General features: G+C 66.7%; 231 protein-coding genes, 6 tRNA genes, 2 pseudogenes and 1 riboswitch (2 of these 240 only partly in view). Of the genes and pseudogenes, 120 read left to right on the forward strand and 119 right to left on the reverse strand.

Translation table 11 applies throughout. The features are described 5' to 3' along the window. Positions 1–352 carry the 3' portion of a sulfotransferase family protein gene (locus tag QUE68_RS03565; RefSeq protein ID WP_284224592.1) on the forward strand. The gene continues 794 nt to the left of window position 1, outside the view, so only the last 352 of its 1,146 coding nucleotides appear in the window; the start codon falls outside the window, past its left edge; the stop codon is at positions 350–352. 7 nt (positions 353–359) lie between these two features. On the opposite strand, the gene QUE68_RS03570 is transcribed toward QUE68_RS03565, so the two are convergent. Then, positions 360–809 (reverse strand): hypothetical protein, encoded by a 450-nt coding sequence (locus QUE68_RS03570; RefSeq protein WP_286275158.1) that lies wholly within the window; start codon positions 807–809, stop codon positions 360–362. Next, a complete protein-coding gene (locus QUE68_RS03575; protein ID WP_284224595.1) occupies positions 806–1,948 on the reverse strand; it encodes a Rieske 2Fe-2S domain-containing protein in 1,143 nt (380 codons plus the stop codon). Before QUE68_RS03575 ends, QUE68_RS03570 begins: the two co-directional genes overlap by 4 nt. A 99-nt stretch (positions 1,949–2,047) precedes the next feature. Between QUE68_RS03575 and QUE68_RS03580 the strand changes: the two genes are divergently transcribed. Next, positions 2,048–2,581: a gamma carbonic anhydrase family protein gene (locus QUE68_RS03580; RefSeq protein ID WP_284224596.1), complete on the forward strand. Its 534-nt coding sequence runs from the start codon at positions 2,048–2,050 to the stop codon at positions 2,579–2,581. Here the strand turns inward: QUE68_RS03580 and QUE68_RS03585 are convergent. Beyond that, entirely contained in the window at positions 2,578–3,195 is a 618-nt protein-coding gene (locus QUE68_RS03585) for a hypothetical protein (RefSeq protein WP_284224597.1), read from the reverse strand. The genes QUE68_RS03580 and QUE68_RS03585 overlap by 4 nt on opposite strands. 167 nt (positions 3,196–3,362) lie before the next feature. On the opposite strand from QUE68_RS03585, the gene QUE68_RS03590 reads away from it, so the two are divergent. Beyond that, positions 3,363–3,659, forward strand: coding sequence for a hypothetical protein (locus tag QUE68_RS03590; protein ID WP_284224598.1), 297 nt, complete (start codon positions 3,363–3,365; stop codon positions 3,657–3,659). A gap of 2 nt (positions 3,660–3,661) precedes the next feature. On the opposite strand, the gene QUE68_RS03595 is transcribed toward QUE68_RS03590, so the two are convergent. The 3 genes from QUE68_RS03595 to QUE68_RS03605 are packed head-to-tail and all read right to left on the reverse strand — an operon-like array spanning position 3,662 to position 6,909. Next, positions 3,662–4,837 (reverse strand): thiolase domain-containing protein, encoded by a 1,176-nt coding sequence (locus QUE68_RS03595; protein ID WP_284224599.1) that lies wholly within the window; start codon positions 4,835–4,837, stop codon positions 3,662–3,664. A gap of 1 nt (position 4,838) precedes the next feature. Beyond that, positions 4,839–5,900, reverse strand: coding sequence for a thiolase domain-containing protein (locus QUE68_RS03600; protein WP_284224600.1), 1,062 nt, complete (start codon positions 5,898–5,900; stop codon positions 4,839–4,841). A 10-nt stretch (positions 5,901–5,910) separates the two neighbouring features. Beyond that, complete coding sequence (locus QUE68_RS03605) at positions 5,911–6,909, reverse strand: Zn-ribbon domain-containing OB-fold protein (RefSeq protein ID WP_284224601.1); 999 nt, start codon at positions 6,907–6,909, stop codon at positions 5,911–5,913. Positions 6,910–6,964: 55 nt separating this feature from the next. Between QUE68_RS03605 and QUE68_RS03610 the strand changes: the two genes are divergently transcribed. The 3 genes from QUE68_RS03610 (at position 6,965) to QUE68_RS03620 (ending at position 10,011) form a co-directional block, all read left to right on the forward strand. Further along, positions 6,965–7,996 carry an LLM class F420-dependent oxidoreductase gene (locus QUE68_RS03610; RefSeq protein WP_284224602.1) on the forward strand — a complete coding sequence of 344 codons (1,032 nt, stop codon included), beginning with the start codon at positions 6,965–6,967 and terminating at the stop codon, positions 7,994–7,996. Between the two features lie 111 nt (positions 7,997–8,107). Next, positions 8,108–8,800 (forward strand): acetoacetate decarboxylase family protein, encoded by a 693-nt coding sequence (locus tag QUE68_RS03615; RefSeq protein ID WP_286275735.1) that lies wholly within the window; start codon positions 8,108–8,110, stop codon positions 8,798–8,800. Then, complete coding sequence (locus QUE68_RS03620; RefSeq protein WP_284232604.1) at positions 8,797–10,011, forward strand: cytochrome P450; 1,215 nt, start codon at positions 8,797–8,799, stop codon at positions 10,009–10,011. The genes QUE68_RS03615 and QUE68_RS03620 overlap by 4 nt, the downstream gene beginning before the upstream one ends. Before the next feature lie 59 nt (positions 10,012–10,070). Here QUE68_RS03620 and QUE68_RS03625 read toward each other — a convergent pair whose 3' ends face one another. Next, entirely contained in the window at positions 10,071–10,910 is an 840-nt protein-coding gene (locus QUE68_RS03625; RefSeq protein WP_284232606.1) for a DUF559 domain-containing protein, read from the reverse strand. A gap of 114 nt (positions 10,911–11,024) precedes the next feature. Continuing rightward, a complete protein-coding gene (locus QUE68_RS03630; protein WP_284224605.1) occupies positions 11,025–11,825 on the reverse strand; it encodes a crotonase/enoyl-CoA hydratase family protein in 801 nt (266 codons plus the stop codon). Between the two features lie 26 nt (positions 11,826–11,851). Between QUE68_RS03630 and QUE68_RS03635 the strand changes: the two genes are divergently transcribed. Together QUE68_RS03635 and QUE68_RS03640 are read left to right on the forward strand one after the other, a co-directional pair. Next, complete coding sequence (locus tag QUE68_RS03635; protein WP_284232608.1) at positions 11,852–13,546, forward strand: acyl-CoA synthetase; 1,695 nt, start codon at positions 11,852–11,854, stop codon at positions 13,544–13,546. Beyond that, positions 13,546–14,664 carry an NAD(P)H-dependent flavin oxidoreductase gene (locus tag QUE68_RS03640; protein WP_284230647.1) on the forward strand — a complete coding sequence of 373 codons (1,119 nt, stop codon included), beginning with the start codon at positions 13,546–13,548 and terminating at the stop codon, positions 14,662–14,664. The genes QUE68_RS03635 and QUE68_RS03640 overlap by 1 nt, the downstream gene beginning before the upstream one ends. Before the next feature lie 59 nt (positions 14,665–14,723). On the opposite strand, the gene lpqN is transcribed toward QUE68_RS03640, so the two are convergent. From lpqN to QUE68_RS03660, 4 genes are all read right to left on the reverse strand, one after another. Then, on the reverse strand, positions 14,724–15,431 hold the full coding sequence (lpqN, locus tag QUE68_RS03645) for an envelope biogenesis lipoprotein LpqN (protein ID WP_284224607.1): 708 nt from the start codon (positions 15,429–15,431) through the stop codon (positions 14,724–14,726). Between the two features lie 385 nt (positions 15,432–15,816). Continuing rightward, on the reverse strand, positions 15,817–17,337 hold the full coding sequence (gene fadD17, locus QUE68_RS03650) for a long-chain-fatty-acid--CoA ligase FadD17 (protein WP_284224608.1): 1,521 nt from the start codon (positions 17,335–17,337) through the stop codon (positions 15,817–15,819). An 8-nt stretch (positions 17,338–17,345) separates the two neighbouring features. Continuing rightward, positions 17,346–18,443: an acyl-CoA dehydrogenase family protein gene (locus tag QUE68_RS03655; RefSeq protein ID WP_284224609.1), complete on the reverse strand. Its 1,098-nt coding sequence runs from the start codon at positions 18,441–18,443 to the stop codon at positions 17,346–17,348. Positions 18,444–18,475: 32 nt separating this feature from the next. After that, positions 18,476–19,660, reverse strand: coding sequence for an acyl-CoA dehydrogenase (locus QUE68_RS03660; protein WP_284230650.1), 1,185 nt, complete (start codon positions 19,658–19,660; stop codon positions 18,476–18,478). A gap of 147 nt (positions 19,661–19,807) precedes the next feature. Between QUE68_RS03660 and QUE68_RS03665 the strand changes: the two genes are divergently transcribed. From QUE68_RS03665 to QUE68_RS03720, 12 genes are all read left to right on the forward strand, one after another. Beyond that, the gene (locus tag QUE68_RS03665) at positions 19,808–19,999 is read left to right on the forward strand and encodes a ferredoxin (RefSeq protein WP_284224610.1); all 192 of its coding nucleotides are present in this window, start codon (positions 19,808–19,810) and stop codon (positions 19,997–19,999) included. Positions 20,000–20,012: 13 nt separating this feature from the next. Further along, positions 20,013–20,933: a 3-oxoacyl-ACP reductase gene (locus tag QUE68_RS03670; RefSeq protein WP_284224611.1), complete on the forward strand. Its 921-nt coding sequence runs from the start codon at positions 20,013–20,015 to the stop codon at positions 20,931–20,933. A gap of 246 nt (positions 20,934–21,179) precedes the next feature. Beyond that, a complete protein-coding gene (locus tag QUE68_RS03675) occupies positions 21,180–21,956 on the forward strand; it encodes an MlaE family ABC transporter permease (RefSeq protein WP_454786214.1) in 777 nt (258 codons plus the stop codon). Positions 21,957–22,044: 88 nt separating this feature from the next. Then, on the forward strand, positions 22,045–22,887 hold the full coding sequence (locus QUE68_RS03680; RefSeq protein ID WP_284224613.1) for an MlaE family ABC transporter permease: 843 nt from the start codon (positions 22,045–22,047) through the stop codon (positions 22,885–22,887). A 12-nt stretch (positions 22,888–22,899) separates the two neighbouring features. Beyond that, the gene (locus QUE68_RS03685; protein WP_284224614.1) at positions 22,900–24,096 is read left to right on the forward strand and encodes an MCE family protein; all 1,197 of its coding nucleotides are present in this window, start codon (positions 22,900–22,902) and stop codon (positions 24,094–24,096) included. Positions 24,097–24,127: 31 nt separating this feature from the next. Beyond that, entirely contained in the window at positions 24,128–25,162 is a 1,035-nt protein-coding gene (locus tag QUE68_RS03690; RefSeq protein ID WP_284224616.1) for an MCE family protein, read from the forward strand. Beyond that, positions 25,155–26,225, forward strand: a complete 1,071-nt coding sequence (locus tag QUE68_RS03695; RefSeq protein ID WP_284232620.1) for a virulence factor Mce family protein — start codon at positions 25,155–25,157, stop codon at positions 26,223–26,225. The genes QUE68_RS03690 and QUE68_RS03695 overlap by 8 nt, the downstream gene beginning before the upstream one ends. Further along, a complete protein-coding gene (locus tag QUE68_RS03700) occupies positions 26,222–27,637 on the forward strand; it encodes an MCE family protein (RefSeq protein WP_454786419.1) in 1,416 nt (471 codons plus the stop codon). The genes QUE68_RS03695 and QUE68_RS03700 overlap by 4 nt, the downstream gene beginning before the upstream one ends. Before the next feature lie 20 nt (positions 27,638–27,657). Then, positions 27,658–28,842 carry an MCE family protein gene (locus tag QUE68_RS03705; RefSeq protein WP_284224620.1) on the forward strand — a complete coding sequence of 395 codons (1,185 nt, stop codon included), beginning with the start codon at positions 27,658–27,660 and terminating at the stop codon, positions 28,840–28,842. Then, entirely contained in the window at positions 28,843–30,555 is a 1,713-nt protein-coding gene (locus tag QUE68_RS03710; protein ID WP_284232622.1) for a virulence factor Mce family protein, read from the forward strand. After that, entirely contained in the window at positions 30,556–31,233 is a 678-nt protein-coding gene (locus QUE68_RS03715) for a mammalian cell entry protein (RefSeq protein ID WP_284224622.1), read from the forward strand. Beyond that, a complete protein-coding gene (locus QUE68_RS03720) occupies positions 31,233–31,736 on the forward strand; it encodes a mammalian cell entry protein (protein ID WP_286275159.1) in 504 nt (167 codons plus the stop codon). The genes QUE68_RS03715 and QUE68_RS03720 overlap by 1 nt, the downstream gene beginning before the upstream one ends. Here the strand turns inward: QUE68_RS03720 and QUE68_RS03725 are convergent. The 5 genes from QUE68_RS03725 to QUE68_RS03745 form a co-directional block, all read right to left on the reverse strand. Then, positions 31,723–33,192, reverse strand: a complete 1,470-nt coding sequence (locus tag QUE68_RS03725; protein ID WP_286275160.1) for an alpha,alpha-trehalose-phosphate synthase (UDP-forming) — start codon at positions 33,190–33,192, stop codon at positions 31,723–31,725. The two genes, QUE68_RS03720 and QUE68_RS03725, sit on opposite strands and share 14 nt — an antisense overlap. Next, the gene (locus QUE68_RS03730) at positions 33,193–33,357 is read right to left on the reverse strand and encodes a hypothetical protein (protein ID WP_170220004.1); all 165 of its coding nucleotides are present in this window, start codon (positions 33,355–33,357) and stop codon (positions 33,193–33,195) included. Positions 33,358–33,406: 49 nt separating this feature from the next. Then, complete coding sequence (locus QUE68_RS03735) at positions 33,407–33,766, reverse strand: intersectin-EH binding protein Ibp1 (RefSeq protein ID WP_284224626.1); 360 nt, start codon at positions 33,764–33,766, stop codon at positions 33,407–33,409. A 77-nt stretch (positions 33,767–33,843) separates the two neighbouring features. Further along, positions 33,844–34,209 carry an intersectin-EH binding protein Ibp1 gene (locus QUE68_RS03740; RefSeq protein WP_284232625.1) on the reverse strand — a complete coding sequence of 122 codons (366 nt, stop codon included), beginning with the start codon at positions 34,207–34,209 and terminating at the stop codon, positions 33,844–33,846. Positions 34,210–34,284: 75 nt separating this feature from the next. Beyond that, complete coding sequence (locus tag QUE68_RS03745) at positions 34,285–34,635, reverse strand: intersectin-EH binding protein Ibp1 (protein WP_284232627.1); 351 nt, start codon at positions 34,633–34,635, stop codon at positions 34,285–34,287. Between the two features lie 76 nt (positions 34,636–34,711). On the opposite strand from QUE68_RS03745, the gene QUE68_RS03750 reads away from it, so the two are divergent. Beyond that, a complete protein-coding gene (locus QUE68_RS03750; RefSeq protein ID WP_284224629.1) occupies positions 34,712–35,551 on the forward strand; it encodes an SDR family oxidoreductase in 840 nt (279 codons plus the stop codon). 116 nt (positions 35,552–35,667) lie between these two features. On the opposite strand, the gene QUE68_RS03755 is transcribed toward QUE68_RS03750, so the two are convergent. The 8 genes from QUE68_RS03755 to QUE68_RS03790 form a co-directional block, all read right to left on the reverse strand. Further along, on the reverse strand, positions 35,668–36,009 hold the full coding sequence (locus QUE68_RS03755; RefSeq protein WP_284224630.1) for a DUF732 domain-containing protein: 342 nt from the start codon (positions 36,007–36,009) through the stop codon (positions 35,668–35,670). 84 nt (positions 36,010–36,093) lie between these two features. Further along, positions 36,094–36,567 carry a (2Fe-2S)-binding protein gene (locus tag QUE68_RS03760; protein WP_286275161.1) on the reverse strand — a complete coding sequence of 158 codons (474 nt, stop codon included), beginning with the start codon at positions 36,565–36,567 and terminating at the stop codon, positions 36,094–36,096. Continuing rightward, entirely contained in the window at positions 36,560–37,432 is an 873-nt protein-coding gene (locus tag QUE68_RS03765; protein ID WP_284232631.1) for an FAD binding domain-containing protein, read from the reverse strand. The genes QUE68_RS03760 and QUE68_RS03765 overlap by 8 nt, the downstream gene beginning before the upstream one ends. Further along, complete coding sequence (locus tag QUE68_RS03770; protein WP_284232632.1) at positions 37,429–38,043, reverse strand: SRPBCC family protein; 615 nt, start codon at positions 38,041–38,043, stop codon at positions 37,429–37,431. Before QUE68_RS03770 ends, QUE68_RS03765 begins: the two co-directional genes overlap by 4 nt. A gap of 2 nt (positions 38,044–38,045) precedes the next feature. Further along, positions 38,046–40,391, reverse strand: a complete 2,346-nt coding sequence (locus tag QUE68_RS03775) for a xanthine dehydrogenase family protein molybdopterin-binding subunit (protein ID WP_286275162.1) — start codon at positions 40,389–40,391, stop codon at positions 38,046–38,048. Positions 40,392–40,498: 107 nt separating this feature from the next. Continuing rightward, positions 40,499–41,656, reverse strand: a complete 1,158-nt coding sequence (locus QUE68_RS03780; protein WP_286275163.1) for an XdhC family protein — start codon at positions 41,654–41,656, stop codon at positions 40,499–40,501. A gap of 41 nt (positions 41,657–41,697) precedes the next feature. Next, a complete protein-coding gene (locus QUE68_RS03785; protein ID WP_286275164.1) occupies positions 41,698–42,177 on the reverse strand; it encodes a hypothetical protein in 480 nt (159 codons plus the stop codon). Positions 42,178–42,187: 10 nt separating this feature from the next. Then, the gene (locus tag QUE68_RS03790; protein WP_353507023.1) at positions 42,188–43,612 is read right to left on the reverse strand and encodes a DUF4185 domain-containing protein; all 1,425 of its coding nucleotides are present in this window, start codon (positions 43,610–43,612) and stop codon (positions 42,188–42,190) included. Here QUE68_RS03790 and QUE68_RS29455 point away from each other — a divergent pair. Further along, positions 43,611–44,183: a hypothetical protein gene (locus QUE68_RS29455; RefSeq protein WP_349816655.1), complete on the forward strand. Its 573-nt coding sequence runs from the start codon at positions 43,611–43,613 to the stop codon at positions 44,181–44,183. The genes QUE68_RS03790 and QUE68_RS29455 overlap by 2 nt on opposite strands. A gap of 307 nt (positions 44,184–44,490) precedes the next feature. Here QUE68_RS29455 and QUE68_RS03795 read toward each other — a convergent pair whose 3' ends face one another. The 4 genes from QUE68_RS03795 to QUE68_RS03810 all read right to left on the reverse strand — a co-directional run bounded on the left by QUE68_RS03795 (position 44,491) and on the right by QUE68_RS03810 (position 46,252). Further along, complete coding sequence (locus tag QUE68_RS03795) at positions 44,491–44,847, reverse strand: hypothetical protein (protein ID WP_284224638.1); 357 nt, start codon at positions 44,845–44,847, stop codon at positions 44,491–44,493. Between the two features lie 40 nt (positions 44,848–44,887). Next, a complete protein-coding gene (locus tag QUE68_RS03800) occupies positions 44,888–45,292 on the reverse strand; it encodes an HNH endonuclease (protein WP_284224639.1) in 405 nt (134 codons plus the stop codon). 46 nt (positions 45,293–45,338) lie between these two features. Then, positions 45,339–45,413 (reverse strand) — tRNA-Thr (locus QUE68_RS03805). A 23-nt stretch (positions 45,414–45,436) separates the two neighbouring features. Continuing rightward, positions 45,437–46,252, reverse strand: coding sequence for a hypothetical protein (locus tag QUE68_RS03810; protein WP_284224640.1), 816 nt, complete (start codon positions 46,250–46,252; stop codon positions 45,437–45,439). 111 nt (positions 46,253–46,363) lie between these two features. Between QUE68_RS03810 and QUE68_RS03815 the strand changes: the two genes are divergently transcribed. After that, positions 46,364–47,083 (forward strand): response regulator transcription factor, encoded by a 720-nt coding sequence (locus QUE68_RS03815; protein WP_284224641.1) that lies wholly within the window; start codon positions 46,364–46,366, stop codon positions 47,081–47,083. A 57-nt stretch (positions 47,084–47,140) separates the two neighbouring features. Beyond that, positions 47,141–48,604 (forward strand): sensor histidine kinase, encoded by a 1,464-nt coding sequence (locus tag QUE68_RS03820; protein ID WP_284224642.1) that lies wholly within the window; start codon positions 47,141–47,143, stop codon positions 48,602–48,604. Here QUE68_RS03820 and QUE68_RS03825 read toward each other — a convergent pair. The 10 genes from QUE68_RS03825 to QUE68_RS03870 all read right to left on the reverse strand — a co-directional run bounded on the left by QUE68_RS03825 (position 48,576) and on the right by QUE68_RS03870 (position 56,329). After that, positions 48,576–48,980 carry an HIT family protein gene (locus tag QUE68_RS03825; RefSeq protein WP_284224643.1) on the reverse strand — a complete coding sequence of 135 codons (405 nt, stop codon included), beginning with the start codon at positions 48,978–48,980 and terminating at the stop codon, positions 48,576–48,578. The two genes, QUE68_RS03820 and QUE68_RS03825, sit on opposite strands and share 29 nt — an antisense overlap. A 92-nt stretch (positions 48,981–49,072) precedes the next feature. Then, the gene (locus tag QUE68_RS03830) at positions 49,073–49,918 is read right to left on the reverse strand and encodes an SDR family NAD(P)-dependent oxidoreductase (protein WP_284230652.1); all 846 of its coding nucleotides are present in this window, start codon (positions 49,916–49,918) and stop codon (positions 49,073–49,075) included. Further along, positions 49,915–50,334: a nuclear transport factor 2 family protein gene (locus tag QUE68_RS03835; RefSeq protein WP_455013387.1), complete on the reverse strand. Its 420-nt coding sequence runs from the start codon at positions 50,332–50,334 to the stop codon at positions 49,915–49,917. Before QUE68_RS03835 ends, QUE68_RS03830 begins: the two co-directional genes overlap by 4 nt. Before the next feature lie 16 nt (positions 50,335–50,350). Then, complete coding sequence (locus QUE68_RS03840) at positions 50,351–51,478, reverse strand: NDMA-dependent alcohol dehydrogenase (protein ID WP_284232649.1); 1,128 nt, start codon at positions 51,476–51,478, stop codon at positions 50,351–50,353. A 94-nt stretch (positions 51,479–51,572) separates the two neighbouring features. Next, a complete protein-coding gene (locus QUE68_RS03845; RefSeq protein WP_286275167.1) occupies positions 51,573–52,112 on the reverse strand; it encodes a nuclear transport factor 2 family protein in 540 nt (179 codons plus the stop codon). 2 nt (positions 52,113–52,114) lie between these two features. Then, positions 52,115–52,321 (reverse strand): ferredoxin, encoded by a 207-nt coding sequence (locus QUE68_RS03850; protein WP_284224647.1) that lies wholly within the window; start codon positions 52,319–52,321, stop codon positions 52,115–52,117. A gap of 8 nt (positions 52,322–52,329) precedes the next feature. Beyond that, on the reverse strand, positions 52,330–53,688 hold the full coding sequence (locus QUE68_RS03855; RefSeq protein WP_284224648.1) for a cytochrome P450: 1,359 nt from the start codon (positions 53,686–53,688) through the stop codon (positions 52,330–52,332). Continuing rightward, entirely contained in the window at positions 53,685–54,512 is an 828-nt protein-coding gene (locus QUE68_RS03860; RefSeq protein ID WP_286275168.1) for an SDR family oxidoreductase, read from the reverse strand. The genes QUE68_RS03855 and QUE68_RS03860 overlap by 4 nt, the downstream gene beginning before the upstream one ends. Beyond that, a complete protein-coding gene (locus QUE68_RS03865; RefSeq protein ID WP_286275169.1) occupies positions 54,513–55,712 on the reverse strand; it encodes a cytochrome P450 in 1,200 nt (399 codons plus the stop codon). Continuing rightward, positions 55,709–56,329 (reverse strand): TetR/AcrR family transcriptional regulator, encoded by a 621-nt coding sequence (locus QUE68_RS03870; protein ID WP_286275170.1) that lies wholly within the window; start codon positions 56,327–56,329, stop codon positions 55,709–55,711. Before QUE68_RS03870 ends, QUE68_RS03865 begins: the two co-directional genes overlap by 4 nt. 185 nt (positions 56,330–56,514) lie before the next feature. Here QUE68_RS03870 and QUE68_RS03875 point away from each other — a divergent pair, with 185 nt between their 5' ends. The 5 genes from QUE68_RS03875 (at position 56,515) to QUE68_RS03895 (ending at position 61,401) form a co-directional block, all read left to right on the forward strand. Further along, positions 56,515–57,981, forward strand: a complete 1,467-nt coding sequence (locus QUE68_RS03875; RefSeq protein ID WP_286275171.1) for an aldehyde dehydrogenase — start codon at positions 56,515–56,517, stop codon at positions 57,979–57,981. 81 nt (positions 57,982–58,062) lie between these two features. After that, positions 58,063–58,824: an SDR family oxidoreductase gene (locus QUE68_RS03880; protein ID WP_286275172.1), complete on the forward strand. Its 762-nt coding sequence runs from the start codon at positions 58,063–58,065 to the stop codon at positions 58,822–58,824. 96 nt (positions 58,825–58,920) lie between these two features. Continuing rightward, positions 58,921–59,742 (forward strand): NAD(P)-dependent oxidoreductase, encoded by an 822-nt coding sequence (locus QUE68_RS03885; protein ID WP_286275736.1) that lies wholly within the window; start codon positions 58,921–58,923, stop codon positions 59,740–59,742. A 2-nt stretch (positions 59,743–59,744) separates the two neighbouring features. Continuing rightward, a complete protein-coding gene (locus QUE68_RS03890; RefSeq protein WP_286275173.1) occupies positions 59,745–60,185 on the forward strand; it encodes a carboxymuconolactone decarboxylase family protein in 441 nt (146 codons plus the stop codon). Continuing rightward, the gene (locus QUE68_RS03895) at positions 60,175–61,401 is read left to right on the forward strand and encodes a hypothetical protein (RefSeq protein WP_286275174.1); all 1,227 of its coding nucleotides are present in this window, start codon (positions 60,175–60,177) and stop codon (positions 61,399–61,401) included. Before QUE68_RS03890 ends, QUE68_RS03895 begins: the two co-directional genes overlap by 11 nt. Here QUE68_RS03895 and QUE68_RS03900 read toward each other — a convergent pair. After that, complete coding sequence (locus QUE68_RS03900) at positions 61,388–61,984, reverse strand: TetR/AcrR family transcriptional regulator (protein ID WP_286275175.1); 597 nt, start codon at positions 61,982–61,984, stop codon at positions 61,388–61,390. The two genes, QUE68_RS03895 and QUE68_RS03900, sit on opposite strands and share 14 nt — an antisense overlap. A 27-nt stretch (positions 61,985–62,011) precedes the next feature. Next, positions 62,012–63,259, reverse strand: a complete 1,248-nt coding sequence (locus tag QUE68_RS03905) for a cytochrome P450 (protein ID WP_286275176.1) — start codon at positions 63,257–63,259, stop codon at positions 62,012–62,014. Between the two features lie 62 nt (positions 63,260–63,321). On the opposite strand from QUE68_RS03905, the gene purD reads away from it, so the two are divergent. Next, positions 63,322–64,593: a phosphoribosylamine--glycine ligase gene (gene purD, locus QUE68_RS03910; RefSeq protein ID WP_286275177.1), complete on the forward strand. Its 1,272-nt coding sequence runs from the start codon at positions 63,322–63,324 to the stop codon at positions 64,591–64,593. Here the strand turns inward: purD and QUE68_RS03915 are convergent. After that, on the reverse strand, positions 64,590–65,492 hold the full coding sequence (locus QUE68_RS03915) for an alpha/beta hydrolase (protein WP_284232668.1): 903 nt from the start codon (positions 65,490–65,492) through the stop codon (positions 64,590–64,592). The genes purD and QUE68_RS03915 overlap by 4 nt on opposite strands. Further along, positions 65,489–65,860, reverse strand: a complete 372-nt coding sequence (locus QUE68_RS03920; protein ID WP_353507024.1) for a DoxX family protein — start codon at positions 65,858–65,860, stop codon at positions 65,489–65,491. The genes QUE68_RS03915 and QUE68_RS03920 overlap by 4 nt, the downstream gene beginning before the upstream one ends. Positions 65,861–65,994: 134 nt before the next feature. Here QUE68_RS03920 and QUE68_RS03925 point away from each other — a divergent pair, with 134 nt between their 5' ends. From QUE68_RS03925 to QUE68_RS03935, 3 genes are read left to right on the forward strand one after another with little or no spacing between them, the layout of a single operon-like run. Further along, positions 65,995–66,606, forward strand: a complete 612-nt coding sequence (locus tag QUE68_RS03925; RefSeq protein WP_284232671.1) for a TetR/AcrR family transcriptional regulator — start codon at positions 65,995–65,997, stop codon at positions 66,604–66,606. 14 nt (positions 66,607–66,620) lie between these two features. After that, positions 66,621–67,601 carry an SDR family NAD(P)-dependent oxidoreductase gene (locus tag QUE68_RS03930; RefSeq protein ID WP_284232672.1) on the forward strand — a complete coding sequence of 327 codons (981 nt, stop codon included), beginning with the start codon at positions 66,621–66,623 and terminating at the stop codon, positions 67,599–67,601. A 54-nt stretch (positions 67,602–67,655) separates the two neighbouring features. Then, positions 67,656–69,074 (forward strand): APC family permease, encoded by a 1,419-nt coding sequence (locus QUE68_RS03935; protein ID WP_284224663.1) that lies wholly within the window; start codon positions 67,656–67,658, stop codon positions 69,072–69,074. A gap of 129 nt (positions 69,075–69,203) precedes the next feature. On the opposite strand, the gene relZ is transcribed toward QUE68_RS03935, so the two are convergent. Further along, positions 69,204–70,913: a bifunctional ribonuclease/(p)ppGpp synthase gene (relZ, locus tag QUE68_RS03940; RefSeq protein ID WP_286275179.1), complete on the reverse strand. Its 1,710-nt coding sequence runs from the start codon at positions 70,911–70,913 to the stop codon at positions 69,204–69,206. 62 nt (positions 70,914–70,975) lie between these two features. Between relZ and purB the strand changes: the two genes are divergently transcribed. Beyond that, positions 70,976–72,394, forward strand: coding sequence for an adenylosuccinate lyase (purB, locus tag QUE68_RS03945; RefSeq protein WP_286275737.1), 1,419 nt, complete (start codon positions 70,976–70,978; stop codon positions 72,392–72,394). Further along, positions 72,391–73,578: a cytochrome P450 gene (locus QUE68_RS03950; protein ID WP_455012749.1), complete on the forward strand. Its 1,188-nt coding sequence runs from the start codon at positions 72,391–72,393 to the stop codon at positions 73,576–73,578. Before purB ends, QUE68_RS03950 begins: the two co-directional genes overlap by 4 nt. 43 nt (positions 73,579–73,621) lie before the next feature. Here QUE68_RS03950 and QUE68_RS03955 read toward each other — a convergent pair whose 3' ends face one another. Continuing rightward, on the reverse strand, positions 73,622–74,482 hold the full coding sequence (locus tag QUE68_RS03955; RefSeq protein ID WP_284224665.1) for a type IV toxin-antitoxin system AbiEi family antitoxin domain-containing protein: 861 nt from the start codon (positions 74,480–74,482) through the stop codon (positions 73,622–73,624). Positions 74,483–74,576: 94 nt separating this feature from the next. Beyond that, entirely contained in the window at positions 74,577–75,191 is a 615-nt protein-coding gene (locus QUE68_RS03960) for a hypothetical protein (RefSeq protein WP_284224666.1), read from the reverse strand. Between the two features lie 40 nt (positions 75,192–75,231). Here QUE68_RS03960 and QUE68_RS03965 point away from each other — a divergent pair, with 40 nt between their 5' ends. From QUE68_RS03965 to QUE68_RS03990, 6 genes are all read left to right on the forward strand, one after another. Beyond that, a complete protein-coding gene (locus tag QUE68_RS03965; RefSeq protein WP_284224667.1) occupies positions 75,232–76,122 on the forward strand; it encodes a phosphoribosylaminoimidazolesuccinocarboxamide synthase in 891 nt (296 codons plus the stop codon). Beyond that, entirely contained in the window at positions 76,119–78,248 is a 2,130-nt protein-coding gene (locus QUE68_RS03970) for a S9 family peptidase (RefSeq protein WP_284224668.1), read from the forward strand. The genes QUE68_RS03965 and QUE68_RS03970 overlap by 4 nt, the downstream gene beginning before the upstream one ends. 25 nt (positions 78,249–78,273) lie before the next feature. After that, positions 78,274–78,768: a glutathione peroxidase gene (locus QUE68_RS03975; RefSeq protein ID WP_284224669.1), complete on the forward strand. Its 495-nt coding sequence runs from the start codon at positions 78,274–78,276 to the stop codon at positions 78,766–78,768. A gap of 151 nt (positions 78,769–78,919) precedes the next feature. Beyond that, positions 78,920–79,297, forward strand: coding sequence for a hypothetical protein (locus tag QUE68_RS03980; RefSeq protein ID WP_286275181.1), 378 nt, complete (start codon positions 78,920–78,922; stop codon positions 79,295–79,297). A 40-nt stretch (positions 79,298–79,337) separates the two neighbouring features. After that, a complete protein-coding gene (locus QUE68_RS03985) occupies positions 79,338–80,051 on the forward strand; it encodes a DUF2334 domain-containing protein (protein WP_284224670.1) in 714 nt (237 codons plus the stop codon). Between the two features lie 25 nt (positions 80,052–80,076). Beyond that, on the forward strand, positions 80,077–81,723 hold the full coding sequence (locus QUE68_RS03990; protein WP_284224671.1) for an FAD-binding dehydrogenase: 1,647 nt from the start codon (positions 80,077–80,079) through the stop codon (positions 81,721–81,723). On the opposite strand, the gene QUE68_RS03995 is transcribed toward QUE68_RS03990, so the two are convergent. After that, positions 81,720–82,340: a hypothetical protein gene (locus QUE68_RS03995; RefSeq protein WP_284224672.1), complete on the reverse strand. Its 621-nt coding sequence runs from the start codon at positions 82,338–82,340 to the stop codon at positions 81,720–81,722. The genes QUE68_RS03990 and QUE68_RS03995 overlap by 4 nt on opposite strands. A 31-nt stretch (positions 82,341–82,371) precedes the next feature. Next, positions 82,372–83,022: an MBL fold metallo-hydrolase gene (locus QUE68_RS04000; protein ID WP_284224673.1), complete on the reverse strand. Its 651-nt coding sequence runs from the start codon at positions 83,020–83,022 to the stop codon at positions 82,372–82,374. Between the two features lie 73 nt (positions 83,023–83,095). Here QUE68_RS04000 and purS point away from each other — a divergent pair, with 73 nt between their 5' ends. Together purS and purQ are read left to right on the forward strand one after the other, a co-directional pair. Beyond that, a complete protein-coding gene (gene purS / locus QUE68_RS04005; RefSeq protein WP_284224674.1) occupies positions 83,096–83,335 on the forward strand; it encodes a phosphoribosylformylglycinamidine synthase subunit PurS in 240 nt (79 codons plus the stop codon). Further along, positions 83,332–84,006: a phosphoribosylformylglycinamidine synthase subunit PurQ gene (purQ, locus tag QUE68_RS04010; RefSeq protein ID WP_284224675.1), complete on the forward strand. Its 675-nt coding sequence runs from the start codon at positions 83,332–83,334 to the stop codon at positions 84,004–84,006. The genes purS and purQ overlap by 4 nt, the downstream gene beginning before the upstream one ends. Before the next feature lie 15 nt (positions 84,007–84,021). Here purQ and QUE68_RS04015 read toward each other — a convergent pair whose 3' ends face one another. Continuing rightward, entirely contained in the window at positions 84,022–84,819 is a 798-nt protein-coding gene (locus QUE68_RS04015; protein WP_284224676.1) for a family 1 encapsulin nanocompartment shell protein, read from the reverse strand. After that, complete coding sequence (locus tag QUE68_RS04020; protein ID WP_284224677.1) at positions 84,816–85,826, reverse strand: Dyp-type peroxidase; 1,011 nt, start codon at positions 85,824–85,826, stop codon at positions 84,816–84,818. Before QUE68_RS04020 ends, QUE68_RS04015 begins: the two co-directional genes overlap by 4 nt. Before the next feature lie 213 nt (positions 85,827–86,039). Here QUE68_RS04020 and QUE68_RS04025 point away from each other — a divergent pair, with 213 nt between their 5' ends. From QUE68_RS04025 to QUE68_RS04045, 5 genes are read left to right on the forward strand one after another with little or no spacing between them, the layout of a single operon-like run. Further along, complete coding sequence (locus QUE68_RS04025; protein WP_284224678.1) at positions 86,040–87,296, forward strand: M18 family aminopeptidase; 1,257 nt, start codon at positions 86,040–86,042, stop codon at positions 87,294–87,296. Positions 87,297–87,310: 14 nt separating this feature from the next. Beyond that, positions 87,311–87,658: a VOC family protein gene (locus QUE68_RS04030; RefSeq protein WP_284224679.1), complete on the forward strand. Its 348-nt coding sequence runs from the start codon at positions 87,311–87,313 to the stop codon at positions 87,656–87,658. A gap of 47 nt (positions 87,659–87,705) precedes the next feature. Then, on the forward strand, positions 87,706–90,033 hold the full coding sequence (gene purL / locus QUE68_RS04035) for a phosphoribosylformylglycinamidine synthase subunit PurL (RefSeq protein ID WP_284224680.1): 2,328 nt from the start codon (positions 87,706–87,708) through the stop codon (positions 90,031–90,033). A gap of 20 nt (positions 90,034–90,053) precedes the next feature. Next, positions 90,054–91,793, forward strand: a complete 1,740-nt coding sequence (locus QUE68_RS04040) for an alpha/beta hydrolase (protein ID WP_454786452.1) — start codon at positions 90,054–90,056, stop codon at positions 91,791–91,793. Further along, complete coding sequence (locus tag QUE68_RS04045; RefSeq protein WP_284232708.1) at positions 91,793–92,407, forward strand: Rv0804 family intramembrane glutamic endopeptidase; 615 nt, start codon at positions 91,793–91,795, stop codon at positions 92,405–92,407. Before QUE68_RS04040 ends, QUE68_RS04045 begins: the two co-directional genes overlap by 1 nt. Here the strand turns inward: QUE68_RS04045 and QUE68_RS04050 are convergent. Both QUE68_RS04050 and QUE68_RS04055 read right to left on the reverse strand, forming a co-directional pair. Continuing rightward, positions 92,397–92,738: a hypothetical protein gene (locus QUE68_RS04050; protein WP_284232710.1), complete on the reverse strand. Its 342-nt coding sequence runs from the start codon at positions 92,736–92,738 to the stop codon at positions 92,397–92,399. The two genes, QUE68_RS04045 and QUE68_RS04050, sit on opposite strands and share 11 nt — an antisense overlap. A gap of 149 nt (positions 92,739–92,887) precedes the next feature. Continuing rightward, complete coding sequence (locus tag QUE68_RS04055) at positions 92,888–94,093, reverse strand: MCE family protein (protein WP_284232712.1); 1,206 nt, start codon at positions 94,091–94,093, stop codon at positions 92,888–92,890. 16 nt (positions 94,094–94,109) lie between these two features. Here QUE68_RS04055 and QUE68_RS04060 point away from each other — a divergent pair, with 16 nt between their 5' ends. Both QUE68_RS04060 and purF read left to right on the forward strand, forming a co-directional pair. Continuing rightward, entirely contained in the window at positions 94,110–94,502 is a 393-nt protein-coding gene (locus QUE68_RS04060) for a sterol carrier family protein (protein ID WP_284224685.1), read from the forward strand. Between the two features lie 116 nt (positions 94,503–94,618). Then, complete coding sequence (purF, locus tag QUE68_RS04065) at positions 94,619–96,154, forward strand: amidophosphoribosyltransferase (RefSeq protein WP_284232714.1); 1,536 nt, start codon at positions 94,619–94,621, stop codon at positions 96,152–96,154. Between the two features lie 13 nt (positions 96,155–96,167). On the opposite strand, the gene QUE68_RS04070 is transcribed toward purF, so the two are convergent. Further along, the gene (locus QUE68_RS04070) at positions 96,168–97,145 is read right to left on the reverse strand and encodes an NAD(P)H-binding protein (protein ID WP_284224687.1); all 978 of its coding nucleotides are present in this window, start codon (positions 97,143–97,145) and stop codon (positions 96,168–96,170) included. A gap of 74 nt (positions 97,146–97,219) precedes the next feature. Further along, a complete protein-coding gene (locus QUE68_RS04075) occupies positions 97,220–97,654 on the reverse strand; it encodes a cupin domain-containing protein (RefSeq protein ID WP_284224688.1) in 435 nt (144 codons plus the stop codon). A 49-nt stretch (positions 97,655–97,703) separates the two neighbouring features. Between QUE68_RS04075 and purM the strand changes: the two genes are divergently transcribed. Further along, positions 97,704–98,783, forward strand: a complete 1,080-nt coding sequence (gene purM / locus QUE68_RS04080; protein ID WP_284232716.1) for a phosphoribosylformylglycinamidine cyclo-ligase — start codon at positions 97,704–97,706, stop codon at positions 98,781–98,783. A gap of 33 nt (positions 98,784–98,816) precedes the next feature. Here purM and QUE68_RS04085 read toward each other — a convergent pair whose 3' ends face one another. Next, a complete protein-coding gene (locus QUE68_RS04085) occupies positions 98,817–99,005 on the reverse strand; it encodes a DUF3073 domain-containing protein (protein ID WP_284224690.1) in 189 nt (62 codons plus the stop codon). Positions 99,006–99,151: 146 nt separating this feature from the next. Then, complete coding sequence (gene ygfZ, locus QUE68_RS04090; RefSeq protein WP_284232718.1) at positions 99,152–100,231, reverse strand: CAF17-like 4Fe-4S cluster assembly/insertion protein YgfZ; 1,080 nt, start codon at positions 100,229–100,231, stop codon at positions 99,152–99,154. Positions 100,232–100,272: 41 nt separating this feature from the next. Here ygfZ and QUE68_RS04095 point away from each other — a divergent pair, with 41 nt between their 5' ends. Continuing rightward, positions 100,273–101,130, forward strand: a complete 858-nt coding sequence (locus QUE68_RS04095; protein WP_454786420.1) for an aminodeoxychorismate lyase — start codon at positions 100,273–100,275, stop codon at positions 101,128–101,130. A 342-nt stretch (positions 101,131–101,472) separates the two neighbouring features. Here the strand turns inward: QUE68_RS04095 and QUE68_RS04100 are convergent, their stop codons facing one another. The 8 genes from QUE68_RS04100 to lmeA form a co-directional block, all read right to left on the reverse strand. Beyond that, the gene (locus QUE68_RS04100) at positions 101,473–101,904 is read right to left on the reverse strand and encodes a Crp/Fnr family transcriptional regulator (RefSeq protein ID WP_284224693.1); all 432 of its coding nucleotides are present in this window, start codon (positions 101,902–101,904) and stop codon (positions 101,473–101,475) included. A gap of 348 nt (positions 101,905–102,252) precedes the next feature. After that, positions 102,253–102,849, reverse strand: a complete 597-nt coding sequence (locus QUE68_RS04110) for a heme-binding beta-barrel domain-containing protein (protein ID WP_284230666.1) — start codon at positions 102,847–102,849, stop codon at positions 102,253–102,255. A gap of 317 nt (positions 102,850–103,166) precedes the next feature. After that, positions 103,167–103,469: a DUF1416 domain-containing protein gene (locus tag QUE68_RS04115; RefSeq protein ID WP_029113174.1), complete on the reverse strand. Its 303-nt coding sequence runs from the start codon at positions 103,467–103,469 to the stop codon at positions 103,167–103,169. A 1-nt stretch (position 103,470) separates the two neighbouring features. Then, positions 103,471–104,304, reverse strand: coding sequence for a sulfurtransferase (locus QUE68_RS04120; RefSeq protein WP_284232720.1), 834 nt, complete (start codon positions 104,302–104,304; stop codon positions 103,471–103,473). Between the two features lie 36 nt (positions 104,305–104,340). Next, positions 104,341–104,799, reverse strand: a complete 459-nt coding sequence (locus QUE68_RS04125) for a DUF4395 domain-containing protein (RefSeq protein ID WP_454786453.1) — start codon at positions 104,797–104,799, stop codon at positions 104,341–104,343. Positions 104,800–104,890: 91 nt separating this feature from the next. Next, on the reverse strand, positions 104,891–105,007 hold the full coding sequence (locus QUE68_RS29460; protein WP_349816657.1) for an Ms5788A family Cys-rich leader peptide: 117 nt from the start codon (positions 105,005–105,007) through the stop codon (positions 104,891–104,893). Positions 105,008–105,012: 5 nt separating this feature from the next. After that, the gene (locus tag QUE68_RS04130) at positions 105,013–105,438 is read right to left on the reverse strand and encodes a thioredoxin family protein (protein WP_284234673.1); all 426 of its coding nucleotides are present in this window, start codon (positions 105,436–105,438) and stop codon (positions 105,013–105,015) included. 28 nt (positions 105,439–105,466) lie between these two features. Further along, the gene (gene lmeA / locus QUE68_RS04135; protein ID WP_284232723.1) at positions 105,467–106,282 is read right to left on the reverse strand and encodes a mannan chain length control protein LmeA; all 816 of its coding nucleotides are present in this window, start codon (positions 106,280–106,282) and stop codon (positions 105,467–105,469) included. Between the two features lie 190 nt (positions 106,283–106,472). Here lmeA and QUE68_RS04140 point away from each other — a divergent pair, with 190 nt between their 5' ends. From QUE68_RS04140 to pstB, 6 genes are all read left to right on the forward strand, one after another. Continuing rightward, positions 106,473–107,255: a winged helix-turn-helix transcriptional regulator gene (locus QUE68_RS04140; protein WP_284232725.1), complete on the forward strand. Its 783-nt coding sequence runs from the start codon at positions 106,473–106,475 to the stop codon at positions 107,253–107,255. Then, the gene (gene mshD, locus QUE68_RS04145; protein ID WP_284232726.1) at positions 107,252–108,172 is read left to right on the forward strand and encodes a mycothiol synthase; all 921 of its coding nucleotides are present in this window, start codon (positions 107,252–107,254) and stop codon (positions 108,170–108,172) included. The genes QUE68_RS04140 and mshD overlap by 4 nt, the downstream gene beginning before the upstream one ends. Before the next feature lie 123 nt (positions 108,173–108,295). Continuing rightward, a complete protein-coding gene (gene pstS / locus QUE68_RS04150; RefSeq protein WP_284232727.1) occupies positions 108,296–109,438 on the forward strand; it encodes a phosphate ABC transporter substrate-binding protein PstS in 1,143 nt (380 codons plus the stop codon). A 48-nt stretch (positions 109,439–109,486) separates the two neighbouring features. After that, positions 109,487–110,536: a phosphate ABC transporter permease subunit PstC gene (gene pstC / locus QUE68_RS04155; protein WP_284224702.1), complete on the forward strand. Its 1,050-nt coding sequence runs from the start codon at positions 109,487–109,489 to the stop codon at positions 110,534–110,536. Next, positions 110,533–111,447 (forward strand): phosphate ABC transporter permease PstA, encoded by a 915-nt coding sequence (gene pstA, locus QUE68_RS04160; protein WP_284224703.1) that lies wholly within the window; start codon positions 110,533–110,535, stop codon positions 111,445–111,447. The genes pstC and pstA overlap by 4 nt, the downstream gene beginning before the upstream one ends. A 9-nt stretch (positions 111,448–111,456) precedes the next feature. After that, entirely contained in the window at positions 111,457–112,233 is a 777-nt protein-coding gene (gene pstB, locus QUE68_RS04165) for a phosphate ABC transporter ATP-binding protein PstB (RefSeq protein ID WP_284224704.1), read from the forward strand. On the opposite strand, the gene QUE68_RS04170 is transcribed toward pstB, so the two are convergent. Beyond that, positions 112,230–112,493, reverse strand: a complete 264-nt coding sequence (locus QUE68_RS04170; protein ID WP_284232729.1) for a hypothetical protein — start codon at positions 112,491–112,493, stop codon at positions 112,230–112,232. The genes pstB and QUE68_RS04170 overlap by 4 nt on opposite strands. On the opposite strand from QUE68_RS04170, the pseudogene QUE68_RS29465 reads away from it, so the two are divergent. Next, positions 112,443–112,660: pseudogene (locus QUE68_RS29465) on the forward strand (transcriptional regulator); the annotation flags it as partial. The gene QUE68_RS04170 and the pseudogene QUE68_RS29465 sit on opposite strands and share 51 nt — an antisense overlap. On the opposite strand, the gene phoU reads toward QUE68_RS29465, so the two are convergent. The 4 genes from phoU to QUE68_RS04190 form a co-directional block, all read right to left on the reverse strand. Next, entirely contained in the window at positions 112,654–113,322 is a 669-nt protein-coding gene (gene phoU, locus QUE68_RS04175; protein ID WP_284232731.1) for a phosphate signaling complex protein PhoU, read from the reverse strand. The pseudogene QUE68_RS29465 and the gene phoU sit on opposite strands and share 7 nt — an antisense overlap. 126 nt (positions 113,323–113,448) lie before the next feature. After that, complete coding sequence (locus tag QUE68_RS04180; RefSeq protein WP_284232732.1) at positions 113,449–115,383, reverse strand: LCP family protein; 1,935 nt, start codon at positions 115,381–115,383, stop codon at positions 113,449–113,451. A gap of 204 nt (positions 115,384–115,587) precedes the next feature. Then, on the reverse strand, positions 115,588–116,673 hold the full coding sequence (gene dusB, locus QUE68_RS04185; protein WP_286275738.1) for a tRNA dihydrouridine synthase DusB: 1,086 nt from the start codon (positions 116,671–116,673) through the stop codon (positions 115,588–115,590). Positions 116,674–116,747: 74 nt separating this feature from the next. Continuing rightward, positions 116,748–117,749 carry an acyl-ACP desaturase gene (locus tag QUE68_RS04190; protein ID WP_284232734.1) on the reverse strand — a complete coding sequence of 334 codons (1,002 nt, stop codon included), beginning with the start codon at positions 117,747–117,749 and terminating at the stop codon, positions 116,748–116,750. A 215-nt stretch (positions 117,750–117,964) separates the two neighbouring features. On the opposite strand from QUE68_RS04190, the gene QUE68_RS04195 reads away from it, so the two are divergent. Beyond that, positions 117,965–118,426 carry a hypothetical protein gene (locus tag QUE68_RS04195; RefSeq protein ID WP_284224714.1) on the forward strand — a complete coding sequence of 154 codons (462 nt, stop codon included), beginning with the start codon at positions 117,965–117,967 and terminating at the stop codon, positions 118,424–118,426. Between the two features lie 126 nt (positions 118,427–118,552). After that, the gene (locus QUE68_RS04200; protein ID WP_284224717.1) at positions 118,553–119,017 is read left to right on the forward strand and encodes a hypothetical protein; all 465 of its coding nucleotides are present in this window, start codon (positions 118,553–118,555) and stop codon (positions 119,015–119,017) included. Here QUE68_RS04200 and QUE68_RS04205 read toward each other — a convergent pair. Beyond that, on the reverse strand, positions 118,990–119,604 hold the full coding sequence (locus tag QUE68_RS04205) for a TetR/AcrR family transcriptional regulator (protein WP_284224720.1): 615 nt from the start codon (positions 119,602–119,604) through the stop codon (positions 118,990–118,992). The two genes, QUE68_RS04200 and QUE68_RS04205, sit on opposite strands and share 28 nt — an antisense overlap. A gap of 67 nt (positions 119,605–119,671) precedes the next feature. Between QUE68_RS04205 and QUE68_RS04210 the strand changes: the two genes are divergently transcribed. Continuing rightward, positions 119,672–120,691: an oxygenase MpaB family protein gene (locus QUE68_RS04210; protein WP_454786421.1), complete on the forward strand. Its 1,020-nt coding sequence runs from the start codon at positions 119,672–119,674 to the stop codon at positions 120,689–120,691. Positions 120,692–120,733: 42 nt separating this feature from the next. Next, positions 120,734–121,891: a serine/threonine-protein kinase gene (locus QUE68_RS04215; protein WP_284232736.1), complete on the forward strand. Its 1,158-nt coding sequence runs from the start codon at positions 120,734–120,736 to the stop codon at positions 121,889–121,891. 9 nt (positions 121,892–121,900) lie between these two features. On the opposite strand, the gene QUE68_RS04220 is transcribed toward QUE68_RS04215, so the two are convergent. Further along, positions 121,901–122,410: a hypothetical protein gene (locus QUE68_RS04220; RefSeq protein WP_284232737.1), complete on the reverse strand. Its 510-nt coding sequence runs from the start codon at positions 122,408–122,410 to the stop codon at positions 121,901–121,903. Between the two features lie 127 nt (positions 122,411–122,537). Here QUE68_RS04220 and QUE68_RS04225 point away from each other — a divergent pair, with 127 nt between their 5' ends. Together QUE68_RS04225 and QUE68_RS04230 are read left to right on the forward strand one after the other, a co-directional pair. Further along, complete coding sequence (locus tag QUE68_RS04225; RefSeq protein ID WP_284232738.1) at positions 122,538–124,031, forward strand: multicopper oxidase family protein; 1,494 nt, start codon at positions 122,538–122,540, stop codon at positions 124,029–124,031. 159 nt (positions 124,032–124,190) lie between these two features. Further along, positions 124,191–126,356, forward strand: a complete 2,166-nt coding sequence (locus tag QUE68_RS04230; RefSeq protein WP_284232739.1) for a SpoIIE family protein phosphatase — start codon at positions 124,191–124,193, stop codon at positions 126,354–126,356. Positions 126,357–126,429: 73 nt separating this feature from the next. Here the strand turns inward: QUE68_RS04230 and QUE68_RS04235 are convergent. Then, positions 126,430–126,502 (reverse strand) — tRNA-Lys (locus QUE68_RS04235). Between the two features lie 146 nt (positions 126,503–126,648). Here QUE68_RS04235 and QUE68_RS04240 point away from each other — a divergent pair. The 3 genes from QUE68_RS04240 (at position 126,649) to QUE68_RS04250 (ending at position 126,945) form a co-directional block, all read left to right on the forward strand. Beyond that, positions 126,649–126,721 (forward strand) — tRNA-Glu (locus QUE68_RS04240). 39 nt (positions 126,722–126,760) lie between these two features. Next, positions 126,761–126,837: transfer RNA gene (locus QUE68_RS04245), tRNA-Asp, on the forward strand. 31 nt (positions 126,838–126,868) lie between these two features. Continuing rightward, positions 126,869–126,945: transfer RNA gene (locus QUE68_RS04250), tRNA-Phe, on the forward strand. Between the two features lie 23 nt (positions 126,946–126,968). Here the strand turns inward: QUE68_RS04250 and QUE68_RS04255 are convergent. From QUE68_RS04255 to QUE68_RS04275, 5 genes are all read right to left on the reverse strand, one after another. Continuing rightward, positions 126,969–128,138 carry a site-specific integrase gene (locus tag QUE68_RS04255; RefSeq protein WP_286275182.1) on the reverse strand — a complete coding sequence of 390 codons (1,170 nt, stop codon included), beginning with the start codon at positions 128,136–128,138 and terminating at the stop codon, positions 126,969–126,971. After that, a complete protein-coding gene (locus tag QUE68_RS04260) occupies positions 128,138–128,371 on the reverse strand; it encodes a helix-turn-helix transcriptional regulator (protein WP_286275183.1) in 234 nt (77 codons plus the stop codon). The genes QUE68_RS04255 and QUE68_RS04260 overlap by 1 nt, the downstream gene beginning before the upstream one ends. A gap of 357 nt (positions 128,372–128,728) precedes the next feature. Next, the gene (locus QUE68_RS04265) at positions 128,729–130,048 is read right to left on the reverse strand and encodes an FtsK/SpoIIIE domain-containing protein (protein ID WP_286275184.1); all 1,320 of its coding nucleotides are present in this window, start codon (positions 130,046–130,048) and stop codon (positions 128,729–128,731) included. Further along, positions 130,045–130,467 carry a plasmid replication, integration and excision activator gene (locus QUE68_RS04270; RefSeq protein ID WP_286275185.1) on the reverse strand — a complete coding sequence of 141 codons (423 nt, stop codon included), beginning with the start codon at positions 130,465–130,467 and terminating at the stop codon, positions 130,045–130,047. The genes QUE68_RS04265 and QUE68_RS04270 overlap by 4 nt, the downstream gene beginning before the upstream one ends. A gap of 99 nt (positions 130,468–130,566) precedes the next feature. Further along, a complete protein-coding gene (locus tag QUE68_RS04275; RefSeq protein ID WP_286275186.1) occupies positions 130,567–131,346 on the reverse strand; it encodes a GntR family transcriptional regulator in 780 nt (259 codons plus the stop codon). A gap of 93 nt (positions 131,347–131,439) precedes the next feature. Here QUE68_RS04275 and QUE68_RS04280 point away from each other — a divergent pair, with 93 nt between their 5' ends. Further along, positions 131,440–131,874, forward strand: coding sequence for an NUDIX hydrolase (locus QUE68_RS04280; RefSeq protein WP_286275187.1), 435 nt, complete (start codon positions 131,440–131,442; stop codon positions 131,872–131,874). A gap of 31 nt (positions 131,875–131,905) precedes the next feature. Here the strand turns inward: QUE68_RS04280 and QUE68_RS04285 are convergent, their stop codons facing one another. Beyond that, positions 131,906–132,508 (reverse strand): Nmad2 family putative nucleotide modification protein, encoded by a 603-nt coding sequence (locus QUE68_RS04285; RefSeq protein WP_286275188.1) that lies wholly within the window; start codon positions 132,506–132,508, stop codon positions 131,906–131,908. Between the two features lie 8 nt (positions 132,509–132,516). Further along, positions 132,517–132,984 (reverse strand): TIR domain-containing protein, encoded by a 468-nt coding sequence (locus QUE68_RS04290; protein ID WP_286275190.1) that lies wholly within the window; start codon positions 132,982–132,984, stop codon positions 132,517–132,519. A 507-nt stretch (positions 132,985–133,491) separates the two neighbouring features. Here QUE68_RS04290 and QUE68_RS04295 point away from each other — a divergent pair. Both QUE68_RS04295 and QUE68_RS04300 read left to right on the forward strand, forming a co-directional pair. Beyond that, a complete protein-coding gene (locus QUE68_RS04295; protein ID WP_286275191.1) occupies positions 133,492–134,289 on the forward strand; it encodes a TIR domain-containing protein in 798 nt (265 codons plus the stop codon). Then, positions 134,279–135,103, forward strand: a complete 825-nt coding sequence (locus tag QUE68_RS04300; RefSeq protein ID WP_286275192.1) for a hypothetical protein — start codon at positions 134,279–134,281, stop codon at positions 135,101–135,103. The genes QUE68_RS04295 and QUE68_RS04300 overlap by 11 nt, the downstream gene beginning before the upstream one ends. On the opposite strand, the gene QUE68_RS04305 is transcribed toward QUE68_RS04300, so the two are convergent. The 7 genes from QUE68_RS04305 to QUE68_RS04335 form a co-directional block, all read right to left on the reverse strand. Further along, positions 135,100–135,987 carry a nucleoside triphosphate pyrophosphohydrolase family protein gene (locus QUE68_RS04305; RefSeq protein WP_286275193.1) on the reverse strand — a complete coding sequence of 296 codons (888 nt, stop codon included), beginning with the start codon at positions 135,985–135,987 and terminating at the stop codon, positions 135,100–135,102. The genes QUE68_RS04300 and QUE68_RS04305 overlap by 4 nt on opposite strands. Further along, positions 135,978–136,946, reverse strand: a complete 969-nt coding sequence (locus tag QUE68_RS04310) for a nucleotide kinase domain-containing protein (RefSeq protein WP_286275194.1) — start codon at positions 136,944–136,946, stop codon at positions 135,978–135,980. Before QUE68_RS04310 ends, QUE68_RS04305 begins: the two co-directional genes overlap by 10 nt. Before the next feature lie 62 nt (positions 136,947–137,008). Continuing rightward, a complete protein-coding gene (locus QUE68_RS04315) occupies positions 137,009–140,188 on the reverse strand; it encodes a type I restriction endonuclease subunit R (RefSeq protein WP_286275195.1) in 3,180 nt (1,059 codons plus the stop codon). Then, a complete protein-coding gene (locus tag QUE68_RS04320; protein WP_353507025.1) occupies positions 140,188–141,393 on the reverse strand; it encodes a restriction endonuclease subunit S in 1,206 nt (401 codons plus the stop codon). The genes QUE68_RS04315 and QUE68_RS04320 overlap by 1 nt, the downstream gene beginning before the upstream one ends. Beyond that, positions 141,386–142,993 carry a class I SAM-dependent DNA methyltransferase gene (locus QUE68_RS04325; RefSeq protein ID WP_286275196.1) on the reverse strand — a complete coding sequence of 536 codons (1,608 nt, stop codon included), beginning with the start codon at positions 142,991–142,993 and terminating at the stop codon, positions 141,386–141,388. Before QUE68_RS04325 ends, QUE68_RS04320 begins: the two co-directional genes overlap by 8 nt. Before the next feature lie 1,004 nt (positions 142,994–143,997). Further along, a complete protein-coding gene (locus tag QUE68_RS04330) occupies positions 143,998–144,201 on the reverse strand; it encodes a hypothetical protein (protein WP_286275198.1) in 204 nt (67 codons plus the stop codon). Positions 144,202–144,257: 56 nt separating this feature from the next. Then, the gene (locus QUE68_RS04335; protein ID WP_353507026.1) at positions 144,258–145,772 is read right to left on the reverse strand and encodes a rolling circle replication-associated protein; all 1,515 of its coding nucleotides are present in this window, start codon (positions 145,770–145,772) and stop codon (positions 144,258–144,260) included. 173 nt (positions 145,773–145,945) lie between these two features. On the opposite strand from QUE68_RS04335, the gene QUE68_RS04340 reads away from it, so the two are divergent. The 4 genes from QUE68_RS04340 to QUE68_RS04355 all read left to right on the forward strand — a co-directional run bounded on the left by QUE68_RS04340 (position 145,946) and on the right by QUE68_RS04355 (position 147,179). Next, positions 145,946–146,011, forward strand: a tRNA-OTHER gene (locus tag QUE68_RS04340). A gap of 174 nt (positions 146,012–146,185) precedes the next feature. Beyond that, positions 146,186–146,401 carry a hypothetical protein gene (locus QUE68_RS04345; protein WP_284232740.1) on the forward strand — a complete coding sequence of 72 codons (216 nt, stop codon included), beginning with the start codon at positions 146,186–146,188 and terminating at the stop codon, positions 146,399–146,401. A gap of 80 nt (positions 146,402–146,481) precedes the next feature. Then, positions 146,482–146,853 (forward strand): YidH family protein, encoded by a 372-nt coding sequence (locus tag QUE68_RS04350; protein WP_284232741.1) that lies wholly within the window; start codon positions 146,482–146,484, stop codon positions 146,851–146,853. Beyond that, positions 146,853–147,179, forward strand: coding sequence for a DUF202 domain-containing protein (locus tag QUE68_RS04355; protein WP_284224732.1), 327 nt, complete (start codon positions 146,853–146,855; stop codon positions 147,177–147,179). Before QUE68_RS04350 ends, QUE68_RS04355 begins: the two co-directional genes overlap by 1 nt. Positions 147,180–147,183: 4 nt before the next feature. Here QUE68_RS04355 and QUE68_RS04360 read toward each other — a convergent pair whose 3' ends face one another. Continuing rightward, positions 147,184–147,900, reverse strand: coding sequence for a polyamine aminopropyltransferase (locus tag QUE68_RS04360; protein WP_284232742.1), 717 nt, complete (start codon positions 147,898–147,900; stop codon positions 147,184–147,186). A gap of 49 nt (positions 147,901–147,949) precedes the next feature. Here QUE68_RS04360 and QUE68_RS04365 point away from each other — a divergent pair, with 49 nt between their 5' ends. Further along, entirely contained in the window at positions 147,950–148,555 is a 606-nt protein-coding gene (locus tag QUE68_RS04365) for a TetR/AcrR family transcriptional regulator (protein ID WP_284232748.1), read from the forward strand. Positions 148,556–148,606: 51 nt separating this feature from the next. Further along, a complete protein-coding gene (locus tag QUE68_RS04370) occupies positions 148,607–150,169 on the forward strand; it encodes a phytoene desaturase family protein (RefSeq protein WP_284232751.1) in 1,563 nt (520 codons plus the stop codon). On the opposite strand, the gene QUE68_RS04375 is transcribed toward QUE68_RS04370, so the two are convergent. From QUE68_RS04375 to zwf, 3 genes are read right to left on the reverse strand one after another with little or no spacing between them, the layout of a single operon-like run. After that, positions 150,166–151,092: a cation diffusion facilitator family transporter gene (locus QUE68_RS04375; RefSeq protein ID WP_284232753.1), complete on the reverse strand. Its 927-nt coding sequence runs from the start codon at positions 151,090–151,092 to the stop codon at positions 150,166–150,168. The genes QUE68_RS04370 and QUE68_RS04375 overlap by 4 nt on opposite strands. Positions 151,093–151,098: 6 nt before the next feature. Continuing rightward, entirely contained in the window at positions 151,099–151,452 is a 354-nt protein-coding gene (locus QUE68_RS04380; protein WP_284232755.1) for a UBP-type zinc finger domain-containing protein, read from the reverse strand. A 9-nt stretch (positions 151,453–151,461) separates the two neighbouring features. After that, positions 151,462–152,958, reverse strand: coding sequence for a glucose-6-phosphate dehydrogenase (gene zwf / locus QUE68_RS04385; RefSeq protein WP_284232758.1), 1,497 nt, complete (start codon positions 152,956–152,958; stop codon positions 151,462–151,464). Between the two features lie 92 nt (positions 152,959–153,050). Between zwf and QUE68_RS04390 the strand changes: the two genes are divergently transcribed. The 3 genes from QUE68_RS04390 to QUE68_RS04400 are packed head-to-tail and all read left to right on the forward strand — an operon-like array spanning position 153,051 to position 155,090. Next, complete coding sequence (locus QUE68_RS04390; protein WP_284224739.1) at positions 153,051–153,491, forward strand: SRPBCC family protein; 441 nt, start codon at positions 153,051–153,053, stop codon at positions 153,489–153,491. Then, the gene (locus tag QUE68_RS04395) at positions 153,488–154,594 is read left to right on the forward strand and encodes a CaiB/BaiF CoA transferase family protein (protein WP_284232759.1); all 1,107 of its coding nucleotides are present in this window, start codon (positions 153,488–153,490) and stop codon (positions 154,592–154,594) included. Before QUE68_RS04390 ends, QUE68_RS04395 begins: the two co-directional genes overlap by 4 nt. Positions 154,595–154,652: 58 nt before the next feature. Beyond that, the gene (locus tag QUE68_RS04400; RefSeq protein ID WP_284224742.1) at positions 154,653–155,090 is read left to right on the forward strand and encodes an SRPBCC family protein; all 438 of its coding nucleotides are present in this window, start codon (positions 154,653–154,655) and stop codon (positions 155,088–155,090) included. Positions 155,091–155,157: 67 nt separating this feature from the next. Here the strand turns inward: QUE68_RS04400 and QUE68_RS04405 are convergent, their stop codons facing one another. Continuing rightward, positions 155,158–156,327: a pyridoxal phosphate-dependent aminotransferase gene (locus QUE68_RS04405; RefSeq protein WP_284232761.1), complete on the reverse strand. Its 1,170-nt coding sequence runs from the start codon at positions 156,325–156,327 to the stop codon at positions 155,158–155,160. 64 nt (positions 156,328–156,391) lie between these two features. Here QUE68_RS04405 and QUE68_RS04410 point away from each other — a divergent pair, with 64 nt between their 5' ends. From QUE68_RS04410 to QUE68_RS04420, 3 genes are all read left to right on the forward strand, one after another. After that, the gene (locus tag QUE68_RS04410) at positions 156,392–157,498 is read left to right on the forward strand and encodes an alkene reductase (RefSeq protein WP_284232763.1); all 1,107 of its coding nucleotides are present in this window, start codon (positions 156,392–156,394) and stop codon (positions 157,496–157,498) included. Between the two features lie 213 nt (positions 157,499–157,711). Beyond that, entirely contained in the window at positions 157,712–158,923 is a 1,212-nt protein-coding gene (locus QUE68_RS04415) for an acetyl-CoA C-acetyltransferase (protein ID WP_284232765.1), read from the forward strand. A 4-nt stretch (positions 158,924–158,927) separates the two neighbouring features. Next, entirely contained in the window at positions 158,928–161,087 is a 2,160-nt protein-coding gene (locus QUE68_RS04420) for a 3-hydroxyacyl-CoA dehydrogenase NAD-binding domain-containing protein (RefSeq protein ID WP_286275200.1), read from the forward strand. A 56-nt stretch (positions 161,088–161,143) separates the two neighbouring features. Here QUE68_RS04420 and QUE68_RS04425 read toward each other — a convergent pair. The 3 genes and pseudogenes from QUE68_RS04425 to QUE68_RS04435 form a co-directional block, all read right to left on the reverse strand. Next, positions 161,144–161,439 (reverse strand): annotated as a pseudogene (locus QUE68_RS04425) (pyridoxamine 5'-phosphate oxidase family protein); the annotation flags it as partial. Positions 161,440–161,862: 423 nt separating this feature from the next. Continuing rightward, complete coding sequence (locus tag QUE68_RS04430; RefSeq protein ID WP_284224749.1) at positions 161,863–162,549, reverse strand: GAF and ANTAR domain-containing protein; 687 nt, start codon at positions 162,547–162,549, stop codon at positions 161,863–161,865. Between the two features lie 82 nt (positions 162,550–162,631). Then, entirely contained in the window at positions 162,632–163,378 is a 747-nt protein-coding gene (locus tag QUE68_RS04435) for a GAF and ANTAR domain-containing protein (RefSeq protein WP_286275201.1), read from the reverse strand. A gap of 124 nt (positions 163,379–163,502) precedes the next feature. Between QUE68_RS04435 and QUE68_RS04440 the strand changes: the two genes are divergently transcribed. Further along, positions 163,503–164,492 carry an LLM class F420-dependent oxidoreductase gene (locus tag QUE68_RS04440; RefSeq protein WP_286275202.1) on the forward strand — a complete coding sequence of 330 codons (990 nt, stop codon included), beginning with the start codon at positions 163,503–163,505 and terminating at the stop codon, positions 164,490–164,492. Here QUE68_RS04440 and QUE68_RS04445 read toward each other — a convergent pair. From QUE68_RS04445 to QUE68_RS04455, 3 genes are all read right to left on the reverse strand, one after another. Beyond that, entirely contained in the window at positions 164,435–165,310 is an 876-nt protein-coding gene (locus QUE68_RS04445) for an NAD(P)H-binding protein (RefSeq protein WP_286275203.1), read from the reverse strand. The genes QUE68_RS04440 and QUE68_RS04445 overlap by 58 nt on opposite strands. A gap of 130 nt (positions 165,311–165,440) precedes the next feature. Next, positions 165,441–167,090, reverse strand: a complete 1,650-nt coding sequence (locus QUE68_RS04450) for a DNA repair helicase XPB (protein WP_286275204.1) — start codon at positions 167,088–167,090, stop codon at positions 165,441–165,443. A 34-nt stretch (positions 167,091–167,124) separates the two neighbouring features. Further along, the gene (locus QUE68_RS04455) at positions 167,125–169,380 is read right to left on the reverse strand and encodes a helicase-associated domain-containing protein (RefSeq protein ID WP_286275205.1); all 2,256 of its coding nucleotides are present in this window, start codon (positions 169,378–169,380) and stop codon (positions 167,125–167,127) included. Between the two features lie 54 nt (positions 169,381–169,434). Between QUE68_RS04455 and QUE68_RS04460 the strand changes: the two genes are divergently transcribed. The 4 genes from QUE68_RS04460 to QUE68_RS04475 are packed head-to-tail and all read left to right on the forward strand — an operon-like array spanning position 169,435 to position 171,021. Further along, a complete protein-coding gene (locus tag QUE68_RS04460; RefSeq protein WP_284224756.1) occupies positions 169,435–169,635 on the forward strand; it encodes a hypothetical protein in 201 nt (66 codons plus the stop codon). Between the two features lie 56 nt (positions 169,636–169,691). Then, positions 169,692–170,120 carry a cyclic pyranopterin monophosphate synthase MoaC gene (gene moaC, locus QUE68_RS04465; protein ID WP_286275740.1) on the forward strand — a complete coding sequence of 143 codons (429 nt, stop codon included), beginning with the start codon at positions 169,692–169,694 and terminating at the stop codon, positions 170,118–170,120. Continuing rightward, a complete protein-coding gene (locus QUE68_RS04470) occupies positions 170,117–170,596 on the forward strand; it encodes a MogA/MoaB family molybdenum cofactor biosynthesis protein (protein ID WP_284224757.1) in 480 nt (159 codons plus the stop codon). Before moaC ends, QUE68_RS04470 begins: the two co-directional genes overlap by 4 nt. After that, positions 170,593–171,021, forward strand: a complete 429-nt coding sequence (locus tag QUE68_RS04475) for a molybdenum cofactor biosynthesis protein MoaE (protein ID WP_286275206.1) — start codon at positions 170,593–170,595, stop codon at positions 171,019–171,021. Before QUE68_RS04470 ends, QUE68_RS04475 begins: the two co-directional genes overlap by 4 nt. On the opposite strand, the gene QUE68_RS04480 is transcribed toward QUE68_RS04475, so the two are convergent. The 4 genes from QUE68_RS04480 to QUE68_RS04495 all read right to left on the reverse strand — a co-directional run bounded on the left by QUE68_RS04480 (position 171,018) and on the right by QUE68_RS04495 (position 174,506). Then, positions 171,018–172,349: a transglycosylase family protein gene (locus QUE68_RS04480; RefSeq protein ID WP_286275207.1), complete on the reverse strand. Its 1,332-nt coding sequence runs from the start codon at positions 172,347–172,349 to the stop codon at positions 171,018–171,020. The genes QUE68_RS04475 and QUE68_RS04480 overlap by 4 nt on opposite strands. 9 nt (positions 172,350–172,358) lie before the next feature. Then, a riboswitch (cyclic di-AMP (ydaO/yuaA leader) is annotated at positions 172,359–172,534 on the reverse strand. Between the two features lie 248 nt (positions 172,535–172,782). After that, entirely contained in the window at positions 172,783–173,055 is a 273-nt protein-coding gene (locus tag QUE68_RS04485; protein ID WP_286275208.1) for a MoaD/ThiS family protein, read from the reverse strand. A gap of 3 nt (positions 173,056–173,058) precedes the next feature. Continuing rightward, on the reverse strand, positions 173,059–174,120 hold the full coding sequence (gene moaA, locus QUE68_RS04490) for a GTP 3',8-cyclase MoaA (RefSeq protein WP_284224762.1): 1,062 nt from the start codon (positions 174,118–174,120) through the stop codon (positions 173,059–173,061). Next, entirely contained in the window at positions 174,117–174,506 is a 390-nt protein-coding gene (locus tag QUE68_RS04495; RefSeq protein ID WP_284224763.1) for a YccF domain-containing protein, read from the reverse strand. The genes moaA and QUE68_RS04495 overlap by 4 nt, the downstream gene beginning before the upstream one ends. A 150-nt stretch (positions 174,507–174,656) precedes the next feature. On the opposite strand from QUE68_RS04495, the gene QUE68_RS04500 reads away from it, so the two are divergent. Continuing rightward, positions 174,657–175,067, forward strand: coding sequence for a cold-shock protein (locus QUE68_RS04500; protein ID WP_284230672.1), 411 nt, complete (start codon positions 174,657–174,659; stop codon positions 175,065–175,067). Positions 175,068–175,110: 43 nt separating this feature from the next. On the opposite strand, the gene QUE68_RS04505 is transcribed toward QUE68_RS04500, so the two are convergent. After that, positions 175,111–176,007, reverse strand: coding sequence for an endonuclease domain-containing protein (locus tag QUE68_RS04505; RefSeq protein WP_284224764.1), 897 nt, complete (start codon positions 176,005–176,007; stop codon positions 175,111–175,113). Positions 176,008–176,136: 129 nt separating this feature from the next. Between QUE68_RS04505 and QUE68_RS04510 the strand changes: the two genes are divergently transcribed. Then, on the forward strand, positions 176,137–177,141 hold the full coding sequence (locus QUE68_RS04510) for a glutathione S-transferase family protein (protein WP_284224766.1): 1,005 nt from the start codon (positions 176,137–176,139) through the stop codon (positions 177,139–177,141). Here the strand turns inward: QUE68_RS04510 and QUE68_RS04515 are convergent. Together QUE68_RS04515 and QUE68_RS04520 are read right to left on the reverse strand one after the other, a co-directional pair. Then, a complete protein-coding gene (locus QUE68_RS04515) occupies positions 177,138–177,623 on the reverse strand; it encodes a DUF2771 domain-containing protein (protein ID WP_284224767.1) in 486 nt (161 codons plus the stop codon). The two genes, QUE68_RS04510 and QUE68_RS04515, sit on opposite strands and share 4 nt — an antisense overlap. Then, positions 177,620–179,164: an MFS transporter gene (locus QUE68_RS04520; RefSeq protein WP_284224768.1), complete on the reverse strand. Its 1,545-nt coding sequence runs from the start codon at positions 179,162–179,164 to the stop codon at positions 177,620–177,622. Before QUE68_RS04520 ends, QUE68_RS04515 begins: the two co-directional genes overlap by 4 nt. 194 nt (positions 179,165–179,358) lie before the next feature. Here QUE68_RS04520 and QUE68_RS04525 point away from each other — a divergent pair, with 194 nt between their 5' ends. Further along, complete coding sequence (locus QUE68_RS04525) at positions 179,359–180,168, forward strand: DUF3027 domain-containing protein (protein WP_284224769.1); 810 nt, start codon at positions 179,359–179,361, stop codon at positions 180,166–180,168. A gap of 10 nt (positions 180,169–180,178) precedes the next feature. On the opposite strand, the gene QUE68_RS04530 is transcribed toward QUE68_RS04525, so the two are convergent. Continuing rightward, a complete protein-coding gene (locus tag QUE68_RS04530; RefSeq protein WP_284224770.1) occupies positions 180,179–180,460 on the reverse strand; it encodes a DUF2530 domain-containing protein in 282 nt (93 codons plus the stop codon). A 50-nt stretch (positions 180,461–180,510) separates the two neighbouring features. Between QUE68_RS04530 and QUE68_RS04535 the strand changes: the two genes are divergently transcribed. From QUE68_RS04535 to QUE68_RS04545, 3 genes are read left to right on the forward strand one after another with little or no spacing between them, the layout of a single operon-like run. Then, positions 180,511–180,942 carry an Rv0880 family HTH-type transcriptional regulator gene (locus tag QUE68_RS04535; protein ID WP_284224772.1) on the forward strand — a complete coding sequence of 144 codons (432 nt, stop codon included), beginning with the start codon at positions 180,511–180,513 and terminating at the stop codon, positions 180,940–180,942. Beyond that, a complete protein-coding gene (locus QUE68_RS04540) occupies positions 180,939–181,751 on the forward strand; it encodes a TrmH family RNA methyltransferase (RefSeq protein ID WP_284224773.1) in 813 nt (270 codons plus the stop codon). The genes QUE68_RS04535 and QUE68_RS04540 overlap by 4 nt, the downstream gene beginning before the upstream one ends. Positions 181,752–181,760: 9 nt before the next feature. Further along, a complete protein-coding gene (locus QUE68_RS04545) occupies positions 181,761–182,042 on the forward strand; it encodes a DUF2537 domain-containing protein (protein ID WP_284224774.1) in 282 nt (93 codons plus the stop codon). Between the two features lie 30 nt (positions 182,043–182,072). Here the strand turns inward: QUE68_RS04545 and sepH are convergent, their stop codons facing one another. Next, entirely contained in the window at positions 182,073–182,885 is an 813-nt protein-coding gene (gene sepH, locus QUE68_RS04550) for a septation protein SepH (protein WP_284224776.1), read from the reverse strand. Between the two features lie 75 nt (positions 182,886–182,960). After that, complete coding sequence (gene serC, locus QUE68_RS04555; RefSeq protein WP_284224777.1) at positions 182,961–184,070, reverse strand: phosphoserine transaminase; 1,110 nt, start codon at positions 184,068–184,070, stop codon at positions 182,961–182,963. A 185-nt stretch (positions 184,071–184,255) separates the two neighbouring features. Here serC and QUE68_RS04560 point away from each other — a divergent pair, with 185 nt between their 5' ends. After that, entirely contained in the window at positions 184,256–185,284 is a 1,029-nt protein-coding gene (locus QUE68_RS04560) for an AurF N-oxygenase family protein (protein WP_284224778.1), read from the forward strand. Positions 185,285–185,305: 21 nt separating this feature from the next. Further along, positions 185,306–186,970, forward strand: a complete 1,665-nt coding sequence (locus QUE68_RS04565; RefSeq protein ID WP_284224779.1) for an FAD-dependent oxidoreductase — start codon at positions 185,306–185,308, stop codon at positions 186,968–186,970. Here QUE68_RS04565 and QUE68_RS04570 read toward each other — a convergent pair. After that, positions 186,967–187,359, reverse strand: a complete 393-nt coding sequence (locus QUE68_RS04570; protein WP_284224780.1) for a DUF7715 family protein — start codon at positions 187,357–187,359, stop codon at positions 186,967–186,969. The genes QUE68_RS04565 and QUE68_RS04570 overlap by 4 nt on opposite strands. Positions 187,360–187,556: 197 nt before the next feature. Here QUE68_RS04570 and QUE68_RS04575 point away from each other — a divergent pair, with 197 nt between their 5' ends. After that, on the forward strand, positions 187,557–188,777 hold the full coding sequence (locus tag QUE68_RS04575) for a DDE-type integrase/transposase/recombinase (protein WP_284224044.1): 1,221 nt from the start codon (positions 187,557–187,559) through the stop codon (positions 188,775–188,777). Positions 188,778–188,849: 72 nt separating this feature from the next. Next, the gene (locus QUE68_RS04580; protein ID WP_284224781.1) at positions 188,850–191,501 is read left to right on the forward strand and encodes a family 1 glycosylhydrolase; all 2,652 of its coding nucleotides are present in this window, start codon (positions 188,850–188,852) and stop codon (positions 191,499–191,501) included. On the opposite strand, the gene QUE68_RS04585 is transcribed toward QUE68_RS04580, so the two are convergent. The 3 genes from QUE68_RS04585 to QUE68_RS04595 form a co-directional block, all read right to left on the reverse strand. Then, on the reverse strand, positions 191,489–191,941 hold the full coding sequence (locus QUE68_RS04585; RefSeq protein WP_284224782.1) for a VOC family protein: 453 nt from the start codon (positions 191,939–191,941) through the stop codon (positions 191,489–191,491). The genes QUE68_RS04580 and QUE68_RS04585 overlap by 13 nt on opposite strands. Positions 191,942–192,010: 69 nt before the next feature. Then, positions 192,011–192,610 (reverse strand): maleylpyruvate isomerase N-terminal domain-containing protein, encoded by a 600-nt coding sequence (locus QUE68_RS04590; RefSeq protein ID WP_284224783.1) that lies wholly within the window; start codon positions 192,608–192,610, stop codon positions 192,011–192,013. Then, positions 192,607–193,743 (reverse strand): citrate synthase 2, encoded by a 1,137-nt coding sequence (locus QUE68_RS04595; protein WP_284224784.1) that lies wholly within the window; start codon positions 193,741–193,743, stop codon positions 192,607–192,609. The genes QUE68_RS04590 and QUE68_RS04595 overlap by 4 nt, the downstream gene beginning before the upstream one ends. A 117-nt stretch (positions 193,744–193,860) precedes the next feature. Between QUE68_RS04595 and pdxH the strand changes: the two genes are divergently transcribed. The 7 genes from pdxH (at position 193,861) to QUE68_RS04630 (ending at position 200,496) form a co-directional block, all read left to right on the forward strand. Then, a complete protein-coding gene (pdxH, locus tag QUE68_RS04600; RefSeq protein WP_454786454.1) occupies positions 193,861–194,502 on the forward strand; it encodes a pyridoxamine 5'-phosphate oxidase in 642 nt (213 codons plus the stop codon). 2 nt (positions 194,503–194,504) lie between these two features. Continuing rightward, a complete protein-coding gene (locus QUE68_RS04605) occupies positions 194,505–195,764 on the forward strand; it encodes an MFS transporter (RefSeq protein ID WP_284224786.1) in 1,260 nt (419 codons plus the stop codon). 47 nt (positions 195,765–195,811) lie between these two features. After that, positions 195,812–196,489: a TetR/AcrR family transcriptional regulator gene (locus tag QUE68_RS04610; RefSeq protein ID WP_284224788.1), complete on the forward strand. Its 678-nt coding sequence runs from the start codon at positions 195,812–195,814 to the stop codon at positions 196,487–196,489. Beyond that, complete coding sequence (locus tag QUE68_RS04615) at positions 196,482–197,177, forward strand: TetR family transcriptional regulator (RefSeq protein WP_284224789.1); 696 nt, start codon at positions 196,482–196,484, stop codon at positions 197,175–197,177. Before QUE68_RS04610 ends, QUE68_RS04615 begins: the two co-directional genes overlap by 8 nt. Positions 197,178–197,240: 63 nt before the next feature. Continuing rightward, on the forward strand, positions 197,241–198,554 hold the full coding sequence (locus tag QUE68_RS04620) for a citrate synthase (protein ID WP_284224791.1): 1,314 nt from the start codon (positions 197,241–197,243) through the stop codon (positions 198,552–198,554). A 96-nt stretch (positions 198,555–198,650) separates the two neighbouring features. Beyond that, positions 198,651–200,084 (forward strand): DHA2 family efflux MFS transporter permease subunit, encoded by a 1,434-nt coding sequence (locus QUE68_RS04625; protein ID WP_284230674.1) that lies wholly within the window; start codon positions 198,651–198,653, stop codon positions 200,082–200,084. Then, on the forward strand, positions 200,077–200,496 hold the full coding sequence (locus tag QUE68_RS04630; RefSeq protein ID WP_284224793.1) for a MarR family winged helix-turn-helix transcriptional regulator: 420 nt from the start codon (positions 200,077–200,079) through the stop codon (positions 200,494–200,496). Before QUE68_RS04625 ends, QUE68_RS04630 begins: the two co-directional genes overlap by 8 nt. A gap of 40 nt (positions 200,497–200,536) precedes the next feature. Here QUE68_RS04630 and QUE68_RS04635 read toward each other — a convergent pair whose 3' ends face one another. Then, entirely contained in the window at positions 200,537–200,791 is a 255-nt protein-coding gene (locus tag QUE68_RS04635; RefSeq protein ID WP_284230675.1) for a DUF2630 family protein, read from the reverse strand. A 37-nt stretch (positions 200,792–200,828) separates the two neighbouring features. Between QUE68_RS04635 and QUE68_RS04640 the strand changes: the two genes are divergently transcribed. Then, entirely contained in the window at positions 200,829–201,191 is a 363-nt protein-coding gene (locus QUE68_RS04640; RefSeq protein ID WP_284232805.1) for an FKBP-type peptidyl-prolyl cis-trans isomerase, read from the forward strand. Further along, positions 201,192–201,689 carry a channel-forming protein ArfA/OmpATb gene (arfA, locus tag QUE68_RS04645; RefSeq protein ID WP_284232807.1) on the forward strand — a complete coding sequence of 166 codons (498 nt, stop codon included), beginning with the start codon at positions 201,192–201,194 and terminating at the stop codon, positions 201,687–201,689. It abuts the gene before it with no gap. Positions 201,690–201,695: 6 nt separating this feature from the next. Here the strand turns inward: arfA and QUE68_RS04650 are convergent, their stop codons facing one another. Both QUE68_RS04650 and prrA read right to left on the reverse strand, forming a co-directional pair. Then, complete coding sequence (locus QUE68_RS04650) at positions 201,696–203,042, reverse strand: sensor histidine kinase (protein ID WP_284224799.1); 1,347 nt, start codon at positions 203,040–203,042, stop codon at positions 201,696–201,698. A gap of 7 nt (positions 203,043–203,049) precedes the next feature. Then, positions 203,050–203,760: a two-component system response regulator PrrA gene (gene prrA / locus QUE68_RS04655; RefSeq protein WP_284224801.1), complete on the reverse strand. Its 711-nt coding sequence runs from the start codon at positions 203,758–203,760 to the stop codon at positions 203,050–203,052. 124 nt (positions 203,761–203,884) lie between these two features. On the opposite strand from prrA, the gene QUE68_RS04660 reads away from it, so the two are divergent. From QUE68_RS04660 to QUE68_RS04690, 7 genes are all read left to right on the forward strand, one after another. Further along, positions 203,885–204,874, forward strand: a complete 990-nt coding sequence (locus QUE68_RS04660) for a phospholipase D-like domain-containing protein (protein ID WP_284232809.1) — start codon at positions 203,885–203,887, stop codon at positions 204,872–204,874. Continuing rightward, complete coding sequence (locus tag QUE68_RS04665) at positions 204,867–205,442, forward strand: chromate transporter (protein ID WP_284232811.1); 576 nt, start codon at positions 204,867–204,869, stop codon at positions 205,440–205,442. Before QUE68_RS04660 ends, QUE68_RS04665 begins: the two co-directional genes overlap by 8 nt. Next, complete coding sequence (locus QUE68_RS04670) at positions 205,439–205,984, forward strand: chromate transporter (protein WP_284232813.1); 546 nt, start codon at positions 205,439–205,441, stop codon at positions 205,982–205,984. Before QUE68_RS04665 ends, QUE68_RS04670 begins: the two co-directional genes overlap by 4 nt. Before the next feature lie 197 nt (positions 205,985–206,181). Further along, a complete protein-coding gene (locus tag QUE68_RS04675) occupies positions 206,182–208,062 on the forward strand; it encodes an ABC transporter ATP-binding protein (protein WP_284224806.1) in 1,881 nt (626 codons plus the stop codon). 35 nt (positions 208,063–208,097) lie between these two features. Further along, a complete protein-coding gene (locus QUE68_RS04680) occupies positions 208,098–210,014 on the forward strand; it encodes an ABC transporter ATP-binding protein (protein WP_284234675.1) in 1,917 nt (638 codons plus the stop codon). Between the two features lie 28 nt (positions 210,015–210,042). Then, complete coding sequence (locus QUE68_RS04685; RefSeq protein WP_284232815.1) at positions 210,043–211,863, forward strand: ABC transporter ATP-binding protein; 1,821 nt, start codon at positions 210,043–210,045, stop codon at positions 211,861–211,863. A gap of 43 nt (positions 211,864–211,906) precedes the next feature. Beyond that, positions 211,907–212,332, forward strand: coding sequence for a hypothetical protein (locus tag QUE68_RS04690; protein ID WP_284232816.1), 426 nt, complete (start codon positions 211,907–211,909; stop codon positions 212,330–212,332). Here QUE68_RS04690 and QUE68_RS04695 read toward each other — a convergent pair. Further along, positions 212,272–213,642 carry an NAD(P)-binding protein gene (locus tag QUE68_RS04695; protein WP_284232817.1) on the reverse strand — a complete coding sequence of 457 codons (1,371 nt, stop codon included), beginning with the start codon at positions 213,640–213,642 and terminating at the stop codon, positions 212,272–212,274. The genes QUE68_RS04690 and QUE68_RS04695 overlap by 61 nt on opposite strands. Positions 213,643–213,734: 92 nt before the next feature. Then, positions 213,735–214,868, reverse strand: coding sequence for an FAD-dependent oxidoreductase (locus QUE68_RS04700; RefSeq protein ID WP_284230677.1), 1,134 nt, complete (start codon positions 214,866–214,868; stop codon positions 213,735–213,737). 102 nt (positions 214,869–214,970) lie between these two features. Here QUE68_RS04700 and QUE68_RS04705 point away from each other — a divergent pair, with 102 nt between their 5' ends. Beyond that, complete coding sequence (locus tag QUE68_RS04705; protein ID WP_284232818.1) at positions 214,971–215,543, forward strand: TetR/AcrR family transcriptional regulator; 573 nt, start codon at positions 214,971–214,973, stop codon at positions 215,541–215,543. A gap of 54 nt (positions 215,544–215,597) precedes the next feature. On the opposite strand, the gene QUE68_RS04710 is transcribed toward QUE68_RS04705, so the two are convergent. Then, on the reverse strand, positions 215,598–216,290 hold the full coding sequence (locus QUE68_RS04710) for an ATP synthase subunit B family protein (protein ID WP_284224814.1): 693 nt from the start codon (positions 216,288–216,290) through the stop codon (positions 215,598–215,600). Between the two features lie 16 nt (positions 216,291–216,306). Continuing rightward, positions 216,307–217,620, reverse strand: coding sequence for an ADP-ribosylglycohydrolase family protein (locus QUE68_RS04715; RefSeq protein WP_286275209.1), 1,314 nt, complete (start codon positions 217,618–217,620; stop codon positions 216,307–216,309). A 24-nt stretch (positions 217,621–217,644) separates the two neighbouring features. Here QUE68_RS04715 and QUE68_RS04720 point away from each other — a divergent pair, with 24 nt between their 5' ends. Continuing rightward, a complete protein-coding gene (locus QUE68_RS04720) occupies positions 217,645–218,316 on the forward strand; it encodes an NUDIX hydrolase (RefSeq protein WP_454786455.1) in 672 nt (223 codons plus the stop codon). Here QUE68_RS04720 and QUE68_RS04725 read toward each other — a convergent pair. Beyond that, the gene (locus QUE68_RS04725; RefSeq protein ID WP_284232821.1) at positions 218,313–219,794 is read right to left on the reverse strand and encodes an acetyl-coenzyme A carboxylase carboxyl transferase subunits beta/alpha; all 1,482 of its coding nucleotides are present in this window, start codon (positions 219,792–219,794) and stop codon (positions 218,313–218,315) included. The two genes, QUE68_RS04720 and QUE68_RS04725, sit on opposite strands and share 4 nt — an antisense overlap. 26 nt (positions 219,795–219,820) lie before the next feature. On the opposite strand from QUE68_RS04725, the gene QUE68_RS04730 reads away from it, so the two are divergent. The 4 genes in view from QUE68_RS04730 to QUE68_RS04745 are tightly spaced (at most 17 nt apart) and all read left to right on the forward strand, a layout consistent with a single transcriptional unit that may run on beyond the window. Continuing rightward, the gene (locus tag QUE68_RS04730) at positions 219,821–220,555 is read left to right on the forward strand and encodes an enoyl-CoA hydratase (RefSeq protein ID WP_284224822.1); all 735 of its coding nucleotides are present in this window, start codon (positions 219,821–219,823) and stop codon (positions 220,553–220,555) included. After that, complete coding sequence (locus tag QUE68_RS04735; RefSeq protein ID WP_284232822.1) at positions 220,556–221,707, forward strand: MBL fold metallo-hydrolase; 1,152 nt, start codon at positions 220,556–220,558, stop codon at positions 221,705–221,707. Between the two features lie 17 nt (positions 221,708–221,724). Further along, entirely contained in the window at positions 221,725–223,350 is a 1,626-nt protein-coding gene (locus QUE68_RS04740) for a serine hydrolase (protein WP_284232823.1), read from the forward strand. Then, positions 223,347–224,784, forward strand: partial view of an HAD-IC family P-type ATPase gene (locus QUE68_RS04745; protein ID WP_286275210.1) — the 5' portion only. It continues 944 nt past the right edge of the window; the window shows 1,438 of its 2,382 coding nt (coding positions 1–1,438); it begins with the start codon at positions 223,347–223,349; its stop codon lies off the right edge, out of view. Before QUE68_RS04740 ends, QUE68_RS04745 begins: the two co-directional genes overlap by 4 nt.

A 224,784-nucleotide genomic window follows, 5' to 3' on the forward strand; every position in this document is an offset into this window, starting at 1 on the left:
GGCACAGCACACCACCGAGGGGTGGTCGAACGTATTCACCGGCGACGTGATCGGACGGGATTCGCTGGAAACCTGGTCGCGCGGACTGGAGTTGTTCACCGCCGAACGCGCGAAGCACGACCCGGCGCAGTTCTACGACCTGGACTACTTCAAGCTGATCAACGACCCGATGGCCGTCGTCGGGGAGATCTACGAGAAGTTCGGCATCGAATTCACCGACGCCGCACGGGAATCCATGACCGCGATGCATGCGGAGAGTCAGAAGGGGCCGAGGGCGCCCAAGCACACCTACTCGCTGTCCGATTACGGGTTGACCGACGAACAGGTCAGGGAGCGCTTCGCCGGTCTGTAGGAAGCGATCAGCCGTCGCCGGGGGATGGTGCCGTCGATTCCTCTTCGAGGCACCCCTCCGCGACCGCGTGCCTGATGCTGTCGGTGAGCTTGGGGCACGACCTGCTCCGGCTACTGTCGCCGCCGTTGGCCCGCACTTCGGCGAACGTTGCGCAACGCTCGGTGGCCGCCGAGGACCACTGCACGGCAGTGTGTCCGGCGCCGAGCTTCTTGACCGCGACCGTGACGTGGCAGAACCGGCAGTCGACGGGCACGAGACCCGCGGTCAGATAGCGTTCGCGGTCGCGTGCGGAGGCCGCCTTGACGGCTGCCGCTCGTTCCGGGTCGGAAGCGAAATCCGGTGCCTTGGACCATGTTCCGTGTGCATCTTGGTGTCCAGCGGGATGTTCTTCGTCGTCGTGACCGAGCAGGGCCAGCATCGGGCGCGCCAGTCGGTCGGCGTCTGGCGCTTGGGTCATGTCGCCGGCTGCTCCTCGGCCCGCTTGCGCAGGTTCTCCTCGACCTCGACATGCCACTTCTCGTTGGCGGCCGTGGTGTCCACCTCGATCTCGAACCGATCGGTCATGTCCGGCGTGACGTCCGCGACGTCGACGTAGAACTGCTGGTACCAGCGGCGCATCTGGTAGACGGCACCGTCCTCCTCGACCAGCAGCGGATTGTCGATGCGGGTCTTGTGCTTCCAGATCTCGACGTCCTGAAGGAAGCCCTTGCTGACGCCGTCGGTGAACGCCGTTGACAGCTTCTCGGTCATCTTCTCGTCCATGCCCTTTGGCTTCTCGACCATGACGCCCCACTGCAGCACGAACGAATCCTGGGTCACCGGGTAGTGGCAGTTGATCAGGATCGACTCGGCCTTGAAGCCGCCATAGTTGTTGTGCAGCCAGTTGATCATGAACGACGGGCCGAAGTACGACGCCTCCGAGTCGAGGTGCGCCTCACCGTAGGCCGTGCCGAGGTCGTTCACGTCGGGCCTGCCGACGTTGTGCAGGTACTGCGACGCGATGTGACCTTCGAAGACGTTCTTGAAGTACGTGGGCAGCCCGAAGTGGATGTAGAAGAAGTGCGCCATGTCGGTCACGTTGTCGATGATCTCGCGGCAGTTGGAGCCCTCGATGAGCATCGAGTTCCAGCGCCATTCCGTCCACTCGTCGCTGCCGAACTCGGGGAGTTCCGGGATGCGAAGGTCGGGTGGAGGCGGGTTGCCCTCGTGGTCGTGCCAGACGTAGAGCAGTCCGCTGCGCACGTCGGTGGTCCACGCCCTGGTGCGCGCCAGCCGCGGCGTGCGCTTGGCGTACGGCACTAGCTTGCACTTGCCGTCGCCGCCCCAGCGCCAGTCGTGGAACGGGCAGGCGACTTCGTCGCCCTTGACCGTGCCCTGCGACAGGTCACCACCCATGTGCCGGCAGTAGCCGTCGAGGATGTTGAGCTCGCCCTTCGAATCGGCGAAGACCACCAGCTTGGTGCCGAAGATCTCCACCGAATGGGGCTCGCCGTCGGCGAAGTTGGCGACCGGCCCCAAGCAATGCCAGCCCCGCGCATAGCGGTCGGGCAGCGCTCCGGTGTCGATCTCGCGAACGTCTGCGGTGTCGGTACTCACGGTGGGCCTCCCGTTTCGTTACTCTCTAACTAGAACACGTTACAGTTTTTCCCGGCTGGCGCGCAACGTAACCCCAATTCGCTGCGGTATATCTAGACGATGCCGCTGTACGCCTTCGAGGGACGATCGCCCGTCGTCGATCCCACCGCCTTCGTCGCTCCGACTGCCACGCTGGTGGGAGACGTGCACGTCAAGGCGGGTGCGTCGGTCTGGTTCAACGCCGTGCTGCGCGCCGACTTCGCTCCCATCATCGTCCGCGAGGGGGCAAACGTGCAGGACTGCTGTGTGTTGCATGCTCCACCGGGCATCCCCGTGGACATCGGTCCGGGAGCAACGGTTGCGCACGGTTGCGTGATCCACGGGGTGCACGTCGGTCCGGAGGCGGTCATCGCGAACCACGCCACGGTGCTCGACGGCGCGGTCATCGGGCGACGGAGCCTGGTGGCGGCTCACTCGCTGGTCACCGGCGGTACGAAGATTCCCGACGAGGTGTTCGTCACGGGGGCGCCCGCCAAGGTGCGGGGACCCATCGCCGGCACGGGTGCGGAGATGTGGGTGAACGCGAACCCCGGCGCCTACCAGGACCTCGCTCGGCGGTACGTGAACGGTCTCGCGCCGATCGCCGACGACTAGCGAGGCTCGGCGAGCCCCACGCGCAGGGCGATCTGCTGCATCTTGGCCACGGTGGTGACGAACTGAGCCGTGGTGGCGTCACCCGGTGCGCTCTGGAACTCCAGCCGGACCAGCGCCGGGCCCTCGGTGAAGAAGACCAGCGTGACCGCTTTGTCCTGGTCCGGGTAGGTGCCCGAGATCGTCACGCCGTCGGTACCCACGGCCAACGGGGTAAGCGTTCCACCCGACACCAGGGTGGGAAGAGTGGCCGCGGCCTGCTTCAAGGTGGCCGTGGCGGTGGCATCGTCCGGATACACCACCACCGTGTCGCTGATGGCCCGGTTGTCCGCGTCGTTGACGAAGAACGCGCTCGCTCCGGGGCTGCCATCGGGTTGTGGCTTCTTCGACTGCAGGGTGAACGTGTCCTCGTCGTCGGTGAGGTCCGCTGCGGTGATCAGCAGGGGTTGGTAGTCGATGGGCTGCGGGGTCGCCGGGGCCGTCGACGTGCCGGTCGACGGTGCGTAGGGGATGGTCGGCAGCGTTGGTGGCGAGGTCTGCGCGGCGCCGTCCTCGGCGGGCGTACAGCCGGCCACGAGCAGGAGGGTCGCCAATGACGCGATCAGGGTACGAAGCAAGAGTTCAAGGTACGCGCTGGCGCGCCCGGCTCGCAAAGGCGCGACGTCGACCTGAGTTCGATCTCCACGCGGTCTCCACGCTGTCTCCAAGCTTCGCGTCGCGCGCTCGAGCAGGCTGAGCACCACCGAAGCATCGCTTCGATCGCCACCTCAGCCAAGGAGAAGCCATGAAGAAATCCGCCACCATCACCGTCGTGTTGGGCGTGCTCGCCGCAGGGAGCGTCGGCCTCGCCGCCACCGCGGTGGCCGTGCCGTTGACCGGAGGACCGGCGGACGCCGCAGTCCGCGCACTCGAGTCGGAGGGCTACGTCGTCCGCGTCAACCAGAGCACCAGTGTCGCGCTGTCACAGTGCGTCGTGCTCGGCGTGAACGGTCTGCGCGGCACCGAAGACAACGGCGTGCTGCGCGACCCCAGCAAGTTCAACGTCGCCACCCTGGATCTGAACTGCCCGAATCCTTCGTAGCCTCACGCACTCGGCTTGTCCGCCGACACCACCCACATCGAGTAGTACTGCGACCCGCCGCCATACGCGTGGCCCAAGGCCTTGCGGGCACCCTCGACCTGGTGCTCGCCGGCCTTGCCCATCACCTGGATGGCCGACTCGGCGAAGCGGATCATGCCCGACGCCCCGATCGGATTGCTCGACAGCACGCCGCCGGAGGGGTTGAACGGGATCCGTCCGCCGATCGCGGTCTCGCCGGCTTCGGTGAGCTTCCAGCCCTCGCCTTCGGCGGCGAAGCCGAGGTTCTCCAGCCACATGGGTTCGAACCAGGAGAACGGCACGTACACCTCGGCGACGTCGATCTCGTCGATCGGGCTGGTGATGCCGGCATCCCGCCACAGCGCCGCCGACGCATCCCGGCCAGCCTGCGGGTTGACCTGATCACGTCCGGAGTAGGCGAGGGGTTCGGTGCGCAGCGCGGTGGCGTGGATCCAGGCCACCGGATGACCGTCTGCGACGCGGGCGTCGGCCGTCTCCTCGTTGCCGATCACCAACGCGCAGGCACCGTCGGACGACGGGCACGTCTCGTCGAACCGGATGGGATCCCACAACATCTGGGAGGCCATCACCTTCTCCAGCGTGATGTCGGGCTGATGCAGATGAGCCAGCGGGTTCTTGGCACCGTTGAGGCGATCCTTGACCGCAACCATCGCGCCGATGTGCGTCGGTGCGCCCGAGCGCCGGATGTAGGACCGCACGTGTGGCGCGAAGTAGCCGCCGGCACCGGCACCGACCGGCTTGGTGAACGGCACCGGAATGCTCAACGCCCACATGGCGTTCGACTCGGACTGCTTCTCCCAGGCCATGGTCAGCACGCGCTGGTACTTGCCGGACTGCACCAGGCTGGCGGCGACGATCGCGGTGGATCCGCCGACCGAGCCCGCGGTGTGCACCCGGATCAGCGGCTTGCCGGTCGCGCCGACCGCGTCGGCCATGAACAGTTCGGGCATCATGACGCCCTCGAAGAAGTCGGGTGCCTTGCCGACCACGACGGCGTCGATGTCGGCGAACGTGCTGCCGGAGTCCTCGAGCGCCCTGTCGATGGCCTCGCGCACCAGGCCGTTCATCGAGACGTCCTTGCGCTTGGCGACGTACTTGGTCTGTCCCGTGCCGAGCACGGCCGCGAGTTGTCCAGCCATGTTATTTGCCCTCCATGACGGCGACCAGATTCTGTTGCAGCGCAGCCCCGCTCGTAGCGTGAGCCAGCACCCGAGAGGCGGAGCCGTCGAAGACGTGCCGGGCCGCGAAGCCGATGCGCTCGAGGCCGGTGGAGAACATCGGGTTGGCGGCCAGCGCCCCACCCGACGGGTTGATCTTCGTCGAAGCACCGAGGCCGATGGCCTCTTTGAGGATCAGCTGCTGATGGGTGAACGGGGCGTAGAGTTCGGCGATCTCGATGGAGGCGACGTCACCGCCGGTCGCAGCGGCCGCCGAGGCCGCCGTCGATGGCGACGTGGTGAGATCGCGCGCGCCGAGGACCGGAGTCTCGATGCGGTGTTCGAAGCCCGTGATCCAGGCGGGGTGCTCACGCAACTCGCGGGCCTTGTCACCGGCGGCCAGCACGATCGCCGAGGCGCCGTCGGTGATCGGCGCGATGTCATGGCGGCGCAACGGATCTGCGAAGAAGGGCTGATCCAACAGGTCTTCGACGGTCGTTCCAGGCTCGAACCGGTCGTTGCGGGGCGAGGCAGCCAGGGACTCCAGTGCGACCTGAGCCATCTGCTCGGCCGTCCACTTGCCGGAGTCCAGGCCGAACCGGGCCTGCAGGCCCGCCGTCGACACGGCGTCCGGCATCAGCGGAGCGACCGTGTACGGGTCGGTCTGCAGCGCCAGCACCCGGCGCAGCACCCCGGCCGACGACTTGCCGAAGCCATAGACCAGTGCGGTATCGACCGACCCGGTGAGGATCTTGATGTATGCCTCGTACAGCGCCCAGGCGGCGTCCATCTCCACGTGCGACTCGTTGATCGGCGGGACCGCGCCGATCGAGTCGATCGCGGATAGGAACGAGAAAGCCCGTCCAGCAAGGTAATCCGAGGATCCAGAGCACCAGAAGCCGATGTCGGTCTGCTTGATGCCAAGGTCGGCGTACAACTCGGCGAACAACGGCATGAGCATCTCGACGCCGTTGGTGGTGCCCTCGGTGCGGCGGACATGCGGAGCATGTGCGAAGCCCACGACGGCTACGTCACGAAAAGTCACTTGAGGTCCCTTACTGGTGGTGCTTGTAGGTGTCGTAGTCGGCGTCGGGCTCACCCGTCGGCCGGAAGTAGTCGATGTTGTCGATGCCGAGGCCCCACTCTTCGCGGGGTTTCCACACCGCCTCCACCCGCAAGCCCATCCGCACGTCGGCCGCGTCGATCTCCGTGACCAGGTGCAGGAACGGGATGTCGGCACCATCGAGCAGCACGTAGGCCGCCACGTACGGCGGCTTGATCCGCTGACCGGCGAACGGGATGTTGATGATCGCGAACGTCGTCACCGTGCCCTTGTCGGGCAACTCGACGAACTCGGTGAGTTGCTGTCCGGTGGCCGGATCCGCCTCTCGCGCAGGGAAGTACACCTTCCCGTCCGGACCGCTCCTGGCACCGACCAGCTTGCCCTCCTCGAGGGCGCGCAGGAACGTGCTCTCCGGAAGTGACGCGGTGTGCTGGATCTCCAGCGACGTCGGGACGACGAGCATGGTCACCGGGTCGCGGTCGTCTACGGCGTCCGTCACGGGCTCTTCTGAATCACCGAGCGCGAAGTAGGCGATGTCGGTGATCGCGCCGACGGTTTCGTCGGCCCAGTGCACGTGCACCCTCGCGCCGGTTTGGATACCTGCGGCGCCCGCGGCGCCGGTATCCACCGCATGCAGCAGCGCAGTGTCGGCACCGTCCAGCTTGATCAGCGCCCAGGCGAACGGCCGCTCCAGCGGCTGGCCGTCGAGGGGCTCGGGCTGCCACGTCCACGACAGCACGGTTCCGACGCTGGCCACCGGTACTGTCTCCGACAGCGGTGCGTAGGTCACCGGGTCGTATTCGGCGGGCGGAACGTGCACCCGACCGTCCGACCCGCGCACGCCGATGACGTGCCGTCCGCGAAGCGCAGTGAAGAACTCGCCGAGGACGTGTCCAACTGAACGGGTGTAGTCGAATGACAGCTTCAGCGGAGCTGATAGCGGCGGCTCGTGGTCGTCAATCTGCACCGGGCTGCTTTGGCTGGTGGTCACGGCGTCGAGTAGAACAGGTTCTAGTAATCGTGGCAAGGAAGGGCCGGTAGACAACATGAAGCTAGGACTCCAGCTCGGTTATTGGGGCGCGCAGGCGCCGACCAATCACGCGGAACTCGTTACCGTCGCCGAGGAGGCGAACTTCGACACGGTCTTCACGGCCGAGGCGTGGGGTTCGGACGCATACACCCCGCTGGCGTGGTGGGGTCGGGAGACCACGCGGATGCGGCTCGGCACGTCGGTCATTCAGCTGTCCGCGCGTACGCCGACGGCATGTGCGATGGCGGCGCTCACACTGGACCACCTGTCCGGTGGTCGGCACATCCTGGGCCTCGGCGTATCGGGACCGCAGGTGGTGGAGGGCTGGTACGGGCAAAAGTTCCCCAAACCGCTGGCCCGGACCCGCGAGTACGTCGACATCCTGCGGCAGGTGTGGGCCCGTGAGGCGCCCGTGACCAGCGCGGGGCCGCACTACCCGCTGCCGCTGAGCGGTGCGGGCAGCACCGGCCTCGGCAAGCCGCTCAAGCCGATCACCCATCCGCTGCGGGCGGACATTCCGATCATGCTGGGCGCCGAGGGGCCGAAGAACGTGGCGCTGGCCGCGGAGATCTGCGACGGGTGGCTGCCCATCTTCTACTCGCCGCGCATCGCCGGCATGTACAACGAATGGCTCGACGAGGGGTTCGCCCGACCCGGTGCTCGGCGAACCCGTGAAACCTTCGAGATCTGTGCGACGGCACAGGTGGTGGTCACCGACGACCGGGCCGGCGTCATGGAGCTGATGAAGCCGCACCTTGCGCTCTACATGGGCGGAATGGGCGCCGAGGACACCAACTTCCACGCCGACGTCTACCGCCGCATGGGTTACTCGGAGGTGGTCGACGACGTGACGGCCCTGTTCCGTAGCAATCGAAAGGACGAAGCCGCCAAGGTGATCCCCGACGAGCTGGTCGACGACTCGGCCATCGTCGGCGACCTCGACTACGTCAGTGAGCAGATCAAGCTCTGGGAGGCGGCCGGCGTCACCATGATGGTCGTCGGCGCACGTTCTCCCGAGCAGATTCGCGATCTCGCCGCACTCGTCTAGGGCCCGAGCAGTAGACACTTTCTTGCAGTTGTCTAGAACGCGTTCTAGATTTGGCGGGTGACCGACGCCATAGCCCCAGGGCAACACCTCATCGCAGGCACCTTGCTCACCATGCCGGTGAAGATTCGTTCAGCGACCCAGCACATGGCGATGTTCTCCGTGGACGCCGATGCTGCCCAGGCCTTGATCGCCGATAGCGGGCTGAAGGTCTGCCGCTATCGGTCGGGCAAGGCGGTCGTCGTGCTGATGCTGATGCACTACGTCGACGGTGACCTCGGCCCGTACTACGAGTACGGCACGAACATCATGGTCAATCCCCCGGGGGCCGCACGCCTCCCGAAGAAGGACGGCATGAAGGCGTTGCAGTCCGCTGGTGCCCTGATCCACCACCTTCCCGTCGACGGTGCGTTCACGATGGAGGCGGGCCGGGCCATCTGGGGTTACCCGAAGGTGTTGGCGGACTTCACGATCCGCGACGGTCACACGTTCTCCTTCGACGTGAGCATCGACGGCGAGTTCGTCGTCGGCATGGACTTCAAGCCTGGGCTGCCGGTGCCGTCGGCGCTCACCTCGAAGACGCAGGTGCACCCCACCTACTCCTACCTCGACGGGGTCACCCGGGAAACCGCCGGGGAGATGAGGACGACCGGAGTCCGCTATCGACCTGGCGGGGCGCGAGTCCGTCTTGGCCAACACCCCTACGCACGCGAGCTGGCGTCTCTAGGCTTCCCGAAGCGCGCAATGGTTTCGAGTTCCGCCGAGAACGTCGAGATGACGTTCGGCGAGGCCAAGGAGATTCGATGACATCGGTACTGCCTGACATCAAACCCGACGTCGACTTCACCGACGGCACCTTCTACGCCGACGGCCACGCGCGGGACGCGTACCGCTGGATGCGGGCCAACCAGCCGGTCTTCCGGGATCGCAACGGATTGGCCGCCGCAGCCAGTTATCAGGCGGTGCTCGATGCGGAGCGCAATCCCGAGCTGTTCTCCAACACCGGCGGCATCCGGCCGGAGACGCCGGGCATGCCGTACATGATCGACATGGACGATCCGGCACACGTCCTGCGGCGCAAGCTCGTCAACTCCGGATTCACCCGCAAGCGCGTAATGGACAAGGTGCCGTCGATCGCCACGCTGTGCGACACGTTGATCGACTCCGTCTGCGAGCGCGGCGAATGCGACTTCGTCCGCGACATCGCCGCACCGCTGCCCATGGCGGTCATCGGCGACATGCTCGGCGTACTGCCCGAAGACCGTGAGCTGCTGCTGAAGTGGTCCGACGATCTGGTCACCGGGCTCAGCTCGCACATCGACGAGACGTCGGCCCAGGCCATGATGGAGGCGTTCGCCGGCTACACGGCGTTCACGACCGAGATCATTGGGAAGCGCCGCGCCGAGCCCACCGAGGATCTGTTCTCCATCCTGGTCAACGCCGAAGTCGAGGGCCAACGGATGGCCGACGACGAGATCATCATGGAGACGCTTTTGATCCTCATCGGCGGTGACGAGACCACCCGCCACACGCTGTCCGGGGGAACCGAGCAGCTGTTGCGCCACCGCGAGCAGTGGGAGGCGCTGGTCGCGGATCCTGATTCGCTGCTGCCCGGGGCGATCGAGGAGATGCTGCGCTGGACGTCACCGGTGAAGAACATGTGCCGGACGTTGACCGCCGACACGACGTTCCACGGCACGGAGATGCGCGCGGACGAGAAGATCATGCTGATGTTCGAGTCGGCCAACTTCGACGAGTCGGTCTTCGGTGACCCGGATAACTTCCGCATTGATCGGAAGCCCAACTCGCACATGGCGTTTGGCTTCGGTGCGCATTTCTGTCTCGGCAACCAGCTGGCGCGTCTCGAGCTGTCGATGATGACGAAGCGGGTGCTGGAACGCCTGCCCGATCTGCGACTGGCCGACGACGCGGTCTTGCCGTTGCGGCCCGCGAACTTCGTCAGCGGGCCCGAGTCCATGCCGGTGGTGTTCACCCCGACGGCGCGCGTCCTCGTCTAGCCCCGCGCCCCGCCGATGTGAATCCTCTGCGAAGAAGACGGGTGAAAATCGCACAGGATTCACGCGCGGCGGGCGCGTGCCAACTCGATGCGACGCAGGATGGTGCCGGGTGTGTCCTCCGCAGTCACCCGGATGACGATCCACCCGAGCTCGCTGAGCTGCTCGGTCCGGCGGATGTCGCGGGTCATCTGGCGTCGGTCCGTCCAATGGTGGTCGCCGTCGTACTCGACCGCGATCTTCAGCTCCTCCCAGCCCAAGTCAACCCGCGCGATGAGTTGGCCGTATTCGTCGTAGACCGGAATTTGGGTCTGCGGTCGCGGCAATCCGGCGCGAACGATCAGCAGGCGCAACCACGTCTCGCGTGGCGACTCGGCTCCGGGATCGACGAGGTCGAGAGTCGTCCGCGCTCTGCGTATTCCATTGCGGCCCCGGTACCTGACGGCCAGTAGCTCGACGTCGGCGAGTTTCGCCTGGGTGGCTCTCGCCAGTGCGTCGATCACGGGGACGGCGCGGTCGAGAGGGTAGCGGCAAGCGATGTCCAGCGCTGTGCGCGTCGGCGTGGTCACACGCATTCCGTCGACGATCTCGATCTCGTCGTCATCGATGCGGTCCGCCCAGGTGCGAATACCGGTGGGTCGGTGGCGGTTGTCGTAGAGCAATTCTGCGGGCGCGTCGGCGCTCATCCACTTCGATCCGTGTATGGCGGCGGCCGCGCGGCCAGCCACGATGCCGCGCCGCCTCGACCACAGGTACGCCGCCTCGGCCTTCACGCGAGCCGTGATCGGCGTCCCGATATCGACGTACACCCCTGGAAAGAGAATCGTGTATCGGCTGCGCAGGCCATACGGCGTGAGGTGGCCCGCGTTCAACGCTTCACGACCGATGAATGGCGTGCCCATGTCGGGAGTGTGCCGAGGGCCACCGACATCTCGTCGGTCGTGAACTCCGTGCGACAAAACGGCCGGAAGTTCGCAGACGATTCACAACGGCGGGAAGTGGAGCGGTGACGACCCTTACTTCATCTGGAACTTGGGCGCCCGCTTCTCCTTGAACGCCAGCGGGCCCTCCTTGGCGTCATCGCTCAGGAACACCCCGATGCCGATCTTCGTATCGATCTTGAACGCCTCGAGCTCGTGCATGCCCTCGGTGTCGTGGATCGACTTCAGGATCGCCTGCACCGCCAGGGGGCCGTTGTTGTTGATCACCTCGGCGATCTCCAGCGCCTTGTCGAGCGCGGAGCCATCGGGCACGACGTAGCCGATCAGCCCGTACTCGAGCGCTTCGGCGGCGGTGATGTGGCGTCCGGTGAGCAGCAGATCGCAGGCGATCGTGTACGGGATCTGGCGCACCAGGCGCACCGCGGATCCGCCCATCGGGTACAGGCTCCACTTGGCCTCGGAGATGCCGAACTTCGCGCTCTCGCCCGCGATGCGGATGTCGGTGCCCTGCAGGATCTCGGTGCCACCCGCGATCGCGGGACCCTCGACGGCGGCGATCAGTGGCTTGGTCAGCCGCCGGCCCTTGAGCAGCCCGTCGATGCGCGTCGGGTCGTAGCCACCGCTCTTGAAGGAATCGCCAGGGGGAGCCTTGGTGGCCGCCTTCAGGTCCATCCCGGCACAGAAGTAGCCGCCCGCACCCGTCAGGATGCACGAACGAATCTCTGGATCGGAGTCGACGCGGTCCCAGGCGTCGACCATTATCGAGAGCATCTCGGTCGAAAGCGCGTTGCGCGCCTCCGGCCGGTTCAGCGTCAGGATCAGGGTGTGTCCGCGCTGCTCAATGAGGGCGTCGGGCCCCTTTTCTGGATCGCTCACCGATATCCGCCTTCCAGCTTCGCGCCATGGACTTGTCTCAAAATGTAACACGTTCTAGTTTAGGTTCCGTGGCCCTGAATATCGCCGATCTTGCCGAGCACGCCATCGATGCCGTGCCTGACCGTGTCGCCCTGATCTGCGACGACCAGCAGCTCACCTACGCCGAGTTGGAGGACAAGGCGAACCGCCTCGCCCACTACCTCCTCGACCAGGGTGTGCAGAAGGACGACAAGGTAGGCCTTTACTGCCGCAACCGCATCGAGATCGTGATCGCGATGCTCGGCGTCGTCAAGGCGGGCGCCATCCTGGTCAACGTCAACTTCCGCTATGTCGAAGGCGAACTGCGCTACCTGTTCGACAACTCCGACATGGTCGCCTTGGTGCACGAGCGTCAGTACGCCGACCGCGTCGCCAACGTGCTGCCCGACACGCCGAATGTGAAGACCGTCCTGGTGGTTGACGATGGAAGCGATCTGGACTACCAGCGGTACGGCGGCGTCGAGTTCTACGCGGCCGTGGAGCAGGGGTCGCCCGAACGCGACTTCGGCCCCCGCAGCGCCGACGACATCTACCTGCTCTACACCGGCGGCACCACGGGATTCCCCAAGGGCGTGATGTGGCGCCACGAGGACATCTACCGAGTGTTGTTCGGCGGCACCGATTTTGCCACCGGTGAGCCCATCGCCGACGAGTACGACCTGTCGAAGGCCGCCGCGGCGAATCCGCCGATGATCCGGCTGCCCATCCCGCCGATGATCCACGGCGCCACGCAGTCGGCCACGTGGATGTCGCTGTTCTCCGGTCAAACCGTCGTGCTGGCACCGGAGTTCGATGCCGACGCGGTGTGGCGGATGATCCACGAGCACAAGGTGAACCTTTTGTTCTTCACCGGTGACGCGATGGCCCGGCCGCTGCTCGACGCGCTGCTCGCTCACCAGGAGAAGGGGACCGAGTACGACCTGAGCTCTCTCTTCCTGCTCGCCAGCACCGCCGCGCTGTTCTCCACCAGCATCAAGGAGAAGTTCCTCGAGCTGCTGCCCGACCGGATCATCACCGATTCGATCGGTTCCTCGGAGACGGGTTTCGGTGGCACCAGCATCGTGGCAAAGGGGCAGTCGCACACCGGTGGTCCCCGGGTGACCATCGACAAGAACACGGTCGTGCTCGACGAAGACGGCAACCCGGTGGTGCCCGGCTCCGGCGTGCGCGGCATCATCGCCAAACGCGGACACATCCCCGTCGGCTACTTCAAGGACGAGCAGAAGACGGCCGAGACCTTCCAGACCATCAACGGTGTGCGCTATGCGATTCCGGGCGACTACGCCCAGGTCGAGGAGGACGGCAGCGTCACCATGCTCGGCCGCGGCTCGGTCTCCATCAACAGCGGTGGCGAGAAGATCTACCCAGAAGAGGTGGAGGCCGCCCTCAAGGGACACCCCGACGTGTTCGACGCACTGGTGGTCGGTGTCCCCGATCCGCGTTTCGGTCAGCACGTCGCCGCCGTCGTCCATCCCCGCGAGGGCACCAGGCCGACGCTGGCGGAGCTCGACGCGTTCGTCCGCAGCGAGATCGCCGGCTACAAGGTGCCGCGCAGTCTCTGGTACGTCGCGGAGGTGAAGCGCTCCCCGGCGGGCAAGCCCGACTACCGCTGGGCCAAGGAAGTCACCGAGGCCGGACCGGCCGATGAGGTCCACGCCAAACACGTTGGGGTTCAAGCATGATCAAGACCGAACTCTGCGAGCGTTTCGGTATCGAGTATCCGATCTTCGTGTTCACGCCGTCGGAGAAGGTGGCGGCGGCGGTCACCCGTGCAGGTGGGCTCGGAGTGCTCGGCTGCGTGCGATTCAACCACGCCGATGATCTCGAAGCCGTCCTGCAATGGATGGACGCCAACACCGACGGCAAGCCCTACGGTGTGGACATCGTCATGCCGGCGAAGGTGCCCACCGAGGGCAGCAGCGTCGACATCAACAAGCTGATCCCGCAGGACATGCGCGACTTCGTCGACAAGACGCTCGCCGATCTGGGTGTCCCACCGCTGGCCGATGACGAGGAGCGCTCGGAAGGCGTTCTGGGATGGCTGCATTCAGTTGCCCGGTCACACGTCGAGGTTGCGCTCAAGCATCCGATCAAGCTGATCGCCAATGCGCTGGGAACCCCGCCCAAGGACGTCATCGAGCAGGTGCATGCCGCGGGCGTCCCGGTGGCCGCCCTGGCGGGTAGCGCAAAGCACGCCCAGCGGCATCTCGACATCGGCGTCGACATCGTCATCGCGCAGGGACACGAGGCGGGCGGCCACACGGGCGAGATCGCCTCGATGGTGCTGGTACCCGAAGTCGTCGACGCACTCGACGGCAAGGCGGCCGTGTTGGCCGCAGGTGGCATCGGCTCGGGCCGCCAGGTCGCAGCGGCGCTCGCCCTCGGCGCCCAGGGGGTATGGATGGGCTCGGCCTTCCTCACCGCCGCCGAATACGACCTCGGCGAACGCCTGCCGTCCGGACGTTCGGTGATCCAGGAGGCGATGCTGGCCGCCACGTCGAGTGACACCGTCCGGCGGCGCATCTACACCGGCAAACCGGCGCGACTACTCAAGAGTCGCTGGACCGACGCCTGGGACGCCGACGGCGCCCCCGAGCCACTGCCGATGCCGTTACAGAACATCCTCGTCAGTGAAGCGCACCAACGGATGAGCGAGTCGGCGGATCCGACGACCGTGGCGATGCCCGTCGGGCAGATCGTCGGGCGGATGAACGAGATCCGGCCCGTCGCAGACATCATGGCCGAGCTCGTATCGGGCTTCGAGGACGCCACCCGCCGCCTCGACGACATCCGGGGCTGAGACGCCGAACGCCGCCACGGTGCTCGAAGCACCATGGCGGCGTTGGCCATTCGGCCCGATCAGCCGATGGTGGTGTCGCTGTCGATCTTCTCGGTCGCGGCGGCGAGCACGTCACCCGCGGCCTCCGGTCCGTCGACGTTCAGCTGCAGTACGTACAACCCGTCGGCGGCGGGAATCACCACGGTCTTCTGCGCAATGAAACGCGTTGCGCCGTCCCGGGTGTACGTGCCACCGAGCACGTACGCCGGGTAGTCGCCCAGAGTGCTCGTCTCACCCTCGTTGCCGGGCTTGTAGTCGGGGAGGTTGTTCAGCTCGCCCGGCGCGAGGTCGATGATCTGCTGCGGGTCGACATTCCCGGTCAGCTTGGACATCAACGCGACGATGTTCGGCGGGTCGGCTTCGAATTCCGGGCCGGTGTAGATGATGGCGCCGTAGGCGTACTCGGGCGCCTCTTCGGGGCTCAGCGGTTGCCAGCCGTCCGGGACGGGGAGGTTGACCGCAGGCGCGGCGGGATCACCCATCTTGACCCCGATCTCCTGAATGTCGTTCTCCTTGATGTAGTCCGCAATCGTCGGATTCGGACCTGCCGCCTGCTCGGTGGTCTCGGACACCTTCGGCTTCTTGGAGGTCGTCGATTCGGTCGACGACGACTTGCTCGTGCTCGAACTGCTGGACGTCGCGGTGGTCGTATCCGAGCCGCAGCCGGACAGGACGACGGCAAGCGCGGTGGCGGCCGCAGCCACACCGGTGAGGGCCGATGCTCTCATGTGTTGACTCCTCGTATTCGGATGCTTCACTCGTGGAGACTGCTGGCAAGCGAGAAGGCTGTCCAATCCGCGGAGAATCGTAGCTCAAAACGTGCCTTGTACAGGGTGAGTATTTCTACTCGACTTTGATCTAAGTAAGTCTTGTGGTTCGTCGGGTCGAGGTGTCATCGACTGCTGGTGTTTGCTCGCATGGCTATTTCAGCGTCGGGACGGTTTCGCCGTCGAATGAACCCGTTCGTCAACGGCTTCCGCGTGTCCGTCGTGTCCGCTTCGTTCACGACGCGCCGCGGGTAGCGGCCTACCGCGCCTTGGATGAACGGCTGTTGGGCCTGGCGATACCAGTCGAGGAGGGCCCGCACGACGAGGTGGCGCTGCCGGCCAGACGCTATCGAACGATGGGGTGCACCGGGTCGCGGCAGTCCAGGGCCTCCGCCGACAACAGTCGCTTGAGGACCTTGAACGTCTCGGTGCGCGGCAGCGCGGTGCAGACCCGCACGAACCTCGGCCACTGCTTGGGCCCCAGATCGGCTTGGCGGGTGAGGAAGTCGGCGAACTCGTCGGCGTCGAACGTCGCGCCGGGGATCAACACCAGCGCAGCCATCACCCGGTCTCCGACGTGCGGATCGGGGATGGCGTAGACGGCGGCTTCCAGAACGTCATCGTGCCGCGACAAAATTCGTTCGATCGGGGCAGTGCCCAGATTCTCGCCGTCGACGCGCATCCAGTCGCCGAGCCGGCCGGCGAAGTAGACGTAGCCCGCGTCGTCGCAGTACGCGAGATCGCCGCTGTGATAGACCCCGCCGTGCATCCGCTCCTGCTCGGCGCCCTCGTCGCGGTAGTACCCGCGGAACCAGCCCCGGCCCGTCGGATTGACCAACTCGCCCACCTTTCCGGCTGGGCATGGCTCGCCGGTCTCCACGTCGAGGATCGCGATCTCGTCGGTCAGGGGTCCGAGTGAGCCGTCGGGAGTGTCCGGGGTCCGAGCGATCGCGACGCCCCCCTCGGTCGAACCGAATCCGTCGACCACGTAGGCGCCGAACCTCTCGGCGAACAGCGGTAGATCACGGGGCGCGCCCTCGTTGCCGTACATGAACCGCAGCGGGTTGTCGGCATCGTCGTCACGGGGTGGGGTGGCCAGGACGTAGGAAAGTGGCTTGCCGACGTAGTTGGCGTAGGTCGCCCCATAGCGGCGGATGTCGGGAATGAATTGCGACGCGGAGAACTTGCGCCGCAAGGCAATCGAGCCGCGGGCCGCAGCTGCGACCGCCCAACCCGCCATGATGGCGTTGGAGTGGAACAGGGGCATGGATAGGTAGAACGTGTCATCGCGGCCGAGCCCGAACCGTGTCGACAGCATGGCACCCGGGAACGCCACCTTGTCATGGGTGACACGCACCGCCTTGGGCTCCCCGCTGGTGCCGGACGTGAAGATCAGCATGAACAGGTCGTCGGGGTGGGTGTCGGCGAACGTCACCGGCGTACCGCTGAAACTCGCCAATTCGGCTGCCCATTGCGGTGATTCGACGTCGAGGCACGGGATGCCGTCGGGGAGACCGTCGGCGACGGCGGCCACGTCATCGGTCAGCACCAGCTGGCAGTCGGCGCGCGTCACGTCGCGGGCGAACGCCTCACCCCGTCGCGTCGGATTGAGGCCGACGGTCACCAGTCCGCTGAGACCGGCTGCCACCAGCACCGACGAGAAGAAGGTGGTGTTGCCCAGCATCAGCCCGACGTGCGGTGGCTTGGCCGGGTCGAGGCGCGCGGTGAGGGCCGCGGCCACCTCCGCGCCGGCCCGCAGGTGATCACGCCAGCAGACGAAGGAATCACCCTCGTGCACACCTCGATCGGTGACCTCGACCAGCGGCGCGAGCAGCTCCGTGACGGTGGGATGGTCTTCTTCGGTCACCCTTGAGCTCAGGCTGGTGTCTCGGCCAGCTCACGGCCGATGCGTAACAGCTGTCCGGTGGCGCCGCCGACGGCGAACTCGGTCTGCTTGGCGGCGAGGAAGTAACGGTGTACGGGGTGGTCGGTGTCGATGCCCACCCCGCCGTGGACGTGCACCGTGGTGTGGGCGACCCGGTGGCCCGCTTCGGCTGCCCAGAACGCCGCCGTCCCCACCTCGAGTTCGGCGGGCAGATCCTCCGACAGGAGCCAAGCCGCCTGGGTGAGCGTCAGCCGGAGGCCCTTGACGTCGATGTACCCGTCGGCGAGTCGCTGGCCCACGGCCTGGAAGCTGCCGATGGGACGGTCGAACTGGTGACGTTCCCTGGCGTACTCCGCGGTCAGCTCCAGCGCCCGCTCGAGTACGCCGAGCTGAAAGGCGCTGCGGCCGAGTGCATTCCGAGTGACGAGCCAGGTCAGGACCTCTTCGCTGCCGACGACGCGATCGGCAGCGACGTCGACGCTCGACAGTTCCAGGTGGCCGACACTGCCGTGCCCGGTGGTGTCGAGTGAGCTGACGGAGGCGCCGGAGTCGCCCGCCGCGACGAGGAAGACCCGGGTGCCCGAATCCGTCTCGGCGGGCACCAGGAACGCGTCGGCGACGGGACCGTACCCGACCAGCGCCCTGGAGCCGGTGAGCCGGAAGCCCTCACCGGTGGCCTGGGCCTGCACCGGTCCCTGTCCCATCTCGCCGTCGAGCGCAATGGTCAGGATCTTCGCACCCTCTACCGCGGGCACTGCCCAATCGCGTTGCAAGGATTCGGATCCGAACCTTGCCAGTGCACCCGCGGCGAGTACGACGGACTCGAGGTAGGGCACCGCCGCGATCTGACGGCCGAGTGCGACGAGCACGGCGGTCTCCTCCAGCACCCCGAAGCCGCCGCCGCCCAACGATTCCGGCGCTGTCGTGGAGAGGATGTCGGCACCGATCAACTTGGACCAGAGGTCGCGGTCGAAGCGCTCGTCGAGCTTGTCCAGCTCGCGTTGGCGGTCGGGTGTGCACACCGAGTCGACGATCGAGCGAGCGAGGCCGCCAAGGTCATTCGCGGCCTCGGTGGTGGTGAAGTCCATGTTCGTCCTTAGTCTGTTCGAGGGCTCGCGGGCTAGCGGTTGACCCTGGGTAGCCCCAGGGCGACCATGCCGATGATGTCGCGCTGGATCTCGTTGGTACCGCCACCGAAGGTGAGGATGAGACACGACCGGTGCATCCGTTCGATGCGGCCGCGCAGCAGCGCGCCAGGGGAGTCTGCCCGCAGGGTGGCGGCGGTGCCGAGCACCTCCATCAGCAAGCGGTAGGCCTCCGTGGCCATCTCGGTGCCGTACACCTTGGCCGCCGAGGCGTCGGCGGGTGACGGCGAAGCGTCGGTCGCGGAGGCGAGTTCCCAGTTGATGAGCTTGAGCACCTCGCCCTTGGCGTGAACCCGAGCGAGGTTGAGCTGCACCCACTCCGAGTCGATCAGGCGCTTGCCGTGGACGTCCTTGGTGTTCTGGGCCCACTCCCGCACCGCGCCGAGGGCGGCGAAGATCGGCTGCGCGGACACCAGTGCGACCCGCTCGTGGTTGAGCTGGTTGGTCACCAGTTTCCAGCCGGCGTTCTCTTCGCCGACCAGGTTGCTGGTCGGGATGCGGACGTCCTGGTAGTAGGTCGCGCTCGTGTCGACGCCGGCCATGGTGTGCACGGGCGTCCAGGAGAAGCCCTCGGCGGTCGTCGGCATGATGAGCATCGAGATGCCGCGGTGCTTCTTCGCCTCGGGGTTGGTGCGGACGGCCAGCCACACGTAGTCCGCGTAGGCGATCAGGCTGGTCCACATCTTCTGCCCGTTGACGACGTAGTCGTCGCCGTCGCGCACCGCGGTGGTGCGCAGCGCGGCGAGATCGGTGCCAGCGCCGGGTTCGGAGTAGCCGATCGAGAAGTGCAACTCACCGGCGGCGATCTTGGGGAGGAAGAACTTCTTCTGCTCCTCGGTGCCGAACGCCATGATCGTCGGCGCCACGCTGTTGATCGTCAGGAACGGCACCGGCACGTTGGCGATGGAGGCCTCGTCGTTGAAGATCAGCCCGTCCATCGGGCTGCGCGCCTGCCCACCGAACTCCTTGGGCCAGGACAGCGTCAGCCAGCCGTCCTTGCCCATCTGCGCGACGGTGTCGCGGTACACGCTGCCGCGGCCCATCTCGCCACCGTCGCCCGCGCCCAGCGCCTCGGCTCGTTCGGGGGTCATCAGCTTGGTGAAGTACGAGCGCAACTCGCGGCGCAAATCCTCTTGCTCGGGGCTGTAGCCGATCCGCATCGCTGCCGTCCTCATCTGTTCTGCTCGTCGCCGAGGGTACCCATGGTCCTCCCCGGTTGTAACACGTTCTAGTCTTGGAATCCAGGCGCGGTTATTCTGGGCCGACGCTGGGCGGGACGTCCGCACTTCAAAGCCGAGGAGATCCTCATGCGAGTCGAGGTCGATCGTGACCGATGTGAAGGCAACGCCGTGTGCGTGGGCATTGCCCCCGACCTGTTCGATCTGGACGACGAGGACTATGCGGTGATCAAGGTCGACGCGGTGCCCGCCGACCAAGAGGCACTGGCCGAGCAGTCCATCGCCGAATGCCCCAGGGCCGCCCTCATCCGCAGAGACTAGAGGTAGTCATAAATTGAGCACGGAAACGAATTCGACTGATCTCTCCGGATTGGTCGCGGTGGTGACGGGTGCGGCCGCCGGGCTGGGCCGCGCCGAGGCGATCGGGTTGGCGAGGGTGGGCGCGACCGTCGTCGTCAACGACATTCAGACGGCGCTCGATCAGTCCGACGTACTCGACGAGATCACTGCCGCGGGGTCCAAGGGCGTGGCCGTCGCGGGTGACATCAGCGCCCGCAGCACGGCCGACGAACTGGTCGCTACGGCGGACGGTCTCGGTGGGCTGTCGATCGTGGTGAACAACGCGGGCATCACCCGCGACCGGATGCTCTTCAACATGACCGACGAGGACTGGGATGCCGTCATCGCCGTGCATCTCCGCGGTCACTTCCTGCTGACCCGCAACGCCGCGACGTACTGGCGCGACAAGGCGAAGGACAACGGCGGGACGGTCTACGGACGGCTGATCAACACCTCGTCGGAGGCAGGCCTCGCGGGTCCGGTCGGCCAAGCCAACTACGGGGCGGCCAAGGCAGGCATCACGGCGCTGACCCTGACCGCAGCGCGGGGGCTGAGCCGCTACGGCGTCCGTGCCAACGCCATCGCCCCGCGGGCCAGGACGGCGATGACGGCCGACGTCTTCGGCGACGCCCCTGCACTCGAGGCGGGCCAGATCGACGGCCTCTCGCCCGAGCACGTCGTCACGCTCGTCCAGTTCCTCGCCTCGCCGGCGTCCGAGGCGGTCAACGGTCAGCTGTTCATCGTCTACGGTCCGACGGTGACGCTCGTCGCGGCGCCGACCGCCGAGAAGCACTTCACCGCGGGCTCTGATGCCTGGGTCCCCGATGATCTCGGCCGCACGCTCGGCGGGTACTTTGCTGACCGCGACCCGGAACTCGGTTTCTCGGCCAACGGGTTGATGTCCTCGCGAGACTGACAGTCTCGGTTGTCAAGCTGCTGCGTGCGCTAGAACACGTTACAGAATGACCTAGGTCACACTTGCTTTGACCAGGACGAATGCATCCGTGGAAGTGCGATTTACGGACCTTTGACACTGCGAACGTGTTCTAGTTAATATGATCCGGCTCACTAGAGCAACGCTTAGCCAAGGGGTGGAGAGGTCGTTGCGGCCCGTGCTCTTGAATCATTCGCCTCACGCACGTCCCGACCGCCCGACCCGAGAATGGAGTCCAGGTTGAAGGAGCAGCTGATGGCTCCGGCGCGGGCCGTTGGCGGTTTCTTCGAGATGTCGCTGGACACCTTCGTCAAGATCTTCCGAAGGCCGTTTCAGTTTCGTGAGTTCCTCGAACAGACGTGGATGATCGCGCGGGTATCGCTGATCCCGACGCTCCTGGTCGCCATCCCTTTCACGGTGTTGGTGGCCTTCACGCTCAACATCCTGCTTCGCGAGCTCGGCGCTGCCGACCTCTCCGGCGCGGGCACCGCCTTCGGCACCATCACTCAGCTCGGCCCCGTGGTCACGGTGCTGGTCGTCGCCGGCGCAGGTGCGACGGCGATCTGCGCGGACCTCGGTGCACGCACCATCCGCGAAGAGATCGACGCGATGCGCGTGCTCGGCATCGATCCGATCCAGCGCCTCGTGGTACCGCGGGTGCTCGCCTCCACGCTGGTGGCGCTGCTGCTCAACGGACTCGTGTGCGCGATCGGCATCGCCGGCGGCTACGTATTCTCGGTCTTCCTTCAAGGCGTCAACCCGGGCGCCTTCATCAACGGGCTGACGATCCTCACCGGGCTCGGTGAGCTGGTGCTCGCGATGTTCAAGGCCCTGCTGTTCGGTTTGATGGCCGGGCTGGTCGGCTGCTACCGCGGTCTCACGGTCAAGGGCGGCCCGAAGGGCGTCGGCGTCGCGGTCAACGAGACCGTGGTCTACGCCTTCATCTGTCTGTTCGTGATCAACGTGATCCTGACGGCGGTCGGGGTCAGGGTGCTGGCGCGATGATGAGCGCTCGCGCGAAGAACATGTCGATGATGAGCGCTCGCGCGAAGAACATGTCGATGATGAGCGCTCGCGCGAAGAAGAGACAGTCATGAGCTACGACGCCACGGTGCGCCTGCGGCGAGCCTTCCGCGGGGTGCCACGGGCCATCGACGTGGTGGGCGAGCAGGCGCTCTTCTACGGCCGGTCGGTGCGCTACATCCCGAAGGCGCTGACCCGCTACCGCAAGGAGACCATCCGCCTCATCGCCGAGATGACGATGGGCGCCGGAGCCCTCGTGATGATCGGCGGCACCGTCGGGGTGGCGGCCTTCCTTACGTTGGCCTCCGGCGGTGTCATTGCGGTGCAGGGCTATTCGTCGCTGGGCAACATCGGCATCGAAGCTCTGACGGGCTTCCTCTCGGCCTTCCTCAACGTCCGCATCGTGGCACCCGTGATCGCCGGCATCGCGTTGGCCGCGACCATCGGCGCGGGCACCACCGCGCAACTTGGCGCCATGCGGGTCGCCGAGGAGATCGACGCCGTCGAGGCGATGGCCGTGCACTCGGTGTCCTACCTGGTGTCGACCCGCATCGTGGCCGGGTTGATCGCGATCGTTCCGCTGTACTCCCTGTCGGTGTTGGCGGCGTTCTTCGCCGCGCGGTTCACGACCGTGTTCATCAACGGGCAGTCCAAGGGTCTCTACGACCACTACTTCAACACGTTCCTAGTGCCGACCGACCTGTTGTGGTCGTTCCTTCAGGCCATCGTCATGTCGATTGCGGTCATGCTGGTGCATACCTACTACGGCTTCAACGCCTCCGGCGGTCCCGTCGGCGTCGGCATCGCCGTCGGTCAGGCGGTGCGCACCTCGCTGGTCGTGGTCGTCACCATCACCCTGTTCATCTCCCTGGCCGTCTACGGCGCGTCGGGCAACTTCAATCTGTCCGGATAGGCGGGAACGACGATGGGTGACGCCAAGCGCAGTCATGTGAGGATCGCCGCTGCGATCCTCGCGGCTGTCCTGTTGGCGGCCGTCGTCTTCACCTACCTCTCCTACACGGCGGCATTCACCCCCACCGACACGGTGACGGTGACGGCCCCACGCGCCGGCCTGGTGATGGAGACCGACGCCAAGGTCAAGTACCGCGGTATCCAGATCGGCAAGGTCGCGGCCATCGAGTACGCGGGCAATGACGCGAAGCTGACGCTCGCGATGGACAGCAGCCAGCTGCAGTACATCCCGTCGAACGCGACGGTCCGGATCGCGGGGACCACGGTCTTCGGCGCCAAGTCGGTGGAGTTCGTGACGCCGGCGGAGCCGAGGGACGGCTCGCTGCGCCCCGGCGCACGGGTCAACGCCGACGCCGTGCAGCTCGAGGTGAACACGCTCTTCGAGTCGCTCACCAACACCCTGCAGAAGGTCGACCCCATCAATCTCAATGCCACGCTGAGCGCCCTCGGGGAAGGGCTTCGTGGCAATGGCGACGACCTCGGCGCTACGCTCGCGGGCCTCGATTCCTATCTGCAGCAATTCAATCCAAAGCTGCCCGCGCTGCAGCAGCTCTTTCAGAAGACCGGGGTGGTCGGCAACGTCTACGCCGACGCAGCACCCGACCTGGTGACGGTGTTCGACAACGCGCCCACGCTCAGCAAGACCATCGTCGATCAACAGGACAACCTGAACGCGACCCTGCTGGCGGCGACCGGTCTGGCCAACAACGGCACCGCCACCCTGGCGCCGGGGGCCGAGGACTTCATCGCGGCGATCCAGCGGCTCCGGGCGCCGCTGAAGGTGGCAGGTGACTATTCACCGGAATTCGGTTGTGTGCTCAAGGGTTCGGCGAAGGCGCTGGACACGTTCGCACCCGTCATCGGCGGTATCCGGCCCGGTCTGTTCGTGGCGTCGAACTTCCTGCCCGGCGCGCCCGCCTACACCTATCCCGAGAGCCTGCCGATGGTGAACGCGTCCGGCGGCCCCAACTGCCGCGGGTTGCCGGACATGCCCAGCAAGCAGTACGGCGGTACGTGGTACCGCTCGCCGTTCCTGGTCACCGACAATGCCTACATTCCGTTCCAGCCCAACACGGAACTGCAATTCGACGCACCGTCGACGCTGCAGTTCCTGTTCCACGGGGCGTACGCGGAAAGAGATGATTTCTGATGAGCGCTTGCGCGAAGAACGTGGGGCATTGATGAAGCGCGACAAGACGCTCATCAACGTCAGCGTCTTCACCGTCGTCATGCTGCTGGTGGCTGCGGGCTTGGTGGTGGTCTTCGGACAGTTCCGGTTCGCGTCCGGGAGCACCTTCCACGCCACGTTCACCGAGGCGTCGCGGCTCAAGGCGGGTCAGGACGTGCGGATCGCCGGCGTGCCGGTGGGCTCGGTGAAGGGCGTCGAACTCAATCCCGACAACACCGTCGACGTCGCGTTCGACGTCAGCGACCGCTACCAGCTGTACACCTCGACCAGGGCCGTCGTGCGCTACCAGAACCTCGTCGGCGACCGGTACCTCGAAATCACCTCGGGCCCAGGCGAATTGCGCAAGCTTCCGGCGGGCGCCACCATCGCCAAAGAGAACACGCAGCCCGCGCTGGACCTCGACGCCTTGCTCGGTGGACTCCGGCCCGTGCTCAAGGGTCTCGACGGCAGCAAGGTCAACGAGGTCAGCAACGCCGTCATCGAACTGCTCCAGGGGCAGGGCGGGTCGTTGTCCACGCTTCTGGCCACCACGTCGTCGTTCACCCAGGACCTGGCCGCCCGCGACCAGCTGATCGGGGACACCATCGACAATCTCAACGCGGTGCTCGGCACCGTCGACGAGAAGGGCGCCGAGTTCGACGCAGCAGTCGATCAACTCCAGCAGCTCATCACCGGTCTGGCTCAGAATCGCGATCCCATCGCCGGCGCGATCCCGCCGCTGTCGTCGGCCACCAACGACCTGACGGAGCTGCTGGCCAACGGCAGGCGGCCGATCCAGGGTGTCATCGAGAACCTTCGCCCCCTGGCGCAGCGGATGGATGAGCGCAAGGGTGACATCAACAAGGTGATCGAGCCGCTGGCCGAGAACTACCTGCGGCTCAACGCTCTCGGCGCCTACGGCTCCTTCTTCAACATCTACTACTGCTCGATCCGCATGAAGATCAACGGACCGGCGGGCAGCGACATCCTGATCCCGTTCGGTGGTCCCCCCGATCCGTCGAAGGGTAGGTGCTCGGAGAATGGCTAGGCCCAGCCATCGAAACCCAGAGAGCAATCCGGTACGCACCGGTATCTTCGGCATCGCTCTCGTGGCGTGCCTGGTACTCGTCTCGTTCGGCTACACGGGACTTCCGTTCTGGCCCCAGGGCAAGAACTACGAGGCGTACTTCACCGACGCCGGCGGCATCACCCCCGGCAACGACGTCAGCGTGTCCGGCATCAAGGTCGGAAAGGTCGGTTCGATCGAACTCGCCGGCGACTCGGCTCTGGTGAAGTTCACCGTCGACCGCAAGGTCCGGGTCGGCGATCAGTCCCTGGTCGCCATCAAGACCGATACGGTGCTCGGGCAGAAGTCGCTCGCGGTGACGCCCAAGGGGGCCGGCAGCACGACGATGATTCCGTTGGGCCGCACCACGACTCCCTACACCCTCAACACCGCCTTGCAGGATCTCGGGGAGAACGCGGGCGAACTCGACAAGCCCAAGTTCGAGTTGGCCCTGCAGACGCTGACCGACACGTTGCACGATGCGACGCCGCAGCTGCGAGGTGCGCTCGACGGCGTAGCCGACCTCTCCCGCAGCCTCAACCGACGCGACGAGGCACTCGAACAACTGCTCGCGCATGCCAAGAAGGTGTCCGACACGCTGGCCCAGCGCGCCGGTCAGGTGAACCAACTCATCACCGACGGAAACCTGCTGTTCGCCGCCCTCGACGAGAAGCGTCAAGCGCTGAGCAACCTCATCGGCGGCATTCAGGGTGTCTCCGAACAACTCTCGGGCTTCGTCGCCGACAACAAGCGTGAGTTCGCCCCCGCCCTGCAGAAGCTCAATGCCGTGCTCGACAACCTCTTGGAGCGCAAGGAACACATCGGCGAGGCGTTGCGCAGACTGCCGCCCTACGCCACGGCGCTCGGCGAAGTCGTCGGCTCAGGTCCCGGCTTCCAGATCAACCTCTACGGCCTGCCTCCGGCCACCCTGTCCGAAGTGCTGCTCGATACCTACTTCCAGCCGGGGAAGCTGCCCGACAGCCTGGCGGACTACCTCCGCGGGTTCATCTCCGAGCGCATGGTCATCAGGCCGAAGTCACCATGACACAGAAGAATTCGATGAAGAGACCGAATCGGGGGCTGCGCATCGCCGTCATCGGCATGCTGGTCGCCGCACTGGTCGGCGGGGCCTTCGTGCTCTGGCCGTCGGCCAACGCGCACCAGGTGGTCGCGTACTTCCCGTCCACGGTCGGCCTGTACCCGGGTGACGACGTGCGCGTGGTCGGCGTCCCGATCGGAACCATCGACTCGATCGAACCGCGGGCCGAGGACGTGAAGGTCACGATCACCGTCGAGGACGGCGTGAAGCTGCCGGCCGATGCCCGCGCACTCATCATCGCCCCGAACCTGGTGTCGGCGAGGTTCATTCAGTTCACCCCCGCCTACACCGGAGGTGCCGTACTCGCCGATGGAGCGCAGATCGGGTTGGACCGCACCGGTGTCCCGGTCGAGTGGGACGACGTCAAGGAACAGCTCACCCAGCTCAGCGCATCGCTGGGTCCGAAGCAGGGTGACATGCAGGGACCGCTGGCCACATTCGTGAACCAGGCCGCCGACACCTTCGACGGTAACGGCGACTCGTTCCGCAACGCGCTGCGCGAATTGTCTCAGACCGCAGGACGTCTCGGAGATTCGCGCACGGACCTGTTCGGGACCGTGCGCAATCTGCAGGTGCTGGTGAACGCGCTGGCGAACAGCAACGAGCAGATCGTGCAGTTCTCCAATCACGTCGCCTCGGTATCGCAGGTGCTCGCCGACAGCTCGAAGGATCTCGATCAGACCCTCGGCACGCTGAATCAGGCGCTGGCCGACGTCAAGGGCTTCCTCGACGAGAACAACGAGGCGCTGATCGGACAAATCGGCAAGCTCACCGACTTCACCAACCTGCTCACCGAGCACAGTGACGACATCGAACAGGTCCTGCACATCACGCCCAACGGGCTGGCGAACTTCTACAACATCTACAACCCGGCCCAGGGCACCGTCGGCGGCCTGCTGTCGCTGCCCAACTTCGCCAACCCGGTTCAGTTCATCTGTGGCGGCACGTTCGACGTCGGCGCCTCGCCCGACAACTACAAGCGGGCCGAGATCTGCCGCCAGCGGATGGGCCCCGTGTTCAAGCGTCTTGCGGTGAACTACCCGCCGATCCTGTTCCACCCCATCAACAGCATCACGGCCTATAAGGGTCAGATCATCTACGACACACCGGAGACCGAGGCCAAGGCGCAGACCCCGGTGCCGTATCTGCAGTGGCAGCCCGCGCCTGGCGTCACGCCGCCGACGATCGGACCCGACGGCAGGATCAGTGACCTCCTCCTGCCGCCGCCCCCGGTCCCGGGACAGGTGTCGCAGGTGGGTGCTCCGGCGGAGGGCTACGGCACGCCACCGGACGGTAGTGGACCGCTGCCCGGACCGGTACCCGGTGACCCGCTGCCCGCCGAATCGGGGGGTGGCTAGCCATGGAGGCCAAGAAGGCTATGTCTCGCAGGGTAATTCGCACGGCGCGCAACACCGTCGTGATCGGCTCCGGTGCGGTACTGCTGGCTGGCTGTGCGTTCGGCGGCCTCAACTCACTCAACATGCCGGGCACCTCGGGCCACGGCAGCGGTTCGTACACCATCACGGTCGAACTGCCGGACGTCGCGACGCTGCCGCAGAACTCACCGGTGATGGTCGACGACGTCACGGTCGGCAGCGTGTCGGGTATCGAGGCCGTCCAGCGGCCCGACGGCACGTTCTTCGCCGCGGTGAAGGTGTCGCTCGAGGGAGACGTCGACCTTCCGGAGAACGTGACCGCCAAGGTCGCCCAGACGTCGCTGCTCGGATCTCAACACATCGACCTCGCTCCGCCGCAGGACCAAGCGGGTCAGGGCAAACTGCGTCAAGGTTCCAACATCCCGCTGTCCAGGGCGGGCCGCTATCCGACCACCGAAGAGGTGCTGTCTTCACTGGGCGTCGTGGTCAACAAGGGCAATCTTGGTGCGCTGCAAGACATCACCGACGAGATGTACGCAGCGGTGGCCGGGCGTTCTGGTCAGTTCGCCGGCCTGCTTCCCCGGCTGGCGGAGCTGACCTCGTCGCTGAACCAGCAGACGGCCGACATCGTCTCCGCTCTGGACGGGCTGAACCGCTTCGCGAGCATCCTTGCGCGGGGCAGGGACAGCCTCGGTCGCACGCTCGATTCGTTGCCTGCTGCGCTGAAGGTGCTCAACGACAACCGAAGCAACATCGTCGACGCCTTCACCGCGCTGCGGACGTTCGCGGGTGTGGCATCGCACGTGTTGTCGGAGACCAAGACCGACTTCGTTGCCGACTTCATGGACCTGTACCCAACCATCAAGGCGCTCAACGACAACGCCGATGACTTCATCAAGGACCTCGAGTTCCTGCCGACGTTCCCGTTCCACTACAAGTACCTTCGCAATGCGGTCCGCGGTGACTACCTGAACGTGTTCGTGACCTTCGACCTGACGCTGCGGCGTACGGGCGAGTCGGTGTTCACCACCTCGAAGGGTCTCGATCCGAACATGAAGCACATGGCCGAGATCATCAACACTCCGGACTTCCTCACCGGGGCGATGGCGAACCTATCGGGGCAGGCGGTCGACCCGTTCAAGATCCCGCCGGGCGCGGCAACCCAGCACGACGGGGGGACGCCCTAGATGATCGACCGTCTGACACGTCTGCAGCTGACGATCTTCGCGATCGTCACCGTGATCTGCGTCGGCGCCATCTCGGCGTTCTACCTCCACCTGCCCGCAGCCGTGGGCATCGGCGCCTACGAGGTGACCGCCGACTTCGAAGCCGGTGGCGGGCTCTACCAGAATGCCAACGTCACCTATAGGGGCGTGACCATCGGCCGCGTCGAACAGGTGAGCCTCGCCGACCAGGGCGTCGTGGCGACAATGCGGCTCAACACCGACACCGAGGTTCCCGACAACGTCACCGCGACGGTGAAGAGCGTGTCCGCGGTGGGCGAACAGTACATCGACCTGGTCCCGCCGCAGGACCCGTCGTCGGGCCGCCTAGGCAACGGCTCGAACATCGGCGTCGACCGCACCGCCGTCGGCCAGGACATCTCCGCCCTGCTGAGTCAAGCCGAGACGCTGGTGGACAGCATCGGCAACGCCAGGGTGAAGGACCTACTGCAGGAGACGTTCAAGGCGTTCAACGGATCTGGGCCGGAACTGGCCCGGATGATCCAGTCGTCACGTCTGCTCATCGACGAGGCGAACGACAACTATGGTCAGATCTCGCAACTGATCGATCAGGCCGGACCGTTCCTGGATGCGCAGATCCGAAGCGGTGACGACGTGAAGTCGCTGTCCGACGGGCTCGCGCGTTTCACGTCCGAGCTGGCCCGCGCCGACCCGCAACTGCGGACGACGCTGGAGACGGTTCCCGGCACCGCCCAGGCGGCGAACACCACGTTCGACGGCATCCGACCCAACTTCCCGATGCTGGCCGCGAACCTGGCCAACTTCGGCCGCATCGGCGTCATCTACCGCAAGTCGATTGAACAGGCGCTGGTGATCTTCCCCGCGTTGATGTCGGCGCTGATCACGGTCGGCGGCGGACTGCCTGCCGACGAGGGCGGCAAGCTCGACTTCAAGGTCGACCTCGGCGATCCTCCCCCCTGCTCGACGGGCTTCATCCCGCCGCCGCTGATCCGGTCCCCGGGTGACACCACGCTTCGGGACCTGCCCACCGACCTGTACTGCAAGACGGCGCAGAACGATCCCGCGGTCGTGCGCGGGGCGCGGAACTATCCGTGCCAGGAATTCCCCGGTAAGCGGGCGCCGACCGTGCAGCTGTGCCGTGACCCCCGCGGGTACGTGCCGATCGGCAACAACCCGTGGCGTGGCCCGCCCGTGCCCTACGACACCCCGGTCACCAATGACCGAAACATATTCCCGCCCAACAAGTTTCCGAACATTCCGCCAGGAGCGGACTACGACCCCGGGCCGCCGGTGGTGCAGCTCCCACCGGGTGTCCCGCCGGGACCGGGGCCAGCGCCCAATGCACCGTTCCCACTTCCGGTGCCGCCGAGCGACCTTGGGCCGCCACCGCCGCCGCTGCCGTTCTATGCACCGCCGGATCAGATCGTGCCGCCCTACGCCAGGACGCCACCGCCCGCCGAGGCGCCGGCTCCCGCCCCGGCCCCGCCGGGCGAGCTCCCACCCGGTCAGGGACCGCTCCTCCCGTCGGAGGCGATACCGCCGCAGGCGAGTGGCCCGGCCGCTGCCACGTACGATTCGAAGACCGGTGTGTTCGTCGACCCCGCTGGGGGCACGGGCGTGTACGCCGATGGCATGGACAAGGTCAGCCCCGCAGAGACATGGGTGGACCTGATGTTGGATCCGAGGCAGGCGTAAGTGAGTGAGACTCCACAGTTGGTGACGAGGGCTACCCCGCGCCGGCGCGCATCGCGGGCGGCAGGCCCGGCCTCCGGGACACCCACCGAGGTGGTCGTCGAGTCGCCGTCGGTCGTGAACGTCCGTCCGGTGAAGCCGGTCGGGCCGCCGCCACGCCGACAACCGCACCGCAGGCTGGTCGCCGCCCTCGGCCTCGGCGTGACCGCAGTCCTGGTCGCCGTGCTGGCCGGGGTGGTGGCTCTGTTGTTCACCCAGCAGCGCCACGCCGAGGCGGCCGACGCGCGCGACCGGGAGTTCGTCGACACCGCATCCCAGACCGTGGTGAACATGTTCAGCTACACGCAGGACGACATCGACGACAGCGTGAACCGGTTCGTCAACGGGATCAGCGGTCCGCTGCGCGACATGATGAGTCAGGGCAACAACGTCGAGAACCTGAAGGCCATCTTCCGCGACACGAATGCAAGCTCCGAAGCCGTCATCAACGGCGCCGCACTCGAGAAGGTCGACGACACCGCCGGCAATGCCGCGGTGCTGGTGTCGGTCCGGGTGACGGTCACCAACCTCGACGGCGTGAACTCGCCATCGAAGCCGTACCGGCTGAGGGTGATCGTGCACGAGGACGACAACGGGCACATGACCGGCTACGACCTGAAGTACCCCGACGGAGGCAACTGATGGCCCGGAGTTCGAAGCTGGTCTCCAGGTCGATCGTGGTCGTCGGGCTGCTCCTCGCCGCGGGATTCATTGCGCTGGGCGGGATCGGCGGAACCCTGTACTGGAACCGCGTCGAGCGCAACGGTGAACAGGAAGCCAGGACGGAGCTGCCGGAGCTTGCGGCGCAACAGATTCCGATCATTCTGGGGTTCGACTACCAGACGATCGAGCGCAGTCGGACCGACGCGTACAAGCTGTTGACGCCCGAGTTTCGCCGCGAGTACGAGGACGACACCACCAAGAACGTCATCCCGGCCGCGCGGGACCGCCAGGTCATCAGCCAGGTCAACGTGGTCGGCGTCGGAATGCTCGACGCCCGAAGGGATTCGGGCTCGGTGATGGTGTACATGAACCGCGTCCTCACCGACAAGACCAAGCAACCGCTCTACGACGGCAGCCGCCTGCGGGTCGACTACGAGAAGGTCGGCCAGGACTGGCGGATCAAGGACATCACTCCGATCTAGGAGCGTCGCCGTCCCGCGTGTCGGCCAGGGCTTCCAGGAACGACCGCGCCCAGCGGTCGACGTCATGGGCGAGTACCTGCCGGCGCATGATGCGCATCCGCCGCCGGCCCTCTTCTGGGGCCTGGTTCAGCGCGGCCTCGATCGAGTCCTTCACGCCATCGAGATGATGCGGGTTGGTCAGGTAGGCCTGCCTGAGTTCAGCTGCGGCACCGGTGAATTCACTGAGCACCAGCGCGCCGCCGAGGTCGTTGCGGCAGGCGACGTACTCCTTGGCGACCAGGTTCATGCCATCCCGTAGCGGCGTCACCAACATGACGTCGGCAGCGACGAAGAAGGCGATCAACTCCTCGCGCGGCACGGCCTGGTGCAGATAGTGCACGACCGGGTGTCCCACCTTGCCGTACTCACCGTTGATGTGGCCGACCTGACGTTCGATGTCCTCGCGCATCGCCTTGTAGCTCTCGACACGCTCACGGCTGGGCGTCGCCAGCTGCACCAGCACGGTGTCCGTCGGGTCGGCCCTGCCTTCGTCGAGGAGCTCGGAGAAGGCATGCAGGCGTACGTCGATGCCCTTGGTGTAGTCGAGGCGGTCGACGCCGAGAAGGACCTTGCGCGGATTTCCCAGCTCGGCGCGGATCTGCTTGGCGCGCTGCCGAACTTCGCGGGCGCGCGCCTTGGTGTCCAGGTCGGCGGAGTCGATCGAGATCGGAAAGGCACCCACCTTGACGCTGCGGAAGCCGACCTGGATCTCGCCGAACCGGGACCGCACGCCGATGGTGGCCCGCGAGGTATTGGCCCCGACCAGGCGCCGAGCCAGGATCAGGAAGTTCTGGGCGCCGCCCGGCAGATGGAAGCCGACCAGGTCGGCCCCGAGTAGGCCTTCGATGATCTCCGTGCGCCACGGCATCTGCATGAAGAGTTCGACGGGCGGAAAGGGGATGTGCAGGAAGAACCCGATGGTGAGGTCCGGGCGAAGCATGCGCAGCATCTTCGGCACCAGCTGCAACTGGTAGTCCTGAACCCATACCGTGGCGCCCGGCGCTGCCGCGCTCGCCGTCGCCTCGGCGAAGCGACGGTTCACCTCGACGTAGCGGTCCCACCACTCGCGGTGGTAGATGGGTTTGACGATGACGTCGTGGTACAGCGGCCACAGGGTGGCGTTGGAGAAGCCCTCGTAGTACTCGGCGAAGTCCTCGGCCGACAGCCGCACCGGCCGCATCTCGAGGTCGTCCTCGACGATCGGATCCTCGTCGCCGTCGGTGATGCCCGGCCAGCCGATCCACGCCCCCCGCCGCTTCCGCAACAGCGGTTCCAGGGCGGTGACCAGTCCCCCGGGGCTGCGCTTGTACGTCGTGGTGCCGTCGGGTAGCCGCTCCATGTCGATCGGTAGCCGGTTGGCCACCACGACGAAGTCGGAACCTTCGGAGTTGGCTGTTTCGCCTCCTCCTGAGCTCACCTACGCCTCGAGCTTTGCCGGTCCGATGCCAAGCATGGAGAGGAACACCCGGCATTCGTCGGCGTCGGTGGCGTAGGCGGCGACGACGCGCCTGGCCATGCGGGCGGTGCTGTCGGCCAGGGGCTCGACGTCACCGATTTCAGCGGGATCTGGTTTGGCTGCCATGACACGACTCTAGGCGACTCGTCGCGCCGCCTAGGGCGTGATGGGGGTTCTACTGGCCGTTGATGCTCGTCGGCGGCTGCACGAACTTCGGGGCGTTCTCCTGAAGGCCGATGCACTTACCGGTGTTCGCACCCGTGCAGGGGATGCCGTCGACCGTGGGGAGGCCACCGGGATTCTGCGTGACCGGCGACGGGGGGTAGCCGTTGTTGGTGGGCGAGTTGGGGACGGTGTGGGGCAGGCAGGAGCCCGTGTACATGTCCTCTTCCTCGCCGGCGGGGCATGACGCCGCCGGCGCCCCCGAGATGGCCACGGGGACCGCGAATGCGGCCACGGCGGGGCCACCGGCAACGACGAGCGCAAACCCGCCGGCGATGAGCAGGCGTCGTGCGGGGATTTCAAAATGCGCCATTGTCACGCTTTCTCTGGTAATTGACGGCTAGTCGCGAGAATTGTAAGGAAGCTGTAGGAAATCTGCACAGGTTCCCGCTAGTTGGTCGAACCCGTGACCGTCGGACTCGATCCGATGGACGAGGTCGGCGGGACGTACTGCGGCGCATCCTCGGCGAGACCGATGCATGCGCCCGAGTCGCGGCCCGTGCACGGGACGCCGTCGATCTCTGGGATGTCCGGGTTGCCGAGCGGAGTGGTGAATGGCGACGGGGAGTTCGGCACGACGAAAGGCACGCATTCCCCGGTGAATTGGTCGTTGTCCTCACCGGTCGCGCAGGCGGCGAGGGAACCGGAGGCCACCGACGGCAGCGTGAAAGCGGCCACTGCCGGGGTCACGGCGACGGCGAGAGCGAATCCGCCGGTGATGAGGAGGCGGCGGGCAGGGAACTCGAAGTGCGGCATGGGTGGATTGTAGGGATTCTGCCCACATCCTGCGCAGTTACCGCGCCTTCCCTGGAGGCGTGTCGCCGACAGAGGTCAGTTCGTCGAGCCGGTGATGGTCGGACTCGAGCCCACCGTCGAGCTGGGCGGCACGTACTGCGGCGCGTCCTCGGACAGGCCGATGCACTGGCCCGAGTTGCCGCCCGTGCACGGGATTCCGTCGACCGAGGGCAGTCCACCCGCGGTGGCCTGGATGGGCGAGTTCGGGACCATGTCCGGGGAGCAGGCGTTGGTGTAGACGTCCTCGGTCTCGCCGCCCGAGCACGCCGCGACGGACGGAGCGATCGACGGGACGGTGAACGCGGCCACCGCGGGCGCCGCGGCGATCGCCATGGCGAAGCTGCCCGCGATGAGCAGTCGTCGGGCTGGGATCAGAAGGGTTGCCATCGGCCTGACGATACGCCGTCGAGGTGTGGTTCGATGACGAGAACGTGTTCTAGTTTCTTTCCGTAAAGGGGCAATGGTGCAGCTTTCGTTGGCGAATCGAACCTTCATCGTCACCGGTGGTGGCAGCGGTATCGGCAAGGGTGTCGCCACGGCGATCGTCGCGTCGGGTGGTGACGCGATGCTCGTCGGCCGCAACGCCGACCGGCTGGCCTCCGCCCGGGACGAGATCGAGGCGCAGGCCGGTGACGGCGCGGGTGCGGTGCGGTACGAGCCCGCCGACGTCACCAACGAGGACGAAGTGACCCGGATGGTGGAGGCCACCACGGCGTGGCACGGTGCGCTGGACGGCGTCGTGCACTGTGCTGGCGGCTCCGAGACCATCGGCCCCATTACCCAGGTCGACTCCGAAGCGTGGCGGCGAACCGTCGACTTGAACGTCAACGGCACCATGTACGTGCTCAAGCACACCGCACGGGAGATGGTCCGCGGCGGCGGCGGATCGTTCATCGGCATCTCGTCGGTCGCGGCCAGCAACACCCACCGGTGGTTCGGCGCGTACGGCGTCAGCAAGTCCGCGATCGACCATCTGATGCAACTCGGCGCCGATGAGCTGGGGGCGTCGCGGGTACGCGTGAACTCGATCCGGCCGGGACTGATCCGCACCGAACTCGTGGCGCTCGTCCTCGATTCGCCGGAGCTGAGCGAGGACTACCGCGTCAGCACACCGCTGCCGCGGGTCGGCGAGGTGGAGGACATCGCCAACGCGGCGGTGTTCCTGCTCAGCGATGCGGCGAGTTGGATCACCGGGCAGGTCATCAACGTCGACGGCGGGCAGCTGCTGCGGCGGGGCCCGGACTATTCGGCGATGCTCGAACCCGTCTTCGGCGCCGACGGGCTGCGCGGGGTCGTGACGTAGCCACCCGCTCTTCACGGGGCCGTCGCCGCCGGCCTCCCACGCCGGCAGGGCGCCCACCGCCGCCCAGTCGAGATGCTCGCCACCCGTGGCGAGCATCTACTTCTACCCGCGGAGATTTACTGCTTGGGCATCGACTTCGGGCAGTAGCCCTGCACCGAGAGGCTGCCGAAGGAGCCGATGCTCTTGCTGTCGGACCAGTCGGTGGCGTTCTGCACGTGGCGCAGGGCGCTCTCCACCGAGCCGGTGCGCGTCAACACGTCGCAGGTGGAGTGCGCGAGATCGATGGCGAACGCGTCGGATTTCAGCCGCAGGCCCTGATCCTTGACCGCCTCGAGGAAGGCTTGATCGATCTGTTGTGCCCGCTGGTCATCGGTGGGGTCGGCGTGCGCAGGGAGGGCCCCGGCGACCGTGGCGCCAGCGGCGATCAGTAGCGCCGCCGCGATGTGCTTCGACCTCATTCGCCGTCTCCTGTCCCGAGAAACTCCGCACCAACACTACGTCAGCAAATACCGTTCTTGATATCGGTGGTGCGGGGACGGGCGTTACTCGATGCGAGAGGCCGCCAGGTGGACCGCGTTGACGATGCCCTGATATCCGGTGCAACGGCAGAAGTTGCCCGACAGGCCCTCGCGGATCTCCTCGTCGGTGGGGGTGGGGTTATCGCGCAGCAACGCGGTGATGGACGTGACGAAGCCGGGGGTGCAGAAACCGCACTGCAGTCCGTGGCATTCGCGCAGCGCGGCCTGGATGGGGGACAGCGTGCCGTCGGCGTCGGCGATGCCCTCCACCGTCGTCACCTCCTGGCCGTCGACCTGGACAGCGAAGATCAGGCACGACCGCACCGCCTGTCCGTCCAGCAGCACCGTGCACGCACCGCACGCGCCGTGTTCGCAGCCGAGGTGGGTGCCCGTCAGCCCGCACTCCTCCCTGAGGAAGTCGGCGAGGGTCACGCGGGGTTCGACCACCGCGCCGCGGTCGTGGCCGTTGACCGTCAGACGCACGGGCAGTTCATGCATGGAGGGCCTCCGTTGCTTCGTTCCAGGCTCGAGACACCATGGCGGCACCGACCCTGACGCGGTAGGACGCCGAACCCTGAAGGTCGGCCGGAACGTCTTCGAGGCCCGACGTGGCCAACCTGCCGATCTCGTCGGCGGTGAGATCGGTGACGTGTCTGCCCATGACGGCGGACTCGGCGTCCGCCGCCCGCCGCGGTGTCGAACCGAGCCCCAGAAGTCCGATACCGCAACGGGTTACGTGGTCATCGTCGTCGACCTCGACGGCCACGGTCGCCCCGGCGATGGCGAAGTCACCGTGGCGTCTGGCGAATTCCTGCACTGCGAATCCGGTTCGTCCCGACCACACCGGGAAGCGGACCGCCGTCAGGATCTCGTCGGGTCGAAGAGCGGTCTCCCACAGCCCGGTGAAGAACTCCGATGCCGCGATCTGCCTGCGCCCCCGTGACGACGTCGCCTCGATCACGGCGTCGAGTGTCACGGCCACCGCGGCATATTCGGCGGCGGGGTCGGCATGGGCGATGGCACCGCCGAGGGTGCCGCGGGTGCGGATCTGGAAGTGACCGATGTGGGGCGTCGACATGGTCAGCAGCGGAACCGATTCGGCCACTTCGTCGTCCATGCCGACGAAGGCGTGCGGAGTCGCCGCACCGATCCGCACGCAGCCGTCTTCGAGGTCGATGCTCTGCAGTTCCGATATGCGTGAGATGTCGATGAGGTTCTCGAAGGACGTCAACCGCATGGCGAGCATCGGGACCAGACTCTGCCCGCCGGCGAGGATCTTCGCGTCATCACCGTGATCGCGTAGCAGCGCCACCGCGTCCGTGACCGTGTCGGGGCGGTGGTAGGCGAAGTTGGCGGCCTTCACGACGTCGGGTGACGACGGCCGAGCACGAACCCGATCGCAGCGGCCACGGCGGCCGCGACGACCACGGGTCCGGCGCGTTTGGCGATCGGCATGGCGACGACCTTGAGTAGGTCGACCGATTCGGTCGCATCGGGCCGCGCGACGGTGTCACCGGCCGGCGCCGTTCCCACGAGCAGATCGGCCTCCAGACTCCTGGCGAACTGAGTGATGAGGTTGCTCGAGACATCCGCCAGTACCCCGCGACCGAATTGCGCCGCCTTGCCTGAGATCGTCAGATCGGTGGTGATCGACACGAGGGTGCCGGTGGTTCCGTCGTCCTTCAGCTGCGCGGTGACGACCGCCGCGGCCTGGCCGTTGCCGCGGGTTTCCTTGCCGGTGGCCTTGAGGACGACCCGCTGGGCGAGTTCGTCCCGCTCCTGGAAGGACGCTTCGCCCTGGTACGACACCGTGATCGGGCCGACCTTGACCTTCACCGTGCCGGTGAAGTCATCCCCGTCGACCGTCAGTAGCGTGGCGCCGGGCAGGCAGGGCGCGATCCGCTCGATGTCGGTGAGCACCTTCCAGGTCGTCGCCGTCGGCACCGCGACCCGGAATTCGTTGTTCAATTCCACCTCTAGTGATTCCTTCCCTGGGTCTGCGCTTCGAGCAGTCCGACGATGCTGGCGGGGGTGGCGGGCAGCTGTGTCACGGTCACCCCGAGCGGGGCGAGGGCATCGTTGATGGCGTTGATCACCGCCGGGGTGGACCCGATGGCGCCACCCTCGCCCACACCCTTGTAGCCGCCGATCCCCGGGCCGGGGATCTCCACGTGGCCGTACTCGATCGACGGCACCTCCGTCGCGGTCGGCAGCAGATAGTCGACGAACGTCGAGGACAGCGGGTTGCCGTCGTCGTCGTAGGCCAGGTTCTCGAGGAGGGCACCGCCGATGCCCTGCACGGTCCCGCCCGCGATCTGGCCTTCGACCACGTTCGGATTGATCATGGCGCCGACGTCTTCGCTGACGATGTACCGCGTCAGCGTGACGTGGCCGGTGGTGACGTCCACCTCGCAGGTGCAGACGTGAGTTGCGTTGGCCCAGTGGATCATCGCCGACGACGTGAAGCGTGTCGTCGCCTCCAGCGAGGCCGACGTACCGGGCGGCAGCTGCTGAGGCTCGTAGTAGGCGCGGTACGCCAGTTCAGCGAAGCTGACCGACGTCTCCGGGTCGGCCCGCAGCCGGGCTTGGGAGTTCGCGAGCTCGACTTCCTCGGGGGTGACGCCGAGCCGGTGCGCGGCCATCGCGACGATCCGCTCGCGCAGGATGCTGCCCGCCTCGTTCACGGCGCCCGCCGTCATGGGGCCGCTGCGACTGCCCTGGGTGCCCGCACCGTAGGGCGTCACCGCGGTGTCACCCTGGATGGTGGCCACGTCCTCGATGTTGGCGCCGAGGACGTCCGCGGTGAGCTGCACGACCGTCGTCTCGATGCTGTTCCCGGACGAGCCGCCGTTGACGTATACGTTGATCTTGCCGGTGGACTCCATCCGGATGGTGCAGCCCTCGGTAGCGAGATGACCGGTGGCGGCGGCCGTCGGCTCGATGTAGGCGGAGAACCCGAGGCCGAGGTAGCGACCCTGCGCCAGGGCCTCGGCCTGTTCCTTGCGGAAGCCCTCGTGGTCGAGGATCTTGACGGCCTGTTCGAAGGTATCGGCGGGGGCGACGTGGTCGTACGGCATCCCGTTCGGGTTGACGTAGGGCATCTCGTCACCGCGCAGGATGTTGCGTCGCCGCAGCTCGACGGGGTCCATGTTCATCTTGCGGGCGGCGATGTCGATGAGGACTTCCCGGGCCAGGGTCTCGTACTGCCATGGTCCTCGATAAGCATGCAGCCCAACGGTATTGGAGAACACCGTCTGGTACGCGAAGCTGGCCTTGGGCACCCGGTAGGGCCCGGGGAAGAACATGCCGATGGCGGCCGTGGTGAGTACCGGGTAGGGCGTCGGGTACGCCCCGACGTCCTGGACGAAGTCGATGTCGACGGCGAGGAAGTGGCCGTCGTCATCGAAGGCCATCCGGGCCGTTCCGTCTACGTGCCGGGACTGGCCGGCGGACATCAGGTTCTCGCGGCGGTCCTCGATCCACTTCAGCGCACCGGGCACCTTGCGGGCCGCGAGCAGGATGCACATGTCCTCGCGCATCGGGACGACCTTCTGTCCGAAGCCGCCACCGGTGTCGCGCATGATCACCCGGACGTGCTGGGCGGGAATGCCGAGAAGTCTTGCGCTGAAGGCGCGTAACTCGTGAGGTGTCTGCGTGGAGGCCCAGATGGTCAGCTCGCCGGTGGGCGCCGTCCACTCCACGACCAGTCCCCGCGTCTCGATGGGCACGGGTACGTAGGTCTGCTGGTAGACGTTCTCGCTCACGACGTACGCGGCCGACGAGAACACTTCCTCGTCCGGTGGCATGCCCGCCATGCCGCCCGCGACGTTGTCGGGGTAGGCGTCGTGGACCACCGCGACACCGGCCTCGGTGCCGCCGGTCGCCCTGCGGAAGTCGGCGACGGCGGGCAGGGGTTCGTAGTCGACGGCCACCAGGTCGGCGGCGTCCTCGGCGAGATACCTGCTATCGGCGATCACCAAGGCAACCGGATCGCCGACGAACTTGACCTCGCCAGCGGCCAGTGGAGGACGCGGAGTATCGGTGATGTCCTTGCCCGCGACGGCGTGCCAGGCCTCCCGCACGTCGGCGTTGAGATCCTCGGCGGTGAAGACGGCGTGGATGCCGGCCAGGGCGAGTGCGGCGGTGGCGTCGATGCCGTTGATGCGGGCGTGGGCGAACGGACTGCGGACGAAGCAGGCGTGCACCATCCCCGGGCGACTGACGTCGTCGACGAACGTGCCGTGTCCGGTGAGGAGCCGGTTGTCCTCCACACGGGGGACCCGCGTGCCGACGTAACGGGTCTCCGACTGGCTGACGGTCACGCGCTCTCTCCTCAATCGCTTTCGCGTGTAAGTGGCGGGCGTCACATGACAGCGACAGCGCCGTTATCGTACACGGAGAGCGCTGGTAGCAAAAAGGGAGAGTGACGTTATCGCACGTCGGGGAGTCCTGCCGGGGCGATCTCGTGGGCGTCGTGGTGAATGCGCGTGTGTACCTCGGCCAGCGGGCGGCCGCCACCGCCCCACCGCCGGGCGATGATCTCGGCGACGATCGACACGGCCGTCTCCTCGGGGGTGCGGGCGCCGAGATCTAGTCCGATGGGGCTGGACAGCCGACCCGTCTCGGCCTCCGTCAGGCCGATGTCCCGCAGGCGGTCGAGGCGGTCGGCATGCGTCTGCCGCGAGCCCATTGCGCCCACGTAGCCGACCCGGGGCAAGCGGAGCGCCACCGCGAGCACGGGCACGTCGAACTTGGGGTCGTGGGTGAGCACGCAGATCACGGTTCTGGCGTCGATGCCCCCCGAGGCCTGCTGACCGGCGAGGTAGCGATCGGGCCAGTCGACGACCACCTCGTCGGCGGCGGGGAAACGCGCGGGGGTCGCGAAGACGGGTCGCGCGTCGCACACGGTGACGCGGTAGCCGAGCAGCGCGCCCTGCCGGGTGAGCGCCGCAGCGAAGTCGATGGCGCCGAAGACGATCATCCGCGGCCGTGGGGCGTGACTGGCGACGAAGACCTCCATGCCCTCGCTCTGGCGTTGACCGTCCGGGCCGTAGGTGAGCACGGCGGTTCGCCCGGCAGCCAGCAGGCCGCGGGCGTCGTCGGCGACCGCGTCATCCGCGCGGGTCGATCCGAGCGAGCCCTCGGCGCGGGACTCGCCGATCACCAGCCGGCGCCCGACCCACTCGACGTCGGGATGGGAGATCACCGTCGCCACCGCCGTCGGACGATGCGAGGCAATGTCGTCGGCGATGGCGTCGAGCTGCGGGAAGGTGCTGCGCGACAACGGCTCTGCAAAGATGTCGATGATCCCGCCGCAGGTCAGCCCGACGGCGAAGGCATCGTCGTCGGTGATGCCGTAGCGCTGCAGTTGGGGCCGCCCGGTGGCGACCACCTCACCGGCGAGATCGTAGACCGCCGCCTCGACGCAGCCACCCGACACCGAACCGGCGACCGTGCCGTCCGGCGACACCACCATGGCCGCCCCCGGCGCGCGGGGCGCCGACTTCATGGTGCGCACGACGGTCGCCAGGCCGGCCGTACCACCGGCCCGCCACACCGAGAGCAATTCATCCAGCACGTCGCGCACGCTTCGAGTCTAGGTTCAGAACCCCACCGTTGGAGCCCCGCCTAAGCGGTCTTCTCCCACAGGCAGTCGCCGGTCAGGTCGATGGTGAACAGCCTCGGTACCACCTCGAGCTTCAGCGGCTGACCCGGCTTCCCTTGGTCGGTGCGCGGCGGACCGACCGTCGGACTACCGGGAATGACGGCTGATTGACTAGCGCGGCAATCGGTTTCGGGTGTCAACGGGGTCGCCGTCCAGTCACCCGACAGCAGCGTGGGATTGCGGCGGCCCTCACCGTGCAGCGTCATGACGGGGCCGTAGCTGAGCCAGCGGTCGCTGACCGGGTACGGATCGGCGACGGGCACCCATGCCACCCCCGTACAGACGAGCGGCCGAGTTTCACCGGTCGGCCACGTCATCACGTCGGCGAGTTCGGCGGAGCACGACGAATCCGATTGCGGTGCCACGGGGTCGGCGGTGGCGACCGTCGGCGCGGACAGCGAGGCCGCGACGAGCGCTAACGCAATCAGGCTCAGTCGTAACATGATTCGAGCCCTAGACCTTGGTGAGGTCGGTCTTCATCAGCATCACGTTGTACGGCGTGAAGAGCGACAGGTTCCAGTACAGATCGGTGCCGGTGCCCATCGTGGACGTCGACCACGGATGCATCATGGGGGCGTAGATGCCGCCGGACTGCTGACCCAGGAGAATCTTCGCGGTCGACCACGCCCCCTGCGGGGTGTCCGAGGTTCGCATGACGATGTTGTTGAACTGATCGCCGTGGAGGACGACGTACTTCTTCAGTTGCTTGTTGTACTGCACCGACATCTCGCTGACTTGGTTGCCGGGGTTCGCGACGCCACACGCACCGGTGTCCTGGCCGAACACCGGCGTCGCCGCGGCGGGGTTGTTCTTGTACCAGCCGGCCGGGGTGGCGCCGATGCCGAACCATCCGCCCGCCGAACCCTTGCTGTAGTACTCGTACTTGGTGGTGTCGAGGATGTCCTTCTCGGCCACCCGCGATACGTACGCCGCGCCCTGGCGACCGTTCGGCGTGCCGTAGTTGTAGACGTAGCCGTCGCCCGGTCGGACGAAGGCGCCCTGCTGGAAGTTGTTGTTGCCGCCATACGGCTGGTTGTAGCGCACCGAGGAGGGCGCGACGGTCCAGTTCTCGCCATTGTCGGTGGAGTACGCGATCGCGGAGTAGTTCGTCGACCAGGTGCCAGCGGGACCCCAGTTCGTCACCGACATGAAGTTGACGTACTGCGTGACCCCGAACCGGGTACCGGGCGTCGGGACGGAGATGCCCGCGGTGGGGATCAACGTGATGCCGGCAGGCAAGCCGGAGGGGAAGATGATCTGCCGCGCGGTGGTCGGACTGCTCAACGGCGCGCCGCCGAACATGTTGCCGTTGAACCACTCTCCGTTGGGGATCGTCATGCCGTCGGAGAGGTTGGTGTCCGCGCTGCGGAGCAGCACGTTGAAGCGCCAGTTGCCCGTCATGTTGGCGCCACTGAACGTATCGCCGAAGGCCATCAGCACCTGGTGCTCGTTGTACGGCGTCGTCGGATCGTCGACCATGCCGTTGTCCCAGATCACGCCAACATCGGTGCCGGTGATGCCGAAGCGGGTCAGCGTGTCGGCGATCAGCGGGTTGCCGGTCTGGTAGTTGCCCGTCACCCATTGGACGAATTGCGTCGACGGGCTCAGCTGAGCACCCGGCAGGGGAAAGTTCGGAATGTTGACGGCCGCGGCGGCGGCCTGCGCGAAGGCGGTGGTGGCCGCGGCCAGCGCGACCTCGGTGGTATCGACGGTCGCCGCCTGCGGCTGAGTGGCACCACCGGTGACGGCGGTGACGAAGTTCTCGAACTCGCGGCGGGCGAAGGCCAGCAGGGACCAGGCGAAGGGCGGTTCAGCCGGTGTGGTCGAGCCGGCGCCGATGAACGGGCTCAGCACCCAGTTGACGACGCTGGACACCATGTTGCTGACGATGGCCAGCGGGTTCTGCGGCGCTGCCGGAGCCGGGGTGGGCGTGGTCACCTCTACGGCCGCGACCCGGGCGACGGACGCCGTGCTGGTCGAGGCGACGGTGGAGACCACCGGCGCAGCGGCGGCCACCACTGCCGGCTTCGGCGCTGCGGCCACGGGCTCGGTCGTGGTCGCCTTTTGGACCGTGCCGGAGGAGACGGTCGGCGTAGTCGGTTTCGGCGTTGAGGCCGCCGCGGGGGTCGCGTTGGACGTCGGGTTCTTGCGCGGCGCGGTCGGTTCCGGGGCCGTGACCTCGGACTTGGGTTCGGTGACCGCGGGTTCGGGCTCGGGCTCGGTGACCGCGGGCTCGGGTTCGGTGACCTCTGGTTGGGGCGTCGCCGTCGGTTTCGTTGTCGACGTGCTGCCCGAGGTGCCGGTATTCGTCTGGGCACTGACCACCATGCCGCCGGAGGGCGCGTCGGAGGTCGGGCTCGAGGTCGTCGGCTCGTCGTCCGAGGAGTCCGGTGTACTGGTCGACGGCGTCGTGGCGTCCGGCGTCGAAGGCCCGGCAGCCGTTTCCTGATTGGGAGCGGTGTCACCCGACGTGGTCGTCGAGCTTGCCGAGCTCGCCGAACTGGTGGATGACGTCTCGTCTGCGGCGGCGACCCCGTAGCCCGTGGCGATCGCAGTTCCGACCCCCAGAGCAACGGCTAGCGAGCCGACCCGACCGATGTACCTTGCGGCTCCCATGCTGCCCCTTTAGACGTGGTGAAACATCCTTCCCCGACGGATGAGCAACATTGAATCGCAATCCCGACGAGCGCACTGGCGAAAGCCCGATTTCGTCACAGCCTTCCCACCAGTTTCCTTCGTCACGGTGGTCCGTCGCGTTACAGTTTGCCCAGGGCCTGTTCGTACAGCGCGAAGGCATCGGCCAGTCCGTCACCCACCCAGGCGTCGACGATCCCGACCCTGTCGGCCACCAGCTGAATCTGAGTCACCCACGCTTCGAACCCCCGGTCGGTGCGTAGGGCGTCGATCTGCTCGCGGGTGCCCTGGATCAGGAGGAAGCCCCCCAAGTCCGTGCTCTGCGGCTTGAGGATCGCGGCGTCGAAGCGCTCGATGCGGCCCTCCCGAGAGAGCTGTTCGAGGTAGCCCGTGAGCGACGACTTGAGAAGTCCCAACGCCGTCTCTTCGCGTCCGCGGGCTGGGATGCCCCATGACACCCAGACGCCAGCTTCAGACATGGTTTCCTCCTCGGTTCGTCGAGATTCCCGTCACCGCCATCTAATACGACTGCCCGTCGGCGTACCGCTGTCGCCGGAAGTGGCGGCCATTGCCGCGGTTCCGACTCTTGTACGTCGCCAACTGTGAGTCACAGTTCGGGCACACCAGTCGTAGGTTCTCCCGTCGGTTGTTGGTCGGGTTCCCGTCGATGTGGTCGAGCACCAGTGCGAGAGGCAGACCCAGCCACGTGCTCACTCCACCGCAGATCGCGCAGCAGCCGGACTGAGCCTCGGCGATGTACAGCCGAATGTAGTGACCATCGTGGCTGTCGATGCGTGCCTCACCGGTCTCGAGCCAACGCCGCGTACTCGTGGTGCGCCGAGCCGCGGCCTGACACACATTGCCGCAGTAGACCTTCTGGCTGCGCTTCATGAGCGCCGAGCCGCAATGTCGACACTGCCTCATGGGGCAGAGGATACGACCGGCTACCGACAACCAGTCGTGCCGCTATTGGAGCCCCCTATCGGGATCGAACCGATGGCCTACGCTTTACAAGAGCGTTGCTCTACCGCTGAGCTAAGGAGGCTTGGACAGGGTCAGCCTATCGGTTCACTCGTCGGGGTCGATGATCCGCTGCGAGGTCACCGGGCGCGGTGTCGGCCGCCGCCCGCGGGCCCGCGGCATCGGAATCCGGCCGGCGATGTTGCTGAGCGGATTGACCACCTGACTGAGGGTGTTGACCGCGTCGTACAGCGCGTCGATGGTCGGGGCCAGCGCCTCGAGTCCCGGAGCCAACCGGTTCAGGGTGTCGGCGACGTCGGCAAGTCTGATTAGCGGACCGTTCTCCGCGGTCAGTGTGTCGAGCAACCCGCCCTCGGCGAGCAGCTTGTCCGCCACGCCGTCCTCGCGCAGGACTCGCTCGATGAGCCCGTCGTTGGCCAGCAGCTGATCGGCCAGCCCGCCCGGTGCGATGAGCCGAGAGATCGCGCCGTCGTCGGTCGTCATGCGGTCGATCAACCCGCCCTCGGACGTCATCTGGTCGATCAGTCCGCCGGGCGCCACCGCGCGCGCGACGGGGCCGGTCTCCGCTGTCAGCCGGTCGAGCAGGCCACCGTCGGCGGTCAGTTGATCGACGAGGCCCCCGGGTTTGAGCAGGCGATTGAGCGGGCCGTCCGGTGCCAGGGCTCGGCCCAGCGGAGCGTCGTCGTCCATTAGGTGGGCCAGCCGATTGGCCCGGTCGACGGCGTCCTCGAGGCCGAGCAGCTGGGCAAATGACGATCTGTTGACGGGCACCCCGCCGTCGCTCAGCCCGCGCTGGACGACGTTCAGCGTCTCGCTCGCGATGCCGAGCCCCATTTCGGCCACCGCGACGCCGATGCGCACCGGAGCGGTCGCGACGTCGACGAGGGCTTTGCCGAGATTCATGGAGTTCAGTGTATGGCGACGGTCACACCGAGGAACCCCGGGCGTAACTCACAGGAACCTCACAGTGCCCATGCAGCGTCATGGCACCGGAATGGGAGGACATTGAGGTGCATGGCAATGGCTGCGATCCCCGATTCCGTCCCCGAAGCACGGGTGCTCGTCGTCGACGACGAAATCAACATCGTCGAGTTGCTCTCGGTGAGCTTGAAGTTCCAGGGCTTCGAGGTGCATACCGCATCCAGCGGGCCGGCCGCCCTGGACAAGGCCCGCGAGGTGCGACCCGACGCGGTCATCCTCGACGTGATGATGCCGGGGATGGACGGATTCGGGGTGCTGCGGCGATTGCGGGCCGACGGCATCGACTCGCCTGCGCTGTTCCTGACAGCCCGCGATTCCCTGCAGGACAAGATCGCCGGCCTCACCCTCGGCGGTGACGACTACGTGACCAAGCCGTTCAGCCTCGAAGAAGTGGTGGCGCGACTGCGCGTCATCCTCCGCCGTTCCGGACGCGGCGTCGAAGAACCGCGTAGTGCCCGTCTGACGTTTGCCGACATCGAACTCGACGAGGACACCCACGAGGTGTGGAAGGCCGGCGAGCCCGTCTCGCTGTCGCCGACGGAGTTCACCCTGCTCCGGTACTTCATCATCAACGCGGGCACCGTGCTCTCCAAGCCGAAGATCCTCGACCACGTCTGGCGCTACGACTTCGGCGGCGACGTGAACGTGGTGGAGTCCTACGTCTCCTACCTGCGGCGCAAGATCGACACCGGCGAGAAGCGTCTCCTGCACACCCTGCGCGGTGTGGGATACGTGCTGCGCGAACCGCGCTAGCGCGCGCGGATGCGTGAGTTCGCCGGCCAGCGCCCGCGCTTTTTGCACAATGGGGGCATGGCAGGTCTGCGCGGGCGTTCGAAGGGCCGCGGTATTCCACTGCGGGTAGGTCTGGTGGCCGCCACGCTGGTCTTGGTGGCCTGCGGCTTGCTCGCCTCGGGTGTCGCGGTCACCTCGATCATGCGGCACAGCCTGATCAACCGGGTCGACGAAACGCTGCTCGACGCCTCGCGTGGCTGGGCTCAGGCGCCGCGCCGCATGCCGGTCACGCCGATGGAGGATCCGAACCCGGCTCGGCCGCCGTCGAACTTCTACGTCCGCGGGATCGACTCCGACGGGCGCATCTGGATGGCGGTCAACGACCGCGAGGCCGAACCGGCACTGCCCGACAGCAACGACGTCGGACCGGTCCCCGTCACCGTGGGTTCCATCGACGACTCGAAGGTGCAGTGGCGGGCGATGACGGTGCGCGGTCTGCGCGGTGAGCTGACCACGGTCGCCATCGACCTCTCGGACGTGTCGTCGACCGTCGCCGCGCTGCTCTGGTCGCAGATCGGCATCGGTGTTGCGGTCCTGCTGGTGCTTGGCATCGCCGGGTACGCCGTGGTGCACCGAAGTCTGCGACCACTCGTCGAGGTCGAGCAGACGGCGGCGGCGATCGCCGGTGGGGAATTGGATCGGCGTATCCCGCAACGCGATTCGCGGACCGAGGTCGGACGATTGTCGCTGGCGCTCAATGGGATGCTGGCACAGATCCAACGGGCGGTGGCCTCGTCGGAGGCGTCGGCCGAGCAGGCGCGCACCTCCGAGGACCGGATGCGCCGTTTCATCACCGACGCCAGCCACGAGCTGCGGACCCCGTTGACGACCATCCGGGGATTCGCCGAGCTCTACCGCCAGGGCGCGGCGCGCGACGTCGAACTCCTGATGAACCGCATCGAGAGCGAGTCTCAGCGGATGGGTCTGCTCGTCGAGGATCTGCTCCTGCTTGCCAGGCTGGATGCGCAACGCCCCATGGAACGGCGTCGCGTCGATCTGCTGTCGCTGGCCAGTGACTCCGTCCACGACGCCCGGTCGGTCGCTCCGAAGCGCACGATCACCATGGAGGTGCTCGACGGCCCGGGGACCCCCGAGGTGCTAGGCGACGAGGCGCGATTGCGTCAGGTACTGGGGAATCTGGTGGCCAATGCGATGCAGCACACGCCGGAGTCCGCGAGCATCGCGATCAGGGTCGGCACGGATCAGGACTACGCGATCCTCGAGGTGTCCGACGAAGGGCCAGGGATGAGCCGCGACGATGCGCACCGGATCTTCGAGCGGTTCTACCGCACCGACTCCTCGCGAGCGCGCAGCAGCGGCGGTACCGGCCTCGGCCTGTCCATCGTCGACTCGTTGGTGTACGCCCACGGCGGTACGGTCAGCGTCACCACCGCACCTGGCGAAGGGTGCCGCTTCACCGTGCAACTCCCGCGCATCGCGGACATTCCTACGGTCAATCCAGTTGTGCCAGCGCCGCTTTGATCTTCGTCTGAGCCTCGTCGAGTGATTCCGGAGACGGGTTGCGGTCGACGTTGGCGAAGCCGAAGTCGGACAGATCGCGGGCCGGGAACACGTGCACGTGCAGGTGTGGTACTTCGAGGCCGGCGATGATCAACCCCGTGCGCTCCACGCCGAAGGCCTTTGATACCGCCCGACCGATGCGCTGCGACACCTCCATCACCCGGGCGAACGCGGCCGGTTCGACGTCCTGCCAGTTGTCGATCTCCGCACGTGGCACCACGAGCGTGTGCCCCGGTGTCATCGGCTCGATCGTGAGGAAGGCGACGACGTCGTCATCCTCGTAGACGAATCGCCCTGGAATCTCGCGGTTGATGATCTTGGTGAACACGGAGGCCATGGATCGAGCATGCCAGAGCTCGCTCTCCCGCCGCTCGTGAATCCTCTGCGGTGATCGGGCCTCGAAGTCGCACACATTTCACGAGCGCGGCTTTAGCGGTGGATGAAGCCGTCGAGCTCCGCGAGCGACCACGGCGCGGAGGTGTGATGATCGCGGTAGGCGACGATGCTCGGAGTGGGCCGATCGAAGCGGCCCACGAATCCGCCTGCGGCGATGAAGACTTGGCCGGTCACGTCGGCGGCGAGAGCACTCGCCAGATAGGCGTAGGTCGGCGCCGCATACTCCGGTGGCGCCGCGTCGAGCGCACCCTGCATGCTCAGCTCGTCGAGCATGCCGCGCCGATGGAGATCCTTGATCTGTGCCTCGTACTCCGGCCCGGTCGACAACCGCGTCCTCGCACCGGGACACACGACGTTCGCCCGGACGCCATGGGGTTTCAGCTCCGCGGCGATCGCGAGGGTCAGGCCGTTGACGGCGCCCTTCCCCGCCGGATAACCCGTTCCGCCATAATCGCCGAGGAAGGCGAACGAACTGGTGTTGACGATCGCCCCGCCACCCTGGGCGACCATCTTCGGCGCCGCCGCCCGGCACGTCTCGAACACCGTGCCGAGATGCGCGTCGAGCAGGTTGCGAAACTGGCCAGAGGTCACGGTCAGGATCGACGAGCCGACGGGCTCTGCCGTTCCGGCGCAGTTGATCAGGGCATCGATGCGGCCGAAATGCGCCATGCACGAGTCGATTAGCGCGTCGGCGGTCGAGGGGTCGGCTGGCGAGCCGGGAAAGCCGACCACGCTACCGCCCACACACGCCACCGCTTCCGACACCGCGTCGGCATCCCGGCCGTTGATCACCACGCCGAAGCCCTGGGAAGCGAGCAGCTCGGCGACGGCGAGGCCGATGCCGCGGGAGCCCCCGACGACGACGGCGCCGAGGGTCAGCTCGCGTCCTCCTGGCCGAACTGCATGGCATCCATGTTCCAGTAGCCCCGCAGGTTGGTGATCAGTCCGGCGTCGTTGACGCGGTAGGTGAACACGCCGCGCACCGTCGCCGTGAAACCGTTCGGAAACTCAGTGTGCAGCACCAGGATGTAGGCGATCTCCGTCGGTGAGCTCGACGGAAACGTCTCCTCGCGGGTCACGGTCAGCTGGTTGGGGCCGATGTTGGCGTCGTAGAACGCCGCGACGGCCTCCTTGCCCCGCACACCGTTGCCGTCGGGGTTGGTGACGGACTCGCCGATCGGATCCTCGATGACGACGTCGTCCGTCATCAACGCCAACCAACCCTCGCGGTCACCCGTTTGGACGCACCGCCACGACGCCTCCGATGCCGCGACGACCGGTGCTACGTCGACCATGTCCTGCGACACCGGCTTACCTGTCCGCGTCGGTGTAACGGATGACGCCGCGAATGTTGCGGCCCTCCAGCATGTCCTTGTAGCCCTCGTTGATCTGTTCGAGCTTGTACTGCGTGGTGATCATGTCGTCGAGGTTGAGCTTGCCCGCCTTGTACATCGACAGCAGCTGAGGAATGTCGAAGTGCGGGTTGCCGCCACCGAAGATGGTGCCCTGGATCCGCTTCTGCATGAGGGTCAGCATCGCCAGGTTCAGGTTGACGTTGGTGTCGAGCAGGCTGCCGATGGCGGTCAGGACGGTGGTGCCGCCCTTGGAGGTGAGGTTGACGTAGGTGTCGACGTCGGCACCCTTGAGCTCACCGACCGTCACGATGACCTGCTTGGCCATCAGGCCGTGGGTGGCCTCGGCGATACCCGCGAAGGCGGCGTCGGTATCTGGATAGGCATGCGTCGCACCGAACTTCAGGGCCGCGTCACGCTTCCACTCCACCGGCTCGATGACGAAGACGTGGCGGGCGCCCGCGTTGACCGCACCCTGGACGGCTGACATTCCGACGCCGCCGACGCCGATCACCAGGACGTCGTCACCGGGGCGGATGTCACCGGCCTTGACGGCCGAGCCGTAACCCGTCGTCACGCCGCAGCCCACGAGGCAGGCGACCTCGAAGGGGATCGACGGATCGATCTTCACCACGGAACTCTTGTGCACGACCATGTACGGGCTGAAAGTACCGAGCAGGGTCATGGGGAAGACTGGCTGGCCCTTGGCCGTGATGCGGTGGGTGCCGTCGGAGACGGCTTGGCCGCCAAGCAGTCCGGCGCCCAGGTCGCACAGGTTGCGCATGCCGGCCTGACAGGAAGGGCAGGCGCCGCACGACGGGATGAAGGACAGCACCACGTGATCACCGGGCGCAATGTCCTCGACACCGGGGCCGACTTCCGTCACGATGCCCGCGCCTTCGTGGCCGCCAAGCACCGGGAAACCGGCCATCGGGATGTCACCGGTCACCAGGTGATGGTCGGAATGGCACATGCCAGACGCTTCCATCTGGATCTTGACCTCGTCCTTGACGGGGTCGCCGATCTCGATCTCCTCGATCGACCACGGCTGGTTGAACTCCCAGATGAGAGCACCTTTTGTCTTCATCGGTACATGCCTTCCGCTAGAGCCAGTGAAGCCAGACTAGAACCTCTAGTTAAGTGGGTCACACCCACCCCAAGCAACCGCTTGGTGGGATCCGTCACCAGATCGGGACGGGTGCCTCGCCGAGGGGGTAGTAACCGGGTAGTTTCTCGCCGGCGACGCTGCGCTCGATGCGCTTCTGCATCGTCGGTGTGAGGTCGCCGGTCTCGATGAGCTTGATGAACGCCTTCTGCACGTGGCCGAAGTCGAAGAAGTCGCGCTGCCATTCGATGAGCAGATCGTCGTTCAGCCGGAACCAGCTGCCGCCGATGCCGTAGATCTCGTCCCGGGTGCCGTCACCCTTGTTGGCGACCTGCTTCCAGAACCCGACGATCTCGTTCTGCTTCTCGTCGATCAGCACCTTCTGGTATTCGTAGACCCAGTTCTCCAGGCCTTCCATCTCCAAACCGAGAGCGACGTCCCGGATTTCGCTCTTGCCGACGCACATCACGTCTTCCTTGGGGCCGATGTTCCAGCCGTAGGTGGCGTCCTCGGTGTAGAACTCGGCCAGCAGCTTCCAATCGCCGGCGGCTTCACCGTCCTTGTTGGCCTGCAGCCAGCGCTCGACCCAGTCCTCGAGCTCTTCGCGTGACGCCATTGTCAGTCCTTCTCTCTGAGGGAAATTGCTTGGGTGGGACACATTTCGATCGCCCGCTCGACGTCCTCACGGATGTCGTCGGGTGGCTCGACATCGAGGATCTCGACGACGCCCCGTTTGGGCACGGCGAACACGTCGGGGGCCTCCAGTTCGCACATCGCGTGGCCCTGGCACAGGTCCTCGTCGAGTTCCACGCGATAGCAGCCCATGAGGATTCCTACCTGGCCCGCTTGCGGTAGCGAACCTTCGCGGGCCGAGCCAGCTGAACGACCATCTTGGAGTGGTCGTTCTGGTAACTATCGGCAGGCTGGGACATCTCGAACTCGTACTCGCGCAACAAGACCGAGAAGATCGCCTTGATCTGCATCTGGGCGAACGCCGCCCCGACGCAGCGATGCTTTCCCGCCCCGAAGGGGATCCACGTCCAGCGGTTCACCAGATCTTCCTGACGCGGCTTCTGATAGCGATCGGGGTCGAAGCCGTCCGGGTCGGGGAAGTCCTCGGGGATCCGGTTCGAGATCGCCGGCGAGGCGGCCACCATCTGCCCCTGGTGGATCGGGTAGCCCGCCACCTCGAACTCGTCCTGCGCGACACGCATCAGGATGATGAGCGGCGGATGGAGGCGCAACGTCTCCTTCAGTGAGTTGTCCAGCTTCGGAATCTGCCGCAGCGCATGAAAACTGACTTCCTGGCCGTCGGCGTAGAGCTCGTCGAGCTCCTGCTGAACCTGGGCGTACACCTCGGGGTTTCGCAGCAGTTCGATCAACGTCCACGACGAGGTCCCCGAGCTGGTGTGGTGGCCCGCGAACATCAGTGAGATGAACATGCCCGTGACTTCATTGGCCGTGAAGCGCGGGTTGCCCTCGTCGTCCTTGATCGAGACCAGGACGTCGAGCAGGTCGCGATCGTCTTTGCCCTTGGGCGGGTTGGCGATTCGCCCGTCCATGATCTCCTGCACCAGGGCGACGAGTTTCACGCGGGACTCGTCCCGGATCCGGAAGCTCTCGATGTCCAGGTAGGGGTCGACGTAGCACAGTGGATCGGTGCCGCGCTCGAGCTGGTGGTAGTACTGCGCGAACCGGCTGTCGAGCTGCTCGCGGAACTTCAGCCCGATCAGGCACGCCGTCGAGGTGTAGATCGTCAGCTCGGAGAAGAAGTCGAGCAGTTCGATCTCACCCTCGTCGCCCCAGTCGGCAATGATCTTGTGGACCTCGTTCTCGATGGTTGCTGCGTGGCCCTTCATCTGCTCACCACGCAGTGCGGTGTTGTGCAGCATCTCGGCCCGGCGCTCGGGGTCGGCGTCGAACACCACGCCCTCGCCGAAGATCGGCGTCATGAAGGGGTAGGCCTCGGCCTGGTTGAGCTCGGCGTCGCTGGACCGGAAGAAGAACTCGTTGGCCTCCGAGCCGGACAGCATCACGACCTGCTTGTCGGCGAGCTGGAACCAGCCGACGTCGCCGCACTCGTCTCGGATGCGTTGCATCAGGCCGATCGGGTCGGTGCGGAACTCCTCGAGGTGGCCGTGTTCCTCTTCCTCGCCACCGGAGACGCGGAGAACCTCTTTGGTGATGGTCATGTGGTCGGGTTCTCCTCGTTGAGGACGAGCTTTTGGCGCTCTGAGGGGTGGCTCGTCAGCGGCGCTTCGGGCTGAAGCTCCATGTTCGCGATGAACCCGCCGCGAGGCGTCTCGGCGACGAAGGTGATGGCGCGGGCCAAATCCGAAGCGCGCAGAAAGTAGTCGTGCCGCGCCTGGCCCCACTTGGCCCAGTCCTCGAGGGCGGGGCCGATGAGATCGGCGGGCAGGCTCCAACCCATCGAGGTCTTCGTCGGGCCGGGATGCACGATCGAGGCCCGAACTCCGGTGCCCTCCAACTCCATCTGGAAGTTGGTGACCATCGCGACCAGTGCCGCCTTCGCCGCGCCGTACGCGCCCATATGCGGCCGCTGCCGGAGCGCCACGTCCGAGCCGACGAAGATCAGGTCACCGCGCTGGCGTTCGAGCATGCCGGGGAGCACCGCGGCGGCGAGTCGGTTGGCCCCGACCAGATGGATCTGCAGTTGCGAGTTGAAGTCCTCGGTGCTGATGTCGGCCAGCTTGCCGAAGTAGGTGTCGCCGGCGCCGGCCACCAGGACATCGATCTCACCGAGCGCGTCAACGGCGTTGGCCAGGAACGACTTCACCGAATTCGGGTCGGTGACGTCGAGGTGGAAGCCGACCGCTTCACCGCCCTCGGCGCGGATCTTGCCGACCAGGTCGTCGAGTTTCTCCACGCGCCGGGCGCCGAGCGCGACGGGGAAGCCGCGGGACGCGAGTTCGATGGCGGTGGCCTCACCGATGCCTGCAGACGCACCGGCGACGATGGCCGGTCTGCGGTCGGGGAGCGGAGGGAAACGGGGCATCTATCGGGCCTTCACGGTGATGGGCAGATGGGCGAATCCTCGAACGTTGCTGGAGTGCACGCGGACCGAGTTGGCCTCGTCGACGTCGTACCCGCGGACCCGCTTGAAGAACTCGGTCAGTGCGACCTGGGCCTCCATCCGGGCGAGGTGGGCTCCTAGGCAGAAGTGCGCCCCACTACCGAAACTCACCAGCTTGGAGCCGATGTCGCGACCGATGCGATAGCTGTCGGGGTCAGTGAAGACGCGATCGTCGCGGTTGGCCGAACCGGGGAGCAGCAACAGCACGTCCCCCTCGGGAATCGTGGTGTCGTACATCGTCATCTCTGCGGACACGGAGCGCGCCAGGATCTGGCTCGACGTGTCGTAGCGCAACGTTTCCTCGACCCACGGCTTGACCAGCGAATGATCGTCGAAGACCGGCGCCAGTTCGGCAGGATTCTTGAAGCCCCAATATGCCGCGTTGGCAAGCAGTTTGGTGGTGGTCTCGTTACCCGCGACGACCATCAGGAACAGGAACGCCATGATCTCCTCGTCGGTGAGCTTGTCACCGTCGATCTCGGCCTCCAGTAGCGCCGACGTCAAATCGTCGGACGGCTTCTTGCGCCGGGTGGTCACCATGTCGGCGTAGTAGACCAGGAGGTCACCTGAGGCCTGCATCGCCTCGGCGGGCACGTCGGAGACACCGTCGTCGCGGTGCATCACGCCGTCGGCGAGGGCGCGGATGCGGACCCTGTCCTCGTCGGGGACGCCCATCAACTCCGAGATGACGTCCATCGGTAGCTTGCCTGCGAAGTCGTCGACGAAGTCGAAGCTGTCGGATTGCAGCGCCGCGTCGAGATGCTGCACCGCGATCTCTGTGACGCGGCCCTCGAGCTCGCGGATGCGTCTCGGCGTGAAGCCCTTCGAGACGAGGGTGCGTAGACGGAGGTGACCGGGATCGTCGAGGGCGAGGAACGACATCACCCGGTGTGCCTCGTCGTTGCGCGAGATGGGGTCAAGCGAGACGCCATGCTTGTTCGACAACGTCGTGCTGTTGCGGAAGCCCTGCACCACGTCGGTGTGCCGTGACAACGCCCAGAATTTCAGCTGCGCATTGTGATAGAGCGGCGCTTCGTCGCGCAGCCGCCGGTAGTACGGATACGGATCCTCGTGGAAGTCGTAGTCGTACGGGTCGAGCAGTGGTGGGGCGGTGGTGGTCATCGGTCGTCTCCGGCTATGAGGCCGACCACGTAGCTCAGGCGGTCGGCGATCTGGTGGTAGGTGAAGACGCCGCTGCCGGCGTTGACCAGCGCGCCGAAGAAGGTCATCTCGAGGGCGGACACCACGCGCGGATCCGCGTCGGGTCCGACGGCGGACCGGATGCGGCGGTGGATCTCGCCGCCGATGCGGTCGCGCACGCGACGCACGGTCGGATCGGCGCCGGCCAGTAGGACCGTGGTGCAGGCCGCCGCCACCTCGGGGTCGTCGGCCACGGTCAGCGCCATGCTGCGCAGCGCCTGCTCGACGCGGGTCGGCATCGGCTCGTTCACGTCGGTGAAGAACGGCACCTGCTTCAGCAGGTCGAGGTAGATCTCGGCGATGAGGTGGTTCTTCGACGAGAAGTAGGTGTAGGCCGTGGCCGGCGCAACCTTCGCCCGCGCGGCGACCGCGCGTACCGTCAGGTCGCCGTACGAGGTCTCGCGCAGCATCTCCAGGCCGGCGGTGAGCACCTTGCGGAAGGTCTCCTCCTGGCGCCGGTTGCGCGGCGTCTCGCCGAGGGCCGCCGCCGAAGACTCCGACGGCTCCCCGGTGACGTCGAACACAGCATCACTGGACACATGTCCAAGTTATCGGACCGCCAGGCCAGTCGGCAAGCCACTCGGCGATATTGCCCTGAAAGACCAGCTCCTGGCGTCCGTTTTCGAGGTGCGGGTGTTCAGTCCTTGCCAGGCCTGCGCTTCGAAGGTTATGGTTCGAATCACCACAGTCGGACAGCTGTCCAGAAGATGAACGGGAGTTCGCCATGGCGCTACTGGGTGACCGCGAGAGTCGGCTCCTGATCGACGGCAAACTCGTCGCGGGAAGCGGCGGTACCTTCCCCACGGCCAACCCGGCCACCGAGGAGGTGCTCGGCGTGGCCGCCGATGCCACAGCCGACGATATGAGCTCGGCGATCGGCGCAGCCCGGACGGCGTTCGACGACGGCGACTGGGCCACCAACGTCGAATTGCGGGTGCGCTGTATCCGCCAACTGCAGCAGGCGATGCGCGATCATGTCGAGGAGTTGCGGGAGCTGACGATCGCCGAGGTGGGCGCACCGCGGATGCTGACGTCGGGAGCCCAGCTCGAAGGGCCGGTCGAGGATCTGAGCTTCTGCGCCGACACTGCGGAGTCGTTCCAGTGGACCACCGACCTCGGCGTCGCGTCGCCCATGGGCATGAAGTCGCACCGGACGATCGCCAGGGAGGCCATCGGCGTGGTCGGCGCCATCACCCCGTGGAACTTCCCGCACCAGATCAACCTCGCGAAGATCGGGCCGGCACTGGCAGCGGGAAATACGTTGGTGCTCAAGCCCGCACCGGATACTCCGTGGGCGGCCGCGGTGCTGGGCGAGCTGATCACCGAGCACACCGACTTCCCGGCGGGTGTGATCAACATCGTCACCTCCAGCGACCATGGCGTCGGTGCCCTCCTGTCGAAGGACCCGCGTGTCGACATGGTGTCGTTCACCGGCTCGACGAACACCGGCCGTGCCGTGATGTCCGATGCCGCCGCCACACTCAAGAAGGTATTCCTCGAGCTCGGCGGCAAGTCGGCGTTCCTGGTGCTCGACGACGCGGATCTCGCTGGCGCATGCGCGATGTCAGCGTTCACCGCGTCGATGCACGCCGGACAGGGCTGCGCGATCACCACGCGACTGGTGGTGCCGCGGGCCCGCTACGACGAGGCGGTCGAGGCAGCGGCGGGCACGATGGCCGGTCTCAAGCCGGGCGATCCGAACGATCCGGGGACCATCTGCGGCCCGGTCATCTCCGCGCGACAGCGCGACCGCATCCAGGGCTATCTGGATTCGGCGATCGCCGAGGGCGGCCGGTTCGCCTGCGGCGGTGGCAGTCCCGCCGATCGCGACACCGGGTTCTTCATCGAGCCGACGGTCATCGCGGGTCTGGACAACAGCGCCAAGGTAGCGCGCGAGGAGATCTTCGGTCCGGTGCTGACCGTGATCGCCCACGACGGCGATGACGATGCGGTGCGCATCGCCAACGACTCGCCGTATGGCCTGTCGGGCACCGTCTTCAGTGGTGACGACGAGCGCGCCGCGGGAATCGCGGCCCGCCTGCGCGTCGGCACGGTCAACGTCAATGGTGGCGTCTGGTACTCGGCGGACATGCCGTTCGGCGGCTACAAGCAGTCCGGCATCGGCCGCGAGATGGGGCGTGCGGGCTTCGAGGAATACCTCGAGACCAAGGCCATTGCGACTGGGGTTTGATTCGCCGAACGGCCAGTTATCGCACGGAATTGCCCGCCAAGCGTGCAACAAGTGGCCACTCGGAACTAGGAAGGAATGCACATGGGGCTCTACGGAGATCATTTCAAGGACAAGGTGGCCATTGTCACCGGTTCCGGTGGCGGCATCGGCCAGGTGTACGCGGAGGCGCTGGCGCGTGAGGGTGCCGCAGTGGTGGTGGCCGACATCAACGTCGAGGGCGCTCAGAAGGTGGCCGACGGCATCAAGGGCGAGGGCGGCAATGCGCTGGCCCTGCGGGTGGACGTCAGCGAACCCGACTCCGCGAAGGACATGGCGGCACAGACCCTTTCGGAGTTTGGCGGGATCGACTACCTGGTCAACAACGCGGCGATCTTCGGTGGCATGAAACTCGACTTCCTGGTCACCGTCGACTGGGACTACTACAAGAAGTTCATGAGCGTGAACATGGACGGCGCACTGGTCTGCACCCGCGCCGTCTACCGCAAGATGGCCAAGCGCGGCGGCGGTGCGATCGTCAACCAGTCCTCGACCGCGGCGTGGCTCTACTCCAACTTCTACGGGCTGGCCAAGGTCGGCATCAACGGTCTGACACAGCAGCTGGCGACCGAACTCGGTGGGCAGAACATCCGGGTGAACGCGATCGCACCCGGCCCCATCGACACCGAGGCCAACCGGACCACCACACCCCAGGAGATGGTGGCCGACATGGTCAAGGGGATCCCGTTGGCACGCATGGGACAGCCCGAGGATCTGGTCGGCATGTGCCTCTTCCTGCTCTCGGATCAGGCCAAGTGGATCACCGGCCAGATCTTCAACGTCGACGGCGGACAGATCATCCGCTGATGAGCGCTTGCGCGAAGAGGAGACTGCGCTGATGAGCGCTTGCGCGAAGAGGAGACGGTTGTGAGTCTCACGCTGGGGTACATCGGGCTGGGCAACATGGGTGCGCCCATGGCCAAGCGGCTCGTCGAGTGGCCCGGCGGGGTCACCGTGTTCGACGTGCGCGCCGAGGCCATGACGCCGCTGGCGGAGGTGGGCGCGTCACTGGCCGACGACATCGCCGACGTCGCCAAGGCCGACATCATCTGCGTCACCGTCCTCAACGACGCGCAGGTGCGCGAGGTGGTCGGGGAGCTAGCGACCCACGCCAAGCCCGGCACCGTGATCGCCATTCACTCCACGATCAGTCCCGAGACGGCGATTGAACTCGCGAACGAGCTGCGTCCGAGGGACATTCACATCGCCGACGCGCCGGTGTCCGGTGGCGGTGGAGCCGCCGACAAGGGTGAGCTGGCCGTGATGGTCGGCGCGGACCGCGAGGTGTACGAACGAATCAAGCCCGCGTTCAAGCAGTTCGCCTCAATGGTGATCCACGCCGGCGAGCCGGGTGCGGGCACGCGAATGAAGTTGGCTCGCAACATGTTGACGTTCACCGGCTATGCGGCGGCCTGCGAGGCCATGAAACTTGCGGAGGCCGCCGGCATCGACCTTGCGCAACTCGGTCGGGTGGTGCGCCACACCGATGCGCTGACCGGTGGACCGGGAGCAATCATGGTGCGCGAGGACATGGAGCCACTGACGCCCGACCATTGGCTCTACGGCGCGTTCACCCATACCCGCGGGTTGGGCGAGAAGGACCTGAGCCTCGCGCTCGGGTTGGGTGAGTCGGTGCAGGTGGACCTGCCGTTGGCCGAGCTCGCGCTGAAGAACCTTGCAACGGGGCTCGGCGTGCCGCATCCCGCCTCGAGCACGAAGGAGTAGTCATGGACGAGTTGCGCCGCAAGGGCCTCGACAAGATGAACGAGGTATACGGCTGGGAGATGCCGGACATGCCGGGTGAGTACTTCGCCCTGACCGCCGATCACCTCTTCGGGACCATCTGGAGCAGGCCCGGACTGTCCATGCGCGACAAGCGGATCATGACGCTCACCGTCGTGACCGCGCTCGGCATCTCCGACCTGGCGGAGATCCAGGCCAACGCGGCGCTGCACAACGAGGAGCTGACGCCCGATGAGCTCAAGGAGATGGCGATCTTCCTCACCCACTATCTGGGTTTTCCGCTGGGCTCGAAACTGGATGGCGTGGTGACCAAGGTGGTTGGCAAGCGCAAGAAGGCTGCGGAGAAGGGCGCTGGCGAGGACAAGAAGGGGAATGTCAACGCCGCGTTGAACATGCACTCGGGGGGGTCGCTCGATGACGAGTAGGTATGCCACGCTGTCGCGTGACGAGCTGGCGACCCTGGTCCCCGAACTACTTCTCATCGGGCAGTTGATCGACCGCTCCGGAATGGCGCACTGCATCAGCGCGTGGGGCCGTGACGAGATGTTGCAGATCGCCATCGAGGAGTGGGCGGCCTCCAGCCCGCTCTACACCAGGCGGATGCAGAAGGCGCTGAAGTACGAGGGTATCGACATCTTCACTCTCTTCAAGGGTCTGCAGCTCGACATCGGTGCCCCACCGCAGTTCATGGACTTTCGGTACACAGTGCACGATCGCTGGCACGGTGAATTCCACCTCGACCACTGTGGGGCGCTGCTCGACGTGGAGCCGATGGGCGATGACTACGTCCACGGCATGTGCCACGACATCGAGGACCCGACGTTCGACGCCACTGCCCTGGCCACCAACCGCAAGGCTCAGGTCCGCCCGATCCACCGCCCGCCGCGGGTGCCGTCCGGCCGGACTCCCCACTGCGCGTGGACCGTGATCATCGACGAGTCCTATCCGGACGTGCCGTTCATCCCGGCGATGGACGTCGTCGGCGCCAGTCTCGCATACGCGTGTGAACTCGATCCGATCGATTCGAATGACGAAGGAGCGAGCGACTATTCGGGCGAGCTGCTGGCCGACGTCGATTTCGGTGCGTTCTCGCATTCGGCCCTGGTCCGGATCGCCGACGAGGTATGCCTGCAGATGCACCTCCTGGTGCTGTCGTTCACCCTCGCGGTCAGAGCCCGCGCGAACGGCGATGTGGCACTTGAGGAGTCGATCCGCACCAAGCAACTTATCGGAATCGCCGGGGTGGCTGCCGAGCGGATCCACCGGGCGCTGTCGCTGCCCGGCGGAGTCGAGGGTGCGTTGCGGGTCCTCGAGTTGCACCCGCTGCTGAACCCGGCGGCCTACGTATCCGCCGACGTCGGCGACGGCTCGGTGCGCGTGCACCCGTCGCCCGCCCATCGGGACGGGGCGTGGATATCGCTGGTGTCTCCGGTGGTGGACACGCCGTTGCAGGCCATCGTGCAGGCAGTCGATCCGCACTTGCGCGCGGAGGTGTCCGGTACCGAGACGGACTGGAGCGTACGGGTGATCGAAACTGATACGGCGGCAAAGGTTCTCGGTGAGGTGGCGGTGACGAAGTTCTCCGGGGGCGCGTCGTGGGTGTTCGAGAACCGGAAGTCGTTGCCGCTTACGGTCGTCTGATCGCGCCGCCGACCCAGCGTCTCAGATAGTCACGCAGGTCCTGGCCCGTCCGCGGTGGCCGGCCGGGATCGATGACGAAAGACTGGATGATCCTCAGCAAGTGTTCGGCGAGTTCGTCGAGTTCGCCCTCGGAGAACCCGTCACCCGTCCAGTCGACGTCGAACCGCCGCAACATCCCGTTCGCGAACTGCATGGCGACGTCGGAGGTCACCGAGGCGGTGTGCTCGTCGGCGCGGCCTGGGGCCAGCAGCAGGCCCAGGTGCTTGTCCTTCGGCAGCCACTCGAGCGCGGTGGCGATGCCTTCGGTGACGGCGTCCACCGGATCGGTGAGACCGCGCAGATGCTCGGCGAGCCGCTCGAGGAAGTCGTCTGCGGCGTGCACGGCCGCAGCGACCAGGAGGGCCTCGGTGCTGGGGTAGTAGCGGTAGACGGTCTGGCGCGTCACGCCGAGGGTACGGGCGACATCGGCGATGCTGAACTCGGCGCCGCGCTCGTCGATGGCCCGGCTGGCAGCGTCGAGGATGCGCGCCACGGCCTCGTCGTTCGTGGCGGGCGTCGATCCCGCCCAGCCGTGAGTGCGCACACCAGAGATGGTAGCCGGGACCGTGGGTCAGCCCCGGTAGGAGACCGCCAACTGCTTGACGCCGTTGATCCAGCCGGAGCGAAGTCGTTGCGGCTCGGCAACTTTGGCGATGTCCGGGATTTGATCGGCAAGCTCGTTGAAGATCAGCTTGATCTCCATCCGGGCCAGGTTGGCGCCTATGCAATAGTGCGCGCCGTTTCCTCCGAAGGCCAAGTGCGGGTTGGGGTCTCTGGTGATGTCGAACTCGAAGGGCCGGTCGAAGACGGCGTCGTCGAAGTTGGCGGAGCTGTAGAACAGGCCCGCGCGCTGGCCTTCCTTGATCGTCACGTCGCCGAAGTCGACGTCGGTCAACGCGGTGCGCTGGAAGCAATGCACGGGTGTGGCCCATCGGACGATCTCGTCGACCGCCGTCGCCGGCCGTTCCCGCCTGAAGAGCTCCCACTGGTCGGGGTTGTCGAAGAACGCGTTCATGCCGTGCGTGATGGCGTTGCGGGTGGTCTCATTGCCTGCCACGGCCAGCAGGATGATGAAGAACGCGAATTCGACATCACTGAGCGGTTCTCCCGTCTCACCGGCCTCTCCTGGTACCTCGGCCTGGATCAGGCGGGTGATGATGTCGTCGGCCGGGCAGCGCCTGCGCTCCTCGGCCATGGTGTACGCGTAGCCCATCAGCTCCGCGTTGGCGAGCGTCGGGTCGGAGTCGAAGTCCGGATCATCTGTGTTCATGATGCAGTTCGTCCAGTGGAAGAGCTTGTCGCGGTCAGACTCCGGCACACCGATGAGGTCGGCGATCGCCAGCAGCGGTAGTCGGGTCGCGACGTCGCCGACGAAGTCCCCGCTCTCCTTCTCGGCCGCGGCGGCCACGATGTCGCGCGCCGCCACCGCGAGCTTCTCCTCGAGTGCGGCCACGGATCGGGGCGTGAATAGCCGCGAGACGATCTTGCGCAACCGGGTGTGCTCGGCACCGTCGTGATTGATCAGCAGCGCCTTGGTCAGCTCCAGCTGCTCACCGGTGACCCCGTCGGGCAGCCGCATCACCGCGCCCTTGCGGTTGGTCGACCAGTCTTCGCCGTTGCGCGAGATCGCCTTGATGTCCTCGTGGCGGCTGATCACCCAGTAGCCGCCGTCGTCGAATATCGACGTCTGCTGCTCGTTCCACCACACCGGCGCGGTCTTGCGCAGCTCTGCGAACTCGGTGACGGGAATGCCCTGCAGGAGCACGTCGGGGTCGGTGAAGTCGTACCCCGAAGGGAGGAAGGGGCAGGCGCTCGACATGGTTCTGACCATACATCAAAGCCATAGGTGTATGCCCATGGAAGGGGATTAGGGTATCGACCGTGCGCGTCCTCGTAATCGGATCCGGTGCCCGTGAACATGCGCTGCTGCTCGCGCTCCGCCGAGACCGCGAGGTCGACGCCCTCGCCGTGGCCCCAGGCAACGCGGGAACGGCGGCGATCGCCGAGCAGCACGACGTCGACGTCACTGCCGCCGACGAGGTCGTCAAACTGGCCAAGCGGTTCGCCGCCGACCTCGTCGTCATCGGGCCCGAGGTGCCGCTGGTGCTGGGCGTCGCCGATGCCGTTCGGGCGGCGGGGATCGCCTGCTTCGGGCCGTCCAAGGAGGCCGCCCGAATCGAAGGTGCCAAGTCCTTCGCCAAGGACGTGATGGACGCGGCGGGCGTCCGCACCGCGCGCAGCGAGATCGTCGACAACCCGGCCCGACTGGACGCCGCGCTGGACCGGTTCGGTCCCGCAGCGGGTGAACCCGCATGGGTGGTGAAGGACGACGGTCTCGCGGCGGGCAAGGGCGTAGTGGTGACGGCCGACCGCGAGGCCGCCCGCGCGCACGCGGCCAGCCTGCTCGACGCTGGGCATCCCGTGCTGCTCGAGTCATTCCTCGACGGCCCCGAGGTGTCACTGTTCTGCGTCGTCGACGGCGAGACGGTGGTACCGCTGCTACCTGCGCAGGACTTCAAGCGTGTCGGCGACGGGGATACCGGGCCCAACACCGGCGGGATGGGCGCCTACGCGCCGCTGTCCTGGCTGCCCGAACACGTGATGACGTCGATCGTGGACGATGTCGTGAAACCCGTTGCCGCCGAACTCGTCAAGCGCGGGTGCCCCTTTAGCGGGCTGCTCTACGCCGGCTTGGCGATCACGTCTCGCGGGCCCGCGGTGGTCGAATTCAATTGCCGCTTCGGCGATCCCGAAACCCAAGCCGTGCTGGCGCTGTTGGAGAGCCCGCTCGGGCAACTGTTGCACGCCGCCGCCACGGGTCAGTTGGCCGCTCAGCCCGAGCTGAGGTGGAGTGACGGCGCCGCGGTGACCGTCGTACTGGCCGCCGAGAACTATCCGGGACGGCCGCGCGTCGGCGATGTCATCGTCGGGTCGGAGGTGTCCGGAGTGCTGCATGCGGGCACCGCCCGCCGCGACGACGGCGCCGTCACCTCCTCCGGTGGCCGGGTGCTCTCCGTGGTGGGCACCGGCGCCGACCTCGGTGCCGCGCGACAAGCCGCCTATGCAGTAATCGCAGGAATTCGCCTGCCGGGCAGCCACTTTCGTACCGACATCGGCCTTGCTGCAGCTGAAGGTCGGATTAGCCTCGGCTAGGCGACCAGAAGCGGTGCCAGCCAGGCGATCTCGGCGGGGAGCTGCGAGCTCCAGAAGGCACCGTCGTGCCCGCCGGGGGAGAAGCCGCCCGCAGGCGGTGTGGGCAGCTGCGCGATGAACTGCTTCGTCGCGGCGGAGAACGGGTCGCCGTTGCCGCAGTCGATCCTGATGGGAATGGAGCCCAGGTTAGGCAAGCCCCACACGCTGTTGGCGGCGTAGTCATCCGCGCCGTCGAACGCGCCCGGCGCCGTCGCGCCCGACGACGTCCACAGTGCAGGGCTCACCGCGCAGATCGCCGCCGTCCGCGCGGGGCCCAGCCTGGAGCCCAGCAGCAGTGCGCCGTAACCACCCATCGACCAGCCGAGGAAACCCACCCGCGACGTGTCCAAACCCTGTCCGCCCAGCATCGGAATCAGCTCGTCGAGGACCATCGCGCCCGAGTCCTCACCCGAAGTCCGGGAGTGCCAGTAGCTACCCCCGCCGTCGACGGCCACGACTGCGAAGGGCGGGATGCCCGCCGCGACGGCCTGGGCGAGTCCCTGTTCGACCCCTCCGGCCATCACGCCGGCAGCATCCTGACCCTTGCCGTGCAGGGCGATCACCGGCCGCAGGGGACCGGTCTGTCCCGGCGGCCGGGCGATGGCCCAGTTGGTCGTCACGCCGCCGCGCGCCGCGGAGACGAACGAACCGCTGACGTAGGTAGGTGCGGGCTCCACCGGCGCTAGCGGTGCCATCGGCGCCAGCGGCGCGCCGATTCCCGTCATTGCGACGGGCGGCCGGGAAACGGACGGATGGCTGAGCGCGGAGCCGAGGGCATGCGCGCCTGCGGCACCCGCGGCGGCGCCGATGCCGAGTCGCAGGATCGTGCGACGGCTCAGGTCTGCCATGCGCGTCATCATGCCACCCGCCGCCGGAACGCCCACCAAGCGCCGGTGCACCACAGCGCCCAGATGACCAACAGTGGTTGGAAGAGCAAGCGGACGCCCCGAGACACGTCGGAGTCGAGACCGAATGCCGAGCTGTGCGTGACGAATTGCGAGATGTTGCCGGGGAAGACGAGGACGAAGAAGGCCGCGAGGATCCAGCCGACCTGCACCCGTCGACGTCGCACGAGCAGGACGGCGGCGCCGAGGACGAGCTCCACCACACCCGACGCGACGACGACGAAGGTGGCGTTCAGCGGCAGCCACGGCGGCACCTGAGCGTAGAAGGCGTTGCGCGCGAACGTCAGATGGCTGACGCCGGCGAAAATTATTGCAGCGCCCAAGATCAGCCGCGCGATGACGCGAGGGACGGATGTGTCGGCTGGGTTCTTCGTCGAGTCGTTTACTTGCTTGACCTTTCCGTCAAACGCCTGGCAGTTGGCCGAAAGCCCCATGCCGTGGTGCGGTTGCTGGCAGCATGCAAGGCGTGACTGCAGCGGTCACCCCCAAGGGTGAGAGACGACGGTACGCGCTGGTCAGCGCGGCCGCCGATCTGCTGTGCGAAGGCGGCTTCGATGCCGTCCGACACCGCGCAGTCGCCCGCCGGGCCGGACTGCCGCTGGCGTCGACCACCTACTACTTCTCGTCGCTCGACGACCTCGTCGAGCGAGCCGTCGAGTACGTCGGCAACCGTGAGGCTCAGGTGTTGGACACCCGCGTCGCCGCCCTCTCGCGTCGTCGGCGCGGCGCCGAGTCCACGGCCGACGTCCTGGTCGATCTGTTGGTCGGCGACGGACCGGGCACCCGGGTCTCCGAGCAGTTGATCTCCCGCTACGAGCGCTACATCGCGTGCGCACGCCAGCCGGGCCTCCGCGACGTCCAACGCCGCATCATGAAACAACGAACCCAGGCCGTCGTCGAAGTCGTGGAACGGTCCGGTCGATCGGTCCGCGCAGAGCTGATGACGGCGTTGGTGTGCGCGGTCGACGGCGCGGTCGTGGCCTCCCTCGTCGGAGTCGGTGACGGGCCAAGGGCTGCGGCACGCGCGACGCTCGTCGACGTGATCGACGTGCTCGCCCCCTTCGGCTGACTACGTTCGATGCCATGAAGCTCACCGAGGTACTGGACGCCGTCCTCGACCGTTCGGTCCTGCTCGGATACACCAGGATCGGGTCGAACGTGCGCAGGGCCTGGTGGCCGGCCGACCCGGCCGCGGGGGCGCTGGCCGGTAAGCGCGTCGTCGTCACCGGGGCCACCGCCGGACTCGGCGAGGCAATGGCCGAATCCTTCGCCAGGCTTGGCGCGACCGTGCACTTGCTCGGCCGCAACCCGCAGAAGGTCACCCGCTCGGCCGGGTCGATCCGCGGTCGGGTGCCCGGTGCCGTCGTCATCGAGGAGGTCTGTGACGTCGGGGATCTCGATGCCGTGCGCGCGTGGACCGATGACCTGTCGGGACGCATCGACGCCCTGCACGGCCTGGTGCACAACGCCGGGATGATGCCCAAGCAACGCGCCGAGACACCCCAGGGGCACGAGCTGCAACTCGCCTGTCACGTGCTCGGCCCGCATGTGATGACCGAACGACTCCTCCCCCTGCTGCGCAACGCGGGCGGGTCGTCGGTCGTGTTCGTCTCCTCGGGCGGCATGTACAGCGCGCGGCTGTCCGCCGACGACATGGAGTCGACCCGCGGCGAGTACGACGGCGTCCGCGTCTACGCCAAGACCAAGCGCATGCAGGTGGTCCTCGCCGACGCGTGGGCCGAGCGCTCATCAGGCAGCGACGTCCGCGTCGAGAGCATGCATCCCGGCTGGGCGCAGACCCCCGGGGTCGCCGAGGCCCTCCCGACCTTCCAGAAGCTCACCGGTCCGCTCCTGCGAGACGCGCGCGACGGCGGGGACACCGCCGTATGGCTCGTCGCGACCCGCCCCCCGTCACGCCCGCCGCACTTCTGGCACGACCGGGCGCAGCGCCCGACGACGGTCGGGTGGCAGCGTTCGGAGGACCCCGCGACCGTCGCGCGGTTCCTCGACCAGGTCTCCGCGATGACCGACACGTCGCGCAGCTGGGCCGTCTCGCGTGCTTGAACATCGCAGGTAATGGTTACTCCCTGCCCACAGCGGACTACCAGGGGAGGCGCCATGGCTCAGGCAGCAGTCGAAGAGCAGCCCGCACTCAAGCGGGTGATGGGCCCCGGTCTGCTGCTCCTGTTCATCATCGGCGACATCCTGGGCACCGGGGTGTACGCGCTGACCGGAGACGTCGCCGCGGAGGTGGGCGGGGCCGCCTGGCTGCCCTTCCTGGTGGCTTTCCTTATCGCCATGGTCACCGCGTTCAGCTATTTGGAGCTGGTCACCAAGTACCCGCAGGCGGCCGGTGCGGCGCTGTACGCCCACAAGGCGTTCGGCATCCACTTCGTCACGTTCCTGGTGGCCTTCATCGTGATGTGTTCCGGCATCACCTCGGCGGCCACCGCGTCTCGCTTCTTTGCGTCCAACTTCTTCAAGGGCTTCGGGTTCGATTGGGGGACAGTGGGAATCGTCGCCATCGCGCTGCTGTTCATGGTCATGGTGGCCGTGATCAACCTGCGCGGCGTCGGCGAGAGCGTCAAGCTGAACGTGGTGCTGACCATCGTCGAGATCACCGGCCTGATGCTGGTCATCTTCGTCGGCTTCTGGGCGTTCACCCAGGGTGGTGACGTCGACTTCTCCCGCGTCATCGCCTTTGACACCGCCGACGACAAGAACGCCTTCCTCGCCGTGACGACGGCGACGTCGCTGGCCTTCTTCGCGATGGTCGGCTTCGAGGACTCGGTCAACATGGCCGAGGAGACCAAGGACCCGGTGAAGATCTTCCCCAAGATGCTGCTCACCGGACTCGGCATCGCCGGCGTCGTGTACATCGTCGTGGCCATCATCGCGGTCGCGCTCGTTCCGGTGGGCACGCTCGAGGCCAGCGAGACCCCGCTCGTGGAGGTCGTCAAGGCAGGTGCGCCCGGCTTGCCCATCGAGAAGATCCTGCCGTTCATCTCCATGTTCGCCGTCGCCAACACCGCGCTGATCAACATGCTGATGGCCAGTCGGCTGCTCTACGGCATGGCCAAACAGCACGTGCTGCCGCCCGTGCTCGGCACGGTGCACCCGTCGCGCCGGACCCCGTGGGTGGCCATCGTGTTCACCACCGCGATCGCGTTCGGGCTGATCCTGTACGTCACCGCGTTCGCCGGAGATTCGGCCATCTCGACCCTCGGCGGCACCACGTCGCTTCTCCTGCTGGCGGTGTTCGCGGTGGTCAACATCGCGGTGCTGGTGCTGCGGAAGGACGTGCAGGCGGAGGGAGCGCACTTCAAGACGCCGACCTGGTTGCCGTGGGTGGGTTTCGCGACGTCGGCGTACTTGGTGCTGCCATTCTCCGGCCGGCCACTCCAGCAGTACGTGCTGGCGATCGCCCTCGTCATCCTCGGCATCGTTCTATTCGGGATCACGTTGGCGATCAACCGGGCCCTCGGAATCCGCGGACCCGGGATCACCGACGTCGAGAAGCTCGACGCCGAGCCCTAGTGCCCCGAGTCGTTGAGTTGGCTGGTTCGTCGATTGTGATGGCTACGGACGAACTTCGGCGGCGGGCCATCCAAGGGGCACACAGTCGAGGTGTGCGCCACCGTGCGGATTGGGGAGCGACTCGAGCTCCTAATCCGTGAGCTTCTCCAGCCGCGCCCGTAGCTGATCGACCCGATGGGCATTGCCCGTCAGGCCGACGAAGCGGTCGCCGAAACGGGCGAGCAGCGCGTCGTCGAGTCGGCGCACGGCGCCCGCGGGGTAGCGGTAGTCCATCTTCTCGTTGACCGCGTCGGTGTCGAAGGCGCTGAGCAACTCGTCGAGTTCGTCGAGCGAATCGATGCCGAGCTCCAACAGCAAGCCCGAGATCCACGCGTAGTGCTCGGTGCGCGACCAGCCCGCGTCGGGAAAGCGGTTGCCGAGATAGGTGGCGAGCACCGGGGTGCCGATGCGCGGATCGTTGGACTGCTCGGAGCTCTGCGCGGGCGGCGAACTCTTCAACCGTTCCCGGATCGCGGAGAATTCGCGGTCGGCCAGCTCCAGTAGCCCCGCCGCGAGGGTGAACCGCCGGTCCAGATCGGGCGCGTCCTCCTCGGGGATGGACCCCTTGTAGCGGATGTCGTGCTCGAACTCCGCCCACGCGTGCTGCAGGACCGTCCGCACCTGGATGGACGCCGGCTGTTGTTCCCCTTCCACCGCCACCAGGAGATGCCGGCTCGCGTAACCCCATCTGCCTTCGCGCGCCGTCTCCTGGCCCATGTCGCGATCGTCGAGGAGCTGCATCTCCTCAGCGAGCAGTTCGGCGACGGTGGTGACGTCGTCGCGGAGGAACGTGATGATCCGCAACCCGACCTGGTCGGTGATCTCCGAGAGGGGGTCGGTGTAGAGCCGTCGGCCGTCGACGCTGCGGTCCGCCTTCTCCGCGAAGGACGCCACGCTCTTGGTCCTGGCCGTGACGTTGAGGTAGTTGATGCCCGCCTCGTCGAGCAGCGTCGTGACCAGCGCGAGGTAGCGGTCGGTGGCTCCGAGCAGCGCGGGTCGACGCGCCGCGAACTCCGCTATCGCGTCACGCACCGCACCGGGCGTCGGCTCGGGAGGTGCGGGCAACAGGTCGGGCGGCAGGGTTGGTGTGATGGTGGCGCCGGTCTCGGCGTCGCCGTAGACCGTGACGTCGTCGGGTCGGCGGGTGGCGAACAGGGCGACGTATGCGCAGATGACGGCGTCGATCGGGTCCTCGGCGCGACGCAGCTCGCTCTTGCGCTCGGCGGTCTCCACCGACTGCCGCAGCTCGGCCCAGCCGTCGTGCTCGGCGACGCGCAACGGAGGCGTCGCCTGCGCCAACGTCTCGATCAGGTCCATCAACCTCAGCAGCTCGGAGCGCAGCTGGGCGAAGCTGCGACCGGGTTTGGACTTGTACTTGAGCGTGCGGCCCAGCCGGAACAGGGCGATGGTCGCCGGATGCGGATAGACCTCGATGGCCCGTCGCGGTGACGCGGAGAACGGTTCGATGTCGAGGTCCAGCGCGGCGGCGAGCCTGGCCGCACGCGGCGTGCCAGAGAACTCCGGCTTGCCGGTGTTGGTGGGATGCGCCCCCGCCTCGAACTTCGCGAAGTCGCGGTTGAGGGCCGCCTCGCTGGGCCGCTGCCCGGTCGGGTTGTTGACGACCAGCGGCGCGTCGAAGGCCACCAGGCAATCGCCCTCGACGTATGGGGCGACCGCCGCCCTGACGCTCGTGTCGTCCTGCGCGACGCCGACGTACGACAGCTTGCCTGCGTCGTCGACAACGGCGACACCCGTGGGCTTGCGTTCACCCCAGGCGAGGTCCAGGCCGACGAAGTGCACGGGTCTACTGTGCCTCATTCGCACGAGTGCGCTCAGTAGGCTGTGCGTTCGTGAGCAATACCGTGCCTATCCCAAATGTCCTGGCCAATCGGTACGCCAGCGCGGAGATGGTGGCCATCTGGTCACCCGAGGCGAAGATCGTGGCCGAGCGGCGATTGTGGATCGCCGTCCTGCGCGCGCAGAACGAGTTGGGCATCCCGGTGCCCGACGGCGTGATCGCCGACTACGAGCGGGTTCTGGAGCAGGTCGACCTCGCCTCCATCAACGACCGCGAGCGGGTCACCCGGCACGACGTCAAGGCGCGCATCGAGGAGTTCAACGCACTCGCCGGACACGAGCACGTGCACAAGGGCATGACGAGCCGGGACCTCACGGAGAACGTCGAGCAACTGCAGATCCGCCGCTCCTTGCAATTGGTGCACGCGCACGGCGTCGCGGTCGTCGCCCGGCTGGCCGAACGCGCCGACCTGTACCGCGATCTGGTGATGGCGGGGCGTTCGCACAACGTGGCCGCACAGGCGACGACGCTCGGCAAGAGGTTCGCCTCGGCGGCCGAGGAGATGCTCGTCGCGCTGACGCGGCTCTCGGAGCTGATCGACCGTTATCCGCTGCGCGGCATCAAGGGACCCATGGGTACCGCGCAGGACATGCTCGACCTGTTCGACGGCGATGTCGGTCGACTGGCGGAACTCGAGCGCCTCATCGCAGACTTCCTTGGCTTCGCAGACGTCTTCACCAGCGTCGGCCAGGTATACCCGCGGTCGATGGACCATGACGTGGTGTCCTCGCTGGTGCAACTGGGGGCGGCGCCGTCGTCGCTGGCACACACGATCCGACTCATGGCGGGCAACGAACTCGTGACCGAGGGGTTCGCGCCGGGGCAGGTCGGCTCATCGGCAATGCCGCACAAGATGAACAGCCGGTCATGCGAGCGGGTGAACGGTCTGCAGGTCGTGCTGCGCGGTTACGCCTCGATGGCCGCCGAACTGGCTGGTGCGCAATGGAATGAGGGTGACGTCTTCTGCTCGGTAGTGCGTCGCGTGGCGCTACCCGACGCGTTCTTCGCGCTCGACGGACAGATCGAGACGTTCCTGACCGTGCTCGACGAGTTCGGTGCCTACCCAGCCGTCATCCAGCGCGAGCTCGACCGCTACCTGCCGTTCTTGGCGACCACGCGCATCCTGATCGCGGCGGTGCGGGCCGGCGTCGGCCGCGAGACGGCGCACGAGGTCATCAAGGAGCACGCGGTCGCGGTCGCACTGGCGATGCGTGAGAAGGGTTCGGAGCCGGACCTTCTCGACCGACTCGCCGCCGATCCGCGCCTGCCGCTGGACCGCGCCGCACTGGACGCGGCGCTCGCGGACAAGGCGGCGTTCACCGGGGCGGCGGGTGCCCAGGTCGACGCGGTGGTCGCCGCGGTCGAAGAATTGGTGAGCAGGTATCCCGATGCGGCGAAGTACATTTCGGACGCAATCCTGTGAGCTTGGCGGCGGTGGACTTCACCGACCTGGACAACTTCGCGGCGGGCTTCCCGCACGAGCTGTTCGCGGTGCACCGTCGCGAGGCGCCGGTCTACTGGCACGAACCCACCGAGCACACCCCCGACGGCGAAGGGTTCTGGTCGGTCGCCACCTATGCGGGATGTCTTGCCGTGCTGCGTGATCCGTCGTGCTTCTCATCGGTGACGGGCGGCTCGCGACCATTCGGTGGAACGCTGCTGCAGGATCTATCGATCGCGGGCCAGGTGCTCAACATGATGGACGACCCACGGCATTCGCAGATCCGGCGGCTGGTCAGCTCCGGACTCACGCCGAGGATGATCCGACTGGTCGAGGACGATCTGCGATCGCGGACCCGGGTAATGCTGGACGCGGTGGAGCCCGGCGTACCATTCGACTTCCTCGTCGACGTGGCGGCGGAGCTACCGATGCAGATGACCTGCATCCTGTTGGGAGTGCCGGAGTCGGAACGGCATTGGCTCTTCGAGGCGATCGAGCCGCAGTTCGATCTGGGTCGCCCGGCGAGCGCGGAGGACGCGGCGCGGATGTACGCCTACGGGACGTCGCTGATTGCGGCCAAGCGCGCGTCGCCGACCGACGACATGTTGTCCGTCGTGGCGAATGCCCCCGACGCCGACCTCTCCGATCTCGAGCTGTACCTCTTCTTCAGCCTGCTGTTCAGTGCCGGCGCGGAGACCACGCGCAACTCGATCGCAGGTGGAGTGCTGGCGCTGATCGACCATCCGGACGCGCTGTCGTCGTTGCGCGCGGATCCCTCCGGGCTGCCCGTCGCGATCGAGGAGATGGTGCGGTGGACGTCGCCGTCGCCCTCGAAGCGGCGCACCGCCACGCGCGCGGTGGAACTGGGCGGCTGTGCGATCGAGGCGGGGCAGAAGGTGCAGATCTGGGAGGGTTCGGCGAACCGCGACGAGGCGGCCTTCGCCGATGCCGGGGTGTTCGACGTCGCCCGCAAACCCAATGCGCACTTGGGTTTTGGCCAAGGCGTGCACTACTGCCTGGGCGCCAACCTGGCCCGGCTCGAGCTGCGGGTGCTGTTCGAGGAGATGCTGGGGCGGTTCTCTACTGTCGCGTTGGTGAAGCCCGTCGAGTGGACCAGGAGCAACCGGCATACGGGTATCCGACACATGGTGGTCTCCCTCACCTAACCCCCTCCGCGATTTGTGCACCCGCGCCCGCGCGCACCGCGGGTCACGGTGCACAGATCGCGCGTTCTATCTCTGCGATGACCCGCTCCGGATACTCGGTGAGGTCGAGCCAGGTGAATCTGAGGACCTGATAGCCCGCCAGTGCAAGCGCGTTCTGCTTCTTGCGGTCGCGCTGAAACGCCTCAGGATCGCTGTGGAAGGCGAATCCGTCGATCTCGACGATGACCTTCGCGTCGCGGAACAGGATGTCCACCTCGTAGCCTGCGACGTGCTGGTTGGACTTCCAGCCGGTGATCCCAGCGGCTCTGAGCAGGCGGATCACCAGGCGTTCGGCTTCGGATCGGGCGCCGTCATCCGCGGCCTGAAGCAGTCGGCGCGCGGCCGGAGCGCCATGTCTGCCCTTGTTTCGCAGATGCGCCGTCCAAAGCGTGGGTAGTTCGGTGTGGCGTTGGAGCGCCTGATCCAGCAGCTGCGGCCCCCCGCCCGGCCTGACCGCTGCCTCGAGCACCGTGAGCGGCAGGGTAGTTACCCGAAGCCCTCGACGCTCGGTCACGTCGGCGTGCGACAAATCGCGCCGACGCAGCCGCAGACCTGGACGTTGGATGTGATTGCTCACTCGCGGCACGGTCACCTCGACGATCTTGGGCGCATACTTCGTCAGCTCGATCCACCACGCGGCCGCGAGACCGCTGGCCGCGGCCCGCTCACCGTTACTCCAGACGGCGGCGCGGATGCGTGCGGCATCAGTGAACGGCCGGTCGTCGACGAAGAAGACACCCCGCGCGCAGCGTCGCCAGTGACCCGACTGGACCCGCCTTTCGATCGCGTCCTGGCCAAGACCTGCCTCCCGCGCCTGGACACCGGTGATGACGCCGTCGTGGCGGCGAAGGAGATCATCGAGCACCTTGAATTGACGCCAATTCGTGCGAACGGGTTCCCGCCAGGGGGATTTGTGCACGAGCACCCGCGGCAGGCGCGGCCGCGCGTGCACAAATCGCCTACTTGCGGCGGATGCCCGATGACCGGAGCTCGAGGTTGGCCAGCCCGCGGATAGCGATCGCGTCTTCCCGGCGCCAGGCCCCGACGGGATCGATGCTGACGGCTGCGAGCTTGGCCAGCGGCCGGTTCGCCAGCGCCCGGAGCGCCAACAGCTCCTCACCCGCCGGGGTCGCGGCGAGCGTGATCGCCGTCCACTTGCGACGGAAGAACCGGATCCGCAACACCAGCCACGGCAGCGCCACGAAGAGGATCGGCGGGGCGGCGACGGCCAGGCCCAGCACGACCGCCAGCCACGTTGCAGTGGTGTCCAGACTTTGGCCCGCTCCCGCGATGTCGAGAGCGGCGCGGCTCGCGGCCCGCAACGGCTTGGCCAACTCGTCGCCGATCAGCGGGAAGTCATCGGTGCTGTCACCCGCGGAGTTCAGATTGGCCGACACGCCGGTCGCGCCGTCGTTCACCTGCCTGCCCACCTCGGCGATCGTGCTCACCGCCGAGTGCACCGCCAGCCCGACGAATACCCATACGGTGGTCCACAGGACGACGACGACGTCACTGGTCAACTGGGCGAGCAGCCGACCAGGTGTGGTGGCATACGGCACGTAGCGTGAGCTCATGGGTGTGATCCCAGCACAGATGGACCGATAGTCTGGCCCGATGCGCCCAGCTCTGACCGACTACGAACATCTGGCCAGCGGCAAGGTTCGTGAGCTCTATCGCATCGACGCCGATCACCTGCTGTTCGTCGCCAGCGATCGCATCTCCGCGTACGACTTCATCCTCGACAGCGAGATACCCGACAAGGGCCGCATCCTCACGGCGATGAGCGTCTTCTTCTTCGATTATCTGGACGCGCCGAATCACCTGGCCGGCCCCGCCGACGACGAACGGATCCCCGAAGACGTCCTGGGACGGGCGCTGGTGGTCAAACGACTGGAGATGATGCCCGTCGAATGCGTCGCGCGCGGGTACCTCACCGGGTCCGGGATCATCGACTACCGCGCGACCGGCCGGGTGTGTGGCATCGAGCTTCCCGACGGTCTGACCGAGGCCAGCAAGTTCACCCGACCGCTGTTCACGCCCGCCACCAAGGCCGAACTGGGCGAGCACGACGAGAACGTCAGCTTCGATGCCGTCGTCGAGGTGGTCGGCGCCGAGCGGGCCGCCCAGTTGCGGGACCTGACGTTGGAGATCTACGCCCAGGCGGCGGAGCATGCACTCGGCAAGGGAATCATCATCGCCGACACCAAGTTCGAGTTCGGGGTCGACGAGAACGGCGACATGGTGCTCGCCGACGAGGTGTTCACCCCCGACTCGTCTCGATACTGGCGCGCCGACGCCTACCAGGAGGGTGTCGTGCAGCCCAGTTTCGACAAGCAGTTCGTCCGCAACTGGTTGACCGGAGCCGAGTCGGGCTGGGACCGCCACGGTGCCGTACCGCCGCCGGCGCTGCCGCCCGACATCGTCGAAGCCACCAGGGCCCGCTACATCGAAGCGTACGAACGCATTTCCGGATTGAAGTTCGCCGACTGGATCGGAGCCAAATGACCGGCACCCCGCCAATTGCCAAGCGTGTCGACCATCGTCGCGAACACCACGGCGACGTCTTCATCGACCCGTACGAATGGCTTCGGACGAAGTCCGATCCGGAGGTGCTCTCCTACCTCGAGGCGGAGAACGCCTACGCCGAGCAGCAGGCCGAGCACCTGGCACCGTTGCGGCAGAAGATCTTCGACGAGATCAAGGCGCGCACCAAGGAGACCGACCTCTCGGTGCCGACCCGCCGCGGTGAGTGGTGGTACTACGGGCGCAGCGTCGAAGGCAAGCAGTACGGTATCCATTGCCGTTGTCCCGTCGACGATCCCGCTGACTGGGTGCCGCCCCAGCTCGACGAGAACACCGACGTCGCCGGCGAGCAGGTACTGCTCGACGAGAACCTCGAGGCCGAAGGACACGACTTCTTCTCCCTCGGTGCGGCGTCGATCAGCATCGACGGGCACACCCTGGCCTACTCCGTGGACGTCATCGGTGACGAGCGGTACACGTTGCGCTTCAAGGACTTGCGCACCGGCGAGCTGTACGAGGACACCATTCCCGACATCAGTTCGGGGGTCACGTGGGCGGCCGACGATCGCACCGTCTACTACACGACCGTCGACGACGCCTGGCGCCCCGACACCGTCTGGCGCCACCGGCTCGGCGCCGGAGTGCCGGACACCACGGTGTATCGCGAACCCGACGAACGCTTCTGGGTCGCGGTGGGCCGGACGCGCAGCGACAAGTACGTCTGCATCGCGTCGGGCAGTTCGGTGACGTCCGAGATGTTCTATGGCGATGCCGCCGACGGAGAGACCGAGTTCGTCTCGATTCTGCCGCGCCGCGACGGCGTCGAGTACTCGGTCGAACACGCGGTCGTCGGTGGCGAGGATCGATGGCTGATCCTGCACAACGACGGGGCCGAGAACTTCACCCTCGTCGAGGCGCCAGTCAGCGACCCGACCGCCTTCACTACGCTGATCGAGCACCGCGCGGACGTTCGGCTGGATGCGGTCGACGCGTTCGCCAATCAGCTCGTCGTCAGCTATCGAAGTGAGGCGCTTCCCCGAATTCAGCTGTGGCCCATCACTGATGGCGGAGGCTACGGAGGTGCTGAGGAGATCACCTTCGAGACGGAGCTGACCTCATCGGGGCTGTCGGGAAACCCGAACTGGTCGGCGCCCGTACTGCGCGTGGCCACCACGTCCTTCGTCGTACCCGTGCGCATCTACGACATCGACCTCGCCACCGGGGAGCGCACCATGTTGCGCGAGCAGACGGTGCTCGGTGACTACCGCCCCGAGGAGTACGTCGAACGGCGGGACTGGGCGCCCGCGCCCGACGGAACACGGATTCCGGTGTCCATCATTCACCGTGCAGGACTGCAGTTTCCAGCGCCTACGCTGCTGTACGGGTACGGCGCCTACGAGTCCTGCGAGGACCCGAGGTTCTCCATCGCCCGGCTGTCGCTCCTGGACCGAGGCATGGTCTTCGTCATCGCCCACGTCCGCGGCGGCGGCGAGATGGGCAGACCCTGGTACGAGCAGGGCAAGATGATGCAGAAGATGAACTCCTTCACCGACTTCATCTCGGTGGGAGCACATTTGGTGGGCACCGACGTCACACGACCAGAGAACCTGGTGGCGATGGGCGGCAGTGCCGGTGGTCTGCTGATGGGTGCGGTCGCAAACATGGCGCCCGACCTGTTCGCGGGGATCCTCGCCCAGGTGCCGTTCGTCGACGCGCTCACCACGATCCTCGACCCGTCGTTGCCGCTGACCGTCACCGAGTGGGACGAGTGGGGCAATCCGCTGGAGAGCGAAGAGGTCTACCAGTACATGAAGTCGTACACGCCCTACGAGAACGTCGATGCCAAGGAATATCCGGCCATCCTGGCCATGACGTCGCTCAACGACACGCGGGTGTACTACGTCGAGCCGGCGAAATGGGTTGCTGCGCTGCGTCATAGCAAGACCGACGACCGTCCGGTGCTCCTGAAGACGGAGATGAGCGCCGGTCACGGGGGAATCAGCGGACGCTACGAACGCTGGAAGGAAGCGGCGTTCATGTACGCCTGGGTGCTCGCCACCGCCGACCCCGAGCACCACGGCAGCGGTCAGGTGGACCACCTCCGCTAGGGCGTCACGCGGTACCGTCACCGCTATGAATCAGTCCTTGACCGACATCGCCCTGACGACCCTCTCCGGCGAGGCCACGACGCTGGCGGACTATGCGGACCGCGCCGTGCTGGTCGTCAACGTCGCGTCGAAGTGCGGGCTGACACCCCAGTACGGTGCGTTGGAGAAGCTGGCGGATACCTACGGCGACCGCGGGCTGACGGTCATCGGCGTGCCCTGCAACCAGTTCATGGGCCAGGAGCCGGGCACCGCCGAGGAGATCCAGACGTTCTGCTCCACCACCTACGGCGTGACGTTCCCGCTGATGGCCAAGGCGGACGTCAACGGTGCCGACCGGCATCCGCTCTACGCGGAGCTGACCAAGGCGGCCGATGCCGACGGTGAATCGGGTGACGTGCAGTGGAACTTCGAGAAGTTCCTGCTGGCCCCGGGTGGCGAGATAGTGCGTAGGTTCCGCCCGGCGACCGAGCCCGATGCGCCCGAGGTGATCAGCGCCATCGAAGCCGTCCTGCCCAGGTAACGGGTTCCTCCGTGGACGATGCCGAAAGGGCTCGCCTCAGCACCGACGTGTTCGGCCTCTTCGCGCGGATCGTCCACCGCACTGCCCATGATGCCGCAGCCATTCTGCGGGCCGACGGCCTGAATCCTGCCAGTTCCAACTGCTTCGCGCCGTGGGCGACCGACCTGGGCTCACTCAGGCGGGGCTGGTCGCGCAGCGGGGCGTCACCCCCGGTGGGGTCTCGCAGTTGGTGTCCAAGCTCGCCGGCGAAGGCCCGGTGTCGGAGGGTCGGCCAGCGAAACTAACCGGAGCTGCGTTGACCGCCGCCGCCACCGCGACGGCGCTGGTGGCGGCGGCGACGTCGCAAGGGGGCTCCGGAACGCCCGTGACCCGCACCTACCTCGCCACGGTCGCGTGGGCACTCGGTGGCATCTTCGCGGGCCAGCGACGACGCTCGCCTGCGGTCGCCGCCACCGCGGTGGCCGGTCTGCTCGCCGTGGGAGGTGCACTCGGCACCGGTGGCCGATTCGTCACCTCCCACGCACGCTGACGACACCTTCTGCACACCTGGCGTTGCCATACTGAGTCGCGTGGTTGGGGAACTGATCGTCTCGATCTCCGGGATCAAGGACCGCACGCTGGCCGACGTCGACGCGTTCCGCGGCGAGCTCGCCTCGCGCGGCGTACCCGCGTCGTTCCTGGTGGCACCCCGACTCAAGGGCGGTTACCGGCTCGATCGGGACGCCCCGACCGTGGAGTGGTTGACCCGTCGTCGCGCAGTGGGTGACGCCATCGTCCTGCACGGCTACGACGAGGCGGCGACGAAGAAGCGACGCGGTGAGTTCGCCACGCTGCAGGCGCACGAAGCCAACCTGCGGCTGATGGGTGCCGACCGGGTCCTCGAGCACCTCGGTCTGCGTACGCGGTTGTTCGCCGCGCCGGGCTGGACGGTCTCGCAGGGTACCGTCATGGCGTTGCCGTGCAAGGGTTTTCGCGTCGTCGCCGAGTTGGCCGGCATTACCGACCTGGTACGCGGGACGACGACGCGCGCCAGGGTCGTTGGCATCGGCGAAGGTTTCCTCACCGAATCGTGGTGGTGCCGCACGGTGGTCCTCTCGGCGGAACGCATCGCCCGGCGGGAGGGCACCGTCCGGGTGGCCGTGGCCGCCGCACAGTTGCGACGGTCGGGTCCGCGCCAGGCGATGCTCGACGCCATCGACCTCGCTCTGCACCATCGGTGCGCACCCGCCGTATATCGGTGGGAGCCCAGACCTGCACGTACGGATGTGACGGACGCCGCCTGAGCCTCGAGGGCTAACGTGGGCCGTTATGGCTGATGCTGACGTCATCGTGGTCGGAGCGGGGCTCGCCGGGCTGGTGGCCGCCTGCGAGGTACTCGACAAGGGCCGCTCGGTCCTCATCGTCGACCAGGAGAACGCCGCGAACCTCGGCGGTCAGGCCTACTGGTCGTTCGGTGGGCTGTTCTTCGTCGACAGTCCCGAACAGCGGCGGTTGGGCATCCACGACAGTCACGAACTCGCGCTGCAGGATTGGATGGGCGCTGCGGGTTTCGACCGGCCGGAGGACCATTGGCCGCGGCAATGGGCCAACGCCTACGTCGATTTCGCCGCGGGGGAGAAGCGCAGCTGGTTGCGGGAGCGCGGGTTGCGAACGTTCCCGTTGGTTGCCTGGGCCGAGCGTGGCGGCTACGACGCTCGCGGACAAGGCAATTCGGTACCGCGCTTCCACGTCACCTGGGGTACCGGCCCGGGGATCGTCGAGATCTTCACCCGTCGACTCCTGGCGTCGGGTGCCAAGGTGCGCTTCGCCTACCGCCACCGCGTAGATGAACTGATCGTCGACGCCGGTGCCGTGACCGGGGTGCGCGGCGCGGTGCTCGAGCCGTCGAGTGCAGCGCGCGGCGCCCCATCGTCACGAAACATATTTGGCGAGTTCGAGTTTCGTTCCTCTGCCGTCATCGTCGCGAGCGGCGGCATTGGCGCCAACCACGACCTGGTTCGCAAGAACTGGCCGGCCAGGATGGGCCGTGTACCGGATCAGTTGCTCAGCGGCGTTCCCGCCCACGTCGACGGCCGGATGCTCGGCATCAGCGAGGCGGCCGGTGCGAACCTCATCAACGGTGACCGGATGTGGCACTACACCGAGGGCATCACCAACTACGACCCGATCTGGCCAAAACACGGCATCCGCATCCTCCCGGGTCCGTCGTCCCTCTGGCTCGACGCGACCGGGCGGCGTCTGCCCGCGCCGCTGTATCCGGGTTTCGACACCCTCGGCACCTTGGAATACATCGCCAAGACCGGACACGACTACACCTGGTTCGTGCTCAACGCGCGGATCATCGAGAAGGAGTTCGCACTTTCGGGACAGGAGCAGAATCCCGATCTCACCGAACGCGACGTGCGCAAGGTGTTGTCGCGGGTGCGGCCGGGCCCACCGCCGCCGGTGCAGCGGTTCGTGGACCGCGGCGTTGACTTCGTGTCCGCGACCACGCTGCGGGACCTGGTCGCCAAGATGAACGACGTACCCGACGTCGAACCACTGGACTTTCGCGTTGTCGAGGCCGAAGTGACCGCCCGCGACCGCGAAGTCGCCAACTCCTACACCAAGGACAGCCAGGTGACGGCCATCCATGGCGCGCGCAACTATCTGGCCGACCGGGTGGCCCGCGTCGTGCGGCCGCACCGGATCACCGACCCGAAGGCGGGCCCACTGATTGCGGTCAAGCTCCACATTCTCACGCGAAAGTCATTGGGCGGGTTGGAGACCGACCTCGACTCCCGTGTGCTCAAGGCCGACGGGTCGGCTTTCGACGGGCTCTACGCCGCGGGTGAGGCAGCAGGTTTCGGGGGCGGTGGAGTGCACGGCTACCGATCGCTGGAGGGCACCTTCCTCGGCGGTTGCGTCTTCTCCGGCCGTGCCGCGGGCCGTGCCGCGGTGCGCGACACGCGCTAGCGGGCGGGCAGGTCGATGGTCGTCGTGACCGAGACCATCTGCGGGGTGCTCGGCGCGGACGAGAAACCGAACCGGACGGGCGGGTCCAGCGGCACGAGGCCATCGAGATCCGCGCCGCGAAAACTTCCGGCCACGGCGACGATTCGCCGACTCCGGCGCACCCCGTAATACTCGCGGCGGCCGTTGCCCGCGCTGCCGGCAGTCCGCACCCCCGGGATCAATCGTGACGCCACGGGATCGATGGCCCGCAGCCACGCCGGGGCCGTCGCGAGCCTCGGCGGGACGAGTCGCAGCAGCCCGTCGAAGGGTGCGGGACCACCGAGTCGGCCCGCGACGTCGAGACCGGGCGCAGTAAGCGAGAATCCGTCGGGGTCGTGTTCGACGCCGATCGGTCCGATGTCGACGGAATCGAAGTCATATGTGGCCGAGACGAATTCGGCAACCTCGTCCGTGGGCGCCAGTAGGATCCGTTGTCCGTCGGCGGCCTCCACCATCACGTCGGCGAAGCGGCCGAAGGGCGACTCCCGCCAGGAGCCGATCACCATCCGGACACCAGAACCGGTGCCGAGGCCCGCGATGTGGCCGGTGAACCTCAGCCGACGCGCGTTCTCGCCCACCTACTCACCACCCCGTCGCTTCGCTCGCCCACTAGATCTCCGTGCCGTTCTCCTCCTCCAGGACCTGGAAGTCAGTATTGGTCATCTCCGACAGGCGGCCGTAGTAGATACCGCGAGCCTCCTTTGCCACCACCGCCTGGTGGATCGGCACCGCGCGCGTCGGGGCGACCGCTCGCAGATAGTCCACCGCCTCGGAGATCTTCATCCACGGCGCGGCGGCCGGGGTGGCGAGTACTTCGACGGGTTCACCAGGAGTGAACAGTGCGTCGCCGGGATGCATCAGGCGGGCGGGATGCCCCTCATCCCCGACCAGGTAGGAGATGTTGTCGATCAGCGGAATCTCGGGATGGATCACTGCGTGCGTGCCGCCGACGCCGCGCAGAGCGAGGTGCCCGACCGTGAACGCGTCGCCGACGTTGACGGCCTGCCAGGCTCCGCCGAGTTGGGCCGCGGTCATCGGGTCGGCGTACAGCGCGGCCTGCGGGTTGGCGTCGATCAATGCAGGTAGGCGTTCTACGTCGATGTGATCGGGGTGCTGATGGGTGATCAGGATGGCCGATAGCCCCGTGACTCCCTCGAAGCCATGCGAGAAGTTCCCCGGGTCGAACAGCACGGTGGTTTCGGAAGCACCCTCTCGGAAGCTCGCGAGTAGACAGGAGTGGCCGAAGTGCGTCAGTTGCATGGCTACATTGTGGCGTGCCGCGCCGCCGGTAGAGTGACTGCTGAGCAATCTTCCCCAAGGACAGGAGCCGCGCGTGGCCCGCGTCGTAGTGCACGTGATGCCCAAGACGGTGATCCTCGACCCGCAGGGTCAGGCGATCGTCGGAGCACTGGGCCGCCTCGGTGTGACCGGTATCTCAGATGTCCGGCAGGGCAAGCGTTTCGAGCTCGAGGTCGACGACAGCGTGAGCGACGAGACGCTTGAGGAGATCGCCGAATCGCTGTTCGCCAATACCGTGATCGAGGACTGGACCGTCAGCCGGGACGAACGGTGACCGCCCGGGTCGGAGTCGTCACGTTCCCAGGGACTCTCGACGACGTCGATGCCGCACGGGCCGTACGGCTGGCGGGCGCGGAATCAGTCAATCTGTGGCACGCCGACGCGGACCTCAAGGGCGTAGACGCGGTCGTCGTCCCTGGCGGGTTCTCCTACGGTGACTACCTGCGGTGCGGCGCGATCGCCAAGTTCGCGCCGGTGATGGGTGAGGTCGTGGCCGCAGCCAACCGTGGGATGCCGGTGCTGGGCATCTGCAACGGGTTTCAGGTTCTCTGTGAAGCCGGGCTACTGCCGGGCGCGTTGACCCGCAACGCCGGTCTGCACTTCCTCTGCCGCGACGTGTGGCTCGAGGTGACGTCGACGTCGTCGGCGTGGACCACGCGGTTCGAGAAGGGTGCCGACCTACTGGTGCCGCTGAAGTCCGGTGAGGGCCGCTTCGTGGCGTCCGACGCCGTCCTCGACGAGTTGGAGGGCGAGGATCGCGTCGTCTTCCGCTACCGGGAGAACCTCAACGGATCGCTGCGCAACATCGCAGGCATCAGCTCCGCCAACGGTCGGGTGGTGGGCCTGATGCCGCATCCCGAGCACGCCACCGAGGCGCTGACCGGTCCGTCCGACGACGGACTCGGTCTGTTCTACTCGGCGCTGGACGCGGTGCTTGCGGCGTAGGTGCCAGAGGGGGACCTAGGTGGTGAGGGCGACCGAAGCCTCCGCGGTGTAGCACAGGAACGTCAGCGTCTCCTCGAGGTACAACTGCACGCTCTCGGCATCGTGGGACAGGTAACCGATCGACACGTCCGCGCCCAGCTGCAGATCGAAATCACCGCCGCGAGTGGACAATACGAATGCACCGTCGATCGCGGGCGCCCAGATGATCTCGCCGTCGACCAGCCGGTTCAAGTGTTCGCGGATCGGATACCCGTGCTCGGTCGTTTCGCTCACCTGGGTGTAGACATCCGCTGACAGCAGCACGCAATACGGCCCGTCGACGCCGGCCAGTCGCAGCTCGCTCAACGCCTGGCTGATGACGTCGGGGATCTCGCGCGGATCCGACGGCAACGCCAGGGCGGCGTTGGAACTGCAGGTGCGGATGCCGTCGATCTGCGCGGCCTCATAGCCCTCGAAGATCGCACGGTCCTCGGCGAACGCCAGCTGCTTCGCGGCCTCCTTGACCGGATCCCAGTCGGAGTCCTGCGAGCCACGTTCGACGTCGTCCACGTCGGTCCGCGAGATGGTGAACGGCACCCGCAAGCGCACCAGCGGCTTGCTCTCCCGAAGGTGGGCGACCACGCCGTCCCCGGGCGATGTCACATCGACCAGATGACCCGTGCTGATCGCCGCCGTCACGGGGCCGCCGGGCTCGCTGACGTCGACCACTCGTCGCCCGGCGATGTGCCGCTTGAACGTCCTGATGGCCTCCAATTCGATTCCGCCCCAGGCTTCCTCGGTAATCGGGGCCAGACCGCGGTACAGGTTGTTCATTGGGGTCGTCCTTTCAGACTGCCGATCGACAGGGAGCCGGTGGGGGGTGTCGTAGCGGGTGCGGCAGACGCGCCGGGGCGCGGAGGCGGGCCGTCGAGGAAGTCCGCGGTGGGGGTGAAGAACAGGCATCCGGTGATCGCCGTGGAGAAGTCCAGGATGGCGTCGGTGTTGCCGGGCGGGTCGCCGATGAACATGTTGCGCAGCATCCGCTCGGTGACCGCGGGAGTCCGCGAATAGCCGATGTAATAGGTGCCGAACTCCGCCTTGCCGACTTCGCCGAAGGGCATGTTGTGCCGCAGGATCTTGAGCTCGTTGCCGTCGGCGTCTTCGATGACGTTCAGGGCAAGGTGCGAGTTGGCCGGTTTCACGTCGTCGCTCAACTCGATGTCGTCGAGCTTGGTGCGGCCGATCACCCGTTCCTGATCTTCGGTGGACAGTGCGTTCCATCCGCTCATGTCGTGAAGGTACTTCTGCACGTGGACGTAGCAGCCCTTGGCGAATTCCAGGTCCTCGGCGCCGATTTGGGTGGAGCTGACGGCGATCGGACCGTCCGGATTCTCGGTGCCGTCCACGAAACCCATCAAGTCGCGGTTGTCGAAGAACTTGAACCCGTGCACCTCGTCGATGACGGTGATGGCACCGGCCATCGCATCGACGAGCTTGCCGGCGAGTTCGAAGCAGACGTCGAGGAAGGTGCCGCGGATGTGGAAGAGCAGATCCCCCCGCGTCGACGGTGCGTGGTGGCGAGGGCCGTCGAGTGCGACGAAGGGGTGCAGTTCGATCGGCCGCGGCCCGGTGAACAATCGGTCGAAGGCGTCGGAGCCGATGGACGTCACCATCGACAACTGCTTGTTCGGATCCCGAAAGCCGATCGCGCGCACCAGCCCCGAGATGTCCGCCAGCGCGTCGTGCACGATGTCCTCCCCACCCTCGTCGATGGTGGCGACGAGGAAGATGGCCGCAGGCGTCAACGGCGCCAGCACCTTCTGCGGCTGTGGATCGGACACATCAGGACCCTAGCGTCAAGATCACCGACGACACCGGACAAGATCAAAAGATCGCACCTAGCCTCCGGAACCGCCGCCAAAACGGGGACGGCATGGACCGTGGAGCGGATCGGGCTCGTCGGAGGGCTGCCGTCGAGCGTGCGGGAACTCGGGTTTCGGCCCGCGCGTCGCCCCGCAGACACGCACGCTCGCGGGAGGGGTGAAGATTGGCTGATGGCAGCGAGCCCCCAGGGACTGTGCGAATTCATCGACGCCTCGCCGTCGCCGTTCCACGTGTGCGCGACCGTGGCCCAGCGATTGCGCGCCGCGGGCTTCACCGAACTGCTCGAGGGAGACGCCTGGCCCTCCGGGGGTGACGGCTACTTCACGGTGCGCGCCGGCTCGCTCGTCGCATGGAAGGCCGCCGGGGATGGCGCGCCGTTCCGCATCGTCGGCGGGCACACCGACAGCCCGAACCTCCGGGTCAAACAGCACCCCGATCGCATCGTGGCGGGGTGGCGCGTGGTCGCGCTGGAACCGTACGGCGGGGCCTGGCTGAATTCGTGGCTGGACCGCGACCTGGGCATCAGCGGCCGGTTGTCGTTCCGCAACGGTGCACACGTCGAGGACGTCCTGGTGCGCGTCGACGACCCGATCCTGCGGGTTCCTCAGCTGGCGATCCACCTGTCCGACGACCGCAAGGGCGTGACGTTGGATCCGCAGCGCCACCTCAACGCCGTCTGGGGCGTCGGCGACCGGACGCGCCCGTTCGTCGACTACGTGGCCGAGCGCGCCGGCGTCGACCCGGTCGCGGTGCTGGCGGCCGATCTGATGACCCACGATCTGACGGGCTCCACGTTGGTCGGTGCCGACCGCGAACTGGTCAGTGCACCACGCCTCGACAACCAGGGCACCTGCTACGCCGGGCTGGAGGCGTTCCTCGCGGCCGAGCCGGGCGGGTACCTGCCCGTGTTGGCGCTGTTCGATCACGAGGAGGTCGGCTCGACGTCGGATCACGGCGCACAGTCCGAGCTCCTGCCGACGGTGTTGGAGCGCATCACCTTGGCCGCGGGCGGTACGCGGGAGGACTTCCTTCGCCGGGTGTCCGGTTCGATGGTGGCCTCGGGCGACATGGCCCACGCCACCCACCCCAACTACCCCGAGCGGCACGAACCGAGCCACCTCATCGAGGTGAACGGAGGTCCGGTGCTCAAGGTGCAGCCGAACCTCCGCTACGCCACCGACGGCAGGACGGCGGCAGCCTTCGCGTTGGCCTGTGCTCAGGCCGGGGTGCCGATGCAGCGCTACGAGCACCGCGCCGATCTGCCGTGCGGTTCGACGATCGGGCCGATGACGGCGGCGCGCACGGGGATCCCGACGGTCGACGTCGGCGCGGCGCAACTGGCGATGCACTCGGCCCGCGAGTTGATGGGCGCGGCGGACGTGCCTGCCTACTCCGCCGCATTGCAGGCCTTTCTGTCACCGGTGTGATCTAGCGTCGAGACATGACTCTCGACATGGCGATGGTGACCTTCGACTGCACAGATCCCGATGCGCTCGCGGCGTGGTGGGCCGACGCCATCGGCGGGGAGCTCAACGCCCTGGCACCAGGTGAATTCGTCATGGTCATCCGTCCGAACGGTCCGCCGCTGGGCTTCCAGCGGGTGCCCGATCCGACACCGGGGAAGAACAAGGTCCATCTCGACTTTCATACGTCCGACAAGGAGGGCGAGGTCGCCCGACTGGTGGCGGCGGGAGCCCGCGAGCTCGGCCGGAACAGCTTCGGCCCCGAATTCGAATGGGTGGTGCTGGCCGACCCCGAGGGCAACGCGTTCTGCGTAGCGGGCGACTGACCGACCGTCGATGCGTTCAATCGGGGTCAAGCCAATAGAATGACCTCGTGACGTCCGGGTTCTCCCACGAAGTGGACACTGTCGAGCAAGCCTCTACTACCCCCGATCAGCCGCAGCCGTTCCGCGAACTCGGTCTCAAGGACGACGAGTACGACCGGATCCGCGGCATTCTCGGCCGTCGACCGACCGACGCCGAGCTCGCGATGTACTCGGTGATGTGGAGCGAGCACTGCTCCTACAAGTCGTCGAAGGTGCATCTGAAGTACTTCGGCGAGACCACGACCGACGAGATGCGCGCCGGCATGCTCGCAGGCATCGGCGAGAACGCCGGCGTCGTCGACATCGGCGACGGCTGGGCGGTGACCTTCAAGGTCGAATCGCACAACCACCCGTCCTACGTCGAGCCCTACCAGGGCGCCGCCACCGGTGTCGGCGGCATCGTCCGCGACATCATGGCGATGGGCGCCCGACCGGTCGCGGTGATGGACCAGCTGCGCTTCGGCGCCGCCGACGCACCGGACACCCGCCGGGTGCTCGACGGCGTCGTCCGCGGCGTCGGTGGCTACGGCAACTCCCTCGGCCTGCCCAACATCGGCGGCGAGACCGTCTTCGACCCGTCCTACGCGGGCAACCCCCTGGTGAATGCGTTGTGCGTCGGCGTCCTGCGCAAGGAAGACCTGCACCTGGCCTTCGCATCGGGAGCAGGCAACAAGATCATCCTGTTCGGCGCCCGCACCGGACTCGACGGCATCGGCGGGGTCTCGGTGCTCGCGTCGGAGACCTTCGGCGGGGACGAGGGGGGCGGACACGGAGGCGGAGCTGGGCCATCGGGGAGCCCGGGTCGCAAGAAGCTGCCCTCGGTCCAGGTCGGTGACCCCTTCATGGAGAAGGTCCTCATCGAATGCTGCCTCGAGCTGTACGCGGCCGGGTTGGTGATCGGTATTCAGGATCTGGGCGGCGCGGGATTGTCATGTGCCACTTCGGAACTCGCATCCGCGGGCGACGGCGGTATGTCGATCGAATTGGATCGGGTGCCGCTACGCGCCAGGTTCATGACCCCCGCGGAGGTGCTGTCCAGCGAGTCGCAAGAACGCATGTGCGCGGTCGTGGCACCGGAGAACGTGGACGCGTTCATGGCGGTGTGCCGAAAGTGGGAGGTGCTCGCCACCGTCATCGGCGAAGTCACCGACGGTGACCGGCTGCAGATCACCTGGAACGGCGAAACGGTCGTCGACGTACCGCCCAGAACCGTCGCCCACGAAGGCCCGGTCTACGAGCGGCCGGTGGCGCGGCCCGACACTCAGGACGCCCTCATCGCGGATACGTCCGCAGCGTTGCCGCGACCCTCGACGGGTGATGAGTTGCGTGCGACTTTGCTTGCGCTCCTTGGCAGTCCGCACCTCTGCAGCCGCGCGTTCATCACCGAGCAGTACGACCGATACGTGCGAGGTAACACCGTCCTCGCCGAACATGCCGACGGTGGCGTTCTGCGCATCGACGAGGCCACCGGTCGCGGTGTCGCGATCTCGACTGATGCGTCCGGGCGCTACACGTTCCTCGATCCGTACACCGGCGCCCAGCTGGCCCTGGCCGAGGCGTACCGCAACGTCGCCGTCACCGGAGCCACGCCGGTCGCCGTCACCAACTGCCTGAACTTCGGCTCGCCAGAGGATCCCGGCGTCATGTGGCAGTTCTCCCAAGCCGTCCGCGGACTCGCGGATGGCTGTGCTGCGCTTGGTATTCCGGTCACCGGCGGCAACGTGAGCTTCTACAATCAAACCGGCACCACGGCGATTCTGCCCACCCCGGTGGTCGGGGTGCTCGGCGTCATCGACGACGTGAGCCGTCGCATTCCCACGGCCTTCGGCACCGAACCGGGCGAGACGCTCATCCTGCTCGGCGACACCCGCGACGAGTTCGACGGATCCATCTGGGCCCAGGTCACCGCGGATCATCTCGGGGGCGTGCCGCCGAGGGTCGACCTCGCCCGCGAACAGGTGCTGGCAGAGGTGCTGGCCGCGGCGTCCCGAGATGGCTTGATCTCCTCGGCCCACGACCTCTCCGAGGGTGGGCTGGCCCAGGCCGTCGTGGAGGCGGCGCTGGCGGGCGAAACTGGTTGTCGGATCGTTCTTCCCGAGGGGTCGGACCCGTTCGTGGCGCTCTTCTCCGAGTCTGCTGGGCGGGTGCTGGTCGCGGTGCCGCGGACCGAGGAGAGCCGGTTCCGGGCGATGTGCGAGGCACGCGGCCTGCCCGCCGACCGCATCGGCGTGGTCGACGAGGGCAGCACCTCCATCGACGTCCAGGACCAGTTCTCGGTCACCCTCGATGAGCTGCGCCGCACGTCGGAGGGCGTGTTGCCCGGACTGTTCGGGTGAGGGCGGAAACCCACGACATCATCGGCGCATCCGTCGCCGACGAACCACCAGGCCCGCTGCGGCCACGACGTCATCCGTTACTGGTGTGGGCGTGGAGCCTGCTCCGACTCGACTTCGGCGGCGTCGCCGTCGCCACGGTCTTCTTCTGCCTGTCGCTGACACCGTCGCTGTTGCCGAGGGATTGGCTGTTCCAAGGGTTGATCGGGGGCATCAACGCGTCGATCGGGTATGCCATCGGCGTCGTCCTCGCCAAGGCGTTCCACCGCTTTGCCCTCCGGCACCGCCAATGGTGGCCACCGCCAAGGAGGACGTTGAACGCGGTGAAGGTCGGCACCGTCGTCGTCTCGATCGTGGTCTGCGTGTCGATGCTGATCCCGGCGGCCGCCTGGCAGCGTCAGGTGTCCGCCGAGATGGGCATCGCAGGGCCCGCCACGCTGGGGTATCTGCGCACCCTGGTGGCGGCCGTCCTCGTCGGCGGTGCGTGCGTCTGCGTGACGCGGGTGCTGTACGACGCCATCAAATGGCTTGCCAGCGCGTTGATCCGGCGGTGGCGTCTGCACCAGGAGGTCGCCCTGTTCATTGGGACCTCGATCGTCGTCATCCTGGTGATCACCCTCGTCAATGGCGTGCTCTACCGCGGTTTCCTGGTCGGCGCGAGCCGAGTGTTCCAGCCGCAGAACTACACCACCCGCGACGGTGTCGTCGAGCCTACGGAACCCGAGAAGTCCGGCAGCCCTACGTCCTTCGCGCCCTGGGAGACGCTCGGATTTCAAGGCCGGAACTTCGTCGCCAGCGGCCCGCACGCGGCTGAGCTCACCCGCCTCACCGGCCGGCCCGCCAAGGAGCCGATCCGCGTCTATGCGGGACTGGAGACCGCAGACTCCGATCAGGCGAGAGCCGACGTCGTCGTCCGCGAGCTGGTGCGCACCGGCGCCTTCGCGCGCAAGTTGCTCGTGCTCGTCCCGACCACCGGGACGGGCTGGATCAACCCCGTGGCCGCCAGGGCGATCGAGACCATGTACGGCGGCGACACCGCGCTCGTTGGCGTGCAGTATTCCTATCTGCCGAGCTGGATCTCGTTCCTCGGCGACCGGGAGAAGTCCGTCGAATCGGGCCGCGTCCTCATCGACGCGGTCCACGACCGGTGGTCACTCCTGCCGCCAGGGAACCGGCCGAAGCTGGTCCTCTACGGAGAGAGTCTCGGCTCACTGGCGGGCCAGGGTGCGTTTCCGTGGCTGCCCGACGTCGCGCGCAGGGGTTTCTCGGCGGTGCTGTGGGTGGGTCCCCCGAACGAGAGCGCACTGTGGAGTGGGCTGGTGCAGCGTCGCGATCCCGGGAGCATCGAAGTCGAACCGCGGTACGACAACGGCCGCACGGTGCGCTTCTCGCAGGCGAACGACGGCGTCGCCGTCGCCAAGATCGGCGAGCCGGAGTGGCAGGGCACGCGAGTGCTGTTCCTGCAGCACGCCTCCGACCCGATCGTCTGGTGGTCACCGGAGTTGGTGTTCTCCCGTCCCGACTGGCTCGTCGAGCCGGCGGGCGTGGACCGCACGACGTCGATGCGCTGGTATCCGATCGTCACGTTCTGGCAGGTGAGCGCCGACATGACCAACGCCTCCGGTGTCCCCGCCGGCCATGGTCACAACTACGGTGACGCCGTGCTCGACGGCTGGGCCGCGGTCATTCCGCCGGACGGCTGGACGGCCGCCGACACCGCCCGGGTGCGGGCGGCGCTGCAGCAGGTAGGCACCGAGTACTGATGCGCAGCAGTACCTTTCGGGCGCTGAGTCTGGCGCTCGCGCTCATCGGCTGGAGCGGGCTGGTGGCGCCGAGGCTGCCGCCGCGTTGGCTGGTTCCGGCTCAGGCGGCGCTCGGGGGCCTACTCGTCGCGACCACCGATGCGCCGCTGGGGTTTCGACCACCGGCATCGTGGCACGGAGCCAGGCTGGGTCTCGCCGTGGCCGGTGTCGTGACGGCGGTGGTGGCAGCGTCCACGGTGGTCCCCGCCGTACGGCGCGGCATGCTGCAGCGGGAGCTACCCCGGCCGGCAGCGGCATGGCTGCTGGTGCGCATCCCGGTCGGCACGGTCTGGTCGGAGGAGGCCGCGTTCCGGGCTGCGCTCGGAACCGTTGCAGCACGCGCGTTCGGACCGACCCGCGGCCGCGTTCTGCAAGCGGCGACGTTCGGACTCTCGCACGTCGCCGATGCGCGCGGCACGGGTGAGTCGGTCGCAGGCACGGTGCTCGTCACCGGCGTCGCCGGCTGGCTGTTCGGCTGGCTGTACGACCGCTCGGGGAGCCTGCTCGCGCCTATGCTCGCGCACCTGTCGATCAACGAGGGGGGAGCGCTGGCCGCGCTGGCGGTCAAGCGGTGACGGCGACCGGCAGGTACGGCGTGATGTTGTTCAGCGCGCGCCCGACGTAGTCGTCCTTCTCGCCCACGGGGGCCACGTAGTGGACCGCGCTCTCGGCGGCGGCGAGACCGTCGAGTCGCGCGATCACCCAGGCGGCGAGGTACACCGACGCGAGGCAGCCACCGGCGGTGGCCACGTCGTCCTTGGCGAAGAAGGGTTGCTCGAGAACGTCGACGCCAGCGGCGAGCACCCACGGCTTCGTGGTCAGGTCCGTACACGCGGGCACGTCGCCCAGTAGACCGAGTTTCGCCAACAGCAAGGTGCCCGAACACTGCGCCCCCAACGCCTTCAATACCGTCCATCGAACGTGCCATCCGCACCACGACCTGGAACAACCCCGCGGTGATGACGGCGATCGCAGGGATCAACCGACCTGGTCAACCTGCAACCGCTCTGGGAACGGTGCGACGCGTCGTCGACGAGCACACCAACCGCTGAAGCTCAGGGGTTGATGGTGAGCTCCCCGATCTGCCTACCCCACACGTAGTCGATGGCGATCGGTTGGCCCAGCTCGATGTGGTTGTAGGGGGCGAGGCTGAAGCCGGTGTCCATCACCAGATACGGGTGTGGCCATAGGTCGTAGGTCACCTTCTGCCAGCATCCTGGTCGGCCCTCCGGCCCGCCGTGGGCGTTGATGCGGGGCAGATTGTCGGGATAGATGTAGGGATTGCCCGCGCCCAACACCGTCCCGTAGGCCGCCAGCGAATAGCCGTTGTCACCACCGAGGGCGGTCGCGATCCTTGGACCGACGTCGTGATAGTTGCGCAGCGAGCAGAAGATCATGCCGCGGTAGTCGTCCAGCAGTTTGGTGGTGGGCATCAGGTCCGCTGCGCTGCGGACCAGGAAGGGGCCGGCACGTTCGAGCGGGTCCGCGGCCGTCTCGCCGAATCCGACCGCGGCCATCAGGGCGGCGTCGACGTCGCGAAGCTGGGCGTTGAGCGTGCGCGCCGGGATGACCGCTGCGTCCAGGCCGTCGAATATGTCCGGCGAGGCGGCGGCGTAGACGTCGGCCAGGTCGGCGGTCCGTTGCACGTCGGTGCGGATCCGGGGCATCAGCGGGTTGACGTCACCGAGGATCACGTTCGCGTTCTCCAGCGACTCCCCGAATTTGCTGCCGAGACCGGTCAAACCCTCGGCGGCTGCGGTCAGCGTCTGGTTGAGCTTGATCGGGTCCACCTTGTCGGCGATCGACGTGACCGTCTCGAACAAGGTGTTGAACTCCGTGGTGACGGACTGCACCCGGATCACCTCATCACGCGAAAGTGCCCGTGGCGAAGGTGTTTCCGGTGAGCTGAACGACACGTACTTGTTGCCGAAGACCGTGTTCGCCCGGACGTCGGCGATCACGTTGGACGGGATCGACGCCAGGTACCGGTCCTGCACCTCGAGCGTGAGCATCGCCTGCTCGGTACCGCCGACCTCGGCGGCGTCGATGCGCGCCACCCGTCCAATCTCGACGCCGTTGAGAGTCACCTTCGAACCGGGATCCACCACCAGACCGGCGCGGCCCGAGAGCACCCGGATCTCGGTCTGCGCGACGAAGTCGCCTCGATACTGCTTGGCGAACAGAAAACCCAAGAGCACCACGATGGCTACCAGCACCGCGCCCGCCAGCTTGTATGGCGGGCGGTGGCGGTCGAAAACCATTTTGGGAGACTAGGGGATGGCCGTCCGACGTACAGCGGATCCGACGAAGACCCGCGCGGCCGTGTCGGCGGTCGCCGACTGGCTGCGCGACGACACCGCCGCGACACCGCCGCGCACCGACCTCGCCGACGCCGTGCGTTTGACGGCCAGGACGTTGGCCGCGTCGGCGCCCGGGGCGAGCGTCGAGGTCAGGGTGCCACCGTTCGTTGCGGTGCAGTGCATCTCGGGGCTGGCGCATACCCGCGGGAACCCGCCGAACGTGGTCGAGACCGATCCGCGGACCTGGCTGCGGCTGGCGACCGGACTTCTCACGATGGCCGACGCCGTGAGGACCGGTGCGATGCAGTCCTCGGGATCCCGAGCCGGTGAGGTCGCCGAATGGCTGCCCATCGTCGAACTGCCGAAATGAACCCAGGGGTCCTGGTGTTGAAGTATTCGCCGACACCTCACTTCGATTCCACCTTCGAGCGGGGTTGACCGTAGACTGAGCCACGTCACCCACCGCCCCCAGGGAGCAGACTGATCGTGACCGCCGAGCAGATCGACCAGCCGGAAGACGAACCCAAGGAAGAGTGCGGCGTCTTCGGCGTCTGGGCTCCCGGCGAGGACGTGGCGAAGCTCACGTACTACGGGTTGTATGCCCTGCAGCACAGAGGTCAGGAAGCGGCGGGCATCGCCGTAGCCGACGGCTCCCAGGTGCTGGTGTTCAAGGATCTCGGTCTGGTCAGTCAGGTCTTCGACGAGCAGACGCTCGCCGCGATGGAGGGGCACGTCGCCGTCGGCCACTGCCGCTACTCCACGACCGGCTCCACCACGTGGGAGAACGCGCAGCCGGTGTTCCGGAACACCGCCGCGGGCACCGGTGTCGCGCTCGGCCACAACGGCAATCTGGTCAACACCACCGAACTCGCTGCCCGTGCCCGCGAGGCGGGGCTCATCGACACCCGCGGCGCCACCGCCGCCACCACCGACTCGGACATCCTGGGCGCGCTGCTCGCCCACGGTGCCGCCGACGCCACGCTGGAGCAGGCCGCGTTGGAGCTGCTGCCCACCGTCCGCGGCGCCTTCTGCCTGACGTTCATGGACGAGAACACGCTCTACGCGGCGCGGGACCCGTACGGCGTCCGGCCGCTATCGCTCGGTCGGCTGGACCGCGGTTGGGTGGTGGCCTCGGAAACCGCTGCACTCGACATCGTGGGCGCCGCGTTCGTTCGCGACATCGAGCCCGGTGAACTGCTCGCCATCGACGCCGACGGCGTCCGTTCCACCCGCTTCGCCAACCCGACGCCCAAGGGTTGCGTCTTCGAGTACGTCTACCTGGCCCGGCCCGACAGCACCATTGCCGGCCGCTCCGTGCACGCCACCCGCGTCGACATCGGCAAGCGGCTCGCCCGTGAGAGTCCGGTCGATGCCGACTTGGTGATCGGCGTGCCGGAATCCGGCATTCCCGCCGCGGTCGGATATGCCCAGGAATCGGGCATCCCCTACGGCCAAGGCTTGATGAAGAACGCCTACGTGGGTCGGACCTTCATCCAGCCGTCGCAAACCATCCGCCAACTCGGCATCAGGCTCAAGCTCAATCCGCTGAAGGAAGTCATCCGCGGCAAGCGGTTGATCGTCGTCGACGACTCGATCGTCCGCGGCAACACCCAGCGCGCGCTGATCAGGATGCTGCGGGAGGCCGGTGCCCTCGAGGTACACGTCCGGATCGCGTCTCCACCGGTGAAGTGGCCGTGCTTCTACGGCATCGACTTCGCCACCCCGGCCGAGCTGATCGCAAACGCGTCCAACGCGGGTGCCAACGAAGCGGAGATGCTCGACGCGGTGCGCCGTGCGATCGGTGCCGACAGCCTGAGCTACATCTCGCATCAAGGCATGATTTCTTCCACCGAGCAGCCCGCCTCACGCCTGTGCTCGGCCTGCTTCGACGGGGAGTACCCGATCGAGCTGCCCACTGAATCCGCACTGGGAAAGAACGTCATCGAGCACATGCTGGCGAACGCGGCCCGTACGGGCCTGCAGTCCGACAACGACAACGCCTCGGCGCTGCGTCGGCCCTAACGGTCGCTGAAAGTCATTGCGGCGCAGTCGGACTGAACCGCACCAATTGGTGACCGCCCTTGCCGAACGTGCCGTCCTCCTTCAAGGCTCGGGCCACCGAGTCGCGATAGCCGGCCAAACCGCCCTTCGGCGGCGGGATGACGGCGTCGATGTCGTGCTCGGACATCACCGCGTCGTGCTCGAGGGACTCGACCAGCGGACGGGCCAGCCCCGACGGGATCGGCGTGACGAGGCCAACCCACCAGCTGGCGATGCTCGGCGTCAACAACGGCAGCGCGATGATGACCCGCCTGCGCAGCCCCGCTTCCTCGGCGTAGATCTGCATCGCGTCGGCGTACTCGAGCACGTCCGGTCCTCCAACGTCGAACGTGCGCGACTCCGGCAGCGGTGCGTCGGCGGCCTCGGCCAGGTAGTACAAGACGTCGTCGATGGCGATCGGCTGAATCTTGTTGCGCACCCACTTCGGGGTCGTCATTACCGGCAGACGGTCGGTGAGATGGCGGACCATCTCGAACGACGCCGAACCCGAGCCGATCACGATGCCAGCCTGAAGCACGATCGTCTCCACGCTCGACGCCATCAGGATGTCGCCGACGGCGTTGCGTGACCGCAGGTGTCGCGAGAGTTCGCCCTCGGGATGAAGCCCCGACAGGTACACGATGCGACGCACTCCGGCCTTCTCGGCGGCGGCGGCGACGTTGCGCGCTGATCGCTCCTCCTCGCGGACGAAGTCCGATGACGACCCCATCGAGTGGACGAGGTAGTAGACGACGTCGACATCTTCGAATGCCGCGGTCAGCGAATCGGGATCACTGAGATCGCCCTGCACCACCTCGGCCTTGTCGCGCCACGGCGCGTCGCGTAGTTTCTCGGGCCTGCGGGCCAGCGCCCGTACGGTCTGACCGCGGTCCACCAGCAGCTCGGCGAGGTTACCGCCGATGTAGCCGGTCGCCCCCGTCACCAGTGAACGGCGAGACTCAACGTCTGACACTCCGGTCTCCGTTCATCGTTTCGTGCTCGGAAGGTATTCGGAGCAAGTTCAGGTACGGATGTCCGGCCGACGGCCTACTCAAACGGGCAGCCGGGATTCGGTACGTCCTCGGACAGGGGTTCTCCCGCCACGTTGATGTAGACCACCCACATCACGACGGGGTCTGGACCGAGGTTGCGGCCGAGGTGTACGTCGTCTGGACCACTGCCCTCGGTGATTGGTGCGCCCGACGGGTAGATGCCGTCGACCGAGCAGTCCGCCACGTCGTGGGTGAGCGTGCCCTGCCGGATCACCCCGAACACCCGGCCGGGATGCCAGTGCCATCCGGTGCTGCCACCCGGAGCGATGGTGATCTGCTTGGTGACGTAGTCGTGCCCGTCGACGGTGGCCGAGGCGAGGGTCTCTGCCTCGATGCCGACGCCGGGGGTGGCCCACGCGGGCGCCGCCAGACCCGGTGACACCAGGATGGCCGCCAGGAGGGCGGATGTCAGCCAGCGGGCGGCGCTCATGGTGGTCAGCGTGTCACACCCCCAACGGCGGCAGGTACCCTTGGGCGCGATGAGCGAGGATCAGCGAGCCGGCGACACCGGCGCCTCGTACGCATCTGCCGGGGTGGACATCGAGGCAGGTGACCGTGCGGTCGAACTGTTCAAACCGCTCGCCAAGAAGGCCACCCGGCCTGAGGTGCGGGGCGGTCTCGGCGGATTCGCGGGGCTGTTCGCACTACGGAGCGGCTACCGCGAGCCGCTGCTCGCATCCTCGACCGACGGCGTGGGTACCAAGCTCGCGATCGCCCAGGCGATGGACAAGCACGACACGGTCGGTCTGGACCTGGTGGCGATGGTCGTCGACGACCTCGTCGTGTGCGGGGCCGAACCTCTGTTCCTTCAGGACTACATCGCCGTCGGTCGCACGGTGCCCGAGCGCGTCGCCGAGATCGTCTCGGGGATCGCCGACGGCTGCGTCATGGCGGGCTGTGCACTATTGGGCGGCGAGACGGCCGAACACCCGGGCCTCATGTCACCCGATCACTACGACATCTCGGCGACCGGGGTCGGCGTGGTCGAGGCCGACGACGTACTGGGTCCCGATCGGGTCAAGCCTGGTGACGTGATCATCGCGATGGCGTCGACCGGGTTGCACTCCAACGGATATTCGCTGGCCCGCAAGGTGCTGCTGGAGATCGACCGCGGCAACCTGGCCGGCCACGTCGAGGAATTCGGACGCACGCTCGGCGAGGAGCTCCTCGAACCGACTCGCATCTACGCCAAGGACTGCCTCGCGTTGACCGCCGAGACCCAGGTGCGGACGTTCTGCCACGTCACCGGCGGCGGGCTGGCGGGCAATCTCGAGCGCGTCATCCCGAATGGGCTGAGCGCCGAACTGGACCGTGGTACCTGGACGCCGGCCCCCGTTTTCGCCATGATCGCCCAGCGCGGACGCATCGAACGCGCGGAGATGGACAAGACGTTCAACATGGGCATCGGCATGGTGGCCATCGTCGCGCCGGAGGACACCGACCGCGCTCTGGCGATCCTCACCGCCCGTCACCTGGACTGCTGGATCCTCGGCAGCGTGCACAAGGGCGGCAGGGAAAAGGCCCGCGCTCAACTGGTCGGGCAGCACCCGAGGTTCTGATCGCGGGCCGTCAGCCCGGGGCGCGAGACCCCGTCAGCGACGCCAGTCGTCGTCGTCGACCCAGCGGTCGTCGACGGGCGCATCTCCGTTGAGGATTTCCGGCTCGGGGGACCCGGAACCGCCCAGCTCCTGCTGCAACCGCTTCAAATCGGTTTGTGGAGAGCTGTACTTGAGGTCACGAGCGACCTTAGTCTGCTTCGCCTTCGCCCGGCCGCGGCCCATAAGGGACCCCCTCGCGCAATAACGGAGCGGCCCGATTAGCAGGCGGCTCCGATCTGAGTGTGTTTATCGTCCTGTCGACACTTTACCGTGCCTCACGGTCTCATGCTGGCAGGCCCGTCTCCGCGCCGAGCGCGGCGACGTGTCGTTCAACGCTGATTGCCCCGCAGACGTTCCACGGCGCGCCGGCCAGCGCCCACTTCGGCGACCACGGGCAGCGAATCGGGGTCGATCAGGGCCTTGACGGGTGTCTCGCCGCCGGTCGTCAACTCGGTGTCGGCGGGGACTCCGCGTTTGAGCAGCGCGATGGCGATGGGCCCGAGATCTACGTGGTCGACGACGGTGCCGAGCCGGCCAATCGAGCGTCCACCAGCAAGGATGGGATCCGCTGTGACCGGCCGGTCGGCAGACCCGTCCAGATGCAGCAGGACCAGCATCCGTGGCGGCTTGCCCAAGTTGTGGACCCGTGCGACGGTCTCCTGTCCGCGGTAGCAGCCCTTGTCGAGGTGCACCGCGCCGTCGCCCGGCCCTCCGATCCATCCCACCTCGTGCGGGATGGTCCGCTCGTCGGTGTCCACGCCTAGCCGGGCGCGGACCTGCGCCGCGCGACGGGCTTCGTACGCCCAGACGCCTGCAGGCCGTACCCCGGCGGCGGTGAGCCGCTCACGCCAACCGGCAGCCGTGGCTCGCGGGACCACCAGATCGACCTCGCCGGCGCGAAGCGTGCGGACGAAGCCGCCGTCCGCCAGCGGTACCGCGGAGGCCACGTCCGGCAACGCCGGAATGCCGATGGTCTCGAGGACGGCCGAATCGCTCACCTGAGGTCCGATGAGCGACAACACCGCAAGGTCCGCGGGTTCGACGACGACGTCGGCCCAGAAGATCATCTTGCGCAGATAGGCCAACAACGGCTCACCCCGCCACGGCTCGGTGTCGATGACGGTGACGCCGTCCAGTTGGGTCTGCAGCCAGTGGTCTTCGACACGGCCCTGCACGTCGAGGTTCAGGTTCTCCACGACGGCGCCGTCGGGGAGTTCACTGACGTGCTGGCTGGAGATCGTGTGCAGCCACTTCCGCCGCTCGTCGCCCGTCAGTTGGATCGACGCCCGGTGCGATCGGTCCACCACCGCAACGCCGGTCTCGGCTGCGCGTTGTTCCCCGAACGGGTCGCCGTAGTGCCACGTGGCACCGGCGTCCGGTCCGGATTCTGGTGCGGGGATGGCGGACATCCCTCCAGCGTACGGAGGGCGCCGCATTACTCTCGGGCCCCATGGCGCCCCATGGCGAGATCGTCGTCACGCTCGATGGCGCGGTCGTGTCGGCGGACCATCCGGTTGCCTTCGTCGACGACCCGCTGTTCCTCCGTGGCGACGGCGTGTTCGAGACCGTGTTGGTCCGCGACGGGCGGCCGTGCCTGCTCGAGGCGCACCTCGAGCGACTGGTGAGTTCAGCCGCGATCATCGGCCTGGCGCGGCCCGACCCTGCGCCATGGCGGGCGGTCGCGGTCGCAGCCTCGGCGCAGTGGCCCGGTGGTGGTGACGCGGTGCTGAGGTTGGTCTTGGGACGGACACGGGATGGTGGAGCGACGGGCTTCGTCGTCGTCTCGACACTGCCCGACCGCGTGCTGGTGTCACGGCGCGACGGAGTGTCTGCGATGACGCTGGAGAGCGGAGTGGCGGCGAGTGGCGTGGCGACCCCGCCGTGGTCGGTGGCGGGGGCGAAGTCGCTGTCGTACGGCGTCAACGCTGCGTCGCTGCGTCACGCCGACCGTCTCGGCGTCGGTGACGTGGTGTTGGTGAGCGCCGACGGATTCGTTCTGGAGGGGCCCCGCTCGAGCGTCGTGATTGCCGATGGCGACGGTGCATTGGCCACCCCGCCGACGACTCTGCCGATCCTCCCCGGCACCACCGTGCGGGCGGTCTTCGACGCGGCTCGCGCACGTGGCACGTGCTGCGACGAGCGACTGCTGAGAGTCGAAGATCTGGTTGCCGCACAGGGTGTTTGGCTCCTGTCGAGCGTGACTCTGGCGGCCCGCATCCACACGCTGGACGGGGCACCCCTACCTCTGTCGGGAGGGTCCGTCGACATGGCCGCACTCGTCGCCGAGGCCGTCGCGAGGGACCGCTGAAACGTCGCAAGAAAATCGGTTGTCGGTCCCTGAATTCGGGAGTACCTTCGGTTTTACACGTGAGAGGAGGTGGTCCGAGAATTTGATTAGCTCATGGACAAGTGAGGTGGCTGCCCGCTAGCAGCACCGGGTTTTTTCCAGCGTGCGCTGGCGAATTCCCAGCAGTCACCCGACCCCCGAGCCTCTCGGTCCGTCCAACCAGGAACCAACGGCTCGGGGGTTGCCCCATGTCTGGAGGTGGCGACGCCGCTGATCAGATTCCGGCGTCGTCACCGGCAACGTAGCGCCGCTCGAGTTCGCGGTAGGCGGCCTCCGCGAGCGAGTTCTGCTGGTGCAGCGAGGTCAACTGGGGTCTGCGGTCGACTTCGGCATGTGTCGCGCCGCAGTCTCATCCATCACTTCACGGAGCGCTGGTATCTCCTCGACCAGTCGAACGACGTCTTCGCGCGCTATGTGCAGCACCTCGGCCCGCCCGACCGTCGTCACGGTCGCGTTTCGAAGTTTGCCGTGGCGGACGGATTCACCGATCACCTCGCCTGGCCCGACCACGGCAACGCGGTCGCGGCCGATGTACACCCCCGCCTCGCCGCTCAGCAGGATCCAGCAGGCTTCCGAAGGAGTCTGTTCCTGGATCAGTGGCCATGGTCCGGATGTCGAGGTGTGATGCGCTGCTCGAACGAGCCGCAACAAGTCGTCGTCGGAGAACTTCTCGAAGGCGGCGAACTCACGCAACCGACGAACGTCGTCCTCGTGTCCCTTTGGATCGGCCTTCATGGAAGTTCCCCGATTCACTATGTGCCCGCGATAGCGCCGAGCTTAGCGTCTGGATTTAATCTGCAGGCCGGAACACGTACGACGGTTTGCCTGGCTAGCTCGCGGGCCCGGGTGCCTCGTCCGCGCACGCTTCTCGGGCGTTGGCCCACGTCTGTGCGTCGACCCCGGCAGGGGCGCCCGGTCCGGCCGGCGGCGTCGATACGCCGTTCTCCGCCAGACAGGAGGCGTAGGTCCCGTGGCCCGTCGACGGCGATGGGGAAGTCTGCGTGGGCGAAGCGGGAGTCTCCGAACTGCACGACGAGAGGAGCGCTGCCCCGGCAACGGCCGCGGCGAGGAATCGAGAGCGCACTAGCCGACGTGGCGCGACAGCCGCGCGGACAGATGCGGGATGAGCCCGCCGTCGGCGTCGACCCGCTCCTCGACGTAGGCCAGGTCGCCGCCCTCCACGATCCCGTACAGACGTTTCGCTCCACCGACGAGCACCCCCGACTTGCTGCGGGCGAGCGCATCGGTCGCCAACTCCCACGACGACTGATTCCGCGGGTGTCCGTAGAACAGCTCGACGTAACCGGAGGAGTGGGCCAGCAGCAATTCGATCGCCTGTGACTCGGCGGGGTCGTCCGGATCATTGACGAACCGCCAGAAGCCGGACTCGCGGAGTGAGGGCCCCTCGTATTCGCCGGATTCGGACAGCAGCCAGGAGCGGGCTTCCCAGTTCAGGTATTCGCCGCCGTCGTGCGAGACGATGATCTGCTGGCCGAAGGGATAGTCGCCGTTGGCGCCGCGTCCCGTGCCCTCGCCGCGCCACACCCCGACGAGCGGCAGCAGGGCCAGCAGCGCGTCGTTGAGGCTGACGCCCTCGCGGAGGTTCGCGGTATCGGCCGAGACGGGTAGGTCGTCGAATGACGGGACGTTCCGCGCAGCCGTGACCTTGGCGCGCTCGATGGCCGCCGCGACCGCCCGATCCGCAGAACCGGGGGCGGGCGCAGTTACTGGACCCGACGAACTCTCCGAAGCCGCTGAAGCGGTTGCCTCATCGGGGAGTTCGGGGTTCTGGTCAGCCGTCACAACTCGTCGGTGACGAGCCGGTACACCGTGTACAAGGCGAACCAGGTGATGACGACGACCGCCACGATGAGCAGAATCTCGAAGAAGAGCACCACGTCGTCGATTCTAGTTCCGCCGGGTGCGCACGACGCGACCGGGGGTTCTGGCTCGTCAGCGGTGCCCCGACCCGGCGGGGCACCGCTCGTCCGTGGAGGTCAGGCGACCTTGACGTCGACTTCGTGGATTCCCGCGCCCGACGGTGCGACGCTGGCGTCTCCATTGCCCGCGGGCGACAGGGCGCGCAGCGTCCACGTGCCCGGTGCGGCGAAGAAGCGGAAGTCACCGGTCGCCGAGGCGACGACCTCGGCGGTGAACTCGTCGGACGCGTCGAGCAGGCGCACGAACGCCCCGCCGACGGTCTGGCCGGAGCCATCGACGACACGGCCGGTGATGACCGTCTCCTTCTCCAGGTCGACGCTGGAGGGCAACGTCAGTCCTTGTTTCGGTGCAGAGCACATATCAACTTCCCAACTCGATCGGGGCCCCCACCAGGGAGCCATATTCGGTCCAACTGCCGTCGTAGTTCTTGACGTTGGTGTGTCCGAGGAGTTCCTGCAGCACGAACCAGGTGTGCGACGAGCGCTCACCGATCCGGCAGTAGGCGATGGTCTCCTTGGAGCCGTCCAGGCCTGCCTCGGCATACAGCTTCTCGAGGTCGGCGTCGGACTTGAACGTGCCGTCCTCGTTGGCCGCCTTGCTCCATGGCACGTTGATGGCACTGGGGATGTGGCCCGCGCGCTGGCTCTGCTCCTGCGGCAAATGCGCGGGCGCGAGGATCCTGCCCGAGAACTCGTCGGGGGAGCGCACGTCGACCAGGTTCTTGATGCCGATGGCGGCGATCACCTCGTCGCGGAAGGCGCGGATCTTCGTGTTCGGGGCGGCGGCCTGATACGACGTCGCCGGGCGGTTCACCGCGTCCGCGCTCAACGGGCGGGCGTCGAGCTCCCACTTCTTGCGGCCGCCGTCGAGCAGCTTGACGTCCTGGTGGCCGTACAACTTGAAGTACCAGTAGGCGTACGCCGCGAACCAGTTGTTGTTGCCACCGTAGAGGACGACGGTGTCGTCGTTGGCGATGCCCTTGTCGGACAGCAGCTTTGAGAACTGCTCCTGGTCGACGAAGTCCCGCTTCACGGGGTCCTGTAGGTCGTTGCGCCAGTCCAGCTTGACGGCGCCGGCGATATGGCCGCCGTCGTAGGCGCTGGCGTCCTCGTCGACCTCGACGAAGACGACGCCTGGCGCGTCGAGATTGCTCTCGGCCCAGTCGGCGGTGACCAGGACGTCGGAGCGTGCCATGGATGAATTCCCTTCGGTCAGTGCGATTTTCGGCGATCAGGCCGTGGTGGGTGTCTTGCGGAAACTTGCGGCGAACGGGTAGAGCTGACAGCCCAGGCAGATGCCGAAGGCGGCGTTGAGGAAGGCCGCGATCAAGGCGAACGCGGTAAGGAGGAGGCCGACCGTGGCCAGGCCGGTGGCGAAGCCGATGGCCGCGAAGGCGGCGAACACCAGCCCGACCAGCTGGGCGAACTTGAGCGGTGGCACCGGCTCCCGCTGGGTCACCGGGCCGAGCCGCGGCGCGACCACCGTGGCGAACACCCGGCCATAGGGATGCTTACGCGGGCCCCCGACCGCACCAATCGCGAAGACGACGGCCTGCAGAGCGAGCACGACGGCAGCGGCGAGGTAGCTGTACGCCGACGCGATCAGGGCGATGACGATGACCGCAGTCGTGACCCATGCGGTGAAACGCGGTCCCCGCACGTCGACCTGGTCGGGTCCGGTGGTCTCGATGGGCACGAGTCTCTCCTGCTGTTGTCACGGAACTGGGCGTGGGCATGCCAGAACGGCTGCTCCGAGGGCGACGCGACGGGCGCGAAGCTGCTTAGCAGCTACGACAACAACAGCAACAACCCGCAACGCGGCACAGATCGACTGCGCGGCGCTTGGTGAGCCGAAGCTCGAGGCGGGTGTACACGACCGACAGCGTACCCAATGACATGGTCGTCAGGCCAATAGTGGTTGGAGAGCCGACCGCAGGTCAGCGGCCTTGGGCACGCCCGAGCTGCGGTACCGCTGTCGACCGTCGGCGTCGAAGATGAACGTGGTCGGCAGCGACATGACCGAAAGCTGCCGCGCGAGGGACGGATTGGCGTCCAAATCGATCTCGACGTGGGCCACCCGCGGAAGCTCGGCGCAGACGTCGTCGACCACCCGTCGCACCCCGGCGCACGGTCCGCACCAGTTCGCGCTGAAGTGCACTATCGCGGGCGCACCTGCGGGCAGTCCCAGCTCGGAAGCCTCCGCGGTGGCGGGAGAGGCTTCGCTGCTGCGGAGCACACCCTCACGCTTGGTGAGCAGGCGTCCGATCACGATCGCCACCGCTAAAGCCGCCACGAGCACCCCGATCACGACCGGAAGTGAGGCATTCATCCGCATCGTCTGTTCTTCGTGCAAGCGCTCATCTTTGCCTAAACCCATCGAGGGCCACCGTTACTCCCGTGGTGATGCCTTCGATGATGATGTCCGAGCCGCGCGCGCCCTCGGTGGTGGGCGCGATGCCGAACGGGAGCTTCATCCCTGGCATCCTGCTGCCGAACGCCGCGAGGACGGCCGCCTTCTTGTCGTCGGGCACCGCCTCGTCGGCCGTCCCGGGACCCGTCAGCACGTCGGTCGCGGTGAACACCAGCGTGGTCTCGTCGTCGTCTGGTGTCGACAGGTCGACCGCCACGCTGACCCGCTCGCTGAACCCCGCAGCGGTGGGTGTTCCGGTGAACACCAGTCCCTGACTCCCCGAGATACCCGATTCCGTCGTCCCGCCGGTGGCGTCGTTCGTCTCCTTGGGTGGCGCTTCGACGAGCAGGTCCTTGATGCCCATGAAGCGCCCCACGTGCGTCGAGTCGACGATGAGGCGGCTCTCCAGCTTGCCGACCGGGAGCGTGGAATCCGGGCCGATGAGCCAGGAGGTCCCCGTCAGGTCGACGTTGTGCAGGGTTGCCTCGATCGAGGCCTTGCCGACTATCGCGTTGTCCACCCCGCCGGCTCGGATCTCCACCTCCTTGAAGTCGTGGCCTCTCGCCTGGGTGATGAAGGGGAACCCCAGAATGCCCACCCAGGGGTCGAAGGGCAGGTCGTTGGCGGTGCGTACGCTGCGCGCCCACCGGAACTCGGCGTAGATGGCGGTGCCGAAGTCGGCGCCGAGGCCGCCGACGGCGAGGGTCGTCACCGTGGCGACGAGTCCGATCAGCAGCTTGCGCACTCGGACATTCTGGCCCACGGGAACCCCGCGGCGGGAGGCAGCGGAGCGCCGGGGGATGGACCGGCAGCGCTCAGCGCGGCTAATTAGCAGGTTGCACGCTATCGTTATGCCAGCGTCGGCCGGTAACGGCGGCGTGTCCGCCATGAATCTGGGACATTGCCCGGACACCGACGTCAGGTGATCTTCCCGAAACACGCTGGAGGACCCGTTGGATCTTTTGCTACTGACCGTCGACCCACACCCCGAGTCGGTCCTGCCGTCGTTGGCGCTGCTGGCGCACAACGTCCGGTCCGCACCCACCGAGGTGTCTTCGCTGTTGGAGGCGGGCAGCGCGGACGTGGCGATCGTCGATGCCCGAACCGATCTTGCCGCAGCCCGAGGGCTGTGCCGGCTGCTGGGCACCACCGGGACGTCGGTACCGGTCGTCGCCGTCGTGAACGAAGGCGGTCTGGTCGCCGTGAACGTCGAGTGGGGTCTCGACGAGATTCTGCTGCCCAGCACGGGCCCCGCCGAGATCGACGCCCGGCTGCGGCTGATCGTCGGACGCCGCGGCGGTGCCGCCGACCAGGAAAGTGCAGGCAAGGTCAACCTCGGCGAACTCGTCATCGACGAGGGCACCTACACCGCCCGGCTGCGAGGCAGGCCACTCGACCTCACGTACAAGGAGTTCGAGCTGCTGAAGTATCTGGCACAGCACGCCGGCCGGGTCTTCACCAGGGCGCAACTTCTCCAAGAGGTGTGGGGCTACGACTTCTTCGGTGGCACCCGCACCGTCGACGTCCACGTCCGACGACTCCGCGCCAAGCTCGGCCCCGAATACGAATCGCTGATCGGCACCGTTCGCAACGTCGGATACAAGGCCGTGCGGCCCGCGCGAGGCCGTCCGCCCCTTCCCGACCACGACCCCAATGAATTCGACGACGCGGACGCCTACGGCGACGACTCCGCGGGCTTCACCGAGGCCCTGAGCGACCCACTTCGTATGCAGTGAACGAAATCTTTTGGCGGACAACGCTTTCGGAGGATGAACAGCATCGCACCAGGAGCCTCTTCGAGGCCGCCGGCGCGGTGGACGGCACTTCGCCCGTTGGTGACCAGGTGCTTCGTGAACTGTCTCACGACCGCACCGGGCACCTGGTCGCCATGGCCGACGGCGCCATCGTCGGCTACCTGAACCTGGTGCGGCCGGATCAGGACGCACCCGCGATGGCCGAGGTGGCCGTCCATCCCGACGCACGCCGACGGGGAATCGGAGCGGCGCTGATCCGTGCCGGCCTCGCCGAGGGCGGCCCCGGCGCCCGCGTCTGGGCGCACGGCAACCTCGCGTCGGCCAAGGCCACGGCCGGCGCGCTCGACCTCGTCGCGGTCCGCGAACTGCTGCAAATGCGGAGATCGCTACGTGACCTCCCGCCGGTGCCGGCTCCCGAGGGAATCGTGCTGCGGACCTACGCCGGGCCCACCGACGACGCGGAGCTGCTCAGGGTCAACAATGCGGCCTTCGCCTGGCACCCGGAGCAGGGCGGCTGGACCGAAGCCGACCTCGCCGAGCGGCGCGGCGAACCCTGGTTCGACCCCGAGGGGCTGTTCCTGGCGTTCGACTCGGAGACCGGCGGGCTGCTGGGGTTTCACTGGACGAAGGTGCATGGCCCCGACCTCGGAGGGCAGGAGCGAAGCGACCCGGGAAGTCGGCTCGGCGAGGTGTACGTCGTGGGCGTCGATCCGAGGGCCCAGGGACGCGGGTTGGGAGCGACGCTGACCCTGGTCGGTCTGCACCACCTCGCAGAGCGGCTCGGGGCGGATGCCGAGGTGGCCCTTTACGTCGAGGCAGATAACTCAGCCGCCGTGAAGACCTATCGGCGGCTGGATTTCGAAGTGTTTGCCGCGGACGTGGCGTACACCCGTCGTTAGCCCCTCAGCTGTGAAATCGCTGAGGCTGTTCACCGCTCGTTCACCTTTCGTCCGCGATCCGTCCACCGGGGCCGCATACGTTGCCGTGGAGTCCTGAGGCAGACAAAACCGAAAGTGGGATCAGTGAAGCTCAATAGTTTTGGCAAGGGTGTCGGCACTCCGGTGCTGGCTCTGTCGGCGGCGGTACTCGCCACCATGACGATGACCGCGTGCGGCAGTGACAACAACGCCGGAACATCATCGTCGAGCTCTGCGTCGGGATCGTCATCCTCCTCCGCAGCGGCCGACTGCGGCGGCAAGGCCACCCTGACGGCTGAGGGCTCCACGGCTCAGCAGAATGCGATCGCCGAATTCAACAAGGCCTGGGGCGAGGTCTGCTCGGGCAAGTCTCTGTCGTACAACCCCACCGGTTCCGGCGCGGGTGTGACGCAGTTCCTGGCCAAGCAGGTCGACTTTGCAGGCTCGGATTCCGCACTCGCCGAGGACCAGGTCGCGCCGGCCGCCGAGCGCTGCGCCGGAAACCCGGCATGGAACCTGCCCCTGGTGTTCGGTCCGGTCGCGATGGCCTACAACATCGAGGGCGTCGACAAGCTGGTCGTGAACGCCGACGTGCTGGCCAAGGTCTTCACCGGGGCAATCACCAAGTGGAACGACCCGGCCATCGCCGCGCTCAACAGCGACGCCACGCTGCCGGACACGGCGATCACACCGATCTACCGCTCGGATTCCTCGGGCACCACCGACAACTTCCAGAGGTACCTCACCGCCGCCGCGCCGCAGACCTGGACGAAGGGTGCGGGCAAGGAGTTCCAGGGCGGCGCGGGTGAGGGCGCCCAGAAGTCGTCCGGCGTCGTCCAGGCCGTCCAGGCCACGCCCGGTTCGATCGGCTACGTCGAGAAGAGCCCGGCCGCCGCGGCGAACCTGCCGTTCGCGCAGATCGATAGCGGTGCCGGTGCGGTCGAACTGACCGACGACTCGACGGCGAAGGCCGTCGGCGACGCCAAGTTCAAGGCCGAGGGCATGGACCTGACGCTCGACCTGGACGCGCTGTACGCGTCCAAGGAAGCGGGCGCCTACCCGCTGATGCTGGCCACGTACGAGATCGTCTGCTCCAAGGGCTACGACGCCGACACCGCCGCCGCGGTGAAGTCATTCCTGACTGCCGCGGCGAACCAGGGTCAGGCGAACCTGTCCGCGGCCGGATTCGTTCCGCTGCCGGACACTTTCAAGGAGCGTCTGCTCAAGTCCGTCGACGCAATTGCATAGTTGGTTGGCGTAGCGCCACCAACGCGGTGAGGATGGGTTCTGGAACCAATGACCGACAACGGGATAACAGTGACGACACCGAACCCCACCGGTGCGGGATCGGGCGAAGTGATCGCCTCGCCCTTTCCCGCTCCGGAACCCATCTCCACCAACCCCTCCAGGGGCGGGAAGGTACGCCTGGGTGACCGGATCTTCGGCGGTCTCGCCAAGGGTGCGGGCATCCTCATCGTCGTCCTCATCGGGGCGATCGCGGTGTTCCTGCTCTGGCGGGCCATCCCCGCTCTGGCCCGCAATACGGCGAACTTCTTCACCTACGGCGGCAACTGGGTCACCACGGACACCTCGGCGATGCAGTTCGGCATCCTCGACCTGCTCCAGGTGACGGTCTTCGTCTCGCTGTTCGCCTTGTTCCTAGCCATGCCGATCGCCCTCGGCATCGCCATCTTCCTGACGCAGTACTCCCCGCGGCGTCTCGCCGGCCCGCTGGCGTACGTGGTCGACCTGTTGGCGGCGGTGCCGTCGATCGTCTACGGCGTCTGGGGACTGTACGTACTCGCGCCCGTGCTCAAGCCGGTGGCGATGTGGCTCAACTCCGAGCTGGGCTGGTTGTTCCTGTTCAAGACCGGCACGGCGTCGGTCGCCGGCGGCGGCACCGTGTTCACCGCGGGCATCGTGCTGGCCGTCATGATCCTGCCGATCATCACGGCCGTCTCCCGCGAGGTGTTCATTCAGACGCCGCGGGGTCAGATCGAGGCCGCCCTCGCCCTCGGTGCCACGCGGTGGGAGGTCGTCAGGACGACGGTGCTGCCGTTCGGTCTATCGGGCTACATCAGCGGCGCGATGCTCGGCCTCGGTCGTGCGCTTGGTGAAACCATTGCGCTGCTGATCATCCTGCGCGGCACGCAGACCGCATTCGGATGGTCGCTGTTTGACGGCGGCTACACCTTCGCGAGCAAGATTGCCTCCGCGGCAAGCGAATTCAACGATCAGTACAAGGCGGGCGCTTATATCGCGGCTGGCCTGGTGCTGTTCATCCTCACGTTCGTGGTGAACTCCGCGGCCCGCGCCGCAGTCGCCGGAAGAGGTGCCAAGGCATGACCACCACACTCGATCCACCCGTCAAGGCGCCCACCTTCCAGGGCGTCAGCTCCCGAAGGAAGCTCACCAACAACGCTGCGACGGTTTTGGTCTCGGCATCGGTGTTGGTGGCGCTGGTCCCGCTGATCTGGGTGCTCTACTCCGTGATCAGCAAGGGCCTCGCCGCTGTCACCGCCGCGAATTGGTTCACCAACTCACAGGCCGGAACGACGGCCTTCTCGGCGGGTGGTGGCGTCTACCACGCCGTCATGGGCACGCTATTGCAAGGCTTGGTCTGCTCGATCATCTCGATCCCCATCGGCGTGATGGTCGCGGTGTACCTCGTCGAGTACGGCGGTGGAACGCGGCTGGGCAAGATCACGACCTTCATGGTCGACATCCTCACGGGTGTGCCGTCGATCGTCGCGGCGCTGTTCATCTATGCACTGTGGGTCGCAACGCTGGGGTTCGAGCGGTCGGGGTTCGCCGTCTCGCTGGCCCTGGTGCTGCTCATGATCCCGGTCATCGTGCGGGCCACGGAAGAGATGCTGCGCATCGTGCCGATGGATCTCCGCGAGGCGAGTTATGCACTGGGCGTGCCGAAGTGGAAGACCATCGTCCGCATCGTCATACCGACGGCGCTGTCGGGCATCGTGACCGGCATCATGCTCGCGCTGGCCCGCGTGATGGGCGAGACCGCGCCATTGCTGATCCTGGTCGGTTATGCCGCGTCCATCAACTTCGACATGTTCGGCGGCTTCATGGGCTCGCTCCCCGGCATGATGTACGACCAGATTTCCGCCGGTGCCGGCTCCAACCCGATCCCCACCGACCGGATGTGGGGCGCCGCCCTCACGCTGGTCCTCCTGATCGCCATTCTCAACGTCGGGGCGCGACTCGTCTCGAAGATCTTTTCCCCCAAGAAGGTTTAGGAGTTTCCCGTGGCCAAGCGCCTCGATCTCAAAGACGTCAACATCTACTACGGGTCATTCCACGCGGTGGCCGACGTGGCGCTGTCTGTGCAACCGCGCAGCGTGACGGCGTTCATTGGTCCGTCGGGCTGCGGAAAGTCCACCGTGTTGCGGACGCTCAACCGGATGCACGAAGTCATTCCCGGTGCGCGCGTGGAGGGTTCGGTGCTCCTTGACGGCGAGGACATCTACGGGGCCGGCGTTGATCCCGTCGGTGTCCGCAAGACCATCGGCATGGTGTTCCAGCGGCCGAATCCCTTTCCCACCATGTCAATCCGCGACAACGTGGTGGCCGGGCTGAAGTTGCAGGGCAGGCACAGCAAGAAGGCGCTCGACGAAGTGGCCGAGCGTTCACTCAAGGGTGCCAACCTGTGGAACGAGGTCAAGGACCGGCTGGAGAAGCCCGGCGGCGGGTTGTCCGGTGGCCAGCAGCAGCGGCTGTGCATCGCCCGCGCGATAGCGGTGCAACCCGACGTCCTGCTGATGGACGAGCCGTGCTCGGCGCTGGACCCGATCTCGACGCTGGCGATCGAAGATCTCATCGCGGAGTTGAAGCAGGACTTCACGATCGTCATCGTCACGCACAACATGCAGCAGGCCGCCCGGGTGAGCGATCAGACCGCGTTCTTCAACCTCGAGGCGACGGGCAAGCCGGGCAAGTTGGTTGAGATCGACGACACCGAGAAGATCTTCTCCAACCCGACGCAGAAGGCCACCGAGGACTACATCTCCGGCCGCTTCGGCTAGGGCGCCAGCACCACCCGCGTGCCCGACGGCCCCGTTGCCGTCCACGCTCGTTCGACGTGAGCCAACGGTCTGGACTCCACCGGGAGGTGCAGCTGGCCAGACGCGACCAGGGTGAACGGCTTTGGCACGGCGTCGATGCGCATGCGCCCGAGAACGTCGGGCTGGACGCTGGCGAGCCCTACGCCGCTGATGGTGATGCCGACGACGCTCTCGGGGCGGCCGCCCGGACCGGCCAGCTGAAGGGCACCGTGTCCAAGCACGTGCAAGGACTAGTCGAGGCGCCCACCGGCAGGTGCGCGACGAGATGTCGCGCTAAGTGCAGGACTTCCTGCAGGCCTACCGCAATGCCGAGCGCCAGGTCGTGGCGGCCTTTTTGCGCGATCTGCTGTCGGCCAGGAGGAACGGCGTGCGGATCGCCCGTCACTGAGGCGCGGGAACGGATTCTTCGTCGGGGAAGCGGCCGGTGACCTGGAAGATGACGCGTCGTGCCACCTCGACGGCATGATCGGCGAAGCGCTCGTAGAAGCGGCTCAGCAGCGTGACGTCGACCGCCGCGGTGACGCCGTGCCTCCAGTCGCGGTCCATCAGCACCGAGAACAGGTGGCGGTGCAGATCGTCCATCGCGTCATCTTCTTCACGGATCCGCGCGGCCTTCTCCGGGTCACGGGTGACCAGTACCTCTTGGGCGCTAGTGCCCAATTCGACGGCTACCCGGCCCATCTCGGCGAAGTACCCGTTGACTTCCTCGGGCAACGCGTGCTGAGGATGACGTCGACGGGCGATCTTCGCGACGTGTAGCGCCAGAGCGCCCATCCGGTCGACGTCGGCGACGATCTGGATGGAGCTGACGATGGCGCGGAGGTCACCGGCGACGGGCGCCTGCAGGGCCAGCAGCACGAACGCGGCTTCCTCGGCCCGTGCGCTCATCGCCGCGATCTGCTCGTGGTCGGTGATGACCTGCTCGGCGAGGACGAGATCGGCCTGCAGCAGTGCCTGAGTGGCCCGCTCCATGGCCAAGCCGGCAAGTCTGCACATTTCGCCGAGCTGGTCGGTCAGGGCAGCCAGCTGCTCATGGTAGGCGGTACGCATGTAAGAAGCCTATCGCCTGGGCATGACGATCGTCACGACCAACCGGGTGAACGAACGGTGAATGCCACCTGCCACGACGGGGCGAACGCGGCTGTCGCCAGCGCTCGTCGGTGGGGGCGGCGGGCCTCATTCACACGTGGTGTCGGCGGCGTTGGTGACCGTCAAATCCTCTGGCAGGTGCGTCGTCTCGCCGCTGCGGTCGTGCACCACGTGGACCTGCACCGATGATCCGCTGGGCGACGGCGCGTTCACTGCATTGAAGTCCGAGCCGAGTACGACGCGGATGACGTCGCCCATACCGGACACCCGCTCGATGGTCGGCGTCGCGAACGACGACGCGACGGTGGCGGCGGCCTGTTCGTTGCCTGCCGAGAAGAAGACGGTGGTCGCCTGGAGTGGGCCGGGATAGTCGTCCGGCGTATCGACGTTGAAACCGTGCTCTTCGAGTTCGGTGGCCGCCGTCGTTGCCAGACCGTCTTCACCGGTGGAATTCGATACCCGCACGGTGATATCGGTGGGACTCGTGGTCACCGCGTCGACGAGTTCATCATTCGAGTCGGCCGGCGAGGGAGCAGCAGCCTCCGGCGTCGGGGGTACCGGAGTGTTGTCGGCGTTCTTCTCCTCCGGTAGCGGATCGTCGTTGATGATTGCGTCGAACAGAGCGCGCATGTCGTCTGTGCGGGGCACCTCGTTGCCGTATTCGTCCGCGTACCCGACGGTGGGCACCGTCAAAAACGTGATGCGCCCGGCGCTGACGCCCTGGACCGACTGGCCGAGGTCGACGAGATCCTTGGTCTGGATGTTGTCGACGTAGCTGTCGTTGATGAACATGTTGACGACGTTGTTGAGCTTGGTCAGCGAGAAGAACGTGTCCTTGGAGATCAGCGATCGCAGCAACGACGACAGGAACAGCTGCTGGCGTTTGATCCGGCCGTAGTCACCGTTGGTCTCGGTGGTGACCTGTCTGGCCCGGACGTACTGCAGGGCGGTGTGGCCGTCGACCACCTGCCTGCCCGCGTCGGCCAGAACGGTTCCCAGTTCGTAGTCCTCGAGGGGGGTGGTGCTGCAGACTTCGACGCCACCGAGGGCATCGACCATCTTGGCGAAACCGGCGAAGTCGACGGCCATGAACCGGTTGACGGAGAGACCGGACAGCTTCTGGATCACCTTCACCAGGCACTTCGGCCCACCTACGGCGTAGGCGGAGTTGAGCTTGGTCTCGGTGTAGACCTCGTCCATTCCGTAGACCGGCGACTCTGGATCCGTCGCAGGTCCATAGGCACCGGTGGTGGGATCCCAGTGCTCGCACTCCATGGGTGTTATCGACAGGTCGCGTGGAAACGACACCGCCACAACGCGTTTGCGGTTGGCCGGGATGTTGACCAACATGATGGTGTCCGATCGGGCACCCGCGGCGTCATCCGTGGTGCCAGCGCCCATGTCGCTGTTCTGCCCGATGCGACTGTCGGTGCCGACGATGAGGAAGTTCTCGTCACCGAATTGCGCGCCGGGATCGACGATGTCGCGCGACCCGGGGTCCAGTGCCGCCACCTTGTTGAGGTTGTGATTCTTCGAGGCCTGCCACTGCCATGCGGCGCCGGTCAAGGCCAGCGCGAGGACGGCGATGAGCGCAGCCGCCACTCGGCCCATGGCCACGGCCGTGCGCCTGCCGCGGTGCGCCGAGACCTTGACCGGTTCGTGGGCGGCGGCGATCTTCTCGGGTGCGGCTGGCTCCCGGTCACGCCCCGTCAAGATCGGCAACTCCGAGGCATGGGCCGGAACGACCGGGATGACCTCGGTGTCCGGGTCGCGATCGGCGATTGGGGGCGCCGTGCCGGAGATCTTGGCGATCAGGTCGGCGACGGTCACGCCGTCCGTGTGGTTTCCAGATACCGGGCTAGCCGGTGGCGCGTCGTGAAGTGGTGAACGCTCCCACGGCGCGGCGCCTGGCGCGGAACGGGGCGATCGGGTAATCCAGTCGTTGGCGGGTGCGTCACCCGTGGCGTCCTCGACTGGCTCCGGGGACCGATGACCGGGAGCGGCGTTGTCGCCGTCACTCATGTCTCACCGGCCTCCGGACTGTCGGGAACTCCGCGCCACGCGCGCCAATCGTGTTCGTCTGCTTCTTGTCCTTGTAGCAGTACGCCCGGGGGTCCGCCAATCGAAACCCGACGCAGAACCCTCATCGTACTGAGACAACGGGCGATCGAGCCAGTCAGCAAATGCGTCAGTGCAGTCTCGAAGACGTCTCGCTACCGAGACGAATTAGCCGCCCGAGTGCATGACGTCGGCGCCGACCGGCACCGAGCAGTCGTCCGGATCACGCAGCCAGCCCTCCGGAAGGGCCACCGAACCCGGAGACCCCTGGCGTCCGCGCGGACCCTCGGCCGCACGCGGAAACGGCACGTCGGGGTCGAGCTGGGACAGCAGGTCATCAAGCTCGCCAAGCGTCTTGACCAGTGCCAACGCGCGCCGCAGGTCCGCACCTGCGGGGAAACCGTGCAGATACCAGGCCACATGCTTGCGGATGTCGCGCATGCCCTTGTCCTCGCCGAAGTGAGCGGCCAGGAGCTCGCCGTGCCGACGCGCGATGACGGCGACCTCGCCGAGCGTCGGCGGAGTCGGGCACGGGTTGCCGGTGAACGCTGCGGACAATTCGGCGAAAAGCCACGGCCGGCCGAGACAGCCGCGGCCGATGACGACTCCGTCACACCCCGTCACGGCCATCATCTGAACGGCGTCATCGGCGTCGAAGATATCGCCGTTCCCGAGGACGGGGATGGTCGTCACGTGCTGCTTCAGCTCGGCGATCTGAGACCAGTCGGCGCTGCCCGAGTAGCGCTGCGCGGCCGTCCGAGCATGCAGTGCGACCGCAGCCGCGCCTTCCCGTTCGGCGATTCGGCCTGCGTCGAGGTGGGTGTGGTGGTCGTCGTCGATGCCGATCCGGAACTTCACGGTGACCGGGATCCGGGTGCCCTCGGTGGCGCGGACGGCGGCGGCCACGATCTGACCGAAGAGCCTGCGCTTGTACGGCAGCGCTGCACCGCCTCCGCGGCGCGTGACCTTGGGCACGGGGCAGCCGAAGTTCATGTCGATGTGGTCGGCCAGGTCCTCGTCGACGATCATCTTCGCCGCGGCGTACGTGGTTTCGGGGTCGACGGTGTAGAGCTGCAGCGACCGGGGTGACTCCTCGGAGCCGAAGGTGGTCATGTGCATCGTGGCCGCATTGCGTTCGACGAGGGCTCGCGCCGTCACCATCTCGCAGACGTAGAGGCCGCTGACGGTGCCGGCGCGGGCCAGTTCGAGCTCGCGGCAAAGGGTGCGGAAGGCGACGTTGGTGACGCCGGCCATCGGGGCCAGCACGACGGGGCTGCGCAACGCGATCGGCCCGATCCTTAAGGACCGGGCCGACGCGAGTTGCTCGGTTACGACGCCGATGACGTCACCAGGAGGTTCTTCATGGCCTTCTTCTCGGCCATCTTGCGCTCGCGTTCGAGTCGCCGTTCCTTGGCGATCTCGAACTTCTGGCAGGTGTCCTCGAGTTCCTCGACGAGCTTGCCGAGGTCGTCGCGCATCGCGGCCGCCTCGCCGGTGAAGTCCTCACGCTCGAAGATGCGCCACTTCTTCAGCACGGGCATCACCACGTCGTCGAGGTGGATGCGAGGGTCGTACACGCCGCCGACCGCGATGATGACCGCCTTGCGACGGAACTCGGGCACCGTGTAGCCGGGCATCTTGAAATTGCGTAGTACCCGGTGCAGGGACTTCATCGCCTGGTTCGGGGCGAAGTCCAGACCCGCCGCGCTCACGTCGCGGTAGAAGATCATGTGCAGGTTCTCGTCAGCCGAAACCCGTTGCAGCAGTTGGTCGGCGACGGTTTCGTTGCACGCCTTACCGGTGTTGCGGTGCGACACCCGGGTGGCCAGTTCCTGGAACGTGACGTAGATGACCGAGTCGAAGAGGCTCTCGGCGAACATCTCACCCTGCGGGCCCTGGCCGGGGCTGAAGCCGCGCGTCACCTGCTCGAGGCGCAGCTCCTCGAGCTCCAACGGATCGATGGCGCGAGTGACGACGAGGTAGTCGCGCAGGGCGATGCCGTGCCGATTCTCCTCGGCCGTCCATCGGTTGACCCAGTAACCCCAGGGGCCGTCCATGCTGAAGTTCATCGCGATCTCGCGGTGGTAGGACGGCAGGTTGTCCTCGGTCAGCAGGTTCTGCAACATCGAGATCTGCGCGACCTCGGAGAGCTTCGACTGATCCGGATCCCAGTCCTGGCCGCCGAGGGCGTAGTAGTTCTTGCCGTCCGACCATGGGATGTAGTCGTGCGGATTCCAGTCCTTGCGCATCCGCATGTGGCGGTTGATGTTGTCCTCGACAACCGGTTCGAGTTCGTGCAGTAGCTGCAGGTCGGTCAACTCCGGCGACATGAACCCTCCCAGTTATCTGTACCCATTGGTTGCACTCAATATATCTGTGCCTCGTGGTGACATCAAGTTCTGCCCGGCGAAGTGTTGCGAAACCGTCATCGGCGGCTCACGGGGAACTGCCAGGGGAGGGTAGGATCCGTCGGGAACGAACCCCCCTCCTGGCAAACGCAAATCGCTGGCTCTGCGCCGAAGCGGTGACGAAAGGTCCCACCTACGTGAACAAGATCTTGGTTGCCGGTGTTGGTGCGCTCGGCTCGGCTGCGGTGGCACTGACGCTCGGCGGTGGCGTCGCCTCGGCTGACGACGGTGTCGTTGGGCAAACGTATGCAGACGCCAAGGCGGCACTGAGTCAGCAGGGCATGACGCCGGTCGTCGCGTCAACCGTTGGCGATCGCAAAGATTGGGACAACTGCATCGTCACCAGTGCCACACCGGCCGCTGGTATCGACGGCTTCGGCAACCAGGCCGGCGGCAAGATGAAAGTCAACTTGAACTGTTACGCCAAGTACTCGACCAGCAATTGGCCTGGGTTCTCGATCCAGAGCCCCGAAGGTCAGAAGATCTATCAGGCGGATCTGGCAGCAAAGAAGCAACGGGAAGCTCAAGAGGCAGCGGCGGCGCAGCAGGCGCAGGACGACGAGCTCGCTGCCGTCGATGCTCAGCAGGGCGGCGAGTAGCACCGCGCCCCCGCTTCACGATTGGCCTTCCACGCTGACTGGTGGGAGGCGCTGCGGCGTGTGCCCGACGGCGGTATCATCCCCGCGAGTAAGACATTGCGACTCCGCGGACAGATAGGGCTAGAAGTGAAGAAGCTCATCGTTGTTGGTTCCGGCGCCATCGGCGCCCTCGCTGTATCGGCGCTCCTTGGTGGGGGCGTCGCATCCGCCGCGGACGACTACGCCGGTCAGACGTATTCCGACGCCTCGTCTGCAGCCAGTGATTCCGGTCAGACCGTGGTCGTCGCCTCACGCGTCGGTAGCAAGCTCTCCGAGGGTGACTGCATCGTCGAGCGCTCGCAGACCGCGCCGTTCGCCAGCGCCAATGACGGCATTCACGTGTCGGACACCGTGCAGTTCTACTTGAACTGCAACGGCGGCGTCGCCACGGCCACGACGCCGGGTTCCTCGCTGGGCAGTCCCGAGGGCCGCGCCGCACAGTCGGCGGCGGACGAGGAAGAAGCCAAGGCAGAGGCCGAGGCAGCGGCGGCTCAGAACGAGCAGGATCAGCTCGCCATGGCCGGTCAGACGCCAGGCGCCCCCGGCGAATAGCCCGAGTGGCTCGACGCCCGGCTGAGCAGCATGTCGACGCAATAGTCGATGAACTGCTCGCGGGTGGCCTCCAGGCGGCCGTTGAGGTAGGCCGTGAACAATGCGGTGAGCGCGCCGACGAGTCCTGTCGCGACCATCGCTTGGACTGCGGGGTCACTGATCTGCGTCAGCTTGTGTTGCAGCAGCTGAATGAAGCTCGGCATCCACTCCGCGCCGGACTTCGTCAAGACGGGCTCCCGTTCCGGTGCGATCAGGAGCACCCGCCCCCGCACGGGATCGTCGACCATGAGGGCGACGAATCTCTCGACGGCGTCGCGCGGGGTGGTCGAGGACGTCAGGGCAGTCATGGCGGTGCTGCAGACGTGGTCGTACACCGCCCGGACGAAGTCGTCGCGGTCTTGGAAGCTCTCGTAGAAGTAGCGTTCGGTGAGTCCGGCGGAACGGCACACGGCGCGCACGGTGAGCGCCGAGCCGCTCTCGCCGCCGAGAACGTTCACTCCTGCGGTAATGAGTTCGTCGCGGCGAAGCGCCTGCCGGTCGTGCAGCGGGACACCGGACCAGCGTCCCCGTCGTTGACCGGAAGGCACATGTCTCCTAAGCTCGTATTGACAACGTGCGTAGTCAGAATTTCAGTCGGCCCTCGGGAGGTCAACAGTGACTCAAGATACTTCTGAGACATGCCCGGTGACCAGCGGGTCCAAGCGCGTCGACCGGGAGATCGATTCCGGCTGTCCGGTCGCGCCGGGGGGCTACGACGTCCCGCCCGTCCCGTTGGGACCCGACTCGCTGACGTGGAAGTACTTCGGCGACTGGCGTGGTCTGCTCCAGGGCCCGTGGGCGGGCTCGATGCAGAACATGCATCCTCAGCTCGGCGCCGCGGTCGAGGAGCACTCGACCTTCTTCCGCGAACGGTGGCCGCGCCTGCTGCGGTCCTTGTATCCGATCGGCGGGGTCGTGTTCGACACCGCCCGGGCGCCACGAACGGGCGCCGAGGTCCGCGACTACCACACCGACATCAAAGGTGTTGACGCGCAAGGGCGTCGGTATCACGCCCTGAACCCCGACGTCTTCTACTGGGCGCACTCGACGTTCTTCATGGGAACGCTCATCGTGGCGGAGCGCCTCTGCGGGGGAATCACGGAGGCGGAGAAACGCCAACTGTTCGACGAGCACGTCGAGTGGTACCGCATGTACGGGATGAGCATGCGCCCGGTGCCCGAGACGTGGGAGGACTTTCAGAAGTACTGGGACCACATGTGCCACGACGTGTTGGAGAACAACTTCGCGGCACGCGCCGTGCTGGACCTGTCGGAACTGCCCAAGCCGCCGTGGGCCGACAAGATGCCGGAGTGGATGTGGCGTCTGCAGCGAAGGCTCGTCGGGCCCTTCTTCGTCTGGTTCACCGTCGGCCTGTACGACCCGCCGGTCCGGACGCTGATGGGATACACCTGGACGGCGCGAGACGAATGGTTGCACCGACGGCTCGGCGAGCTGGTGCACGTCGCGTTCTCGCTGCTCCCCAAACGCCGCCGCATGCATCCCCGCGCCCGTGCGGGCTGGGACCGCGTCAACGGTCGCGTCCCCGCCGACTCGCCGCTGCCCGAGACGCCGGCGCGCAACCTGCCGCCGCTCGACGAGCGGGACAACCCGATGCACTACTGCCCCAAGGTCTGATTTGGCGGGGCCGCTATTGCGGCTGCCGCTAGCGTGGGTCCGGTGGCTGCTCGGGAACTCATCGGAGGGCGATACGAGATCCGCGGCGTTCTCGGACGCGGCGGGATGGCCACGGTGTACGACGGTTGGGACACGCGTCTGCAGCGTCCCGTCGCGGTGAAGCTGTTGCACCCGGCGTTCAGCGCGGACCCGGAGTGCCGGGCACGGATCGAATTCGAGGCCAGATCAGCCGCAGCGCTGAACCATCCCAACATCGTCGTCGTCCACGACGGTGGTCACGATGCCCAACGCGGTGGTACGCCATACCTGATCATGGAGCGCCTACCCGGGCGGACCCTGCTGGACCTCATCGCCCGCGGCGCGCTGTCGCCGCAGTACGTGCGCGGCGTGTTGGGGGACGTCCTGGCGGGGCTGAGCGTCGCCCACGCCGCGGGCATCCTGCACCGCGACGTCAAACCGGCCAACATCGTGTTAGGGGCAGCGGGGGAGGCGAAGATCGCCGACTTCGGCATCGCGAAGTCGGGTGATACCGACCTGACCAGCGTCGGTCAGATGGTCGGAACGATGGCCTACCTCAGCCCGGAACGCATCGCCGGGCAGCCCGCCACCCCGCTCGACGACCTGTACGCCGTGGGCGCGGTTGGGTACGAGGCGCTGACCGGGCGCATGCCGTTCCCCCAACCCGACCCGGCCTCTCTGATGCGGGCCATCGTCGAACACCAGCTGCCGCCGCTGACGGCCGTGCGTCCCGACATCGATCCCCACCTCGCCGGCGTCATCGACCGCGCCATGGCCCCGGACCCCCGGCACCGCTTCCCCGACGCCGACACCATGCGTGCGGCGCTGCAGTCGGTACGGCCACCGACGCTGATCCTTCCCGCTCCGCTGGCGGGCGCGGTTGCGCCGATGAGCGGCGTCATGGTGCCGCCACCTCCAGGAAGACGACGAAAGGTGTTGGCGGGGTTGGCGATTGGCGCTGCGCTGATACTCGGGCTGGTGCTGGTCATCGCGGAGGTGACGACGTCCCGCCCCGCCACGTCGGAGACACCCCTGACGACTCCGCCGACGTCGGTGAGTACGTCGGTCGTCGCACCACCGACCACCACGCCGACGCTCACCCTTGCGCCGGTGCCGCAGGAGCGGCCGGGGAACGGACCGGGCGGGGGTCCCAAGAAACCGAAGCCCGAGCGGGGCGAGTGAGCGCGCGGGTCAGCGGGTGCAGAGCCCGGCGGCTTCCTCCTCGGCGATGATCCGCTCGACGGGCTCCCCGAGGTGCGCGGCGAAGTCGTCGGTGGCCTGCATGTTCCAGACGCCGTCCTGGTACACCATGATCCGGGAGCGCTCGATGCCGTTGACCTTCACGAGCACGATCGCCTCGTTCTCGGGCTGCAGGCGCAGGCCCGCGACGCTGAGCCTCTGGCCCGCCTTCTTGCACGTGTCGTAGAACGTGACGAAGTCTTCCTGCGTGATGCCGGCACGGACGGCGCGGTCCATGTGCTCCCACACGCCGGCGTAGTCACCGGCGGCGAACCGGTCCATCGTGGCTTGCGCGGCAGCGGTCGCGGCGGCCAACGTCTCCGGCACGTCACTGCCAGGGGCGTACCCGTCGGCCGCGGCGGGTCGAACCACCGATGACCCCGATGCACCATGCGCGGGTCCGCACGCCGAGCAGACGACCACCATCAGCGCCGCTGCGAGCGAGGCGACGAACGACTGCATCGCGAAAGGGTAAACCGGATGGCGCTGGCCGTCAGCCCATGCACACATGCTCGCCGCGGGCGCCGCTATCCCGGGTGAGGCCGAAGGACCCTAACGGGCTCCGCCACGGCGTGGGCACACTGCAGGCATGCGCAGCGAGCGGCGAGGGCTGAGCAGGCGGACCTTCCTGGCCGCCAGCGTGGTTGCGGCGGCCTCGTCGGCCTGCGCAGGCCATCCGGGGAGTGCGCGCCGGGTCGACCCCGCCGCGAGGGACGCCGCGATCACGACCACCGAGGCCGCACGTCCCCATACCGGTCGCACCGTGACCGCCGCGCTCACCCCACAATCCGTGGACGTCGACCTCGGCGGGCCCATCGCCCGCACCCTCGCCTTCGGTGATGCAGTACCGGCGCCCGTCATTCGGGCCAACGTCGGAGACGAGGTGGCGGTGACCGTCGCCAACAGACTCGACCACCCGACATCGGTGCACTGGCACGGCATCGCCATCCGCAACGACATGGACGGCGCCGAGCCTGCCACCCCTAACATCCCGGCGGGGGGCGACTTCACCTACCGGTTCTCGGTTCCCGACGCCGGGACCCATTGGGCGCATCCGCATACCAATGGTCTCGACGCCGACCGGGGGCTGTACGTCCCGCTGATCGTCGACGACCCGGCCGAACCGGGTAGATACGACGCCGAGTGGATCGTGGTGCTCGATGACTGGACCGACGGCGTCGGGCCGTCCCCGCAGCAGATCTACGACGGCCTGCACCGCATGGGGGGCATGTCCGGAATGGGACCGATGGCCATGGGCCGCGGCGGGACCAGTGCCCTACTCGGCGGCGACGCGGGCGACGTCAGCTATCCCTACTACCTGATCAACGGTCGCATCCCGGCCGCACCCACGACCTTCTCCGCGAAGCCGGGTCAGCGAATCAGGCTGCGAATCATCAACGCTGGATCGGATACTGCCTTCCGGGTGGCCCTGGCCGGCCACCCGATGACCGTCACCCATACCGACGGCTATCCGGTGACGCCGATGGACGTCGATGCGGTGCTGGTCGGAATGGGCGAACGGTACGACGTCGTCGTGACCGCTGGCGATGGCGTGTTCCCGTTGGTGGCGATGGCCGAGGGCAAGAACGCCCTCGCCCGCGCGCTGCTGGTGACGGGCGCGGGGAGTGCACCCGACGCGGCTCTCTTGCCGGCCGAGCTCAACGGCCAAGTGGGGACCGTCGACATTCTCACCGCCGCGCCGCAGGCCCAATTGGACCGGGCCCCGGCGGACGTCGCGCTAGCGGCCGTGCTCACGGGCGGCATGATGGGCTACGCCTGGGCAATCAACGGACGGTCCCACCCCGACGATGAGCCGCTCATGATCTACGAGGGCCAACGGGCCACGCTGACGTTCGAGAACCGGACTGCGATGTGGCATCCGATGCATCTCCACGGCCACACCTTCGAGGTGACCGGACCGAACGGGCGACCGGGGCCGAGTAAGGACACCGTCATCGTGCGGCCCTGGCAGACGGTTGGCGTCGCACTTGTGGCCGACAACCCCGGCACGTGGATGTTGCACTGCCACAATGGTTATCACCAGGAGGCTGGCATGATGACGAGCCTGGACTACGCGGTGTGACCGGTGACAGGCGGATCGGGAGCAAGACGTGGCACGGGTCGGTGCACGCCGAAATCCCGTAACGATCTTCGGTGTGGGCCCGTCCAGTACGGTGACGCCCAAGCGTTCCGTACATGTGTGCGGGGGTACCGGATCCACCGGTAGGAGACAAGTCGAACCATGACAGCTGGCGCGCCGTCGGACGGGCCGATGCAACCGGTGGCGGGCGGCGGCGATTGGCGGCGCGCGACAGGGTTGTTCATGGCCGTCGCGGTGCCATACGCCGTCGGCGCAGCGCTGTCCTGGCAGACGTTCGGCGCGGCGCTGGGACCGGCGTTCTTCCCTCCGGCAGGGGTCACGCTCGCCGCGATGTTGCTGACCCGGCGCTCGCTGTGGCCGGTGATCGTGGCTGCGATCGTCGTGGCGGAGATGGGTGTAGACCTCGCGTTCGGCGCCAGCGGCTGGTCGGCCGCGGGGTTCGCGTTGGCGAACTCCGTCGCGCCGGTGGTGGGTGCTGCGGTCACCGGCGCCCTCTGCGGAGGCGTTCCGGACTTGCGCCTCAGGGGTGATCTCAGTAGGTTCCTCGGCGGCGGCTGTGTGGTGGGTCCGTTGGTGGGCGCCTTGATCGGCGCGTCGGTCGTCGCGGCAGGCGGTCAGGTGTGGTGGCCAGGGAGTTTGCTGCATTGGTGGGCGGGGGATGGCGTCGGGGCGATGGTCGTCGGCGCGCCGATATTGCTGTGGACTCGTCAAAAACACGTGCTGCGCAACCGGCGCGGCGAAACGGTGTTCGTGCTCGCCCTTACCGCCGGGCTGGCGACGGCAGCGTTCTGGTTCAGTACTCCACCCTCCTTGGTGCTGCTGCCGGTGCTGGCGTGGGCGGCCTTTCGGCTCGACGTGATCGGCGCCGCGCTGGCGGGATTGGTATTCGCGTTCGTCGCCAACTACATGACCGACGCGGGTATGGGGACGTTCGCCGCGTTGGTGATGTCGCCGGCGGCGCGGCTTGCGGTGGCGCAGGCCTTCATCGCGGTCGCGGTCTTGATGGCGATGTTGATGGCACAGGAGGCCGCGGGGCGCCTGGCCGCAGTCAAACAACGGCAATCCGAGCAGCGGGAACGGGCGCGTTTGGAGACGTTGGCCCGACTCGCACAGTTGTTGGGTGCAGCGCTGACCCCAGAGCAGATCGGCGATGCGGTCGCGGGCCAGGTTCTCAGCGACGCCGGCGCACAAGGCTTCGCCCTGGGTCTGGTGGACGACCACCGGCAGCAACTGGTGTGGGTGTGTATGGCCGGCTACCCCGCCGAGGTGGTGACCACGGCGGGCGGCGGCGTCGCGCTCACGAAAGTTGCCGCAGCATGCGATGCAGTGCGCACCGGCACACCGACCGTGTTCAGCAGCCCAGCCGAGTACCAGGCCCGATATCCGCAGAACTCGCAGTGGTTGGTCAGCAGTGGCGCGACCGCGCTGGTGGACTGGCCGTTGACGTCGGCCGCGAAGACGATTGGCGTGTTGCACCTGATGTGGGCTCGGCCTCAGCCCCTGGACTCCGCGCAGTTGGCGTACGCGTCTGCGGTCGCCACGATGATCGGCCAGGCCCTCGTGAGGGCGCAGATCTACGCCGACGAGCACGCGATGGCCTCGGTGCTGCACGCGGCCGTGCTGCCCACCACGGCGACCGACATTCCCGAGTTGGACGTAACGGTCTGCTACGAACCTGCCGACGCCGTGCACGGTCTCGGCGGAGATTGGTACGACGTGATGGCGTTGCCGGAGAACCGGACGTTCTTGGCAGTGGGCGATGTCGTCGGGCACGGATTGCCAGCGGTGGAGGACATGGTGCAGTTGCGCACCGCGGCTCGCGCGATGGCGGTACAGGGTTTGCAACCCGCGGCCATGCTCGCCCATCTCAACGAGTTCACCCGCTATGCGACCAGCGGGAGATTCGCCACCATGATCGTCGCGATCTTCGACCCGTTGGCCGGGTCCCTGACCTACGGCTCGGCGGGGCATCCGCCGGCCTTGCTCCGCCGAGCGGGCGACACACGCGTCACGGAGTTGTTGGGAGGGCGCGGGCCCGTGCTCGGTCCCATCTGCGGCGCCTCGTTCGCCGAAAGCGTCCTGACGATCACGACCGGCGACATCGTGATCATGTACACCGACGGACTGATCGAACGCCGCGGCCGCGATTTGGACACAGGTGTCGCAGAAGTGAGCGACGCGATTTCAAGCTGGCCAAGCGGTACATCACTGCAGGGCGAATGTCGAAGGCTGATCGAATCATCTGCGCCCGCACCTCGCGACGACGACGTCTGCGTCGTCGCGGTTCGGTGCTTGCCACGAACGTAGGCGGTAGCGCGTTCGCATCCGGCGGTTGCGCCGCTGCTCGCTCGCGCCACCACGGAAGGCGACGTCGGACCTGTGCCCCCACCAGGGCTCGAACCTGGGACCTGCGGATTAAAAGTCCGTAGCTCTACCAACTGAGCTATAGGGGCGCGGGAGATCAGAATACTGGTCGGCGTCGGACCGTTCGCCGCGGGAGCAACGGGGCCCCGCGTTTGAGAATTCGGGGGCCGGTAACCTAAGCTATCGAAGCTCCAGCGCGAAAGCGTTGCGAGTACCCCGAAGAGATTCGGCTTTGGCCCCCATCGTTTAGCGGCCTAGGACGCCGCCCTTTCACGGCGGTAGCACGGGTTCGAATCCCGTTGGGGGTACGACGCAACGGCGGTATCGTCGGAGCAGAAGTAGAGCAAGGCCCTGTGGCGCAGTTGGTTAGCGCGCCGCCCTGTCACGGCGGAGGTCGCGGGTTCGAGTCCCGTCAGGGTCGCCAAACGGCGAGGCAAGGAATTCCGTGCCGTCCCGGCCAGGTAGCTCAGTTGGTACGAGCGTCCGCCTGAAAAGCGGAAGGTCGCCGGTTCGATCCCGGCCCTGGCCACCATCTTTGACCTGCATTGACACGGATTATGCACTCGGTTGTTGGTTAGATTCGTCCGGTTCTTGTCCGGTCGTCGGTGTGTGCACCTCATTCGCGTGGAGCTGATCGAGGTTGGTTGCCACGTGGTCCAGCTCGTCGGCGTAGAGGTCGCTGTAGATGTTCGCGGTCACCGTCGGCGTCGAATGGCCCATGGTCTTCTGTACGTACCGCAGATCAGCGCCGGACTTTCTGGCGAGACTGGCGTAGGTGTGGCGCAGCTCGTGAATGGTCAGCGGAGCCAGGTGCGTTTTCTTGAGTGCCTTGTTCCAGTGCGTGTGCCTGCGCCAGTTGTTGGATCGCAGCATTGCTCCGTTGGGTGAGGTGACGGCAGGCTCGTCAGGAGCGCGACCGCTGATGCGCCGTGTGAGGGCGTCGACGACGACTTGCGGGAGTGGGACGGTTCGGATGCCGGAACGGGTTTTCGGAGGCCCGATGACGATGCGTCCTTCAACCTCCGGTGCGGCGCGTCGAACATAGATCCGGCGGGCAACCAGATCGACGTCCTTGACGCGGAGGCCGACGAGTTCAGACCAGCGCAGGCCGGTGTAGGCGAGGACGACGACGATGTCGCCCTGGTCGCCGCACGCGGCAGCGAGTGTGTGGACCTCCTGCGCGGTGAGGTAGCGGTGACGTTCTCGCTCGGGAATGCGCCCCGCTGAGACGCCGATGGCGGGGTTGCGGTGAATGCGGCCGTCCTGGTGGGCCACGTCGAGGATCGAACGCAAGAGCCGAAGCGTTGAGACCTTCGCCCACGGTCCGACCGTCAGGGCATCGACGAACGCCTGGACGTCGCCGCGGGTGATCTCGTCGACCGGCACATGGCCGAAGCGCGGCGCGATGCGCAGCTCCCAGTGCTGGGTGTATCCGCTCCACGTCTTCGGCGACACTGCCGGTTTTTTGGAGTCGGAGAACTGCGACCAGACCCGGCACAGCGGTGTGCGGCCAAGGCGAGGATCGAATCGACGCGCGCCGAGAGCGGCTTCATTGTCACGGTCGGATTTGAACGCCTTCGCCTCGCGCAGGGTCGGGAACGTGGCCGACGTTTCGACCCAGCCAGATGGGGCGTCCGGATCACGGACCAGGTACCGGACTTGGTAGCGAGGCTCTCCCGCCGCGCTGAGCCGCTTTCGGATGCCACGTGGCGTGTTACCGGCCATTACCGACGCACCTGCTTCAGCCAGGCCCGGACCTCGGCGCAGTCCCAACGGCGCACCCGTTCCGACAACGTGTAGCAGGGTGGGCCGACTTGCTCCCCGGTGGCTTCGCGCAGCGAGGCCCAGCGGTTCAGTGTCGCGGCCGAAATGCCGAGAAGCTCCGATACCTGTTCTGCGGTGAGTAGTTCGGGGAAGGTGCCGGTGGCGAGGAGGTCTCGGAGGCCGTGGGTGGGCATTGCGTCACCTTGTCGCGGGTGGTTGGTGGTGGTGAGCGGACGGAACGCCCATCCCGGCGCGGATGGAGTGGAACCAAGCGCGTGTGCGCGGCAAACCCGCATCGATGTCGACTCGACCGCCGGTCATTCCCCAGAGATCGAATGCCCACCGCTCCAGCGCGGACACCGTGGTCTCGCTGCATCGGTGAAGCTGGGCACCGTCATCGAGTAACAGGGCGGCGCCGATGACCTCGCCGGTTGACCAGAGATGCCGGTAATCGGTCCATCCGTGGCTGAGGACGAGGTTGGCGCGAACCCTCAGGTCGTCTGCATACCTGGCCAATTGATTCTGGTCGGGTGGTTCGAAAGCGGAGTTCACTATGCTGCCCTCCCTCCAGTTGAGAGTCCCCGGCCGTATCGCTTTGCAGTGGAGCGGATTTGGTCGTCCGTCCAGTAGTCGGCTCGCACCCTGGTCACCTGTCCGTCTTCGGCGACGACATAGCCGGTACCCGGTTTGTCGGGGCTGATCCGTTGTGCGGGTGCGCTATCGGCCATCCCATCGCCGAGGACCATCGTGACTTCTTCGCGGGAACGGAGTCGGAGCGCAATGGTCTGGGTGAACAGTCCTCGCATCGGAAGGACCTCCTTACGGGGATCTTGGAGGAACGCGGCCACCACGATGCCCAGGGCGCGGCCTTTCGTGAGAATTCGCGACAACGAGGCGGCAGCTTCTTTACGCAGTGCGGCGTCGCTCATGTACGCCGTCATTCCGGCCAGTTCGTCGATCAGCAACACCACGAGAGGGGTGGACGTGGTGGCAGTGTGCTCACGCTTACGACCGGCCATCGCAGCGCCGCGCTTGTTCATCACCTTCTCCAGCGCGGCAAGGGTTTCCACAGCGTCGGCTTCGGTGGTCGCGATCTTGGTGAACAGACCGGAGCCAACCGACAATTCGATGCCGTACTTCAGATCGATTCCCACAAGCCGAACCAGGCCGGCGGCAACGGCGGGACCGAGCCCACCAGCGATGCCCCAGAAGACAGAGCCTTTGCCTGCACCTGAGCAACCCACGGTGAGTGTGTGTCGGCCGCTCAAGGGCAGGGTCCAGGCTGATCCGTTCTCGCACCGGCCGAGCGTGACTCGCGTCGTCGCAACAGCTGTCGGGGGAGCGGCAGTACATACCGTGGACAACTGTTCTCGCATGACCAGTTCGATCCGAAGCGTCCCGGGGGAGATGACAACCGACCGCGCCGAGTGTGCGCCCGCAGCGTCGCGGATCGCGGGAACCGCGCGCTCCAATTCGTCGACGGTCTGCCCCATCCGTGCTCGCACCGTCAGATGCAGACTGGTGTGAGATACCGCTGTTCCCAACAGCTTTGGATGAAACCACTGCGTCGACGCGACTTGCCGTCCTTCCTTGTCGCGGCGGGTGACCTGCTCGGAGGCCGACAAGCGGCAGCGCTTGCACAGTCGCTGCCATGAAATGTGCGCCCAGAGCCGCCAGCGCAGGAGCCGGGCAGGGGTGGCGAACCGTTCCTGGTAGGTGTCCGGTGAGTGCAGCCGCCAGTAGGTCAGAGCTGCCCCAGTGATGATGACGACGATCACCATGCAGAGGGCGAAGCCCTTGAGTAAGTGCAGCAGGTGGTCGAACCGCAGCGGGGTGTCAGAACCCATAGGTGTGTACGGATCGGGATTCATGCGGACTCCCGGCCTGAGTTAGACGCCGCTGACGGCTTGCCCGGCGCCTTCATGTCCGTGGCTCGGAACGACCATGCGATCCGCGAGAAGTCACCCGACTTTTCGATGTATGGCAGGGCCGTCAGTCCCTCGAAAATCACAGGGGTGAAGGGTGTTCCGCTGGAATTGGTGGGTGCAATGGGTTGCACTGACGCGGCGAACTTCACCGTCACCGTGCGACTGCGCTTCGGTGCTGTCGGGTCCCCGTCGAGCACTTCGACCTGCCACATTGGTATGCCCGTGTCGCGGTCTCTTGCCTGTACGCGGTTCTCGCCCGAGGACTTGTCGAAGTCGATCATCGGCGTCACCTCTGACACGACGAACGCACCGCATGAAAACACCTGTTCGTGCCCGATCTGGAGCCATCTAGGGATGGACATAGTGAGAGCCTTTCGAGTAATGGACTAGATGACTATTTAACCTAGTCGTCTAGAGGAGTTAGTCAAGCCCTTGGCGCGGTTTTATCGATTGGCGAAGTCTCAGAGCGCTGAAAAGTCGTATTCGAGCAGGTAGGCGGATGCGACCTTCACGGTGTCGCACACTTCGACGGCGACATCGTTGGTGTCGTATGCCGTCCGGACCACTGTCAGAACGGGAGCGCCTGCCGGGAGTTGCAGCGCACGGCGTTCTTCAGGCGAAGGCATTCGCGCGCCGACTTCCTCGGTGAATCGGGCGAGCTTATGGCCGGCCTCTTCGAGTCTTGCGTAGATGCCGCCAGGACCGGTGTCGACTTGTTCGATCTTGGTGCCCTGCGCGAACTCGGCAGGAATGTAGGAAATTGCAGTCTCGACCGGCCGGTCATTAGCGAGGTAGCGCCGTGATCGCACGATGACATCGTCGTCTTCAGTTAGTCGAAGGCGTTCTGCAACAGTCGAATTTGGCTTGTCGCGCGTCACGGTGACGGTGTCGACTTGTGGTGCGTAGCCGAATTTTTCCGCCTCGACAGTGAACGCGGCCTTGCCGCTGTCACGATGTCGCCGCGCGAACCGATCAGATGCGACGCGCCGAATTGGGGCCGCGGGGCGAACGAACACTCCGCGGCCATGCTCGGCGTTCGCCAGCCCCTCCGAACGCAGCTCCTGCACGGCCTGGCGGACTGTCATCCGGGCGACCCCAAAGTGCTCGATCAATGCTGACTCAGACGGCAGTCGTTCGCCTGCGGACAATTGACCAGAGCTGATCGCTTCGCGCAACATGCCCGCAATCTGGCGATAGGGCGGCTTGTCGTCCGCCCGGTCGATCTGGCCGAGTTGCAGCACCTAGGAGCCTTCCGTTGCTTGTCTAGGCGACTAGTCTAGGGAAACGACACGTCCCCTGTCACTACCGGGAACCCCTACAGCATGGAGTTTCGCATGGGCACTACGCCGAAACACTCGGTCAGCGTCGCCGGCATTGTGATCCGCGACGACGGCCGGGTCCTGGTCATCAAGCGCGACGACAACGGCCATTGGGAGGCGCCCGGCGGCGTCCTGGAGCTAGATGAATCCTTCGAGGCGGGCGTCCGGCGCGAGGTGCTGGAAGAAACGGGCCTCGAGGTTACAGTCGAGCGGCTCACCGGCGTCTACAAGAACCTCACCCACGGAATCGTGGCGTTGGTCTACCGCTGTCGGCTGGCCGGGGGTGAGCCGCATGCAACTGAAGAAGCGCGTGAAATCCGTTGGATGACAACGGAAGAAGTGCAATCGGCAATGACGGCGGCGTTCGGGGTGCGCGTCTTGGATGCGTTCGAGGAAGTGCCCAAGTCGCGGGCGCATGATGGCGTTAATCTTGTTTTGGCTAAGCAGTAGGTTCGCGCCCCGTACTTCTCTCCACGGCGTATTAGTGCTTCCAGTCCGCGGGGCGGCCCATGATGCCGCGATCGAGCCCCTCGAGCCATGTGACGGCGGCGGCGGCGAGTTCGGAGGGGAATCTGCAACGATGCCCACGTCCGCTGTGCACCAGATCTACACCGAAGTCGTGCCGCAGGTGGGCTGGCACATCGATCCCATCGCCACCGTAGTAAGTGAAGTGTGATGCGATCAGAACCGCGTTAACTGAGGTGTCTGTTGCGATATGTCCGGGGTTTGGAACGCCGCCGTCAAGGCTGTGCCGTGAGTCTGCCTGCAGCCATGACCCGTCGCTGGCGTGATGGTAGATGTTGTCGCCGTATGCGCGCTTCATAGCGCCTCGGTCTGTCGGAATCTTGCGGCTGAACCGGGTGTCCTTCCAGTAGTCGTCGAAACTCAAGATCTCGTCGACGCGCATGGCGTACACGAGCTTTCCGGCTAACTTCTTCTGCGCCGAGCCAGTACCGACAACCCAGTCGCCGACCGTTGCGGCACGTCGGATGTCCGGTTTGCAGGTCGCGACCGTACACCAACCCTCGAATGGGTTAGGGGCGAACGCGAAGTCGTGGCGGACGACGTAGCTGAATAGGCGCACAGTCGTTACTAGCAGGCGAGCCGTTTGATCGATCGGGGCGGCACTGTCGCGCCGTCGGGCCCCTGCCAGTTGTCTGCGCCATTCAGTGCTTCGATGATTGCCTTGCTGTTCCAACCGACGACGGCGTCGGCGTACTCATCGAGCTCTGGCGGCATGTCGGCACCTGTCGAGCCTGGTGTCCACACTCCGATGATGCGCTTGTCGGGAAAGCGGTTCGCGTACTCGATCTCCCAACTGACCCATTCGTGATTCTTGGTGTCCGGCGAGATCATCACGATGACTTTCCCGGCCCACTGAATGCGGTCGGCAAGGATCTGCTTGATGTAGGACTCTGCATTTGCATTGTTGGGTATATCGCTTGTGATAGATGAATCCCGGATATTGGCCCCGTTCGCAGAAAGCAGATCCTTTAGCTGGCCTACAAGGGCATCGTCCTCGTGGCGGTGGCTGATGAACGCGTTGTGCTGATCGGCCATGAGGCACCTCCTTCGAGTTCAAGAGTACGGCCGACCTCTGACAACTCTCGGTCCTCCAAGTGCGTCGGTCCGGTCCCATAGGCTTTGGACATGCCAGTGCCTCCGATCCTTGACGTCTACGTTGTGTGGCACCCAGGGGACCCGGTGGGTCAGGACGTCTTTCGTCGACTGCATAGCCATTTCCATTCCGAGGCGTACTCCGGCCTCGCGGGCGGGGCAGTCGAGGTGTACGGGCGGAGTGTCGCTTGGGAATCGGGTGGATCTGCCCCACGGCCCTTGCCGCTGCCTGGAGGCACTTCCGAGGTTATACAACCTGCACAGTTTGCGGCAGTCATTCCGGTGTTGGGTCCTGCCCTCAGGGGCGCGGTGCAGGCTGACACGACTTGGGCTGATTACATCAGGGCCTGCGTTGATAGCCGGGGGTCTGCGATCGTCGTGCTCCCAGTAATCGCGCCTGGCGGCGTCAACTTGGATAGCTCGGTGCTTGGAGCGGCACTGTCCTCCACCATGCGGCTCCCCGACGAATCAGTCAGTGTTCCAGGGCTGCTCGAACGGAGTGTGGCCCAGGCCATCGCTCAATTGGCCGAAGGATCGGCGAGCAGGATTAAGGTCTTCGTGAGCCACACAAAGCACAACTCGTCGGGAGAAGGCGGCTTCGATCCGCCCGTTTTCGAGCAAGTCCGCACGGCAATCGCGAACAGCAAGCTCGCGGACTTCTTCGATGCTCATGACCTTCAACCGGGAAGCGACTGGGCGGCCGACTTGAAGCATGAAGCCGGGTCGTCCGCCCTGCTCATGGTCCGCACCGACAGGTACGCGAGTCGGGAGTGGACCCAGCGGGAGGTGCTTGAAGCCAAGCGCCATGATGTGCCCATCGTCGCCCTTATTGCACTTGTCGACGGGGAGGCTCGTGGCTCTTTCCTGATGGATCACCTTCCGACGGTGCCCTTTGCGCGCGATGACTCGGGCACGTCAATTGACAAGGCTCTCGACAGGCTCGTCGACGAAGTTCTCAAGCGAGCGTTATGGACGGCGCAATCCTCGTACATCGGTGCGCAGGGGTTCGACTGGTTGCCGGTACATGCGCCGGAGCCGGTGACGACCGTCGAGTGGCTAGCACGGCACAAGGCCGAGGATGCTCACGACGAGCACCTGCTGATCATGCACCCCGATCCGCCATTGGGTCCGGACGAGCGGGCTGTAGTTGACGAGATGTGCGCAGTCGCTGGATTTGAAGGACGCGTCGACGTCCTGACTCCGAGAACGTTCGCGATCCGTGGTGGTGAGGTGTCGTATGGCCAATGATCCAAAGCTCGTCGCCCGAAATGCGCTGAGAGGCAAACGTATTGCACTCTCGGTCTCCGAGAGCGACGACCTCGTTCGCCTCGGCCTTGGCAGTGCGCACCTTGAACTCGCTGTCGCCGAGCTGACGCGGGCGATTGTATTGGCCGGAGGCGTTGTCGTGTACGGCGGCCGAATCGGATGGGGCTTCACCAGCATCGTGCTTGACGAGGCTGAGCGCTACGGGTCTCCCGGAGGCGCGTTTGACCACTACGTTCCGTACACCGAGCATTTTGGAGTTGCTCAGGCCGACCTGGAAGCGTACGCGATCGGGCTGAGCGTCAAGGCGCGTGTTTGGCTCATCGATGCGACTGGTGCGGCACGCGAAGTCGCGGATGCCTCTGACGACAGCTTCGCTCGCGGTGAAGTCGATCCGAGCGACGCATTGACGGCAATGCGCAAAGTCACGTCTGAGGTCAGTGATGCTCGTGTGGTGTTAGGTGGGAAAGTCGCGGGATTCGCTGGGAGGTCACCCGGTGTGGCGGAAGAGGCTGCATTGACGGCGGCGAACGAAAAGCCGCTCTACATTGCCGGGGGTTTCGGGGGAGCAGCAACTCTTTTCGGACGCCTAGCCCATCCTGACCTGTACAGGTGGTTACCTGGTGAGCTCCCGGCAGGCGTCACGCCCGAGGTCGAGGCCTCCGTATCCGATCTCCTGCCGGACCAGTTCGTCGAAGACGGTTTGACGACCGATGACCGTGCACTGCTTGCCCAGACCAACCGTCCGGCTGACGTGGCAACTCTGTCGATATTGGGATTGTCGAAACTGAGCGGCTAGGCCGAGGTCTCCGGCTTCTTGGGCATGAATGCCAGTTGGCCGGCATCGGCATCGAACACTACGAAGCCGCCATCGTGAGCCAGCAGATCGCGAAACACTCTAAAGCCGGCGAGGATCGCGCGTTCCCAGTCGGCACCAGTTCTATCGGCGATTTCGAAGTTAGCCGAGACACTGCCAATGGCTCGTATAACTGACTGGTCGACGTGTTCGATGCCGTCGAGGAGTCCGTGCTCCGCGCCGTAGGCGAAGGCAAGAGCCGAAATGCCTTCCTCCAGCACGACCGCGCGGCCGCCGTCCTGGTTCTCATTGACGAGCTGATCGCTCCGGCGTTTACGGTCGAGTAGGGCGCGTGTCAATGGTGACCAGCCGAGGAACGTGGCAAAGGCAAGATGGAATATGTCGTGGAACCGGTAGCCGTCGGGCGAATCGGATGCATCAGTGAGTCGATCGCCGACTTTGGCGCCATTGAAGAACAAGTCAGCGGATGGGCGAGAAACTTCGGTGTTGGGCACGGCTCGGAACTCGTACACACCTGAGCGCGGAAGTCGTTCTTCCTCAGTGAAATTCGCATCGAACGGTGAAGCGGAGCCAGGAATCCAGCGTGCCCGAGTCTTGACCAGGTTGGCTGCCGCTATGTCAGCGAGTCGGAGATCCAGACGGTCGGCGATGGCAGCCAGGTACCAGAGCACGTCGCCGAGTTCCTCGGCCATACGCTCTCGCCAGGCACCGCGTGCATCACCATCGCGAAGGTGTTTCTTGTACTCAGAAGCCACCGAGCCCGCCTCACCTGCGAGGCCGAGGAGGTGGATGACGGTGTCTTCAATCTCCCGCTTCGATCGGACGTCGGTTTCCAAGGCTGCTGCTTGGTAATCGTTCAGCTCCATGCTGGCCCCAGCCGGTGGACAGTGGTCTCATGTTGAGCAATTTGGTTGATCCCCCACTTCGGAGGGAACCACGCCGTGACGCGTTCCATGACTGGCGCGAACTTCTGCTTGATTCGGGATCGACCACTTAGACCTTGCACGTCGGGATGAGCAACGCGCGCGTACTTGTCGACCTCGCAGAATAGGTTCTGACAGTCGATGAGTTGTAGGGGTCGTCCACCCAGTCCTATGAAGTCGAGACCGAGATGCCCGAAGTGCTCGTGCTGAGCGTCAGCCATGTAACGAATGACTTCGCTCTCGATGCCGTGGGCCCCCGCGCCAAAGCACTTGCGGATTCCGTCGCGGGCTCCTGGTCCTGCGACGACGTACTCCATCTCGTCGAAGTCGAGGAGCGTCGTGTAGTTCAGATCAATGAGCATCTGGAAGGCTAGAAAGTCCCCCATGGCGGGGTACGAGCGGATCTCGTTGAAGGCGTGGCGCATCGAGGGTGAGCCCTGAAGCTGGGTCGGCATCTCGTCCTCCATCATCGACCGAAGGAGACGCAGGTGATTCGAGTGCTTTCGCTCGGCTCCCATTCGAGGCGGGGGAATGACATACGCCGCTGAGTACAGACGCCGGCCCCGGGCGAAGGCGTCGCTCAACAATTCGTCAATCTCGTCGAGATCGAAGCTGCTCCAACGCAATTCTCCCAACTCGTGTTCTAAAAGCTCCCAGGTACTAATCCGGTTGAAGAACTTGAATAGCAGGACGCGGAAGGTTGTCTCTTCGGCGGACTGGTCGCCCCGGTACGCGACGCGTTCGATCAAGAACTGGCTGACCCGGTCGGAGGCGCGATAGCAGTTGGTGAAGCGGAAGTTCGTGAGGATTGGATCGCTCGTCCACGGGCCGTCCTCTCCACGGAGGCGTGCCTCGTAGATCGCCTGGCGCTCGGAGGCGAATCGCCAGTATGTCTCGAACACTGGAGTCGGCCGTAATGTGCGACCCGCGATCCTGATCGCTTCCGGGACAATGGAAGTGGTTGTCACTTGTCTTCCCCTGCCATCGCTTCGGCCTGTTTGATGATGAGCTCGGTTGCCGTCGGCTCTTGATCGGGCGGGTAGCCGTGCTTTAGCAGCAGGCGCTTGATGCGGGTGCGGAGCTTGGCGCGGACTGTCTCCTTGACCTGCCAGTCCGTCTTCGCGTCGTTGCGCACTATCTCGGTGAGTTCGTGGGCGATGGCTCGGAGTATCTCGTCCTCTATCGCGAGCCGTGCTGACTCGTTTGTGAGCATCGCGTCGTAGAACGCCAGCTCGTTCTCGGTCAGACCTGTTTGCTCGCCGCGCTGCTTCTGCGCCTGGATGGCCTTGGCGATCTCAACGATCTCGGCGATGACCTGGGCGGCATCGATGGTGCGGTTCTGGTAGCGATTGAGTGCCTCGGATAGCATCTCGGAGAACCGCCTGCCGGCGACCACGTTGCGCTTCCCGATGACCTTGACCTCTGCGGATATCAGGCGGCGCACGGCTTCGAGCTGGAGGTTCTTGTTGTCCGCCGTCTCGAACTTTTTGCGGAACTCGTCGTCAATCACCGAGATGTCGGGCTTTTCCAAGCCAGCTTCAGCAAAGATGTCGATGACTCCACGGCCACTGATGTGCTCACTGATGATCTGACGAACCGCGACATCGAGCGTGGCTTCGCCGTCGGGATCACGGTCGACCGATTCGATCTTGGCGATGGATTGTCGCACTGCGTCGTAGAACGCAACATCGTCGCGGATCGCGGTCGCCTCTTGCGAGGTGGGTACAAGGGAGAAAAGGCGCTTAAGTCGCCCGGTGTGAGCCATGAACCGCTTCTTCAAGGACGGTCCATCGCTCGCATCGGTCGCGAACTCACCTTCGGCGACGTCATGAGCCGTGTCCTCGACGCCGCGGTCAGACTCCAGAAGGTAGTCGACAGTCGCGGTGACGGCGTAAACGAATGCCTTGGTGTCGCCGCTGCCCAGGATGGTGACCCAGTCAACGCCATGCAGCAGGTCGGAGACGATCGCGTGCTCGGCGAGCAGCTCGGGGATGGCAGCCTGACGGACATCTTCGCCAATGGCGCGGTCCTGTTTGTCGCGGTCGGTGTAGGTAGCGAGAGCTTCTTTGAGATTTTCGGCGATGCCGATGTAGTCGACGATCAGCCCCGAGGGCTTGTCCTTGAACGTTCGGTTGACCCGCGTGATTGCCTGCATGAGTCCGGCCGAGCGCATCGGCTTGTCGACGTACATCGTGTGCATCGGCGGTGAGTCGAAGCCGGTGAGCCACATGTCGCGGACGATCACGAGCTCTAGGGGGTCGTCAGCGTCGGACGCACGAGCCTTCATCGCACGCCGCTCGGTCTTATTGCGGATGTGCGGCTGGTACGACGCCGGGTCGGTGGCGTTTCCCGTGATAACGACCTTCACGACGCCGGCCTTGTCATCCGCGCTGTGCCAGCCGGGCCGGAGCGCAACGATTTCGTTGTAGAGGTCGACGGCGATGCGGCGGGACATTGTGACGATCATGCCTTTGCCGACGAGCACGTCGCGGCGCGCTTCCCAATGGCTGACGATGTCGGCCGCGAGTTGCTTTATGCGCTTCTCCGAGCCGACGATTGCCTCGACCTTGGCCCACTTGCTCTTGGCGCGTTCGCCGATCTCGTCCTCGGCCCCTTGGATCGCGTCTTCGAACTCGTCGTCGATCGCGCCCTTGACCTCGTCGGGCAGCTCGACCCGGACGAGACGGGGCTCGTAGAACACCTTGACCGTGACGCCGTCCTCGATGGCTTGAGTCATGTCGTAGACGTCGATGTACTCGCCGAAGATCTCGGCAGTCGAGCGGTCCTTCTCATCGATCGGCGTGCCGGTGAAGCCGATGAACGAGGCTTCCGGAAGCGCGTCTCGAATGTTCCGAGCAAACCCGTCAATCACGTCGTAGTTCGAGCGGTGCGCCTCATCGACCATCACCACGATGTTGAGCCGATCTGAGAGCAAAGGGAATGCCCGACCTGCCTCGCGCTCTTCCTTCACCAGCCCGAACTTTTGCAACGTGGTAAAGATGATCCCGCCAGATTCGCGGCCCGCGAGCAGTTCCTCCAGGTGAGCACGGGACTCAGCCTTGACCGGAGTTTCCGGTAGCGGAGAACCGGGTTTGGAGGGGGCGAAGGTCTCGTCGTAGAGCTGGTCGTCGAGATCGTTGCGGTCGGTCAGAACAATGACGGTCGGGTTCTCCATACCTGGGTGAGTCATCACCTTGCCTGCGTAGTAAGCCATCTCAAGGGACTTGCCCGAACCCTGGGTGTGCCAGACGACGCCGATGCGCCCGTCGGTCTCGACCGACTCCAGGGTCTGCCCGATCGCTTTGTTGACGGCCCAATATTGGTGGTACTTCGCCAACGCCTTTCGAGTCTCGGTGCCCTCACCGAAAGTGGCGACGAAATGGCGGCACAGGTCGAAAAACACATCGGGCCGAAACATGCCTCGTGTGAGCACCTCTACCTGCGGAATGCGTAGGCCTTCTGCGTTTTTCGGGTCGCGCCGCGTCCCGTCGATGGTCTTCCACGCCGCCCAGTGATTCCACGGCGCGGAAAACGACCCTGCACGCGCCTCGGTGCCATCGGACACCGCCGCGACCTGGTTCCACTTGAAGACCTCGGGAGTCTGACTCCGGTAGGTCTGGAGCTGGCGGTATGCGCCCGCGACCTTGGCGTACTCCTTCCCGGGCCGCTTCAGCTCGAAAATCGCAAGGGGCAAACCGTTGACGAATAGGAGGACGTCAGGTCGCCGCGATTTCTTCGGACCCTCGATGGTGAACTGGTTGATCGCGGCAAGGTCGTTGTTTCTAATGTTCTCCCAGTCGAGAAGCCATGCCCGGTCGCTACGAGGTTCACCGTCGGCGTCGCGGTAGTCGACAGGAACGCCCTTGATCAAGTAGCGGTAAGCGTTCCAATTCTCCGATTCGATCAGCGGCGACTCAGCTCGCTTGACGGTTTGCACGACGTCATTCACAGCATCAACTGGGAGGTCCGGGTTGAGCCGCTGAACAGCTGAACGCAGTCGCCCGTCGAGGACAACGTCTCGGTAATCAGTGCGTTCCGCACCCGGCTCGCCGGGTGCAATGTCCGGCCCGTAGACCGGCGTCCAGCCGAGTTCCTCGAGGATCTGGAGCACCCATTGCTCAAGGGCATCCTCTGTCGGCACCATCACGCCACCGCCAGGTCCTCGGGCACACGGACCTTGCCGCACATGAGGAGGGGTAGGAGCTCGTCGCGGGTGCGGGTGAGATCGGCGACTTCTTCCTCCAAGCCGTTGATCGCGTCCAAGATTCTCGAAACCCTGTGTTGATCTGCCAGTGGGGGTAGGGGAATCAGCGTGTCCTCAAGATGTGACTTCGTCAGAGCTCGGCGGGTAGCTCCCGCCGAAGAGAGCCCGTTGAGACGGCCTTTAGCCGGCGCGGCTAGAAGCGCGAGCAACAAGAAACCCGGGTCGAGGGCATTGAGATTTGGTCGCACGATTGCAACGTGTTGGCTCACTCGGGCGGGCAGAGCGCGGTTGGGGACCCTGGTGGTTCGCGTGACCGACTCGCCAGTGATGTTGATCAAAACGTCACCGAGGATGACGGTTACGCCACGCAAGCTTTCGGCGGCTGCATCGGAGATCCGTGCTAGGCCGTCGAAGGCGAATTGGCCGTCGTAGACATTTTGTGACCGGATGAACGCGATTCCGGATTGCTGATACACACCCTTGCCACCGCGCGGTGTGGCGCCGCTTCCGATCTTGGTCGTGACGTCACCGAGCCGCACCATGTCGAGTTTGGCGTCCGTGAGCACGCTGAATGCTGTCATCGCCAGCTGAAGGACGTTAGCGATGGCCCGTCGGTCTGTTTCGATCAGGTCATCGAGGGCGCCGAGGACCGCAGCAATTCTGCGCTGCTCATCCAGGGGAGGCAACGGGAACAGTTGCGCGCCGAAGGTCTCACGGGTGAGTGACGGATTTGAACTTCCATCTTTGAGGTGATTCAGCCCGACGTAACCGATGAGGTAGTACGCGAACTTAAGATCCGCGCTATGTGCGACGTCTAACGAATAGGCAGTGTCGATCACCCAGAAATCGCCATCGACCCATTTGACGCCGAGGTTGCCCATTCCCTTCCGTCCGAGGACAACTCCAGGACCGTGGAAGAGCGGCGAATCGTGCCACCCGGTGCGGCCGTTCGAACCGTAGACCGGAACGAGACCAGGCTTTCGCGAGGACTCGACCAAAGCCTTCCCGTACCTCAATTCGAAGACCGACGAAGCGCGAACTAGCGGCCAGGGAAGCATGTCTGCCCTGCCGACGCCCCGGGCGAGAACCCCGCCGGTAGGGGTTGACTGGCTACTGTCGGCCCGGGCGTCGTCACGATCAGCCATCACTCGCCGCCAGAGAGCTCAGCGCGGCGAGCACAGTGGCTTGAAGTTCCTCGCGAATCTTGAACCCGTCGCGAATCTCTGCTGACAGTCGAGAGATTTTCTCGTTGACTGGCTCGTCGTCGACGTCGGACTCCTCGCTGCCCACGTACCTGCCCGGGGTAAGGACGTAGCCGTGCTGGGCGATCTCTGCGCTGGTGACGACTCGGCAGAAGCCGGCGACGTCGGAGTATTCCTGGCTGGCACTCGTCTCGGTCCCACGCCACGAGTGGTACGTGTCTGCAATCCGAGTGATGTCCTCGTCGCTGAAAATTTTCAGCGTTCGGTTCGTCATGCGGCCGATCTGACGGGCATCGATGAAGAGTGTCTCGCCCTGCCGGGGACGGGTCTTGGTGCTGTTCGGGACACCGACCTTGTTCTTGGTTAGGAACCATAGGCAGACCGGGATCTGGGTGCCGTAGAACAGCTGCGGCGGTAGCGCCACGATGCACTCGACGACGTCGGCCTCGACCATTGCCTTACGGATTTCACCTTCGCCGTTCTGCTGCGAGGAGAGGGACCCGTTTGCGAGGACGGTGCCAACGGTGCCGGTGGGTGCGCAGTGGTGGAGGAAGTGCTGAAGCCACGCGTAGTTGGCGTTCTGCTCCGGTGGCACGCCGTACTTCCAACGGGCATCTTGACGAAGCCGCTCGCCAGCCCAGTCGCTGTCGTTAAACGGCGGGTTGGCGATGACGAAGTCGGCTTTGAGGTCCGGATGGGCGTCGGCGTGAAAAGAGTCGCCCCACTCGAGACCGAGGTTGCCCTCGATGCTGCGTAAAGCAAGGTTCATTTTAGCGAGTCGCCATGTGGTCGGGTTCGACTCTTGACCGAACACCGAGAGGTCGTTCCGGTTGCCGCCGTGGGCGCGGACGAACTTGTCGGCCTGGACAAACATGCCACCCGAGCCGCAGGCTGGGTCGAGCACTCGGCCGTGATAGGGCTGGAGCATCTCGACGAGGAGTTGCACGATCGAGCGTGGCGTGTAGTACTCGCCGGCTTTCTTGCCTTCCTTTGAAGCGAACTGGCCGAGGAAGTATTCGTAGACCCTGCCGAGCACGTCGAGGTCCCTGAACTCCTCGGCGGCAAGATCCTGACGGGAGAACGTGTCGATTAGGCCACCGATCGCCTCCGGTGCGAGCTCCCGCTGGGTGTAGTTCTTCGGGAGCACACCCTTGAGGGTCGGGTTTTCCCGCTCGATGGCCTCCATGGCGGCGTCGACTTGCTTGCCGATGTCTGGCTGTTTGGCTGCCTTCCGGAGCTCATTCCACCGGTGACCCTCGGGAATCCAGAAGACGCCCTCGGCCGTGTACTCGTCGCGATCTTCCAGCACCGACTTCTTTGCCGCGTCGTTGGGCATGAAGTAGTCGGACTCGGGATCGTTGACCAGCCGAGTCAACTCGTTGTGGCGGACCATGAAGGTGTCGGAGACGTACTTCAAGAAGATCAGGCCTAGCACGACATGCTTGTAGACGGCGGCATCCATTTTGCCGCGCAGCTTGTCGGCGGCCTTAAAGAGTGATGTCTCCAGACTCTCCGGCGCCGCGGTCTTCTTCTTTGGAGGCAAGTGATTCCTTCGTATTGGACTTTCAGGTCGATCCTGTCAGTTTGGTCGCAGATTGCGGCCAACTCGGGAGCAAGAGCGGTGAGTCGACAATGGATCAGCGACGGCGGTCCAGTCGCAACCGTCACCGCTCGTTTGGGCTGGCGTACATGACCTTGCAGCGACAGATCGCTACGGCCGGTTCCGAACGATGCTTCCTACCGTGCTCGTTGCATCAATGTGCTGGGAGAGTTCAGGCGATACGTACCGAGCGTGGCCTCGGATTCGGCGGACGATCTCTCGGCCTGAACGCACGGTCGCTGGCTCATGATGCGCAACCCGGTTGCGAGCGTTTAGAAGCTCGCCCAAACCGCTGTGCAGTTGCACGCGGCTAGTTCCGCTCGGGTATGCGTGCGCCAAGTGCGGCAGCCAAACGAGTGGTTCGTGACGGCGTGACGTCACAAAGACCCAAAACCCGAATGTCAGCTCGGCAATCACCTTGCCTGCCAGCGCCGCGTTCCCCCCAGCGTTCCGTCGCGCCGTGGCAATGTCGCGGTGCGTTCGCGCGTTCCCGGCCACACTCATGGGAAAGAGCTGACCAGCCGAACTGGTGTCGAGCCAGTGGCTCTCGCCAACCGCCACGGCCCCCATCAGCGCGGTGTCGTACATATTCCGCAGTCCAACTTCCAAATGGGCGAAGTCATGCAGCAGGGCAGCGTTTAGGCTGGTGCTCCACTCGTACAGCGCCAAGGCACGCGATCTGTCGTGGCCAGCCATCCTCAAGTACGTTGCGAATCGATCGGAACTCAACCAGCTCTCGACCCATGGTCCGTACGGCACCGCCATGCCAGGCAGTCAACCACGGCGTTGCTGGTCGGTACGGCAGCCGTGTAGACTTCTCTACACAAAGGCCAGAGTCGCATCCCAACGGATGTTCTGGTTGAGATTTCAGAAGAGCCCGGTATTCGACCCAAGCGGCCGACCCGGGCTCTTTGCATTGACGATCGCGGACGAGCTGGCAGGGTGACTCAGCTGACCGTGAGTCGCAGCGTCGTAACTTCTTCGTTCGGCACAAGCGCCCATCCTCCCTGGACCGGGTCGCCGTGATCGCGCATCATTCTTGCTGCATCAAGCAGAGCGGAGTTGAGGTTGTCGGTTAGGACTTGCGTGCGGCCTTCGTCGTCGTAGAGCACCCACCCCGCGGCGGTCTCGCTTAGCATGAAGGTCACCACGCTTACAAACCTACGGCCTCCTCGAGAATGTCGGCTAAGCACCTCCGATGGGCGCCTCATGAGATTGCACGGGCGAGCTGAGCAGCGAAACCTGGTCCGTCGTTGACCAAGGCGTAGCCGCCAGCCAGGCCGCCCTGGTTGCAGAGTGTCCTTCGCCGCCGCACCTTCCGGTACGTCACGACGCCGGTATCGTGATGCACGCGTCGGACCAGGAGCACTGCCGTGCGTGGCACGACTGCGGTAGGGAATCGGCTGCCGGAGTCGCCGTACACCGCTTGGCTGCGCGACCAACGCCGCACGATCCGCCGAGCTGTCAGATACGCGTCCTGGGCGACCTCCACTACGGCGATCGCCTTCTTGAGTCCGTAAACGCCCCAGAATCGGCCAGGCCCGCGTCCCGGCCGCTGCCAGAGTTCGGGCACGACGTGCTGATATTCCTTGTCGCCGTCTAGGTTTGGCGATGAGTGCTTGGTGAAGTAGATGGCCAGGCGTTTCGGGTCGCAGGCTTTCAGTCCGTTGCGCACGTCGATGGCAGTTCCGGCGAGTCGGTGCCTTGCCCTCTGCTCGGGGTCGGGATGGTCGACAACCTGAGCCCACGTGTCGGACAACCAATGAGCGAAGCTGACACCCGAGCGGCCCGGTGAGGTTGGCGGCGCCATCCACAGATGAATGTGGGGTGCGCCGCGCCGCTGAAACTCCAACTTCCAAATGTAGCGAGCCGGCTCGCCATACTCACGTTGAAAGCGTTTGCGCCACAACACCATGTGCCGCTTAACGCTGGGCCCATCGGGGGCTACGATTTCCCACTCGCCGGGATAGGTCAGGGTGACCATCGCCGGAACACGACCAGATTCCACCAGCGGGATGTAGTCGAGTTCGGCAAAGGTGCGGCACATCGCCGACCGTGATTTCCGGGACCACTCGGTAATGACACCGCCAGTACCGCGCTGGTCGTCTTCCGTAGGACTCCGTCGTGTCAAAGACACGACGGTCTGATCATCGTCCCCATCTGTGACGGCGATGTCGTTTCTCACATGGAATTTCGCCTCGTCAACGTCACGTTGGTGATGGCTGACTGCCCGCTCGGCGGTCTTCTCGGCACGGACAGGATTGGTCCATCCGAGTCGCACGACGCCGGGGCCGATGGTGATGCGGAACCGCCCGGATTCCGGTTCGACACCAAGGCGCTCCGAGCCACAAGCCCACGGTGCTGCTGGTTCGAACAGTGCTGCAGCTGCGTTGACCATCTCGGGGCTCGGGAACCGCAGTCCCAATGCGTCGATCGCTCGCAGGTCGCCGGTTGCGATTCCGTCGCTGGCGGGATCGCGGACATTTTCGGCACATATAACAAGCCCGCTGTCCAGGGCCGGGGTGAGGTCCGGTGCCCCGGTCGACGTCCGGCCGACCACTGTCGCTCTCGCGCCCTGCGGCCTGGCGGCCTCGGGCGCTCGCGACCTCCCGTCAACCGCGGCACCGGCAGAACTCTGCCGAACTGCGGGATGTTGTGATGCCGATGTCGAGCCCTGCATCGAGGGTGTCGATCCGGTGGTTGATGATGCGTTGCTGGGCATCGGGGTGCCTGCTCCCCGGAACCCCCGAAGCTGCCCACAGCGCAAGCGGCAGCACGAAAGCTCCTGGTCGGGAGCGCAAGCACCGTGTCCGGTTTATGTCCGTTCGCCGGACAGGCTGAGTACGTCAGCCCTGCTTAATGCGGCGCATAGGACGCACAGACGCAGATGAACCGCAGGTCAGTGGTTATCTTGTCCGCCTGAAAAGCGGAAGGTCGCCGGTTCGATCCCGGCCCTGGCCACCGAGATCGTTGCAGTCGAAGCCTGTTTTGGGCCGATCGTCCCGGCCGGCTCACCGGCCCAGGCAATCCACATGGTCAAAGTTGCGGTCTACTCAGACGCGGTCATCGAGCGCGTCAAGCGCCGATGCGACATCGTCGAGTTCGTGGTCGTACAAGTCGGCATAGACGGCGGCCTTGGCGCTCTTCCTGTCCGCACTGGGCATCAGCCAGTGGGACAGCATGTTTCTCGATGCGTCGTTCCTCTTCGCGGCGGGGTGGGCCGGAAGCGTCCTCAGCATTGGTCATCAGGTGTCGGTGCAGGCCGGTTCGCCGGATGAGATGCGCGGTCGCATGAACTCCTTCTACATCCTCGCCCTGGTCCGCCGGTTCCCGCTGTCGGAGGGCGCCTGAACGTGCCACCGCTACAGTGAAGTCTGCGACGTCGCCGAGGTGACGTTGGGTGTCAGGCCAAACGAGAGCAGGTGGGCCCGGTGTTCACGCGTAGGCCACCGTTGCGGACGGTTGGCACCGATCCGGATTACCGGTTCACCCTCGCCAACGAACGGACCTTCCTGGCATGGGTGCGTACGGGTTTGGCGCTACTCGCGGGTGCCGTCGCCTTGGTCAGCCTGGTGCACGATTTCGGTCCCCGGCCGTTGCGGCTCTCGATCACCGTATTGCTCTTGGCACTCTCCCTGGTCGTGACGATCGGTGCCTACCTCCGGTGGGACCGCACCGAGCGCGCGCTGCGCGAAAATCGTTCGCTACCAATGGATCCGCTCCCGCGAATCATGGTCGGAGGCGTTGCGATCGTCATCGCCGCCGCAGCAGTACTGGTGTTCTTGGCCGAGGCTGCCTACTAGTGGACGACGAAGAGTTGATGGACGTCGGCGCTCAGGCCGAGCGCACGGCCTTGGCGTGGCAGCGCACCGGAATCGGAGCGATCGCCGTGGGCCTCCTGTGGTTGCGTGGGAGCGTGCACCAGCACCTGTTGTCCCCGTGGCCAGGGCTGCTGCTCACCGCGGCTGCAACCCTGGCCGTGCTCCTCTGCGTCCCGCAGCGCTACCGCCGAGTGCTGCACAACGTGCGAACGCAACGAACACCGTTGTCCCGCGGGATGGTGCCGGGCACGGCCTTGGTGTTGGCGATCGTGACGATCGCAATCGGCATCGACCTGTTGCGCACCTAAGGTTCTACCGCCGCGTGGCGAGGTAGATCGTGGCGGCCGAACGCCCCCGTGTGAGTGGGTTGTCAAACCAGATCTGTTGGGATTCGACGTCGGCGAAGACGGTTTCGAGGATGGCGGTGAAATCTCCGTCCGGTGCATCGTCTGACCACATCGCGAACGTGCCGCCCGGGACGAGGTGGGCGGCCGTGGCTCGAAGGCCCTCGGGGGTGTAGAAGGACGCGTGCGGGTGGTGCAGAAGGTGCCGCGGCGAGTGGTCGATGTCGAGCAGGATGGCGTCATGGGTTCGACCCGGGCGCAATGGGTCGAAACCTGCCGAATCCATTGCAGTGGCGAAGAAGTCGGCGCACCTCAACGTGATGCGGCCGTCGGCGGCCAAACCGGCCGTGTCGGGGAGCAGGTCGCGTTCGTGCCAATCGATGACTGCTTCTGAGTACTCGACGACCGTTAGGGTATCGACCCGCCCGCTCTCGAGGGCTTCTCGCGCGGTGTAGCCAAGCCCGAGTCCGCCGACGACGACGTCCAGCGCCGCTCCAGGGGTCCGGGCCAGCCCCAGCCGCGCCAATTCCCGCTCGGCCACGGTGAACAGGCTCGTCATCACGAACTCATCGTCGAGTTTGACCTCGTAGACATCGGCCCGCACCGAGGGATCGAACCGCCGCCGCAGGCTGATCACCCCCATGGGTGTCTGCTGCCAGCCCAACTCCTCGAAGCGTGCGCTCATCGAGATCGACCCTAGTCCCGCCCAAGTGCGGGCAAGGTAACTTACCCATATGGTCAGGCCTGCGCAGACGGCGCGCAGCGAACGCACACGCGACGCATTGCGTCAGGCCGCGTTGGTCAGGTTCCTGGCACAGGGGGTGGAGGACACCTCCGCCGAACAGATCGCCGCCGACGCCGGTGTCTCGCTGCGCACGTTCTACCGACACTTCACGTCCAAACACGACCTGCTGTTCGCCGATTACGACGCCGGTCTCGAGTGGTTCCGCACCGCGCTCGCCGATCGCGCGCCCCACGAGTCGTTGATCGATGCCGTCCACGCGGCAGTCATGGCCGCACCGTATGACGCCCAAGCGGTGCCGAAGATCGCTGAACTGCGGGCGCGTGAGCTGGACGCGGGCCGGATCGTGCGCCACATCCGTCAGGTCGAGGCCGACTTCGCCGAGGCGGTCGAGGAGTACCTGACCCGTGACGTGCCGCCGGCGTCAGGGGCCGAGGGTCGGTTGCGCGTGACGGTGACGGCGAGGTGCATCGCGGCAGCGGTCTTCGGGGCGATGGAGGTCTGGATGCTCGGCGACGAGCCGTCACTTCCCGAACTGGCGGGGCTGTGCCGCACGGCGCTCGAGACGGTCGCGGCGGGGATCAGCGACACGACCTGACGAAGTTTCGTCATTATTGACAAAACTATGGCAGCGTGCCAGCCTCGGACGATGGCGGACTTCGACGCGATTGTCATCGGTGCGGGCCACAACGGGCTTGCCGCGGCGGCCCTACTGCAGAAGGCCGGCGTTCGTACGCTGTGCCTCGACTCCAAGCTCTACGCCGGCGGAATGGCCTCCACCGTAGAGCTTTTCGACGGGTACAGCTTCGAGATCGCGGGCTCGCTACAGTTCCCGACGTCGGCAAAGGTCAGCGACGAACTCGGTCTCGACGACCTGCCGACCGTCGACCTCGACGTCATGTCGGTATCGCTGCGGGGCATCGGTGACGAGCCCGTCGTGTACTACACCGATCCGATGAAACTGCTCACCCATCTCAACGAGGTACACGGCGCCGAGGCCGTCAACGGCATGGCCGGCCTGATGGCGTGGAGCCAGGGTCCGACCCGTGCGCTCGGCCGATTCGACGCCGGCACGCCGCCCAAGACCCTCGACGAGATGTACGCCTGCGCGCAGAACGCGTTCGAACGGTCCGCGATCACCGACATGCTGTTCGGATCCGTCACCGACGTGCTCGATCGCTACCTGCCCGACGCCGAGAAGCACGGCGCGCTGCGGGGGATGCTGTCCTTCCTCGCGATCAACACCACCTACCGCGGCCCGGCGACGCCGGGCAGTGCGGCGGCGCTGGCGTTCGGCCTAGCGATGCCCGACGAGAACGCCAAGCTGATGAAGAAACTGCGCGGCGGAATCGGTGCCCTGACAAAGCATCTCGTCGACCGATTGGTGGCAGGTGGCGGTGAGCTTCGGCTGCGCACCAAGGTCGAGGAGATCATGGTCGTCGACGGTCGGGTCACCGGCGTCCGGCTCGACGACGGCTCGACGATCGACGCTGCCATCGTCGTATCGGGGGTGGCACCGGACCTGACCGTCACCAAGATGCTCGACCCGGGCGCGGTGCCGTCGGACATCCGCGAGCGGTTCGCCCGCGTCGACCACCGGGGAAGCTACCTCCAGATGCACTTCGCCCTCGACGGGATGCCCACCTTCGCCGAACCGTATGAGATCCTCAACGACCCCGAGATGCAGTCGGCCATCGGCCTCTTCAGCACACCCGAAGAACTGCAACGGCAATGGGAGGACAGCCGCCGCGGCGTCGTACCCGCCGATCCCGCGATCGCGATGCAGTTCCCGTCGGTCCACGACCCCGCGCTCGCGCCCGTGGGAAAGCATGCGATGTCGGCCTTCTCGATGTGGTTTCCGCTCGAGTACCACGACGCGTCCTACGGAGACCTCAAGGTCGAGATGGGCCGCCGCGTCATCGAGAAGATCACCCGGGTGGCGCCGGACTTCGAGTCGAAGATCATCCGGCACACCACGTTTACGCCACGCCACATGGGCACCATGTTCGGCGCTCCCGGCGGCGACTACTGCCACGGCCTGATCCACCCGGAACAGATGGGACCCAACAGGCCGGGACCCCGCGGCTTCGTCGACCAACCCCTCCCCATCGACGGGCTGTACCTCGGCAGCGCGGGATGCCATGGCGGACCGGGTATCACGTTCATTCCCGGCTACAACGCGGCGGTGCAGGCGCTGGCCGACGCGGGTTAGTCGTCGGGCTCGGAGATCGTGAGCACGGCCTCGCGGATCTCGGGCACGTCATCCTCGAAGCGGTGCTCGAGCATTCGTAGGGTCTTGGCGAGCGACGACTCGACGCTGTCTCCGACCAGGTCGACACTCGCGATCACGAAGATCTGCTTAGGGCCGATGAATTCGGGGCGCAGGAAGCGGACCGACGCGACTTCTGGGAAGCCTTCGAGATGCTCGCGCAGGGCCTTCTGCAGACGCGGCGGGCCGGCTTCGCCAGTGAGGAAGATGCGGTTGCGGTTGATGAGGACGACGGCCACCACTGCGAGCAGGACACCCACCAGAATGGATCCGATGGCGTCCCACACCACGTCCCCGGTGAGCTCGTGCAGCAGGATGCCCAGGAACGCGATCGCGATGCCGATCAGTGCCGCACTGTCCTCGGCGAACACCGCGCGCACCGTGGGGTCCGAGGTCTCGTAGGCATACTGCAGGACCTCGCTATCGAATTTCTTTGCGTCGCGCCGCAATTGACGCACGGCCTGAGCGAGCGAGGTGCCCTCGAGGACGAACGCCACGGCCAGCACGATGTAAGCAACCCGGTAGTCCGCGGCGCCCTCAGCGCCGTGGAGCAGTTCGGTGACTCCCCGCCAGATGGACACCGCCGCCCCGACGACGAACAGGCCGAGCGCGGCGAGCAGCGCCCAGACGTACGCCTCGCGACCGTAACCCAAGGGCCGTCGCTCGTCGGCTTCGCGGGTACTGCGTCGATTCGCGATCAGGAGGAACACCTCATTGCCGGTGTCGGCCCAGGAGTGAGCGGCCTCGGCACTCATCGACGCCGACCCGGTGGTTACGGCAGCAACCGACTTGGCCAGCGCTATCACGAGATTGGCGGCGAATGCGACGATGACGGTGAGGGCGCTGTCACCTCCGGCCTTCACCACGCCGCGTCAGTCCCCTCGACGCTGCAGCTGAGCCATCCAGTCCTTGGGTACGCGCTCACCGGGGCCCGGCGCGCTCTGGTCCACCGGGTGGCACTCCGGTGGCGCGAGCTCCGGTCCGTCGTAGTACTGGTTGGAGTCGTAGTTCCAGAACCAGTCCTCGCCCGGCTCGAACGAGCGGATGATCGGGTGCCCCGTCTCGCGCCAGTGCGCGGAGGCATGGCGGGCCAGCGAGTCGTCACAACAACCGATGTGTCCGCACGCCGTACAGCGGCGCAGATGGACCCACCACCCGTCGGCGGCAGTGCACTCGACGCACCCCGTTCCGCTCGGTGGGATCGCCGGATTCACTGCACTCGTCATGGCCCGAGCCTACTTCTTCTCGCGCCACACCCGTTCGAACGGCAACCGCCAGGCGCTGGGCGCGACCAGTTGGTGGATTGCGTTGGGGCCCCACGTTCCCGGCTGATACGACTTCACCGGCGGGGGGTCGTCCAACAGTTGAGCCGAACGTTCCCATAGTGATTCGATGCCCTCGGCCGTCGTGAACAGGGTGTGGTCACCCCGCATCGCGTCGAGGATCAGCCGCTCGTAGGCCTCGAGCACGTCGCCCCGTGAGTCGGTCTCCTGGGTGGAGAACTGCATCGACATCTTGTCGAGCTTCATGCCGGGGCCCGGCCGCTTGCCGTAGAAGGACAGTGACACCTTGGATGCGTCGGCAAGGTCGAACGTCAGGTGGTCGGGCCCCTGGGAGCCGACGCCCGAGCCCGCCGGGAACATCGTGCGCGGCGCTTCCCGGAAGGCGATCGAGATGATCCGCATGCCCTCGGCCATCTTCTTGCCGGTGCGCAGGTAGATGGGCACCCCGGCCCACCGCCAATTGTCGATGCCGACCTTCATCGCGATGAACGTCTCGGTGTCGGAGTCGCGCGGAACGCCGTCCTCGGAGCGGTATCCCGTGTACTGGCCGCGGACGACGTCGTTGGGGTTGATCGGCAGCATCGAGCGGAACACCTTGTTCTTCTCCTCGCTGATGGCCCGCGGCTCCAACGCCGTCGGCGGCTCCATCACCACGAACGCCATCACCTGCAGCAGATGCGTGACGACCATGTCCTTGTAGGCGCCCGTGCTCTCGTAGAAGTTGGCCCGCTGGTCGAGGCCGAGCGTCTCGGGGATGTCGATCTGGATGTGGTCGATGAAGTTGCGGTTCCAGATCGGCTCGAATAGGCCGTTGGCGAACCGGAAGGCGAGGATGTTCTGCGCCGCCTCCTTGCCGAGGAAGTGGTCGATGCGGAAGATCTGTCGCTCGCGAAACGTCTCGTGCACGAAGTCGTTCAGCTCGATGGCGCTTTCCAGATCGGTGCCGAACGGCTTCTCCATCACGACCCGCGACCGGTCGACCAGGTTGGCTTCCTTGAGCATTGTGATCACGGCACGCGCAGCCTTGGGCGGTACCGAAAGATAATGCAGCCGGCGAACTTCCGGTCCCAAGTCGCTTTCGGCGTCGGCCACCGCCGCGGCCAGCGCCGCCGGTCCACCGCCCTGTGGAACGTAGGAGATGCGGCTGGCGAAGTGCGCCCATTGCTCATCGGTGAGCTTGTGCGTGCCGAACGCCTCGACGGCCTGCTTCGTCAGCGCACGGAACTCGTCGTCGGTGAGATCCTCCAACGACGTCCCGACGACCCGGATCTTGGGCGCCAGCGACGACTGGACCAGATAGGCCATCCCCGGCAACAGCTTGCGCTTGGCCAGGTCACCGGTCGCGCCGAACAGCACGATGACGTGTGGTGCGAGCGTCTCCTCGTCGCGGCGATTGGGGCGCGAGCCGGTTCCCGGATGAGCGATGGTTTGCGGCGTCTCGGTGGTCACGGGGGAGATGTTTCCATCCAGAGGTGAACGGCGCAGGACACTGCGCGGCGAAAGGGCTCGCCACCCGTCGACCGCTGGTTAAGGTCGCCAGCATGGCAACCAGTGATTCGCGTGAAGTGGTCATCGACGCAACCCCCGAGGAAATCCTCGACGTCATCGCCGACGTCGAGACCGCGCCTGAGTGGTCGTCGCAGCACCAAGGTGCCGAGATCCTCGAGACCGACGAGAACGGCAGGCCGCGCAAGGTCAGGATGAAGCTTAAGACCATGGGGATCTCCGATGAAATGGTCGTGGAGTACACCTGGAGCGACCTCGGCGCCAGCTGGAAGCTGCTCAGTTCGAGCCAGCTGAAGACGCAGGACGCCAGCTACACGCTGACGCCCGATGGGGCGAAGACCAAGGTCAAGTTCGACATCACCATCGACCCGTCGGTGCCCATCCCGGGCTTCGTGCTGAAGCGAGCGATGAAGGGCGGCCTCGAATCGGCAACCGATGGGCTGCGCAAACAGGTCATCAAGGTCAAGAAGGGGTGAACGGCGGACCCCTGACTGGCGTCAGGGTGATCGAACTCGGCGGCATCGGGCCGGGTCCGCACACCGGGATGATGCTGGCCGATCTGGGGGCCGACGTGGTCCGCGTCCGGCGGCCCGACCCCGGCGAGCGAAGCGACAGGGGGAGCAGGCCTCTAAAGATGCCCGCCGAGGACGTCGACCTCCTCCATCGCGGCAAACGCATCATCGACCTCGACGTCAAGGGCGACCCGCAGTTGCTGCTGGAGCTCGTCGCCAAGGCCGACGTGTTGCTCGACTGCTTCCGGCCCGGGACGTGCGAACGGTTGGGCATCGGCCCCGACGACTGCGCGGCCGTCAACCCGCGGCTGATCTTCGCGCGCATCACCGGCTGGGGTCAGGACGGTCCGCTCGCCACGACGGCCGGCCATGACATCAACTACCTCTCGCAGACCGGTGCGCTGAGCGCCATCGGTTACCGCGACCGACCGCCCGTGGCGCCGCTGAACCTGGTGGCGGACTTCGGTGGCGGGTCCATGTTCGCGTTGGTCGGCATCGTCGCAGCCCTCTACGAACGGGAACGCTCGGGCAGGGGGCAGGTGATCGACGCCGCGATGGTCGACGGCGTCAGCATCCTCGCGCAGGTGATGTGGACGATGAAGGCGACGGGGTCGCTGAAGGACCGGCGCGAATCGTTCATGCTCGATGGCGGAGCGCCCTTCTACCGGGTCTACGAGTGCTCGGAAGGCGGGTACATGGCCGTCGGCGCGATCGAGCCACAGTTCTTCGCGCAGCTGCTCGCCGGGCTGGGCCTCTCGTCCGACGAGGTGCCCAACCAGTTCGACACGGGCCGTTACGACGAGATGAGGTCCCTCTTCACCGAACGCTTCGCGCGCAAGACCCGCGAGAAGTGGACGGCGGTGTTCGCGGGCACCGATGCGTGCGTGACCCCGGTGCTGACGTGGCGGGAGGCGTCGGTGGCCGAGCATCTCGTGGCCCGGTCGACCATCGTCACGCAGGACGGCGTCGACCAGGCTGCGCCCGCTCCGCGGTTCTCGCGCACCCCGTCCGGACCGCTGGGTCGGCCGCCCAGCGACACCACCGCGCTTGCCGACCTCGGATGGTGAAGACGAGTTAGCCGGTCGAACCGCTGCACTGGGCGTGGCTGACGATTACCCTTTGCTCATGGCAGTGCGGGCCACACGGGAAACCGTGTTCGACGCCTCGCCCGAGGCGATCCTCGATGCCCTCGCCGACATCGAGGAGGTGCCGTCGTGGTCGACGCTGCACCGGCACACCGAGGTCCTCGACCGACACCCTGACGGCCGCCCGCACCACGTCAAGGCGACGGTGAAGATCATGGGTGTCAGCGACAAGGAACTCCTCGAATATCACTGGGGGCCCGACTGGGTGGTGTGGGACGCGACGGATACGTTCCAGCAGCGGGGACAGCACGGCGAGTACAACCTCACCAGGGTCGGGGATCAGACGATGGTGCGGTTCGACATCACCGTCGACGTCGCCGCTCCCATTCCACAGTTCCTCGTCACGCGCGCCAAGAAGATGGTCCTCGACGTGGCGGTCGACCGGCTCCGCTGCAGGGTGACCCGCAACCACGGTTGACGCTCGCGACTGGCCAGTTATTGCCCGCTTCGCGACTGAAACTGTGCGATATGTGGCCGCTCGCGGGTTAGCGCTTCAGCACCTGCAGCCGCTCGATGGCCTCCTCCATGGTGTCGTCACGCTTGCAGAAGGCGAAGCGCACCAAGTGGTTCCAGTCGCCGAGGTAATCGGAATCGGGATCGCAGAACGCCGACATCGGGATTGCCGCGACGCCGGCCCGCTCGGGTAGCTCGGCGCAGAACGTGGTGCTGTCGGTGTAGCCCAGCGGTCGCGGATCGGCGCACAGGAAGTAGGTGCCGAAGCTGTCGAGCACGTCGAACCCGATGTCGACGAGTGCACCCGACAGTCGAGTTCGCTTGGCCTGGAAGGAGTCTCGTAGCGCAGCCGTCCAGGCGTCTTCGTTGTCGAGCGCCTCGGCGACCGCAGGCTGAAACGGCGCCCCGCCGACGTAGGTGAGGAACTGCTTGGCCGCCCGTACGCCGGCGATGAGGTCGGCCGGTCCGCAGACCCAGCCGATCTTCCACCCGGTGACGTTGAACATCTTCGCCGCGCTGGAGATCGTGAGCGTCCGCTCGGCCATGCCCGGGTAGCCCGCGAGCGGCAGGTGGCGACGGCCGTCGAACACCAACCGCTCGTACACCTCGTCGGTGATCACCAGCAGGTCGTGCTCGACGGCGAGTGCGGCGATGGCGGACAATTCGGCGTCCGCCGCGACCATGCCCGTCGGGTTGTGCGGCGAATTGACGATCAGCGCGCGGGTGCGCGGCGTGACCGCAGCGCGAAGCGCGTCGACGTCGATGGCGAAGCCGCGTCCATCGCGAACCAGCGGTACGGCCACCCGGTGACAGCCGGCCATCGCGATCACGGGGGAGTACGAGTCATAGAACGGTTCGATCAACAGCACCTCGGAACCGGGTTCCACCAGTCCGATGACGGCGGCCGCGATCGCCTCCGTCGCTCCCACGGTGACCAGCACCTCGGTGTCGGGGTCGTAGGTGATGTCGTAGAGCCGCTTGCGTTGCGCCGCGATGGCCTCGCGAAGCGGCGCGATACCCGGCCCCGGCGGGTACTGGTTGACGCCGTCGGCGATGGCGTTCTCCGCCGTCTTCAACATCGCCGCCGGGCCGTCCTCGTCGGGAAATCCCTGCCCGAGGTTCACCGCACCGATCCGTGCGGCCAACGCCGACATCTCGGCGAAGATGGTCACGGCATAGGGCTGGAGTCGCGAGACCGTCATGGTCGTCGAGCCTAGGGGCACGGGGGCCGGGAATGAATGGACGGCTCGAGACGCTGACGGCGACATGGCTTACTCGCTCGCAACCGACGCCGCACTACTCGCACCCGTTCAGATCGGCGGCATCGTCGCGCGCAACCGAATGTTCATGGCGCCCTTGACGCGATCCCGAGCGCAGGCGGACGGCACTCCCTCCCACCTGGCCGCCCGGTATTACTCCCAGCGCGCAGCTGCAGGGCTGATCATCTCCGAGGCCACCGCGGTGTCGGCCGCCGCCAACGGCGCCTACCTGAACACGCCGGGTCTCTACACCGACCGGCACCAGGGGAAGTGGTCCGAGATCGCGCGGGCCGTGCACGCCGCCGACGGTCAGATGTTCGTCCAGCTGTGGCACGTCGGGCGGATGGGTCACCCCGACATCAGCGGGCTGCAACCCGTCGCACCCTCGGCCATCGCCGCCGACGTGACGACTCATACGCCGTCGGGTAAGAAGCCGCTGCCGACGCCGCGCGCCCTGGCCATCGACGAGATCGCACCGATCGTCGAGGACTTCAGGGCTGCCGCCCGCCGCGCGATCGATGCCGGCATGGACGGCGTCGAGATCCACGGCGCCAACGGCTACCTCCTGCACGAGTTCCTCTCCGACGTCACCAATCGCCGGACCGATCGCTACGGCGGCTCGGCCGAGAACCGCGCCCGGCTGACCGCCGAGATCGTCGAAGCGGTCGCCGCCGAGATCGGCGCCGACCGGGTGGGGCTGCGCATCTCGCCGGGGAACGGTGCCGGCGACATGCGCGAGGTCGACGAGGTCGCCGCGTACGAGGCGCTGCTGACCCGGCTCGCGCCGCTGGACATCGCCTACCTGCACGTCCTCATCGATCCCGACGTGCCGGCCTTCGGCGCCATCCGCGGGCTGTGGTTCGGGCCGTTGGTGCTCAACACCGGCCGCGAGGTGGAGACCCGGTTCTGCCAGCTGGAGGAACTCGCCGAGTGGGGTGTGATCAGTGCTGCCGCGGTCGGGCGGGCCTTCCTTGCCAACCCCGACCTCATCGACCGGCTGGTCGTGGGTGCTGAGCTCAACGAGCCGGATGTCCCGACGTTCTACGCGCCGGGACCCGTTGGCTACGTGGACTATCCGACCCTGGCGGAGTTGGAGCAGCCGCAGACCGCCTAACCCCTCCCCGCGAGCAGACGCAAATGGCCCTGAATCCTCCCGATTCAGGGCCACTTGCGTCTGCTCGGCAAGGTGGACGAGGCGGGGAGCGCCCAACCAACGGGTTGGGCGAGGCTGCTACGCTCGCCATCGCGAGGACTATGGTTCCCGTTGGCACGCGCGTGCGTAGCCGAGATCTACCCTCAACCTCATACAGGACCTGGAGAGTCAAACATGTCCGAAGAAGCCTTCATCTACGAGGCGATCCGCACGCCTCGCGGCAAGCAACGCAACGGCTCGCTGAACGAAGTCAAGCCCGTCAACCTGGTGGTCGGCCTGATCGACGAGATGCGTAGCCGTCACCCCGACCTGGACGAGAACCTGATCAGCGACGTCATCCTCGGTGTCGTCTCACCCGTCGGCGATCAGGGCGGCGACATCGCCCGAACCGCTGCGCTGGTGGCAAAGCTGCCCGAGACCACCGGTGGGTTCCAACTCAACCGCTTCTGCGCCTCCGGCCTCGAAGCCGTCAACATCGCCGCCCAGAAGGTGCGCTCCGGCTGGGATGACCTCGTCATCGCCGGCGGCGTCGAGTCGATGAGCCGTGTTCCGATGGGCTCCGACGGCGGCGCGTGGGCGCTCGACCCCGAGACCAACTACCGCATCGGCTTCGTCCCACAGGGCATCGGCGCCGACCTGATCGCCACCATCGAGGGCTTCTCCCGCGAGGACGTCGACGCCTACGCCGCGCGCTCGCAGGAGAAGGCCGCGGCCGCATGGTCGGGCGGTTACTTCGCCAAGTCCGTCGTGCCGGTCAAGGATCAGAACGGTCTGGTCATCCTCGATCACGACGAGCACATGCGTCCCGGTTCGACGGTCGAGAGCCTCGGCAAGCTGAAGACCGCGTTCGACGGCATCGGCGCGATGGGCGGCTTCGACGACGTGGCGCTCCAGAAGTACCACTACGTCGAGAAGATCAACCACGTCCACACCGGCGGCAACAGCTCCGGCATCGTCGACGGTGCCGCGCTGGTGCTCGTCGGCTCCGAGGCCGCGGGCACGTCGCAGGGTCTGACCCCGCGCGCCCGCATCGTGGCCACCGCCACCAGCGGCGCCGATCCCGTCATCATGCTGACCGGCCCGACGCCTGCCGCCCGCAAGGTGTTGGACCGCGCCGGCCTGACGGTCGACGACATCGACCTGTTCGAGCTGAACGAGGCGTTCGCCTCGGTGGTGCTGAAGTTCCAGAAGGACCTCAACGTCCCCGACGAGAAGCTCAACGTCAACGGCGGCGCCATCGCGATGGGCCACCCGCTGGGTGCCACCGGCGCCATGATCACCGGAACCATGGTCGACGAGCTCGAGCGCCGCGGCGCCAAGCGCGCCCTCGTCACACTGTGCATCGGCGGCGGCATGGGTGTCGCGACCATCATCGAGAGGGTGTAAGACCATGGCAGAGAACACCATTCAGTGGGACAAGGATGCCGACGGCATCGTGACCCTGACGCTGGACGACCCGACCGGGTCCGCCAACGTGATGAACGAGCACTACCAGCAGTCGATGGAGAAGGCCGTGGAACGCCTTGTCTCGGAAGCCGATTCGGTCACCGGCGTCGTCATCACCAGCGCGAAGAAGACCTTCTTCGCCGGCGGTGACCTCAAGGGCATGATCAACCTCGGCCCCGAGAACGCCGGCGAGGCCTTCGACATGGTCGAGGCCGTCAAGCGCGACCTGCGCAAGCTGGAAACCCTCGGCAAGCCCGTCGTCGCCGCCATCAACGGCGCTGCGCTCGGCGGCGGCCTGGAGATCGCGCTGGCGTGTCACCACCGCATCGCGGCCGACGCCAAGGGCAGCCAGATCGGCCTGCCCGAGGTCACCCTCGGCCTGCTGCCGGGCGGCGGCGGTGTCACCCGCACCGTGCGCATGTTCGGCATCCAGAAGGCGTTCATGGAGATCCTGAGCCAGGGCACCCGGTTCAAGCCGGCCAAGGCCAAGGAGATTGGGCTCATCGACGAGGTGCTGCCGACGGTCGACGAGCTCATCCCCGCCGCCAAGGCGTGGATCAAGGCCAACCCCGACAGTCACACCCAGCCGTGGGATGCCAAGGGCTACAAGATGCCTGGCGGCACCCCGGCGTCACCCGGACTCGCCGGCATCCTGCCGTCGTTCCCGGCACTCCTGAAGAAGCAGCTCAAGGGTGCGCCGATGCCCGCGCCGCGGGCGATCCTCGACGCGGCCGTCGAGGGCGCGCAGGTCGACTTCGACACCGCCAGCCGCATCGAAAGCCGGTACTTCACCCAGCTGGTCACCGGCCAGGTCGCCAAGAACATGATCCAGGCGTTCTTCCTTGATCTGCAGTCGATCAATTCGGGCGGCTCTCGTCCCGACGGCATCGCCAAGCAGGAGATCCGCAAGATCGGCGTGCTCGGCGCGGGCATGATGGGCGCCGGCATCGCCTACGTCTCGGCCAAGGCCGGTTTCGACGTCGTGCTCAAGGACGTCTCGATCGAGGCGGCCGAGAAGGGCAAGGGCTACTCCGAGAAGATCGAGGCCAAGGCGCTCGAGCGCGGTAAGACCACGCAGGAGAAGTCCGACGCATTGCTGGCCCGAATCACGCCGAGCGCCGACGCTGCGGACTTCGCCGGTGTCGACTTCGTCGTCGAGGCGGTCTTCGAGTCGGTTGAGTTGAAGCACAAGGTGTTCCAGGAGATCGAGGACGTCGTCGAGCCGAACGCACTGCTTGGGTCGAACACCTCGACGCTGCCGATCACCGGCCTCGCCGCCGGCGTGAAGCGCCAAGAGGACTTCATCGGCATCCACTTCTTCTCGCCGGTCGACAAGATGCCGCTGGTGGAGATCATCAAGGGGGAGAAGACCTCCGACGAGGCGCTGGCCCGCGTGTTCGACTACACGCTGGCCATCGGCAAGACTCCGATCGTCGTGAACGACAGCCGTGGCTTCTTCACCAGCCGCGTCATCGGCACGTTCGTCAACGAGGCACTGGCCATGCTGGGTGAGGGCGTCACGCCCGCCAGCATCGAGCAGGCGGGCAGCCAGGCCGGCTACCCGGCACCGCCGCTGCAGCTGTCCGACGAGCTGAATCTCGAACTGATGCACAAGATTGCCGTCGCATCGCGCAAGGGGATCGAGGACGCCGGCGGCACGTACGAGCCGCATCCCGCCGAGGCGGTCGTCGAGAAGATGATCGAGATCGGTCGTCCATCGCGTCTCAAGGGTGCGGGCTTCTACGAGTACGCCGACGGCAAGCGCGTCGGGCTGTGGCCGGGTCTGAAGGAGACCTTCGCCGGACCTTCGGGAGGGCAACCACCGACAATCCCGTTGCAGGACATGATCGATCGCATGCTCTTCGCCGAAGCGCTCGAGACGCAGAAGTGCATCGACGAGGGTGTGCTGATGACGACGGCCGACGCCAACATCGGCTCGATCATGGGGATCGGCTTCCCGCCGTGGACCGGTGGCTCGGCGCAGTACATCGTCGGCTACGAGGGTTCGCACGGCACCGGCAAGGAGGCCTTCGTGGCCCGTGCCAAGGAATTGGCCGCCAAGTACGGCGAACGCTTCGAACCGCCTGCTTCGCTCAGCAACTAATCGCACGGCACGAAGGCCCCCGGAACGACGCCAGTCGCTCCGGGGGCCTTCGCGCGTCAGAAGGAGCCCAAGTCGGCGGACAACCAATGTTCCGGCGTCATGGTGATGACGACGTGTTCGCCGAGATCCCTTCGGGCGAACTCGAGATACCTGTCGGCCGCCTCACCCGCGAGGTAACGACGGGTGATTTCCTCGAGATGGGCGTCGGTGCCCGGCTCGATGCTGGCCACGGCGCCGTCGACGGCGACGTAGCGGTCGTCGGTTCGACCCGTTCGACCATCAACGAGAAGAAGCCGTTCGCCTCGATGAGGCGGGCCTTGCGGGAAGCCGGCGCCGTGAGGATCCAGGGCTCCCAGCACGAAGGCTTGGCCGACCTTGGCCCGCACGATCGAGCCGTCGAGATGAATGAGCTCGACGACGAGGTGGGCGTGCGCGCGGATGATCGCCATCGGGCACGCACCGTCGGGTCCGCTGTCGAAGATCTGCCGGTACTCGAGCACCGTCAAACCGCCCAGTTCACTGAGCACAGTCATCCCAGAACGGCCGGGTCGATCCCCTCTTCGCCGGTCGGTGGCACGCTGCTGTCGCGCAACGGAATTGGTGTTATGGACATCGTCCTTGGAGAGTTCGACCTCCCAGCGGTCCTTGTCGGGTTGGCGAGTCAACCGAAGATGCGGTTGGACTTCGAGCCACCGGGGACTGGGGAAGCGTCGTCGTCGATTATGGCATGGGTCTCCGCGACCCGCCGGGCAAATGGTTGAGGTTTGCGGTTGAGCTACGTGCCGAGTATCTCGGTGGTGTCGGCTCCGTCGACCACTTCGCGGGCGAGCTCGGCGAGACGACGGTTGGTATTGCGGGCGTGCCCTCGAAGTACGTTGAAGGCGCGGTCCATGTCGACGTTGCCGCGTTCGGCGAGCACGCCCTTGGCCTGCTCGATGACCAGCCGCGTATTCAACGCCGTTTGCAGTTGCTGGTTGACCAGCTCCGATCTGGTCAGGACTCGTTGATGCAGAATCCCGATCGTCGCGACATCGGCCAGGGCCTGACCCACCGCTACGTCGGCCGCGGTCATTGGTCCGGTTTCTGACCGAAATAAGTTCAACGCGCCTACTCGCTCGGAACGCAACCGAAGGGGCAACGCCATCACCGATCGGAAGTCGTACACCGCGGCGCGATGGGCGAAGGCCGGCCACCGTGCCGAATGGGCGGCGAGGTCCTCGACGAGCATCGGCCGCGCGGTGCGGTACGCCTCGAGGCACGGGCCGACGTCGGCCTCGACCTGGAGGAGTTCCAGGAGTCTGCTCTCCTCACTGCTCGATGCGAAGACGTGCAGGTCACCATTGGCGTCACCGAGCAGGATGCCTGCCGCGGCGATCGGCAAGAGCAACATGGTGCTGTCGATGAGCTGCTGGGCCAGCTCGATCACGTCGTAGTCCGCAACCAGCGTGTCCGCCAAACTCACGAACGCGGTTGCTAGCCGCTCATAGCGATCCATCGCATTTCCTTCCCTCCGGGCCCCTTCGGCCACTCTCTCCATTGCGCTATCACAATCGATCTGCCACTTCTTCGGGGTCGACGTCGGAATCGCGGTCGAATCGCAATCGGCGATCGACGACGGCGTGTGCAGCTTCGCTCAGCGTCAGCCCACGCGCGTACGAGAACCCCTGCATCCGCAGGTAGGCCTCATGAGCGGTGACGCCGAGTTGGGCCACGATCATGCCGGTCGCCTGATGCACTTCGCGGGTACTCAGCGGTTGATCCCACCATGGCCCGAGCGATTCGGTGATTCGTCCGGAGCGCCCCACCGTCAACAGGATTGCGGTCACCAGATCGGCAACCGCCACGGCGTCGGCGAACTCTTTGGTGCTCAATGCGCCAGGGGTGTCGCGATAGAGGGTGAGAACGCCCACGCGAATCGCGCCGACCTCCAACGGCAGCGCATACATCGCGCGGACCCCGCAGCCAATGGCCTCGGCAGCGAAGGTGGGCCAGCGCCCAGGGGATTCGGCGAGATCGGCCACCATCATCGGTCCACCGGCGGCGACCGCATCCACGCCCGGGCCTTCGCCGAGGGTGATCTGTGTCCACTCGATCCGCTCGGCCACGCCATCGCTGGCGCACATGACCTCGAGGCCGGAGCCGTCGACGTGGACGGCGATCGAGGCCCGCTGCACGGGAAGGGTCCTCACGCACGCCGCACACAGCTGTGCCGGCGAGCCCCCCGCGGCTTCGAGCCGGTTGACCGCGGTGAGGAAGCGGGCGCGAGTGCCCTGCGGATCGGTGATGTCCATGCCGAACACCACCACCTCACCTGTCCGGGTGAGTTGTTCCGCCCGACTGCGGCCACTTGCACCACCGTTGACAGTACGGCGAAGTCGGACCAGAAGACAGCATGCGTTCGCCTAGAGTCGGAGCATGCGCTTCGGACTCTTCATCCCGCAGGGTTGGCGACTCGATCTGGTGGACATTCCCGTCGAACGGCACTGGGAGGTGATGCGCGATCTCGCAGTGCATGCCGATCGCGGCGTGTGGGATTCGCTCTGGGTGTACGACCACTTCCACACGGTGCCGATGCCAACCGACGAGGCGACTCATGAAGCGTGGTCGTTGATGGCGGCGTATGCGGCGACGACGACGCGCATCGAACTCGGCCAGATGTGCACGGCAATGAGCTATCGCAATCCGGCGTATCTTGCGAAGATCGCTGCGACGGTGGACATCATCTCCGGTGGGCGCGTGCAGATGGGTATCGGCGGTGGTTGGTATGAACACGAGTGGCGCGCCTACGGCTACGGGTTTCCGTCGGCTGGCGTGCGGTTGGCCCGCCTCGACGAAGGTGTGCAGATCATGCGGGATGCGTGGCGTAGTGGCAGGGTGAGCTTCGACGGCAAGCACTATCAGGTCGATGGCGCGATTGTTGCACCGAAGCCATTGCAGGAGAACGGTATTCCGTTGTGGATCGCCGGCGGTGGCGAGAAGGTGACGCTGAAGATCGCGGCGAAGTACGCGCAGTACACCAACTTCACCGCCGAACCCGAGGGCTTCGAGCACAAGTCCAAGGTGTTGGAGGGACATTGTGCCGACGTCGGCACCGACTATGGCGCCATCGTGCGGTCGGCGAACTTCAACGCGATAGTCGGCTCGTCGGACACGGAGGTATCGGAGCGGGTCGAGCGAATCCGGGCGAGGCAGGCCGAAAAGGTGAATCCTCAAGCGGTGGAAGCGATGCTGGCGAGTGCCACGTCCCCCGACTCCGCTACCGGCACGCCCGATCAGGTCATCGAGCGACTGAGCCGGCTGCGCGACCTGGGGTGTGAGTACGCCATCATGTACTTCCCCGAGGCCGCTTACGACCGTTCCGACATCGAGTTGTTCGAGCGCGAGGTCATCCCGGCGTTCAGCTGAGGCCATGCTCCGCGGGCCGCCGCATCGCGGGCGAAGTCTCGGAAGTCTCTCGGTTCCCGACCAAGCGCCCGCCGCACGCCGTCGGTGAGCGATGAATTGCGACCGTCCAGCACGGTGGTGAAGAGGTACCGCAACAGGTCGATGACCTCGTGCGGAACCTGGTTTTCGGCCAACAGACCCGCATAGTCGTCCATCGACACCGGGCTGAATCGCACGTCCCGGCCCGTGACTTCGGAGATCTCGGCGACTGCCCCCGCGAAGGTGAGCAGGCGGGGCCCGGTCAGCTCATAGGTCTGGCCGACGTGGCGGACCTCGGTCAGTGCCGCCACCGCCACGGCAGCGATGTCGTCGGCGTCGACGAAGGGTTCGAGGACGTCGCCGACGGGAAGGGCGACGGTGCCGGAGACGACGTCCGCGGCGAAGTTGCCCTCGCTGAAGTTCTGCGAAAACCAGGTGGCGCGGATGATCGTCCACTCCAGACCGGACGCCCGCACGACGTCCTCGGCGCGTGCGGCCTCCGCCTCGCCTCGGCCGGACAACAGGACCAGCCGCCGGACCCCGAAGGCACGAGCGAGCGAGACGAGTTCGCCGATCGCGGCGACCGAACCCGGCGCGGCCAGGTCGGGGCTGTAGGCGACGTAGGCGGCGCGCACCCCGTCGAGGGCCTGCGGCCAGGTCCCCGGCTGTTGCCAGTCGAAGGGCGGAATCGACGAACGAGATCCATGTCGGACGTCGACGCCGAGTCCACTGAGGCGCGCGGCGATCCGCTTGCCCGTCTTACCGGTGCTGCCGATGACGAGAGTCGTGTTGGTGGTCATGGTTCGATTCAATGCCGCATGACTGAGACGATCCGTGGCCCAAAGGCTCATTCACATACGCGATCGTCTCGAGTGTCGTCATGGCCCAACCCGGCGCCGGTGAGATTGGGCAGCACCCGTCGTCGTCGCGTCAGATCGCCGGGCCCAGCAGGTCGTCGGCGTCCTTGATGACGTAGCCATAGCCCTGCTCGGCGAGGAACCGCTGCCGGTGTGCGGCGTATTCGGCATCGAGGCTGTCGCGTGACACCACCGAGTAGAAGACCGCTCCGCCACCGTCGGCCTTGGGGCGAAGGAGCCTGCCCAGGCGCTGTGCCTCTTCTTGACGCGAGCCGAACGTTCCCGAAACTTGAACGGCGACACTGGCTTCGGGAAGGTCGATGGAGAAGTTGGCGACCTTCGACACCACGAGTGTCCGGATCTCACCGGTGCGGAAGGCTTGGAACAGGGTCTCGCGTTCCGCGGTCTTCGTCGATCCCTGGATCACGGGCGCGTCGAGCTCCCGCCCCAATTCGTCCAGCTGGTCGAGGTAGGCGCCGATGACGAGCGTCGGCTCGCCGGGATGACGCGCCAGAATCGACTTCACCACCGCCACCTTGGTGTGCGCCGTCGAACACAGTTTGTAGCGTTCCTCGGGTTCCGCCGTCGCGTAGATCATCCGCTCGTTCTCGGTCATCGTGACGCGCACCTCGATGCACTCGGCGGGGGCGATCCAGCCCTGCGCCTCGATGTCCTTCCAGGGCGCGTCATAGCGCTTGGGCCCGATCAGGCTGAACACGTCACCCTCGCGGCCGTCCTCGCGGATGAGGGTCGCCGTCAACCCGAGCCGGCGGCGGGACTGAAGGTCAGCAGTCATCCGGAACACGGGCGCGGGCAACAGGTGCACCTCGTCGTAGATGATCAGCCCCCAGTCGCGGCTGTCGAACAGCTCCAGATGCTTGTACTCCCCCTTGGTGCGCCGCGTAATCACCTGATAGGTCGCGATCGTGACCGGCCGGACTTCCTTGCGCTCCCCGGAGTACTCGCCGATCTCTTCTTCGGTGAGCGACGTGCGGGCGATGAGCTCACGCTTCCACTGTCTGCCAGCCACGGTGTTGGTGACCAGGATCAGCGTCGTCGCACCCGCCTTGGCCATCGCTGCGGCGCCGACGATGGTCTTGCCCGCCCCGCAGGGCAACACGACCACGCCCGACCCGCCGGCCCAGAACGAGTCGGCGGCCATCTCCTGGTAGTCGCGCAGCACCCAGCCGTCCTGCGCCAGGGCGATGGGGTGGGCCTCACCGTCGACGTAGCCGGCCAGATCCTCTGCGGGCCAACCGATCTTGAGAAGCATCTGCTTGATGTGGCCACGCTCGCTGGCATGCACGATGATGGTGTCGTCATCGAGGCGAGCGCCCAGCATCGGCGCAATCTTCTTGTTGCGCATAACCTCTTCGAGCACCGCACGGTCCAGGCTCACCAGTACCAGTCCGTGCACGGGGCTCTTCACCAACTGCAGGCGGCCGTAGCGCGCCATCGTGTCGACGATGTCGACCAGCAGCGGTTGGGGCACCGAGTAGCGCGAGAACGAAACCAGCGCGTCCACCACCTGCTCGGCGTCATGGCCCGCCGCGCGGGCGTTCCACAGGGCCAGGGGGGTGATGCGGTAGGTGTGGATGTGTTCGGGCGCACGTTCGAGTTCGGCGAACGGGGCGATCGCCGCACGCGCCTCGCCTGCCAGTTCGTGGTCGACCTCTAGCAGCACCGTCTTGTCGGACTGCACGATCAGGGGGCCGTCGGTCATGTATTCACTTCTCGCTGCCCAGTCATTGCACCCATTATCCCTCGTCCGCCGAGACGACCGACGTCACGCGGTGGATTGCGAAGTCGCGGACCCTGCCTGCGGCCGGATCGAAGGCGGTGAGCTGACCGCCGCGGACGTTGATGGGCGCGACCACGCGTTGGGTGGCGACGCCCGCCGGGTCGACGTAGCCGATCACCACGGATTCCTGACGGTGGGCCGCACCATGCAGTTGAGCCATCGCCGCGGCGGGGTCGAGACGAACACCGTCGTGCGGAGTGGCGGCCACCTTGCGCAGCACCGCGACGATGGCGCCCAGCGTCTGCAGCGACGGTCCCTGGTTGGTCCGGAAACCGCGTCGACGACCAGGAGTGGGCACCCGCGCACCGCGCGACCGGATGTCGACGACCGCCCCCGACGAATCCTCGGCGGCCGGCGCGAACCCCGCGGTCCGCAATGCGGCGAGCACCTCGTTGATCGGCGACATCGACACCGCGACGGTAGGCGCGAGCGCCCGCACGTCCAGCTTCTCCAACGTGGGCGCTGCGATAGCCTGCGCCAGCAGGGCGGGGTCCTCGCACCGTACGAACGAGGCAGCCATGCCGACCCGGAGCTGGCCGTGGCGGCGTGCGACGTCGTCGACCATGTAGCTCAAGCCTTGCGGCACAGGAGTTTTGGAGTGTCGGGCGAACATTTGGTGAAGTTCGCTAGCAGTGCGGCCGGTATCGAGAGCGCGACGGATCGACTGCTCACTGATGCGGTACACCATTGCCGCGCCAGCCGACTCGACCGTGGCGACCGCCGACAGCTGCTCGGCCAGGCCACGATCCAGCGGTCCCGGCACCACGACCGTCAGGTCGGCCTGCAGTAGGAAGTAGTCGATCGGCGCGGGCAGCACCTTGTTCATCGCCGCGACGACGGTGTCCTCCGCCTCGCCCTCCAGTAGCCGACGGCTCGGGGTGGCGATCGCTCCTCGGCCTATCACGCCCACGGCATGCGCCTCGGCAAGGAGGGCGGCGACCGGGTCGAGCTGAAGCCGTGCCGCCCAGCGCGGCCGCCGCCACGTCATCGCGTTCGAGGCGCTGGTGGCGTCCACCCCGGAACCGGGAGGCAGGTCGGCGAGCACCGTCAAAAGCAGTCGGCGATCCAGCGGCGCCGCCGTGGAGAACAGCGAATCCGACAGTGCGGCATAGGGTTTGCCGTCCGGCCCGCGTTGTCCGATGAGGCCGGGCCGCGACGGCAGGTCCAACCAGGCGGACGCGAGTTGATGCCAGCGCACCGCCGTCGGGGATTCGATGAACCGGTCCGCGGCCAGTGTCGGCGCCCAGTAGGACCCGGCACCGTCCAGCGGATCGGGCTCGGGGACGCCCGGCGCGATCAACCCGGCGACCACGGTGACTTCGAGGATGAGGCCCAGCCGGTTCTCGTCGACCCCGGTGTTCTTGGTCAGGCGCTTGAGCTCGCGGATCCCGAGGCCACCGCTGCGCAGTTCGGGGATCGGCGCGTTGGACAAGGTCTCCAGGACGAGGTCGACCTCGCGGAGCAGGTCCATCGCCGACCCCGCGGCGGCCGCGTCGACGTCGGAGACCGACGTCGACGTCACCGCGGCGTCGGGCGGCGCAAGCGCGATGGGGCCCGGTGATTCACCGCGCAACACCTGCCCGACGAGGCGCGGCAGGATGACGGTGTCCTCGTCGACCTGACGCAACAACCCCGTGGCGAGCAGGCGCTGGACGGGCCGGTCGGCGGCAGTGCCCGTCGCGGCATCGCGGGTCCGTCCGATCGGTGACCCGTCGACCAGCCGCTCGAGCAGTTCGCGCTGGGGTTCGTCGACCTCGCCCAAGAGTGCGGCGATGTGTTCGGCGTCGGGCCGGTCGGCCTCGAGGGTGACCTGGCCGGGGTGCCAGGGCAGTCCCGCCGCGGCTTCCGGCGCGACCCGCACCGCCTCGTCCCCCCAGACCAGGGCGCGAACCTTGAGTTCGTCGAGGGCGGCGTCCACGTCGGCGACCGTCGCCCGGTCGCTGATCAGGGCGCGTAGCTTCGCCACCGGAACACCGCCACCATCGGCCCTTAGCTCCAACAGGGCGTCCATCACGCCGAGCTCCAGGAAGTCGAGCCCGTCCATCGCAGCCTTGACCGACTGCCGCGACTGCGCCCTGGCCGCCAGCGCTGAGATCGAGCCCGGCGGCGGTTGCGTCAAGTCCAGCCGCAGCTCCAGCAGACGTACGAGCTGAGCGTCGGTCAGCTCGGCCAACCAGGCGCCCAACGGCACGACGGGGGCTGTTTCGGACATTGCGTACCAGCCTAGCCAGCGCCGCTCTCGCCAGCACCCGCCGCGCCTGCCACAATGTCAAGCGTGGCTGACAAGAAACCGCAGAAGAAGAACTACGTCGACAACGGCTGGCCCGCCAGCGGCGATGACGATCACCCCGTCAGCGAGCTGGCCGCCGACCGTACCGGCGCGCTGTCCCCGTTCGGCGACCTGACCTTCCCGCTGCCCGCCGAGGAACTGCCCTACACCCACCCGGTCACCGTCATCAACAAGTAGTCGTGACGGCACGCCCCGATCGACTTTCGCACCTTGACGACGCGGGCGCAGCGCACATGGTCGACGTGACCGCCAAGGACGCCACTCGGCGGACGGCCGTCGCGACGGGAATCCTGCGCACCCGGGCCGACGTCGTCGAGCTGATCGCGACGGGCGGGCTCCCCAAGGGTGATGCGCTGGCCACCGCGCGGGTGGCAGGCATCCTCGCCGCGAAGCGCACCAGCGACTTGATTCCGCTGTGCCACCAGCTCGCCTTGACCGGCGTCGACGTTGAATTCGCAATCGGCACAACGGATGTCACGATCACGGCGACCGTCCGCACGACGGATCGCACGGGTGTGGAGATGGAGGCGCTGACCGCTGTCAGCGTCGCTGCCCTGACGCTCTACGACATGCTGAAGGCCGTCGACCCCGCGGCGGTCATCGACGGCATCGCCGTGCTCCGCAAGGACGGCGGCAAGACGGGGACGTGGCAACGGGCATGACCCGATCCGCCCGGGTGATCATCGCGTCGACGCGCGCGGCCAGCGGCGTCTACGAGGACCGCACGGGCCCCGTGATCGTCGACTGGCTGACCCAGCGCAACTACGACGTGCCCCCGCCCGACGTGGTGGCCGACGGCCCTGCGGTCAGTCGGGCGCTGTCCTCGGCGATCGAGGAGAAGGTCGACCTCATCCTGACCTCGGGCGGCACCGGCATCTCGCCGACCGACGGAACCGCCGACGCCACGGCCTCGATCGTCGACTATCAGATCCCCGGCCTAGCCGATGCCATCCGGCGCTCCGGTTTGCCGCACGTCCCCACCTCGGTCCTGTCCCGCGGGGTGTGCGGTGTGCGGGATGGCACGCTGATCGTCAACCTTCCTGGCTCGCCGGGTGGCGTCAAGGATGGGCTCGGCGTCCTGGACGACGTCCTGGAACACGCCCTGGACCAACTGCGTGGAGGAGATCACCAACGATGAACGCGACCGTTGTGCGTGCCGAACTCAGCGAGCAGCCCATCGACCTCGCCGAGCACGAGTCCCTAGTCCTCCACCGCGCCGCAGGTGCCGTCGTCGGCTTCGTGGGAATGGTTCGCGACCACGACGGCGGTCAGTCGGTGACGCGACTCGAGTACTCCGCGCATCCCACGGCGCAGCAGACGTTGGCCGAGGTGGCGGCGGAGATCGCCCGCGACTGCGAAGGGGTGCGCGCGATCGCCGTCAGCCACCGCATCGGAACCCTCGACATCGGCGACGCCGCCCTGGTGGCCGCCGTCGCCGCCGATCACCGCAAGGCGGCGTTCGACACGTGCGCACTGCTCGTCGACACCGTCAAGGCGCGGCTGCCAGTGTGGAAGCACCAGCTGTTCGCCGATGGTTCCGACGAATGGGTGGGCTCGGCCTAGTTCGCCGGAGCCGGCACCAGCAGTGCCGGATCGGTCGGGGCCGGCGGCAGCGGTGCCGCGTTGCCGGGGGTGATCGGCACGTTAGGACCGGGAGCCTGTGCGGGGATGGGCGTATTCATGCCGCGCTGCGACAACCCGACGATGAGAGCTTCCTTGCCACTGATGTCGTGGTTCTGGACCGCTTGCCACAGATCCTTGAGGTAGCTCGTGTTGGGGCTGTCGGCGGGGCCGGACGCGTTCGGGTCCAAGGTGGCACCCGGGGGCAGCGCGTCCGGGCTGGCGAGGTGCGAGATGCCGTTCGGCGGGGCCGCGACGCCGTCGGTGACCATCTGGTTGGCCGCGTCGAAGACGGGACCGGGGACGTTCACGTCGTTGACCGGAGCCAGGGGGTCGGTTGCGGGGGCTGCCAGCGCGGCGGGTGCCGCGGCGTCGGGAGCCGGCAGCGGGGGCGCCGGAACCGGGAGCACCGGGTCGAGCGGGAGGTCACCCGTGTGCAGGGCCCATGCCTGCGGCTGATCGACGGGTGCGGCACCGCCGGGGGCGACGTCCCAGTCGGCGACGTCGACCGCGGGCACCGGCGCTTCGGTGGCGGACTGCAGCATCAGGGGTCCGAGTCCCGGGGGAAGCTCGGGGGCCGGCGGGGGAGGCAGGGGTGCGTCCAGCGGTGCAGCTGCCAGCTCCGGCGGCGGGAGCATCGGGTCCTCCGCAGGCGGCGGAGGCATGGGTGCGTCGAGCGCGACCGTCACGACGTCGCCGGGAGGCGGGAGCATCGGATCGGCGGGCGGGGGAGGCAGGGGTGCATCGAGGGGGACGGCGTCGACGGGCGGCGGGGGAGGCAGCGGTGCATCGAGCGGGGGAGGCAGCGGTGCATCGAGCGGCGCGGCGTCGAGCGGCGGCGGCGGGACGTTACCGCCGAGGTCGGGATTGTCGAGCGGGGCGGCATCTGCGAGGACGTTGCGCGGGGTCGAGCTGGACAGTCCGCGGCCGCACACGGGCCAGGCTCCGCGGCCCTGAGTGGCCAGCACGCGCTCGGCAACGGCGATCTGCTCGTCCTTGCTGGCGAGGTGTGCGGCGGGCGCATATTCGCCACCACCGTGCCCAGACCAGGTGCCCGGGGAGAACTGCAGACCGCCCTGGTATCCGTTGCCCGTGTTGATGGCCCAGTTGCCGCCGGCTTCGCAGCTGGCGACCTTGTCCCACTCACCGTCGGTCGCCGCGCCAGCCTGCGCGGCGAAGGCGATGCTGCCACCACCGATCACGGCGCCCGTGAAGGCGATTTTCGCGACGCTTACCGCCGAGCTTGGAGTCTTGCGATGCCGTCCACTCATGAGTACAGAAGGTCCTCTCGTCAACGCCTGCGAGGTCAGCTGTCGGGTTCGGGCTTGAGAGGTCGCCCGGCCTTGGCCTCACGGCTTCGGCTTCACCCCAAGGAATCACGTTCGATTCCTGGTCTCTCTAATCGGTGGACCGGTGGGTCCCCCGCCTCCATCCCTGAGGTAGGTCTTTGGAACCATGCCCAGCGGATGGAGCTAGGCGTAACGGGCATGGCGGGCCACTGATTAGGGTCGAGCGGCTTGGAATAGGACCGTAACGGGTACATACCGCTACGTCATCTTGGGCAGGTGTCGGCGCGTCCGTGCTCAGCAAATCTTGTGAGAACGTTAAAAGGGCAGCCCGCCGTAACGTTTACCTAGGCAAATGATCCGGTGAACAGCGCGTGTGACACCGTGTGACCGTTTCGTTATGTGACGCAAATCACTCTCATCCGCCCGCGAAGGGCGGTAACACATCGATGGTTTGGTTTGTTTCGAGCGCCCTGCGTACGTCGCGGACCGCGATGCCGTCACAGAGGAACGAGCACCGGTCGAGTACGACCGCCAGTTTCAGGCCTCGCGTGCGCAGCGTCGCGAGGAGATCGGTGACAGTCGCCCCCGACGCCACGGAGAGCGTCTCGTCCTCGACTCCCGCGGCCGCCCGGGCCGCCGCGAAGTACCGCACGTGGATCTCGATCGTGGGGGGCGAAACTCCCGTCACGGGTCAGCCACCGATGGCGCTCATCGGACGCACCGGCTGTTCGAATCCGGGCTCGTTGATCCCGTGCCCGGCCGGCTTGGCCCACATCGCCGCCCGCCACGCCGCCTCGACGGCGTCGTCGTCGGCGCCGCGACGCATCAGGTGACGCAAGTCGGTCTCCTCCTGGGAGAAGAGGCAGCTGCGGACCTGTCCGTCGGCGGTGAGTCGCGTGCGGTCGCAAGCGCCGCAGAAGGCCTCTGACACCGAGGCGATCACGCCGACGGTGTCCGGTCCGCCGTCGACCCGCCACAGCTGCGCGGGGGCCGACCCGCGTGGTGTCGGGTCGGGCGTCAGGTCGAAGTCCCGGCGTAGCGCGCCGAGGATGGCTTCCGCGTCGATCGCCTGGTCGCGCCGCCAATGCCGCCCGGCATCCAGCGGCATCTGTTCGATGATGCGCAGGTGATAGCCGTGGGCGAGGCAGAACCGCAGCAGCGCCACCGCATCGTCGAGACCCGTGTCCGGGTCGAGGACGGCATTCACCTTGACCGGGGTCAGCCCGGCGGCCGCCGCCGCAGCCAATCCGTCGAGGACGTCGGCGAGTCGGTCGCGACGGGTGATCCGCGCGAAGCGTTCGGCGTCCACGGTGTCGAGTGAGACGTTGACCCGGTCCAGGCCGGCGGCCTTCAGACCGGCGGCGCGGCGGGCGAGTCCGATCCCGTTGGTCGTCACCGCGGTCTGCGGCCGCGGTCGCAGCGCCGTCGCCGCAGCGATGGCGCCCTCGAGATTCCGGGACAACAGCGGCTCGCCGCCGGTGAACCGCACGTTGGTGATGCCGAGGCGGGTCACGGCGATCGTGAGCAGCCGGGCGAGTTCCTCCGGGCGCAACAATTCGTCGCCGGGTAGCCAGTCGAGACCTTCGGCGGGCATGCAGTAGGTGCAGCGCAGATTGCACCGATCGGTCAGCGACACCCGCAGGTCGGTGGCGGCGCGGCCGAAGGTGTCGAGCAGCGGACCCTCGGCGGGTGCTCCTGCGACGAACTTCGTCACGCCCCGGATCGAGGGGACGCCCAGCGCGGTCACGGTCATGCGAAGACCCCCTGGGTGGTCGGCACGATCTCCTTGCCCAACGGGAACAGCGACACCGGGATCAGCTTGAGGTTGGCGATCGCCAGGGGGATGCCGATGATCGTGATCGCCATGGCGATGGCCGTCACGACGTGACCGATCGCCAGCCAGATGCCGCACAGGACGACCCAGATGACGTTGCCGATCATCGCGCCGGGCCGGGGACCGGGCTTGTCGACGACGGTGTAGCCGAACGGCCACAGGGCGTACATGCCGATTCGGAAGGCGGCGAAGCCGAACGGGATCGTCACGATGAGGACGAAGCAGATGATGCCGGCCAGGAAGTATCCAAGGGCGAGCCACAGGCCGCCGAAGATCAACCAGACGACATTCAGTATTAGGCGCATATCCCCTCCAGCGGTGCTTCCCAGACTACCGATGCCCGCGCGACTGGTGGTCCATCAGGTACTGGCTGCCGGTTCCGTCCTTGTAGGATCGTCGCATTCGCGTCCTGCATCGGCGGGACGCGTTCATTGCGAGACGAGCGGGTGAGACCAGTGCCGACCGGCAAGGTGAAGTGGTACAGCGCCGAGAAGGGCTTCGGCTTCGTGTCCCAGGAGGAAGGCGAGGACGTCTACGTCGGCTCCTCGGCGCTCCCGGCGGGAGTTCAGGAACTCAAGGCCGGCCAGAAGGTCGAGTTCGGCATCGCCGCGGGACGTCGCGGTCCGCAGGCGTTGAGCCTCAAGGTGATCGAACCGCCGCCGAGCGTCGTGCGGACGCGCCGGGAGGCCACCGCCCCCGAACACAAGCACACGCCCGACGAGTTGCACGGCATGGTCGAGGACATGATCACCCTGCTCGAGGGTTCGGTGCAGCCCGAACTGCGCAAGGGCCGCTACCCCGACCGCAAGACCGCCCGCCGGATCTCCGAGGTGGTCAAGGCCGTCGCTCAGGAACTCGACGCCTAGGCCCTACGGCTGACCCCTGCGGCTAGCGCCGAGTGTGAAGTCGTTATCGGGTTTCCGCCGAAAAGTCGTGCAGAACGTCACGTTCGGCGGGCTCGTAGCCTGCGGCGACTAGCGCGGCGAGGGTGCGGTCGACGATCGTGTGTGGCGCGTAGCGCAGCATGTCGGAGCTGACGCGGATGATCCGCCAGCCCAGAGCCTCGAGTTCGGCCAGCCGATCGATGTCGCGGCGGCGCTGGACGGGGTCGGTCCAGTGCTGGACGCCGTCGTACTCCACGCCGACCAGCCAGTCGATCCAGCCCATGTCGATTCGTCCGACGAAGTGTCCGAACGGGTCGTACACCTCAATCTGCGTCTGCTTGGGGCGCAGACCCGCTGAGGTGAGCACGAGTCGGGTACGAGTTTCCTGCGGGGACTCCGCACCGCCATCCGCCAGATCGATCGCGTTGCGCAGTTGGACGATTCCACGTGCGCCGGGGTGGCGTTCGGCGAGGAGCCCGATGGCCGGCTTCTCGAGCCGGGTGGCCTGCATCAGCGCATCCAAGCGGATGACCGCGTCGGTCAGCTTGCCGCGTCTCCCCATGTCGAATGCGGTCCTCGCCGGCGTCGTCGCGACGACACCACCGACGCTGCAGGATTCGCCATCGGCCAGCCGGTCGCTGTGCAGCACGATCCCAGCGGTGGCGTGGCGGCTGCTGTGGATCAGCTCGGCAGGCTGCGTAGTGTCGATCCACTTCGCCCCGTGGAGGGCCGCCGCGGAAAGCCCGGCGGCCGTCGCCCGACGCCCCGACCATAGCCACGAGGCGATCGCCTTGTCCCTGGCCGTCAATTCGCTGCCGATCGGTATGTATACGTTGCGATGGACGGCGCTGTACTTGGTCGACAACTGGTACCGGTTGACGGTCCCCGCCGCCAGCGCCTCAGTGCCGATGAATGGTGGCATTCTCGTTCGACGCGCCTAGGGTGCCCGTCGGTTCCCTTTGCGTCCCTTTGCGGGCGAGAGTGAACCTGTGCTCGAAGTTGGAGCCGAGAAGCGTGCATATGTTCACGTTGGGCGGGAACAATCGTCTGCGTGGCTTCCTATGTCGAGACCGGCGACTTCAACCGCGATACCAAGTACATCGAGACGCGTATCACCGCGGACGGACTCGACGGGTATCCGGTCGAGCCCGGTCGCTACCGGCTGATCGTCGCCAGGGCCTGCCCGTGGGCCAACCGGGCCATCATCGTGCGGCGGCTTCTCGGCTTGGAAGACGTTCTTTCCATTGGCTTCTGCGGGCCGACGCACGACCAGCGCAGCTGGACCTTCGACCTGGATCCCGGTGGCGTCGACCCGGTCTTGAAGATTCCCCGGCTACAGGACGCCTACTTCACGCGGTTTCCGGGATACGAGAAGGGCATCACGGTGCCCGCGATCGTCGACGTGCCGACGGGCGCGGTGGTCACCAACGACTTTCCGCAGCTGACCCTCGATCTGTCGACCGAGTGGACCGAACACCACCGTCCCGGCGCACCGCAGCTCTACCCGGAACCGCTGCGGGCTGAGATCGACGAGGTGGCCCAGCGGATCTACACCGAGGTGAACAACGGCGTCTACCGGTGCGGCTTCTCGGGCTCGCAATCCGCCTACGATGCGGCCTACGACCGGCTGTTCACTGCCCTGGATTGGTTGACGGAAAGGCTTGCAGCGCAACGCTTCTTGGTGGGTGACACCATTACCGAAGCCGACGTCCGGCTGTTCACCACCCTGGCCCGCTTCGATGCCGTCTATCACGGCCACTTCAAGTGCAATCGGGAGAAACTCGCCGAGATGCCGGTGCTGTGGGCCTATGCCCGCGACCTGTTCCAGACGCCGGGGTTCGGCGACACCACCGACTTCGTCCAGATCAAGAAGCACTACTACGTCGTCCACGCCGACATCAACCCAACGCAGGTGGTGCCCAAGGGGCCCGACCTGGCCAACTGGCTGACACCGCATGGGCGGGAGTCGTTGGGTGGCAAGCCCTTCGGTGACGGGACCCCGCCGGGGCCGACACGTGACGGCGAACGGGTGCCCGCGGGCCACTCAGCGGGCTAAGGCCACACCGTCGCCACCGACCACTCGGCGTGCGGCCAGGGGAACTCGTTGTTCTGCTCGTCGCGCACCAGCGTGGGCAACTGCACGGCGATGCCCGTCAACCGGCCGCGCACTGGGTCGACCGTCGGGATGGTGACGGCCAGCTTCGATCCGGGCCTGAACTCGTCGACGAGGGAGGCGCCGCCTTCGTAGGCGCGGATGAGGATCCACGGTGCGGTGGCGATCGCCGTCGGCACGGACAGCTGAACCGGATCCCGTGTGGTGACGGGTAGTCGGCCGATCGTCTGGGGGATGTCGCACCGGGTGATCTCGAAGACGTCGCAATAGCGGTAGGGGCCGACCCTGACTAGCTGGCCGTGGCTGAAGGCGCTGATCTCGGCATGCTTCGGCGCCGGGGTGCGGGCGAGCCACCACACCAGGGCGCCCGTGCCGCTGGACGCGATGACTGCCACCACCAGGAGGCCGATGAGGGCGCGCTTCATCTGCGCACCGCCGACGCCGTACCGCGGCTCTCCTGCTCGGCGAACACCGGCCGGTTGCCGCCGAGGCCCGGGATCAGCGAATCCCCGCCATTGCTGACGAGCGTCTGCGCCAGCCCGAGGATCAGGAGCGCGGTGATCGCCGTGAAGCCCACCCACAGGTCGGTATAGATGAGCACGCCCATCGCGCCGCCCGCGACCCACGCGAGTTGCAGTAGCGATTCCGACCGTCCGAAGGCCGAGGCGCGGGACCGCTCGGGAAGATCGTCCTGCAGCGAGGCGTCCAGCGAGGCCTTCGCGACGGCGCTGGCACCCGAGGTGACCAGGGTCGCCAAGGCGGCCACCCCGATGTTGCCGAAGACGGCGGTGGCCAGCGCCATGACCGTGACGGCCGTGGCGGCCCGCACCACCAGACGCGACGGGTTGCCGAGTTGGAGGCGGGCGGCGGTGAAGTTGCCGACGAAGTTGCCGATGCCCGCGGCGGCGCCGATCAGGCCGAGGATGCGCAGCTGTTCCCAGCCGCTGGCGTCATGCGACTTGGCGACGAACGCCGGATAGAGGAACAGGAACCCGACCATCACCTTGATGGTGCAGTTACCCCACAGCGAGGTGATGATGTTGCGGCCCAACGGCTGTCGGGTATTCTCCGTGGTCCCAGGCGAGGGCAGCCGATCGAAATGTTCGGTGGCGCCGTGATAGCTCAGCGTGGTGGGCACCTCACCCTCGGTGACCTCCACCCACTTGGGGATGCGCATCGACAGCACCGCGCCGACCACCGTCACCGCGACGCACACGTACAGGGCACCCGGCAGGTGGAAGAGGCCGAACACGTACTCGACACCCGCGGCGATCGCGCCCCCGAGGATGGTGCCACCCAGCAGACCGAACATGGTCAGGCGCGAGTTCACGCGGACGAGGTCGATGGTGGGCGGCAGGACGCGGGGCGTCATGGCACTGCGCAGCACGCTGAACGATTTCGACAGCACCATCATCCCGAGTGCGCACGGGTACAGCACCCAGGGCGGAAAGCTGCCCGTCGCGGGGTCGTAGTTGGCGATGAGGACGACGGCCAGCCCGGTCCGCACGGCGAACGACGTGGCCAGCGCCACGCGTCGGCCGTGCTGCAGCCGATCGAGGGCGGGGCCGATCAGCGGCGCGATGATGGCGAACGGAGCGATGGTGATGACGAGGTACAACGCGACCTTGCTCTTGCTCTCGCCGGAGGCGGCCGCGAAGAACAAGGTGTTGGCCAGTGCCACCGCCATGGCGGAGTCGGCCGCGAAGTTCGCCATCACGGGGTACGTCAGCGCGGTGAGGCCCGACTTGTCGGCGCCGTCGGCGGTGGCGGCCTTCTGGAAGAGCCCGTACATCTTCGAGCCCATTTCGCGGCCGCGTCCCGTCGCGCCGCGCGGCCTGGCCTCCGACGGTCCGACCTCGTCGGCATAGGGGTCGTTCGCGTCGGTGCGCCTGCCGGTGGTGCGCTTGTCGTCCATCGGCGGCAGCCATCTGTTGGCGCTTGACGGGCTGCTCGGGTAGTTCGCCATCCCGGGATGCTCGCCCCGATGACCCCCGGGTGGACGCGGCGGATGGTAGCGGGGGTCGCGCGAGTCATCGGGCCCCGCGGGGGGGTCTCGCCGCGAACCGGTCACGCCGTCGATTCTTCCCCATGTGACGAACCGTCGCCCGCAGGGCGGCCGGTGTGGCTTTGCTCCTAGGTCGTCAGGCAGTATTGACGGCGATGGACAGCATGATCGAACCAGCCGAACCGGCCGCCGACGACCTCGTGGCCGAGCCACCGGAACCGTCGGCGGACGTGACCGGGGTGCTGACGGACGCGCGTGACCTCGCCCGCGCCGCGATCAAGGAGTTCAGTGGCGACGAGGTGGTCGGTGAGTACCTCGGCGTCGCACTCGACGACCCGACCGCCGCGACGCACCGGTTCCTCGCCGCCATGCCCGGATATCAGGGGTGGCAGTGGGCGGTGGTCGTCGCCGCGCATCCCGGGGCCGAACATGCCACCGTCAGCGAGGTGGTCCTGATACCAGGCCCGACGGCGCTGCTGGCGCCGCAGTGGGTGCCGTGGCAGGACCGCGTCCAGCCGGGTGACCTCAGCCCGGGGGATCTGCTCGCCACTCCCGCCGACGACCCGCGGTTGGCACCCGGGTACACGTCGACCGGCGACGAAGAGGTCGACGACCTGGCCGCCGAGGTGGGTTTCGGCAAGAGTCAGGTGCTCAGCCAGTGGGGCCGGATCGAAGCGGCCGAGCGCTGGTACGACGGCGACTACGGGCCGGGTTCGGCGATGGCCCGCGCGACCCGCAAGGTGTGCCGCGACTGCGCCTACTATCTGCCGCTCACCGGGTCCCTCGGCAGGCTATTCGGCGTCTGCGCGAACGAGATGTCCGCCGACGGGCACGTCGTCGCGGGCGAATACGGCTGCGGCGCGCATTCGGACACCCCGAAACCCGCCACCATCGGGTCCCCGATGTTCGATCCGTTCGACGACGGTGTGCTCGACCTGACCCAGCCCGGCGCCAACCAGACCTAGCCCTCGGCGGTTAGTGCAGGCCCCCTTGCGCGCCCCGGGCGCCGCGGCGCACGGCGCGGCGTTGCCACAGGAAGATCGACGTACCCAGCACGCCGACGCCCAGACCGGCCACGGTCACCGGGCGCCACTCGTGAAGACCGGGCACCGTGAAGGCCAGTACCGCCGCGACCAGCCAGCCGACGGCGATCACGGAGATCACGGGCCATGGCGCGAGCAGCATGTCGGGCAGCGCCGGGGGTTCGGGCGCGGTGTCCCTTGGCGGTCGCTGCGGATCGGAGGATGACGCGTCCATTGCGGACCAACCTAATGGATTCGCGACGCGGTGTCGGTACTGTTTGCGTCGTGACCGACCCCGACGCCCGGTTGGCCAGCGACTTGTCGCTGGCGGTAGTGCGGCTGGCGCGCCAACTGCGCTTCCGTCGGCCCGACTCTCCGGTGTCGTTGTCGCAGCTGTCGGCGCTCGCCACGCTCGCCAAGGAGGGCCCGATCACGCCGGGCACCCTGGCCATTCGGGAACGGGTGCGGCCGCCGTCGATGACGCGGGTCATCGCCTCGCTGGCCGAGCTGGGTTTCGTCGACCGCTGCGCGCACCCGGACGACGGGCGGCAGGTGTTGGTGTCGGTGTCCGCGGTCGGCCACGAGTTGATCGATGCCGAGCGCCGCGCCAGTCAGGAGTGGCTGCAGCAGCGGTTGGCGGAACTGGAACCCGAACAGCGCAAGACGCTCCTGGCGGCGGCCGACCTGATGCTCGCGATCGTGGACGAAGGCGCTTGAGCCCCAACGTCGTCGACGTCGATGAACCGTCGGATGCCAGGCTTGACGACTTCCGCGATCTCAACAGCATCGACCGCAGACCCGACCTGCCCAGCGGCAAGGGGCTCGTCATCGCCGAGGGTGTGCTGGTGGTGCAGCGGATGCTGGTGTCCCGCTTCGCGCCGAGGGCCTTCCTCGGAACCGATCGCCGGCTCGGTGAGCTGACCGGCGATCTCGAGCGCACCGACGCACCCTTCTACCGGGCGAGCCCCGAGGTGATGGCCGACGTCGTGGGCTTCCACCTCAACCGCGGGGTGCTCGCGGCAGCGCCACGCCCGCCGGAGCTGTCGGTCGCCGGGGTGATCGACCGAGCCCGCACGATCGCGGTGCTCGAGGGGGTCAACGATCACGAGAATCTCGGTTCGGTCTTCCGCAACGCGGCGGGTCTCGGCGTGGACGCGATCATCTTCGGGCTCGGGTGTGCCGATCCGCTGTATCGCCGGGCCGTGCGCGTGTCGATGGGGCATGCGCTGCTGGTGCCCTACGCCTGGGCGGGTGATTGGCCCGGCGACTTGCAGACATTGCGGGACAACGGTTTTCGGGTCCTTGCGATGACGCCGAATCCCACCGCGCCGACCCTGGCCGCCGCCATGGACGGGTTGGCCGAGAACAAGGTGGCGATCCTCGTGGGCGCCGAGGGCCCCGGTCTCAGCGAGCGGACCATGCGGGCGAGCGACGTCCGGGTCCGGATTCCGATGGCGCGGGGTACCGATTCGCTGAACGTGGCGACCGCTGCAGCGCTGGCGTTCTACGAGCGCGCGCGACGATAAGCTCGCCGGGTGGACGAGGACGCGACGCCCTGGGGGACCGGGCTGACGGTGGCCGCGTTCGTCGCCGCCGTGACGGCCGGCGCGATCATCGTCTTGAGCCTGGGCCTGACCCGGGTGCATCCACTGCTGGCGGTCGGGCTGAACGTGGTAGCCGTCGGTGGGCTGGCGCCGACCGTCTGGGGCTGGCGGTCGCGACCGGTATGGCGTTGGTTCGTCCTCGGCAGTGGGGTCGGGGTCTCCGTGGGCTGGCTGGTGTTGCTCGCGATGGCGGTCGGCACCGCGCGCGGATAGCCCTCGGCGCATCAGCGCCGCGGTTACCTACTAGGGCTGAGTGCCGGAGCGAACGCCCAGCAGGACGTCCTCCCAGCCGGGAACCTCGGGCTTGCGCTTGCGGGTCCGGGGCTTGGGCGCGGCGGGCGGAGCGGCTTCGGGCGCAGTTGTCGTTGCGGCAGGGGCAGGGGCAGGGACCGGCTCGGGTGTCGGGGCAGGCTCGGGCAGCGACAGGTCCAGGGTCGGCACCGGCGCCACCGCCCGCAGCGGGGGGCGATCGAAGTGGGGATCGATGAGTTCGGCAGCCGCGTCATCGAAGGCGGTCGCGGTGCCACCGTGTGCGCCCGGCACGAAGCGGAAGTGCGCGACGTTGTCCGACCGGCCCGCCTTCCACGACAGCTGGACCGTCCATCGACCGTCCTCGTTGCGCCAGGCATCCCAGGACGTCGCGTCCGGATCGAGGCCACGTCCCACCAGCGCCGTCGTCACGGTCTCCAGCAGGGTCAGCACCGCGGGCCCGTCGACGAGCACGGGGTGCGACGCAGTCGCCAGCTCGGCAGCACGCGACCGCTCGAGCAGGACCGGGTGCGCGAACCGCTCGACCCGAGCCACGTCGACACCCGCTGCTCCCGCCACCTGCTCGACGGATGCGCCCGCGCGGATCCTGGCTTGAATCTCCTTGGGCGTCAGCACGTTTGGGACCTCGACATCAACGGGGGTGGGCATGGCGGCAGCACGCTCGCCGCTCAACGCGGCGCGGAGGCGGTCGTCAGGGCGGAGAATGAACTTCTCACTGGACTCAGCCGTCTCGCAGATGATGCGTTGGCCATCGACGTCGAGTCCGACGACTTTCAATTCCCGCATGTGCGACCTCCTAGGGCGGCTCAACGGCTCACCCTACGTCGTTATCGGGCCGTTACCTCCTATGACACGCTGGCGCTAGTCGAGGTGCTCGACGACCCAGTCCACGCACGACGTCAGCGCGCTGACGTCGTCGGGTTCCACGGCGGGGAACATCGCCACCCGGAGCTGGTTGCGGCCCAGCTTGCGGTACGGCTCGGTGTCGACGATGCCATTGGCGCGCAACACCTTGGCCACCGCCGCGGCGTCGACCTCGTCGGTGAAGTCCACGGTGCCCACCACCTGCGACCGGAGCGCCGAATCGGTGACGAAGGGGGTGGTGTAGCCGGTGGCCTCGGCCCACGAGTACAACCGCTGCGAGGAGTCCGCGGTGCGCTTGACCGCCCAGTCCAGGCCGCCGTTGCCGTTCAGCCAGTCCAGCTGCTCGGCCATGAGCACCAACGTGCCGATCGCCGGAGTGTTGTAGGTCTGATTCTTCAGGCTGTTGTCGATGGCGATCGGCAGCGACAGGAAGTCGGGTACCCAGCGACCCGATGCCGCGATCTTCTCGACCCTGGCGAGCGCCGCGGGGCTCATGATCGCCAGCCACAGCCCGCCATCGGACGCGAAGTTCTTCTGGGGCGCGAAGTAATAGGTGTCGGTGTCGGCGATGTCGACGGGCAGGCCACCGGCCGCGGACGTCGCATCGATGACCACCAGGGCATCACCCGCCGGGCGCTGAATGGGCACCGCGACGCCGGTCGAGGTCTCGTTGTGGGCCCAGGCGACGACGTCGACCGACGGGTCTGACTGCGGCTCGGGGGCGCTGCCGGCATCGGCCTTGACGATGATCGGGTCACCGACGAACGGGTTCGCGGCCACCGCGGAGGCGAACTTGGCGCTGAACTCACCGAACGTGAGGTGCAGGGACCGCTCGTCGATCAGGCCGAAGGCGGCGGCGTCCCAGAATGCGGTGGAGCCACCGTTGCCGAGGATGACCTCGTAACCGTCGGGCAGGGAGAAGAGTTGCCGGACGCCATCGCGCACCCGACCGACCAGGTTCTTGACCGGCGCCTGCCGGTGCGACGTGCCGAAGAGGTGACTGGCGTCGACGAGCGCCTGCACTTGCTCGGGGCGCACCTTCGACGGGCCGGAGCCGAAGCGTCCGTCCTTGGGCTTGAGATCGGCGGGAATCAGGAGTTCGGCCATGACTGCTCAGCGTAGTGAGGACCTCTTGGCCGCGACTGGTGGGCCCGTCACGAGACCTGCGTCACATGTGATGCGAATTACCCCCTTCGGCGCACACGTTGCCGAAGAGGCTGTTCAATTCATGGGACCTCCGGTACCGTCAGTGGACATCGGACTGACAAATGTAAACCTCACGGAGGCTTCGAATGGCTGTCAAGATCGCCAAGACGCGCATCATCCGCCGCTGGCGCAAGAACATGGAGGTTCTCGACGACGCCTCTTACGTCGACACGCTCACCACGCTGTCCGAGGGGTCGGTGCGACGCAACTTCAACCCCTACACCGACATCGACTGGGATTCGCCGGAGTTCGCGGTGACCCCGAACGACGAGCGCTGGATCCTGCCGGCTACCGATCCGATCGGTAGGCACTCCTGGTACCGGTCACAGCCCACGGAACGCCAGATCGAGATCGGCATGTGGCGGCAGGCCAACGTCGCCAAGGTCGGCCTGCACTTCGAGTCGATCTTGATCCGGGGCCTCATGGAGTATTCGTTCTGGACGCCCAACGGCTCACCGGAGTATCGCTACTGCCTCCACGAGGCGGTGGAGGAGTGCAACCACACGCTGATGTTCCAAGAGATGGTGAACCGCATCGGCGCCGACGTGCCGGGCATGCCGCGCCTGCTCAAATGGGTGCAGCCCGTCATCCCGCTGGTCGCCGGTCCGCTGCCCATCCCGTTCTGGTTCGGCATACTCGCCGGCGAGGAGCCCATCGACCACACGCAGAAGAACGTGCTGCGAGAGGGTAAGGCCCTGCATCCAATCATGGAACGGGTCATGGCCATCCACGTCGCCGAGGAGGCCCGGCACATCTCGTTCGCCCACGAGTACCTGCGCAAGCGAGTCCCGCACCTGCCGCGCCGCAAACGGTTCTGGCTGTCGCTCTACGTTCCGCTCACGATGCGAACCCTGTGCTCCGCCATCATCGTTCCGCCTCGCGCGTTCTGGAAGGAATTCGACATCCCACGGTCGGTCCGCAAGGACATCTTCTTCTCCTCGCCCGAGTCTCGAAAGATGTTGCGCGACATGTTCGGTGACGTTCGGATGCTCTGCCAGGAGACCGGCTTGATGAATCCGGTGGCGAAGCTGATCTGGCGGCTGTGCCGGATCAACGGCGACCCCAGTCGCTACCGCAGCGAGCCCCAGCGCCAGCACCTGGTGTCGGTCGCGTAGGGGAATCAGGCGACACCCGGCATGCCCCATGTAATTACTCAGTCGTGTTGCAGCGACGGATCCTGTGTCTACGCCTGCCCGGTGAACTGCATCCATCCGTCACCGGATGAGCCGGGCTTCGCCACCGCGGAGATGCTCTACATCGATCCGGTGGCGTGCGTGGATTGCGGCGCGTGTGTCAGCGCGTGCCCCGTCGGCGCCATCGCTCCCGACACCAAACTCGGCGACGAGCAGCAGGTCTTCGTCGAACTCAACGCGGCGTTCTACCCCAAGCGCGAGGGCAAGCTGCCACCGACGTCGAAGCTCGCACCCGTGCTGGAGGCGCCCGCCGTGCACCGGCGCGACGGGGGTCCCCTGACGGTGGCGATCGTCGGATCGGGCCCGGCGGCGATGTACGCCGCCGACGAGCTGCTGACTCAGAAGGGGGTGCGCGTCAACGTCTTCGAGAAGCTGCCGACGCCCTACGGTCTGGTCCGCTCCGGAGTGGCGCCCGATCACCAGTCGACCAAGCGCGTCACCGCGTTGTTCGACCGCATCGCGGGCCGTCCGGGCTTCCAGTACTTCCTCAACGTCGAGGTCGGCAGGCACGTCTCGCACGCCGAGCTGGTCGAACACCATCACGCCGTGCTCTATGCCGTCGGCGCGCCGAACGACCGGCGGCTGGACATCGAGGGAATGGGTCTGCCCGGCAGCGGCACCGCGACCGAGATGGTGGCCTGGATCAACGGGCATCCCGAATTCGCCCATCTGCCGGTTGATTTGAGCTCCGAACGCGTCGTGCTCGTCGGCAATGGCAACGTGGCCCTCGACGTCGCGCGCGTGCTCACCACCGACCCGGACGACCTGGCCCGGACCGACGTGTCCGCCCACGCGCTCGCCACACTTCGCGACTCTCGGGTGCAAGAGGTCGTGGTCGCCGCGCGGCGCGGGCCCGCGGCGTCGGCGTTCACGCTGCCCGAGCTGATCGGGTTGACCGCCACTCATGACGTCGTGCTCTCGGCCGAGGATCACGATCTGGTGCGCCGGGAGCTGGCGACGGAGTCAGACCCGTTGACCCGCAACAAGCTCGAGGTACTCGCCAAGCTCGGCGACGCCGGGCGGGCGCCGGTCGGTCGACCCCGCATCCGGCTGGCGTACCGGCTGACCCCGCTGCGGCTACTCGGCGACACGCGCGTCGAGGGCATCGCCTTCACCCAAACCGGGACCGACGAGGTCCAGCGCGTCGAGGCGGGCCTGGTTCTGACGTCGATCGGCTACCGCGGCAAGCCGATTCGCGATCTCCCGTTCGACGACGTGAAGGCCGTGGTCCCCAACGACGGCGGACGCGTCACCGGGGCGCACGCCACATACGTCGCCGGTTGGATCAAGCGAGGCCCGACGGGGTTCATCGGCACCAACAAGTCGTGCGCGGCGCAGACGGTCGGCAACCTCGTCGCCGACTACAACGACGGTGGGCTCGTCGACCCCGTCGCCGGACCGTCCCGGCTGAGGGCGCTGATTCGGGCTCGTCAGCCCGACGTCGTCGATGCGGCCGGGTGGACCGCGATCGACCGCGCGGAGATCGACAGGGGCGGGGCCGAACGTCCGCGGGACAAGTTCACCGACGTGGGCGACATGCTCGCCGCCGCGGCGACGGCACCGGCGCCGACAGTCGGTCGGCGACTGCTCGCAGGGCTGCGTCGCTAGGGGCCACCTCCGACCCAGACCGCGCGCAGAAGAAGGCCATCGAGCTCGCGTCCGATGACGCTGTGCACGGGGAAGCGGCGCGCGATCGTCACGTTCTCCTCCGTCAGCTCCTCGGCCCAGTCGGCGGGCCAGCCCCCGTCGGCCAGGCTGGTCCGGAACGCCAGGACGACGTCCTCACGGGTCAGGTCCGACTCGACGACCGTGGCCGTCGTGGTGGCCCGGTGGGATGCCGCTCCGGCGAACCCACGTCCGCATCCGCATGGCCCGCGCGGATCGTTGCGGTCCCAATCGCACGGCTCCTGGATCCACACCAACTCGCCTGCCACGCAGTAGTTGTAGTCGTCAGGTTCGGTCCCCTGGGTAAGTGCGGTCGCGACGAGGATCTTCATGAAGGCGCGCCCTCGCTGGTAGCTGATTCGAACATTTGTACGATGATGCCACCGACGACCGACAGCCTGCCGAGCGCGTTGACTCAGCCGAAATGCGCGCGAGATGCCGCGAAAGCTGGGGTCGTTGCCTCACCGGAAATGCGCGCGTACGGCGCGCCTGCGTGATCTGTCAGCAATGACCTCGGTAGGCCGGAGCGATGGGGTTGACGATGACCGAGCGCAAGGCAGTGACCGAAACGACTGCCATCCGTTATTCACTGGCAGACAAACGAGCCAAGGGCGTGATTCTGGATGAGTTGTGCGCCACCACGGGATGGCACCGCAACCACGCCCGTAAGGCGCTCACGACGGCATTACGGCCCAAACTGGTCACACCGAGACGTCCGCGGCCACCGACCTACGGACCGGAGGTCGTTGCCGCGTTGACGGTGTGCTGGACGGTGTTGGGGATGCCGGCCGGTAAGCGCCTGGCGCCGATGCTGGGCGAACTGCTTGCGGTGTTGCGCCATTTTGGGGAGTTGGTCCTCGATGAGGACATCGCGACGCTGTTGGTGTCGATGTCGGCGGCCACCATCGACCGGCGGCTGGCTCCCGAACGGCGCAAACACCAGCTCAAGGGGCGCGCCACCACCAAGCCGGGATCGCTGCTGAAGAGTCAGATTCCGGTGCGGACCTGGGCCGACTGGGACGACGGGCGACCGGGGTTCGTCGAGATCGACCTGGTCTGCCACGACGGGGGAAGCCTCACCGGCCCGCATGCGTTCACCTTGACCGTCACCGACATCGCCACCGGCTGGACCGAGAACCGCTCTGTGCCCAGCAAATCAGCCAAATGCGTGCTGGCCGCTGTGAACGACATCGCCGCCAAGATGCCGTTCCCGATCCTGGGCGTGGATTCGGACAACGGATCGGAATTCATCAACGTCCACTTGTTGGCCTGGTGTGAACAACGTCAGATCACCTTCACCCGGGCGCGGCCAGGAAACAAGAACGACGGCTGCCACGTCGAGCAGAAGAACTGGGCCGTGGTTAGGCAGGTAGTTGGCTATCACCGCTACGACACGGCATCAGAGTTGTTGTTGCTCAACGAGATCTGGCAGCTGCAGTCCAAGCTGACCAACTACTTCTACCCGCAGCAGAAACTCGTGTCCAAGGTCCGTACCGGAGCCAAGGTGTCCAAGAAGCACGACATCGCCACCACCCCATTCCACCGCGCGATCGATCACCCGAACACACCCGTGCAGCGCATCGTGGCGCTGACTCGGACCTACTCCATGGTCAATCCTGCCGCCGTCCAACGCCAGATCCACTCCCTGACCGCACAACTTCTCGCCATGACAACCAGCAAAGCCGACGCCAGCATCAACAAGCGCGCACGCTCAAATGAGGCAACGAAGAGTCCCACGCGCGCATCTTGACGTGAGGCAACACGCGAGGTCGACTTTCCCAAAATCGGCACGTCTGTCTCAAGGCCCGCGTAAGCAAGTTGCATGAGAGCTTCGGCGTACGTGGGACGAATCGGGGAGTTGGCGGTCGCGCTGGGAGTCGGCGCGGCACTCTTCGCCGGGACGGGAACCGCGTGGGCGGACCCTGCGTCGTCGGATTCGTCGGATTCGTCGGATTCTGCGCCGGCGCCGGCGCCAGCGCCGCCGCCGGCGCCGGTGGACCCGGGTGCCGAGAGCGGGCCGACGGTCGGATCCTCCGACGGCACCCCGGCCCCAGCCACGTCGGACGCCCCGAAGTCGACGGTGAGCGCGTCCACCGTGACGATCTCCAAGGATGACGATCCCGCCAAGACGTCATCACATGATGACGATCCAACCGAGGCGTCATCACGTGATGACGAGGCCGCCGGGACGTCGTCCTCTGAGGAAGCACAGGACGACCCACCCCCGACGCAGGCGAACAAATCGCCAACCGTCGCCCCTGAAACTTCCTCGACACCCGTCACTACGGTCGACGCCACCGAGGTGAGGATGCGTGTGAATTCGGCTGCGGCACAGCCGGAAGCGGTCACCACGACACAGCGCGTCTCCAGTACGCTTGCCGTCCAGCAGACCTCGCCCCCGCCCGCCGTCCCGACGCTGCGCCCATGGCCCACCGCCTTCGACCCGCTCACCGTGGTGACCTACGTGACCGGTCTGGTGACCAGCCTCGTCAATGCCGTCCTGAGCCCCTTCGCCGCGGGCGCGCCGGCGCTGCCCTCGGATCCGACGCCGTGGGCCCTTCTGGCGTGGGTGCGGCGCGAGTTGTTCAACGAGTCGCCGACGATCGCCAGCGATCTGCCGCAGACGCAGAGCTTGACCCTCGACGGTGACGTCGTCGTCAAGGGCAACGTCGGAGCCGCGGACGCCGACGGCGGCCCGGTGTCCTACACCGTCATCGGTCGGCCCCTCAACGGTGGGACCGTCACCGTCGATGCGAACGGCGACTTCACCTATCGGCCCATGAACGCCATGGCGGCGGTCGGCGGAACTGACTCCTTCACCGTCATGGTCGACGACGAGGCCGCCGGCTTCCACCTACACGGACCCCTGGGGCTGTTGCAGTTCGTGCCGATCCTCGGAAGCTTGCTCAATCCGAGTGCCGGGCACCGGGTGGCGAAGACCATCACGGTGACCGTGACGCCGGTCGGTGGCGTCGACCTGTCCTTCCCCAAGGGGTTCCGGTGGGGTGTCGCGCATGCCGGATTCCAGGCCGAGGGTGGGCCGGGTTCGCCCGTCGACCCCAACTCCGACTGGTACCGCTGGGTGCACGACCCGATCAACCAGTTCCTCGGCTTCACCAACGGTGTGCCAGAGAACGGGCCGGGCACCTACGTCTCCTACGACACGGACGCGGAGTTGGCCCGCCAGGACCTTGGCATGAACACCTTCCGGATGGGCATCGAGTGGAGCCGGATCTTCCCGAATTCGACTGCGGGAATCAATATCTCGGATGAGGGCGGCACCGTGAGCCAGGCCGACCTGCAGGCCATGGATCAGTTGGCCAACCAGGCCGAGGTGGCCCACTACCGGGCGGTGTTCGCCTCTCTTCGGGCGCACGGCCTCGAGCCGTTGGTGACGGTCAACCACTTCACCCTGCCGACCTGGGTCAATGATCCGATCACCGCCCGGCCCCTGATTCAGCTCGGCCTGCCCGCGCCGACCGCTGGTTGGTTGTCACCGGGCACACCCGTCGAGTTCGAGAAGTTCGCGGCGTACGTCGCCTGGAAGTACGGCGACCAGGTGGACGACTGGGCCACCCTCAACGAACCGTTCTCACCGATCCTCACCCAGTTCTTCGCCATCCCAGGGCTCGTCCCCGCGTGGCCGCCCGGCGTCATCCGGCCCGACCTCGCGTCGACCTTCCTGGTCAACGAAGCCAAGGGGCACGTGGCCGCCTACGATGCAATTCACCAGTGGGACAACAAGGTTGCGACAGTGGGTAAGGCCGCCGCATCCGTCGGCTTCACCAACAACATGATTCCCGCCCGGCCGGCCGATCCGGTGAACCCCCTCGACGTGCAGGCCGCCGACGCGTGGAACTCCTTCTACAACGGATGGTTCCCCAACGCGGTGATCGACGGCTGGGTGGATGCCAACTTCGACGGCGTCAAGACAGCCAACGAGGTGCATGCCGACTTCACGGGCAAGGCCGACTGGATCGGCGTGCAGTACTACGGCTCGCAGCCGATGCAGGGCTTCGGCGTCGCGCCGATCCCCGGCTTCCCGTTCCTGCGTGGCCTTCCGGTCCGGTGCGACCCCTCGCCGACGTGCAGCGACTACAACCAGCCCACCGACCCGGGCGGCTTCCGCGAGGTGCTCGATTTCGCGGCGTCCTACGGAAAACCGTTGTGGGTCACCGAGAACGGGATCGCCGACGCCGGTGACTCGAAGCGTCCTCCGTACCTCGTCAACCACATCGCCGTCGTCCAGGACATGGTCGCCCACGACACGAACATCCTGGGTTACACGTACTGGTCCTTCGTCGACAACCTCGAGTGGGCCGAGGGCTACGACCTGCACTTTGGGTTGTACGGCTCGGATCCGACCACCCCAGAACTCGAGCGCACGCCGAAGCCGACGAGCATCTCCGCCATCAGCCAGATCACCAAGGCCAACGCGCTGCCGACGGCGCTGCTGGCGACCTACGTGCCCTGACTCATGGCTGCGGCGATCTCCTCGCTGCTGACCTCGCGCATCGGTTGCCCCATCGACCACATGTGACCGAAGGGATCGTGGAGGACGCCGTAGCGGTCGCCCCAGAACTGATCCGCCAGGGGGGCGACGACGGTCGCGCCGGCATCGACTGCCCGTTGGAACTGGCTCTCGACGTCGGTCACCGTGAGATGAATCGTCACGGGCGTGCCGCCGAGCGACTTCGGTGTCATCGACTTTCCGCCGGTCATCTCGGGGAAGTCGTCGTTCAGCATCACCACCGAGCCGTTGATGCGCACGGCCGCATTGACCAGCCTCCCGTCGGGCCCCGGCACCCGGCCGAGTTCCTCCGCCCCGAAGGCGGCGACGTAGAAGTCGATGGCCGCGGCGGCGTCATCGACGATCAGATAGGGGGAGACGGCCGGTTGCACTTCGATCGCCATGGTGGGGCTCCTCTCGAGGGTGGACGTTCACCGATGTCGACCGTGCCACCCGCCGAAACTCATCGGTGGCTATACGACGGAGAATCCGGTGGGCAGTGGGGCCCTGCCGGTGAGGGCCGTCAACACCATCTCTCCGCGGCCGAGGGCGATGCCGATGCGGGCGGCCAGCGCAGTCGCGTCGGCGAGCACGTCCGGCGGCAGCGCAAACCCGACGTTCGCGGCCTTGGCGATGTCGAGGCTGTGGACCGCCAGTTCGAACACCCGCGTCGGCAAATAGTTGCTCAATCTGACACCCAGGCCACCGATCACCTCGATGAGCGGATCACCAACGCTTGCAACGTCTTCGAGTACGCGCTCGAGCAGTACGTCGATCTTCGCCGCGGGGTCCTCGCCGAGTTCGCGGCCCGCCTTACGAGCCCGCTCGTCGATCGCCGCCGCGCCCGCTGCCGCAGCGTAGTCGGCGATCTTCACGTAGTAGTCGGCGGCGTCGTGGACGTCCTCGTGGTCGGCGGTGTTCTGCAGATACGTGCTCACGGTGATCAGCGAGCGCGACGTGTGCCCGACGAGAGCGCGCAGATCCCATTCTCCCAGTCCCGGCCCCGCCCAAGCGGACTCGGGGATGGTGTGGACGAGTGCGGCGAACGCCCTGGCGGCGGAGTCGAACGTCACGCCGTGATCTGATCCCAGCCCTCGACTGATTCCGGGCTGCGGGGGGCGGGGCCGACGTAGATGGCGGCGGGACGCACCAGCTTGCCGAGCCGCTTCTGTTCCAGGATGTGCGCGCACCAACCCGCGGTGCGGCCACACGTGAACATGGCAGGCATCATCTTCGGCGGCACGCCGGCGAAGTCGAGCATGACGGCGGCCCAGAACTCGACGTTGGTTTCAATGGCACGGTCGGGGCGTCGCTCGCGCAGTTCGGTGAGCGCAGCCTGCTCGAGTGCGGCCGCCACCTCGAAGCGCGGGGCCGCCAGCCGCTCGGCGGTGGCCCGCAGCACGCGGGCCCGGGGATCCTCGGCGCGGTAGACGCGGTGGCCGAAGCCCATCAGCTTCTCCTTGCGGTCCAGGATTCCCTTGACCACTGCCTGGGCGTCACCGGAGCGCTCCAGCTCCTCGATCATCGGCAGCACCCGGGCCGGCGCCCCACCGTGCAGGGGACCGCTCATCGCGCCGACGGCACCGGACAGCGACGCGGCGACGTCAGCACCCGTCGAGGCGATCACCCGAGCGGTGAACGTGGAGGCGTTCATCCCGTGCTCGGCCGCCGTGACCCAGTACGCATCGATGGCTTCAACGTGTTTGGGGTCGGGATCGCCCTTCCAGCGCGTCATGAATCGCTCTGTGACCGAGTCGCATTCGTCGATGGTTCGCTGGGGAACGGCGGGCTGATGGATTCCGCGCGCCGACTGTGCGACATAGGACAGGGCCATCACCGAGGCGCGGGCCAACTGGTCGCGGGCGGTGTCGTCGTCGATGTCGAGGAGCGGTTGATACCCCCAGATCGGGGCGAGCATCGCCAACCCCGCCTGCACGTCGACCCGGACGTCGCCGGTGTGGATGGGCAATGGGAACGGCTCCGCAGGCGTCAGGCCATTGCCGAATCGGCCGTCCACCAACAGCGACCACACGTCGCCAAAGGTGACGTGCTGGGTGACGAGGTCTTCGATATCGACGCCGCGGTAGCGCAAGGCGCCGCCGTCCTTGTCGGGTTCGGCGATCTCGGTGGTGAAGGCGACGACGCCTTCGAGGCCCTCTACGAAGCCGTCTGGTAAACCGCTTGGAACCGTTGACGTGCTAGTCATGGGCAGATTCTCGCACCCGGTCCGAAGCTGATTCCTGCCGGTGGGCGTAGCGTCGCATTCGTGGTTTCCCAGGGGAGGAGCGCAGTGACCGGCGACGACGGTGAGCACTTGGCGCGCATGCGCGTCGAGTATGGATCGCCCGAGAAGGATGGCAGCCCAGATCTCGATGCCGACTGGCTCGAAGACGGGTGGATCGTGTTGCTGCGCAAGTGGTTGGGCGAGGCCGAACGTGCCGGGATCGTGGAGCCGAACGCCATTGTGCTGGGCACCGTCGACGGCGAGGGAAGGCCTTCCACCCGGACGGTGTTGTGCAAGGGCGTGGACGACACCGGCATCGCCTTCTACACGAACTACGACTCCGCCAAGGGGCAACACCTTCTCGCGACGCCCTACGCGTCGGCCACCTTCACGTGGTACGCCCTCGGGCGTCAGGTGCACGTCCGCGGCGCGGTGACCAAGGTCGCGCCCGAGGTGACGGCGAACTACTGGTCCAAGCGGCCGCGCGGCTCACAGCTGGGGGCGTGGGCGTCCCTTCAATCCCAGCCCATCGCCTCCCGGGAAGCGCTCGAGCAGCAGCTCGCCGACGTCACCGAACGGTTCGCCGGAGTCGAGTCCGTGCCCGTACCGGCGAACTGGGGCGGCTACCGCATTGCACCCGATGAGATCGAGTTCTGGCAGGGCCGGGAAAACCGGGTGCACAACCGGATTCGCGTCACCCGCGACGCCGGAGCGGTTGCGGTCTCGCGGCTGCAACCCTAGGAGTGGCGGGGTTCCTCGCCGACACCACACCACTGCGGACGCCGGACTTCCGCAGGCTGTGGCTGGCCGGCATCGTCACCGTCATCGGCGCCAATCTCACCATCTTCGCCGTTCCCGTTCAGCTCTACGCACTCACTCAGAATTCGGCCTACGTCGGGCTATCGGGCATCTTCGCCGTGGTTCCCCTGGTGGTCTTCGGGCTGTGGGGTGGCGCGTGGGCCGACGCGATGGACCGCAGGCTGCTGCTGGTCATCGCGTCGATCGGGCTGGCGGTGTCGTCGGTGCTGCTGTGGGTGCAGGCGGCGCTGGGCCTGAACAACGTGTGGGTGGTGCTGTGTCTGCTGTCGGTGCAGCAGGCCTTCTTCGCGATCAACAGCCCGACCCGTTCGGCGGCGATTCCCCGGATGGTGCCGCTGGAGCAACTGCCCGCGGCGAACTCGCTGAACATGACCGTCATGCAGTTCGGGGCGATCGTGGGACCGCTGCTCGCCGGGGTGCTCCTGCACTTCGTCGACCTGTCGACGCTGTACCTCATCGACGCGCTTACGTGCATCGCCCCGATCTTCGCGACATTCGCGCTAGCGAAGATGCCGCCGACCGGAACGGCACGGGGATCTGCCCGGTGGGGGTTCGCTGCAGTCCTCGACGGGTTCCGGTATCTGGCCGGCAACCGCGTGGTGCTGATGTCCTTCGTCGTCGACCTGATCGCGATGATCTTCGGCATGCCGCGGGCCCTCTTCCCGCAGATGGCCCACGAGAGTTTCGGAGGGCCGGTCGAGGGCGGTAGCGCGATGGCCTACCTGTCGGCGGCCATTGCGGTGGGCGCCGTCGCGGGCGGAGTCTTCTCGGGCTGGCTACCGCGGGTGCACCGCCAAGGTCTCGCGGTAGTGCTGGCAATCGTGGTGTGGGGGTTGGCCATGGTGGGTTTCGGTCTCGCCGCCGGATCCGCCGATGGTCGCGCCGGAGCGTTGTTGTGGATCGCATTGGCGTTCCTGGCCGTCGGCGGTGCGGCCGACATGGTGTCGTCGGCGTTCCGTTCGACGATTCTGCAACAGGCGGCGTCCGACGACCTGCGGGGCCGACTGCAGGGCGTCTTCACGGTCGTCGTCGCCGGTGGACCGCGGTTGGCCGACGCGGTCCACGGCGCGTCGGCGGCCGTCGTCGGCACGACGGTGGCTGCAGCGGGCGGTGGCGGCCTCGTCGTGGTCGGCGTGGTGATCGCCGCACTGTTGGTACCGGCGTTCATCCGCTACCGCGTCTGAGTTCGCCACAACGCGTCGAATTCTTCCCAGCGGGTTAACATCTCCTCGTGATCGATGTGTCGAGGGTGTCGGCGCCGGGCCTCCGTGAGCGCAAGAAGCTCCGGACGCGGGCAGTGCTCATCGACGCCGCCATGAATCTCTGCCTCAAACACGGTTACGAGCAAACGACCGTCGAACAGATCGCCTCGTCGGCAGAGGTGTCGACTCGAACCTTCAGTCGTTACTTCCCGACGAAGGACGCGGTGTTCCTCACCCTCATCGACGACTACGCAAGTGTGGTCGCGGAGGAACTGGAGACCATCGACTCGGAAGTCGGACCGCTGGAGGCGATGCGACAAGCCCACGTGACCGTCCTGACGCGAGTGGCGAGCCAGCAGATCGGCAGGATGACCACTGACCGCATCGTCCTCATGTTGCGTGTCATCAACGCGTCGGACACGTTGAAGCAGGCGGCTTTCGAGTTCCGCCACGACGTCACGCAGGTCGTGCTGGCCAAGCGGATGGGGGTGGATGTCGCGGACCGCCGGGCGCGTCTGGTGAACATCATCTTCTCGGCGACCATCGTGGCCGCGTGTGGGGACCTCATCGCCGACACCGCCACCACGAGGCTGGGGCCGATCGTGATGGCGCAACGACTCAACGAGGCACTCGCACAAGTGTCGTGGATGTCGAGCGACCTGAAATGTCCACCGGCGGGGGCCGACTACGAGCCGGTGTATGGCTAATCCTGCTTCCGCTGAAGTCCCGCCACCAGGCCTGCGGGAACGCAAGAAGTCGAGAACTCGCGCGACCCTCATCGAAGCTGCTGCCGACCTGTGTCTGAGACAGGGGTACGACAACACCACCGTCGAACAGATCGCCGCAGCCGCGGACGTGTCACCAAGGACCTTCAGCCGGTACTTCCCGACCAAGGAGTCGGTGATCACCGCGATGACCGGCGACGTGGACGCCTTCCTCGCCGCCGCGTTGAGTGAACAGCCGACCGACATCGACGAGTACGAGGCGCAGCTACGGGCTCATCTCGAGGTGTTCGGGGCAGGCGCGGGGCAGCAGACGCCGGGTTTCACGCGGATGGCCGTGCTGATCCAGATCATCAACAATGCCGAGTCGTTGCGGTCGTCGGCGTTCCTGCACCAGCGGGCGGTCGAGGAGCGGGTGGCGTTCGCGGTCATGGGTCGTCGGATGGGCGTTCCGGCCTCCGATCCGGCCGTCCGAATGGTGGGTGACACTTGGACGGTGTTGTTCGCCAACGCCTTCGCTGGGCTGGGAACCCCCGGCCACGACCCGCTCGAGCCCCACGTCCTGTGCAACCGGATTCGGGCGCAGTACGAGCTGTTCCGCCGGACCTGGGTCCCGTGGCGGATTGAAGAGACCGCGAGGGGTCAACCCCCCGCAAGCGCTCGAAACCGATAGCGACTACCTTCCTACTAGTGACGGACAGCTTCGTTCCGGTCGACAACCGTAGAAGGGGTTAACGTGCCCGAAGACTCCAGTCCCCGCCACGATTCGGATGAGGTCGCCACCCTCCGTTATCCGGGGGGCGAGATCGACCTGGAGATCGTGAAGGCCACGGAGGGATCCGACGGCATCGCACTGGGGTCCCTGTTGGCCAAGACCGGGTACACCACCTTCGACGGGGGCTTCGTCAACACCTCGTCCACCAAGAGTTCCATCTGCTACATCGACGGGGACGCGGGCATCCTGCGGTATCGCGGGTACCCCATCGAGCAACTCGCGGAGAAGTCGACCTTCATCGAGGTCAGTTATCTGTTGATCTACGGCGAACTTCCGACCGCCGACCAGCTCGAGAAGTTCACCACCCAGATTCAGCGGCACACCCTGCTGCACGAGGATCTCAAGCGCTTCTTCGACGGCTTCCCCCGTGACGCCCACCCGATGCCGGTGTTGTCCAGCGCCGTCAATGCGCTCTCCGCGTACTACCCGGATTCGGTCGACCCGCTGGACAAGGAACAGGTCGAGCTCTCCACGATCAGGCTGCTCGCCAAGCTGCCGACGATCGCGGCGTATGCCTACAAGAAGTCGGTCGGACAACCGTTCCTCTACCCGGACAACTCGCTCACGCTGGTCGAGAACTTCCTGCGGATGACGTTTGGCTTCCCCGCCGAGCCCTACGAGGTCGACCCGGAGATCGTCCGCGCGCTGGACCTGCTGCTGATCCTGCACGCCGATCACGAACAGAACTGCTCGACGTCGACGGTGCGGTTGGTCGGCTCGTCGCAGGCCAACCTGTTCACTTCCGTGTCGGGCGGAATCAACGCGCTCTGGGGTCCGCTGCACGGCGGCGCCAACCAGGCGGTGCTCGAGATGTTGGAGAAGATCCGCCGGGACGGTGGTGACGTCCAGGAGTTCGTCCGCAAGGTGAAGAACCGCGAAGAGGGCGTGAAGCTGATGGGCTTCGGGCACCGCGTGTACAAGAACTACGACCCGCGGGCGCGCATCGTGAAGGAGCAGGCGGACAAGATCCTCACCAAGCTGGGCGTCCAGGACGAGTTGTTGGACATCGCCAAGGCGCTCGAGGAGGTCGCGCTGACCGACGACTTCTTCGTCGAGCGCAAGCTCTACCCGAACGTCGACTTCTACACCGGCGTCATCTACCGGGCGATGGGTTTCCCGACCCGGATGTTCACGGTGCTGTTCGCCCTCGGCCGGCTGCCCGGCTGGATTGCGCACTGGCGCGAGATGCACGAGTCGCCCAGCAAGATCGGGCGCCCGCGGCAGATCTACACCGGTTACACCGAGCGTGACTATTCGGACATGGGCGGTCGCTGACCCTCACTGCGACGAACGTCACCGGTTCGTCGCTTGCGATCGCGACGGTTGTAGTTCCACAATAGTTGTGTGAATACAACTGATGTTGGCGACACGCTGACTCCCCGGCGCAAGGCCATCATCCTGGTGTCCTGTTGCCTCAGTCTGCTGATCGTGTCGATGGACGCCACGATCGTCAACGTCGCGATCCCGAGCATTCGCACCGACCTGAACGCCTCGCCGTCGGAGTTGCAATGGGTGGTCGACGTCTACACGCTGGTGTTGGCGTCCCTTCTGATGCTCTCCGGTGCGACGGGGGACCGGTTCGGTCGCCGACGGGTATTCCAGATCGGCCTCGTCGTGTTCGCCGTCGGCTCGCTGCTGTGCAGCCTGGCGCCCGACATCGACACCTTGATCGGCGCCCGCCTGCTGCAGGCGGTAGGTGGCTCGATGTTGAATCCCGTTGCGCTGTCCATCATCTCGCAGATCTTCACCGGTCGCGTCGAGCGGGCGCGGGCACTGGGCTTCTGGGGTGCGGTGGTCGGCATCTCGATGGCGCTCGGACCGGTCGTCGGGGGCCTGCTGATCGAAATGGTCAGCTGGCGCGCGGTGTTCTGGATCAATTTGCCGATCTGTGCGGCGGCCATCGTGCTGACGGCGATCTTCGTGCCGGAGACCAAGTCGAAGACGATGCGCAACATCGACCCGATCGGCCAGGCTCTCGCGGTGCTGTTCCTGTTCGGTGTGGTGTTCACCCTCATCGAGGGCCCCGGTTACGGCTGGACCAATCCCCGGGTCATCGCGGTGGCAGTGGTCGCTCTGATCGCGTTCGTGGCCTTCCTGCGGTACGAAGCCCGGCGCCATGACCCGTTCATCGACCTGCGTTTCTTCCGCAGCCTCCCCTTCGCGGGCGCCACCCTGACCGCGATCTGCGCGTTCTCGGCCTGGGGCGCGTTCCTCTTCATGATGTCGCTGTACCTCCAGGGGGAGCGCGGCTACTCCGCCATGCACACGGGACTCATCTACGCGCCCATCGCCATTGGCGCCCTGGTGTTCTCACCGATCTCGGGTCGGATGGTCGGCCGGTTCGGCGCGCGTCCGTCGTTGTTGACGGCCGGCGTGCTGATCACCGTCGCCTCCGTGCTGCTCACCTACCTCACCAAGACCACACCGGTGTGGGGCCTGCTGGTCATCTTCGCCGTGTTCGGCATAGGGTTCTCGATGGTCAACGCCCCGATCACCAACGCGGCGGTGAGCGGTATGCCGCTCGATCGGGCGGGTGCCGCGTCGGCGGTCACGTCGACCAGTCGGCAGATCGGGGTGAGTATCGGTGTGGCGCTGTGCGGTTCGATCGCCGGGTCCGCGCTCGCGCAGACCGGTGCCGACTTCGCCGGGTCCGCCCGGCCCCTGTGGTTCATGTGCATCGGGATCGGTGTGATCATCACGCTGCTGGGCTTCTTCTCGACGACCCCGCGGGCGATGGAGTCAGCCGAGCGCCTGGCACCGCTGATCGCCGGTACCGCCGCCCGGAAGGTGGACGCCAATGTCTGACGACCGACTGGCCGACGAGGTCTGGCGCACCATGGCAGCCGTCGTCATCGACAACCGGGACGCCTGGAAGCGGGACGTCGTCGAGACCACGGGCCTGCCCTTCAGCAGGATCCGCGTACTCCGCCGACTGGCCAAGCGGCCGATGACCGCCAAGGAGATCAGCGAGGCCGCCGCCATGGACGCGCCGGCCACCAGCGTCGCGGTCAACGACCTGGAGGATCGAGGCTTGGTCGTGCGCGAGGTGAATCCGAGCAACCGTAGGTGCAAGGTCATCTCGCTGACCGAGGAGGGCCGCCGCGTCGTGGCGAGCATCGACCGGGTCGACGATCCCGCGCCCTCACCATTCACCGAGCTGAGCCCGACCGAATTGAGCTCGCTCGCAGCGCTTCTGGCGAAATTGACCGCGCACTGACCTCGTGCCCTAGAGGATCGAGGCGAAGCTCACCGCTCGCTCAGTTCAGGTAGCCTTCGACTTCGGTCTCGGGGCGCACACTGGCCTGGTCGGGATCCTGGCCGGTCTCGCGCAGGGCCCGCCGCTGCCGGAGCAGATCCCAGCACTGGTCGAGCTGTACCTCGAGGCCGCGAAGTCGGCGATGTTCCTCGGTCTCGTCGATCTCGTGATGCTGGAGCTTCGCTCGGAGTTCCTTCTCCTCGGCGACCAGTTCGTGCACGTGAGCGAGAATGTCAGTGTCCTTGTTCGGGTCCATAGTCACGTCTCCAGTCTGCCCGACTACGGTGTGAACCGTGGCCACGAAACCCGAGATCGAATTTCCCGATGGTCCGGCGCCTGCCGAACTGGTGATCGAAGACGTCGTCGTCGGCGATGGCCCCGAGGCAGTCCCCGGTGGCACCGTGACGGTGCACTACGTCGGCGTCGAATATGACACCGGTGACGAGTTCGACAGCTCGTGGAACCGCAACGAGTCCATCGAGTTCCCATTGCGCGGTCTGATCGAGGGCTGGCAGGATGGCATCCCCGGGATGCGCGTCGGCGGTCGGCGCAAGCTGGTCATCCCGCCGGCGAAGGCTTACGGCCCCGAGGGATCCGGGCACCGCTTGTCGGGCAAGACGTTGATCTTCGTGATCGACCTCCTCGACGCCCGCTGAGTGCGCGCCCCGTTCCTGATCGTCCTGTCCCTGCTGCTCGCGCTGGCCGGGTGTGGGGGTTCGGACCGAACCGATGCGACCACGATGCCGCCCGCGACCACCACCTCGACGACGGTTGAGACGACGGAGGCGGGCGGTCCGTTCGGCGCGATGTCGATCGTCCGGACGGGTAACGGGTTCGACCTGACGGGTGAGCTGCCCGACGAGGCGACGAGGGGCTTGCTGCCCGAGTCGATCAGGCAGGCGATGCCGGGGGCCAGGATCGTCGGCCATCTGACCGTCCGGGCCGGTGTCAAGGCGCCCGAGTTCTCCGGGCTGGGCGGCTTGTTCGGCGCGGCTCTGGACATTCCGGGGTTTACCGCGAAGCTCGTCGGCGACACCGTGACGTTGACGGGGACGGCCGCCTCGGAGGAACTCAAGTCGGCGGCCGGGTCGGCGGCCGAGACGACGTGGCCGAAGGTGCGGATCGTCAACGACATCGAGGTCAAGGCGACCTGAGAGCTCTCAGGACGGGCCGGGCAGACGCAGCAGCAGCCGGACTCCGCCCAGCGGGCTCTGCTCCAAAGATGCGGTCCCGCCGTGCAATTCGGCCTGCTGGGCGACCAATGCCAATCCGAGGCCAGAACCCGAGTGCGACGCCGTCGAACCGCGCGCGAACCGATTGAACACGACCGTGCGTTCCTCCTCGGGAATTCCGACCCCGTCGTCGTCGATCGTGATCTCCACGCCGGCGCGGGAACTCACCGCCGACAGCTGGATCCGCGTGGCGCCACCGTGCTTGACCGCGTTGGCGATCGCATTGTCGACGGCCAGCCGCAACCCGGCGGGCAGGCCCACGATGATGACCGTCGGGGCGGGCACCAGCGAGACGTCGAGATCGGCGTAGACGCGCATCGCGTCGTGGGCGGCACGATCGAGTAGTTCGGTGATGTCGACGGGCGCATGATCGTCGGAGGTCGAGAGTTCGCCCTGGGCAAGCCTTTCGATCGCCCAAAGGGTCGACTCGATGCGCGTCTGCGTCCGGATGACGTCGTTCAGCACTTCCTTGCGCTGATCTTCCGCCAGGTCCAGCGTGGCAAGCACCTCGAGATTGGTGCGCATCGCCGTCAGGGGGGTGCGCAACTCGTGGGACGTCACGGCGGCGAAGTCGCGCGACGAGACGAGGGCGGCCTTGGTGCGGTCCTGCTCCTCCCAGATGCGTTGCACCATGCCGTTGATGGCGTCGGCGATCTCCACCGCCTCGGTGGCACCCCGGACGTCGATGTCGGGCGCCGCGCCGCCGACGTCGATCGCGCGGGTCTGCTGGGCCAGCCGTTTCAGGGGGCGGACCGCGAATGCGGCCAGTAGCCAGCCCGCCACGGCCGCCGCGCCGATCGCGAACGAACAGATGATGATCACCCGGCGGTGCAGGTTGTTGGTGTCGGCGATGGTCGCGTCGTAGGTGGCGCCGACCGCGGCCGTCATCTGTCCCTGCGGAGCGGTGATCTCTACCGTGCGGACCCGGTAGCGCACGCCGTCGATCGTGGTGTCGGCGTAACCGGCGGGCAGTTCCGGCAGCGTCACGTCGGAGTTGGACGTCACCTGCCCGTCGGCTCTGCGCACGGTGATGATCGCGTCCTCGTCGTTGGGGGACTTGGGGATCTGATCAAGGCCGCGAGGCAGGAACGGGATCGCGAAGCCGGCCGCCTCGTCGAGCCGCCGGTCGAGCCGTTCTTTGCGGTCGTTGGTGATGCCGATCCACACGATCGCGCCGACGATGCCGACCACGATCGCCGCCGCGATGGCCGTTGCGAACGCCACGCGGGTCCGCAGCGATGGTGTTCGCCGGAGGACGCGCGACAGGAAGTTCACGGCCTACCTATTGCTGCCGGAGGACGAACCCCACGCCCCGGACAGTGTGCAGCAGCCTGGGAGCGCCGCCCGCCTCGAGCTTGCGGCGCAGATAGCCGATGAACACGTCGACGACGTTGGTGTCGGCGGCGAAGTCGTAACCCCACACCAGCTCCAACAGCTGAGCGCGGGACAGCACGGCGGTCTTGTGCTCCGCGAGGACGGCCAGCAGGTCGAACTCCCGCTTGGTCAGATCGACGTCGACGCCGTTGACGCGGGCCCGTCGGCCAGGAATGTCCACCTCCAGCGGGCCGACGGCGATGGTCTCCGAGGAAAACGTCGCCGTCGCGCCGCGTCGCCGCAGCAGGGCCTTGACCCTGGCGACCAGCTCGGCCAGGACGAAGGGCTTGACGAGGTAGTCGTCGGCGCCGGCTTCGAGGCCGGCCACGCGGTCGTCCACCGAGCTGCGCGCCGACAACACGCACACGGGCACGTCGTTGTCCATGGCCCGCAGCGCGGTCACCACGCTGACGCCGTCGAGCACCGGCATGTTGATGTCGAGGACGATCGCGTCGGGCCGGGTCTCGGTCGCGCTGCGCAGCGCCTCGGCGCCGTCGACCGCGGTGCTGACGTCGAAACCCGACAGCCGCAGTCCCCGTTCCAGGGAAGCCAACACGTCGGGGTCGTCGTCCACCACGAGCACTCGTGGGGACGCAGTACCGCTGGCTCCCAACTCCATGGGGTCATCTTGCCTGACGCAGTTCAGTCGGTGCGGTAGGCGCGTGTGCGGCTACGACGCGGCTCGGACTTATTTACGCGTTGGCAAGGCGAAATGCCCATGGTCGGTGCTAACTTCAACCCTCGTGCAGCCGAACGGTCCCCGCCTGATCGTCGAACCTGATGACGGCCTCGGCCCAGTCCTCGATCTCCTTGGATCGGCGCAGACATCGCTGCTGATCAAGCAGTTCACGCTGACCGATGAAAGCCTCATCGAGGCCATCATCGACCGAAGGCGCGCAGGGGTCGACGTCAGGGTGATGCTCAACGCGGCCCGTTCCGGCGGTGACCGGGCGAACGACGAGACCTTCGAGCGCTTCTCCGCAGCGGGCATCGACGTCAAGTGGGCCAACCCGAAGTTCTACGTCACCCACGAGAAGTCGGTGGTCGTCGACGGGAAGGTCGCGCTGGTCGCCACCTTCAACATGTGCCTCAAGTACTTCACCCTCACCAGGGACTACGGCGTGATCGTCGACGATCCGGCGCTCGTCGCCCAGATCGTCGAGGTGTTCGACGCCGACTGGAACCACGACGACTGGGTGCCGTCGGTCTACGAGGGCCTCCTGTGGAGCAATTCCAATTCTCGTCTCCACATGGCCCGCTTCATCGACACCGCCACGCGCCGGGTCGACGTCCAGCACCCCAAGTTCGTCGACGCGGTCATCCTCGATCACCTCGCCGCCGCAGTAGGCCGCGGTGTGAAGGTGCACGTCCTGTGCGGCGGCAGGCACGGCATCAGCGACACCGATGTGCTCGACACCTTCGCCTCGTTGCGCACCTTGCGCCGGTTCGGAGCCAAGGTGCACAAGCAGAAGAACCTCAGGGTCCATGCGAAGCTGCTGATCGTCGACGACGAGCGAGCCCTGGTCGGCTCCATGAACATCGACCGAAGCGCCTTCGACCTGCGGCGCGAACTCGGCATCACGCTCACCGAGCCGGCCGTCGTCGCCCGGCTCAAGGCGGTGTTCGACGCCGACTGGGAGCTGTCCCACCACTACGATCCGCCCGACCCGCTCGATCCCTCGACGCATCACGAGGATGACTTCCCACACGACCCCGAGCTCGTCCATGAGTGATGCCGCGACGCCTGAACGGGTCTCGTTGGGCGAGTTGGCGTTCACGTTCAACCACATCGCGCTGGCATCGTTCGGCGGCGGACTGTCGGCGTGGTCACGTGAGGTGATCGTCGTCGAGAAGGAGTGGATGGGCGACGCGGAGTTCCTGTCCGCGATGACCATGTGCCGCATCCTGCCCGGCGCCAACCAGGTCAACATGGCGGTATTCACCGGCACGAAGATGCGGGCCGTCCCCGGCGCGGTGGCCGCCGTCCTCGGCCTGTGCTTCATGCCGTTGGTGATCGTCCTGGTGCTGGCGTTCCTCTACTTCACCTTCAAGGAGGTGCCTGCGGTCAAGGGTGTTCTGCACGGCGCGTCGGCCGCGGCGGTGGCGCTGACCCTGGCCATGGTGGTCAAGACGGGGAAGACCTGCCTGACCGGCGTCGTCCCGGTCGCACTCTTCGTGACGGCCTTCGTGCTGAACGGCGTCTTCCGTTGGCCGCTGCTCGGCACGCTCGCCATCGTGGGGCCACTGAGTTTGATCTGGGCGTGGCCGAGGCGCGCCGCCGCCGACCAGGCCGACGCGTGAGCACCTATCTTCAACTGGTCATCCTGTTCGGCGGGCTTTCGCTGATGTCCATCGGCGGCGGCAATGCCGTCCTGCCCGAGATGCACCTCCGTTCGGTCCAACAGCATCACTGGGTGAGCGACACGCAGTTCGCCGACCTGTTCTCGATCTCCCAGACCACGCCGGGGCCGAGCATCCTGATCGTCGGCATGATCGGATACGCGGCCGGGCTGCCGGTCGGCGGGGTACTGGGCGGCGTCCTCGGAGGTGTAATCGCGACCGTCGCCATGGTGATCCCCGCCGCGTCGCTGGTCTACGCCATCACACTGTTCTGGCAGAAGGCCGAGCAGTCGAAGTGGCGGATCGCGGTGGAGAAGGGTTTCGCCCCTCTGACGGTCGGGCTGATCCTTGCGTCCTCGCTGGTGATGAGCCGCGCCGCCGATCACGGTTGGCGGGCGTACCTGCTGACCGCAGTGTGCACGTTGGTGTTCGTGCGCACGAAGATCAACCCGCTGATCGTGGTGGCCATCGCCGGTGTGATTGGCTACTTCGGCATCGTCTGAGCGCCCCAGCCTCTCGTAGGTGTCGAATTCCTCGCGAGGCGCGTCGTCTACGTCACGGTCGTGAGTCGCAGCCCACCCGTGGGAATCGCCACCCCGGCGCAGAAAACGGGTATAGCGAGCAAACGGACTTCTCTGGCAATAAAGCGACACGGGTAAGGAATTGACCTCATCTTTCGTTGAGGTTTTACGGTGATTACATGAGCATGGAACTAGCGGCCAGTCGGGCCCTGTACCGCCAGCGGAATGCCCGCGGCGGGGATCTCCGTGCGCTCGCAAACCGTGCGCTGCTGCGGCGCATCTGGCTGTTCTCGGCGCGCCATCATCGTCGGCTCGGCTTCTTCGTCGCGGTCAGCGTGGTGGGCGCTCTGCTGGCAGTCTCCACCCCGGTCCTGGCGGGCCGAGTCGTGGACGCGATCGTGCACGGCGGACCGGCGACCTCGGTGGTGGTGCTGGCGTCGGTGATCGCCGCGGTGGCGTTGGCGGAGACGGCCGTCGGACTGTTGACACGCTGGCTGTCGTCGCACATCGGCGAGGGCTTGATCCTGGACCTGCGAACCGCGGTGTTCGACCACGTCCAGCGGATGCCGGTGGCCTTCTTCACCAGGACGAGGACGGGTGCCCTGGTCAGTCGTCTCGGCAACGACGTGATCGGCGCCCAGCGCGCCTTCTCGGACACCCTCTCCGGTGTGGTGGGCAACCTGGTCACACTGGCCCTGACCTTGGCCGTGATGCTCAGCATCTCCTGGCAGATCACCCTGCTGTCGCTGGTGTTGACGCCGTTGTTCCTGCTGCCAGCCCGCCGTATCGGGCGGACCATGGCCACGCTTAGCCGCGAGAGCGCCATCTACAACGCCACGATGAACACCCAGATGACGGAACGGTTCTCGGCACCGGGGGCCACCCTGGTCAAACTGTTCGGAGATCCTGGCCGGGAGTCGTACGAGTTCGCGACGCGTGCAGGCAGGGTCAGGGACATCGGCGTGCGGACGTCCATGTTGCAGGCCACCTTCATGAACTCGCTGACCTTGATGTCGGCGCTGGCGCTGGCGCTGGTCTATGGACTCGGTGGCGTGCTGGCCATCGGCGGCCACCTGCAGGCGGGCGCGATCGTATCGCTGGCGCTGCTGCTCACGCGGCTGTACGCGCCCCTGACGGCACTCGCCAACGCGCACGTCGAAATCGCCAGTGCGCTGGTCAGTTTCGAGCGGGTCTTCGAGGTGCTGGACCTGACACCGCTGATCGAGGAGAGCGCGGATGCAGCCCCCGTGCCCGACGGCCCCGTCGCCGTCGAATTCGACGACGTGCGGTTCACCTATCCGTCGGCGGACAAGGTGTCCCTGGCCTCGCTAGAGGAGGTCGCGATCCTCGACGATCGTGGCGGCGACGAGGTGCTCCATGGTGTCTCGTTCACGGCCGAACCGGGACAAATGATCGCGCTGGTGGGCTCGTCGGGTGCCGGCAAGTCGACCATCGCATCCCTCCTGGCGCGGCTCTACGACGTCGACTCCGGGGCTATCCGCTTGGCGGGCAACGACGTCCGCGATGTGACGTTCGCCTCGCTGAAGGACACCATCGGCGTCGTCACGCAGGACGGGCACCTGTTCCACGAATCCATCCGCGCGAACCTGACGCTGGCCGCCCCCGACGCGTCCGACGACCAACTGTGGGAGGCCCTGCGCCGGGCTCGCCTGGCCGATGTGGTGGCCGACATGCCGGACGGCCTCGACACGGTCGTGGGCGAACGCGGCTACCGCCTGTCTGGCGGACAACGGCAGCGGTTGACCATCGCGCGGCTGTTGCTCGGGAACTCTCGGGTGGTCGTGCTCGACGAGGCGACGGCCTCGCTGGACTCCGAGTCCGAGGCCGCGGTGCAGCAGGCGCTGGCCGAAGCGCTCGAGGGCCGCACGTCTCTGGTGATCGCGCACCGGCTCTCGACCATTCGGGCCGCCGACGTGATCTTGGTCGTCGAGGACGGTCGGATCGTCGAACGCGGCACGCACCGCAAACTGCTCGCCCGGCGCGGTCGCTATGCGGAGTTGTACGAAACGCAGTTCGGCGACGAGACCTCCGCCGCATGAATTCGGTTGTCGGGCGTGGGAGCCTTGAAGCCGTGATGCACGAACGTGAGGCGGGACTGGCCTCCGAGCCGGCCATTGCGCCACCGCCTCGGCGCATCCGGTCGTCGTCGGACATCCTGCGCCTGCTGCCGTATCTGAAGCCCTACCGGGTGCGCTGGATCTCGATGCTGATCGCAGCCCTGCTCAGCCTGGTGGCCACCGTGACCATTCCGCTGATGACCAAGGCCGTGATCGACGGCCCGGTCCGCCAACAGAATCAGCAGCAGCTCTGGATCCTCGGCTCCATCGCGATGGCCGTGCTGATGTCCGAGGCCGTGCTGTGGTTCATCCGTCGCTGGCTGGTGTCCCGGGCCACGATGGGCGTGGAGGCCGACATCCGCAAGGATCTGTACGCGCGCCTGCAGATCCTGCCCATGTCGTTTCACGGCAGGTGGCAGTCGGGTCAGCTGCTCTCGCGGGTGATGAACGACCTGAGCACCATTCGTCAGTTCCTGTCGTTCGGCCTGCTGTTCTTGTTGCTCAACGTGATTCAGATCATCGTCGTGACGGGCATCCTGCTCGCGATGTATTGGCCGCTGGGCGTCGTCGTGGTGGTCTCGATCGTGCCGATCACCGCGACCGTGCTGCACTTCCAGCGTCAGTTCACCAAGCTGTCCCGCGCCGCCCAGGACCAGTCCGGCAACGTTGCGACGCACGTGGAAGAGCAGGCCCTTGGGCTGCGGGTCGTCAAGGCCTTCGGTCGCGAGGAGTACGCCTACGAACGGTTCGATCAGCGCGCCACCGCGCTGTTCGACACCGAGGTGAACAAGGTCGGGGTGTCGGCGAAGTTCTGGACGCTGCTGGAGGTGATCCCTAGCGTCAGCCTGATCATGGTGCTCGGTCTGGGCGCCTACGCGGCGGGCAACGGCCTGGTCACCATGGGCACGCTGGTCGCGTTCATCACGATGATGTTGTCACTGGTGTGGCCCATCGCCTCGTTGGGCTTCCTGCTGTCCATGACCCAGGAGGCCATGACGGCGGCCAACCGCGTCGCGGAGATCTTCGATGCGCCCCGTGAGATCACCGACGGTCCCGAGCGCGATGCGCCCCGCGGCGGCCGCCTGCAACTCGTCGACGTCGGCTTCAAGTTTCCCGACTCCGACGTGTGGGCGCTGCGCCACGTCGACCTCACCGTCGAACCCGGCGAGACGCTCGCCCTCGTGGGATCGACCGGGTCCGGCAAGTCGGTTCTGGTCGCCCTGCTGTCGCGGTTGTACGACGTCACCGAGGGCGCCATCCTCGTGGACGGGCACGACATCCGCGAACTGTCGCTGCCTGCACTGCGGCAGGCGGTGGCCACTGCCTTCGAGGATCCCACCCTGTTCTCGATGTCCGTGGCCGAGAACCTGAGGCTCGGCCGGCCGGCTGCGACGGAGCAGGAGCTCGCGCAGGCGGTCGAGGTGGCGGCCGCCCGGTTCGTGTACGACCTGCCGTTCGGCCTCGACACCCGGATCGGCGAACAGGGCATGAGCTTGTCGGGCGGTCAGCGCCAACGACTCTCGCTGGCCAGGGCGTTGCTCGCGGCGCCGTCCATCCTGGTGCTCGACGACACGTTGTCGGCACTCGACGTGCACACCGAGGCCGTGGTCACCGAGGCGCTGCGCCGTGTGCTGGCATCGGTGACCGGCGTGGTGGTTGCCAACCGCGCGTCGACGGTGCTCATCGCCGACCGGGTGGCGCTGCTCGAGGGCGGCACCATCACGCGCGTCGGCACCCACGCCGAATTGCTTTCAGACGCACCGGAATACAGATACCTCCTGGCCGCCGACGACGATCTCGACGATGGTGCCGAGCGGAGTTGCGACTGGGTTCAAGACGATGACCGCAGCCGACTCGACCACCTGTACCGCGAGCACGAAGCGGCCGAGATCCACGACGACGACCGCCAGCGGGAAGCGGCTGAACGACGATGATGAGCGTTCGCGCGAAGAGTGGACGGTCGTGACCACCACGGACTGGCGCGGCCGCGCCGTCAGCAACGACGACGACGACCTCCCGATCGATGAGTCGATTTCCCGCCGCCGCGAGGCGCGCAGCCTGCTCGGTGGGCTGTTGCGGCCGTATGCCACCGCGGTGGCCCTGTTGACCATCGTCATCGTGGTCGAGAACGCCGCGCGGCTGTCCGTGCCACTCCTGGTTCAGCGTGGTATCGACCACGGCATCCCGCCGATCGGCGACGGTGGCTCCGCCCGCGAGCTGATGCTGATCGTCGGGGCGCTGTGCGGGGTGGTGCTGGTGCAGGCCATCAGCCGGATGTTCTTCCTGCGCCGTTCGGGGCGGATCGGTCAGGAGGTGCTGCTGGCGTTGCGCCGCAAGATCTTTCGGCACTTTCAAAGGCTCGACGTCGCCTTTCACGAGCGGTACACCTCCGGTCGCGTGGTGGCCCGTTCGACGAACGACGTCGAGGCGATCCAGGACATGTTGCAGACCGGGTTCGACGGTCTCATCACGGCGGTCCTGACACTGCTGGGCACGTCGGTGCTTCTGATCGTCCTCGACGTGAAACTCGGCTTGATGTGTCTGTGCGCCTTTCCCGTTCTGGTGCTCCTGGTCTGGTGGTTCCGCACCCAGTCGGCGAAGACCTACAAGAAGGTGCGCGAGAGCGCCGCCCTGGTCATCGTGCAGTTCGTCGAGACCATGACTGGGATCAAGGCCGTTCAGGCCTACCGTCGCGAGCCGCGCAACCAGCAGATCTTCACCGACGTCGCCGATGACTACAAGACCATCAACGAGCGGGCGTTCAAGCTGCTCGCGATCTTCATGCCCGCCGTTCGACTGGTCGGCAACGTCACCACCGGCGGTGTGCTGCTCTACGGCGGCTACCGCGTGCTGCACGGTGAGATGACGCTGGGCACGCTGACCGCGTTCCTGCTGTACCTGCGGATCTTCTTCGAGCCCATGCAGGAAATCTCCCAGTTCTTCAACACGTTCCAGTCCGCGGCGGCGGCGCTCGAGAAGATCGCGGGCGTGCTGGCCGAGGCGCCCGGCATCGAGGATCCCGAAGACCCCGTCGCGCTGTCGAAGGTCAAGGGCGACATCGCCTTCCGGGACGTGAAGTTCTCCTACGTCCCCGACCGCCCCGTGCTACCCGACATGGAGCTGCACATCCCGGCGGGCCAGACCGTCGCCCTGGTCGGCACCACCGGCGCGGGCAAGACCACCATCGCCAAGTTGATCGCCCGGTTCTACGACCCGACCTTCGGTGTGGTCACGCTCGACGGCGTGGACCTCCGCGACCTGGCGCAGGCCGAGTTGCGCAGCCACGTCGTGATGGTGACGCAGGAGAACTTCATGTTCGAGGGGTCGGTCGCCGACAACATCCGGTTCGGCAGGCCCGACGCGACCGATGCCGAGGTCCGCGAGGCGGCCGAGGCCGTCGGCGCCGATCGCTTCATCGGCGCGCTGGCCGACGGGTACGACACCGACATCGCCAAGCGCGGCGGCCGGCTGTCCGCGGGTCAGCGGCAGTTGATCGCGTTCGCCCGGGCCTTCCTCGCCGACCCCGCGGTCCTCATCCTCGATGAGGCGACGTCGTCACTCGACATCCCCAGTGAGCGAATGGTGCAACGGGCCCTGGCCACGGTGCTGGCCGACCGCACCGCCGTCGTGATCGCCCACCGACTTTCGACCGTCGAGGTCGCCGACCGGGTGCTGGTCCTCGAGCATGGGCGCATCGTGGAGGACGGCCAGCCGGACGAATTGATCCTCGGCGACGGTCGCTACGCCGCGCTGCACCGCGCCTGGGTGGACTCGCTGGCCTGAGCTTCCGGTGGCAGGGTCGCCGTCCTGGTGCGAGAGTTGACCGATGTCGGCCACCAGCGTTGCGCTCCTCGGACGGCGCGCATGCGCCGTGCTCGCCGCGACGTCGGCCGTGTTGCACGCGCTGATGGTCGGGGACGCGGGACGTGCGGTGGTCGCCATTCTCATCGTGGGTATGGCAGCGGCGTGCCTCTACTGCGCACGGGAGCTGTGGACGGCGAGTTCGCCACGGGTATGGGTCGTCGTGGCAGTGATGAACCTCGGCATGGTGGCCGTGCACTGGTCCATGCCCGGCCATCATCACGGGCAAGCCGTGGTCGCGGCGGGATCGACCACGATGTCCACGCTGATGGCCGTGGCCACCACCATCTCACTCGCCGAGGCCGCAATCGCGACGGTCGTGCTGTGGGTTCAGACGCGCAGCAGGGCCGCGAGTTTCTCGCTAGCGGCCCGCAGCCGTGGCGCGATCTGAGCGGCTCCGTCCCGTGCGTCGTCGTCCCCCGATTGCATGTGGCTGACCACGTTCAGGCGGGCACGGTTGAGCCAGTGCATCATCTCGGGGTCGTCGAACCACGTGAGCTGATTGTGGTTGAAGTCGACGGTCATGGTGACCCAGTCGAGCGGCACCATCGGGTGTCGTACGGGTCGGCAGTAGTCGTTCTTGGAGTCGTCGTCGGCATCCATCGCCTCGACGTGGGCGATGACGGCGGCGCTGAACGTCGGCTGGCAGGTCCGCACCGATTGCAGCGTGATGGCGCGGGGGGAGAAGACCGGCGTCGCCTCGCGGGTGCCGATGCCGTCACCGGTGCAGTCGACGTAGAGCGCGTCGGTGTCGATGTCGAGAGTTCCGCCGTCCAGCGTGATGCGACCGGGTTCGACGGTGCGGAGGCGACCCATCCGGACGACGTCGGTGACGCGCCTGAGCTGCTCGAGTTCGCCGCGGGACACGATCGCGCAGCGATACATGGTCGGTTCCACGGTCTTGTCGATGCGTAGCAGGCAGCCCAGCTTCTCGAGACGAAGGTAGAGGTCCTCGATCGACGTCGCCTGAGCGATGGCCCGGGACTGAGCGGAGAAATCGGCCAGCACGCGCCTGGCGAACTGTGGCCCTGGCTGGACGGCCGCGCGGTCCAACAGCCAGGAATCGCGCGGTTTGATCCAGGTCAACTTGTCGGGTGCAATGCCGTGCCGGAGCAGCCACAGACACGAGTCCATGGCAGTCTTGCCCGCACCCACGATGACGTAGCGGTCCCGCAGTCGTCGTCGTGCGAGCTGATTGGGAGGAATGCAGTCGACTCCGGGCGCGACGTCGTAGAGCGGTGGCCGCATCGACGGGACGATGACGCTGAGATATGTGGCATCCACGACGCGGCGTCGGACGGTCACCCGGTAGTCCTCGCCGCCGAGCGTGCGGAAGCGCTCGTCGCCGAGGTAGTCGCTCATCGGAAAGTACGACACCCGCCCACTGGGCAGCAGGTGCTGACGCAGCACCGCGTCGTAGTAGGCGCACACCTCGCTACCGCCGGCGAGTTCGAAGAAGCCCTCGTTCCATCCGCTGGCGTCGATCGAGTCGGTACCCAATCGTCGTGAGTTCACGCCGTAGTACGCCGAGGGCTGGTGCAGTCGGACGAACGGATAGGCGCTGAGCCAGTGCCCGCCGGGCTGGTCGTTGCGGTCGACGAGCACCACGGTGGCGTCCGTCTCGGAGATCAGGGTGTCGACGAACGCCATCCCCATGGCGCCCGCGCCGACGACCAGGTAGTCGGCCTCGATCGTCTGCATCGGCACCTCCGGTTCGGATCAGGCTCGAGCGAGGAGTGCGACGAGCCGTTCGTTGACGTACCGTAGCCGTTCGCCCAGGAGCACCATGTCCGTCAGCGGTCCGACAGGCCCGACAGGCGCGATGCGAGCGTGTTGGAGGCTGCGGGGACGCGGCCGACGACGCCCAGCAGAAGGTTGCGTAGTGGGCGTAGTGGACGAGGCAAGGTGGCCAGTCGGGTCAGCCGGTCGGTCAGCTCGATGACCCGCTGAGCGATCGGGCGGCGGGTGGCGGCGTAGTCGTCGAGCGGCGAGTCGGTGGGCCCGGCGAGTGCGGCCGTCAACGCCTTGGCCAGCGCGACGGCATCCTGGATGCCCAGGTTCATGCCTTGTCCACCGGCTGGACTGTGGACGTGGGCGGCGTCGCCTGCGAGCAGAATTCGGCCGGAGCGGTAGGTGTTGGCCACCCGGTGATGAATGCGGAACCGCGATCCCCAGGAGAGTCCGGTGACGGTGAGGCCTCCCGGCCCCCGGCGATCGAGGATCTGCTGTACGAACCCGGCCGACGGCACCTCGGGCGCATCGTCGACGGGCGCGACGATCCGGAAGCTGCCGTCAGGGAGCGGGGCGACGACGGCCAAGCCTTCGGCGGCGAGGAACAGCCGCACCTCGTCGTTGGGCGCGTCGCCACTGAGGCCGACGTCGGCGAGCACGAACGAATGCTCGTATGCGGCGCCGAAGAATCCAATGCCGGCCTGTTCGCGCACCGTGCTGTTCATGCCGTCGGCGCCGACGACGTAGCGAGCCCGCAGGGTGTCGTGGTCGTCGAAGATCGCGGTCACTCCGTCGGCGTCCTGAGTGAGTGTGGTCAAGGACTTGGCGCGGGTAACGTCGCCGCCGAGCTCGCGAACCCGCTCGAGGAGGAGGCGCTCGGTCGTCGACTGGGGCACCAGGAGGGTGAACGGGAAGGCGGTCGTCAGCTTCGTGAAGTCAATGGCGACAAGAACTTTCGCACCGTCTCGAATGGCGAACCGCGGTGCCTCGATACCCTCCTTGATCAGTCGGCGGGTGACGTCCACTCGTTCGAGCACCTCGAGTGTGCGCGCATTCACCGCCGCGGCGCGCGACGTGTTGGCGCCCTCCTGCTGGCGGTCGACCAACGTGACGTCGACGCCGTCGAGCAGCAGTGCGGCCGCGAGTGTCAGACCGGTGGGGCCAGCCCCCACGATGAGCACGTCGGTGTCCTTCATTGTCATGGCCCCTTGCTCGCCCAATGCCAACGGTTGTTGACTTTTCTTAGCGTGCCCCCCCGTCGGCTGAAAGTCAACAACTGTTGGCTTACACTTTCTGCCATGGGCACGAAGGCGGATCGCACCAAGTCGGTGATCCTGGCTGCCGCCAAGGAACGATTCGCCGAATCGGGTTACGAGGCCACCACCATTCGGGCCATCGCCGCCGATGCGAACATCGACCCGTCCATGGTGATGCGCTACTTCGGCAGCAAGGACCAACTGTTCGCCGCCGCGGCGGAATTCGACCTACAGTTCCCGGACCTGTCCGACGTCGACCCCGCTGAGGTGGGTAAGGCGATGGTGTCGCACTTTCTGGCGCGCTGGGAGGGTGACGAGGCGCTCGTGGTGCTGTTGCGGTCAGCCACCACCAACGCCGAAGCAGCGCAACGGATGACCGACATCTTCGCGGCACAGTTGCTACCCGCGATCGCCAAGTTCGGACCGGCCGATGCACCGCGCCGGGCCGGCCTCATCGCCACGCAGGTATTGGGCATGGCGCTGTGCCGCTTCGTCTTGCGGCTTCCGCCCGTGGTGGACATGGACGGCGACGAGCTGATCGAGTGGCTCGGTCCCACCCTGCAGCGCTATGCGACCGCGCCGTCGGCCGCGGCTCGGTTGAGCTCGCGTTCGTAGGCGACCCGCGGCACCGGAAGTGTCGGTGCTCCAGGCCAAGTGCGCACCAGGGCGTCAAGCCTCGATCTCGCCGGCGATACCCCGTTCGATTCCCGCCCGCGTGACGGCGGGCAACACGATCAACCCATCCAGCTCGCGCTGTGCCTTCGAATAGGCGTTCCGGCGCTCGTCGGCCGTCGCGGCCTCGTCGGACGCCACCCGAAGCAGCCGCTGCGCCCGCTCCAGCCGTTCCTGTGCCTCGGTGGAGAAGTCGCTGCGGCGCCGTCGGATCGCCTCGGCCTCGGCGACGTCGAACGCCGTGACGTAGGCGTGCACGGCGTCGCGGTAGTCGAGTAGGGCATCGCGGTCGCCGGTGAGCTCCTCGGCGCTGGCGGGACGCAACAGGTCGGCGCGGCTGCGGGCCCGGTGGAACTCCGCGGTGAGCGGCTCGCGCATGTCGGTCATCAGCGGAAAGTCGAGCAACTTCGCCACGTCGACCTCGTAGTCCAGCCACCGGGCATCAGTGCTGTCATGGCGCTGCAGCACCTTGCTCGCCTCGCGGCGGGCCGCGGCTTCATCGACCTTCCCGCGCCCCGACGCCTCCGCGACGGCGATCTTGGTCTGCTGCTTTATCCGGTAGCGCTCGAGGCGGCGCTCGGCGCGTCGTTCATTGGCCGCAGTGACGGCCCTGACGCCACCGCCGATCACACCGCCCAAGGGGAAGATCAGCCACCAGAAGTTTCCGGCGAAGTGCAACAACGAGTCCACCACTCCCAGAATGCCATCAACGTGGCAGGCCCCGGGGTGCGAGACGCTTCAGCGCCGCGCGAAACCCAGGATTCGGATTCGCCGTGGGCAAGGTGCTTAACACGTCCGCCAGCGCCTCGTCCGCGCTGACGGTGCCGACCCGGGTGCCATACAGCGCGCCGACGGTCGGCGTCCGGCTGTGGGCGCCGTGACAGTGCACCAGGACGATTCGACCCTCACGCCGCAGCCGGTCTATTAGATCGACGGTGTCGCTCAGGACGAAGTCCAGGTTCTGGTTCGCCTCGGCGCCCTCCCGATCGATCAGCCGCACGTCGTCGTCGTACGGATGCCGTTTCACGATTACCGGCCCCTCCGGACGCGGAAAGTCGCAGTCCGCCCTGATGATTCGATTGGTGAGCGCAACCAGGTCGCGTGCTCGAAGGCCGGGCCAGCCATGCAGCAGCCGCCGCCATGCGCTGGGAACCGCCGAGGCGCCGTACGCCGCGCCGAGGAGACCGCCTGCGATGGCGGCCACGGTGTCGGTGTCGTCGCCGGCCCGCACCGCAGCATCGAGTCCGCGGGTCAGGTGCTCGGCCGGCGGGCCCTGCGCAGTGTTCGTCGTGTGGATCGCGCACCAGGCTGCCTGCAGCGCGGCGACGACCCAGCCGTTGTTCTCGATCTCCGCCGGGCTCGACGCCTCCGCCTCCGCCAGTCGATGGGACCACGTGTCGCGGCTCTTCGCGTCCAGATGAGACAGTCCGACCCGCACGTCCAACTCGCCGGTGAGCACCGCGTGGCGAATGGCGCAGCACCACAACACGCACGCCTCGCCCGCATCTGGCTCGTAATGCGTCAGCGCGCTGATCTCGCGGGCGGCGGTGACGAGCGCATCCTCGTCGTGAAGGTAGGCCAATGCGACGGGCGCGGTGCGCATCAAGGCGCCATTGCCTCCGGTACGGCCACTGCGCTCGTGCATCTGGAGGGCGGCGTACCTGGCGGGTAGGGACCAACCTCGCTGTGTCCCAACGTAGTCGAGTACGGAGCGCGTCTGGATTCCGACGTCCTTCGAGGCCCGCGACCACCCGTACCAGCGCTCGACGATGGCGTCCTGCGCCGACTCGTCGCGCAGGTCCGCGCCCGCGGCGGCGACCTCGGCGATCGCGATGGCCATCGACGTGTCGTCGGTCCACTCGCCGGGCTCCCACCCGAAGGCACCGCCGCCGACCATGGCCACGGTCTTCTCGGGGCCCCTCGCCGGCTGGAATTCGTACGGTGCGCCCAGGGCGTCACCGGCCGCAGTGCCGAGCAATACGCCGTAGGCCCTGTCGACCTGAGCCGTGGTTGATGTCATGTCGTGCCCTTCCCCGAGCGCATTTTGCGCAATAATGAGCTAAATAAACGATACAACGAAGGGACGACAAGAATTCTCACCGACTACCCCCGCCCGTCGGTTGCCGTCGACACCGCCCTGCTCGTCCTGGACCCGACCGGCGCGGAACTGCTTGTGCTGCAGGTGCGGCGCAACGACGACATCGGTTGGGCGTTGCCGGGCACGTTCCTTCATCCGGGGGAGCGCCTCGCCGACGCGGTCGATCGAGCGTTGCGCACCAAGGCCGGCGTACGCGGACTGCGGCCGCGGCAACTGCACGTGTTCGACGACCCCGACCGCGATGATCGCGGCTGGGTGCTCTCGGTGGCGCACCTCGCCGTCGTCCGCTCCGAACGCATCTCGATGCGCCTTCCCGATCGCACCCGGCTGATGCCGACGACCCAGCCAGGCCGACTGCCCCATGACCATGGCGGCATCGTCGCCCGCGCGGTCGACGATCTTCGGACGCGCTACGTCACCGGCCCGGATCCCGACCGGCTGCTTGGTACCGAATTCACGCTGCGCCAACTACGGCTGGCGCACGAGGCCGTGATGGGAGAGGCACTGCAGCGAGACCGGTTTCGGCGCATCATGGCACCCCAGCTCGAGACCACCGGTCAATACGTCGCCGCTGGCAGGGGCCGCCCCGCCGAGCTGTTCCGCGGCCGCCCAAGCTAGGAAGGCAGCCCGATCTCGCGATATCGCTTCAGTCGCGACACCAGACGGTCCTCGGAGCTGAGAGGTCGCAGGGCAACCAACTCGGCGGCGATGGTGGCCGAGAGGCGGCCGGTGAACTCCAACGGCGTGTCGGCGGCGTCGGTGTGCTCGGGCACGATGGCATCGACGATACCGTTGCGCAACAGGTCTGCCGACCGGATACCTTGTGCCGCTGCGAGTTCAGGAGCGTGATCGACGTCGCGGAAGACGATCGCACTGGCGCCTTCCGGTGGCAGCGGCGCCAGCCAGCCGTGCAGGGCCGCGAGGACGCGATCGGAGGGCACCATCGCCAGGGCCGGGCCGCCACTGCCCTGGCCGAGCAGGACCGACACCGTCGGGGTGTCCAGCGTGACGAGTTGCGCGAGACACCTGGCGATCTCGCCAGCCAGACCGCCCTCCTCGGCTTCGGCCGACAACGCGGGCCCGGGTGTGTCTATGACGAGCACCAGCGGTAGTCGCAACCCCGCGGCCAACGCCATCCCCCGCCGCGCCTCGCGCAGAGCCTGCGGGCCGGCCAGCCCCCTGCCGACCCCGCGCTGCTGCCCGACCACCACCGCGGGCTGGCCGCCGAACCGCGCCAGGGCAAGTAACGTCGTCGCCGCCTCGCCATGCCCGCCGGAACCCGACAGCAGCACCCGTTCGGTGGTGCCGTGCCGCAGCAGGTAGCCGATGCCCGGCCGGTCGGGTCGACGCGACGCCTCCACCGAATCCCAGGCGGGGACGTCCTCGATGGACTCCGCTTCGGGTGCCTGCGGCGGCAAGCCCGGCTGGTCCGACAGCACCTTGAGGGTGCGGTCCAACGTCGAGCGCAGTATCTCGACGGGGACCACCCCGTCGATCACGCCGTGGCGGTGCAGGTTCTCGGCCGTCTGGATGCCGGTCGGGAACGGTTCGCCGTACAGGTGCTCGTACACGCGGGGCCCGAGGAACCCGATCATCGCACCCGGCTCGGCCGCGGTGACGTGGCCCAGCGAACCCCACGACGCGAACACCCCGCCCGTCGTGGGATGCCGCAGATACACCAGGTAGGGGAGGTGCGCCTGCTTGTGCAGCTCGACCGCTGCGGCGATCTTGACCATCTGCAGGAAGGCCACGGTGCCCTCCTGCATGCGGGTGCCACCGGAACTCGGTGACGCGACCAGGGGAAGGCGCTCGGCGGTGGCCCGCTCGACGGCCGCGGTGATTCGCTCGGCCGCGGCCACGCCGATCGATCCGGCGAGGAAGTCGAACTCGCTGGCGATGACGGCGATGCGGCGGCCGTAGACCGTTCCCTCGCCGGTCAGCACCGATTCGTCGAGCCCGGTCGCCGCCCTTGCGGCCGCGAGTTCGCGGCGGTATCGGGCGTCGGCGTCGACGTCGAGCGGGGTCACGTCCCAACTGACGAATGACCCCTCGTCGAGGACGGCATCTCGGAGGGCCATGGCACCGATCCGGCTCATCGGGCAAGGCTATATAGGCTGACGGCATGATTGGTGTGACCCGCGACGGTGCCGTACTGACCTTGGAGATGCAGCGACCCGAGCGACGCAATGCGCTCAACTCCGAACTCGTCGACGGATTGCGGGAGGCGATCGAGAAGGCCGCCGACCAAGAGGTGCGGGCGATCGTCCTCACCGGCGGGGGACACGTGTTCAGTTCGGGTGCGGACCTCTCCGGTGGCCAGGGCGTCGCCGACGAGCTGCCGGAGAAGGCGAAGGCGCTCAACATCACCATCGATCAGGCGCCGATACCGGTCATCGGCGCGGTCAACGGACCTGCCATCGGCGCCGGTGTGATCCTTTCGATGATCTGCGATCTGCGCGTCGTCGCTCCCGAGGCATACTTCCAGTTCCCCGTCGCCAAATACGGCATCGCACTGGACAATTGGAGCATCCGCCGACTCGCGTCACTGGTCGGCGCCGGACGGGCGCGCGGCATGCTCCTGGCCGCCGAGCGATTGACCGCCGACGACGCCCTGCAGACCGGCATGGCGAACCGCATCGGCACCCTGGCCGACGCGCAGTCCTGGGCCAAGGAGATCGCCGGGTTCGCGCCGCTGGCACTGCAGCACGCCAAGCGCGTGCTCAACGACGACGGCGCCTACGAGGATCCCTGGCCGACCCATCAGGAGCTCTTCGACCGAGCGTGGTCGAGCGAGGACATCATCGAAGCGCAGGTCGCCCGCATCGAGAAGCGGCCCGCGAAGTTCAAGGGCGCCTAGATGTTCTGGCGCGCAGCCCGACTGATCGGTGGGACCGCGGCGGCGGCCGGCGGTGGCTGGGCGTTGCGGGCACTCCAGGGCGCTCCAGAGGCGCTGGGCGCGTCACCGGTCGAGATCGACGGCATCACCAAGGGGTCGCCGCACTATCGCGACGGCGTGTTCGTCAACCTCGAACCCGCCTCCGAGGCGAGCCTCACCCGCCAGCAGCAGTTCCTGCTCGCCCGCGATATCGTCGGCGGCAGCCCGGCCCAGCAGCCCACCACGCCGGTCCCGTTGGTGACGCCCGACCCGAGCGTGGCGGCCGGCGACCTGGCGGCGACCTGGTACGGGCATTCGTCGGCGATGATCGAGGTCGACGGCTACCGCATCCTCGCCGACCCGATCTGGAGCGACCGGTGTTCACCATCGCGTGCGGTCGGCCCGCAACGGCTGCATCCGGTGCCGACCGAGCTCGAGGCGCTTCCGGCCGTCGACGCGGTGATCATCAGCCACGACCACTACGACCATCTCGACGTCGACACGATCAAACAGCTCGCGCTCACGCAGCGGGCCAAGTTCTTCGTTCCGCTCGGCATCGGCGCACATCTGCGGACGTGGCACATCCCGGCCGACCGCATCGTCGAGCTCGACTGGAACGAGAGCGCACACCTCGGCGAGCTGGAGCTGGTCTGCACGCCGGCGCGACACTTCTCGGGCCGCTTCCTGACGCGTGACCTCACGCTGTGGTCGTCCTGGGCCATCATCGGCCCGCGGCACCGCGCGTTCTTCGGCGGTGACACCGGCTACACGAAGAGCTTCACCGACATCGGTTCGGACTACGGCCCGTTCGATCTGACGCTCATGCCGGTCGGCGCCTACCACCCCGGTTGGCCCGACATCCACATGAACCCCGAGGACGCCGTCCGCGCGCACCGCGACGTCACCGACGGGATCGGAGGTCGCCGCCGGGGCGGCTCCGGCGGCCTGCTGGTGCCGATTCACTGGGCGACGTTCCGGTTGGCGCCGCACCCGTGGTCCGAACCCGTCGAGCGGTTGCTGGTCGCCGCCGAGGGCGAGGGTGTCGCCGTCGCGACGCCCAGGCCGGGCCAGCGCATCGAGAAGAGTCAGCAATCGCACACGTCGGTCACATTGGACCCGTGGTGGCGCACCTGAGCGGCTAACGTGCTGGTGTGCAGCGCTCATCGAGATCCCGCCTCGCCGTCCTCCTTGCCGTCACGGCGTTGATCGCGGGGTGTGACTCGAAGCCGGCCGACCGGGCGGCGCCGTCGAGCAGCCCGTCCAGCACCGCCGCTCCCGTCTCCGACCTTCCACCGCCGTTGGTTCCGGCAATGCCCCTGCCGGACAACGCCGTCGAGAATGCCGTCGCCAAGCTGGACGGCATCGCCGACGAGCTCATGAAGAAGTCAGGCATCCCGGGAATGGCGGTGGCCGTCGTCCACGGCGGAAAGACGGTCTATGCCAAGGGGTTTGGCGTCAAGGATGCCCGCAACGGCGACAGTCCGGAGAACAAGGTGGACCCCGACACGGTCTTCCAGCTCGCCTCACTGTCCAAGCCCCTGGGGTCCACCGTCGTCGCTCACCAGGTCGGTCAGGGTGCCATCACGTGGGATACGCCCATCGTCGCCGAGCTGCCCTGGTTCGCGTTGCAGAATCCGGACGTCACCAAGATGGTGAGCGTCGGCGACATGTACTCCCACCGGTCCGGCCTGCCCGACCATGCGGGTGACCTGCTCGAGGACCTCGGCTACGACAGGCGCTACATCCTGGACCGCCTCCGCCAGCTGCCCCTCGATCCATATCGAATCTCGTACGCCTACACCAACTTCGGGTTGACCGCTGGCGCCGAGGCCGTGGCGACCAGCGCGGGCAAGACGTGGGAGGAGCTCAGCCAGGAAGTCCTCTACGGCCCCCTGGGAATGACCTCCACGAGTTCGCGATTCGACGAGTACGAGTCGAGGACCGACAAGGCCGTCGGGCACATCCACATCGATGACGCATACAAACCGCTCTACGTCCGCGATGCCCAGCCGGAGTCGCCCGCGGGCGGGGTCAGCTCGTCGGCGAACGACATGACCAAGTGGCTGACGATGATGCTCGCCGACGGGAGTTTCAACGGTCAGCAGATCGTCGACCCGAAGGCGCTACTGCCCGCCGTCACGCCGCAGATCACGTCGAGCCCGCCGTCGGAACCGGCGATGCGCTCGGGGTTCTACGGGTACGGCTTCAACGTGGGGACGACGTCCGCCGCCCGCGTGCAGCTCAGCCACTCCGGAGCGTTCGACGTGGGGGGGGCGGGCACCAACTTCGTCATCATCCCGTCGGCCGACGTGGCCATCGTGGCGCTGACCAATGCCACCCCGTCCGGCATTCCCGAGACGCTCACGGCCGAGTTCGCCGATCTGGTCCAGTTCGGCGAGGTCCGACAGGATTGGCGCACGCTCTACGGGGACGCGTTCGCGGCGATGGAGGGGCCGGAAGGCTCTCTGGCAGGCCAGAAGCCGCCCGCGAGCCCCGCCCCGGCGCCCGCCATGCCGACGTTGGTGGGCACCTACGACAACCCCTACTGGGGGCCGGCCACCGTGGCGGACACCGACGGAAGGCTCACTCTCGCAATCGGACCGCGCGAGAGATTCGAGCTGAGCCACTGGGACGGCAACGTGTTCACCTTCGTACCCACCGGTGAGAACGCGCCGCCAGGATCGATCTCCAAGGCCACGTTCACCGGTGACGTTCTGACCTTGGAGTTCTACGACGCCGAGAAGATGGGAGCGTTCACCAGGGCGCCAGGGCGATGACCGCCGCGACGGCGACTGGTCTCTCGGACGCCGAGGTCGGCCAACGGGTCGCCGAGGGCAAGGCCAACGACGTCCCCACCCGAGCCGCGCGAAGCGTCCAGGAGATCGTCCGCGCCAACGTCTTCACCCGGATCAATGCGATCCTCGGCGTCCTGCTCGTCATCGTGCTGTCCACCGGGTCGTTCATCAACGGGTTGTTCGGCGTCCTCATCGTCGCCAACTCTGCGATTGGCATCGTTCAGGAACTGCGGGCCAAGCAGACGCTGGACAAGTTGGCCATCGTGGGTCAGGCGAAACCCGTGGTGCGCAGACAGTCTGGGACCGCTGCACGTTCACCAGGTGAGGTGGTGCTCGACGACGTCATCGAACTCGGGCCGGGTGATCAGATCGTGGTCGACGGCGAGGTGGTCGAGGAGGCGGATCTCGAAGTCGACGAATCCCTTCTCACCGGCGAGGCGGATCCGGTGGCCAAGGATGCGGGCGACGAGGTGAAGTCGGGCAGCTTCGTGGTGGCGGGAAGCGGCGCATACCGCGCGACGAAGGTGGGTCGCGAGGCGTACGCCGCCAAGCTCGCCGAGGAGGCCAGCAAGTTCACGCTGGTGAAGTCCGAGCTTCGCAGCGGTATCGACAAGATCCTCCAGTTCATCACCTACCTGCTGATTCCCGCCGGACTCCTGACCATCTACACACAGCTGTTCACCACCGACGTGGGCTGGCGAGAGTCGGTGTTGCGCATGGTCGGTGCGCTGGTGCCGATGGTGCCCGAAGGTCTGGTCCTGATGACCTCGATCGCGTTCGCGGTCGGAGTGGTGCGGCTCGGCAGGCGTCAGTGCCTGGTACAGGAACTGCCTGCGATAGAAGGCCTCGCCCGAGTGGACGTGGTGTGCGCCGACAAGACGGGAACGCTGACCGAGAACGGCATGCGACTCAGCGAGCTGAAGACCTTCGGCGACCGCGACGCTCGGGATGCGCTGGCAGCACTGGCGGCCGCCGACGACCGTCCGAACGCCAGCATGCAAGCCATCGGCGAGGCGTACGGCGATCCACCCGGCTGGACGGCCACCGCCAACGCGCCCTTCAGGTCGGCGACGAAGTGGAGCGGTACTTCCTTTGGCGAAGATGGCAACTGGGTGATCGGTGCGCCCGACGTGCTGCTCGATCCCGCCTCGCCCGACGCCGAAGTCGCCGAAGGCATCGGCGCGAAGGGTATGCGCGTTCTGCTCCTCGGTTCGTCGGACGTCCCGGTCGACGCACCAGGAGCGCCGGGCGTCGTGACGCCGGTGGCGCTGGTCGTGCTCGAGCAGCGGGTTCGGCCTGACGCCCGCGAGACGCTCGATTACTTTGCCGCACAGAGTGTCACCGTCAAGGTGATCTCGGGAGACAACGCCGTGTCCGTCGCGGCGGTCGCGGGCGGCCTCGGCCTGCACGGCGAGA

Origin of the sequence: Mycolicibacterium sp. TUM20985, from assembly GCF_030295745.1 — a bacterium.
Classification (GTDB): Bacteria; Actinomycetota; Actinomycetes; order Mycobacteriales; family Mycobacteriaceae; genus Mycobacterium.

Excerpts from the sequence above, each read along its gene's own strand:
- QUE68_RS04475 (WP_286275206.1), top strand. The coding sequence starts at position 170,593 with ATGAACGCGACCGTTGTGCGTGCCGAACTCAGCGAGCAGCCCATCGAC.
- QUE68_RS03720 (WP_286275159.1), top strand. The coding sequence starts at position 31,233 with ATGGCCCGGAGTTCGAAGCTGGTCTCCAGGTCGATCGTGGTCGTCGGG.
- QUE68_RS03915 (WP_284232668.1), bottom strand. The coding sequence starts at position 65,492 with ATGATGACGCGCATGGCAGACCTGAGCCGTCGCACGATCCTGCGACTC.
- QUE68_RS04675 (WP_284224806.1), top strand. The coding sequence starts at position 206,182 with ATGAGCATGGAACTAGCGGCCAGTCGGGCCCTGTACCGCCAGCGGAAT.
- QUE68_RS04435 (WP_286275201.1), bottom strand. The coding sequence starts at position 163,378 with ATGGACATCACCGATCCGCAGGGCACTCGCGCCCGCTTCCTCACCGCG.
- QUE68_RS04360 (WP_284232742.1), bottom strand. The coding sequence starts at position 147,900 with ATGAGCGCACGCTTCGAGGAGTTGGGCTGGCAGCAGACACCCATGGGG.
- QUE68_RS04060 (WP_284224685.1), top strand. The coding sequence starts at position 94,110 with ATGGCCGTCCGACGTACAGCGGATCCGACGAAGACCCGCGCGGCCGTG.
- QUE68_RS04260 (WP_286275183.1), bottom strand. The coding sequence starts at position 128,371 with ATGCCCACCCACGGCCTCCGAGACCTCCTCGCCACCGGCACCTTCCCC.
- QUE68_RS03865 (WP_286275169.1), bottom strand. The coding sequence starts at position 55,712 with ATGACCACCACCGCCCCACCACTGCTCGACCCGTACGACTACGACTTC.
- QUE68_RS04000 (WP_284224673.1), bottom strand. The coding sequence starts at position 83,022 with ATGCAACTGACGCACTTCGGCCACTCCTGTCTACTCGCGAGCTTCCGA.
- QUE68_RS04560 (WP_284224778.1), top strand. The coding sequence starts at position 184,256 with ATGGCTGTCAAGATCGCCAAGACGCGCATCATCCGCCGCTGGCGCAAG.
- QUE68_RS04295 (WP_286275191.1), top strand. The coding sequence starts at position 133,492 with ATGCGGCTCCCCGACGAATCAGTCAGTGTTCCAGGGCTGCTCGAACGG.
- QUE68_RS04690 (WP_284232816.1), top strand. The coding sequence starts at position 211,907 with ATGTCGGCCACCAGCGTTGCGCTCCTCGGACGGCGCGCATGCGCCGTG.
- QUE68_RS04420 (WP_286275200.1), top strand. The coding sequence starts at position 158,928 with ATGGCAGAGAACACCATTCAGTGGGACAAGGATGCCGACGGCATCGTG.
- QUE68_RS04370 (WP_284232751.1), top strand. The coding sequence starts at position 148,607 with ATGGCGGACTTCGACGCGATTGTCATCGGTGCGGGCCACAACGGGCTT.
- QUE68_RS04665 (WP_284232811.1), top strand. The coding sequence starts at position 204,867 with ATGAGTGATGCCGCGACGCCTGAACGGGTCTCGTTGGGCGAGTTGGCG.
- QUE68_RS03835 (WP_455013387.1), bottom strand. The coding sequence starts at position 50,334 with ATGGTCGACGTAGCACCGGTCGTCGCGGCATCGGAGGCGTCGTGGCGG.
- pstA (WP_284224703.1), top strand. The coding sequence starts at position 110,533 with ATGACCACCACACTCGATCCACCCGTCAAGGCGCCCACCTTCCAGGGC.
- QUE68_RS03615 (WP_286275735.1), top strand. The coding sequence starts at position 8,108 with ATGCCGGTGAAGATTCGTTCAGCGACCCAGCACATGGCGATGTTCTCC.
- QUE68_RS04025 (WP_284224678.1), top strand. The coding sequence starts at position 86,040 with ATGGCAGCGAGCCCCCAGGGACTGTGCGAATTCATCGACGCCTCGCCG.
- QUE68_RS04415 (WP_284232765.1), top strand. The coding sequence starts at position 157,712 with ATGTCCGAAGAAGCCTTCATCTACGAGGCGATCCGCACGCCTCGCGGC.
- QUE68_RS04565 (WP_284224779.1), top strand. The coding sequence starts at position 185,306 with ATGCCCCATGTAATTACTCAGTCGTGTTGCAGCGACGGATCCTGTGTC.
- QUE68_RS04290 (WP_286275190.1), bottom strand. The coding sequence starts at position 132,984 with ATGGCCGATCAGCACAACGCGTTCATCAGCCACCGCCACGAGGACGAT.
- QUE68_RS03795 (WP_284224638.1), bottom strand. The coding sequence starts at position 44,847 with ATGTCTGAAGCTGGCGTCTGGGTGTCATGGGGCATCCCAGCCCGCGGA.
- QUE68_RS04735 (WP_284232822.1), top strand. The coding sequence starts at position 220,556 with ATGTTCTGGCGCGCAGCCCGACTGATCGGTGGGACCGCGGCGGCGGCC.
- QUE68_RS03745 (WP_284232627.1), bottom strand. The coding sequence starts at position 34,635 with ATGGCAACCCTTCTGATCCCAGCCCGACGACTGCTCATCGCGGGCAGC.
- QUE68_RS04255 (WP_286275182.1), bottom strand. The coding sequence starts at position 128,138 with ATGGCCGGTAACACGCCACGTGGCATCCGAAAGCGGCTCAGCGCGGCG.
- QUE68_RS03710 (WP_284232622.1), top strand. The coding sequence starts at position 28,843 with ATGATCGACCGTCTGACACGTCTGCAGCTGACGATCTTCGCGATCGTC.
- QUE68_RS04220 (WP_284232737.1), bottom strand. The coding sequence starts at position 122,410 with ATGCAGTCGTTCGTCGCCTCGCTCGCAGCGGCGCTGATGGTGGTCGTC.
- QUE68_RS03960 (WP_284224666.1), bottom strand. The coding sequence starts at position 75,191 with ATGAGCTCACGCTACGTGCCGTATGCCACCACACCTGGTCGGCTGCTC.
- purM (WP_284232716.1), top strand. The coding sequence starts at position 97,704 with ATGAGCGAGGATCAGCGAGCCGGCGACACCGGCGCCTCGTACGCATCT.
- QUE68_RS03825 (WP_284224643.1), bottom strand. The coding sequence starts at position 48,980 with ATGGCCTCCGTGTTCACCAAGATCATCAACCGCGAGATTCCAGGGCGA.
- QUE68_RS04230 (WP_284232739.1), top strand. The coding sequence starts at position 124,191 with ATGACAGCTGGCGCGCCGTCGGACGGGCCGATGCAACCGGTGGCGGGC.
- QUE68_RS04730 (WP_284224822.1), top strand. The coding sequence starts at position 219,821 with ATGATTGGTGTGACCCGCGACGGTGCCGTACTGACCTTGGAGATGCAG.
- QUE68_RS04190 (WP_284232734.1), bottom strand. The coding sequence starts at position 117,749 with ATGTCGCCGGAGTTGACCGACCTGCAGCTACTGCACGAACTCGAACCG.
- QUE68_RS04410 (WP_284232763.1), top strand. The coding sequence starts at position 156,392 with ATGGCTTACTCGCTCGCAACCGACGCCGCACTACTCGCACCCGTTCAG.
- pdxH (WP_454786454.1), top strand. The coding sequence starts at position 193,861 with ATGCGCGTCGAGTATGGATCGCCCGAGAAGGATGGCAGCCCAGATCTC.
- QUE68_RS04505 (WP_284224764.1), bottom strand. The coding sequence starts at position 176,007 with ATGCCACCATTCATCGGCACTGAGGCGCTGGCGGCGGGGACCGTCAAC.
- QUE68_RS03665 (WP_284224610.1), top strand. The coding sequence starts at position 19,808 with ATGCGAGTCGAGGTCGATCGTGACCGATGTGAAGGCAACGCCGTGTGC.
- QUE68_RS04270 (WP_286275185.1), bottom strand. The coding sequence starts at position 130,467 with ATGTCCATCCCTAGATGGCTCCAGATCGGGCACGAACAGGTGTTTTCA.
- QUE68_RS04180 (WP_284232732.1), bottom strand. The coding sequence starts at position 115,383 with ATGAGTGACGGCGACAACGCCGCTCCCGGTCATCGGTCCCCGGAGCCA.
- QUE68_RS03840 (WP_284232649.1), bottom strand. The coding sequence starts at position 51,478 with ATGAAGACAAAAGGTGCTCTCATCTGGGAGTTCAACCAGCCGTGGTCG.
- ygfZ (WP_284232718.1), bottom strand. The coding sequence starts at position 100,231 with ATGTCCGCCATCCCCGCACCAGAATCCGGACCGGACGCCGGTGCCACG.
- QUE68_RS04280 (WP_286275187.1), top strand. The coding sequence starts at position 131,440 with ATGGGCACTACGCCGAAACACTCGGTCAGCGTCGCCGGCATTGTGATC.
- QUE68_RS03970 (WP_284224668.1), top strand. The coding sequence starts at position 76,119 with ATGACCGGCACCCCGCCAATTGCCAAGCGTGTCGACCATCGTCGCGAA.
- moaA (WP_284224762.1), bottom strand. The coding sequence starts at position 174,120 with ATGACCGTGACCGCGCTGGGCGTCCCCTCGATCCGGGGCGTGACGAAG.
- QUE68_RS03625 (WP_284232606.1), bottom strand. The coding sequence starts at position 10,910 with ATGGGCACGCCATTCATCGGTCGTGAAGCGTTGAACGCGGGCCACCTC.
- QUE68_RS04335 (WP_353507026.1), bottom strand. The coding sequence starts at position 145,772 with ATGCCCAGCAACGCATCATCAACCACCGGATCGACACCCTCGATGCAG.
- QUE68_RS04445 (WP_286275203.1), bottom strand. The coding sequence starts at position 165,310 with ATGACCACCAACACGACTCTCGTCATCGGCAGCACCGGTAAGACGGGC.
- QUE68_RS04450 (WP_286275204.1), bottom strand. The coding sequence starts at position 167,090 with ATGACCGACGGCCCCCTGATCGTGCAGTCCGACAAGACGGTGCTGCTA.
- QUE68_RS03990 (WP_284224671.1), top strand. The coding sequence starts at position 80,077 with ATGGCTGATGCTGACGTCATCGTGGTCGGAGCGGGGCTCGCCGGGCTG.
- QUE68_RS03895 (WP_286275174.1), top strand. The coding sequence starts at position 60,175 with ATGACGAGTAGGTATGCCACGCTGTCGCGTGACGAGCTGGCGACCCTG.
- prrA (WP_284224801.1), bottom strand. The coding sequence starts at position 203,760 with ATGGAGTTGGGAGCCAGCGGTACTGCGTCCCCACGAGTGCTCGTGGTG.
- QUE68_RS03785 (WP_286275164.1), bottom strand. The coding sequence starts at position 42,177 with ATGTTACGACTGAGCCTGATTGCGTTAGCGCTCGTCGCGGCCTCGCTG.
- QUE68_RS04300 (WP_286275192.1), top strand. The coding sequence starts at position 134,279 with ATGGCCAATGATCCAAAGCTCGTCGCCCGAAATGCGCTGAGAGGCAAA.
- QUE68_RS03660 (WP_284230650.1), bottom strand. The coding sequence starts at position 19,660 with ATGCGGATCGGCTACAGCCCCGAGCAAGAGGATTTGCGCCGCGAGTTG.
- QUE68_RS03700 (WP_454786419.1), top strand. The coding sequence starts at position 26,222 with ATGACACAGAAGAATTCGATGAAGAGACCGAATCGGGGGCTGCGCATC.
- QUE68_RS03925 (WP_284232671.1), top strand. The coding sequence starts at position 65,995 with ATGCAAGGCGTGACTGCAGCGGTCACCCCCAAGGGTGAGAGACGACGG.
- QUE68_RS04085 (WP_284224690.1), bottom strand. The coding sequence starts at position 99,005 with ATGGGCCGCGGCCGGGCGAAGGCGAAGCAGACTAAGGTCGCTCGTGAC.
- QUE68_RS04680 (WP_284234675.1), top strand. The coding sequence starts at position 208,098 with ATGCACGAACGTGAGGCGGGACTGGCCTCCGAGCCGGCCATTGCGCCA.
- QUE68_RS04460 (WP_284224756.1), top strand. The coding sequence starts at position 169,435 with ATGTCAAGCGTGGCTGACAAGAAACCGCAGAAGAAGAACTACGTCGAC.
- QUE68_RS03740 (WP_284232625.1), bottom strand. The coding sequence starts at position 34,209 with ATGCCGCACTTCGAGTTCCCTGCCCGCCGCCTCCTCATCACCGGCGGA.
- lpqN (WP_284224607.1), bottom strand. The coding sequence starts at position 15,431 with ATGAGAGCATCGGCCCTCACCGGTGTGGCTGCGGCCGCCACCGCGCTT.
- moaC (WP_286275740.1), top strand. The coding sequence starts at position 169,692 with ATGGTCGACGTGACCGCCAAGGACGCCACTCGGCGGACGGCCGTCGCG.
- QUE68_RS03790 (WP_353507023.1), bottom strand. The coding sequence starts at position 43,612 with ATGGTGTCCAGCGTCGTCAACTGGGTGCTGAGCCCGTTCATCGGCGCC.
- QUE68_RS03675 (WP_454786214.1), top strand. The coding sequence starts at position 21,180 with ATGGAGTCCAGGTTGAAGGAGCAGCTGATGGCTCCGGCGCGGGCCGTT.
- QUE68_RS04440 (WP_286275202.1), top strand. The coding sequence starts at position 163,503 with ATGCGCTTCGGACTCTTCATCCCGCAGGGTTGGCGACTCGATCTGGTG.
- QUE68_RS04480 (WP_286275207.1), bottom strand. The coding sequence starts at position 172,349 with ATGAGTGGACGGCATCGCAAGACTCCAAGCTCGGCGGTAAGCGTCGCG.
- QUE68_RS04635 (WP_284230675.1), bottom strand. The coding sequence starts at position 200,791 with ATGGACCCGAACAAGGACACTGACATTCTCGCTCACGTGCACGAACTG.
- QUE68_RS04400 (WP_284224742.1), top strand. The coding sequence starts at position 154,653 with ATGGCAGTGCGGGCCACACGGGAAACCGTGTTCGACGCCTCGCCCGAG.
- QUE68_RS03860 (WP_286275168.1), bottom strand. The coding sequence starts at position 54,512 with ATGCCCCGTTTCCCTCCGCTCCCCGACCGCAGACCGGCCATCGTCGCC.
- QUE68_RS03570 (WP_286275158.1), bottom strand. The coding sequence starts at position 809 with ATGACCCAAGCGCCAGACGCCGACCGACTGGCGCGCCCGATGCTGGCC.
- QUE68_RS04130 (WP_284234673.1), bottom strand. The coding sequence starts at position 105,438 with ATGAATGCCTCACTTCCGGTCGTGATCGGGGTGCTCGTGGCGGCTTTA.
- QUE68_RS03690 (WP_284224616.1), top strand. The coding sequence starts at position 24,128 with ATGAAGCGCGACAAGACGCTCATCAACGTCAGCGTCTTCACCGTCGTC.
- QUE68_RS03935 (WP_284224663.1), top strand. The coding sequence starts at position 67,656 with ATGGCTCAGGCAGCAGTCGAAGAGCAGCCCGCACTCAAGCGGGTGATG.
- sepH (WP_284224776.1), bottom strand. The coding sequence starts at position 182,885 with ATGCGGGAATTGAAAGTCGTCGGACTCGACGTCGATGGCCAACGCATC.
- QUE68_RS03595 (WP_284224599.1), bottom strand. The coding sequence starts at position 4,837 with ATGGCTGGACAACTCGCGGCCGTGCTCGGCACGGGACAGACCAAGTAC.
- QUE68_RS03905 (WP_286275176.1), bottom strand. The coding sequence starts at position 63,259 with ATGTCGAGCGCCTGCCCCTTCCTCCCTTCGGGGTACGACTTCACCGAC.
- QUE68_RS04695 (WP_284232817.1), bottom strand. The coding sequence starts at position 213,642 with ATGCAGACGATCGAGGCCGACTACCTGGTCGTCGGCGCGGGCGCCATG.
- phoU (WP_284232731.1), bottom strand. The coding sequence starts at position 113,322 with ATGCGTACCGCCTACCATGAGCAGCTGGCTGCCCTGACCGACCAGCTC.
- QUE68_RS04030 (WP_284224679.1), top strand. The coding sequence starts at position 87,311 with ATGACTCTCGACATGGCGATGGTGACCTTCGACTGCACAGATCCCGAT.
- QUE68_RS04520 (WP_284224768.1), bottom strand. The coding sequence starts at position 179,164 with ATGGCGAACTACCCGAGCAGCCCGTCAAGCGCCAACAGATGGCTGCCG.
- QUE68_RS03810 (WP_284224640.1), bottom strand. The coding sequence starts at position 46,252 with ATGAATCTCGGCAAAGCCCTCGTCGACGTCGCGACCGCTCCGGTGCGC.
- QUE68_RS03880 (WP_286275172.1), top strand. The coding sequence starts at position 58,063 with ATGGGGCTCTACGGAGATCATTTCAAGGACAAGGTGGCCATTGTCACC.
- QUE68_RS04380 (WP_284232755.1), bottom strand. The coding sequence starts at position 151,452 with ATGACGAGTGCAGTGAATCCGGCGATCCCACCGAGCGGAACGGGGTGC.
- QUE68_RS04315 (WP_286275195.1), bottom strand. The coding sequence starts at position 140,188 with ATGGTGCCGACAGAGGATGCCCTTGAGCAATGGGTGCTCCAGATCCTC.
- QUE68_RS04015 (WP_284224676.1), bottom strand. The coding sequence starts at position 84,819 with ATGAACAACCTGTACCGCGGTCTGGCCCCGATTACCGAGGAAGCCTGG.
- QUE68_RS03760 (WP_286275161.1), bottom strand. The coding sequence starts at position 36,567 with ATGCATGAACTGCCCGTGCGTCTGACGGTCAACGGCCACGACCGCGGC.
- QUE68_RS03685 (WP_284224614.1), top strand. The coding sequence starts at position 22,900 with ATGGGTGACGCCAAGCGCAGTCATGTGAGGATCGCCGCTGCGATCCTC.
- QUE68_RS03965 (WP_284224667.1), top strand. The coding sequence starts at position 75,232 with ATGCGCCCAGCTCTGACCGACTACGAACATCTGGCCAGCGGCAAGGTT.
- QUE68_RS03680 (WP_284224613.1), top strand. The coding sequence starts at position 22,045 with ATGAGCTACGACGCCACGGTGCGCCTGCGGCGAGCCTTCCGCGGGGTG.
- QUE68_RS04405 (WP_284232761.1), bottom strand. The coding sequence starts at position 156,327 with ATGACGGTCTCGCGACTCCAGCCCTATGCCGTGACCATCTTCGCCGAG.
- QUE68_RS03890 (WP_286275173.1), top strand. The coding sequence starts at position 59,745 with ATGGACGAGTTGCGCCGCAAGGGCCTCGACAAGATGAACGAGGTATAC.
- QUE68_RS03590 (WP_284224598.1), top strand. The coding sequence starts at position 3,363 with ATGAAGAAATCCGCCACCATCACCGTCGTGTTGGGCGTGCTCGCCGCA.
- QUE68_RS03855 (WP_284224648.1), bottom strand. The coding sequence starts at position 53,688 with ATGACCATCACCAAAGAGGTTCTCCGCGTCTCCGGTGGCGAGGAAGAG.
- QUE68_RS03975 (WP_284224669.1), top strand. The coding sequence starts at position 78,274 with ATGAATCAGTCCTTGACCGACATCGCCCTGACGACCCTCTCCGGCGAG.
- QUE68_RS03875 (WP_286275171.1), top strand. The coding sequence starts at position 56,515 with ATGGCGCTACTGGGTGACCGCGAGAGTCGGCTCCTGATCGACGGCAAA.
- QUE68_RS03635 (WP_284232608.1), top strand. The coding sequence starts at position 11,852 with ATGGACTTGTCTCAAAATGTAACACGTTCTAGTTTAGGTTCCGTGGCC.
- QUE68_RS03820 (WP_284224642.1), top strand. The coding sequence starts at position 47,141 with ATGGCAGGTCTGCGCGGGCGTTCGAAGGGCCGCGGTATTCCACTGCGG.
- QUE68_RS03845 (WP_286275167.1), bottom strand. The coding sequence starts at position 52,112 with ATGGCGTCACGCGAAGAGCTCGAGGACTGGGTCGAGCGCTGGCTGCAG.
- QUE68_RS04615 (WP_284224789.1), top strand. The coding sequence starts at position 196,482 with ATGGCTAATCCTGCTTCCGCTGAAGTCCCGCCACCAGGCCTGCGGGAA.
- QUE68_RS03620 (WP_284232604.1), top strand. The coding sequence starts at position 8,797 with ATGACATCGGTACTGCCTGACATCAAACCCGACGTCGACTTCACCGAC.
- QUE68_RS29455 (WP_349816655.1), top strand. The coding sequence starts at position 43,611 with ATGTTGCTGACGATGGCCAGCGGGTTCTGCGGCGCTGCCGGAGCCGGG.
- QUE68_RS04630 (WP_284224793.1), top strand. The coding sequence starts at position 200,077 with ATGTCTGACGACCGACTGGCCGACGAGGTCTGGCGCACCATGGCAGCC.
- QUE68_RS04390 (WP_284224739.1), top strand. The coding sequence starts at position 153,051 with ATGGCAACCAGTGATTCGCGTGAAGTGGTCATCGACGCAACCCCCGAG.
- QUE68_RS04365 (WP_284232748.1), top strand. The coding sequence starts at position 147,950 with ATGGTCAGGCCTGCGCAGACGGCGCGCAGCGAACGCACACGCGACGCA.
- QUE68_RS29460 (WP_349816657.1), bottom strand. The coding sequence starts at position 105,007 with ATGTCATTGGGTACGCTGTCGGTCGTGTACACCCGCCTCGAGCTTCGG.
- QUE68_RS04095 (WP_454786420.1), top strand. The coding sequence starts at position 100,273 with ATGGCGCCCCATGGCGAGATCGTCGTCACGCTCGATGGCGCGGTCGTG.
- QUE68_RS04570 (WP_284224780.1), bottom strand. The coding sequence starts at position 187,359 with ATGAAGATCCTCGTCGCGACCGCACTTACCCAGGGGACCGAACCTGAC.
- QUE68_RS04705 (WP_284232818.1), top strand. The coding sequence starts at position 214,971 with ATGGGCACGAAGGCGGATCGCACCAAGTCGGTGATCCTGGCTGCCGCC.
- serC (WP_284224777.1), bottom strand. The coding sequence starts at position 184,070 with ATGGCCGAACTCCTGATTCCCGCCGATCTCAAGCCCAAGGACGGACGC.
- QUE68_RS03655 (WP_284224609.1), bottom strand. The coding sequence starts at position 18,443 with ATGGACTTCACCACCACCGAGGCCGCGAATGACCTTGGCGGCCTCGCT.
- QUE68_RS03735 (WP_284224626.1), bottom strand. The coding sequence starts at position 33,766 with ATGGCGCATTTTGAAATCCCCGCACGACGCCTGCTCATCGCCGGCGGG.
- QUE68_RS04470 (WP_284224757.1), top strand. The coding sequence starts at position 170,117 with ATGACCCGATCCGCCCGGGTGATCATCGCGTCGACGCGCGCGGCCAGC.
- QUE68_RS04580 (WP_284224781.1), top strand. The coding sequence starts at position 188,850 with ATGAGAGCTTCGGCGTACGTGGGACGAATCGGGGAGTTGGCGGTCGCG.
- QUE68_RS04455 (WP_286275205.1), bottom strand. The coding sequence starts at position 169,380 with ATGTCCGAAACAGCCCCCGTCGTGCCGTTGGGCGCCTGGTTGGCCGAG.
- QUE68_RS04265 (WP_286275184.1), bottom strand. The coding sequence starts at position 130,048 with ATGAATCCCGATCCGTACACACCTATGGGTTCTGACACCCCGCTGCGG.
- QUE68_RS04700 (WP_284230677.1), bottom strand. The coding sequence starts at position 214,868 with ATGAAGGACACCGACGTGCTCATCGTGGGGGCTGGCCCCACCGGTCTG.
- QUE68_RS03850 (WP_284224647.1), bottom strand. The coding sequence starts at position 52,321 with ATGGGCTGCTATCGCGTGGAACTCGACGAGGACCTGTGCCAGGGCCAC.
- QUE68_RS04595 (WP_284224784.1), bottom strand. The coding sequence starts at position 193,743 with ATGACTAGCACGTCAACGGTTCCAAGCGGTTTACCAGACGGCTTCGTA.
- QUE68_RS04075 (WP_284224688.1), bottom strand. The coding sequence starts at position 97,654 with ATGAGCGCCGCCCGCTGGCTGACATCCGCCCTCCTGGCGGCCATCCTG.
- QUE68_RS04305 (WP_286275193.1), bottom strand. The coding sequence starts at position 135,987 with ATGGAGCTGAACGATTACCAAGCAGCAGCCTTGGAAACCGACGTCCGA.
- QUE68_RS03800 (WP_284224639.1), bottom strand. The coding sequence starts at position 45,292 with ATGAGGCAGTGTCGACATTGCGGCTCGGCGCTCATGAAGCGCAGCCAG.
- QUE68_RS04530 (WP_284224770.1), bottom strand. The coding sequence starts at position 180,460 with ATGGACGCGTCATCCTCCGATCCGCAGCGACCGCCAAGGGACACCGCG.
- QUE68_RS04715 (WP_286275209.1), bottom strand. The coding sequence starts at position 217,620 with ATGACATCAACCACGGCTCAGGTCGACAGGGCCTACGGCGTATTGCTC.
- QUE68_RS03930 (WP_284232672.1), top strand. The coding sequence starts at position 66,621 with ATGAAGCTCACCGAGGTACTGGACGCCGTCCTCGACCGTTCGGTCCTG.
- QUE68_RS04725 (WP_284232821.1), bottom strand. The coding sequence starts at position 219,794 with ATGAGCCGGATCGGTGCCATGGCCCTCCGAGATGCCGTCCTCGACGAG.
- QUE68_RS03755 (WP_284224630.1), bottom strand. The coding sequence starts at position 36,009 with ATGAGGTCGAAGCACATCGCGGCGGCGCTACTGATCGCCGCTGGCGCC.
- QUE68_RS04045 (WP_284232708.1), top strand. The coding sequence starts at position 91,793 with ATGCGCAGCAGTACCTTTCGGGCGCTGAGTCTGGCGCTCGCGCTCATC.
- QUE68_RS04055 (WP_284232712.1), bottom strand. The coding sequence starts at position 94,093 with ATGGTTTTCGACCGCCACCGCCCGCCATACAAGCTGGCGGGCGCGGTG.
- QUE68_RS04320 (WP_353507025.1), bottom strand. The coding sequence starts at position 141,393 with ATGGCTGATCGTGACGACGCCCGGGCCGACAGTAGCCAGTCAACCCCT.
- QUE68_RS04575 (WP_284224044.1), top strand. The coding sequence starts at position 187,557 with ATGGGGTTGACGATGACCGAGCGCAAGGCAGTGACCGAAACGACTGCC.
- QUE68_RS04100 (WP_284224693.1), bottom strand. The coding sequence starts at position 101,904 with ATGAAGGCCGATCCAAAGGGACACGAGGACGACGTTCGTCGGTTGCGT.
- QUE68_RS04515 (WP_284224767.1), bottom strand. The coding sequence starts at position 177,623 with ATGAAGCGCGCCCTCATCGGCCTCCTGGTGGTGGCAGTCATCGCGTCC.
- pstC (WP_284224702.1), top strand. The coding sequence starts at position 109,487 with ATGACCGACAACGGGATAACAGTGACGACACCGAACCCCACCGGTGCG.
- QUE68_RS03815 (WP_284224641.1), top strand. The coding sequence starts at position 46,364 with ATGGCAATGGCTGCGATCCCCGATTCCGTCCCCGAAGCACGGGTGCTC.
- QUE68_RS04115 (WP_029113174.1), bottom strand. The coding sequence starts at position 103,469 with ATGTGCTCTGCACCGAAACAAGGACTGACGTTGCCCTCCAGCGTCGAC.
- QUE68_RS03580 (WP_284224596.1), top strand. The coding sequence starts at position 2,048 with ATGCCGCTGTACGCCTTCGAGGGACGATCGCCCGTCGTCGATCCCACC.
- QUE68_RS04585 (WP_284224782.1), bottom strand. The coding sequence starts at position 191,941 with ATGGCGATCGAAGTGCAACCGGCCGTCTCCCCCTATCTGATCGTCGAT.
- QUE68_RS03610 (WP_284224602.1), top strand. The coding sequence starts at position 6,965 with ATGAAGCTAGGACTCCAGCTCGGTTATTGGGGCGCGCAGGCGCCGACC.
- QUE68_RS03885 (WP_286275736.1), top strand. The coding sequence starts at position 58,921 with ATGGGTGCGCCCATGGCCAAGCGGCTCGTCGAGTGGCCCGGCGGGGTC.
- QUE68_RS03695 (WP_284232620.1), top strand. The coding sequence starts at position 25,155 with ATGGCTAGGCCCAGCCATCGAAACCCAGAGAGCAATCCGGTACGCACC.
- QUE68_RS04120 (WP_284232720.1), bottom strand. The coding sequence starts at position 104,304 with ATGGCACGCTCCGACGTCCTGGTCACCGCCGACTGGGCCGAGAGCAAT.
- dusB (WP_286275738.1), bottom strand. The coding sequence starts at position 116,673 with ATGGCCGGCGTCACCAACGTCGCCTTCCGCACCCTTTGCCGCGAGCTC.
- QUE68_RS04495 (WP_284224763.1), bottom strand. The coding sequence starts at position 174,506 with ATGCGCCTAATACTGAATGTCGTCTGGTTGATCTTCGGCGGCCTGTGG.
- QUE68_RS04525 (WP_284224769.1), top strand. The coding sequence starts at position 179,359 with ATGGACAGCATGATCGAACCAGCCGAACCGGCCGCCGACGACCTCGTG.
- QUE68_RS03730 (WP_170220004.1), bottom strand. The coding sequence starts at position 33,357 with ATGGCAGCCAAACCAGATCCCGCTGAAATCGGTGACGTCGAGCCCCTG.
- QUE68_RS04225 (WP_284232738.1), top strand. The coding sequence starts at position 122,538 with ATGCGCAGCGAGCGGCGAGGGCTGAGCAGGCGGACCTTCCTGGCCGCC.
- QUE68_RS03705 (WP_284224620.1), top strand. The coding sequence starts at position 27,658 with ATGTCTCGCAGGGTAATTCGCACGGCGCGCAACACCGTCGTGATCGGC.